Genomic DNA, 178,474 nt, shown 5'->3' with positions numbered 1-178,474 from the left:
GTGTTGTTGGCGTAGTTTTGAAATGTATCAGAAAGGAAAAAAACTGATCGCAAAACCAACCCATTACAAGCTTATGAAAACATCAGTATCAAACGAAACTTCAAACATTAAACTTGTTGTTTTATTGATCATGTTTTTATTGGCAGGAACAGGAATGTTCGCCCAGACTGCTGAAACTTCAAACGAAACGATAGCGGTTTCAACAAATGCTTCGGCAGTGGAATCAAATGCAAACATCAATATGGTTTCATGGTTCATGGGCACCAAACAAACCCCGAAGGCCACAATATCAACTGACGGTACTGTTGGAAAAAAACAAATGATCAACTCTGGTATCGCACCAAACCGTTTGCTGATCAAAGCATTCCTTAAAAAAGCAAACGACTTTCAAAGCACGATCGCATAAGGTTATTTTATATTAGTTGGATTAGGTATCAGCCTTCTGGAAACAGAAGGCTTTTTTTTGGAACGATGTCAAAAAAAGTGCCGGATACGAAACATTCGCATCCGGCACTTTTTAAGTCTAAAAGAACTTTTAATTTTAATTAAAAAGGATAGCCGATAGCCAGATTAAATACCAGGTTTTCTTTTCTCCAAGAGCCATTTCCAAACGCCACCTGATCTAAAACCCAGCGCTGCCCATCAGGTAAATACGGTTTACGCAACGGGAAGGCGAGGTCTAGCCGCAATACAAGAAATGACAGATCAAAGCGCAATCCGGCACCGGTTCCTACGGCAAGTTCGTTTAGAAAATCGCCAGAAAATTTTGCTCCGGGTTTATTAGTATCGTCTTTCATCAGCCAGATGTTTCCGGCATCTACAAAGATGGCTCCATTGACCACACTGAATAATTTTGCGCGGTATTCGGTATTAAGTTCAAGCTTCAGATCCCCGGACTGATCCGGTAAAAAACTATCTTCATCGACTTCAGACCTGAAAGTTCCCGGCCCTATAGAACGCGCACGAAATGCCCGGATGCTGTTTGTTCCGCCAATGAAAAACTGCTTGATAAACGGCAGCGCAGTTGAATTTCCGTAAGGCAATCCCGCACCAACAATAATCCTGCTCGCAAGCTGCGAATTTTCAGAGAATTTAAAATAATGCCTGAATTCGGTTTCGGCCTTTACAAATTGGCTGAATGGCACGCCAAAAAGATTCTTTACATCACCGCTGCTGGCATCTGCGCCTGTTGCGAGCCCTGCGATCGTTCCGGCGGCTTCAAGCGACCCTTTGAAATAAATCGTGTTTTTTTTGCGTTTCTGCATCGTATTGGTGTATGTATACGAATATGTTGGCCCAAAAATCAATTGTTTTTCGATGACTTTTCCCAAAGAAGGATTGGCATCAATTTGCGATAGGTACAATTCAGACACGTTCGCCGGACTCACATAAGTGATTTCAGTCAGGTTCAACTGGTGTTCTTTTCGTGCATTTTCCTTAAATTGATATCCAAACGACCCTTTAAAAGTATTTAACGCATACAATTTTATGCGTTTTTGGAATTCATAACCCAACGTTGCTTTTGTCCTCGGAACAAATCCTTCCGAAGATTCAATTTTGACAAATGGCGCAATAATTCGCGGCCAAAATAAATTGACTTCGCCTCCAAAACGGTACACATTGAAGCCTTTGTTTTGTCCGGAAACCTGCACTTCTAGTCCGCCGAAAACGGTCGCTGTCAGCAATTCCGCTCCTTTAAAAGTGTTGCGGTTGCTCCAGTTGACATTGAGCTCGGTTCCGGTATAGTTGGCCGAATTGGTTTTAGCCAAAACTTCTACCCGAATCGATTTCTTCGGCAATGGTGTCAGATAATAATAAGCGTCAAGTGTATTTTCAAATCGTGGGGAAACGCGGAATTCATTCTTTACAAACTTAAAAGTTCCGAGATTCACCAGTCGGCTCAATGATAAATTGTGATCGGTCCTGTTGTACAAATCGCCTTTTTTGAAATACAAAGTGCGGTCGTAAATCCTCGGATTAAAAGTGTTTTCAGGATCAATGATCGTAAAATCTTTATACTTTGTAATCGAATCTGACTGCGTGATTTTCTTGGATTCGGTAATCGAATAATTCGGATAAATGACAATGTCGTTGATTTTGTAAACCTCACGCGCATTGTCCGGCGTTTCATCTTTCACAACAATGGTCAAATCTACTGTATGATCGCCGTTTGTACTGTCGACCTGAACTTTCAGATAATCGGCATTGAAAAAGTAATAGCCTTTTTGCTTCAACCGCGCATCAATTCGTTCGCGTTCGTCTTTAATAACATCTAAATTGTAACCTTCACCTGGCTTTAATAAACTGCGGCGTTTGGTTCTTCCGATCGCTTTTACCAATGCATCTGTAGAATCCGAAGGGAAGATCACATTTCGGATCTTAAATTGTTTTCCGGGTTTCACCGTGTATTCTGCAGTCGCTTTTTTACCGTGGCGTGTCGAATCTGAAGTTGTTTGCGCTTGGTAATAACCGTGGTTTTCGACATAATTTTGTAGAATATCCGAATTGTATTTCAGATCAACTTTACCAAAAGTCACCGGCGGTTCGCCCACTTTATATCTTAACCAATAACGAAAACCCTTTTCTTTTTTAGGTTCGCCTGCAATGTTGTACAAATACAATTTAGGGCGCAATCCGAGGATTTTCTTATTTGGTTTCGGACGCAATAAATCTTCAAGTTCTTTCTTTAAATTTTTGCATTCGCTTTTCGGAATGTCCTTTCCTTCAATTTTTACGCTTCCGCCAACATACAGCAATTCGCCTTCAGCAAGATATTTGGTGTTGCTGCAGGAAGTTGCAAAAAGCACGGCCAACGCGCCATATAGCAGGTTTCGGGTTTGCATTATTTTTTCTTTTTTTGTGATTTTTTAACGGCTTTTTCAGCTCTTTCACGGGCTTCGATCGCTCTTTGTTCCTGTGATTTATGAAACAATTCCCGGAATTTGTTGTAATCCATTGTGATGATGAATGCGACTCCGGTTTCTACCACTTCGCCTTGCAAAGCCACCTGGTATTGGTTTTTTCTGTAAAAGCGAACGCGGTAACGGCCGTCTTTTGTCAATTGGTAATCGGCAGATAAATCGCCGGCAATATTGTTTGTATTTTGTCCTGCTTGCTGCGTGCCTTCAAGCCCGAATGTGCTTCCAACGGTTACTTTCAAACGATCGTCCAATAAGGTTTTAGAAACGCCCACATTTAAATCAGTACGGTTCTGACGTTGCCCTGACGTATAATCATCCTGTGAATCCAGATCAAAATTCAACTCCACGCCATTGATCAAATCGCCAGCTAAATTATTCAGCTGTTGTGATAAGATTTTGCTCGCACTTTGTCTTGCTAAAGATTCGGCAGTTGCGCCGCCGGCTTCGCTTGCAAAAGGGTTTTCCCCAATGAATCGGTTCAGTAAAAGCAAGGCAAAAACCTGTTTGTTGAGTTCAGATGGTTCTTGGCGGAGTTGTGCTAGTTTGGCTTGTGTGGCATTAATGACTTCAGTCGAAATGCTGTTGTTTCCTTCAGGTAAAACGATGTCGAAAGTAATGTCTGGTTTCAGCAATTCGCCTTTCATGATCAGTTCCGTTTCAAACGGAATGCGTTGTTTGTACGTGTTTCGAACCGCTTCAGAAACGCCGCCAAGCTGGTCGTCGACCAAATCAATCGGAGCAGTGCTGGTTTTGTAAACGGCGGTAATGCTGATATCGGCAGAAGTTGGCTCGCCTGTCCATAAAATATAGCTACCTTCTTTGATGTCGAATTTGCGTTTGAGTAGGTTGAAAGTCATTTCATACGTACCTTCCGTAAATTCATAACGTCCGGTCAATGTCGTTTTTCCTGACGGATCAATACCGCCGTTCAAGCGTGCTTCGCCTTTCAATTTAAGGTAATCGCCGTTTCCTTTATCGATAACCAAACTCAATTCGGCTTCTTTATCAATTTCGATATTCACCGATGCATTGATGCCTTTGAATGGTGTTTTGCTTAGCGAATCGTTTACAATCTGGATTTTTTTCAATTCGGGATTGTCGCGGTCGATGAATTCAACAATACCTTCTCGGTCAGCGATCGAAGGATCGGATTGCGGCAAAACAACAGTTAGTTTGGTATCTTCATTGATCTTAATGTTTCCACCGATTTCAGGCTTGTTCATGTCGCCTTTAACGGTCAGTTTGCTGTCGAGGTACAATTCGCCATAATACACATCATTGTCTTTTTCAGTCGAATTGATTGCACGGAAATTGTCGGCGTTGATCTTTAAATCGAACCCGAAATCCTGGTAATTGGTTGTATTGATTTTTCCGAGAATGACGAGCTGGTTGTTATTTTCATCAGACAAGGAGAATTTTTCAAAATAAATGCCTTGCTGGTTAAATACGATTTTGTCATTCAGTAATTTAAACGCCGAATTCAGTGGAACAATCGTAAACGCACCATCGTTGAATTTCAATTCGCCCAGCACATTTGGGTCTTTTACCGTTCCTGTAATTTTAAAATTCCCCGATATAAATCCGCTGCTTTTCGCAAGATTTCCCGCTGTAAACGGTTGGATGCTCGTTAAATTAAAATGTGGCATGTCGAGTGCCATATCAAAGCTGCTGTTGTCGGTGCGGTATTTTCCTTCGAGATTCACCTGGTTTCCGTTTCCGGTAATCGCCACATTCGCATTGTAAGTATTCGCGATTTGATTGTCGACTTTAATCGCGATATCACCGATCGTGTCTTTCTTGAAAGTAAAATTATCGACTTTCATATCAGCAGTAAAAACGGGTGTTTTATTTAAGTCTTTGATGAGCGCATTTCCGTTGATGTTTCCGCCCATCGCAAGCGAATCTTTCTGGATGATGTTTGTTAAAGTTTCAATTTTGAAATCCTTGAAATCAACTGCAATCGGCGCATTTGGTGTTTCAGATTGCGATTGCACTTTGATCGAACTTCCGTCTTTACTGAGTTCGAACGCATTCGCATAAATGCCATTGTCACCAAAACGCAACAAGTTTTCAGGATCGACTGCCCAATTGTCATAATTGAGTTTCAGTCCGTCGGGAAGCAGCGCGATTTCGGTGTTTCCGTCGGTTGATTTCAAGGTTCCGGCAATCACGTAACGATCGGCATCTTTCACATCTTTCAACTGCAATAAATACGAAAGCAAGTTTTCTTTAACCGTTCCGGTGATGCTCGTGTAAGGCAATTGCACCGTTTTATTTTTGATGTCATCAACCACGATGCTATAAGTCAAAGCATCATTTTCAGTGTTAACTTTGATAATTGCGTTTGAAATGGCATTGTCGCCGTATGTCAGTTTCGGGATCGCGCCGTTTAAAATTATCGAATCGTTCACCGAATTGTACCTTCCGGCAATCGTGATCGAATCGAGTTGTTTAATATCAGGAACCAATTGCATCAAAAGCGGGCTGTTTTTTACTTTTAAATCAAAGACGAATTGCTGCGCTTCGGTTTTGGTTTTTTTTGCTTTCGGATTCGAATCATAATATTTCGCAATGGAATTCGATAGGGCAGTGCCAATTTGTGTTAGTTTGTATTTTCCGGACATATTCGCATCAACGAACTCAGAACGCAACGCGATGGTGTTCTTTTCAGCGGTTGCCGTTGCAACCACATTGATCGAATCGAGTAAAAATTCCCCTTGCGTATTCGCAATCATGACTTTATTTAAGCTGATCTTTCCGTTGAGATAATCCGGATCGGCAGTCGGAATGTCGGCATCTACCTGACCGCGCATTTTCATCGGGCCGGCATGAAGGTTTAGTTTTTCAAGATCGGCAATATCGAGGTTCAGGTTCAATTTTACCGCTGGATATTTTCCTCCGAAATCGCCGTTTGTAGCCAAATCAAAAGTCAGGTTTGGATCGGCCATCGAAGCTTCTGCCACAAAAACACCGCGGTTGATTTTGCCTTTTAACGCTAAATTCTGGTATACATATTTATTGTATTCGGCTTTGTAAATTTTCCCAGCCACATTTGCCGAAGCCGTTTTCGGATCGAGTCCGGTTCCTTTAACTTTCGCTTTGAGCGTAATTCGTCCAACGGAATCGTTTTTAATTAATTTTCCTACGTTGAAATTCTGAATGTCAACATCGGCATCATATTTTTCCGCATTCTTTTTGCGCTGGTCGAAAAGCGCTTTGACTTTTGCATTTCCGAATGAACTGACGAGATTTAAATTGGTGTTGAAATTATTGATGTAACCAACGAAAGTTCCGTTTAATGCGAGTTGCGACGGCAATTGCAGGTTGTTTGGAAGCGTTCCTTTCGGCACAAATCCGTTGATGTCTTTTGACGTGGTTTCAAATTGTTTGATCGCAAGGTTAAAATACGCTTTTTGCGGATCCGGCAAACCGATAATCCTTCCGCTGGCAGCGATTTTCGTATTTCCGATGCCGCTGATCTCGAGTTTCGGGATCTGGATGTTGTTGACTTTTCCGGTAATTTTCGAATTGATCTGCATGATCGCTTCGGGATTGCTCTTGAACGGATTGGTATCGGCCAAGGACGGAACCAGGATCAAAATGTCTTTAAATCCTACATGACTGCCTTCTAAATTTGCGTTGATATCGAGTTCGCCAGGGTTTTTGCTGATCGATTCAATCGATGGATAACCCACGACAATCTGGTCTTTCAATAACGTCTGCGGTGTTTTTAAATACAGTTTTTTGAGGTAGGCATTTTTCTTTCCATAGTAAAATTCGGTTTTGAGCGATTGCACGTCGAGGCCGCTTTTTTCCTGCGCTGTAAAAGCGTAAATATTTCCTGAAATAATGTCGTTTGCATAAACGAATTGCTCTCCGACAAGATTGAAATTTTTCAGGTCCATGTGTTTGAAATCGACGCCTTTTGCCGTTTTTGCAGCATTTTGATCATCGAATTTGAAAGCAATTTGTTTTAAATCAGCTTGGTTGAGTTTAAAATTCCACGGTTTTCCGGGTGAGGCTTCGGGAACGACTTCTGCATTGGCAACATTTTTAGCGAGTTTCTTTTCGAATTTTCCAATGACCAAAGCGCCTTTCAATTTGTTGATGTCAAGGCTTTCGAGTTCGATATTCTGGTTTTTAATGTCGAAATTATTAACGCGGACAATCATTTTATCGAGATACAATCCGGTGTTGAGCTTCGTTCCGGCGTTGTCATAACCGACGTTTATTTTGGAAAGGTCGATTGCGCGGAGTTTTAATTTTAAATTGGGCTGCTGCGCCAACGAATCGGCGATAGCGCGTGTATTGACTGCGATTTCCTGAACGAGTTCGCCTTGTTTCAAGCGCAGGTTTAGTCCGTCAACAGTAATTTTCGGAATGTCGAAATCCAGATTATCGAGGTCAAATTTGTCAATTTTCGTATCGAAATGGTTCAGATACACTTTGACATCGTTTTTAGAAATGGCATCATCAAACTTAAATCTGATTTTATCGAGGTTGATTTTACTGACCGAAATTTTCATCGGCTTGGAATCGTCTTTCGGCTTTTCATCCGCGGAAGCGAACGCTTTAATAATATAATCAAAATTGAAAACCGAATCTTTATTGCGCTGGATATTTGCCGTAACGCCTTTTAAATCAATCGAATTGACCTCGACTTCATTGCTGATTAATTTAAACAAACTGATGTCAACGGCCAGTTTTTCACCCGAAAGTAAAGTGTCTTTCGCTTGGTCTTCAAAGTAAAAATTTTCGAGGATGACTTTTTTGGGGAAACCGATTTCGATGCGGCCGATGGCGACTTTCGTATGGATTTTTCCTTCGAGATAGGTAACAGCTTTGTTTTTGATAACATTCTGTACCACAGGAACCTGAATCAGTAAAATGATTAAAAGCAGCAACCCAACGACCGAACCAACGATCCAGGCCAACACTTTTAAACTTTTCCTGATGTATTTTTTATACTCCAATGCTGTTTGTTTTAGGTCTAAAAATAGCCAAAATATCAACGAATTCCAACTTTGTGATGAATTTCGGATAGAATTTGCGCATGTAAAGGTGACGAAAGTGCTTGCGGATTTACTTACATTTTAAGTCCAATTTGTTACATTATTTGGCTCAAATCAACGAACATATTGTCGTATATTTGTTTTCCAAAATAGAAGAAATACGTGGGCCAAATCAACAAGCTTAAAATTTTAAACGATCCGATCTACGGATTTATTACCATACCCAATCCATTAATTTACGACCTGATCCAGCATCCGTATTTTCAGCGTTTGCGACGGATTTCCCAGATGGGCATGTCATACCTGGTTTATCCGGGAGCGCACCACACCAGGTTTCACCACGCTTTGGGCTGTATGCACATCATGCAAAAAGCGATTGAAGTGCTGCGTTTTAAAGGTGTGGATATTTCTAAAGAAGAGGAAAATGCGCTGTTTGTTGCGATTTTACTACATGACATCGGGCATGGGCCGTTTTCGCATGCGATGGAACACAGCATCGTTGAAAATGTAAACCACGAGGCGATTTCACTGTTGTTCATGGACAAGCTCAATGCAGAGTTTCACGGGCAATTGTCATTGGCAATCAAAGTGTTCAAAGGTGATTACCACAGGAAATTCATGCTGCAGCTGATTTCAAGCCAACTCGATATGGACAGAATGGATTACCTGAAACGCGACAGTTTTTATACCGGAGTTGCCGAAGGAAACATCAATTCTGACCGTTTGATTCAGATGATGAATGTGGTCGATGATGTGTTGGTTTTAGAAGAAAAAGGCATTTATTCGATCGAAAAATTCCTGATGGCTAGGCGGTTGATGTACTGGCAGGCTTATTTGCACAAAACAAGCCTGGTCGCAGAATTAATTCTGACCAAAACCCTAAAACGCGCCAAAGAACTCACGCAAAAAGGCACGGTATTGCCATGCAGTCCGCCGCTGCTATTTTTTATGCAAAATAAAATTGAACTCGAAGATTTTAATGATAATGTGTTAGACCAATTCGCCCAACTCGACGATTTCGATATTGTTTCGGCATTGAAATCGTGGCAGCATCACGACGATTTTATCCTCAGTGAACTTAGCCGAATGATCATTAATCGTGATTTATTGAAGATAAAACTCAGCAGTGAAAAGTTTCCAGCCGAGGAAATTCAGTTGCTTTCCGAAAGGTTTTCTTCCCAAAACAACATCTCGCAACACGACGCGGCCTACTTTATTTTTAAAGGGAAAATCAAAAACCAGGCCTACAATAAAACCGCCGAACCCATCCATATTTTAAAGAAAGACAAAACGATAGAAGACGTCGTTGAAGCATCCGATCAATTAAATTTGAAAGCGCTGTCGAAACCCGTTACCAAATATTACATTTGCTATCCAAAACAACTGGCAGAAAATTAACAATCAAAATCTATTTTTTATATTTTTGTCGGGATTATATAAAATTGAAAGATTTAAAAATTAAAAGGTTAAACACTGTTTGATCATTATTTTTAAGTCATACAAAAACAATAAATGAAATTTACAGCAGAACAAATAGCGGGCATTTTAGAAGGCGAAGTCGTTGGGGATCCAAATGCTGAAGTTTTTAAGTTGTCTAAAATCGAAGAAGGTACAAACGGTTCGCTGACATTTTTGGCAAATCCTAAATATGCACATTTCATTTATTCTACAGAAGCGACGATTACGATCGTAAACCAGTCGTTTATTCCCGAATCCGAAATTACAACTACACTTATAAAGGTAGAAGACGCGTATTTGTCATTCTCAAAATTGCTCGAATTTTACGACCAGGCGAGAAAAGACAGTAAAATAGGAATCGAGCATCCATCGGTGATTTCATCAAATGTAAAATACGGAGAGAACCTGTTTTTAGGCAGTTTCAGCTACATTGGCATGAATGTCAGGCTTGGAAATAATGTAAAGATTTATCCGAATTGTTATGTTGGCGATAACGTTACTATCGGCGACAACGTCACGCTTTTTGCAGGGGCAAAAGTCTACGCAGATTGTATCATAGGCAGCAATTGCGTGATTCATTCGGGTGTCATCATCGGAGCCGACGGCTTTGGCTTTGCGCCGAATAAAGAAGGGAGTTATAATAAGGTACCGCAAATTGGGAACGTCATTATCGAGGATTATGTTGATATTGGCGCCGGGACAACGGTTGATCGCGCCACTATGGGATCGACAATCATCCGAAAAGGGGTAAAACTCGACAACCAGATCCAAATTGCACACAACGTCGAAATCGGTGAAAATACTGTAATTGCCGCACAAACGGGCGTTGCAGGCTCAACAAAAATCGGGAAACATTGTGTCATCGGTGGACAGGTTGGAATCGCAGGGCATTTGGTAATCGGGGATAATGTTCGCATTCAGGCGCAGGCAGGAGTGGGGAAAAACATTAAGGATGAAGAAATCATCCAGGGAAGTCCGTCATTTGCTTATGGCGATTACAACAAATCGTACGTTCATTTCAAAAACCTCCCGAAAATCGTACACGAATTAGACGAATTAAAGAAATCAATAAATAAAAATAATTAAGGAATGGTTAAACAGACAACCATAAAGACGGACATTTCGTTAACTGGAGTCGGATTGCACACAGGAAAAGAGGTCAAAATGACTTTTAAACCGGCGCCTGTCAACAACGGATATACATTTGTCAGGGTCGATCTTGAAGGGCAGCCGGTCATTGAGGCCGATGCCAATTATGTCGTAAACACACAACGCGGGACAAATCTAGAAAAACTGGGCGTTAAAATCCAGACTTCAGAGCATGTACTTGCCGCATTTGTAGGCTGCGATGTGGATAATGTGATCATTGAACTTGATGCATCGGAACCGCCAATTATGGATGGCTCTTCAAAGTATTTTGTTGAAGCGATCGAGAAGGCCGGAATTGTCGAACAGGAAGCGGAGCGTAAATTTTACGTAGTCAAAGAAGTCATTTCTTTTACTGATGAAGCGACCGGAAGCGAAATTCTAGTGATGCCAAGCGATGATTACCAAGTGACTGCAATGGTTGATTTTGGAACCAAAGTTTTGGGAACGCAGAATGCCACGATGAAAAACATCACCGATTTCAAAAAAGAGATTTCAAATGCGCGGACTTTCAGTTTCCTGCATGAACTCGAATCTTTACTTGAAAACGGACTCATCAAAGGTGGCGATCTAAACAATGCGATCGTTTATGTGGATAAGGACATTTCCCCAAGCACGATGGAAAACCTCAAAACAGCTTTTGGCAAAGAAAAGATTTCGGTAAAGCCAAACGGCATTCTTGATAACCTGACTTTGCACTATCCAAACGAAGCGGCACGCCACAAACTCCTTGATGTCGTTGGTGATCTGGCTTTGATCGGAACAAGGATCAAAGGAAAAGTCATTGCCAATAAACCGGGGCATTTTGTCAATACGCAATTTGCCAAGAAAATGGCAAAGATCATAAAAATCGAACAACGCAACCAGATTCCTGTATATGATTTGCATCAGGAACCGTTGATGGACATCCATAAAATCATGGCAATGTTGCCACACAGGCCGCCGTTTTTATTGGTGGACAAAATTTTCGAATTGTCGGATACACATGTGGTCGGGTTGAAAAATGTTACGATGAACGAACCATTTTTCGTTGGGCACTTTCCAGACGCACCGGTGATGCCAGGCGTTTTGATCGTAGAAGCGATGGCGCAAACCGGAGGGATCTTGGTTTTAAGCACCGTTCCCGATCCTGAAAATTACCTGACATTTTTCATGAAAATCGACAATGTAAAATTCAAGCACAAGGTTTTGCCTGGTGATACCTTAATATTTAAATGTGATTTGATCACGCCAATCAGACGAGGCATCTGCCATATGCAGGCCAACGCTTACGCCAATGGAAAACTCGTTGCTGAAGCAGAACTGATGGCTCAAATCGCCAGAAAACAATAATTTTTTGTTTAAGCGCTTGGTCGTCTATCCGATTAAACGATTAAACAATTAAACGACTAAACAATATATATGAATCAACCATTAGCATATGTTCATCCGGGGGCGAAAATCGCCAAAAATGTCGTAATCGAGCCATTCACAACCATCCATAACAATGTCGTTATCGGTGATGGAACGTGGATCGGGTCAAACGTTACGATCATGGAAGGCGCGCGCATCGGAAAGAACTGCAATATATTTCCGGGTGCGGTAATCGCTGCCGTTCCTCAGGATCTGAAATTTGGCGGAGAAGAATCCCTTGCAATTATTGGTGACAATTGCACCATCCGCGAATGCGTAACGATCAACCGCGGTACGATTGCTTCGGGACAAACCGTCATCGGGAACAACTGCCTGATTATGGCAACTGCTCACGTGGCGCACGATTGCCATGTTGGCGATAATGCGATTATTGTAAACGGCGTACTTTTAGGCGGACATGTCACGATCGGGAATTATGCGATCATTGGTGGATTGTCTGCAGTACACCAGTTTATCAGTGTGGGCGACCATGCGATGATTTCGGGAGGATCTTTATTGAGAAAAGACGTTCCTCCATATACAAAAGCCGCAAAAGAACCGTTATCATACGTCGGGATCAATTCTGTCGGATTAAGAAGAAGGGGTTTTACAACCGAAAAAATCCGTGAGATCCAGGAAATTTACAGGATTTTGTACCAGAAAAATTACAATACTTCCCAGGCGATGAGCATCATTGAGGCAGAAATGGAAGCAACTCCGGAAAGAGACGAAATCCTGGACTTTATCAGGAATTCTTCACGTGGCGTTATGAAAGGCTACACCGGAAATTATTAAATAAGGCAAAACGCATTAGAAAAAACAACGGTTAAACGATTAACCAATTATACAAATAAACAAATTACAATGGCATCTACATCAGATATTAAAAACGGATTGTGCATCAAATACAACAACGATATTTATAAAATTATCGAATTTCTTCACGTAAAACCAGGTAAAGGCCCGGCTTTCGTAAGAACCAAACTGAAAAGCCTAACGAACGGAAAAGTATTGGACAATACGTTTTCTGCAGGACACAAAATTGAGGAAGTACGTGTGGAGAACCACAAATTCCAGTTTTTATATCCGGAAGGCGATGAGTTTCACTTTATGAACGTGGAGTCATTCGAACAGATTTCAATGAACAAAAATATCCTTGATTCCCCTGATTTATTGAAAGAAGGCGAAAACGTAATGGTGAGCATCAATACGGAAACCGATTTGCCATTATCTGTTGATATGCCGGCTTCTGTAGTACTTGAAGTGACTTATGCAGAGCCAGGCGTAAAAGGAAATACCGCTACAAACGCAACAAAATCAGCAACTGTTGAAACCGGCGCTACGATCAACGTTCCTTTGTTTATCAATGAAGGTGACAAAATCAAAATCGATACGACGAATGGCCACTACATGGAGCGCGTAAAAGAGTAAATTAAATTTGACAATCAGCGGATTAGCCAATGCAAACCATTCGCTAATCCGCTGATTGGCTTATGATAAAATTAAAAATGAAATTTCCAAAAGTCTATTCTTTAGAAGAAATTGCCGGACTGATCGGGTGCGAATTCGTAGGCGATAAAAATTTTGAGGTGCACGGCATGAACGAAATCCATGTGGTGGAACCCGGCGATATTGTTTTTGTCGACCATCCGAAATATTACGACAAAGCGCTGCAATCTGCGGCGACAGTCATCCTGATCAATAAAAATGTAGATTGCCCTGATGGAAAAGCGTTGCTGATCTCTGACGATCCGTTTCGCGATTTCAACAAACTGACGCATCATTTCAGGCCGTTTCATTTTTCGAATGTCAGCATTTCAGAATCGGCGCAAATAGGCGCCGGCACGATGATTCAGCCGAATACGTTTGTCGGAAATCACGTTCACATTGGAAAAAATTGCGTGATCCATTCGAATGTGGCGATTTACGACCATACGATCATCGGTGACAACGTGATTATCCATGCGGGAACCGTTTTGGGAGCCGATGCTTTTTATTACAAAAAACGCGCTGAAGGTTTTGACCAATTGTTATCGGGCGGACGCGTGGTCATCCATAACAATGTCGGAATTGGTGCTTTATGCACAATCGACAAAGGCGTTACCGGTGACACGACAATCGGCGAGGGCACGAAAATAGACAATCAGGTGCATGTTGGACACGATACGGTCATCGGAAAAAAATGCCTGATTGCTTCCCAAACGGGAATTGCAGGCTGTGTGATTATCGAAGATGAAGTGACGCTTTGGGGACAGGTGGGAACTACAAGCGGCATCACGATCGGAGAGAAAGCAGTCATTATGGGACAAACCGGTGTGACCAAATCGGTTCCCGGCGGAAAAACTTATTTTGGAACGCCCATCGAAGAATCCCGCGAAAAATTAAAACAACTTGCGAATATTAAAAAGATTCCCGAAATATTAAACAAACTCAAATAATGGTATCTGCTAAAAAAATTGTACAGGATTTTTATAAATCTGATGCGCTGATCAATAGCGAGATCATGGAAACATATTTGCATCCCGAAGTTATCATCGACTGGAATAGCAGCAAAGGTTTTATCCAGATGAAACATGCCGACATTGTGGCAATGGCTGGCGAACTTGGAAAAGCATATATGCGTTCAAAAGTGCGTATGAGCCACATTCTTCAGGACGGAAACCAGGTTGCGGTGCGTTATTCCCATTATATTAAAACTGTTGAAAATCCACGTGAGGAAATGCTGCTCGCCCATTTTTTTATGATTTGGGAAGTAAAAGACGGCAAACTTTTCCGTGGTTACCAAATGACACAGATTTCGTAAAACGATGCAAGCCCAACTTGCAAACGATACTTTAAAAGCCACCACGCTGATCCGGATAACTGCCGTCGCGTGGTTTTTTGCTAAAATAATGAGTTGGAAATTGTGGCTTGCTGACCGTGTTTTTCCGGTTGCCGCACCACTGGATTTTCTCAATTCGGTTCCATCACAAGTGCATTTGTGCCTGATGGGCCTTTCGCTTGGCGGACTTTTCCTTGTTGCCTTTTATCCCAAGAAAAAAATAGTTATCGCTTGTTTACTCATTGTTGAACTATTTAGTTGTTTGCTTGACCAATTGCGCTGGCAGCCTTGGGAATATCAGTACTTGCTGACATTTTGCTTTTTCCTGTTTTATAAATCGGCTCCGAATTTTATAAAAGCGCTTTCGATGCTGCTTGTTGCGACCTATGTTTTTAGCGGTTTGTTTAAATGGAACGGCGGATTTTTGCACAACATCTGGGACAATATGATGCTGCGGAAATTGTTTGGTTTTTCAGACGAAATCATCGGCAATACAATCGTGCATTTTTCAGGGCTTATCCTTCCAATCATCGAAATCGCTTCAGGTCTTGGATTGTTTCTTGCAAAGCGAAAGAAACCATTTGTCTGGCTGGTTGTAACGACACATGTTTTTTTATTGCTTGCGCTTGGTCCGGCCGGATTGCAGCGAAACAGCATCGTCTGGCCGTGGAATTTTGCGATGATCCTGCTCATTTTTGCAATATTCTACAAAGAACAAAATCCAATCCTCACTTGGGAATTTTTTAAAAATAAAGCCAATGCAGCAGTCATTTTAATTGTTGCGGTTTTGCCTCTGACCAATTTCATTGGATTCTGGCCTTCGTATTTTTCGTTTAAACTGTATTCTGGAAATTCTAAGCAACTGGCAATTTGTGTCGAAAATACCGATCGCGATCCCGAATTGAATCCATTTATCGTCAACATCAAATCGGTTTATTGTCCCGAATTAAAATCAACAAATGCCGCAAAATGGACGTTGGATGAACTGAATGTTCCGGTTTATCCTGAAGAAGCCTACTACAAAAAATTAAAAAGGGCATGGATTCAAAAGTTTCCTGAAACGCAAAGCCATTTTATGGTTTTTCAATATCCGTCCAATCCCGAAAACACAAAAGAAATTCCGTAACCAATAAGTATTTTTTGCAAAAGGACATTAATAATTGTCCTTAAAACCTTATTTTTGCGTCACCATTTAAAAAAACAATTTAAAATATATATCATGAGTGTTTTAGTTAACAAGGATTCTAAAATAATTGTTCAAGGTTTTACAGGAAGTGAAGGAACTTTCCACGCTTCGCAAATGATCGAATACGGAACGAACGTCGTAGGTGGCGTAACTCCGGGAAAAGGTGGAACGGAGCATTTGAACCGTCCGGTTTTCAATACCGTTAAAGATGCAGTTGAACAGGCTGGTGCCGATACCACGATCATTTTTGTTCCGCCAGCATTTGCTGCCGATGCGATTATGGAAGCTGCCGATGCCGGAATCAAAGTCATCATTACCATTACTGAAGGAATTCCTGTTGCCGACATGATCAAAGCCAATGATTATATTAAAGATAGAAACTGTACGCTGATCGGGCCAAACTGTCCGGGAGTTATTACTCCGGGTGAAGCTAAAGTTGGGATTATGCCAGGTTTCGTTTTCAAAAAAGGGACTGTTGGCATCGTTTCAAAATCGGGAACTTTGACTTATGAAGCTGCTGATCAGGTGGTAAAACAAGGTATGGGAATCACAACTGCGATCGGAATTGGTGGAGATCCAATCATTGGAACCACAACAAAACAAGCGGTTGAATTGTTGATGAACGACCCGGAAACCAAATGCATCGTTATGATCGGTGAAATCGGTGGACAGCTTGAAGCAGATGCTGCGAAATGGATCAAAGCTGATGGGAACAGAAAACCGGTCATCGGATTCATCGCCGGTGAAACGGCTCCAAAAGGAAGAACCATGGGACATGCAGGAGCCATTGTTGGCGGTGCCGATGATACTGCTGAGGCGAAGAAAAGAATCATGAGAGAATGCGGCATCCACGTGGTAGATTCTCCAGCTGAAATTGGTAAAAAAGTGAAAGAAGTAATGGGATAATTTTCCGTTGCAATGCAGATATTTTAAGCCTCACATTTTGTGGGGCTTTTTTGATTTATATTGATCACAAATTATATATAGGCGTAAGCGAATTATTTTATAGTCTTTTAAAGAATGATTATTTATATATTTGAATGCCAATCGCGAATGATTTTTATGTCAACAAAAATTTAAAAAAATTCACTATTGTTCATATCTACAAAAACTTTTTATGACTAAACTTTACATTTTCCTATTTCTAACACTTTCAATTGTAGCGGGGAATGCCCAAATTATTAATTTTCCCGCTGACAGTAATTTTAAATGGGTATTGCTACAGTCGGCTACTACGACTGCGATTGCAATTGACGTAAACAACAATGCAATCCAAATCGATGCCAACAATAACAATGAGATTGAAATCAGCGAAGCGCAGAGCGTGTACAAACTTAATATAAACCAAAGGCAATTGTCTGATTTGCAATGGTTGTCCTATTTTACTTCGCTTAAAAAACTGGACTGTTCCTCAAATGCTTTGACTACGTTAAATGTAAGTGCGTTATCCAATTTAGAAGTGTTAGATTGTTCTACTAACAATCTAACAACGCTTGATGTAAGCGGACTTTCACATTTGACAGCATTAGTATGCCGACAAAATCGTCTGACATCTTTAGAATTTAATAATTGCCCCAACATCTTAGGCATTGATTGTTCAGTCAATAATCTGATAGCATTAGACGTAAGCAGTTTGCAACGGCTTTATCAACTGTATTGTTATACTAATGAACTGCGTACTTTAAATTTAGGGATTTTGCCAGAATTGTTTATTTTAGAATGTTCCCAAAACCAACTCACTGATTTAAAACTGAGCGGATTAACTGTAATCAACAGGATAGATTGCAACGGAAACCTTCTCACTACGCTCGATGTGAGTAATTTAGCGGATCTTGAAATCCTTTACTGTGCTGTAAATCCGATGTTGGCGCTTTATATGAGCTACGTTGGACCAAATCTGTCTCAATTCTATAATCCATCTATTTACAGTCCTACTTTGAAATACATCTGTATAGAACTCGGAAGACAAGGTGCTTTAAGAAACGCATTATACGATACTCCATTAAATACTGTTGAAATCAATTCCTATTGCTCGTTTAATTTGCCGTGGCTTTTTTACAACATCAATGCAAGTGCAAAATTTGATGCTGGCAATAACGGCTGTGATTCAAATGACATTCCATTCCAGAATTTAAAATATAGAGTTAATACCAATGGTCTTTTTGGAAGCCTCACGCAAACAAGAACTGGAAATGCGTCCATACCGTTACGAGAAGGAACACACGTCATATCGCCAATATTACCAAATCCGTCATACTTTACATTTTCGCCGGCATCGGCAACAGTCACTTTCCCAGGCCAAACGAGCCCGGCCATTGCAAATTTTTACATGGTGCCCAATGGCATTCATAACGATCTTGAAATAAGTATTTTCCCAATGACAGTTGCCAAGCCAGGTTTTGATGCCGTATATAAAATTATTTATAAAAACAATGGAACAACCACTCAATCTGGTACGGTAAATTTAAATTTTAACGATGCCATTATGAATCGGGTTTCAACCAGTCCTGTATTGACCACGCAGTCCACTAATGTGTTGAGTTGGGCTTTTACCAACTTAAAACCGTTAGAAGCTAAAGAAATTACTGTAATTTTCAACATCAATTCTCAAATGGATACGCCACCTGTAACCATGCAGGATAATCTGTCTTATACAGCAACAATTATCGGCGCAACCGATCTTACACCTGTTGACAATACAGCCTTGTTGAGGCAAAGGGTTGTCTCATCCTGGGATCCAAACGACAAAACCTGTCTGGAAGGTGAGACAGTAGGCCCGGAACTAATTGGAAAATATGTGCATTATATGATCCGATTTGAAAATACGGGTACGTTTGCTGCCGAAAATGTAGTCGTCAAAGACATGATCGACCTGTCTAAGTTTGATGTCAATTCAATAGACGTATTGTCTTCCAGTCATCCGGTCGAAACAAAATTTTCAGGAAGTAATAAAATTGAATTCATTTTTGAAAATATCAATCTGCCGTTTGACGATGCGAATAATGACGGTTATGTAGTTTTTAAAATTAAAACGAAATCCATTTTGGTCGTCGGAAATTCATTTAGCAACCAAGCAAACATTTACTTTGACTACAATTCCCCGATCGTGACAAATAACGCCACGACAACCATTGCGGCACTTTCGGTAAATGATTTTGAATTCTCGTCTTATTTTACATTATATCCAAATCCGGCAGAAGAGATGTTAAACATCAATACCAGAAAAAACATCAAAATTTCATCAATAAGCATTTACGATATTTCAGGACGTTTAATCCAAAGCATTTCAAATCCCGAAATCAATTCGGGCATCGATGTTTCATCTTTAAAAACCGGCAATTATTTTCTTAAAATAAATTCGGATAAAGGCACAACAAACGCTAAATTTGCCAAAAAATAATTACAATCACAATTGCTTTTAAATAAGCCCTGCGATTATTTTCGCGGGGCATTTTTTTAGAAAGCATTCAAATCAGATAAACATGTACAAAGAATTAACGAAATTCAAAACCTCAGGAAATTTTAGTTTTACAACAGATAACAATCTTGAAGAAGCCTGCAATGCTACCGAAAATGGAAGCGGTGTATTTTTAGTTTACAATGCCGATACTGAAGAAAAAGAATTGATTATGGTAGGCTCTACCGGAACCATCCAAAATGACGGAACCTTAAAAAGCAAGAACGGCGGATTGTACGACAAAATCGTAAACGGACACCAATTTGCAAAAACAGGTAGAAAATACTCATGGCCGGCACAGATGAAACTTGAAAAAATAGACAGGCTCGAAGTGTATTGGTATGAAACTTACAATGCGAAAAACAAATTCATTCCGACTTATGTGGAAGGTTTGATCCTTCAGAAATTCCTCGATGAAAAGGGAACACTTCCTAAATGGAATGTGGCATTCTAAATAACAACATCCAGATAAAAAAGCTTTACGCCAATGTAAAGCTTTTTTTATGCTTCAAATTTTCTAAAACGCCTAAATAATCTATATTTGTACCACAAACAATAACAAAAACTACCACGACAATATGAAAATCTTAGAAGGAAAAGTGGCCATTATTACTGGCGCAAGCCGCGGAATTGGAAAAGGGATCGCCGAAGTTTTCGCAAAACACGGTGCGAATGTGGCTTTTACATACAGTTCGTCTGCTGAATCTGCATTGGCATTAGAAAACAGCCTCAACGACATGGGAATCAAGGCAAAAGGATACCAGTCAAATGCTGCCGATTTCAATGAAGCACAGCAATTGATTGACAAGGTGCTTGCCGAATTTGGAACCATCGACATCCTGATCAACAATGCCGGAATCACCAAAGACAACCTTCTAATGAGAATGTCTGAAGAAGATTTTGACAAAGTCATCGAAGTCAACCTGAAATCGGTTTTCAATATGACTAAGGCCGTTCAGAAAACGATGCTGAAAAACCGCGCGGGATCGATCATCAATATGAGTTCTGTAGTGGGAGTGAAAGGAAATGCGGGCCAGACGAATTATGCTGCCTCAAAAGCCGGAGTGATCGGATTTACAAAATCGGTGGCTTTGGAACTGGGTTCAAGAAACATCCGTTGCAACGCAATCGCACCGGGATTTATCGAAACCGAAATGACTGCAAAATTAAACGACGATGTTGTTCAGGGCTGGAGGGATTCCATTCCTTTAAAACGCGGAGGAAGCACTGAAGACGTAGCCAATGCCTGTTTGTTCTTCGCATCAGAGATGAGTGCTTACATTACTGGGCAAGTCATGAATGTTGACGGAGGAATGCTGACCTAATAGAATAAAAATATATCATTGGAAGCTGTCTGAAAAGGCGACTTTTTTTTATTTTGAGAAGATAAATGAAAGGCGAAAGGAAAAAGGCATAAGATACAAACCTATTAATGTTTTCCAACTCAGTAGTAAAATGTACCTTGCAGAAATCACCGTTTCAGGCAAAGCATCGCAAAAAATCAAGTTTATAAAAAAATAATATCTGAACCATTAAAATTGCAAATCCGGTTTAATAATTAGTATATTTATTTTTTTTATTGTACGCTACTAATTATGACAACGTCTACCATTCTATTGCTCTTACTTTCAGTACTTTTAGCAGCGGGTTTGTCATTCTACCAATATTTTTATAAGGCCAAAAGCAAGTCGAATGTGAATTTGCTTTTGGCTTCTTTGCGTTTTTTAGCCGTATTTGGCGTGTTGCTGTTGCTGATAAATCCTGTCGTTTCAAACAGCACGCTCGAAATCCAGAAAACGCCGTTGCCGGTTGTGGTTGACAATTCTTCATCGATCGTTGATTTGAAAGCGAATGAAACTGCGCTTGATATTTACAAAAAAATTACTTCCGACAAGCGTTTGCAGGAAAAATTCGAAATCCAGTCATACCAATTTGACAGCGAATTTGAGCTTTCAGAAAATTTCAATTTTAAAGGCACGCAAACCAACATTGATCTGGTGGCGAAAAACCTCAAAAGCATCAACAAAAACAAATCTTTTCCTACGGTTTTAATTTCTGATGGAAACCAAACTTCAGGGAATGATTACGTTTATGGTTTTGATCCGAACAATAAAGTATTTCCTTTAGTTGTAGGCGATACGACGACTTTTCTCGATTTGAAGATCAGCCAGCTCAACGTTAACAAATACGCTTTCCATAAAAATAAATTTCCTGTTGAGATTTTCCTTCAATATTCCGGAAATAAAAATATTACTGCCGAATTCAGCATTTCACAAGGCAATACCGTTTACAACAAACAAAATGTTGCGTTCAGTCTGTCAAAAAAATCAGCGGTGATCAGCGTGCTTTTGCCTGCAGATAAAACTGGATTGCAGATTTTCAAAGCGGCATTAAAATCGGCTGCGACCGAAAAAAACAGCTACAACAACATCAAGAATTTTGCAGTTCAGGTGATCGATCAAAAGACAGAAATTGCCATCGTTTCCTCGATCAATCATCCCGATATCGGCGCCTTGAAACGTTCGATCGAAATGAATCCGCAACGAAAGGTAGCGATTGTTAAGCCTAAAGAAATCAAAGCGTTACAGGATTATAATGTTCTGGTTTTATACCAACCGAATTCCGATTTTAAATCGCTCTTTGAAACCAATAAAGCAGCCGGAATCAACACGCTTATCATTACAGGAAACAACACCGATTTTAATTTATTGAATCAGTTTCAGGATAATTTCATTTATAAAATGAGTTCGCAGCCTGAAGATTTTATCGCAGCATTTAATCCGCAATTCAACTTATTTGCAATCGATGATATTGGTTTTGAAAACTTTCCTCCGCTACAGCATCCGTTTGGAAACGTTGCCTCAAAAGGAAATGTCAACACGCTTTTGGCGTCTAAAATCCGAGACATCGCAACGAACATGCCTTTGCTGGCTTTCGCCGAAAATACAGGAAAACGAAGCGCTTATTTGTTTGGTGAAAATATCTGGAAGTGGCGTCTTCAAAGCCATGCCGATACTAAATCCTTTGAAAAATTTGATGTGTTCATCGATAAAACCATTCAGTATCTGGCATCGAACAATTCTAAAAAATCACTAGTTGTCAATCACGAAAGCTTCTACAATTCCGGTGAAGCAATCGAAATCAACGCACAATATTTCAACAAGAATTATGAGTTTGATGAAAAGGCGCGTTTGTCAATTTCGGTCACCAATAAAAATACGAAGCAAGTCAAAAATTATGATTTATTGAAAGGAACGAATTCATATAAAGTCAGCCTCGACGGACTTCCGGCAGGGCAGTACAATTTTAAAGTGACCGAGCTCAACTCAAAAACAGCCTACAACGGTTACTTTGAAATCCTCGATTTTGACATCGAAAAGCAATTTGTAAACCCCGATCTGGCCAAACTAAAACAACTCGCAGCACAAACGAAAGGGCAAGTTTTTATGCCGGATCAGACCGATGCTTTGATCAAAAAGCTTTTGAATGATGAAAATTACAAAGCAGTCCAAAAAAATGTGGTAAAAAAAATCCCGCTTGTCGATTGGTATTGGCTGCTGGTGATCATTGCGGCGGCACTGGCAAGCGAGTGGTTTATCAGGAAATACAACGGAATGCTTTAATCTTTAAGCAAATCTTAAGCGGCTTTTAAGTTTGCCTTAAGCGGCAATTTTGACTATTTTTTGATCTTTGTAAAAAATAATCAAAAATGTTTAAAAGCTTAAGAATTCCTGGACGGTTTGCATTGTTGCAATCATTCTCCTTATGGTTTTTAATCGTTTCTTTTTTGTTGCGTATCGTTTTTTTTGCTTGGCAACACAATGAAGTCTCGTTGCATGTTGCCGATGTGCTGCGAACGATTTTTACTGGTTTTTTCTTTGATATTGGAACTTTAACCTTGCTTCTTTTTCCAGCTGTACTTTATTTTTCAGTAGTTCCCGACAAATGGATCGGTTCAATTGTGGATAAAATCGTGGTTTCGTTTTTCACAGCATTGGGTTTGTTCATTTTTATCTTTTCGTTCTTTGCAGAAATCACGTTTTGGGAGGAATTCCGCAGCCGTTTCAATTTCATTGCAGTCGATTACCTGATTTATACGAACGAAGTCATTGCGAACATCCGGCAATCTTATCCACTGCCTTTGCTGATTGGCGGCGTGGTATTATTTGTGATTTTGGTCCTTTTTATTTTCTACAAGCTGAATGTTTTTAAACGCACATTTTCCGGGCTGCTGCCAATGAGACTGCGCTTCAAAGCATTTGCAACTGTCGCAATAATCGCACTATTTTACATTTCATTTATTTCGAATGCCAATGCCGAATGGTCGTCAAACCGCTACAATTCTGAAATTTCCAAATCGGGGATTTATTCTTTTTTCGCTGCTTTCAGGAACAATCAGATGAAATACACCGAGTTTTATTCGTCGGTAAATAATGAAAAAGCGTTGCAGGCAGTCAGGAATAAGCTTTCAGATAAAAATACGAAATTCACGAAAGGTGGGCATTCCATCCACAGAATGATCACCGACAGTTTGCCGTCGAACCAAAAGAAAAATGTCGTTTTCATCTTGGTCGAAAGCCTCAGTGCAAACTTCATGCGGGAATTTTGCAACGAAAAGCACATCACGCCGTTTCTCGACAGCCTGGCACAGAAGAGCATTTTCTTCAACAATTTGTATGCAACCGGAACGCGAACCGTTCGGGGCATGGAAGCGATTACGTTAAGCATCCCGCCAACGCCCGGACAAAGCATCGTAAAACGTCCTCAAAACCACAATTTATATACGATTTCAAATGTTTTTAAAAGCCGCAATTACGACTGCAATTTTTTTTACGGTGGCGACGGCTATTTCGACAATATGAACAGTTATTTTGGCGGTAACGGATTCAATATTTACGATCGCGGCCGCGGAAGCGTGCTGAGTGACGACATCAAAACCACGCGCTACAACATCGAAGACAACGAAGTTACTTTCGAAAATGCGTGGGGAATTTGCGATGGGGATATTTTTAATAAAATGCTTAAAGTTGCAGACGATCATTACCAAAAAAAACAACCGTTTTTCAATTTTGTAATGACAACTTCAAACCACAAACCGTATACATATCCATCCGGAAAAGTCCTGATTCCGTCAGGAATGAGCAGGGAAGGCGCGGTGATGTATACCGATTTTGCGCTTCGTGAAATGTTCAAAAAAGCAGAGACAAAACCGTGGTTTAAAAATACCGTTTTTGTGATTGTCGCCGACCATTGTGCAAGCAGTGCCGGAAAGGACGAAATTGACGTGGCGAATTACCACATCCCGACATTTATCGTAAATTTTCCGAAATATTTAAATCAGAAAGTATCGAAACAATGTTCGCAGATCGATATTTTTCCAACATTGTTTTCGATGTTCCATTGGAATTATGAATCGGATTTTTTCGGAAAAAATATCTTCGACCCGAATTTTGAACCGCGCGCCTTCAGCGGAACTTATCGCAAGCTGGTTTTGATGAAAGGAAGCAGGACGATGATTTTATCCGACGAGAAAAAGCAAAATTTCTACAATTGGAATAAATCGGATAACAGCCTGAAAACGTTACCGATGGATCCCGATTTCCTCAACGAAACCATTTCCTGGTATCAAACCGCCGATTATTTATTCAACAAAAAAATGTTGAAATAATCATCTAAAAAATTGCTATAAATTTCGATTGCATCTCAAATATTTTGATACATTTATTCTCAAATTGAATGGCTATGAAAAATATGACTTTAGTGCTGCTGTTTGTAGCAACGATGCCGGGTTATTCCCAAACGTGGAAAACCAATCTGAAAGATGCATTTAAGGAAGCGTCGGTTTCGGGAAAGGAAGTGCTGTTGTTTTTTTCGGTTTCGGAAACCTGTGAAACCTGCGACCAACTTGAAGAAAAGGTTTTTAAATCACCGGCATTCAGGGATTTTGCTTCAGAAAATTACATACTCGTAAAACAGGATTTCAATTCGGGCAAATCTGATAATATGGAAGAAAATTTACTCATCGTCGAAAAATACAATAAAGACGGCTTTTTTCCTTTGGTTGTGGTCATCAATAAAAACACGAAAGTTCTAGGGCAGATTGGCGTTTACAAAAACGAATCGCCGTCGGAATATGTAGCCAAATTGCAATCCTTCAGTAAAACCTAAAACGTGAAAATCCTAATTGTAGAAGACGAAGCCGGAATTTCACAGTTCTTAAAACAAGGGCTCGAAGAAGAGAATTATGAAGTCGCTGTCGCGGATGACGGAAAATCCGGACTTCAATCAGCTCAGCAAAACAGCTTCGACCTGATTATTTTAGACTGGATGCTTCCAGAAATGAACGGACTTGATGTATGCGTTGAATTCCGCAAAAAAAATACCACAACGCCGATTATTTTCCTGACAGCAAAAGATACGATCCAGGAAACCATTGCCGGACTTAAAGCCGGAGCGAATGATTACATCAAAAAGCCGTTTAATTTTGAGGAATTGCTCGAAAGGATCAAAGTGCAGTTGCGTTCGGCTGAAGCCGATGTACCCAATTTAAAGCTCGGCCCGATTGAAATCAACAAAAAAACCTACCAGGTTTTTAACAATGGAATTGAGGTTTTTCTGACACAGAAAGAATTTTCTTTATTAGAATATCTGATCGTCAATAAAGATAAAGTTTGTACAAGGAATCAAATCATCGAAGACGTCTGGAACATCCATTTTGAATATGATACCGGTGTTATCGATGTGTTTATCAATTCGTTGCGCAAGAAACTAAATCTTAAAAAAGACGAAGACTACATCAAGACTATTCGCGGTGTCGGATACATCGCTAAAGAAATTTCGTGATGAAAATGTTTCCTTTTTCGTTTAAAAACCGCATCGCATTCAATTACCTGATCAGCACCGCATTGATGGTGCTTTTTGTTTTTGTGATCATTTACAATATCGTATCGTACAGTGTTTATTCGCATGTTGACAATGATATCAAGATTGAAGTCAATGGGCATTTGAGCGAAATCAAGATCGAAAATGACAATGTTACTTTGATCGATCCCGAAGAATGGCGCGAAGAAGAGCACAGAAGCCTCGACGTAAATCCCGTTTTTGTCCAGATTTTAGATGGAAATAAAGAACTGGTCAACAAATCGCCAAATCTTAAAAACCGGAATTTGATTTTCGATGCAAATCAGGAAGATTTTAAAAATTTCGATACCAAACTTAATGGGCGATCCATTCGGCAGATACAATTTCCGGTGCTTCATAAAAAGAAAATTGCAGGTTACATCATCATTGCAATGTCGCTTGAAGACGCGAATCTTGTGCTTCAAAACCTGCGTGATGTGTTGTTGGTTTCATATCCCATAATTTTATTGTTGCTATTTTTTACAGCCAGATTCATCGCCGGTCGAAACATACGTCCAATTACAAATATTACCGAAACCGCCAGCGCGATTACAAAAGACAATCTTAAATCACGGATTGACCTGCCTTCGAATAAGGATGAATTGTATGTATTGTCACACACTATCAACAGCCTGCTCGACCGGATCGAAAATGCCATTGACCGGGAAAAGCAATTTACTTCAGATGCTTCACATGAACTGCGTACACCACTGGCCGTTGTAAAAGGAACGCTCGAAGTTTTGATCCGCAAACCCCGTGAAAAAGAGCAGTATGAAGAAAAGATAAAATATTGCATCAGTGAAATTGACCGGCTCAATAATATGGTCGACCAGTTGCTTTTACTGGCGCGTTTTGAAAACCAGAAAATCGGACTTAACAACCAGCCTGTCGAACTCGACGCAATAATTCTGCAATCGCTTGAACGTTTTTCATCGGGAATTGAAAGCGCGAACATTTCGATAGATTTTAAATTTGACAATCATTTCAGTATTTATTCAGATGCTTATTTAATTGCTACGATTATCGAAAACCTGATCTCAAATGCCATAAAATACTCAAAATCAAATGGGTTGATCAGGATTCATTTGTCGGAGGCATCAAATTTTATCAATTGCAAAATTTCAGACAATGGCATTGGGATCCAAAAGGCTGACCTTGCAAATATTTATGGGCAATTCTTTCGCTCGCAGGCAACGGCGCATCCTGCCATAAAAGGAACCGGACTCGGATTATCGATCGTCAAGCGATTGTGCGACCTGTTGCAATGCGACATTCAGATTGAAAGTGAAATCGGCAAAGGCACAACCGTCAGCATTCAGTTTCCAAAATAATCCTACCTAATTCTTGGTAAACCTTCCTGATTATTTGCTTTTTTGTCAAAAAAATACACTGCACGCCTTAATTTCCCTAATTCTTTTGCATAGCAACGCCGGTTTCTTTTTTTTCAAAATCCAAAAACCTATATTTACTTTTCTATAAAATAAATGAGCATTAAAATTTATATGAACCCCAACAACAATAGTATTTTGCAGGATATTGAAGAAGATTTGACCGAACCGCAGCTCAATATAATGCTGACTACCGACGACGACGATTTAAGGCCGGTATACATTTCCGGGAATTTTAATGAATGGCACACGCAGGACAAGAATTTTGAGATGGAAAAAATTGGTGAAGGCCTGTATCATTTCAAGTTCCCGCATGATTTTAACTATCCCGACGAATTGCTTTACAAGTTTACCAAAGGCGACTGGAGCGAGGTGGAGATTGATAAATATGGAAATCGTACAGAGAACCGTTCATGTAGGCAACATTCTGGCGTTCGCAAGGAGCATGTCGATTTATGGCGAAAAAACTGGCTGCCTTTCAAGCCCAATTTCCTGCCGCAGATTCATCTGATCTCAGACGAATTTGAAATGCCGCAACTTAATAAAAAGCGAAAAATCTGGGCTTTGCTTCCATACGATTACGATTCTTCTGATGAAAGTTATCCTGTCCTTTATCTGCAAGATGCACAGAATCTATTTAACGAACAGGCGAAGTACGGCAATTGGGAAATCGATAAGAAACTGGCTGTGATGTCAGAATATAATATTGGTAAAATTATCGTCATTGCTGTGGAGCATGCCGAAAAAGACCGGATCAAAGAATACAACGTAGGAAAAACCGTTCTCGGAGTCGGGCAGGGTAAAAAATACATCCGTTTTATTACCGATACTTTAAAGCCGTTTGTAGATAAAAAATTCCGAACCAAAAAAGAACGTGAATTTACCGGAATTGGCGGAAGCTCTATGGGCGGATTGGTTTCCATTTACAGCGGACTGATGTATCCCGAAGTCTATGGCAAACTGATGATCTTTTCTCCATCGTTATGGGTTGTTCCGAAAATGAATTTCACCGGAGTCGAATTTGACGAACCTGCAGATACAAAAATTTACCTGTATGCCGGCGGTGATGAAAGCGAAACGATGATTGAACATGTCAAAAGATTCAAGAAAAATATGATCAAAAGCGAATTTATCGCTGATAAAATGAAAATAAAGCTCAGCATCAATATGGAAGGAAAGCACAGCGAAACTTACTGGAGCGACGAATTCCCAAAAGCCATCGAATGGCTGTTTTTTAATACCAAAGACCATTAATTATGAAAATTCACCATATTGCAAACCTCGAAGGTTTTACCGGAACAATATTGATCCCGGTTTTTGAAACGCATTCTAAAAATTTACTGCCAACAGAATTCCACGGTGTTGAAGTGCCGTCAAAAGTGTTCTACGGTAAAAAAGACACCTATTATATCGTTGAAAAATACGATTGTACACATGTCTTTATCGGGCTTGGGAAAGATGCTGATTATGCAGCTTTTAAAACCATTTTTAGAAGGATTTCTGCAAAACAGAAAGAAACATTTTCGGAAAATACCGCTTTGATGATCCCGGAGAATTTTACAACCCTACAGGTTGAAGCCACAATTTCAGGGTTGTTGCTTGGAATTTATAGCCTAGGGCATTATAAAAAAACAGAAAAACACGCTTTGACGTATGTAGATTTTTCACTCGCATTGATCACAAAAAAAGACCATACTGAAACTGCTGCGAAGGCGATCAAAATTGCTGAGGCGCAACTCGAAGTTTTTCACCTGGTCGATTCACCGCCAAATTTCGCTACTCCAAAATATCTTGCTGAATGGGCTTCAAATAAAGGCGAGAAATACGGTTTTAAAACAACCGTTTTAGGCAGGAATGAAGCCACTGAGGCCGGACTTGGCGCATTTTTAGCCGTCGGGCAGGGAAGTGCGCGCGAACCGCAGTTCATTATTATGGAATATACGCCTGAAAATTTCAGTGATAAAACAAAACATGTTGGATTTGTAGGAAAAGGAATCACATTCGATACCGGCGGACTCAATATCAAAACAGCCGGAATGCTGCACATGAAATGTGATATGGCCGGAGGCGGTGCAGTGCTTGGTGCGATGCAGCTGATTGCAGATTTAAAGCTTCCGGTAAAAGTCACGGCGATTGTTCCTGCCTGCGAAAATTCGGTCGATGCGAAGTCGTTTCTGCCAAGCGATGTGATCAAAAGCTATAGCGGAAATTCAATCGAAATCATCGATACCGATGCCGAAGGACGATTGATCCTTGCCGACGGTTTATCGTACCTGATTAAAAATTACAAACCCGAAACCATTGTAGACATTGCGACTTTAACGGGAAGCAGCGTGGGGACTTTTGGTTATGAATGCGGCGCTTTGTTTACGAATAACACCGAAATTTCCCAAAAACTGCAACGTTCAGGGGATGAGATTGGCGAAAGATTGTGGCCGCTTCCGCTTTGGGACAATTATAAATCGGATATTGACAGCGACATTGCCGATGTCAAAAATTACAGCGGAAAACCGGTCGCCGGAGCAATCAGTGCTGCAAAATTCCTGGAATTCTTTACAAACGGCCATCAATCCTGGGCGCATCTCGATATTGCCGGTGTTGCCTTTGGTGATGATGAATTTGCCAAAAGCAAGCATGCGACCGCTTACGGCGTACATTTATTAGCTAAATTTATTGAAAATCTATAAGTTATGGAAAAAAATAGCAAAAATTTCGTGTGTATCTCCAATTATTTTAAGGGTTCAGATTTTCTGATCAGCCTGAAAAATGAAGGAAATAAAGTCTTTTTGGTCACTTCTGAAAAACTGCGCCACAAACCGTGGCCGTTTGATCATATTGATGAAGTGTTTTATATGGAAGGGCAGGACATCGACTGGAACCTAGAGCATTTGTTGCTCGGCGTAAGCAATCTGATGAAATCCACACCAATTGATGCGGTCGTCGCGCTGGACGATTTTGATGTTGAAAAAGCGACCTACCTGCGCGAAAACCTCCGCATTGACGGAATGGGCCAAACCACAGGGCGTTATTTCCGAGACAAACTTGCGATGCGCATGCGAGCAAAAAGCTGCGGCATTTCAAACCCGCAATTTTGTTCCTTGTTCAATGACCACGATATCAATCATTTTGCCGATACGGTGGCAGCACCATGGGTTTTAAAACCGCGTTCTGAAGCTTCGGCTACAGGAATTATCAAAGTATATGATAAAGAAAGTTTGTGGATGCATATTAATGAAATGGGCAACAACCGTTTTAAATATTTGGTCGAACAATTCCGTCCTGGCGATGTGTATCACTGCGATAGCTTGATTTCAGACGGAAAAATTATTTTCAGCATTACGTCAAGGTATCTGGCAACGCCGATGGAAATCTCCCAAGGCGGTGGTATTTTCAGAAGTGTGAATGTTCCTTACAATTCTTCAGATGATAAGGAAATTAAAAAAGTCAATGAACAGGTAATTAAGGGTTTCGGATTGAAACACGGTGCAGCGCATTCGGAATACATCAAGTGTAAAGACGATGGAAAAATCTATTTCCTTGAAACATCTTCACGGGTTGGCGGCGCGCATCTGGCCGAAATGGTGGCCGCAGCAAGTGGTATTAATCTGTGGACAGAATGGGCAAAAATCGAAAATGCATTGGTTAAAGGCTTAAAATATACACTGCCAAAAGCAAAAAAAGAATACGCCGGAATTGTGCTGACTCTGTCCAAATTTGAAAACCCGGATTTGTCTTCGTTTTCTGATGATGAAGTTTGTTTTCGCGTGCCATTGGAATACCATGCCGGATTGATCGTAAATTCGGATAAGCATGAAAAAGTACTGGAATTGTTGGATAATTATGCTGAAAGGCTGGTTCGTGATTTTGCAACTGTTGCGGCTCAGGCAGAAGTGAAAAACCTACATTAAAAAATATTTAATTTTTTATAAAGATGGCCATTTGTTTTTTCAGGTGGCCACTTTTTTTTCTATTGTCAATAAAGAAAATTTTTACGCTATGCTTTTGGCATGCGCTTATTTCAGCTTTTCCCAAAATAAAAATGACGATTATTAAAAAAAGGGAATTGCAGTAAAAAGCAGCACGTGAAAAATCGATATGTTGTGTAACTTGCCATTTATTATAATGCAATAATTTTTTCTAACTTTAGAGGTTCATTTTAACTGAAATGGATAAAAATAAAAATGCGGTTGCAGTATTCGATAAATTGGCGACATTGTACCAATCAAGATTCATGGATGTTTCTTTGTATGCTGAGACATTGGATTTTTTTTGTGATTTGGCAGGTAAAGACGCTTCGATTTTAGAATTGGCTTGTGGGCCTGGGAACATTACCAAATATTTACTGGATCGAAATCCGCAGTTAAAAATTTTAGGTACCGATTTGGCTCCGAACATGCTGGCACTTGCCAAAAATAACAATCCTAAAGGCGTGTTTGAAGTACTGGATTGCCGCGATATTGTTTTATTAGAACAACAATTTGACGCCATTATGTGTGGGTTTTGCCTGCCGTATCTTTCAAAGATAGAAACGACAAAACTAATTGCCGATGCAACACAAATATTAAATCAAAATGGCTTGCTGTACCTGAGTACCATGGAGGATGATTATGAAAAATCGGGATTTAAAAAAGGAAGTACTGGTGATGCAGTATTCCAGCACTTTTATACATTGGATTTCCTTGTATCGATTTTAGAAATCAACCATTTTGAAATCATCAAGGCGAAACGCTTTTTCTCGACAAGTGAAAACGCAACAGCAACTGATCTGGTAGTTATTGCGAAGTTGCGCTCGTAAATTACCTTTCAAACAAGCCTAAAGTTCCGCCCACCCAGTCTTTGTCTTTATTGAATTTCACACCGATCATTTCGCCTCGGCTTAACCGAACTAAATTGCACAGCAGCGTAGGAGAAAGGTCATTTTTTTTCCAGACAAAGAGCACGCGAACTTCCGCTTTTACCTTTCCGTCAGGCGATTGCACGATCGGAATGTAATTGACTTTTTTCTGTAAAATATAAAGGTCTTTTTCTTTTACCGCTTCGATATCTTCTTTTTTGACATGGAAAACAACACCAGTTCCCGAAAACGAAAACAAAGGCTTAAGTACGTAATTTTCAAGATCTTCAGGGATTTCTTTTAAATCACTTAGCAAAGTTGTTTCGATGAAATATTTGCCTTGAAGCATTGGCAAAATAAATTTGCTGATCCTAAAAAACCAGTTCGGATGCCCTGCCCATTCGACATCCAGATCATCAGAAAAACTAAAATCGAGTTTGAGGTCTTTGCGCAAATTAAGCTCATCAAAAATGACGCGGTTGTAAATTCTTTTGACCAAGACTTCCTCACTTTTTTCATTTTTATAAAACAGCTGTTTCCCTTTTTTGATCAGATCGGTCACGCAAACAATCGGGATTCCGATATCGCGGCGGCAGTAATAAAAATCAATTTTGGTATTTTGTTTTTCAGGCTCGATTTCAAGCAGGATTACATTTTCTTTCGGATGGTTGTAGCAGATGGCTTCTTCTACAATTTTCAGGTATTCTTCAGAAGTTGTGTCGCCAATAAACGGCGTCAGTGCTGATAAAAACGGAAAATGCTTTTTGAATTTGTCGTATAAAACATATTGGTAATTGAACAGCGATGGAAATCCCTGTACTTCAATGAGTTTCGGGATAATTTTCCCGTCTTCTTCACAAACACCAAAATCAATTGCAAGAAAAGTTGTGTGCTCATCTTCATTTGGAACTTTATGGTTGAGTTCCAATGACTTTTCGGTAAGTGCTTTAAAATTGTCCTGTTTGATCAACTTGATCACATCATTGCAGCCTTCAATTAACTGCGCTTTGAGTTCATTTGAAATAAAAAAGGGCGTTTCTGCCATTCTGAATGTCGGCAGATAATCAAAATCGGAAGCAATGTCATCCTGAAATTCCTTGTATTTTTCTACACTAAAACTGTCGTTGAATAACTGGCGGTACTTCGGGATCATTTTGATTTAGGATTTCAGATATTAGATTTCAGATTTCAGTGTTGTCGATAAATTCGGTATATGGCCATAAATCGTAAATCTGAAATCGCAAATCTAAAATCAATTAGAAAGTATTTTTTTAGTTTGAATCAGGTCGTTGATCGCAATCCGAAGAAAATTTGGGATCATCGTTTCATTTGTCCTGTAGATTTTTTCATCATCAAGTAAATCTTCCAGCATGTTGCGGAATTTTCGTTTCCCCTTCATCGCCTTGATTTTTTCACGTGCTGCTTTATTGCGCAAGTTCGCTACAAAACTCACCGGATCGGCTTCAGGATGAAACTGCGCTCCCACGAAATAATCGTTAAACCTAACGGCCATGATGGCACGTTCGTATTGCACATGGTCGCGGATTTTTTCCAACGAAATAATCGTAGCGCCGTTATCAGAAAACACCTTTAAATTCGGTTGTACTACCTGATAATCACGTGAATCGACTGCGTAGAAAGGATCAGCCAAACCATCTAAAAGCGGTTCATTTTGCCCGGCAACCGTTTTGTGAACCGTCATCACACCAAAAGAAGTGTCGTTGCGTTTTGTGATTTCAGCCAATCCAAAATGCTTGCATGCCATCTGAAATGAATGGCAAATGAACATCACGTGCTTTTTGATGTCTTTTTCTTCGTTCCATTTGACCAAAGCGTCAATGAAATCGTAATACTTCAAATCCCATTTTCCATCGCCAATCAGCGGATTTCCTGGGCCGCCTGTAGAAATGTAAATATCGTAATCCTTGATCTCAGGGAATTCCGATTTTCCGCGAACGTCAAAAATCTTAAAAGACAAGATGTTATTGAAACGTCCGACGATATCGATAATGCAGCGCATGCCTTGATTCGGCTCGCCGTTATACATGTCTAAAATGGCAACTTTTATGGGGTACTGACTCATTGCGTGTTACTTAAATGAAAACTGAAGGTTAAATTTATCGCTGCAAAGATACCAAAAAATTAATTCGTCCGACTTTTGACATTTGACATTCGTCGTCAAATGCCTTTTGTAAATTCACTTGTGATAAAATCGACCACTTTGGTCAAATCGCCGGTTTTTTCGAATACGGCAAGCTGTTTGTCTGCGCCAGTTCCGTTTTTCATGATTTCATGAACGTAACTGATTTGTTCGCGGCTTCCAAGTTCGTCAACGACATCATCAATAAATTCGAGTAATTCAATGATCAGCGCTTTGGTTTCAACTTCTTTCTGCAAGCCAAAATCGATCATGTGGTTGTCAATTCCGTAACGCGCGGCGCGGAATTTATTTTCTTTGATCAACGCCAATCGGTAAATGTTGAAACTGGTGTTCTGCTGGGTGAGTTTGTACAATTTTGCCACTATCGCCTGGATGATCGCCACGATGCACATTGTTTCTTCAACAGTCAGGCTCATATCGCAAATGCGGAATTCAATAGTGTCATAAAACGGGTGCAGCCTCAAATCCCACCAGATTTTCTTAGGATTGTCGATGCAATTGGTTTTTACCAAAGTCTCCAAATAATTGTCATACGACGAAACCGAATCGAAATATTCCGGCAATCCGGTTCTAGGGAACTTATCAAAAACCTTCGTCCTAAACGATTTGTAGCCGGTTTGACGTCCTTCCCAAAACGGAGAATTTGTCGAAAGCGCAAAAATGTGCGGCAGAAAATAACAGGCCTGGTTCATCAGTTGCAGCCCGATTTCGCGGTTTTCGATGCCAACGTGGCAATGCATCCCGAAAATCAAATTTGAGCGCGCCGCATCCTGTAGTTCGTTGACGATATTGTGATACCGCGGATCATCTGTGATCAATTGATCCTGCCATTTCGCAAACGGATGCGTTCCTGCGCCGCCAACAATCAAATCCTGTTTGTCGGCAAGTTCCACGATTTTGCGGCGTAGAAACGTGATTTCTTCTTTCGCTTCGGCAACGCTTTTGCAGATGTTCGTCCCAACTTCAACCACAGATTGGTGCATTTCGGCTTTGACCTGCTCGTTGAGTATGATTTTCGCGCCATCAACAATCTTCGACAAATGCGACCGCAAATCACGCGTATTCGGATCTATGATCTGGTATTCTTCTTCAACACCGAGTGTAAAAACGGGTAATTTTTTCATCATTCATATTTTTTTTGAAGCTATTCCGGCTATCCGTTTCAATCTTTTTTGTTTTAGATTTCTCCTTTCGTCGAAATGACAAAAACAAAAAAGGATTTCCACTGCTATCCGGGCTAGGACATTCTTCTTCTTTTCAAGATTTATCTTAATAACATAGTAGGTTATCAAAAGTACCTGAAGCTATTAAAAAGCCGAATGCCTGCCAGACATTCTCCTCTTAATCTCAAATTCCTCTTAATCTCAAATGGGCTAAAGTATTCTAGTCATCATCAACTCTATTTGTTTGCCAATGCCACAGAATCTTTCATGAAAGTTCCCCAGGTCAGGTTCATTTGCCCCGGCTTTTGCTTTTTAGCGGCAGTTATCGCCATTTTGGCAGCTTCTTCAACAACCCATTCGAAATTCTCACGTCCAACAGAAGTCAGTTCTGCATCAGGAGCAGGATTTCCAAAATCGATCGCATACGGAATTCCGTCTCTTACTGCAAATTCCACCGTATTGAAATCATAACCCAAACCGTTGCACAATCTTAAAGTATAATCTTTTACGGTTTCGAGTAATTTTTTTGAAACCGGCGGCCCATCGATCACATATCTCAAATGATGCGGATTTCTTGGCTCGTATTGCATGATCCTTACGGCTTTTCTGCCCAGACAATACACACGGAAATATTCGGTGAATACGATTTCTTCCTGCAACAACATCACGAGTTGTCCGGTTTCGCGGTGCTTTTCCCAAAATTCTTCCTTGTTTTCCAATCGGTAAACATTTTTCCATCCACCACCAGCGTAAGGTTTCATATAAGCCGGGAATTTGACATAATCAAAAATGCCTTCCCAGTCCATCGGGTATTTCAGGTTTCTGAATGATTTTGAAGTCGTATCAGTTGGATGTTCTGCCGAAGGCAATATCACGGTATTCGGCAACGGAACGCCTAAAACATCCGCCAAAGCGTTGTTGAAAAACTTATCATCTGCGCTCCACCAAAAAGGGTTGTTGATCACGTTGGTTCCGGTTAATGCGGCATTCTTCAAAAACGCACGGTAAAATGGAACATCCTGAGAAATGCGGTCGATGATCACAGCATATTCGCCGCCTTTGTTCTGAACGACTTTGTCAATAGAAACGGCTTCAGCAATAACGTCTTTTTCATTTTTCGAGTTGACCCTGTCAATGAAAGCCTGCGGGAAAGTATCTTCCATCCCGAATAAAATCCCAATTTTTTTCATGTTTTTTGTTTTTATTTTTTAGATATCGCTTAGAAATCTTAATTCTTAGTACTTAAAAAAACTTAATTCTTGACAAATAGTGCGGAAACATTTCTTTCCAGACCGGCCAGTCGTGTTCGCGGTTTTGTCGAACGTCGAGCCAATGATGCACATTTCGATCGCTAAGGACTTTACTCAATTTAAGATTTGCATCTAAACAAATGTCCCAGTTTGAAGTGCCCAGGACAATGTCCATGTTCCACAATTCGTGGTCGTTTAATCCGTATAAATAATCTTCGGGGCTGTTGTAAAATACATCGTCGTTGTGAAAACCGTCCATGAAGCTTTTAATATTGAATGCGCCGCTCATCGAAAACATGTGACTCACATAACCTGGGTGGCGAAACGCGAAATTCGCAGCATGATAGCCTCCAAAACTGCAGCCTGCAACAGCTACTTTTCCGGATCCAGTATTGTTTTTTACGCGTTCGACGATTTCGTGGCAGATCATTTTATCATACCAGACATGGTTTTGGATGCGGTGCACCGGATGGATCTGCTTGTTGTAAAAACTGTCTTTATCGATGCTTGCCGGACAGAAAATCTGTATCAATCCCTGTTCGATAAACCAGCGCGCCAATTCGATCAGGCCCATATCTTTATTTTCGTGATAGCTTCCCATAGAAGTTGGAAAAAGGACCACCGGATAGCCTGCATGGCCAAAAACCAGCATTTCGGTTTCGCGGTTTAAGTTTGGTGAGTACCACTTGAAGTATTCTTCTCTCATTGCATTTTATTTTAAACAATTATAATAAAAATAATCAAGAGTTCCTTATTTTATTGGAGTTTTGGCGAATATTTATAAGAATATCTGTTATAACAATGATATATTAACGAAATTATAATTCAGGCATCAAAATCATCAATTCATTAAAATTTTAGCAAAAAAATAAAATAAAAATGTCGTTGGAAAGTGTTGACATTGCTCAAAAATCGGTTGAAATACAATTATTTTAATCAGATTTAATTCCACACGAAAAAAAGAAGGCAACAACCTTCTTTCATTCCTGCAATTCAAACAGCTGTACCTGGCTTTTTAAGCGCTCTATGAGCATGTTCATCATGCGTTTGTTCAGGCTGGAAGAATTGGTAATGTAGTCGGCATATTCCTCAAGTGTAAACATACCAATGATCATTCCTTTTAATGCATTTCTGAATTTGATGTCTTTCTGGATCACATTTTCGATGTAATGCAGTTTCTTTTCGACGGAGAGTTTGTAGAAATCATTTTTGTGCTTACCGATCTGGTTTTCAAAAACGGCAACAAAAAAATCGTTCTGCAGTTTTAAGATCGGGCGTAGGGTTTGGTTCTGGAAAATTTCTTCGGATGAAGTCTGCGTAGTAATCGTTCCGATTGTTTCTCCGCGGAGCTGGCTGATAAATGAATCTCTTTCCATGTTTTTCTTTTAAAGATAAAAAAAACCTCTGTTAAAAAAACAGAGGTTTCATTTAGTTATTAAAAGCGGGTTGTTAACTATTTCACCCTGAAAGTAACGCGTCTTACCAGTTTTCTTGCTCCAGCAGAATCTTTGTCTACCGAAGTGTCTTCCCCTTTAGAAATCACGTTCAATCTTGTAGGAGCAATTCCTGCTTTCACCAAGATGTCTTTCACGCTGTTTGCTCTTTGCAACGCCAATTTATCGTTAGCAGGTGTTTTTCCAATTTCATCTGCATTGCCGATGATCTCGATAGAAGCATCAGGATTGTTTCTTAAATACGTCAACATAAAGTCAATTCCTTCTGTAGAAACATTTGTAGGCTTGGTTTTGTTGAAATCGAAGTAAGTCGTTACATAACCGTCATTGATGAGTTTTTTCACCATTTCTACGTTAGATTGAGCTGCTTGTGATTTGTCAACAAAATTGTTGGCCATGTATTTCTCCAATTCGTCTGGAATACCATTTTTATTGATGTCAACCATTCTACCTTTAGTATCAACTGCTACACCCGGAATAGAATTGTTTTCTACGTCAAGATAATCAGGAACACCGTCTTTATCCGCATCGTTCATCATGGTTTCTAACTCACCGATCCTTTTGTCAAGAGCGTCAAGTTCTTCAATCCTTTTGTCTTCGATGATGGCCCAGTCTCCATGAAGTTTTTCCTGTCCGAATGAATAGGTAAGTCCTACAGAGCCCATGATCAGTTGTCCGGCTAAGTTATTGTCTTGTTCAGAATAGTGTCCGTCCCAGGCAAAATGCTGTCTGAAATTGGCAACGGTACTAAAGTCTGCAATGATGGAAATTCTTTTTGTAATTCTGAATTCCGGAGAAATACCAAACATGACACCGAAGTTATTTTCAGTAAACTCATAGTTCGAAGGCCCGCCGATAGGGTCAATTCCCGAATCAAGTTTTGGTGTTACGCTTGCATATTGGAAACCGGCGTGTACCAGCAATCCGAATCTTCCGATTTGCTCCTGAATGCCGAAAAGCCTTGCGGCATTTACGACACCCTGAAGTCCTACGCGGATTTGATCCACTTCAAAAGGTTTGCTGTCGGTATCCGTATTATTTTTAAAATTATCATAACTTCCGTCAAGTTTAACGCCAAATTTCGGGCTAAACATATAACGTACGCCAATATTGTAATAATTTGGTTTTACAGATCCAAGTACAGAATTCGGGTTGCTTGAATAATATCCGGTTGTATATGGGCGTGTTCCTTTGCTTTGTCCAATATTCAGTTCAATCGTCCATTTGTTGTACGTATCTTCCTGAATAACAGCATCGTTAGCTTCTTTTGAATTTTCTTTTTTATCAGCTACCTGCGCGATACCATTGGCATAAGCCAACAGTGTAAAAGACAACAAGAGTAAACTTTTTTTCATATGAGTTAGGTTATTTATACAGTAAAACTGATAAAATTTTTATATTTAAACAGTGCAAATATAATAGTTTAGATTTAAAAATCCACACATAGATTGATAAATGCCTTAGATTTACATAACTGGCAGCAAACTTAAAAATTAATTAACATCAAATGAGAATCTCCAAAATATTCGTGACCGTAGATGTCGTTCTGATAAAAAGCACCGAAAACAGCCAGCAATTATTGCTCATCCAACGAAAAAAAGAACCGTTTCAGAATTTCTGGGCCTTGCCTGGCGGATTTGTCGATGAAAATGAAGACCTTGAAACTGCCGCTTTGCGCGAATTGTCGGAAGAAACCGGAATCCAGATTTCATCAGCGACTCAGTTGAAAGCTTTCGGGAAGCCGCATCGCGATCCGCGCGGACACATGGTTTCGGTTGTTTTTTTCGCTTTCGCGGATGAAAATGCTGTTGCCGTTGCCGCCGATGATGCCTTCGATGCGAAATGGTTTTCGCTCAATGATTTGCCAAAACTGGCGTTCGATCACGATGAAATCATTAATTTTGCGCTGTCTAAAATAAATGCCAAATGAAATTCCAGACCAGAAAATGGGTCAAACCCGAAGATTTAAATCCAAACGGAACGTTGTTCGGCGGAAAATTGCTCGCCTGGATCGATGAAGAAGTGGCTTTGTATTCGATCATCCAGCTTGAAAATTACCGTGTGGTAACGAAACACATGTCTGAAATCAATTTCAGAAGTTCGGCAGAACAAGGCGATATCATTGAAATCGGAATGGAAGTGATTAAATTCGGAAATACATCGATTACTTTAAAATGTGAAGTCCGAAATATTATGACGCGGGCCACGATCATTACGATCGATAGTATTACAATGGTTTGCCTTGACGTCAACGGAAAGCCTTTTCAGCATGGAAAAACCGAAGTTTCAGCTATGGGTTAGCACTTGCGCCAACGCCGTTTCCTTCTGATGGCAATTCGAAAATTTCAAGGTCAAAATACGGAATCGCAGCGAAAACGTGGTCGAAAATATCAGCCATGATGTATTCATAATTCTCGAAACGCTTGTCTTTTGTAAACGTATAAATTTCGAGCGGAATGCCCTGAGGCGTAGGCTGTAATTGGCGGCAAAGCAAAATCATGTCTTTATTTAAGCTCGGATAATTCTGAAGGTATTGCGTAATGTATTTTCGGAACAAGCCAAAATTTGTCAAATTTCTACCGTTAATAGGAATGGATTTATCGATCGCATTGGCCTCATTAAATTTGTCGATCTCAAGCTGGCGCGTGTCAATATAATCGGAGATTAACTGGATTTTCTTCAGGTTTTGCAATTCTTGTTCGTTTAAAAAACGGATGCTTTTTGCCTTGATCAGAATGTGACGTTTGATGCGCCTTCCGTCAGAATTGAGCATGCCGCGCCAGTTTCGGAACGAATCAGAAATGAGGCTGTAAGTTGGAATTGTCGTGGTTGTATTGTCAAAATTCCGCACTTTCACCGTTGCAAGATTGATTTCGATCACATCGCCATCGGCACCAAATTTGTCAAAGGTAATCCAGTCGCCAATCCTGACCATATCGTTTAACGAAACCTGAACGCTCGCTACAAATCCGAGAATTGTATCGCGAAAAATCAAAATGATCAATGCCGAAACTGCTCCGAAAGTCGCAAATAATGTATTTGGTTTAATGTTGAACAATTCCGAAATAATCACGAAAATCCCCAGCATCCACAACACGATCATAATGACCTGAATGTAACTGTCGATCGGCTTGTCGCTGTATTCGGGCTTTTGCTTTAAATAATCGCGCAGGGAATTGAAAATCGTTCGCGTGATCCATAAAATCAATAAAACGATGTAAATGCCAACGAGTTTTCCGAAAACCGTTTCCCAGTATACATAAGCATCGAGAATGATAGGAACGGTTTTGTAAATAAACAGCAGCGGAATTAAATGGGCAATGTACTTTGCCGTTTTATTCGTAACCAATAAGTCATCGAATTTGGTTTTGGTCTTTTTCGCGATCACGGCCATTAAAGTGACCAGTATGAATCGGAAAATAATATAGATCCAATACGACAAAAAACACAAAATAACAATATTCACCACAAGGCTCAAATAGGAGGAAAGCGTGTCGCCAAGCTGCAATTTTCGCAGTAGCGGATAACACCAGCCAAATATTTTCACCAGGAGTTTATGCATTTTTAAAATATTTATATTCCATGTAAAATGTTCCGAAAGGCAATATCGAAGCCAGGCAGATGAAACCGAATTTTTTCCAGTCCCAGTTTAGTTCGATCTTCAGCATAATCGCTAAAATAATGTAGCTGATGAATAAAATTCCGTGCGCCATTCCGATAGGAAAAAGAAGCATTTTGTAAAGTTCAATGTGGTTTGGTTTGATCAAAAGCATGTTTGAAAACAAAGCCAGATAAGAAACACCTTCAAGCAAAGCGACGATTTTAAAAATTCTGAGCATTATAATTTGTATTTTTAGATTTTAAAAGGCAACAGTTTTAGCGCTGCAAAATTAGGCAAACCCATCGGTTTAATCTGCAAAACAAACTTACTTTTGCCAATATTTTTAATTTATGAGCAAGCGCGATTTAAAGAAATACCTGGCTTCGATGACCAAGGAGCAACTCGAAGAGCAATTTACGGAATTGTATGATAAATTCGGTGAAGTCAAAACCTATTATGATTTTGTATTCAACCCAAAAGAAGATAAACTCGTCAATGAAGCCAAAGTTAAAATCGCGAATGAATACTTCCCGATTAAAAGCAAACGTCCAAAACTGCGGCGTTCTGTCGCACAGAAATTCATCAAGCATTTTCTGATTTTAGGCGTTGATGCATTTGCGATCGCCGATTTAATGTTGTTTACAATCGAAACAGCACAGCGCTATTCTGCAAAACGCGATATGAAATATGCATCATTTTTTAAGAGCATTCAAAACGCCTTTGATCAGGCTGTTAATTTTTGCATTGCCCACGGAATAGTTCCGGATTTTAAAGAACGCCTCATTTCAATTTATAAGAATGTACAAATTCAACGATGGGAAAACGAATATGATTTTGAGAGAATAGTTTCGTTAATAGACTGATTTTTAGTTATTTGTATTTGTTTTATTGAAATCATATCAAATACATATAAAATAATGTAACGCGCTTTAACGTTATTTTGCAGAAGTTTGAATGATAAAACAATTCATATATGCTGCTGGAAAATGTAGAACGGGACAGTCTAACTTTATGTGTCATGATACCTAACGTGTCACACCTGCTTATTTTTCGTGATTACCAGAATAATAGCAGTATCATGAGAAAGGTAATTACCGAATTGCTCAGGTTTGGATATTACACCAAATTATACCTTGGAAGCAATCCCGGTTCGTACTTTCAAAGTAATAAAGTTACCGCACAAAACACCGCTGTGATCAATATCAAAATCACAGGAATTACTTTCCTCGAATATAAAATAGACGATTACACCGATTATTTTATTGCCGAACTTCAAAACAGGAAAAATGTCATCCATTTTGAAAATGTAATTTTAAACCATGAGAAACAAATCAGCGGAATCGATATTTCCATTAAAATCACAGAATCTGTTAAGGTAAAACCGGAAATTCAAGCTGCTTAATTTACTAGAAAAGCGTTTCCTGTATTCTTTCGTGCAAATGATATCCTGTTTCAAGTTTTCCGGTTCTGAATAAATTGACCATGTCGTGTGCCACTCTCGTGGGCTCTGGAATTCTGTATTTCCCAACGCAATCCCTGATGACTTCCAGGCTTTCTTCAACAGTAATTAAATTTCCCGGAGAAATATAAATGGGTTTGACCGCATTTTTGGTCCGCAATGCATAACCCAGCAATTCCCCTTTTCCAAAAATGGCAGACGAACTGTTTTTCTCCAATCCCAAATCGTCAAACTTTCCAAACATCATGCTTTTGGCACATCCAATTGTAGGCTGGTTTTCCAATACGCCAAAGTGCGAAGCGATCCCCATTTTTCGCGGATGCGTAATGCCCTGTCCGTCTAATACCAAAACATCTGGTTTTTCAGGCAATTGTTCCCAGGCGCGCAGCAAAGAAGGCACTTCACGGAAAGCGAGATAACCCGAAACATACGGAAAAATGGTTTCCATTTCGACAAGTGAATAGGAAAGAAGCTCCATTTCAGGATAACTCAAAACTACAATTCCGGCAAAAACGGTATTGCTAAATTTGTTGAAGGAAATATCGGCTCCGGCAATCGTCCGGATTCGCTTTTCAAATGGCTTCAGTACGATTTTCTCGCGCATTTCGAGTTGTATCTGAGTGGCTTCGGGAATAGAAATATGATCGTAGGTAATCATGTTAAAATAGTTTTAGCTGGCTGCTTTCAGGAATGATTTTCGGAGATTGGGCTTTTCCAAAAACGGTCCTGCCGCCATATTTATAAGATTCGTTTCGTTCTTTTTGTATTAAGGATTCAAAATTGGCATTCGGAATAAAATCCTTTTCGGCATTTTTTGAAATTTCAGATAATTTCTGGATCGCCTGCAATTTGTCGCTGTTGCCAATTTTTGCATGTTGGATAGCCCGCTGAAGCGTATGAATGGTTTCGTCATAAATCTTCGTTGGAACCGGAAATGGATGTCCGTCTTTTCCGCCGTGAGCGAAAGAAAAACGCGCCGGATCTTCAAATCTGGTTGGTGTTCCGTAAATAACTTCGCTAACCAATGCTAAGGATTGCAAAGCTCTCGGCCCCATTCCTTTCAATAATAACAATTGCTCAAAATTCTCAGGCTGGTTTTCATGTGTTACATAAAGCATCGCGCCGAGGCGTTTCAGGTTCACGTCTTTCATGCGCACGTCGTGATGGTTCGGCATGACTAAATGCCTGATTTCGCGTATGATTTTATCTGGATTTTCTTTGCTGATTTCGAGCGTATGCTGTCGCGTAGGTTCAGCATTGTGATCGGTCAGGTTTAAAATCTGGCCCTGATTTTCACCATATATAAAGATGTGCGGTTCGTTAACGAACGACTGCAGGTTTTCGGAATGCCAATGGTAGCGCCGCGCGGTTTTGCTTTCAGGATTCATACCCTGTTGGATCACAGCCCATTCGCCGGTATTGCTGACGATGAAATTATGAAGGTACAATTGAAATCCGTCCTGAATTGCTGTATTGTCGACTTTCGCAGCAAGTTTGCTGCAATTCCCGAGTTCAAATCCGTCCAGGCCGGTGCGTTCGCCAACAGTTAAAAGTTCATTTGGGGTATTAATCGAATGTTTGCCTTTTCCGCCACAAATGTAAATGCCAAGTTCATTTGAAAATGGGTTTACCGATCTTTTCAAAGCACCCATAACCGAAGTCGTAATTCCCGATGAATGCCAGTCCATTCCCATGACGGCACCAAAACTCTGGAACCAGAATGGGTTGCTTAATTTCGAAATGACTTCGGAAGTGGAAAATTCGGAGGCAATGGTTTCTACGATCGCAAGGCCAAGCTTAGACATACGCTCGGCAAGCCACATAGGTACATGTCCATAATGCAATGGCAAATCTGCTGAACCGGAGCGTTTCATGTTAATAAATTAAGGTTTCTGTAAATTTTGGGCTTTCAAATTTACTTTTTTTCTAAAATACACAGACCCAAACTTTTCTTAACGTTTTGTTAAAATCGTTAAACGACGCTGTTTTTGATTGATTTACAGCATTAAAAAAATATTTATAAGTTTCGGATTACACCTATATGACAAGGCCTAAAAACTTTAATTTTTAAATTTAACTTTAAAACCGCCGGATAACCTTTTTTTAGGTGTATTTTTGCAAAATTGTAAAAATGACCATGCAGCAAAAAGAACTGGAAGTAGAAGTTGAAGAAAGAAAGGAACTTTACAGTTACCAAAAAGGCGACATTGATGCGATTTTTGAACGGCTCGACAATGCCGCGCCCAATTATCATCTTTTGTACCAATTGCCCACAGGCGGAGGAAAGACTGTAATTTTCTCCGAAATCGTACGCAGGTATTTGTCACACCACGATAAGAAAGTGGTCGTGCTGACGCACCGTATCGAACTTTGTAAGCAAACCTCAAAGATGCTGAATGGCTTTGATGTGACCAATAAAATCATCAATAGCAAGGTAAAAGAACTCCCCGACCAAAACGAGTATTCGTGTTTTGTGGCAATGGTGGAAACTTTAAAAAACCGCATCAATGATGAGAAACTGCATCTCGATAATATCGGATTGGTTATCATTGATGAGGCACATTACAATTCGTTCCGGAAATTGCTGAGCTCCTTTAAAAATGCTTTTATTTTGGGGGTAACGGCAACACCTTTAAGTTCGAATATCAAACTTCCGATGAATGAAAATTACAACGAACTCATCGTTGGCGATACGATTTCATCATTGATCGAAAAAGGATTTCTGGCAAAAGCGACGACTTACAGTTACGATGTTGGACTGACTTCTTTAAAGGTCGGAATCAACGGCGATTACACGGTAAAATCTTCAGACGATCTGTACTCAAACATGATGATGCAGGAAAAACTGCTGCATGCTTACACCGAAAAATCACTCGGAAAAAAGACTTTGATTTTCAATAACGGAATCAACACGTCTTTATATGTCTATGAGACTTTTCGTGAAGCAGGCTTTGAGATCAGGCATTTAGACAATACCAGCAGCGCTGAAGAACGCAAGGATATTTTGCATTGGTTCAAGAAAACGCCTGATGCCATTTTAACTTCTGTCGGGATTTTAACCACAGGTTTTGATGAGCCAACTGTGGAAACGATTATCCTGAACCGCGCGACAAAATCATTGACATTGTACTTTCAGATGATTGGTCGCGGCTCGCGGAAACTTCCCGAAAAAGATAAATTTACAGTCATTGATTTAGGAAATAACGCCGCCCGTTTTGGGTTGTGGAATGAACCTGTCGATTGGCAGCACATTTTCAAATCTCCCGAATTTTACCTTGAAAACCTTCGTGACGATGCCGAAATTGAAACGCATTTCAAATACCAAATGCCGGCAGAATTGCGCGCCAAATTCAGCAAAACTGCCGATGTAAGTTTTGATGTGGATGAGGAGCACAAAAAAGTGATCGCTCAGAATTTGCGTTCGAAGATCGTGCTCGAGAAGTCGTTAGACCAGCATGCTTCCATGTGTGTGGACAACACCGAAGAATTGTATGATGCGAAAATACTCGCGCGCGAATTGCAGGATGACATCGAAAGCCGGATGAAGCGTTATGCAGCGTGTTTAAGCCATTGCAGCAAAAATTACCGCGAATGGCTGATTGAGGATTATAAGCTGAAACTAACCTTGCTCATCGGGAAAAAATACCGCGAAAGCCTGTTTGAGAAAGACTAAAATTTAAATCTTCGAAAGGATTTCTTTAAGATTGATTGCATTTTTAAAGAAATCCTTCCATAAATCGCCTTTGTCGGCCAATCTATCCGGAATGGTTTTGATGTTGAACGCTTTCAGATCGAGACCATCATTGATTTCGTTCCATTCTAGCGGCGTACTAACTCCGGCGCCTTCACGCGGACGCAGCGAATAAATGCTCGCCATGGTTTTTCCTTTTCCATTCTGAAGAAAATCGAGATAAACTTTGCCTTTTCGCTTGTTCGGCATGCGTTCTAAACTTGTGATTTCTGGCAAATCGCGGTGCACCATTTGGCTCACCAAGTGTGAAAAATTCCTGGTTTGTTCGTAGGTATATTTCGGCTCGACCGGAATAAAAACATGCAATCCGTTGCCGCCAGAAGTTTTGATATATGCAGGAACGCTGAGGCTGTCTAAAATTTCTTTAACTTTTAGCGCCGTTTTTACGATATTTTTCATTGGTGCGCCTTTCGGATCGAGGTCAAAAATAATGTAATCGGGATTGTTCAGCGAACCAATGCGGCTGCTCCATGGATTCATTTCGATACAGCCATAATTTGCTAAAAACAGCAACGTTTCCTTGTCCTGGCACAGCAACCATTCTACGGCAGTTTCGGCAGAATCGGATTTTATTTTGCGGGTTTTGATCCATTTTGGAACTGTTCCTGCAACGTTTTTCTGGAAAAATCCTTCACTATTGATACCATCGGGCGTTCTTCGCAACGATTCGGGGCGATCAATCAAATAAGGCAAAATGTAATCGGCAACCGAATTGTAATATTGAACAACGTCACCTTTTGTGATTTTCTCTTTAGGAAAATAAATTTTATCGAGATTTGTAAATTCGACTTTGGTATCTGAAGGCAATTCTTTTGAAAGCGCTTTATCAGATTCGGCCGGTTTTTTTGTTGCTTTTTTCGTCGTAGCTTTTTTGGTTTCAGATTTTGTTCCGGCAACATTTTCCGTTTCTACTTTGGGTGTTTCCATAATCACATCTTTCGGGTTTTTATCAGATCTTAGTCCGAGATACACCGGATGGCGCATGCTTCCCGTATCGGTAAACTCAGAAAATTTAATCTGCGCTACCAGTTTTGGGGAAACCCAATGCACGCCGGGCTCTTTTGGAGTAGTTGTAAAAGGGGAAGATTTCCGTTCGATCTTATCAAGTTTATGGCGCAGGTCTTTTAAAATCGTTTCGGTGTAACCAGAGCCAACTTTCCCGGAATATTTGAGTTCGGAGCCGTCATAATATCCGCAAAGCAATGCACCTATGCCCACGCGTCCGCCACGAGGTTCTGTAAATCCGCCAATGACCATTTCCTGTTGTTTGTCGGTTTTGATCTTGAGCCAGTCTTTAGTGCGTTTGTCTGTATAATATTTTGAGTCGGATTTTTTAGCAATGATGCCTTCGCCGTTTTTTTTCACTGCCTCAGCGAATGCTTTCGTTCCGTTGCCAATCGTATGTTCTGAATACACGATATTTTTCAGTTTTGGCAAAATGGCTTTGAGGATTTTTTTGCGCTGCAGCAATTCCAATTCCCGCAGATCGTAACCCTGAAAATATAAAATGTCAAAAACGTAAAATTTTAATTGGCCTTGTTTTGGCTTTTCCTCGAGATGTTGCAACCATTGAAAATGGCTTTTACCTTTAGAATCTTCGACCACGATTTCGCCATCTAAAATCAGGTCATTTGCAATCGATTCAAGCGTTTTGGCAATTTCAGGATATTTAGAATTGAAAGGCAATCCGTTTCGGGAAAGCAGCGTCACTTCAGAATTTTGTATTTGTGCCAATGCACGATAACCGTCAAATTTTGTTTCGAAGATCCAGTCGTCATTGTCAAAAGTTTCATCGGCTAAAGTGGCGAGTTGCGGCCGCCAATCGTCTGGAAATTTGGAGATTTTTTTCGCATCTGCCAGATCTTCTGCAGTAAATTCATCATTTGATTTTAATTTTTTCACTGCTTTTTTTGGATCTGATTTGATTTCGCCCAAAATTGGATCCTCAACTATTTTTTCGTCAGATTCCCGATTGCGGTGCCACACTTTTTTGCCTTTTGCAATCGCATCGAAATCGCGTCCGGTTAAAATGGAATTCGGGTCAAATTCTTTTTTATCCGCAAATTCATCTTTGGATTTCATCAGCAGCCATTGGTCGTTTTCACCTTTCATTTTAACCAGATGCCATGATCCGTGGAGCTTTCCACCATCCAAAACCACTTTGATCGAACCCGATTTGAGTTGTTTTTTCATCAGCAGATTGTCTTTCGAAACGGCGTCATTTTCTTCTGCATGATACGTCCCAATGTCCCAAACCATCACGGTTCCGCCGCCATATTCGCCCTTTGGGATGGTTCCTTCAAAATCGATATAATCCATCGGATGGTCTTCAACATGCATCGCCAATCGCTTGTCAGCGGGATTTGACGACGGGCCTTTTGGCACAGCCCAACTAACCAAAACGCCGTCAATTTCAAGCCGGAAATCATAATGCAAATGTGAAGCAGCATGCTTTTGAACCACAAAGCGCAAGGCACCATTTGAAGATTTTTTCACTCCCTGAGGTTCTGCAGTTTTTTTAAAATCGCGTTTGGCGTTGTACTTTTCTAAGGCCATGGCTTAATTTTTTATTGCTTTAAGGCTGGCTTTTAATTGTTCGAGCAAATCGTCGGCAGCGCCGGTTTTGGCTTTTGCGCGTCGTTCTTTTAAAACAGGCGTTTTTTTGCTTGGAGCAGCTGCTTTTTTCTTGATGAGTTTGATCAATTCGTCTTTGTAGGTGTCTTTGTATTTTTCGGGTTCAAATTTTTCGGTGAGCTGGTCGATGATGTTCATCGCCATATCGAGTTCCTTTTTCTGGATCGTAATTCCTGTAGGCAATTTGGCTTCTTTCGGATCACGCAAATCCTGGTCAAACCTGATTTGGATCAATAGAATAGCATCTTCTTCTACCTTTAAAATCCCTAGGTGTTCGGATTGCCGCAACACAAATTTGCACAAACCGACTTTTCCGGATTTTTTAAGTGCCGCACGAAGCAGGGCGTAGGTTTTTGCAGCGGCTTTTTCGGGTTCGACAATGTATGGTTTTTCGAGGTATTGCGACGGAATCTCATCTTCGAGTACAAACTCAAAAATGTCGATCGTTTGTGTTTTTTCGGGCATTGCTTTTGCAATTTCATCTTTGTCAAGAATCACATAATCGCCGTTTTCCTTTCTGTAACCTTTTGCAATTTCATCCCAGGGTACTTCTTTTCCGTCTTTTTTGCAAACGCGTACATATTGGATCGCGCATTGGTCTTTTTTTCGGATCATATCCAAATCAATCCGGTGCGTAACCGATCCGCTAAACAATCTTACCGGAATATTTACAAGACCGAAGCTAATTCCGCCTTTCCAAAGTGCTTTCATCTGATTGATTTTAAGATACAAAGTTTCATTTTTCCCTTCATTTTGATTTACAACAATTTGATTAAACGTTACATCATTTTTAATTCATATGTTAATTTTGAAAGGTTAGCGGTAAATCGTGTAAGAAATCTGTAAACAAAATACTTCAAATTTGTGGGCGACATTAATATAAATACCTTAAAAGAATGCTTTACAGTCGCAATTATTTTTGAATTTGCCGCTTTAAATTTTTCTTTCGTTATATTTTTTGATATAAAAGATTTAACTTAGTCACTCCGTAATTTGCCAAACAATGCCACAACAATGCTTTTTTATTGATGACGATGAAGATGACCGCGATTTTTTTTGTACAGCGATGACCGAAATTGACGATTCTATCGAATGTTTTTTTGCAAAAGATGGTGTTGATGCGATTGACCAGCTTACAAAAAATGCATACATGGTTCCAAATCATATTTTTATTGATATGAACATGCCGCTTATGGATGGAAAACAATGCCTTCAGACCATAAAAAAGATAGAGCGGTTAAAGGAAGTTCCGGTGTATATTTATTCTACTTCCGGCAGCCCGAAACTCGTTGAAGAAGTATTGGCGTCGGGTGCAAAGGATTTCCTGATCAAGCCTTCAAATATGGCAGAGCTTGTTGCAATGCTTCGGCAAATTGTGAATTAACAGATGGCGAAAAAATTATAAATGTCGAAAATACCTTCTGAATCCCAAGAATCGTTTTTACAGGGCGGCGGCATTACCGGTGAATTGATACGGTCTAAAGATTGGTCTCAAACGTCGTTAGGATCTCCGTCAAATTGGCCTGAAAGCCTGAAAATCTGTATTCGCATCATCCTGACTTCAAGACAGCCGATGTTTATTTGGTGGGGAAAGGAACTGATCAATCTTTACAATGACGCTTACATTTCGATTGTTGGCGGAAAGCACCCCGAATCACTTGGAAAACCAGCACATGAAGTCTGGCAGGAAATCTGGGATGAAATTGGCCCGCGAGCAAAAACAGTACTCGAGCAAAATATCGGAACGTATGACGAAGCCTTGCTTTTGCTGATGGAACGCAATGGCTATACCGAAGAAACCTACTACACCTTTTCATATAGCCCGGTTCCAGGATCCGACGGCACGACGCAGGGAATCATCTGTGCCAATACCGAAGATACGCAACGAATCCTTGCCGGGCGGCAACTGCATACGCTTCGCGAATTGTCCAAAAATTTGTTGAAGCTGACCAGCAATACTGAAATTTATGTGCGTTCATTGGAAGCGTTGCGCGAAAACCCCCAAGACTTCCCGTTTGTAGTATTATATGAGGTAAGCGATGACGGAACCGAACTCGAATTGTGTGGCAACATGCCAAACGATTTGTCATCTGAAATGGCATTGCCGAAAATAGACTTAAAAACGCAATCGGCAGCACTCAAAGAATTGGCACTAACGATTGAAACCGGAAATATCACTGAAGTCTCGGGGATTACGGCACGTTTTGGAAGCATACCTACAACAGTTTGGAACCGTTCGCCGGACAAAGCATTGCTGATTCCGATCATGCAAAGCAAACACAAAAAACCATTTGCGGTTTTGTGCGTTGGCGTGAACCCATACCGGCTTTTAGACGACAATTATTCTGCATTTTTTAGCCTTGTGGCCGACCAGATCGCAAATGCGCTGACCAATGCTTATGCGTTTAAACAAGAGCGGAAAAGGGCAGAGTCACTCGCAGAAATCGATAAGGCGAAAACCATTTTTTTTAACAACATCAGCCATGAATTCCGCACACCGCTGACTTTAATGCTTGGGCCGCTTGAGGAAATGCTGAACAACGATTCAAATGATCCTGAAGGCAACCGTGCAAATCTTGAAATCACACATCGGAATGCGATGCGCCTGCTGCGTTTGGTTAATTCATTACTGGATTTTAGCCGGATTGAATCGGGGCGTATCAAAGCGGCTTACCAGCCCGTTTCATTTGGAGGATTTACAGCAGATATTGCCAGTACGTTCCGTTCGCTAATCGAAAAAGCGGGGTTGGAATTTGAAATTCAATCCGATACCAATGCAGAAGTGTATGTGGACAGGGAAATGTGGGAAAAAATTGTTCTCAATCTATTATCAAATGCATTTAAATATACGCTAAACGGAAAAATAACCGTTGCTGTTTCCAGTGATGCATCTGTTGCTACTTTAAAAGTCACCGATACCGGAAGCGGAATCCCAGAAAATGAAATGAAACATCTTTTTGAACGCTTTCACCGCGTGAAAAATGCATCGGGCAGAAGTTATGAAGGAACGGGAATCGGGCTTTCGCTGGTGAAAGAGCTTGTAAAGCTTCATGGTGGAAGTATTGACGCAACAAGTAAATTAGGTGAAGGCGCATCATTTAAGATCCAGATTCCGATAGGAAAAAAGCATTTGCCATTGTCACAGATTCTGGAAAAAAATATCTCAGATGACATTATCAGTTCGAATTATTTTGCTGATGAAGCGGAAAGGTTGATCGTTAAAAAATCAGCAACTGAAACAAATTTTGAGAACGAATCAAAACCGTCCGTTTTAATTGTTGAAGACAATGCCGACATGCAGGAATACATCTCCAAATTGCTCGAAAGCCAATACGAAATTGCGGTTGCCGGAAATGGCCGCGAAGCCGTTGAAATCATAAATAAAAAACTTCCTGATTTGATCATCAGCGACATCATGATGCCAGTAATGGATGGTATTGAATTGCTCAGGTTGCTTAAAAACGATCAGGTTACAAGAAAAATCCCGGTGCTTTTGTTATCTGCAAGAGCAGGCGAAGAAGCGAAAATCGAAGGATATGAATTGGGTGCCGATGATTATCTCGTCAAGCCTTTTTCTGCAAAAGAATTATTGGCTCGCGTGAAATCACAACTCAAACTTACAGATTCCAGGAGTCGAATAGAAAAACAACTCAGCAACTTGTTTTTACAGGCGCCAATAGCCATTTCAATTTTAAAAGGATCAAAATTTGTGGTTGAAATTGCAAATGAAAAAATGTTGTCACTGTGGGGAAAAACGGCAAAGCAAGTATTAAATAAACCTGTTTTTGAAGGCATGCCCGATGCTGGGAAACAAGGTTTTGAAGAATTGCTAAAAGCTGTTTTTACCACAGGAAAAGCCTTTGTAGCTGAAGAGCTTCCGCTCAGATTAATTAGGGATGGCGTTGAAGAAAAAATCTACGTCAAATTTGTTTATGAGGCTTTGTATGACGAAGACGGAACCATTTCCGGGATCATGGTACTTGCCGACGAAATTACCGAAAGGGTAGAGGCGAGGAAGAAAATCGAAAACAGTGAACTGCGCTTTAAATTAGCAATTGATGCTGCCCGTATTGGCAGTTTTGAATGGGATATTGAAGCATCGGAATTTTTGCATTCAGGAAGACTGGCAGAGATTTTCGGATTTGATCCCAAACAAATATTGAAACAATCGGAGTTTAGCAGCCGCATTCACCCAGAAGATGTTTCGATACGCACCGCCGCACATCTGCAAGCAAGAAAAACCGGACTGCTTTTTTATGAAGCGCGTGTTGTTTGGCCAGACAGCAGCATTCATTGGGTAAGGCTCAACGGAAAGATCATTTATGAAAACGAGTCGCCGGTCAAAATGTACGGTACAGTCCTCGATATTACAGAACACAAAGTACAGTCTGCCGAGCTTGAAGAAAAAGTAGCAGAACGCACCCGAAAACTGATCAGGAAAAACGAAGAACTCAAAAAAAGCGAAGAGCGTTACCAGCGCATGACTGAAGAAGTTCAGGATTATGCCATTTTGCTGCTCGATAAGTCCGGAACAATTTTAAACTGGAATCTAGGCGCTGAAAAAATTAAAGGCTATTCTGAAAAGGAAATCATTGGTAAAAACATTGAAATTTTTTACCTGCCTACCGACCAAAAAAACAAACTTCCACAACGCCTTATTAACGAAGCTACTGTGAATGGAAGGGCAGTCCATGAAGGCTACCGCATCAGGAAAGACCGCAGTGTTTTCTGGGGAAGCATTACGCTAACGGCTTTACACGACAAAAAAAATAACATCATAGGGTTTTCAAAAGTAACTCGGGATTTAACCGAGCGTAAAACTGCTGAAGACAAGCTGCACCAATACAATGCAGAATTGCAATTCCAGAATAAGGAACTGGAGCAGTTTGCTTACGTAGCTTCGCACGATCTTCAGGAACCGCTGAGAAAAATCCAGATGTTTTCAGACATGCTCGAGAAAAACCTCGACAATCCCGAGATGGTTTTGCGGTATTTCGGCAAAATCAACACCTCTGCGGCGCGCATGAGCGAATTGATCAAAGCAGTGCTCAATTACAGCAGGCTTTCCAATTCAGACCAGCAGTTTAAACCGGCAAGCATCAATGACTTGATCGCAAATGTATTGGTTGATTTTGAATTGCTGATTGAAGAAAAGCAGGCAGCAATTGTTATTGATTCCATTCCGGTTATTGCCGTTATTCCGTTGCAGATCACACAAATGTTTTCAAACCTGATCGGAAATTCCTTGAAATTTTCTGAAACACATCCGCAAATTAAAATCACTTCACGTGAAATGGATTTTGAGGATATTCTGTTTGAAACCAATTTGCAACCCGAATTAAAATATTTGGAATTGACCGTTAAAGACAACGGAATCGGCTTCGACCAAAAATATGCAGATAAGATTTTTACAATTTTTCAACGCCTGCATGACCGCGTTTCTTATCCTGGAACAGGAATCGGGCTTGCCTTGTGCAAACGAATTGTTGAAAACCACTCCGGATTTATCACTGTTGAAAGCCAGCCGGGAGCGGGCACCACGTTTTTCATCTACCTTCCGATAAACGCAATTTCATAAAAATAAATAAGGAATTATTTTGGCGCCTGAGCCAGTCTTTTTAAGATCGCCCATTGTTTTAATGCATCTCGTGCTTCCACAGCCGGGTAGCCCAACATGGTTTTTCCGGCCGGAATATCAGCCGCAACACCTGAACCTGCACCTACAATAGCGCCGTCGCCAATGGTGACATGGTCTTTGATAGAGGCGCTTCCGCCAATGATCACGCCGTTTCCTAAAGTGACTGAACCGGCAAGCCCACTGTTTCCTGCCATAATGCAGAATTTCCCAAGTTTGCTGTTGTGCCCGATCTGGACAAGGTTGTCGATTTTACAGCCGTCACCAAGCACGGTTGAACTGAATTTTCCACGGTCTACACATGAATTGGCCCCGATTTCAACACCGTTTCCAATGATGACATTTCCGATTTGCGGAATTTTGACCAAACCGCGCTCCGGGCAAGGGCGAAATCCGAAACCGTCAGCGCCAATGGTCGAATTTGGGTGCAGGATGCAATGGCTTCCAATGTGGCAGCGTTCGCGAACGACAGCACCAGACCAGATCGTGGTGTTTTTCCCGATGGTAGATTCGTCTAAAATCGTAACATTTGGATAAATCGTAACATTTTCTTCGAGGACAACATCCGGGCCAATGTAACATCCGGCACCGATACGCACGCCTTTTCCAATTTTTGCTGTTTTATGGACTACTGCCGTTTCATGAATGTCATGATCGAATGCAGGAGCGGCAAGGGCAAAAAGCTCCAGCAGTTGCGACATCGCAAGATCAGCATTTTTAACTTTGATGAAGGCTTTGTTATCGCCTGGCTCAATCGATATATCCTGATTGACTACTGCAGCGCAGGCACTCGAATTTTGCCAGAATTTTTCATATTTTTTATTTCCGATAAATGAAATCTCATTTCCATTCGCCAATTCCAATTGTTCAGGTGCAGTGATGTTCTGGCTCGTATGGCCCACAATAACACCTTGCAAAATGTCATTGATTTGATGGATTGTGAATGATCTCATAGGGATGATTTTGGGGATTCAAATTGTTAATATTTTCCAAATAAAACAAATTAAGGATAAACTTCCTAATTTGTAAAAAATTTGTTGCGGAGTTTTGTAAACATTAAACGCATAAATGTAAATTCAATTGTTTGCAAAACCGTTAATTTTGCGCCAATCCCATATCAATCCGTAAATGAAAAATTTCCCGAAATTTCTATATCTTATTCTTATTCTGCTTTCTTTTCAAACATATGCACAGGTCAATACCTTTTTAACGAACACCACTAAGATGCGCAGCATGACCGAGCGCTGGGAACTCGATACGACTGCCATTCGAGGAACTTTCCTGATCACACCTTATAAACCTATTTACATTCTGCCTTTTAGATATTCCGACCTGCCGAACGAAACACCCTATTCAGGCAATGGCAATCCCGATTATGTTGCGCCTCCGGGGACAAATTTCAACAACATTGAAGCGAAGTTCCAGATCAGTTTTAAAACGAAGATTTTCCAGGGACTTTTCTGGAATCATGTCGATTTGTGGGGTGCTTATACTCAGGTTTCACATTGGCAATTGTATAATAATGAAATGTCGCGTCCGTTTCGGGAAATCAATTATGAGCCTGAAATCATTTTAAATGCACCGCTGAATTTCAAGTTGTTCGGATTTCGCGCCAGAATGGCCGGAGTAACGTTTAACCATCAATCAAATGGAAAAAGCCTGCCGTTTTCGAGAAGCTGGAACCGGATTATTTTTCACGCCGGATTCGACCGCAAAGACTGGAGCGTTTACATTCGCCCTTGGATTCGCCTTAAAGATACCAAAGACGACAATCCCGATATTTCGAAATTCATCGGGCATGGCGATGTCAATGTAATCTATACCAAAAACGGAAGCGTGTATTCATTGATTGCGAGCCACAATTTAGACGTTGGTTCAAAAATCAGAGGCAATTTAACCTTTTCATGGTCCTATCCGATCAAGGGAAATTTAAAAGCCTACCTGCAGGCATCGCATGGTTATGGCGAAACGCTGATCGACTACAATTACCGCCAAACCACTGTGGGCATCGGGATTTCATTGGCCGAATGGCTGTAATTATTTGGCTGTAGCCAATTCATACAACTTCAAGACCGTTTTCCAATTTCGGGCCGTCGACCGCAATTTGAGTTTGCTTTCGATAATGGCATTGCTGAGTTTGCTGTTTCCGGCAAAATTAGAATACCATATATACAGCGTTTTGTCGATGCTGATAAATGCATCACCTTTAAAATCTATAGTTTTTAGAACTTCAAGATAGTCATTTTTTGGAATTTCCGATAGAAAGGAAACATAAGGCTGCGCCGCATCAGAAAGGGTTGCTTTTGCGTATGGATTTTTGTTGATGATGGCAAAAAGTTCGCCAGGCGTAACAACCGTCACCGGAACGACAAAGCCAAAATGTTCCTCGATTTTCGCTGCGATCTGCATTTCAAGCTTTGAAATATCCGATGAATTGCTTTCGAAAATGATGTTTCCGCTTTGGATGTAAGTCCTGATGTTATCTAAATCCAATTCTGATAAAACTTTCCGAAGCAGTTCCATTTTGATGATTTTGTGTCCGCTCACGTTGATGCCGCGCAGCAATGCGATGTGTGTTTTCATGATTTTAGGAATGAGATTTCAGCAAAAACCGGCAAATGGTCTGATGGATATTTGCAGTCCTTGGAATCGCTTAAAACCGCATGTTTATTGACTGTGATGTTGTTTTTTGATGTAAAAATGTAATCTATCAATAGGGTTACAGGTTTTTGGAATTCAAAATTATTAAAGGTTCCCGATGGCCCGAAAGGTTTTGACTGGCTGATGTTTTTGGAGTCGTTCATCGCTTTGGAAATCAGCTTGTAAGAGTCAGAAGTGGTTTCGCTGTTAAAATCCCCGGTAAAAATCACAGGAAGGTTTTTTGTGTTGACGGCTTTCATTTTTTCAAGGATCAGTTTTGCGCCGTTGGTTCTGGCAGTTATGCCAATGTGATCCAGATGCGTATTAAAAACGTAAAATTGCTTTTTTGTCTTAATGTCCTGAAAAAACCCGTAAGTGCAGATGCGCTCGTAAGCCGCGTCCCAGCCTTTCGATTTTTTTTCAGGCGTTTCCGACAGCCAGAAAGTCGACTCCTCAAGCAGTTTGAATTTTTTTTCATTGTAAAAAATCGCGCTGAATTCGCCTTCAGTTTTCGAATTGTCGCGGCTGGTGCCAATGAATTTATAATAGGTCAAAGTACTGTCGATGTATTGCAGCTGATGCACTTTTCCTTCCTGTGTGCCAATGAAATCAGGCTGGTAAAACTGGATTTGCTGTGCGAGGAAATCACGTCGGAATTCCCAGTTATTTGCGCCGTCACCGCCAAAATCCACACGAATATTATAGGTCATAATTTTAAGGTCCTGGCTGTGCATAAGCATCGGAAAAATCAGCAATAAAAAAATTTTTTTCATCGGTTCAGAAATTTGAAATCCAAATGTAACCAAAAGTTTTTTACAGATAATCGACCATCGCGCAATCGTGCAACATTGCAATCCAATCGTATAAAAAAAACGATCTGCTCGTTGATTATCTTTATAGAAAACAAAACAACCACAATTATGGACAGCATCAACAAAAACCAAAAAGAAGATAATTTTGAAAATTTGTTTGGCGACGAAGCCATCGAAAAGATCAGAACATTGGCAGGAAAAGCCGGATCGTGCTTTTTTTGTACGAAGATACAGACCGGAAGAAGTTTTTCTTCACGCCCAATGGCACCCGAAAAAATTGATGACAATGCAAATTTCTGGTTCCTGAGTGCTAATGACAGCCATAAAAACAAAGAACTTGAAGAAGATTCGGCAGTACAATTGCTATTTCAAGGCTCAAGTTACAGCGACTTTTTAAGCGTGTATGGCAAAGCTGAGATTTCGACTGACAAAACCAAAATCGACGAACTTTGGGATCCGATCATGAAAACCTGGTTTACCGAAGGAAAAGACGATCCGAGGATTACCGTCATCAGGATCATCCCAACCGAAGGGTATTACTGGGACACCAAACACAACATTCTCGTTGGTATGGCAAAAAGGGCTTATGGCGCAGTTGTAGGCGAGACTTATGACGATTCTATTGAAGGGAAAATTATTCCGTAAATTTAAAGCTGATTGATAATGTATAATTGATCATGAAAGGAAATGTCAATCGCTAAAAAGGCTTCAAATTATTGAAGCCTTTTTTTATTTCCTTGAATGTAAAAACACTGATTATTGTAAATTTTTAATTATCTTCCTCTTTCTGTCCCATCATCATCAAATACGCCTTCAAAAACTCGTCAATGTCGCCATTCATAACGCCTTCTACGTCGCTGGTTTCGTGGCTTGTCCTGACATCTTTCACGAGTTTGTAAGGATGCATCACATAATTCCTGATCTGCGATCCCCATTCGATTTTCATCTTGCTGGCTTCGATATCGGCACGCTGCGCCATTTGCTTTTTGAGTTCGATTTCGTACAATTGCGATTTTAGCATTTGCATCGCACGCTGTCGGTTGTCCTGTTGCGAACGTGTTTCCGAACACTGCACCTGGATTCCGGTAGGCTTGTGGAAAAGCTGCACTTTTGTTTCGACTTTGTTGACGTTTTGCCCACCTGCGCCACTGGAACGTGACGTAATGATTTCAATGTCGGCGGGATTGATCTCGATTTCAATCGAATCGTCGACAAGCGGATAAATGTAAACCGAGGCGAAAGAAGTGTGGCGTTTTCCGTTAGAATCAAAAGGCGAGATGCGCACCAATCGGTGGACGCCGTTGTCGCCTTTCAAATATCCGAAAGAATAATCACCTTCAAATTCGAGCGTGACGGTTTTGATTCCGGCAACTTCGCCTTCCTGAAAATTGAGTTCCTTGATCTTGTAACCGTTCTTTTCGCCCCACATCATATACATGCGCATGAGCATGGAAGCCCAGTCGCAACTTTCGGTGCCACCAGCTCCGGCAGTAATTTGCAACACCGCACTCAAAGAATCGCCTTCATCGGAAAGCATGTTCTTGAATTCGATGTTTTCGATTAAAGTGTTGGTTTTTTCGTATTGTTCGTCGAGTTCTTCGCCCGAAAGTTCGCCTTCGCGGTAAAATTCATAGGCCAATTGCAATTCATCGGCCATATCGATGGCTTTGTTATAATCTTCGACCCATTTCTTTTTGGTTCTCAGGTTCTTGACAATGATTTCGGCTTCTTTGGCGTTGTTCCAAAAGTCGGGTGCAAAGGTTTTTTCCTCTTCGTTGGTAATTTCTACAAGCTTGGCATCAATGTCAAAGATACCTCCTCAACGCACCAAGGCGCTCTACAATACCTTTTATTTGTTCGGTATTTGTCATAAATAGTGTAATTTTGTCGTTAGTTGTTTTGGTGCAGAATGGCCTAGCCCCGATAGCAGCGGAAATCCTTTTTATTGCCTTGATGCACTTCTTTGAAAGACAGGGCTGAAGCAATGAAAAGATTGCAGCGGATAGCGGGAAACAGCTTCAAAAATAAAAAATTTCTGTCACTTTTGTGGCACAAAAATAAGACATCTGTTTGAGAATATGGAAATAAATTTAGTAAGCGATACTGTGACCAAACCAACGCCGGAAATGTTGCAATACATGTTTCAGGCAAAAGTGGGCGACGATGTTTACAAGCAAGACCCGACAGTCAATGAGTTGGAGGCAAAAGTCGCGAATATTTTTGGGATGGAAAGCGCGTTGTTTTTTCCTTCGGGAACAATGGCAAACCAAACCGCTATTAAGCTTTTAACGCAGCCCGGCGAACAATTGATCGCTGACAAATGGGCACATGTTTACAATTATGAAGGCGGTGGCGTGTCGTTTAACAGCGGGGTTTCGTGTAATTTGCTCGATGGAAACCGTGGCATGATTACGGCTGAACAAGTCGCTTCTGCAATCAATCCGCCCGAATTTTACCACAGTCCGCTGACGAGTTTGGTTTGTGTGGAAAACACGACGAACAAAGGCGGCGGCGCGTGTTATGACATTGAAGAACTGAAGAAAATCAAAGCCGTTTGCGATGCAAATAACCTGAAATTTCATCTGGATGGCGCGCGGATCTGGAATGCTTTGGTTGTAAAACGCGACAATCCGAGGATTTACGGGCAGCTGTTTGATACGATTTCGGTGTGTTTGAGTAAAGGTTTAGGCGCGCCGATCGGTTCGGTTTTGATATCGGATAAGGCGACGATTAATCGTGCTTTTCGCGTTCGGAAGATATTGGGCGGCGGCATGCGACAGGCCGGATATTTGGCTGCAGCCGGAATTTACGCACTCAACAACCACGTTGGAAGACTCGAAGACGACCACCGTCGCGCGAAAGAACTTGGTGCCTTACTGCAAAGATTAAACTGGGTTGATAAAGTCGAACCGATTGAAACGAACATCCTGATTTTTTCCGTTCGCCCAAGACTGGATGAAAACCTCGTCATCGAAAAATTAAAGCAGAAAAACATTGCGATTAGTTCGATGGGACAGGGGAAACTGCGGATTGTAACACATCTTGATTATAAGGAAGTCATGCATTCGTATGTTTTGGAAGCTTTGGGGAAGATGGTTTTTTGAGAAAGTCTGAAGTCGGAAAGTCAAAAAAAAAGACAAATGAAAGTCGAAAGCTTATACGCAAAGTATATTCTTTCGACTTTTGACTTTCAGACTTTTGACTATTTAAACAGATCCATTCCCGGAATGTCCGGCATGCCATCTTGAGCTGCCGCGGCCAATTCGGCTTCATTTATAGCGGTGGCGCGTGCAATCGCTTTGTTCATAACTAGCACCAGATAATCTTCAAGCTGCTCTTTGTCTTCGAGCAATTCGTCTGCAACTGCAACAGATTTTAGGACTCTATTTGCGGTTAAAGTCACCTTTAATAAACCGTCATTGCTCTGTTCATCAATCAGTACCGTGTCGAGGCGCTTTTTTGTTTCTTCTACTTTTTGCTGGGCTTCTTTAAGCTTGCCCATCATTCCCATCAGGTCTCCAAACATGTTTATAAATTTTATAGTTTCTGAGCCGTGAAATTACTAAATTGCAAGTTGAAATACCACAAATATTTAGATGAAAAATACCATCGCCATCAGTAGCCTTTGTGTTATTTTTGCATCATCTTATCCTCAAAACAAAAACATTTCAATGTCAGAAACCGTTAAAGCACCAATTGCCACAATTAAACCCACCATTTTAGAAAAACACGGCGACAAGCGAACTGACAATTATTTTTGGCTCAACCAACGTGAAAACCCCGAAGTGATCGATTACCTGAATAAAGAAAATGATTACTACAATGCCATGACGGCCTCGACCAAGCAATTCCAAAGCGATTTGTTTGAGGAAATGAAAGCCCGCATCAAGGAAGACGATGCTTCTGTTCCTTATTTATACAACGGTTATTTTTACATCACGCGTTTTGAAACCGGAAAAGATTACCCGATTTATTCCCGGAAAAAAGGCAGTTTAGAGGAGAATGAAGAAATTTTATTCGATTGCAACGAACTCGCAAAAGGGCATTCTTATTTCCAGCTTGGCGGAATGAGCATTAGTCCGGACAATAAGTTTGCGACATTTGGAACCGACATTGTTGGAAGACGGATTTTTACGATTCAGGTAAAAAATCTGCAGACTGGTGAAATTTTATCTGATAAGATCGAAAATGTGACCGGAAGCTCGGTTTGGGCGAATGACAATCAGACGATTTTTTATACAAGAAAAGATTTAGTGACGTTGCGTTCGGATAAAGTCTTCAAACATAAAATTGGAGCAGTTGAAAACGATGATGTGTTGGTTTTTCATGAAAAAGACGAAACGTTTGATGTTTCTGTAAGCAAAGAAAAATCGAGAAAATATATTGTGATTTTGTCTTCGAGCACACTAACAACCGAATTTCAGATTCTGCCAGCGGATAAACCAGACGATAAATTTAAAGTGTTCCAGAAAAGGACACGCGGACTCGAATATGGCATTTCGCACTTCGGCGACAGCTTTTATATTGTAACCAATAAAGACAAAGCGGAAAATTTCAAATTGATGAAAACGCCTGAAAATGCGACTTCAAAAGACAATTGGATTGATGTGATTCCGCATCGCACCGATGTTTTACTTGAAGACATTGAAATTTTTAAAGATTATCTCGTTGTGGAAGAACGCTCGAACGGACTGCATAAAATCCGGATCATGCCGTGGAGCGGAAAAGGCGAGTATTATTTGCCTTTCGAAAGCGAAACGTATACTGCTTTTACGACTACAAATGTCGATTTTGATACCGAGATCCTGCGTTACAGCTATCAATCCATGGCAACGCCGTCATCGGTAATCGACTTTAACATGAAGACCAAAACGAAGGAAGTCAAAAAAGAACAGCAGGTTCTTGGAGGCAAATTCGATAAAAATAACTATATTGAGGAGCGAATCTGGGCTACAGCCAATGACGGAACGAAAATACCAATTTCTGTAGTGTATAAAAAAGGCCTTAAAAAAGACGGAAGCAACCCGTTTTTGCTTTACGCTTACGGATCTTATGGCGCTTCGATGGATGCTTATTTTTCATCAGCGCGTTTGTCACTGCTTGATCGCGGATTCGTTTATGCGATTGCGCACATCCGCGGAGGCGAAGAACTCGGCCGCCATTGGTATGAAGACGGAAAGTTGTTAAAAAAGAAAAATACGTTTACAGATTTTATTGATTGCTCAAAATTTGTCATTGCCGAAAAATTTACCTCGCCAGAGCATTTGTACGCCGAAGGCGGTTCTGCAGGAGGTTTGCTTATGGGTGCCATCGTTAATATGGAACCGCAATTGTACCATGGTGTGATTGCTCAGGTGCCTTTTGTAGATGTGATTTCGACAATGCTAGACGACAGCATACCGCTTACAACCGGGGAATATGACGAATGGGGAAATCCAAACGTTAAAAAATATTACGATTACATGAAGTCGTATTCGCCTTATGACAATGTCGTGTCACAGGATTATCCAAATATGTATGTTTCGACAGGCTTGCACGATTCCCAGGTACAGTATTGGGAACCAGCGAAATGGGTGGCAAAACTCAGGGCCCTGAAAACAGATAAAAATATTTTGTTCCTCGATACCAACATGGATGCAGGGCACGGTGGCGCTTCGGGAAGGTTTGAAGCGTTAAAGGAAGTCGCCAAGGAATTCAGTTTTTTATTAGATTTGGAAAAAATAAAAATCTAATTAGAATTTTTTTGTTAAATTTGCAAGGATTTGAGGTCAATGAAAATTGAGATTTACCTTGATTAACTATTTTTTTATGAAAGAAGAAATAAAAGCTTACAATAATGTCCTGGAATTAATTGGGAACACGCCGCTGATTAAGCTTAGCAAAGTGACCGAAAATTTAGAAGGAAATTTCTATGCAAAAGTAGAAGCTTTCAATCCGGGCCATTCTACCAAAGACAGAATTGCACTATATATTATTGAAGAAGCCGAAAAGAGAGGAATTTTAACTCCGGGCGATACGATAATCGAAACGACTTCCGGAAACACAGGCTTTAGCCTTGCCATGGTAAGTATTATTAAAGGCTATAATTGCATTTTGGCAGTAAGCTCAAAATCGTCAAGAGATAAAATTGACATGCTTCGCAGCATGGGCGCAAAAGTTTATGTTTGTCCGGCAAACGTTTCTGCTGACGACGAACGGTCTTATTACAATGTTGCCAAACGTTTGTACGAAGAGACAAAAGGTTCGGTTTATATCAACCAATATTTTAACCAGCTCAATATTGATGCGCACTATAAATCCACAGGCCCGGAAATCTGGGAGCAAACCAATGGAAAAATTACGCATCTTATCGCTTGCAGCGGAACGGGAGGAACGATTTCAGGAGCAGCAAAATTCTTAAAAGAGAAAAACCCTAACATCAGGATTTTAGGAGTTGATGCATTTGGTTCGGTATTGAAAAAATACCACGAAACCAGAGAATTCGACAACAATGAAATCTATCCATATAGAATTGAAGGTCTTGGAAAAAACCTGATTCCATCGGCAACAGATTTCGATCTGATTGACAAATTCATCAAAGTAACCGATGAAGAAAGTGCGCACGCGACCCGTGAAATCGCCAAAAGAGAAGGCTTATTTGTAGGTTATACTTCTGGTGCAGTATTACAGGCAATCAAACAATATGCAGAAGAAGGCGAATTTGATGCAAACAGCAATGTTATCGCCATTTTCCCTGACCACGGTTCAAGGTACATGAGCAAAGTATTCAGCGATGAATGGATGAACGAGCAAGGTTTCTTTGACAGCGTAAACGCTGAAGAAGCGCAAAAGATTGAATTTATAAAATAATTGATAATGGACAATTGATAATTATCAGTTATAAGAATAAAAAAATCCCGAATAGTTTCGGGATTTTTTGTTTTATAATAGCGTCAAATAAAAAACTTCGGATTTCCACCCAGAGTTTCATTATCAATTGTCCATTAATTGACTATTCTTCCATCGTATGATACACGTTCTGCACATCATCATCTTCTTCAATTTTCTCCAATAATTTCTCCACGTCGGCAACTTGCGCTTCAGTCAGTTTTTTAAGCACTTGCGGAATTCTTTCAAATCCCGAAGATAATATTTCAATCTTGCGGTTTTCGAGTTCTTTTTGGATTGCTCCAAAACTTTCAAAAGGCGCATAAATCAGGATTCCGTCTTCATCTGCAAAGATTTCTTCCGCTCCAAAATCAATGAATTCGAGTTCCATTTCTTCGACATCGATGCCTTCTGCAGGAATTCGGAAATTACAAGTGTGATCGAACATAAATTCAACCGAACCTTGCGTTCCCATCGTTCCGTTGCATTTGTTGAAATAACTTCTAATGTTTGCGACAGTCCTGTTGTTGTTGTCGGTCGCCGTTTCGATCAGCAGCGCAATTCCGTGTGGCGCATAGCCTTCAAACAATACCTCCTTATAATTTGCTGTATCTTTATCAGTCGCTTTTTTAATCGCTCTTTCTACGTTTTCTTTCGGCATGTTCGCAGCCTTTGCATTCTGGATGACCGCTCTGAGTCGGGAATTTGCTTCCGGATTTGGACCGCCTTCTTTCACCGCCATGACGATATCCTTACCAATTCTCGTAAATGCTTTGGCCATTGCTGACCACCGTTTCATTTTTCTGCCTTTTCTGAACTCAAACGCTCTTCCCATAATTATAAATTGTTTTTGACCGGATTCTGGCCACAAAAATAAGATTTATACTTGTTTTTCAAATGATTTTTTCAATTTTTCGATACTGCTATTTTGGATGCTTGTACAGGTCATTTAAAATATTGACCGCCTCTACAATATGCAGGTTGCTTTTGATCGCTTTGATCTTTTCACCGTTGCTGTTGCTGAGGTATAAATCGGATTTCTGGTAATTGGAATCAAATGTATTGTTTTCGACATTCATTGGATATTCGGTTTCAGAAACGGCCTGGATTTCCTTCCATAAAGTATTGATGCGGTTGACTTCGCGAAACACATTGTCATATTGCAAAATGATCGGTGGCATCGCAGCATCGTAAGCCGCATCGATCCTGACATTTATTTTTTTGATTTGTGCCAATGGCAAGCTTTCGCTGATCCGCTTTTTGCTGACTTCGATTTCGTGCAATTTAAACTGGCTGTCGAATGCCGGAAACTTCACCGGATTCAAAACCATATCGCTTTTCAATGCAGTTGGATATGTACTTTCGCGCGGCATCTGCTTGTCGAATAAAGCCGGAATTTCAATGTCTGGGGTAATGCCCGAAGTCTGGTTGCTTTTTCCGGTTACGCGGTAAAATTTCTCCAGGGTCAGTTTTAAATATTCGTCATTTCGTTCGCCGAGTGGTAAAATCTGCTGCATTGATGCTTTGCCCTGCGATTGGTTTCCGATGACAATCGCGCGGTTGTAATCCTGGATCGCATTGGTAAAAAATTCGCTTGCCGATGCTGAAAATCCATTAATCATGACAACCATCGGCCCGGAATAAAACTTCTTCCGGCTGTAGTTTTCGATGACTTCGTGCTTTCCTAAGTGGTCGTCCATAATAGCCACCGGCCCGGCACCAAGGAAGAAATCGGTCAGTTTGATCGCTTCTTCCATCGATCCGCCGCCGTTGTTTTCAAGATCGATGATCAATCCGTCGATCTTATCGTTGTTGAGTTTGTTAATTTCCCGTGCAACATCGCGGCTTACCGCAGTTTTCCCGTTCTCAAAAGTATCGTAAAAACTCGGGATTTTAATATAGCCGGTTTTTGTGTTGTCCTGCTGAATGATGTAACTGAACACGTTGTTCTCATAATCTTTCATGACTTTTTTCACGAGCGGGACCGAGTAGATTTCGCCGCTTTTTTTCCGGAAAGTAAATTCAGCTGACAGGTAATCGTTCGAGCTGATAATTTTCTCAATCAAGTCCAAAGCCGAACAATACACATTGAATTCCTGGTTTTGGTATTTGATCTTTTGCAATTCATCGCCCACATCAATCTTCTGCGTAAAATAAGCTGAACTTCCCGGAATCAATCCGTCAACTGCGATCGCATCTTTTTCATTCATCGAAAAATAAATCCCAAAAGTCAGGTTGTCGGCACTGACCATTGACAAAAATGACGATTTATCGCTTTCCGAAAAATATTCGGTATGCGGATCAAAATAGGAGCAGAACACCGAAAAGAATTTGGAATTAAAATCTTTTTCAGAAAAACGATAGCCTGAAGTTTTGCATTGGTAACGGTCAAAAACCTTCAGTCTTGAAGCAAGTCCAATCTGCATGAAATTGGCGCAGACCGAATCTACATTCGTACTCACTTCAGCCATGTCTTTCAAAACGCTGAACAACATGCTTTTTTTGTAAAACGCTTTCAGTTGCGTTTCGTCTTTCAGATAAGGAAAAGCAGTTTTCGAAAATTGAACACTTTCAGTACTTTCAAGCGGAAAGTTTTCTTGCTTGATTTCAGAAATCACTTTACTGTAACGATCGATCGCACGATTGTAAACCGTAAATATTTCGCCAAGAAAAGAACAGTCTTTTGCTAAAATGTAATTGTCGATTTTCAAGCGGTTTTTCGAAAGCGAATCGATTTCCGATTGCAAAAATAAATTGTTGTTTTCGTCGAGCTTGTCAATAAAAGTCTTAAAAACATAAACAGACAAACTGTCATCAACCGGTTTCGGCCGGTAATGCTGTTGCTGAACAATTAAATTAATTCTTGACAAAGTTTCGCACGCATTCGTTTCAGATTGGCTGAAAACCGCAAATGGTGCCAATGCGAAAAGCATAAAAAAATATGTATTGTAGTTGCGAAACATTAGGAATATTTAAGATTGCTCATTTAAAACAGCAATCATTTTTTAATTTTAAACCATCAAGGAATTAAGGCCATTAAGCTAATGACTTAATTTTTCTTAATTCCTTAATGGTTCAAAACTATTTTTTATAAAAAGGCAATTTCACCACTTTAGCCGCCACATCTTTTTTTCGGATCCTGATAAAAATTTCACTATCCACAGCGCTGTTTTCAGTAGTCACATAACCCAAACCGATGCCTTTGTTTAATGAAGGCGCCATCGTTCCCGAAGTCACTCTTCCAATTACATTTCCTGAAGCATCCACAATTTCATAATCATGTCTCGGAACGCCACGTTCAACCAATTCGAAAGCGATTAATTTTTTAGAAACTCCAGCTTCTTTTTGCTTTTTCAGGTTTTCAGAATTCGTAAAATCTTTATTGAATTTCGTAATCCAGCCCAAACCGGCTTCCAAAGGCGAAGTCGTATCGTCAATATCGTTTCCATAAAGGCAAAAACCCATTTCGAGTCGCAACGTATCGCGTGCAGCCAACCCGATCGGTTTAATTCCAAAAGCTGCTCCGGCTTCAAAAACTTTGTTCCAGATCGCTTCTGCCTGGTCGTTTTTACAATAAATCTCAAATCCGCCCGAACCGGTGTAACCCGTTGCAGAAATAATCACATGCTCAAATCCAGCAAAATCGGCCACTTCAAAATGGTAATATTTGATTTCTGATAAATTCACAGATGTCAACGGCTGCATCGCTTCAACGGCTTTCGGGCCTTGGATTGCCAACAAAGAATAATCATCAGAAATGTTTTTCATGTCAACGCCAAGATCATTTTGCGCCGAAATCCAATCCCAGTCCTTTTCAATATTCGAAGCATTTACAACCAATAAATACTGTTCATCTTTCATTTTATAAATGATCAGATCGTCTACAATTCCGCCGTCAAAGTTCGGCAAACAAGAATATTGTGCACGGCCAACAGTCAAAACCGAAGCATCATTCGAAGTCACTTTCTGAATTAAAGCCAGCGCATTCAAGCCGCTCAGTAAAAATTCACCCATGTGCGACACGTCAAAAACGCCCACGCCGTTGCGCACCGTTTCGTGTTCGGCATTCACGCCTTCATACGTTATGGGCATATTGTATCCGGCAAAAGGCAGCATTTTTGCGCCAAGATCTTCATGAATTTGCGTGAGTGCAGTATTTTTCATTATTCGTAGTGATTAATTTTAAAGCCGCTAATTTATTCAAAAATTACCAAATTTAATAGTGATTTTATGCAAATTATATTTGTTTTCAGGAGCCAATTCCTGCTGTCCGCTATATCTTTTACGGCTCCGCTGCGCTACGCCGCAAAAGGATGCCGCTTTCATCAGGGCTAGGGCTTTTGGGAAACGATTAACTTTTTCGTCCCAACAGAAATGAGTAACTTTAAACTTCTTACAAACCAACACTTACATGCAAAAAATAACAAAGCTTTCCATACAAAAAATCCTCAAAAAAACCGATCCGCAAACCCACAAAGGCAAACAAGGCCATGCGCTTTTAATTGGCGGAAGCTACGGTAAAATTGGCTCCATCACTTTATCTTCAAAAGCGGCATTGCATACCGGCTGCGGACTCGTAACAGCTTTCATCCCAGAATGCGGCTACGAAATCGTGCAAACAGCCATTCCCGAGGTCATGGTTTTAACGGATAAAGAGAAAAAAAATTTGTCCGACATTGCATTCGAGATCATTCCGCAAGCCATCGGAATCGGACCAGGAATCGGGCAGGAGCAATCTGTTCAAAATGCACTGCATCATTTCCTGCAAACTGTAAAAACACCTTTGGTCGTCGATGCCGATGCTTTGAATATTTTATCAGAACACAAAGAATGGTTGTCATTACTCCCAAAAAATACGATCTTAACGCCACATCCAAAAGAACTCGAACGCCTCATCGGACATTTCGAAACTCCTGAAGAAACTTTGCAAAAAACGATTGAGTTTTCACTTCAGCATGAAATCATCATCGTTATGAAAGGCGCGCCTACAAAAATCATTGACGGCGAAAATGGCTATCAAAACACAACCGGCAACGCAGCGTTGGCCACAGCCGGAACTGGCGATGTCTTAACGGGAATCATTACCGGATTATTGGCGCAAGCCTACGACCCAATCCAGGCTGCAATTCTAGGTGTTTACCTTCACGGCTTAACTGCAGATATTGCTTTGCCAAAAACCGGAACACATGCGTTTATCGCTTCATATATTATCAAGAATCTCGGAAAAGCTTATTTGTCTTTAGAAAAATAACTTTTGTATGCCACAAATTACACGAATTTTACATGAATCGATTTGTGAAAATTTATGTAAATTGTGTCTAAAAAAATCCCGAAGACAAAACATTCTTATTCGTAAGTTTGTACAGCAGCACTGCAAAATACCATCAAATGGAAAACCTACAACTCAGAACGATAAACGTTACGCGCTACATCGCACCACTTCGCGAAGGCGGATCGCTGCCAGCACTCGCTGAAGCCGATGACGATTTTAAATACGTACTCAAATTTAAAGGCGCCGGACATGGTGTAAAAGCGTTAATTGCCGAATTGATTGGCGGCGAAATTGCTCGTACACTCGGACTTCCGGTTCCCGAACTCGTGTTTGCCAACCTTGATGAAGCTTTCGGCCGCACCGAAGCCGATGAAGAAATTCAGGATTTGTTGAAAGGAAGCCAGGGTTTGAATCTGGCGTTGCATTTTTTATCCGGTGCGATCAATTTTGATCCGGTTGTAACCGATGTCGAAGCCAAACTCGCTTCGCAAATCGTCTGGCTGGATTCTTTTATTACCAATGTCGACCGCACTTTCAAAAACACGAATATGCTGATCTGGCATAAAGAATTGTGGCTCATTGATCATGGTGCCTGTTTGTATTTCCACCATTCTTTTACAAATTGGGAAAGCCATGCGATGAGTCCGTTTGCACTAATCAAAGACCATGTTTTGTTGCCACAAGCCAGTCTAATTGAAGAAGTGAATAGAGAATTCAAAGCAATACTGACAGAAGAAAAATTACGCGCTATTGTCGAATTGATTCCCGATATTTGGCTGCAATGGGAAGAAACCGAACAATCGGCCGAAGAACTGCGCGACATTTATTTAAAATTCCTCAAAACCCGACTCCATAATTCCGAAATTTTTATAAAAGAAGCCCAAAATGCAAGAGCAACATTTATATGAATATGCCGTAATCCGCGTGGTGCCAAGGGTTGACCGCGAGGAATTCCTGAATATCGGCGTGATTCTCTTTTGCAAAAGAGCAAAATTCATCAGGATGCGCTTTACAATTAACGCGGAAAAAATGGCATTGTTCGCTTCTGATCTTGATGTGGATCAATTGCGTTTAAACCTGATCGCTTTTGAAAAAGTCAGTCTTGGACTTAAGGAAGGCGGGCCAATTGCACAGTTTGACGTGCCGGAACGTTTTCGTTGGCTTACGGCAATTCGCAGTTCTGTAATCCAGACGTCAAGACCGCATCCTGGAATGAGTGCTAATATCGACGAGACTTTTGATCGCTTGTTTGCAGATTTGGTGTTGTGATTATGCTTTTAGAAATGCTTTGAGTTCTTCGTAAGTTTTAATTTTAGTGCTGATTTTTTCTTTGCCCAAAACACTTTCTATTTGCTGGGGAATCGGAAGTTTTATGTTTAAAACATTTTCAACAATATCTAAAAACTTGATCGGATGTGCAGTTTCCAAAAAGAATCCAATCGCGTCAGGATGATTTTTCAGCTCTTTCTTCAAGCCTAAATATCCAACAGCGCCGTGCGGTTCCGCGATATAACCGTTTTGATTGTAAATCGTTTTTAAAGCAACTTTTGTTTCTTCGTCATCAAATGAATATGAAGAAAAATCCTTCTCAAATTTTGCCAAATCATTGTTATACATTTCCTGGATCCTGATAAAATTACTTGGATTTCCAACATCCATTGCATTCGAGATCGTTGCTTTTGATGGTTTTGGATCGTATGTTCCAGTTTCAAGGAATTTCGGAACGGTGTCGTTTGCATTGGTAGAAGCGACAAAATGGGCAATCGGCAATCCTAGTTTCTTCGCTAAAATCCCAGCGCAGATGTTTCCGAAATTTCCACTAGGGCAGGAAACCACTAAAGGTTTCTTGTGTTTTTTAAGTGTTTTATATGCAAAGAAAAAGTAAAACATCTGCGGCAGCCAACGTGCAATATTAATTGAATTGGCAGATGTTAAATTTTTGAAATTCAGATTGTTGTCTAAAAAGGCTTTTTTAACCATATCTTGGCAATCGTCAAAAACGCCGTCGACTTCAAGCGCACGAATGTTTTGTCTTAAAGTCGTTAATTGCCGTTCCTGAATGTCGCTGACTTTTCCTGACGGATATAAAATTACGACATCTACACCTTTTACGCCAAGAAAACCACTTGCAACAGCACCGCCCGTATCTCCGGACGTCGCGACCAAAACGGTATTTTTCTGGTCATTGTTTTTGTTGAAATAGGCGAGGCAACGTGACATAAATCTCGCACCTACATCTTTAAACGCCATCGTTGGCCCGTGAAAAAGCTCTAAAGAATAGATGTCTTTTTCTACTTCGACCAATGGAAAATCAAAACTTAAAGTTTCTTTGATAATTTTACGCAATTCAGTTTCCGGAATTTCGTCACCAACAAACTGTTTGATCGCATCGTATGCAATTTCTTCGTTTGAATAACTTTCAATATTTTCGAAAAAAGAAGGTTTTAAGGTACTTATATTCTTCGGAAAATACAAACCTTTATCTGGAGCCAACCCTTGGATAACGGCTTGTTCAAAGTTCACTTCGGGAGCATTATGATTTAAACTGTAATATTTCATTGGAATTATTTTAGTCGTGGCTGATAATTTTTACGCCGTTTGAATTGATTTGTGAGACGTGGATTTCATAGGGCAATTTCATTTCGTCGAAAACTTTCGACATAGCTAAAGCAACGTTTTCGGCGGTTTCTTTTCCTCTGCTTAAAGCAAAAATCGATGGGCCTGAACCTGAAATTCCGGCACCAAGCGCACCGTTGTGAATGGCTGTATTTTTAACCTGGTCGAAACCCGGAATAAGGACACTGCGCAAAGGTTCGACGATTTCATCATGCAACGACCGTCCGATCAAATCGTAATCATTAGTATACAAACCAGCGATCAGTCCGCCCACATTTCCCCATTGCACAATAGCACTTTTGAGTGTAATATTTTGTTTTAAAACGGATCTTGCATCAGAAGTTTTTAGTTCAATCTGTGGATGAATTACCGTCGCGTAAAGTTCTGAAGGTGAATTTATTTTAATAATATCCAATGGGTCATAACTGCGAATCAAAGTAAATCCGCCCAATAGCGCCGGAGCAACATTATCGGCATGTGCACTTCCGCTAGCGAGCTTTTCACCCTGCATGGCAAACTGCACTAAATCTTTTGTTTCAAATGGCCTGCCGAGCAATTCATTAATACCGAAAACTGCTCCCGCAGAACTTGCAGCTGAACTCCCAATGCCGCTTCCTGCTTTGATGTTTTTGTAAATTTCGATGTCAAATCCAAAGTCGGTTTGCCAATGGTTCAACATTGCTAAAGCCGCAACGCCAGCGACATTTTTTTCGGCTTCCAAAGGAAGATCAGCACCGAAAATTTTAGTGATCCGAATGCCTTTTTCATCAGATTTCCGAATGATCATTTCATCACCAATATTGTCTAAGCACAATCCGAGTACATCGAAACCACACGAAAGGTTCGCGATTGTTGCCGGTGAAAATATTTTTATTTCTTTCATTTTGTTAGTTGCTAAGCGCTTGATTAACTGAGTCGATGAGAAACTTAGATACTCAGTCGCTCAACTACTTGACTACTTTTTAAACATTTCCAATTCGGATGACATCGGCAAAAATCCCGGATGCTGTAACTGCAGCTCCGGCTCCGGCACCTTTGATCAATAGCGGTTGGTCGACATATCTGTCGGTATAAAACAAAACGATATTGTCTTTTCCTTCGAGGTTGTAGAATGGATGTGAAGGCTCGATTAATTGCAATCCAACGCTGGCTTTGCCGTTTTCGAATTTTGCTACATATTTTAAACGCGAATTTTTTGCAACAGCATTTTTGTACAAAGCATTGAAATGGCTTTCGTGCTTGATTAATGAAGTGAAAAAATCCGGAACCGATTGGGTATCGAGGCATTCTTTCGGAAGGAACGATTCGTTGTCGATGTCTTCAATTTCCATTTCGTAACCGCTTTCGCGAATGAGGATCAATATCTTTCTGGCGACATCAACGCCACTTAAATCAATTTTCGGATCAGGTTCGGTAAATCCTTGTACACCAGCTTCTTTTACGACGTCATGAAAATTATTATTTTCTTTGAAATTGTTAAAAATAAAGTTTAAGCTTCCCGATAAAACCGCTTGTATTTTATGCACTTTATCTCCTGAAGCGATCATGTGTTTCAAGGTATCGATAATTGGCAACCCGGCGCCGACATTGGTTTCAAACAAAAATGGTGCATTGAATTTTCTCGATAGATTTTTGAGGTGGCTGTAATTTTCATACGCCGAAGCGCATGCAATTTTATTACAGGTAACTACAGCAATATTTTCTTCTAAATACTGATCGTAAGTCTTTGATACCTCTTCATTTGCAGTAATATCAACAAAAATACTGTTGCGCAAATTGAGTGCTTTTACCCTTGAAATAAACGTTTGCTTATCGGCAGTTTCACCGTTTTCAAGTGATTCCTTCCAGTCTTTCAGCGGCATTCCGTCTTCATCGAAATGCATTTTCCGGGAATTTGAAATCGCTATGACGCGCAGGTTGATTTTTCGGTTTTCCTTAAGGAATTTCTTTTGCTGGTGGATTTGATCCATGAATTTCTCACCGACATTTCCAACGCCCATCACGAATAAATTCAATTGTTTCGTATTGTCTTCAAAGAAACGCTCGTGTAAGGTATTCAGGGCTTTTTTGACATCGCGTTCGTTGATCACGACCGAAATATTCCGTTCAGAAGCGCCTTGAGCAATCGCGCGGATGTTGACGTTGTTCTTCCCTAAAGTACTGAACATTTTACCGCTCAAACCCTGGTGGTTTTTCATGCTTTCACCAACGAGTGCCACGATACAGAGGTTTTTTTCAACCGTACAAGGATTGATTTTGCTTTGCGAGATTTCAACTTCAAAGGCTTTATCGATTGCGATTTTTGCTTTTTCGGCGTCGCTGTTCTGGATTCCGATGCAAATCGTATGTTCTGAAGAAGCCTGGGTGATAAAGATGACATTGATGTTTTCATTCGATAAAGTCCCGAACAAACGTTTTGACGAACCTGAAACTCCAATGATTCCAGATCCTTCAAGCGTTATCAAAGTAATGTTGTCGATGTGGCTGATGCCTTTTACAGGATTCTCGCTTTCTTTGGCTGTAGCCGAAATCAAAGTTCCTTCAGCTTCAGGCTCAAAAGTATTTTTGATTAGAATCGGGATATTTTTGTTAAGAACCGGTTGAATTGTTGGCGGATAAAGCACTTTTGCTCCAAAATGCGACAATTCCATCGCTTCCTGGTACGAAATCGTTTCAATCGGATGCGCCTGTTTTACAATTCTCGGATTTGCAGTGTACATTCCGTTGACATCTGTCCAGATTTCGAGTTGTTTCGAATGCAACGCCGCTGCCACAATTGCCGCCGTATAATCAGATCCGCCACGGCCTAAAGTCGTATTGTGTCCGTCGGAAGACGAGGCGATAAATCCCGGAATGACCGTAACGCTCGAATCGTGCGTATCAAAATAATTGTGGATCAATAAATTGGATTCGGCAAAATTCACAATTGCTTTTCCGAATTGGTTGTTGGTTTTGATCAGTTCACGGCTGTCTTTATAGGCAGCGTCGGGAATTTGCTGCTTTAAAGTTTCGGCAATAATACATGAAGAAAGCAATTCTCCAAATCCGATGATCGTATCTGAAGTCCTGTCTGACAATTCACCTAAAAGAAAACAGCCGTCAAGTAAAGTTTCGAGGTGGTTAATGATGCGTTTTACATGGCTCAGCATCGCACTTTGATCATTTACCGGAATCAGTTCTTTGATCGCGAACAAGTGTTTCTTTTCGATTTCGGCAACAATTTCCTTATAGGCCGCATCTTTGTCTGACGCTTTTTTTGATGCAGACAACAGCAAATCGGTTACGCCGCTTAATGCTGAGACGACTACAACCAAACGGTCTTCTTTTGCTTTTTTGGCGATGATGTTTGCGGTAAGCTTGATGTTTTCTGCGTTGGCTACGGAAGTTCCGCCAAATTTTAATACGTTCATTGTAGTTTGTTTTTGTTCTGAAAGCTCAAATGGATGTTTTGTTTTTCTTTCGAAAAAAGCACGTAACGGGATGATATGTACAATTGATTACCCCTACGGGGTTGTAGTAGTGCCTGTAGTGCCAACAGTAAACACAGCCGAAGTCGCGGCAGTCATGGAGATTTGATATATAGTGTTTTTGTTTGACATGAGATTTTTCAAATTTAGGCGTTTTTTTAAAAAATAAAAGCGTCTGTGAAATTTTTGCGAATATTTTAAAAACTTTTGGAATCTGGCTTGTAAATAGAAGATATTAAATCAAAATGTATTACAGATTGTGCAATATGTAAAAATAACTGCATAAAAAAGCCCTTTATTTAAAGGGCTTCGTTTACTATATTTTTAAAGTGGTCAGCAAATTAATGAGTTGCGGATCGGATGGGCGCGGTGCATCGGCATTTACAATGTTGCCATCGGGCCCAACGAGGATGAATCTCGGAATGCCGTCAATGGCATAATCTTTCACAAATTTTGAATTCCAGTCGTTGTCGGCAATCAATTGTGTACCGCCGAGTTTTTGATCGGTAACAAGTTTTTTCCATTTGTCATAATCTCTTTTGGCATCAATGGAAATGCTTACAAATTCAATGTTTTTGCCTTCATATTGCTGTTCGACTTTTTGTAGCGATGGGATTTCCTGACGGCAAGGCCCGCACCAGGTTGCCCAAACATCAATGTAAACATACTTTCCTTTGAAACTTTCAAGTGAAGTTTTGCCACCTTTGTGGTTTTCGTAATCAAATTTTGGTGAAGGCGTTCCATTTGACAAAGACTTGATTTTATTGTATTTTTCGGTAATGTCAGTTTTGAATTTTTCGCTTGTCGATAAAGCCATTAAATCGTTATACAATAATGTTGCATCTGGATTGCTGGCGTTGATTTCGTAAGCGAGCGCTTGCGCCAAGCCGTTTTTGATGCTTTGGCTTTTGTATTTTTTCATTTCCGGAAGCGCAAATTTATACATGAACTGGTCGTTTGGCGTGAGTTGCTTTTCGACATTTTCATTGAATTTTGCATTGACCAGTTGCTTGTAAGCATTTGAAAATAAGTAGTCGTTTTCATTATCCAGGTCTGTTTTTTGGTCGAATTTTGGATAACTGTCAGAAGCCTTGAAGTTTTCAAGCTTCGCATAATGCTGATGGTACGACGGATAGTTCACCAAATAAACCTGCTCCAGATAATTGATGCTCTTGGCTTCATCTGCTTTAAAATCAGCATTCGTAAATGTCGCGGCATTGTATTTTGCAAGGATAGCAGTTTTGATTTCAACGATTTTTTTGAGGAAATCATTTTCGTTCAATCGGAATAATTCTTCATTTGGCACGCTATTCAGAATCAATGATTTTTCAATCAGGTATTGATTTTCCAAACTTCCTGCGCCAGTGTATTTGATGGTTTTGTAAAAATCCTTGTCATCGGCAGAAACATTCAGTTTTGTGCCTTTGCCGAGGTAAATCGTGCTTCGGTTTTGTTCGGTAGCCAATAAATAACTGCCGTTGTATTCGATTGGAAAGGTTTCCGAAAAAGAACCATCGGGTTTTAGCATAATATCTTTAGAAAAAGATTCACCGCGGATGACAATTTTTGCGTCGGTCGTATTGGTAATTTTTCCAGAAATGGTAATGGTTTCGCGGGCTTCCACCAAAGTAGAAAAAGCAAAAAGTACAAATAAATAAATAAGTTTTCTCATGTGAATTGTTTTGGTTGCAGCCCAAAAGTAGCCAATAAATTTAAAGGTTAATATTATTTTAAATATTATTAACAAACCTTGCATATCAGTGATCATTATCGGAATTTTGGCGCACCAATCAATACAATAAATGGACAATTCACATTACATCAGTACCGATGTGCTTTCACTTGAAGACCTTCAGGAAATCATCGGGCATCATAAAAAACTGGCTTTATCAGAAGAAGCGACTTCCAATATTGAAAAATGCCGCGATTATCTCGACAAGAAAATGGAATCCCATGAAGACCCGATTTACGGCATCAACACAGGATTCGGTTCGTTATACAACATCAAAATATCAAATGAAAATTTGTCCAAACTTCAGGAAAACCTTGTGAAATCGCATGCTTGCGGAACTGGTGACGAAGTACCGCAGGACATTGTAAAAATGATGCTTTTGCTGAAGATCCAATCGTTAAGTTACGGTTATTCGGGCATCCAATTGTCTACAATTGAACGTTTGATCGACTTTTATAACAACGATGTTGTACCAGTGATTTATACCCAGGGTTCGCTTGGTGCTTCGGGAGACCTGGCACCATTGGCCCATTTATCATTGCCGTTGTTAGGCGAAGGTGAAGTGTATTTTAACGGCAAGAAAATCCAGTCTCAGGATGTTTTGGATCATTTCGGCTGGCAGCCTATCATACTCAAATCCAAAGAAGGTTTGGCTTTATTGAACGGAACACAATTTATGGGCGCTTATGGGGCGCACATTTTAATTCGCGCCTGTAAATTTTCATATCTGGCCGATTTAATTGGAACAATTTCACTCGAAGCTTTTGACGGAAGAAAAGAGCCTTTCAATGAACTGATCCATCTGATTCGCCCGCATAAAGGACAGATTGTTACGGCAAACCGCGTCAATGAATTTTTGGATGGAAGCCAGATCATTGACCAGAAAAAACAGCATGTACAGGATCCATATTCGTTTCGTTGCATTCCGCAGGTTCACGGCGCTTCGAAAGACGCGATCGATTATGTAAAGAAAACTTTTAAGACCGAGATCAATTCGGTCACTGACAACCCGAATGTGTTTTATGAAAGCGACCAGATCATATCAGGCGGGAATTTCCACGGACAACCATTGGCTATAGCCTTAGATTTTTTAGCAATTGCTTTGTCTGAATTGGGAAGTATTTCTGAAAGACGAACCTACCAGTTAATTTCGGGCTTGCGCGGATTGCCTGCTTTTTTGGTAGACAATCCCGGACTGAATTCAGGTTTCATGATTCCGCAATATACCGCAGCGAGCATCGCCAGCCAGAACAAGCAACTTTCAACCCCGGCAAGTGTCGACAGTATTGTTTCTTCAAACGGACAGGAAGATCATGTGAGCATGGGCGCAAACGCTGCGACAAAAGCTTTAAAAGTAATGGAAAACCTGGAGCGTATTTTGGCGATAGAATTGATGAACGCCTCGCAGGCACTGGAATTCCGCCGTCCATTGCAATCTTCAGAATTTATCGAAACGTTTATAAAATCGTATCGCACGGAAGTGCCATTTGTCAAAGAAGACCGCATTTTGCATTATGACATCCAGAATACATTGCTATTTTTGGACAGTTTTCATATAGAGGAAGAATTGCTTTCTTAATATCCAAACAAAAATCCCAACAATAATGCTGGGATTTTTTATTTTGATCGTAATTTACAATGCTAATTTTTCGCCAAAAAGGTTTCGTCCAAATTTTGATTTTTGTAACTTTAAATACAATTATTAAAAAAACGCAACTATGGAAACAAATGATAAAGGCATGCAAAATCGGGATGATTTGAATGCCAACGAGCAAAAAAGAACCGATCGCCGTGACGGAACCGAAGAAACAGATTTGGGATTTGATCGTGATGTATCCGGAAATGACATTGTAGAAAAAGGCATGGAGGAACGCCGACACCATCAGCAATTCGGAAATAGAAAGTATGAGTCTTATACCAATCATTCTTCTGCCGATGACCAGCCGATGAATGATTCAGGAGCATAAAATTATAGATTTGAGTAGAAAGCGGCTTTTGTTTGCGGAAGCCGCTTTTTTATTGGCGCAAATTTCCGTGTGAAAAATAACCGGACATTTCCTGCTGTTAATTTATCAGATGCAACAGTTGCTATATTTCAGCTTTCTTCCTTTTGGGTGTTGTCGTACTATTGTCCTGTAATTAAAACGAATTGCAAAATTGGACACAACAACTTAAAAAAATGACATCATGAAAAAAAATGCAATTTATCTGATGCTGGCGCTTTCGGCAATATTGATTTCCTGTAGCAGCGATGACAGCGACAACACTGAAGTTTCGGTAACGATTAATTCTCCCGTATTGGTATTTTCGGGCACAATCGAAATGGCTTATCTGAAATCGCAAAGTGCAGATCCCAAATGTTTTCTCGACCTCACAACAGGAAAAGTGTACAAAGTTAGCGAAGGCGCTGCAAACACAGGCAATATTGATTTGACCTGGGGTTCACGTGCCATGACGCCAGATCAGAAATATTTAGTCAGCCCGGACGATGATTTTATATTTTTCACCAACGGCGGTTCTGCCGATCTCTGGCAGGATTTTAGTCTTTATGCAGGTTGGAATGCAAGGAACATTGTTCGTTACTGGGATTTTAGCAAGACAAATTTCGATGCGGTACAAACCAATGCAGATTTTGATGCGTTCGCTGAAGGAATCAACGCCACATTGCCCTACGTGGCGTTTGAAGGAACGCAATCGCAATTGCAACGCCCGATTCTTTTTGAAACTTCCAGAGGCGAGAAGCATTATATTGGGGTATTGAAGTTTACGGCATCAAATGTGAATGCGAGAACCGCAAACTATACGATTAAACTGCGGTCAATCTAGATGTTGGTAATAATGATTCAAGCTTCGGGTAACCGGGGCTTTTTTTGTTTTGAACAACAATATCAATACAAACTACGACATTGTAGTAAGATTCTTGCGGTTTCTTCTTCTTTTGTAATGCGTTTGCTTTAAATTTTTATCTCCTGAAATGATGCTGATGTTTCCATCCATTTCAAGGATTGCGAGTTTGATGTCAGTCAGATGTTCGACACCGTGTTCATGAGCAGCTTCCATCATCTCGTCGTGCGTAATGCCAAGGCGGCTCAATACGTTATAATCGGGTTTTCCGTTGTGAATCAGGATCTCGGGTTTGTCCTCAAGTAAACTTCCAAGTTTTTTGTATTTGAACAAGACCTTCTTCAATATAAAATTGATCAGGAACAACACGGCGGCAGCGGTCAATCCGCCCCAAAGGCTCGTATCGGTACCAACCATCGCATTTTGTACCGAATTGCTGATCAGTAAAATCAAAATGACATCGGTTGTGTTCAACTGGGAAAGTTCTTTCTTGCCGAATATCCGCAAGGCGATCACCATAAAAAAATACACAGAAACACTTCGGATGACAATATCGAGGTAGGGATTCATTTCAATTAATAATTTATGCGAAATCTATATTTTATACTTTAGGTTTTTTTCAATGGCTTTGATCATTTCTCCGGCGATGTCCTTGTTTGTCGCGCCTTCGATTCCTTCTAATCCTGGTGAAGAATTGACTTCCAGTAATAACGGCCCTTTTGAAGATCGGATAATATCGACTCCGGCCACTTTTAAATCCATGGCTTTTGCGGCTTTGATCGCGATGCGTTTTTCTTCTGCCGTCGGGCGGATGACAGATGCTGTTCCGCCAAGGTGAATGTTTGCACGGAATTCTCCCGGAAGCGCTTCACGCTGGATTGCGGCAACGACTTTACCGTCAATTACAAAACAACGAATATCTTTTCCGTTGGCTTCTTTGATGAATTCCTGCACGAGAATATTGGCATTTAAGCTTTTGAATGCATTGATCACCGATTCGGCTGCTTTTTTAGTTTCTGCCAAAACGACACCTTTTCCCTGTGTGCCTTCCAATAATTTTACAATTAATGGCGAACCACCAACCATTTTGATCAGATCGTCAGTATCTAATGGTGAATTTGCAAATCCTGTTGTTGGAATATCGACACCGTGATTCAGCAATAACTGAAGCGAGTATAATTTATCGCGCGATTGCGTTATGGCTGTAGACGAATTTAAGCAGAATACTTTCATTCCTTCAAATTGCCTGGTCAAAGCACAACCGTAAAAAGTAATGCTGGGGCGTATTCTCGGAATAATTGCGTCGAATTTGTCGAGGATTTTACCGCCGCGATAATGAATTTCAGGTTTGGTCGCATCGAGTTTCATGTAACATTCCTTGATGTTGAGAAATTCCATTTGGTGTCCGCGAATTTCCCCGGCTTCCATGATGCGTTTGTTCGAATACAAGTCTGGATTGCTTGCCAATAAGCCGATTCGGAGTCCGCCTTCCGCTTTTTCAGAATTCTGGTAGATCTCTTTAAGCTTATCCGTTGATGGTTGTGCTGCCAATAAATAGCTTTGTTCCGGATCTACCAAAACGCGCCCGCTCATCGCTTCACGTCCAAGCAACATCCGAAAACCCATGGAATCCCGATTGGTCAAAGTCATTTCGATTGTCCAATTGGTGTCGCCAATATCTAATGTGGTTTGAATGACATAACGCTGTTCGCGAAATCCACTGGAACTTTTCACAATGCGTTTGTCAATTAACGGCGCTTCACAATGAATCACCGTTTTTAAATTATTCTGGATCGGATTGATGTCGAATTTGACCCAATTGTTGCCTTCGCGTACAAATGGCGCAATATTAATGGCGTGTAATGCCGATGTTTTCGCGCCCGAATCAACACGCGCTTTTATCGTTGGAATACCGAGATCGGGGAAGGAAAACCATTCTTCACTGCCGAGTATGACTTTGTTCTGTGACATTAAAAGTAGTATTAACAGAGATCGAAAGTACTTATTTTTTATTACGATTGTCCAGAATTACTTCGAATTTTACACCTTGTTAACATTAAATAAAAAACCTGCCTTTTTGGGGCAGGTTTTTGTTTTTGGAATATTTTGAAAACTACTTAATTAGTAGGTTTTTCTTCTTTTCGAACGCTTACATTGAGTTCGGTTGCATTGTCCTCAATATCCATATAGATTTCGTCTCCGGAACCAATTTTAGATGTAATGATTTCTTCTGCTAGCGCATCTTCGACGTATTTCTGGATCGCTCTTTTTAACGGACGCGCTCCAAATTGTCGGTCAAAACCTTTGTCGGCAATAAATGCTTTCGCTTTGTCAGACAAGTTTAAGGTGTAACCCAATTCATGGATTCTTGCATACAGTTTTTTAAGTTCTATTTCAATGATTAAATCAATATCGTGTTTTTCGAGTGCATTGAAAACAATTACGTCATCAATTCTGTTCAGGAATTCAGGAGCAAAGGTTTTCTTCAATGCATTTTCAATAATGCTTTTCGAATTGTCGTCAGCCTGTGCCGTTTTAGCAGCCGTCCCGAAACCAACGCCCTGACCGAAATCTTTGAGTTGTCTCGCTCCGACGTTCGAAGTCATGATGATAATTGTATTCTTAAAGTCGATTTTGCGTCCTAAACTATCGGTTAAAAATCCGTCATCCAAAACCTGGAGCATCATATTGAAAACATCCGGGTGCGCTTTTTCGATCTCATCTAATAAAACAACACAATAAGGTTTTCTGCGTACTTTTTCAGTTAATTGTCCACCTTCTTCATAACCAACGTATCCAGGAGGCGCTCCGACCAATCTTGAAATTGCGAATTTCTCCATGTATTCGCTCATGTCAATACGAATCAATGCATCTTCTGAATCAAACAATTCTTTCGCAAGAACTTTGGCCAATTGGGTTTTACCAACACCAGTTTGTCCAAGGAAAATAAACGAACCAATCGGGCGGTTCGGATCTTTTAGTCCCGCACGGTTTCTTTGGATGGAACGTGCAATTTTTAAAACCGCTTCCTTTTGTCCAATGACTTTATTTTCAATAAGTTGTGGGAGAATGGCTAATTTATTACTTTCAGTTTGTGCGATACGGTTTACCGGAATCCCGGTCATCATCGAAACCACATCGGCCACATTGTCTTCAGTCACCTGAATGCGGTTTGATTTGGAATCTTCTTCCCATTGTTCCTGCGCGATAGCAAGGTCTTTTTCGATGCGTTTTTCATCATCCCTGAGCTTCGCAGCTTCTTCGTATTTCTGTTTTTTAACTACTGAATTTTTGAGTTCGCGAACTTCTTCCAATTGTCTTTCGAGATCAAGAATTTGTTTCGGAACTTCAATATTGGTAATGTGCACGCGTGAACCGGCTTCATCTAAAGCATCGATCGCTTTGTCAGGAAGGAAACGTTCAGACATGTATCTGTTGGTCAGCTTTACACAAGCTTCAATCGCTTCCTGTGTATAAGTGACATTGTGGTGGTCTTCGTATTTGTTTTTGATGTTATTCAGGATCGTAATTGTTTCCTCAACAGAAGTTGGCTCTACAATAATTTTCTGGAAACGTCTTTCGAGTGCACCATCTTTTTCAATATATTGGCGGTATTCGTCCAAAGTCGTTGCACCAATACATTGGATTTCGCCTCTTGCCAAAGCAGGTTTGAACATATTCGAAGCATCAAGCGAACCCGTAGCGCCACCGGCACCAACGATCGTGTGTATTTCATCAATAAATAGAATGATGTCGTCGTTTTTCTCAAGTTCATTCATCACGGCTTTCATTCTTTCTTCAAACTGCCCGCGGTATTTGGTTCCGGCCACTAAGCTTGCTAAATCTAAAGTCACGACGCGTTTATTGAACAAGATGCGCGATACTTTTTTCTGAATGATTCTTAAAGCCAAACCTTCAGCGATGGCAGATTTACCAACTCCGGGTTCACCAATTAATAAAGGATTGTTTTTTTTGCGTCGGCTGAGGATTTGCGAAACCCGTTCGATTTCCTTTTCGCGGCCTACGACAGGGTCTAATTTTCCCTCTTCGGCCATTTCCGTTAAGTCACGTCCAAAATTATCCAGAACCGGAGTTTTTGATTTCTTATTAGATTTGTTAGCCGGATTATTAAAACTGCCTTCTTTCAGGCTGTCATCCTGTCCCGGATCGTCATTGAACGACTCGTTTTTAGGAAGATTTTCCATAAAATTATCTTCGTTTGGCGTCATATTTAAGTATTGTTCTTTAGCTGTGTCGTAGTCGATTTTCAACTTGTTCAGCAGCTTGGTTGTAGGATCGTTTTCGTTTCTCAAAATGCACAATAGCAAATGTGCGGTACTGATGGAGGTGCTTTGGAAAACCTTAGCTTCCAGGAATGTTGTTTTTAGAGCGCGTTCCGCCTGGCGGGTGAGATGCAGGTTTTTCTTTTCGTTACTTATTGTGATGTTGGGGTTTGCTGGGCTCAGTATTTCCACTTTCCGCCTTAAATGTTCCAGGTCGACTGACAGGTTGTTTAAGATGGTGATGGCTTTTCCGTTGCCGTCGCGTAAAATCCCAAGCATCAAGTGTTCCGTTCCAATAAAGTCGTGACCCAAACGAAGGGCTTCTTCTTTACTGTAAGTAATTACATCTTTGACTCTTGGTGAAAAATTATCATCCATATTTATATTTGGTAATGTAAAATTAATGTTGTTTGGCCCGCATTGGCAAAAATCATTCCTCATTAATCGTGCTGTCAGGCTAAGTGACAAAAAAATAACCATAATCCGCGTTAAATATATATTAACTTATTAAGGATAACAAATGCCGTTTTGTTAATAAATCAAGATAAATTTATCTTAACTAACATACGAAAAAAGTTCGAGAAAGGTTATATTAGCAGGATTTTTTAACTAGAATAATTTTAAACCAACTATATAATATGTCTGACGGAGAAAAGTTAATTCCTATTAACATAGAGGACGAAATGAAATCAGCTTACATCGATTATTCGATGTCAGTAATTGTGTCAAGGGCACTGCCTGATGTACGCGATGGTTTGAAACCGGTGCACAGAAGGGTACTTTACGGAATGTATGATTTAGGAGTTTTTTCAAACAGAGCACACAAGAAATCCGCAAGAATTGTCGGTGAAGTTTTAGGAAAGTACCACCCGCACGGCGATACATCGGTTTATGACGCGATGGTTCGTATGGCGCAAGAGTGGAGTTTGCGTTATATGTTGATCGACGGCCAGGGTAACTTTGGATCAGTAGATGGTGACAGCCCGGCAGCGATGCGATATACTGAAGCCAGGATGAAAAAAATGGCAGAGGACATAATGGCAGATATCGATAAAGAAACTGTCGATTTCAAATTGAACTTTGACGATACATTATATGAGCCAACGGTCATGCCAACGCGTGTTCCAACCTTATTGATTAACGGATCATCGGGAATTGCTGTGGGTATGGCGACCAATATGGCGCCGCACAACATTACCGAAGTCATTGACGGAACATTAGCCTACATCGACAACAACGACATCGAAATCGATGAATTAATTACGCACATCAAAGCGCCCGATTTTCCAACAGGCGGCGTGATTTACGGATACGAAGGTGTTCGGGAAGCATTCAAAACCGGCCGCGGAAGAATCGTCATGCGTGCCAAAGTGAATTTTGAAGAGGTCGATGGCCGCGAGTCAATCATCGTAACAGAAATTCCATATCAGGTCAACAAAGCTGAAATGATCAAAAAAACAGCCGACCTTGTCAACGACAAAAAAATAGAAGGCATCGCCAACATCCGCGATGAATCGGACAGAAATGGAATGCGAATCGTGTACATCTTAAAACGCGACGCGGTTCCAAACGTAGTACTCAATACCTTATATAAATTTACGCAGCTGCAGTCGTCTTTCAGTGTGAACAACATTGCATTGGTCAATGGACGTCCGCAAATGCTGAACGTTAAAGATTTAATTCACTATTTCGTAGAGCACCGCCATGATGTGGTCGTTCGCCGTACACAGTTTGAATTGCGTAAAGCTGAAGAACGCGCACACATCTTAGAAGGTTTGATCATTGCTTCGGATAATATTGACGAAGTAATCGCGATCATTCGTGGTTCGAAAAATACCGATGAAGCCCGCGAGAAATTGATGGAGCGTTTCAAATTGTCCGACATTCAATCGCGTGCCATTGTTGAGATGCGTCTGCGTCAATTAACCGGATTAGAGCAGGACAAATTGCGCGCTGAGTACGATGAGATCATGAAAACCATCGAACACTTGAAAGCGTTATTAGCAAGTAAAGAACTCAGAATGCAATTGATTAAAGATGAATTGATCGAGATCCGTGACAAATATGGAGATGAGCGTCGTTCACAAATCGAATATTCAGGTGGCGATGTCAGCATCGAAGATTTAATTGCCGATGAAAATGTGGTGATTACGATTTCACACGCCGGTTATATCAAACGAACGCCATTATCCGAATACAAAACCCAAAATAGAGGTGGAGTGGGACAAAAAAGTGCCGGAACCCGCGACGCCGATTTTCTCGAACACATGTATGTGGCGACCAACCACAACTACATGATGTTCTTCACGCAAAAAGGAAAATGTTTCTGGATGCGCGTTTACGAAATCCCTGAAGGAAGCAAAACCAGCAAAGGCCGCGCGATCCAAAACCTGATTAATATTGAAAACGACGACAAAGTCAAAGCGTTCATCTGTACTCAGGATCTTAAAAACGCCGATTACATCAATTCGCACAACGTGATTATGGTGACCAAAAAAGGTCAGGTGAAAAAGACGTCATTGGAACAATATTCACGTCCGCGTGTCAATGGTGTTGCAGCAATTACCATCCGCGAAGACGACGAATTGTTAGAAGCAAAATTAACCAATGGGGAAAGCCAGATTCTGGTTGCCGTAAAATCCGGAAAATTAGTACGTTTTGAAGAAAGCAAAACCCGCCCAATGGGAAGAACCGCTTCAGGCGTTCGCGGAATCACTTTGCAGGACGAAAACGACGAAGTGATCGGAATGGTTTCTGTCAACGATATGAACAGTGAAATTTTGGTCGTAGCCGAAAATGGTTACGGAAAACGTTCCAGCCTTGACGAATACCGCGTTACAAACCGTGGCGGAAAAGGAGTGAAGACTTTAAATATTACCGAAAAAACAGGAAAACTCGTTTCAATCAATAGTGTAACCGATGCTGATGATTTGATGATCATCAACAAATCTGGCCTGACCATTAGAATGGCCGTTGAAGATTTGCGCGTCATGGGAAGAGCCACGCAAGGTGTTCGTTTGATCAACATCAAGGGTAACGATTCGATTGCAGCGGTGACTAAAGTGATGAAAGAAGAAGAAGTTGCTGAAGTGCAATTGGACGAAAATGGGGACATTATCAGCCCGACCGCAGTTCCTATTCCGTCATCAGATTCGGCAGATTTTGATTCAGATGAAGCATTGGGAGAAACTGATGAAGAGTCGGATGCTACAGAAGACGACTCAGATGAAACTGAAGAAGACACAACAGAAGAATAATTAATTAAACACACTCACATGAAAAATAAATTTGTCATATTGGCGTCGGCTTTGCTGATCTCTGCGGCAGGTTTTGCCCAGAAAGACCAGATCAAAGCTGCTGAAAAAGCATTAAAAGGAGGAAATCCGGCAGAAGCAGTCAATCAGCTTAAACAAGCGGAAGGCGTGATTGCAAACGCAACCGATGCTGAAAAAGCACAATACAATTTCGTAAAAGGAAATGCTTTCAAGGAATTGGCGGTTAAAAAAATCGAGGTTTCCAAAAATCTTTCGGCTGCTGCAAAAGCATATCAGGAAGTGCTGACTGTTGAAAAAGTTTCAGGAAAATCAAAGTATTCCGAAGAATCCAAAGTAGCTTTAGCGTCGGTTAAATCTCAAATGATTGATGCTGCAGTTGAAGAAGGTAAAAAGAACAACAATAAGCTGGCGGCAGATTTGCTTTACACGGTTTACGAACTCGATAAAACCGACAGCGAAAAATTATATTATGCTGCAAGTTACGCTGTAACAGATAAAGATTATGACCGTGCGCTCAGCTATTATGAAGAGCTAAAAAAATCCGGTTATTCAGGCGAAGGCACAAATTATTATGCGAAAAACGCCATTTCAGACCAGGAAGAATATTTCGGAAACAATGCTGCTGCAAAAACGGATCGTGACAACAAAGTCAGACTGAAATTATATTCTGCATCACGAGACGAAAAAGTAGCTTCTAAAAAAGGAGAGATTTACAAGAATATTGCATTGATCCTAATCCAAAAAGGAAAAACTGACGAAGCGAAAGCAGCACTTGCACAGGCGCGTACTGAAAACCCTGACGATGTTTCCCTGATCATGGCTGAAGCGAATATTTTTCTTGAACTCAAAGATTACGAAAACTACAAAAAAAGCGTAGATCAGGTATTGGCGAAAAATCCAAATGATGCCGATTTGCTATACAATCTGGGTGTGATCTCTTCCAAAACCGACACGAAAACGGCTGAGGATTATTACAAAAGAGCCATCGCGATCAAACCGGATTACACTAACGCGTATCTCAACCTTGCGATCATGAAATTAGACGGTGAGAAAAAACTCATCGACGAAATGAACAAACTTGGTACTTCTGAAAAAGACAACAAACGCTACGAAGTGTTGAAAAAACAAAGAAACGATTTGTTTACATCAGCCATTCCATACCTGGAAAAAGCTTTTGAGCTTGATCCAAAGAACGCAGATGTTGGAACGACGTTAATGAACGTTTACGGCGCACTTGAAATGACCGACAAGAAAAAAGCGCTCAAAGCAAAATTGGGGAAATAATCATTTTGTTTCCAAAGAAAAAGCCCGAAAGTAATTTCGGGCTTTTTTGTTATAAGTTCTTGAGATAAGCGCATGGTTTTAATTGTGTTATTCAGGTTTACGTGATCGCGTTCGTAAATCGTGTATCTAATCGTTATTAAAAATATCAAATGATCTTTTTAATAACCCTGAGTTTGTGCGTATGCCGGTTTATTTCAGCATTGTAAATTCCCAAATGATCCAATCTGTCAATCCTTATTTTCCCACTGCCGTGAATGATGTAATTGTCATCCATAATGATTCCAACGTGAATAATCCGGCCTTCATCATTGTCAAAAAACGCCAGATCTCCGGGCTCGCTTTCTTCAATAAAACTTAACGCTTCACCTTGGGTCGCCTGTTGCGACGCATCGCGCAGCAAATGATACCCATTCAGTTTGTAAACCATCTGGGTAAAACCTGAGCAATCAATCCCGAAAGGTGTTTTTCCGCCCCATAAATACGGCGCATTCAAATACATAAAAGCGGTATTGATGAGGTTTGACTTCGGTTTTTTACCGCTGATTTTCAATCCTTCAAATCCAAAATTCTCCACATTAATTTCACTATTATCTAAAAAGGAAAGCGAAGCGCCAAGCGGAATCGGCATCAGTAAATTATCGGGCGCAGCGACATATTCCACAAGATCCGAATTTAAAACAACCGCCGCTTCCGACAATTGCCCAAATGCATGCTCTGAAATTTCCCGAAACTGCTTCGTATCAATCCAGCCCTCGTAATTGTCATATTGCAGACTGATCCGCGTCCACTGTTTCTGCTGCTCCAGCACCTCAAAATGCTCACCAAAAAGCACTTGTGAAACAATTTCGCTGCGGTCGCTGGCCTCAGCGCGCAAAGGAATAATGGCCAAATTACAAATCCCGAACATCAAGGTTGTTTTAAATTTTGAAAAAAATGCTGAATCCCAAATCGAAACGAAAGTTACTTCATTCTGCATTTAGAACCCAACATTTTATTTTGTTTTTTTAGGAGCTTTATCCTGCTTTCCACTATATCTTTTGTTCCGCTTTGCTACACAAAAGGATAACGCTACAATCAGGGCTAGGGCTTCCTGCTAAAATTAAGCCCTTTCGATTACAATTGCCGATGCGCCGCCGCCGCCGTTGCAAATCGCCGCCGCTCCGGTTTTAGCATTGTTCTGTTCCAGCACATTCAGCAAAGTCACAATGATGCGTGCGCCAGATGCACCCAATGGATGTCCCAAAGAAACTGCGCCGCCATTGACATTGATCTTAGCATTATCCAATCCCAAAATCTGTGCATTGGCCAAACCAACTACTGAAAATGCCTCATTGAATTCAAAGAAGTCCACATCGCTTAAAGTCATTCCGACCTTATCCAAAGCTTTTGGCAATGCTTTCGCCGGAGTCGTGGTAAACCATTTTGGTTCCTGTGCCGCATCAGCATAGCTTTTAATGTACGCCAACGGCTTCAAACCCAAAGCCAGTGCTTTTTCCTCACTCATTAAAACAAGTGCCGCAGCGCCATCGTTAATAGTTGAAGCGTTTGCTGCCGTAACGGTTCCGTCTTTTGTAAATGCCGGGTTCAGCGTTGGAATTTTATCGAGTTTTACATTCGTATATTCTTCGTCTTTCGTCACCATGATCGGATCGCCTTTTCTTTGCGGCACGGCAACCGGAACGATTTCATTGTCAAATTTTCCTGCGTCCCAGGCTTTCGCCGAACGGTCATACGACTGGATCGCAAATCTGTCCTGGTCTTCTCTGGTGATGTTGTATTCGGTCGCACAGGCATCAGCGCAAACTCCCATTGCGTTGTTGTCGTAAGCGTCAGACAAGCCGTCGCGCTGCATGCCGTCAAGCATCGAAGCCGGGCCGAATTTGTATCCGTTTCTTAAATGTACGTAATGTGGAATCAGGCTCATGTTTTCCATGCCGCCCGTAACAACAATCTCAGCATCGCCATTCATGATGGCCTGCGCACCCTGCATCACAGCCTTCATTCCCGATGCGCAAACTTTGTTCACAGTAGTTGCAATAACGGTATTCGGCAAACCTGCAAACAAGGCTGCCTGTCGGGCAGGAGCCTGGCCAACACCGGCCTGGACAACATTTCCCATCAAGACTTCATCCACCAAAGCAGGATCTAAATTGATTTTTTCTAATGCGCCTTTAATTGCTGCAGCGCCTAATTTTGGAGCCGGTACTGTTGATAAAGCACCCATAAAGCTTCCGATTGGCGTCCTCACAGCCGACACGATAACCACTTTTTTACTCATGATATTGTTGTTGATTAATTTGGTTGCGAATTTAGCCAATTTATAACGATTGCGAAACGTCTTTTAGTTTTTATTCAGAAAATAGGTAAGCTAAATTTGCGGAATACGCAATTTTCGGAATTGCGTTTTAATTGCATTTTCGCAAAGTTGATTCAGATTTGACGAGAAAAGAAAGAAATAGAAAAAAGGTTTAAAATAAATAAGCCGCCGAAAAAATCAGCGGCTTACTGTGAGCGCAGAAGGATTCGAACCTTCGACCGCCTGCTTAGAAGGCAGGTGCTCTATCCAGCTGAGCTATGCACCCATTTTTCTTTTAAAACTTAAATGGTAAAAGTTTATTTTTTTTAAAGGATTACTTTCGTGATCCTGAAAATGGGTTCGGTGCTAACCAAATCCCGAAGCCTTGCGGGCTTTAATATGTTTTTGATTTCAAAATTTCTGAATGAATTCAGAATTTCTTATCAAAATCTCCTTCGCTGCGCAAAGGAATTTTCTTGTCGGGGTGGCAGGATTCGAACCTGCGGCCTCCTGCTCCCAAAGCAGGCGCGATAACCGGGCTACGCTACACCCCGAAAGCAAAAAAGCGGAGAGTAAGGGATTCGAACCCTTGGTACAGTTTCCCATACGCATGTTTAGCAAACATGTCCTTTCGGCCTCTCAGGCAACTCTCCAAGCTCAATGAACGTATCTCTTTTAAGCGGTTGCAAATGTAACTTTTCATTCCAAATTTCACAACAAATTGTCGTTTTTTTTTGTTCTTTTTTTTAATCAATTCAAAAAGATACTCATTGTCAATGCAATACTAAAAAATATTTTTCATAAAAAAGCGCAGATCAAGCATCAAATATTAAAAAATAAGGCAAAACAGATTCCGGAAATATTTCGGATATTGTAATCCTAAAATTTCCTTCATGAAAAAATGCCTGCTTTTACTTTTGACATTTGCTGCCTTGCCGGTTTTCGCACAGGAACTTCCCCAGCAAATTGAAATTTCCGATACGACTTTTGTCAATCTAAAAGATTTTAGCAAAAATTTCGTTTACGATATGAAATATGCCACCGAAGACAATTTCCTCAAAACAAAAGTTTATGATTGCTCCGAATGTTACCTGCGCTACAAAACCGTTCAGGCATTGATAGAGGCCAATGAAAGATTCATAAAAAAAGGCTACAAGATCAAGATATTCGATTGTTACAGGCCGCTCGACATCCAGAAGAAAATGTTCGCGATCATATTCAATCCGATCTATGTGGCAGATCCAAAAAAAGGCTCGATCCACAACCGCGGCGGTGCTGTCGATTTAACGATTGTAGATTCGACCGGAGCAGCATTGGACATGGGAACGAAATTCGATTTTTTCGGGCCTGAAGCAGCACATGATTTTGAAAACCTGACCGACATCCAAAAAGAAAACCGCCGGATCCTGCGAAAAACAATGATACGAAGCGGTTTCAGGATTTTTGAAAGCGAATGGTGGCATTACAATCTGAAAAATGCCTACAAAAACAAACTTTCTAACTTTAAATGGAAATGCGACTGATTATTTGTCGTCAATGCAGTGAAAAAAGTTGATGAAGTAATTTTCCGGCTCATACGTTTCGCCGTTTAATTCTGATTTAAATTCTTTTTTAATTACATAATCAACGGTTTCAGTGGCATATCTGATCCGCATCAGCGAAATTGGGGAAGACTTCAAATATTGGTAATCGTCTTTTTTAAACATGAAATAGCCACTCATAATGCGGTTGTTCATACTCTTTTCATCCCGAACCATATTGCCGCAAATGTCCTGGTCGATATGGAACAACGTCACAATTCGCCCATTGGTCAGCTGAAAATAAAGCTTGGAATTTTTATCTAAGCATTTCGATTTGATGAAGTCGAAGCTTTTTTCAATGAATTGGATGTTCAGCATCGGCGTTCCGTCAGTCACTACGATCGAGTTGAAAATGTAGGAAGCGTTTCCTGCAAAATTCTTCTCATAAATCATGTATTCTTTTGTCGTTTTGTAAGTTCCGAGCGAATCGGTCACGTTTGTACTAAATTCACAAGGTTTTTGGGCGAATGAATGAACTGCTGAGAGTAGGAAAGCCAATACTAATAATCGTTTCATGCTTGTTTTATTTTGCTGCAAATTAAAACTATTTTATTGTGATTTACATCGGTTGTGAAAAAACAATATTGGGTTCCACCATCTTTTATTTTCCATTTTTTTCGGATGGTTTCGACAGAATCCGGAAAATTTCGCGTCGTGATGTTGGCCTTCTGATTTTCAAGAAATGCTTTCATTTCAGTTTTCGAATACGGAATCTGCTGTTGAATTTCAAAAATGCGCCCCGGAAATTCAATCCGTTTCTCTGAAGTATATAAATGGGAATGTGGATGCAATTTATCAATTTCAAACTGGACGCTGACCTCATTAAAGCCGCCCGATTTCATAATCGCGCTGTTTGGTTCGTATAAAAATTTCTTCGGAAGGGAAAAGGTTGCCGTTTGATCTTTATCCAATGTAAATTCAAAATGTTCGACGGAATCTTTTAAAATATTAGTTGTTTTAATGGAGATTTCACTGTTATAATCTTTTGAAATTTCCCATAACAATTCCTTCACATCATTGTCAACGGCAATAATATGGATTTTCTTAACGTTTTTTAGTTCAGATAAACCTGCAGAAATGTCCAGGATCGGCGCCGTTTTTATGAGAATATTTTCAGAATATTTAAAATAAAAATCCAGCAATTCAGGAACATTTGGCAAACAATCTTTAAGCAGGAACACTTTTCCTTTGACGTCATTCCGCCGTGACGGATCGATATAAAGCCAATCGTATGTTGTACCTGAATTTTGAAGTATGTCAAAACTGTCAGCAGCAAAACATTCGACATTAGAAACCTGTAATTTTTCGAAGTTGTGTTTTACGATTTTAGATAGTTCCGCCTTGATTTCACAATGAAAAACCTGATCGATTTTCTTTGAAAAATAATAATCGTCAATGCCAAATCCTCCGGTTAAATCAATCAGTTTTTCACCTGAAACCAGGTTTGATTTGTACAATGCCGTTTTTTCTGAAGAAGTTTGTTCGACCGAAATTTTAGATGGATAGATGATTCCATCAGTTGAAAACCAGGTGGGCAATTTGTCTTTCGCTTTAGATTTTGCTGCAATCTGGTTCAGGATTTCACGCCAATCTACATCAGGAAAAGGGTTTTTCTGCAACGCTAATTTGGTGAGGTCAGTACCAATATTTGCATTGATAAAAGCCTGGATTTCGGGTTTTAAAATCAGAGAAAACAATCCTAAATATTTTTGGTGAGCAGTTGAACAATTTTATTTTCGGGCAAAAATTCTTTTCCGATGACTTTTAAAATTGTGTATAACGGAACGGCGATGATCATTCCGAGAATGCCGAAAAGGAAACCCGCAATCAAAATCACGAGGAAAATCTCAAGCGGATGCGACTTGACACTGTTTGAGAAAATCAATGGAGACGACACATTGTTATCGATGACCTGAACGATCCAGAACCCGATCATCACGTAAATCGTAGTGGGTAAAATTTCGCTTTGAAAATCATTTCCAAGGTTGCTCAGCATCGTTAAAATGGCTGCCATCACTGAGCCGATCAGCGGTCCGATATACGGAATGATGTTTAAAACCGCACATAAAAAGGCAATGACAAATGCATTTGGTACGCCAAAAATCAAGAGTACGACCAGGTATAAAATGAAAATGATAAACAACTGGATGAGTAATCCAATGAAATAACGGCTCAGCAGATTGTTGATTTTGTTCAGTGAATTCAGGATTTTTTCTTCGTGAGCGTCAGGAATGATTTCCTTGAATCCGTTGATGAAAAGATTGGTGTCTTTCAAAAAGAAAAAAGTGATGAATAGTACAGAAGCCAATCCGATCCCGAAACTGCTAAGCGTTCCCAAAATCGCATTCAGAAAATTCGGGATGAAATTAAAATTAAGTTTCGAAGTCACATTGGCCTTCAGCAATTGCGAGGAATCGATGTTGTGTGATTCGAGGAAAATCGTGATTTGCGTCACCAGTTGCGTGATGTTTTCTTCAATGGCACGCGTATTTAGCAATGCCAGGTTTTGTCCCTGGTTCACGATCAGCGGAACCGACATCAAGATAAATCCGGCAATGACCGAAATGAAAATCAGCAAGGTCGCAATGACGGCAAAAATATTATTGAACTTAAAACGGCGCTTGAAAAAAGCCATCATCGGATTTCCGATCAATGTTAAAATCATTGCGACGAGCAGGTAAATTAAAACCGATTGAATCTGCCAAAGAAAATAAAGCACGATGAAAATAGCAGCCAGTACGCCGATTGCTCTTAAAATTCCGTTCGCAATGGTCTTTGAAGTCATCTTTTAAATTTTAATTATTGAAGATATAACTCATGATGTTGGCGCCCATTTTTAAAGCTTTCTGGCGAATTTCCAATGGATCGTTATTGACTTCCGGATCTTCCCAGCCATCGCCAAGATCGGTTTCATACGTATAAAGCAGTACCAACCTGCCTTCGATGAAAATCCCGAATGCCTGCGGGCGTTTTCCGTCATGCTCGTGAATTTTCGGGATTCCGGCAGGAAAGGAGTAAGGCTTCTGGAAAATTGGGTGGTTTGCAGGAATTTCGACCAGATCGTTGTTTGGAAAAATCTTTTTGATTTCCTTTCGGATGTATTGGTCCATTCCGTAATTGTCATCGATGTGCAAAAAGCCTCCCGAAGTGACGTAATTTCTAAGATTGATCACATCATTATCATTAAAAACGACGTTTCCATGGCCGGTCATGTGTACAAACGGATACGAAAACAAATCGGGGCTTCCGGGTTCAACCGTGGCTGGTTTTGCTTTTATTTTGGTATTGATATTCTGGTTGCAGAATTTGATCAGGTTTGGCAGCGATGTTGGATTGGCATACCAGTCGCCACCGCCGCCATATTTCAACAACGCGATTTCCTGTGAGAAACCAAGGGAAGAAATCAGCAGGAAGACAATCGCAAATTTTTTCATAATGCTTTATAACTGTAAAGAATTATTTTTTTAGGATTTTGATGGTTTTGACTTTGTTGCCAGCGCTGATCTTTACAAAATAAACGCCTGCGGTCAGCTGTGATAAATCGGTTTGAACTTCGGTTTTGCTGACATTTTTTTGAAGGACAACCTGTCCGACAGCATTGTAAATTTGGATGGATTCCAGTTTTTCAGGATATGAAACCGTCAAAATATTGGTTACAGGATTCGGATATACCTTTAGGAAAGTATCTTCAAAATTTTGAGCCGTCAATAAAGATTGTACCGTAACGGCTAATCTTTCAGCAAACATTTTGCCTTGACAACCGTTTGCGTTCGTGCTTTCTGCATAATAAGTCACGCCATTTTGAAGCAAAGTCGTTCCGGGAAGCACGTTTCCGCCAATTAGCGCGTCATACCAAACAATATTATTTCCGGTAACGGCGAGGTCATTTAAAGTTTGGCCGTTAGAAAAATATTGCAATGAAGAACCAACCGGAGTAGGTGCAGCTTGGATTACGCTGATTTGGAATGGTTTAATAGACTGGCAGCCTGTGCCAAGTGCATCTTCAATTCTCAAGTAAATGGTTTGCGGAGTTCCGTTAAAAACATAGGCTGTCGGCATTAAGATCCTTCCCGCACCGAAGCCAGTCGATGCAGATTGAAGCGAAGTCCAATAACTAAAAAGATAGTCCTGCGGGTTATTTATTCCGATTAAAACTGCTTCATTTGACGTAAGGTCAACAGTATAGGAAGCTGCTTCGGTTGAACAAATGGCAATATCCTGCGGTTCAGAAACTAGAAATTGTCCAATTTCAAGTACGTAACTCTGACTCACATTCTGAATGGAACCATTTGTCATAGCATAGCTTACCTGCGCCGTGTAATAAGTGGTAGCAGTATCAGGACAGGTGTTTAACGGACTGTTTGTTCCGACATAATTACCATTTGCGCTCCAAGTGCATACCGTTGGTAGCGAAATACCATTTGGCATAAACCGATAAGATTCATTTTCGGCCGACCATGCGCCCAAATTTCGCTCGTGCGGAACTGTAGCATTGATCCCACTGGCATCCTGAATCCCAATAAGGCCGCGGCCGCCTTGCCAATTCATAAATGGAACTCTGCGTTTGACATTCACTTCGATGATATTTGTTGATTCATGCAATACGATCTGTGAAGTTTGCAATCCAACTTCGCCAGACTCACTCGCCGGATAGGTCGGTAATTGGTTAAAATTTATAATAAACACGCGGTTTGGTGCTGCATAACGGCCTGTGTCAATACTGTAATAATTGATGCCGCTTATTAATGGATTTCTGCTTCTAAAATCATGATCCTGATAAACCCCGAAAATAGTATTTAAAATCGGATACGATTGACTTGGAAAATTAGGGTTAGGTAAAACAATGGTTTCCAAAGTGCCGAATTCGCAAAAGCCTTCGGAAGTAGTTCCAACGCCAGTTGTATTGAAGGTCAGGCAGCCGTTTGAACCAATCAGTACTCTTCGATACAAATTTCCATAAAACTCGAAATCAAAGGGCAAAGGGATAATCGGACTCCAAAAATCATCATCTCCAACTGGAGAGGAAACTGGCGGAACCGGAATTTGTATGCCAATATTAAACGGGAAAGGGCTGTAATTTACCTGGGATACGGTATAATTTTGTGTGCTTCTGATTTCGGGGAAAATTGCGGATAAAGTTGTGCAATTATTTATATTGCAAACAGGATTTGACTGTTGTATTTTCACTTCAACTAAAGGTGTTGTTTGTGCCTGAATCAAAGAAGTAGCGCACAGAAGTAAAAGTAAAAGGTAATTTTTAATCATAAGTGTTTGTTTTAGTTTGAATTCCGAATATTACAATTTATTTTCTAATTACCAACAATGTTATTCATTTATAAAAACCACGCTATGGGATGCTACGATCGCAGCAGTTTCGGTACGAAGCCTCGTATTTCCCAAAGTTACCGGGATGTAATTTTGATCAATTGCTGTTTTGATTTCCTTTTCAGAAAAATCGCCTTCCGGGCCTATTAAAATCGTGACATCTGCATTGGGTTTCAGCATTTCCTTGAGTGATTTTTTACCGGTTTCCTCACAATGTGCAATAAAAGACAAGCCGTCGTTTTTAGTTTTGACAAAATCTTTAAAAGCAACCGCTTCGTTTAATTTTGGCAGATGATAATGCAGCGATTGCTTCATCGCCGATTGCAGGATTTTTTCAAATCGGTCGGTTTTGATGAACTTTCTTTCGGAATGGTCGCAGATGACCGGCGTAATTTCTGAAACCCCAATCTCAGTCGCTTTTTCCAGAAACCATTCATAGCGGTCGTTCATTTTTGTCGGGGCAACCGCAAGATGCAAATGGTATTTTGGTTTAGCCTGTTGTTCAAATGATACTATTTTTACCGTGCATTTGGTATCAGATGCCAAGGTAATTTCGGTTTTAAATAAAAAACCCAAACCATTGGTAACAAACAAAATATCATCGCTTTTTTTTCGCATCACTTTAATGATGTGCTTGCTTTCTTCACGGTCGAAAAAGAAGGTTTCAGTTTCGGTATTGATCTCAGGATTGTAGAATAACTGCATAATTAAAGTGCGATCCGGGCTTTGGAAACCACAGATGAATTTTCGAAATTTTCAATTAAAAATTTTTGGTAACCTACAATTCCGATCATTGCAGCATTATCCGTAGTGTATTCAAATTTTGGGATGAACGTTTTCCAGCCGTATTTGCTTTCGGCTTCTTTCAATGTTTTCCGGATTCCCGAATTTGCAGAAACACCGCCGCCAATCGCAATCCGGTTGATACCCGTTTCTTTTACGGCAAGTTTCAGTTTATCCATCAGGATTTCAATAATCGTATGCTGGATCGAAGCGCAAATATCATTTAGGTTTTCAGTTATAAACTCCGGATTTTTAGCAACTTCCTTCTGGATAAAATATAAAATAGCAGTCTTTAATCCTGAAAAGCTAAAATCGAGTCCGGGAACTTTTGGTTTTGTAAATGCAAAGGCTTTCGGGTTTCCGAGTTGGGCATATTTATCAACCAATGGCCCGCCGGGATAAGGCAATCCAAGGATTTTTGCACTCTTGTCAAACGCTTCGCCCACCGCATCATCTGTGGTTTCGCCAATGACTTCCATTTCAAAATAATTACTCACTTTTACGATTTGCGTATGCCCGCCAGAAATGGTTAACGCCAGAAATGGAAAATCCGGTTTATCAAAGTTTTCTTCATCAATAAAATGCGCTAAAATATGTGCCTGCATGTGGTTTACAGCGATCAGCGGAACATCGAGTGCAAGTGACAACGACTTGGCAAACGAACTTCCTACAAGCAGCGAACCCATTAATCCCGGACCTTGCGTAAAGGCAATTGCCGATAAATCTTCTTTGGAAATATTTGCTTTTTTCAAAGCGGCATCAATCACGGGAACAATGTTTTGCTGGTGCGCGCGCGACGCAAGCTCAGGCACAACGCCGCCAAATTCCTGATGAATCAGCTGATTCGCCACAACATTCGACCTCACTTTGTCGTTCTCTAAAACTGCCGCGGCAGTATCATCGCACGAACTTTCTATCGCAAGTATAAAAACAGGTTTTTTTTGCATAAAAATGCGCAGATTTTGGATTATATTTGACATTGAGCTGTTAAAAAAAGCGTTACTTTTACAGCGGTTACAAAATTAGAGATTTTTTGCCAAAGGTATTGCCGTTTCAAGCTAAAATGCAAGGCACCCCAAATTTTAAAAAGCTACAGGTATCAAAAAGTTTAGAAAAATAGTATTTCGCTCCATTATCGGACTGATCCTGCTTTTACTGCTGCTTGCAATTACGCTTTCTTTACCTGTCGTACAAACGCAAATCGCCGTTTATCTTACCAATCGCATCAACAAAGATTATAAAACAAACATTCGGGTAGACCAGGTTGCGATCACTGTTTTTGGAGGTGTGAAACTCAAAAAAGTACTGATCCGCGACCACCACAAAGACACGCTGATCTACGCAGACCGCATTAAAACCAACATTCTCGATTTCAAGCAAATGACCGATGGCGACCTGCATTTTGGCGTTATCAGGCTCGACGGATTGGTATTCAACCTGAAGCAATATAAAGGCGAAGCAGGAACAAATCTGGATCGGTTTATTGCGGCATTCAGTTCTGGAAAACCTTCAACAAAGAAGTTTTTGATGACTGCTGAAAATGCTTATTTCACAAATGGGCGCTTCCTGCTTATCGATGAAAACCGCGCCAATCCTAAAGATGTCGATTTTAAGAAGATCGAATCCGAAATTAAAAACTTCAAGATCCACGGCCCGGAAGTTACGATGAAAATCGTCAAAATGTCGATGCTTGATTACCGCGGATTATTCGTCGAAAACCTCGCTTCGGATTTTACGTATACGAAAACGAATATTAAACTCGAAAACCTCGACCTGAAAACCAAAGAGTCGTTTATGAAAGGAAAAGTGATCCTGAATTACGACCGCAAGGACTTTTCTGATTTCAACAATAAAGTGAAATTTGACATCAAAGTCGATTCGGCGACACTTGCGACAAACGACATCCGGTATTTTTATAAAGAATTGGGTAAGGACAAAAAGTTCAATTTACACGCGACGATCAAAGGCACTTTAAATGATTTGACGGCGACAAACCTTCGATTGATTGATAATTACAATTCGCAGATCATTGGAAATGTAAACTTCAAAAACCTTTTCGGAAAAGAAAACCAATTCTTTTACATGAACGGAAATTTTTCAAAAGTATCGTCAACTTACAAAAATCTGGTTGGGCTTTTGCCAAATGTACTCGGAGAAAAACTGCCTTCTTCACTCGAAAAACTCGGCCAATTCTTACTCAGCGGACGCGCAGAAATCACAGCCAAAACGATCGACACCGATTTTTACATGAAAACCGTCCTCGGAAATGTAAAATCAAATCTGGTAATGACCGATATTGACAACATTGACAACGCGACTTACGTTGGAAATATCATTCTTGAAGATTTCGACATCGGAAGTTTTCTTGACCGAAAAGACATTCGGAAAGTGAGCATGAACGTTGACGTTGACGGAAAAGGATTTACTGAAAAATACCTTGATACGAAGTTTTCGGGAGACATTTTCAAGCTCAATTACAACAACTACACGTATACGAAAATCATTGTCGACGGAAGTTTTAAAAAGCCGTTTTTCAGCGGAAAAGTCTTTATAAACGATCCGAATTTGTTTATGGATTTCGCCGGATCGGTCAATTTTAGCAAGAAGAAATATCTGTATGATTTTCATACGAAAATAGATTATGCGAATTTGAACAAACTGCATTTCGTGAAAGATTCGACGGCGATTTTTAAAGGCGATGTAGTGATGAAAATTTCGGGAAATTCGCTTGACAATTTGCAGGGCAGCGTTTTCATCAACCAAACGTCCTATCAAAACAACAAAGACACGTATTTGTTTGATGATTTTACGATTACTTCTAGTTTTGATGAAGATCGTGTTCGTAAGATTACAGTCGATTCGCCCGACATTATTAACGGAAAAATCGTAGGGAAATACCAATTTGGGCAATTGCGGAAAATGGTCGAAAATTCGATTGGAAGTTTGTATGCAAATTACAATCCGAACATTATTAAAAAGGGACAGTTCCTGAAATTTAATTTTACGATTTACAACAAAGTCATTGACGTTTTTTATCCTGAGATCAACATTGGTGAAAATACCAATTTCCGCGGCAGCATCAATTCTGATAATAACGATTTCAAGTTTAATTTCAGTTCGCCCAAAATTTCCGCTTTCGACAATTCGTTTGACAACATCCAAATCGAAATCGACAACAAAAATCCGTTGTTCAATACTTACATTGCAATGGACAGCATCAAAACCAAACAATACAAAATCAGCGATTTTAACGTGATCAATGTGACCAGAAATGATACTTTGTTTGTGCGTTCTGAATTTAAGGGCGGCGACCAGGCACAGGATTATTTCAACCTGAATTTGTATCATACGATCACAAAAGACAAACAAAGCGTTGTAGGTTTGCAGAAATCTGAAATGAAATTCAAGGATTATTTGTGGTATCTGAACGAAAATGATTCTGATGACAATAAAGTGGTTTTTGATAAAGCGCTAAAGAATTTCTCGATCGATAACATTGTCATGTCGCATGAGCAGCAAAAAATCGAGCTCGGCGGAATCCTCAAAGGCAAGAATTACAAAGACCTGAAACTCAATTTTACCGACGTTGATCTAGAAAAAGTTTTGCCCACGCTGAGTAAATTTACAATTGCCGGAAATTTAAATGGTGTTGTAAATTTCAAAGAAAATAATGCCGTTTACCAACCGACAGCGTCGATAAATATCGACAGTTTGTATGTCAATTCGATCGCGCTCGGGAAAATGAACCTCAATATCGAAGGCGACGACAGTTTGCAGAAATTCTATCTGAATTCGAGTATTGAAAATGAAAATGTGGAATCTTTTTCTGCCAATGGCGACATTTCGATCATCAATAAAAAGACGAATCTTGACCTTGACCTGAATTTTGACGATTTTAATCTGGGTGTTTTGGGATCGCTTGGCGCAGGCGTGTTGTCGAATGTGCGTGGTTTCGCATCCGGGCGTTCCAATATTGCCGGAGATGTCGAAAATCTCGAAATCAACGGAAGGCTTTTCATGAAAGGTGCAGGAATGGGAATTCCGTATTTAAATGTCGATTACGGCATTGAAGACGGCGCGATCGTCGATGTCACGAAGGACAAATTCCTGTTTCGCAATGTCATGATCAAAGATACGAAATACCAGACTATCGGTAGGCTGAACGGAAATATAGGACATAAAAACTTCGGGAACTGGAAGCTCGATTTGAATATCGATTCAGAAAGATTGCTGGCTTTGGATACGCAGGACAGCGAAGATGCGGCTTATTTTGGAACGGCATTCATCAATGGATCGGCTTCAGTTTCAGGGCCGACAAATGGCTTGTTTATCAAAGTCAACGCCAAATCTGAAAAAGGAACTGCGGTAAAAATTCCGATCAATAATGCCGAAGCGACCGGCGATAACAATTACATCCATTTTGTCACGGCGAATGAAAAATTTAACCTTAAAAAAGGAATTGTTGACAATACGCGAAATTACAACGGACTCGAACTCGAGTTTGATTTTGACATTACACCGGATGCCGAAGTGGAAGTCATTCTCGACCGAAATTCCGGACATGGCATGAAAGGAAAAGGGTATGGATCGCTGTTGTTTAAGATCAACACACTTGGGAAATTCAATATGTGGGGCGATTTCCAGGCCTATGAAGGAACCTATAACTTTCGCTATGGCGGATTGATCAATAAGAAATTCGACGTGAAAAAAGGCGGTTCGATCACCTGGGAAGGAGACCCGATGCGCGCCGTTTTGAACATAGAAGCAGTTTACAAAACAACTGCAAATCCAGCAGTTTTACTCGATAATTCGTCATTGAATAAAAAAGTTCCGGTAGAAGTCGTAATCGGACTAAAAGGAAACCTGACGAATCCCGAACCCGATTTCGACATCAATTTCCCAACGGTCAGCTCGGTGTTAAAATCTGAAATCCAAACCAAGCTCGACGACAAGGACATTCGCCAGAAACAGGCCTTGATCTTATTGTCAACCGGCGGATTCCTGAGTGTGGAAGGCGTAAACCAAACCACGCTGACCAACAATTTATACGAGAAATTCAGCGATATTTTTGGGGATATTTTTAAAGATGACGATGGAAAAATTGTTGTTGGCGTTGACCTTGTTGCGGCAGATAGAACTCCGGGAACAGAATCCGACGGGCGTTTTGGAGTTACAGTATCTTCAAAAGTCAGCGAGCGCATTACGATCAATGGAAAACTCGGCGTTCCCGTTGGCGGAATCAATGAATCTGCAGTCGTGGGCGATGTCGAAGTGCAATACCGCGTCAATGAAGACGGAACCATGAACCTGCGCGTATTCAACCGTGAAAACGACATTAATTATATAGGAGAAGGAATTGGTTACACGCAAGGAATCGGGATTTCGTATGAAGTCGATTTTGATACCTTTACGGAACTTATAAACCGCGTATTCAAAAAGAAAATTGAAGTAGAAAAAAAATCCGATATTGAGGTTCCGGATTCACAGCTTGCACCGGAATACATCAACTTCCAGCCGGAGAAAAAGGCAGAGACGCCCAAAAAGCCTGCGACTGTCAAGCCAAATTCAGAAGCCGTTCCGAATGACGACTAATAAACGTTAGCGTCTTCGCATAAGATAAGCAAATTTTCGTCACAAAATAAAAACTTATCAACGAAAACGTTTGAATTTCGTATATTTTGCTAAACTATTAAAAAGTGTACCTGAAAACTCATTGCTGTTTGCTAAATTTACATTTTAATAGTAAAATAAATGTCAAAAACGATAAAAAAAATTGGCGTGCTGACCTCCGGAGGAGATTCACCCGGAATGAACGCCGCCATTCGTGCAGTGGTTCGAACCTGCGCTTATCACCACATTGAATGTATCGGTATTTACCGCGGTTACCAAGGAATGATTGAAGGCGACTTCAAGGAAATGGGGCCACGAAGCGTAAACAATATCGTAAACAAAGGCGGAACCATCTTAAAATCTGCCCGTTCAAAAGAGTTCATGACGCCGGAAGGCCGAAAAAAAGCACACCAAAATTTAATAACTGCAGGAATTGACGGACTTGTCGTCATCGGCGGGGACGGAAGTTTTACCGGAGCCGAAGTATTCAACTCAGAATATGGTTTTCCAGTAATGGGAATACCCGGAACGATCGACAATGACATCTACGGAACCAGCTTTACTTTAGGCTACGATACGGCTTTAAACACCGTTATTGAAGTCATTGATAAAATCCGCGATACGGCCAGTTCGCACAACCGCCTTTTCTTTGTAGAAGTCATGGGTCGCGACGCCGGGCATATTGCTTTAAACGCAGGTATCGGTGCTGGAGCCGAGGAAATCCTGATCCCAGAAGAAAATTTAGGCCTTGAACGCTTGCTTGATTCGTTGAAAAAAAGCAAAGCATCGGGAAAATCATCAAGCATCGTTGTGATTGCGGAAGGCGATAAAATCGGTAAAAACGTATTTGAACTGAAAGATTACGTTGAAGCCAATTTGCCGGAATATGACGTTCGTGTTTCCGTACTCGGTCACATGCAACGCGGCGGTTCACCATCGTGCTTCGACCGCGTGCTTGCGAGCAGGCTTGGTGTAAAAGCTGTAGAATCATTATTGGAAGGAAAATCCAATTATATGGTCGGGCTTTCAGGCGATAAAATCAACCTGACACCATTGGAACATGCAATCAAAAACCATACGGAAATTGACCGCGAATTGCTGCGGGTTTCTGAAATCATGTCTACTTAAAGTGAAATAGATTGATCGTTAAATCGGTTAATCGAATCCACAAAACGATTACACAAATTAACGATTACACGATTAAACAAAACATAAACGATTAAACAAAGAAAAAATGTCAACAGTAAAATTAGGAATTAACGGTTTCGGAAGAATTGGAAGAATTGTTTTTCGCGAAACTTACAACAGAGATAACGTAGAAGTAGTAGCCATCAACGACCTTTTGGACGTAGACCATTTGGCTTACCTATTAAAATATGATTCAGTTCACGGCCGTTTCAACGGAAAAGTAGAAGTGAAAGACGGAGAACTATACGTAAACGACAAACACATCCGCGTGACTGCAGAAAGAGATCCAAAAGTGGTGAAATGGGATGCGGTAGGCGTAGACGTAGTTGCAGAATGTACCGGGATTTTCACGACAATCGAAACTGCAAAACAACACATCGAAGGCGGTGCTAAAAAAGTAATCATTTCTGCGCCATCTGCCGATGCTCCAATGTTCGTAATGGGTGTAAACCACACAGAGGCAAAAGCGACTGATACTGTAGTTTCCAACGCTTCATGTACCACGAATTGCTTGGCGCCTTTAGCTAAAGTAATCAATGACAATTTCGGAATTGTTGAAGGTTTAATGACAACAGTTCACGCGTCAACTTCCACGCAAATGGTGGCTGACGGACCATCGAAAAAAGACTGGAGAGGCGGACGCGCAGCCAGCGTAAACATCATTCCGTCTTCAACCGGAGCTGCAAAAGCTGTTGGAAAAGTAATTCCCGAATTGAACGGAAAACTAACAGGAATGTCGTTCCGCGTACCAACAATTGACGTTTCTGTAGTCGATTTGACCGTGAAAGTGGCAAAAGAAACTTCTTACGAAGAAATCATGGCCGTTTTGAAAAAAGCATCAGAAAACGAATTGAAAGGAATTCTTGGATTTACAGAAGATGAAGTGGTTTCTCAGGATTTCGTGTCTGATTCCCGCACTTCGATCATTGATTCCAAAGCCGGAATTGGATTAAATTCAACGTTCTTCAAACTGGTTTCTTGGTACGATAACGAGTACGGATATTCAAGCAAATTAATTGACCTTTCTGTTCACATCGCAGGGTTGAAATAATTTATAACACTTAAAATCCCGTTGATCTTTTTCAGCGGGATTTTATTTTTTCAGGAGCTTTTTCCCGCTATTCGTTTCAATCTTTTTATTGCTTAATTTGTAGTTGCCGTTTGTCATTTCGATGCAATGGGAAATCTCAAAAAAGGCAACGCAATAAAAAGGATTTCCACTGCTATCGGGGCTAGGGCATTATCCTAACCAACAAACCAACCAAACTAACAAAAAAACCCGCAAACCCAATGAAATTACTAGTAGACAGTGGTTCAACCAAAGCAGACTGGATCGCAATTGATGACAATGGCAAAGTTTTGTTTACCACACAAACTTTAGGATTAAACCCGGAAGTACTCGGAAAAGACCAGGTGCTTGCGCGCCTTGAAGACAAATTCGACATTTCCCACAATAAAAACAGTGTATCGCATTTGTTCTTCTACGGCGCCGGCTGCGGAACTGAAAGGATGAAAAATTTCCTCGCAGGAATTTTTAAGGAATATTTTTCAAAAGCGGCTATTTCCGTACATGAAGATACATACGCAGCAGTGTATGCAACTACGCCAAGAAATGAAAAAGCAATTGTTGCGATTCTCGGAACAGGTTCAAATTGCAGTTATTTCGACGGTGTTGTTTTGCACCAGAAAGTCGATTCGTTAGGCTACATTGCCATGGATGATTGCAGCGGGAACCAGTTTGGGCGCCAATTGATCCGCGGGTATTATTTTAACAAAATGCCAGCCGATCTTGCCAAACAATTCGAAAAAGACTACAATCTTGACGCCGATTTCATCAAGCACAATTTGTACAAAGAGCCAAATCCAAATGCATATCTGGCGACTTTCGCAAAGTTTTTGATCCAGCACAAAGACCACGAATTCTGCAAAAAGATCATTTTTGCAGCCATGGAAGATTTCGTTGAATTGTTCATCAAGCAATATGACAACCACAAAGAAGTGCCAATTCACTTTATCGGATCCATTGCGTTTTATTTAAAAGATGAATTAAAGCAAGTGCTCGATCGCCACAAAATGAAACTCGGAAATGTATTGCGCCGCCCAATCGACGGACTCATCGCATACCATTCGCTAAACAAATAAAATGGAAATTGCCATCATTGCACACGACCGCATGAAAGAAGAGTTGGTTCAGTTCCTCAACAAGAACCGCGCGCTGCTGATTGCCGAAAACATCCAATTGATCGCGACAGGAACCACCGGAGGCAAAGCTGAAAATGCCGGCTTCCGCATCACAAAAATGCTTTCAGGACCCATGGGCGGAGATGCACAGATCGCTGCCCGTGTCGCTGAAGGAAAAACGCAAATGGTGTTGTTTTTTAAAGACCCGAATTCAAGCCATGCGCATGAAGTCGACATTAATATGCTGATCCGGGTTTGTGATGTGCATAATGTGCCGCTGGCTACAAACGAAGCTACTGCACAGCTTTTGCTAAATGCCATCTCGAAATTGTAAATTTCGATGCATTAACGCCGAAATTAGAATTTCGATTCGTTATCTCCGAAATTAAAAATTTCGATTTGTTATATCCGAAATTAAAAAATTTCGATTCGTTATCTCATCGCAATCATAGAGATTTCAACATTCACATTTTTTGGCAAACCTGCCACCTGAACCGTTTCTCTTGCAGGAGCGGTTTTTTCATTAAAATAATTTCCGTAAACCGAATTGATCTTTGCGAAATCATTCATGTCCATAATGAAAATGGTAGTTTTTACGACGTTTTCAAAAGTCATGTCGGCAGCTTCTAAAACACCTTTGAGATTTTCCATGACTTGTTTGGTTTCTGATTCGATATCGCTTCCAACGAGTTCCATAGTCTTTGGATCAAGTGCGATCTGTCCGGAAGTATACAAAGTATTTCCAAAAAGTACCGCCTGGTTGTATGGCCCGATTGGCGCTGGAGCATGGTCTGTAAAAATAATCTTTTTCATAATTAGGAGCTTAAATCAGGAATCGTTTGTTGTAAATCTGAATTATAAATTATCGTAAAACCCGGTCAGGAGTCGTTCGTTTTTCCCACTTGATATCGCTTAATACACCTGATTTAATTCCGATGAAAAAGCTCCAATACGCTTGTTGGCCAAAAGGCTGCCAGTTAAAATCCATACGCCAGCTCATCAAATCCCTTTCAAAACGAAACTGCGTATATGTAATGCCTTTCTGTACGAAATCATATCCTGTAGAAACCCCAACCTTCCATTTGGGCGTCAGATCGGCGTTCATAGAAACCATCAGCGAATTTCCCGAAATGGTATTCTGCCTGCCTTCGTTAGAATAGGTAAGTTGGTAAGCGAGTGTCATGTCCCACGGCAATTCTGCATTGAAAAACCCTTTAAACTTGTCTTCGCCATCTTCGTCTTCTTCCTCATCTTTAAACTGGCTTTGGCGACGGTCGCTAAAATCGGTGTTCGTACCAAACAAATCATCATCACGGCCACCATTTCGTTCGCCTTGTACGTTCTCTTTTTTCTTGTCTTTGCCATCTTTGCTTGACAGCGAATAATTCAGCGTCATGTTGGCACTCGTCATGCGAAACAAGCTTCCGCCATTGTCGATATTGAATTTGTTGATCGTTTTTCCGTTATTGTCAATCGCATACGGATTTAAAGTCATCGCAAAATTGACGTTCATTTTATCCTTGAATAAAACTGTTCCACCGCTGATACGCACCGGCGACCATGGTAGGGAATCGGCGACAATGTTATAGGAAGTCGAGAAATTCAGGTTGTTTAAGAGCATGACTTTCTTAGGTTCCGTCTTCGTGCTGTCTTTATCACGCACTTTCGCCTCAAAAGTATTGCTTAGGCTGAAGCCGATATTATTCGAATTGCTGATTCCCGGAGCGCCGAACATTCCGCCTTCAAATCGCGTATATCGCTTGTCCATCGTTCCGCTTCCGTCAGCTGCATAAGTGTCGTAATATTTATCAAAACTCGGCGTGTAGCTGTAAGAAACCGACGGGCGCATCACGTGCCTGATTGCCTGGATTTTCTTGTTTTCACCCAAATTAAAAGTTCCGTAAACTGTAGTTCCAAGGCTTGAAGAAAAGGAATACGTTCGGAAAGCATCAAAACCATTTACAGTAACCGTCGTGTCTTTTGCAGTCAGCGAATTGTAGGATTTGCGTATTGTTTTCAGATACCAGACCTCGTTGTAATTTACAGAAGTCGATGCGCTGAAATATTTAAAGATCTTAAAGTTCGTACTTAATGGAATGCTGTGCTGAAAGCCGGTTTGAGCATCTTTGAACATCTGCGATTTAAAAAACAGTGAATCAGTTGTTTTATAGCGGTTTTCACCCCTTAAACTATATTGAAGGTTGATGTTTTTGATAAACCCTTTTTTTATGCCGTCTTTTTTTACAAACGGATACATCCTGTCCACGCTGAGCTGCATGGTAGGAAGCGTCATGTTGATCTCTTCGGTGTTGCTGTTCTGGTTGTGCGTGGCCGCCAATGAAAGATTGACCTGCGGAACCGACTGGAAAGTTTTGGAATATGAGATCGATGAATTCAGGACGTTGTTCAGTTGAGAACCGGCATTCAGCTGACTCACCGATTGCCTGAAATACTTGCTGCTTCCCATATTGACCGATGCCGCAAAACGCGAATTCGGGTTTGATTTTGCATCCTGGCTGTGCGACCACTGAATGTTGTAGATCTTTGTTTTCGTATAATCGGGAAAGCCACGTTCGCTAAAAATCTGGTCTTCGAAACGCACGTTTATCGTTCCCCTGAATTTGTACCGCATCGCATAACTGCTTTCTCCGCGAAGGGCGTAACTTCCATTCGTATAATAATCACCAAGAACAGCCAGGTCATAATTGTCGCCGAGCGAAAAATAATAACCCCCATTTTGCAGGAAATAACCGCGGTTTCGCGTATCTCCAAAAGTCGGAATGATGAGTCCGGACTGGTTGGTTGTCGTCATTGGAAAAAAGGCAAACGGCATCGCGATTGGTGTCGGAACATCGGCAATCACCATTTGGGTCACGCCTGTAACGACTTTTTTTCCGGGAACGAATTTGATTTTATTGGTACGGAAATAATATTCCGGATCTTCAATATCTTTGGCAGTGGTAAATTTTGCGCCCTTGAGAAAATAAACAGAATCGTTAATTCTTTTCGAAATTTCGGCTTTGACCTTAAATTCGCCCTGATCGGTCCTGGAGTTCCAGATCAATGCCTTTTTGGTTTTGTAATTGAACCGGATCGAATCGGGTTCGATAACATTTGAGCCCTGTTTGAAATTTGGCAATTGGGTGTAAGCGCCTGTTGAATCCTTGATCCGGCCAGCATACACTTCGTCTTTTTCATAATTAAAAACGATGATCCCTGATTTTAGCTCGATGTCCTGATAATACAATTCGGCTTTATCGTATAAATAAATTTCCTGTTTTTTCTGGTTGAGTTTTGCGTAAGATGCCGCTTTGTATTTGATTTTGCTGTCAAGCAGCGGTTTTTTGACTTTAGCAGTATCAGGTGGCGTGATTTCAGCAATTTTTTCAACATCCTTTAAATTAACGGTCGCGGTATCTTGCTGCGACAGAGGCGTTAGCAGCTTCGGCGGATTCTTTATATCCTGGGAATAAATTTTTCCGACTCCGAGTGTTAGGAAAAATGCTGATAAAACGATATTAAATAAGTTTGTCTGCAAAGGTTTAAATGCTATTTTTGTAAAAATATGGCTTATTTTCGACGCGCCAAACTTACATATTAAATTCCGTCAAAAATAAACAAATATCAAATTCAAAACCATAAGGTTTTTATTAAAATTAACTTTATTTATCGCAATGGTTAAAGTACATAAAATCAAGTATTTACTCAAAATAATAATCTGTTTATTTGCGTTTTCTTCTTATGGGCAGACTGCCCAAAAATTTAAAGTCGCTTTGGATGCTGGCCATGGCGCACACGATTTTGGTGCCGTTTACAATGGGCATATCGAAAAGAATATTGCCCTTGCGGTGGTACTGAAAGTCGGAAAAATCCTTGAGAAAAATCCAAATATCGAAGTCATCTATACTAGGAAATCTGATGTATTCATCGAATTAGTCGAAAGATCAAACATCGCAAACCGCGCCGACGCTAACATTTTCGTTTCCATTCACTGCAACGCCAATAAAAATACGGCTGCCGACGGTTCTGAAACCTACGTGATGGGTTTGAATAAAAATGCTTCAAACCTGGCTGTCGCAAAAAGCGAGAATGCCGTAATTACGTTAGAAAAAGACTACAAACAAAAATACGAAGGTTTTGACCCGAACAATCCCGGATCTATGATCGGGGTGACTTTGATGCAGGAAGAATACATCGAAAACAGCATTGCACTCGCGAGTAAAATCCAGGACAATTTTGTAAATGACAACGACAGGAAAAGCCGCGGGGTAAAACAAGCGCCGTTCATGGTGTTGCATAAAGCGTATATGCCGAGGGTTCTGATTGAAATGGGATTCATCTCAAACCCTAAAGAAGGCGCGATGCTCGATTCTGAAGACGGACAGCAGGAAACCGCTGAAGCGATTGCAGGTGCGATCATTGGGTATAAAAAAGAATATTTCGGAAACGGCAACAACGAACCGAATTATGAAAAACCATCCAAAAAAGTAGTTGAAGTCAAAAAAGATACAGCCCTTGAAAAAAAGGTAACTACCGTTAAAACGCCAGAAGTAAAGAAACCCGAAGTTAAAAAACCGGAACCTAAAGAAAATCCGGCTTCGGGCGTTGTTTTTAAAGTCCAAATTGCTGCTGCGGGCAAAAAAATTGATCCGGTACCGTCTAATTTCAAAGGATTAAAAAATATTTCCGTAACTTCAGACAATGGAACGCTGTACAAATATATGTACGGAGAAACTTCAGATTATGAAACGGCAAAGAGAAATCTTGAAGAAGCAAAATCCAAAGGGTATCCATCGGCTTATCTGATTGCTTTCCGCGACGGCAAAAAAATTACGCTTCAGGAAGCCATCAAATAAAGCCTGAGTTTAAATAATTATTCTAATTTTGTTAAAAAAAATTGCATTTTGAAAATATCAAGAGAAATTAAAACCGCCATATTAGTCCTTTCGTCCATTTTGCTTTTCATCTGGGGATACAGTTTCCTTAAAGGGCGTGACTTGCTAACCGATTACAAAACATTGTATGTGTATTATGACAATGTGGAAGGTTTGACGACTTCGGCTCCAATTACGATCAACGGACTTGCAATCGGAAAAGTCCACAAAATTGAATTCCTGAACAAATCAGGGAAAATCCGTGTCGAACTTCAGATCAAGTCGGATTTCCCGATTTCGAAAACAAGCGTAGCTGCGATTTATGAGCCGGGGCTTATCGGCGGAAAGCAAATTCAGATCATCCCAAATTATAAAGATGGTACATTAGCAGTAACCGGCGATGTTTTGATGGGCGATGATATTCCTGGACTAACGTCACTTGTAGGTGAAAAATTGACGCCGATCCAGGAAAAATTAGACAAAGTTTTATTGAATGCCGATTTGCTGTTGACCAATGTCAATAACGTTCTCGATAAAAAATCACAGGAAAACCTTAAAGTAAGCCTTGCCGAATTGCGTGTGACGATGGAACAATTCCACAAAGCATCAGGAAGCTTAAACGGAATTTTGGATAATAACAAAGGAAAAATTGACGGGATAGTATCCAATTTCAATAAAGTGTCTAAAGATTTCTCCCAGATTTCAGATTCCCTAAACAAAGCCGATTTGGGCAAAACAGCGAAAAACCTCCAGAAAACACTTGACAATGTTGATGCGATCATCGCCGATGTGCAATCCGGAAAAGGAACAATGGGGAAATTGCTGAAAGACGAAGCGTTGTATAAAAACCTGACGCAGACTTCAAAAGAGCTCGAATTATTATTGCAGGACGTTAGATTGAACCCTACGCGTTATGTAAATGTGTCGCTTTTCGGTAAGAAAAACAAGCCGTACGTCGCTCCGGTAAATGATTCCATTAAAAAGTAAACTAGCATTATGGGCTATTTAGACAATATTTTATTTGCAATTATTCTTTGCCTTGGCTTTGGATTTTTTGGGGTGAATATCAAAAAAATCATCCGCAACATCAAGCTTGGTCGCGATATTGATCGTTCAGATAATCCGTCAGCAAGATGGGGAAATATGGCACTGATCGCACTCGGGCAGTCTAAAATGGTCAAACGCCCGGTGGCAGGTTTGCTGCACATTATTGTGTATGTTGGCTTTGTTATCATCAATATTGAAGTATTAGAAATAGTCATTGACGGACTTTTCGGGACGCACCGTATTTTTTCTTTTCTCGGGGCTTTTTACAGCATTTTAATCGGCTCATTTGAAATATTGGCGCTTCTTGTTTTAGTAGCTGTCCTTACTTTTTTAGCCCGGAGAAACATCATCAAACTCAAAAGATTCATCCATTCAGATTTGAAAGGATGGCCAAAAAGCGATGCAAATTATATTTTGTATTTTGAAGTCGCGCTGATGTCATTGTTCCTTTTAATGAATGCCGCCGATTTCCATTTGCAATTGCTCGGATTCGGGCATTATGAGAAAGCAGGCGCATTTCCGGTTTCCCAATTCATCGAACCAATTTTCAATGGAATGAATGAAAGTACGGTGATGCTTTTGGAACGCGCATTCTGGTGGATTCACATTTCCGGAATTTTAGTATTCCTGAATTACCTGTACTTTTCAAAACACCTTCATATTTTACTGGCTTTTCCAAATACGTATTTTGCAGATTTGAATCCGAAAGGAAAATTCGACAACTTAGAATCGGTGACCAATGAAGTCAAATTAATGATGGATCCAAACGCCGATCCGTTTGCTGCCGCTCCTGTCGATGAAAATGCGGTTCCCGTAAAATTCGGCGCCAGCGATGTTCAGGATTTAAACTGGGTACAATTGCTGAATGCTTATACTTGCACCGAATGTGGGAGATGTACGTCATCCTGTCCGGCAAATATTACAGGAAAAAAATTATCGCCGCGCAAAATTATGATGGATACGCGCGACAGATTGGAAGAAGTCGGTAAAAATATTGATGCCAATAAAGGCATTTTCATTCCGGATAATAAGACTTTATTGAATGATTACATCACGCCTGAAGAATTATGGGCATGTACGTCGTGCAACGCTTGTGTCGAAGAGTGTCCGGTCAATATCAGTCCGCTATCAATCATTATCGACATGAGACGTTATTTGGTCATGGAGCAAAGTGCAGCACCGATGTCGCTCAATGCGATGATGACAAATATTGAAAACAACGGCGCGCCATGGCAATACAACCAACAGGACAGGCTGAACTGGAAAAACGAAAATTAATAATAACATAGAACGAAAATTCTCTTATAGGTGAGGTTAAGGGTGTTTTTAATGAATCAAAATTAGAAACCAAACGAAAATGGACGCAAACGAAATTGAAAAAAACCTACAGGAAACGACTGAAAACGGACACAAAATAAGCCCGGTTTTGCCTGAAGGCATTAAAAATTACCTCATTGATATTGACGGAACGATCTGTGACGACATTCCGAATGAAGAGCCGGAACGCATGCTGACCGCTGAATTGTATCCCGATGCTTTAGAAACACTAAACCGCTGGTACGATGAAGGACATATTATTTTCTTCTTCACATCCAGAACAGAAGCGCACCGCGAATACACCGAAAGATGGCTCAAGCAGCACGGTTTCAAATACCACGGAATGGTGATGGGAAAACCGCGTGGCGGAAACTACCACTGGATCGACAACCATTTAGTGAAAGCGACGCGTTACCGCGGAAAATTCACTGACCTGGTAGATAAAGAAGTAACGATACAGGTTTTCGACGACGGGAAACACGAATAAGTGACAAAGTACCTGAGTTATTTTGTTGAGCGTATAAAAAACTTTGCAGCTTTGCAACTCAAAAATAAATTATGTCAGAAGTTTTAACAGTGCCAACAATGGCAGAAATGATGGCTCAAGGCCAACAACCGGAAGTATTGTTCTGGGTGGGCTGCGCAGGAAGTTTCGACGACAGGGCTAAGAAAATCACCAAAGCATTCGTACGGATTTTAAACCGTGCCAATGTGTCTTTTGCAGTCCTCGGAACCGAAGAAAGCTGCACAGGCGATCCGGCAAAAAGGGCAGGGAATGAGTTCCTGTTCCAGATGCAGGCAATGATGAACATCGAGGTTTTGAATGCTTATGAAGCCAAAAAAATCGTTACGGCCTGTCCGCATTGTTTCAATACGCTGAAAAATGAATATCCTGAATTGGGCGGAACTTACGAAGTCATTCACCATACGCAGTTTTTAAAATCGCTTTTGGATGAAGGCCGATTGACTATTGAAGGCGGGCAATTCAAAGGCAAGCGCATTACGTTTCACGATCCGTGTTATTTAGGACGTGCGAATAATGTATATGAAGCACCGCGCGATTTAATCGCAAAACTCGATGCCGAATTGGTTGAAATGAAACGTTCCAAAGCAAACGGATTATGCTGCGGTGCAGGCGGAGCGCAAATGTTTAAAGATGCCGAACCCGGAAATAAAGAAGTCAACGTCGAGCGTACAGACGATGCACTCGAAGTACAACCGCAAATTATCGCTGCCGGTTGTCCGTTCTGCAATACCATGATGACCGACGGTGTGAAAAATAAAGAAAAAGAAGGCGAAATCAAAGTCATGGACGTAGCCGAATTAATTGCCAACGCGCAGGATTTGTAATGAAGAGAGTTTTTTTGGCGTATGCGCTGCTGTTTGCAATAATTTTAAATGCCCAGGAACTGATGGACGTTATGGCCAAAGAATCCTGCGAATGCGTCATGGCTAAAAATCTGGATCTGAAGAATATTTCATCTGAAAAATTGCAGTTGGAATTCGGAACTTGCGTCGTTCAGAGTTACACAACGCACAAAGAAGCATACGACAAAATATCTAAAACTGATTTTTCAGATAAAGATTCGATGCGGAAATTAGGACAGGATGTCGCACTCAAAATGTTTTCGATCTGTCCCGATGTTTTGATGGCTTTGGCCAATGACAATGCATCCGAAAATTCGACAGCAGAATCTCCAAAAATTGAAGGCGAAATATCCGATTTTGTAACCAATGAATTTGTAACGATCAAAGTCAAAGACAAAAATAACCGATTGCACAACCTGATCTTACTTGATTATTTCGACACGGCTTCATTATACACCGACGGATTGATCCGAAAAAAAGACAAAGTCATCATGTCATACAGCGAAGTCGAATTGTTCGACCCGAAATCAAAAGAATTCCGTTATTACAAAGTGATCACGGGAATAGAGAAAAAATAATTTCTCCTCAACCGAAACCTTTTTGGTTTACAAAAAATTAAAATTATGTACGTTCCTTTTGAAACTTTACCGCCCGAATCAAAAATATGGATTTACCAATCCAACCGCAAATTCACCGAGGAAGAATTCGCTTCGATTGAAACTGATCTCAAATCATTTCTCGAAAACTGGGCAGCACACGGAACCGGCCTCGAAGCTTCTTACCAGTTAAAATACAACCGCTTCATCATCATTGCCGTGAATCCCGAAAACCAGATTGCGACGGGCTGTTCGATCGACGCTTCGGTGCAATTCATACAGGATCTCGAGAAAAAATACAGTGTCGATCTATTGGATAAAATGAATGTGACGTTCAAACTTGGCGAACACATCGCACACAAGCCCTTGATTGAATTTAAAAAAATGGCCAAAGAAAAAGCAGTTTCGGGAAATACGATCGTATTCAACAATCTCGTTAATACGATTGAAGAATGGAATGAAGGCTGGGAAGTTCCGGCCGCAGAAAGCTGGCACAGCCGTTTCTTTTAACCAATACCTTTTTAATGAAAAAAATTCTTTGCAACGCGCTATTTCTTGGATGGATTATTTTTGCCATCAGTTGTGCGGGCTCTAAAAATAACAAGCCGGTCGTTGCTGTTCCACCAGCCATTATATCTGAAACCAATAATGAAGCTGTTGTTTATAACGATGGTTATGATTCTGATGTCCAGAAAAAATGGGTCGATAGTGTTTACAACCAACTGACTTTCGATGAAAAGATCGGGCAGTTGTTTATGGTTGCGGCTTATTCTAACAAAGATTCGGCGCACATTAAAAGCATTGACAAATTAATTACTGAGAATAAAGTTGGCGGATTGATCTTTTTTCAGGGCGGGCCGTTGCGCCAGGCCAGATTGACCAACCGTTTCCAATCTAAAACCAAACTTCCATTATTTATTGGTATTGATGCTGAATGGGGTTTGAGCATGCGCCTCGACTCGACGTATCGTTTTCCATGGAATATGACATTGGGCGCGATCAAAGACAAAAACCTAATCCGGAAAGTCGGCGAGAAAATGGGTTACCAAACCAAAAGAATGGGCATCCAGTTTAATTTTGCGCCGGTTTTGGACATCAATACCAATCCGAAAAACCCAATTATCGGTTTCCGTTCGTTTGGCGAAAGCAAGGAAAATGTGGCCGAAAGTGCTTCGGCGATCATGAAAGGTTTTCAAAGCAGCGGCATTTTATCAACAGGAAAGCATTTTCCAGGACACGGCGATACCGAAACCGATTCGCATTACGGACTTCCGGTTGTAAATTTCTCCCGCGAACGCCTCGAAGAAACAGAATTTTATCCATACAAACAGCTTTTTAAAGATGGCTTGGAATCGGTCATGGTCGCCCATTTGAATGTTCCGGCATTGGAACCGCGGCCGAATTATCCGTCGTCGATTTCATACAATGTGGTAACGAATGTTTTGCAGAAACACCTTGGTTTCAACGGACTGATTTTTACCGATGCTTTGAATATGAAAGCCGCAAGTAACTACTTGAAGCCAGGCGAAATCGACCTTGAAGCATTTTTAGCAGGAAATGATATTTTGCTTTTTGCAGAAAATGTTCCGGTGGCGTATGAGAAAATCTGCGCGGCATATCAGGATACGATCATTACACCGGAACGGTTGGCGCATTCGGTAAAGAAAATCTTGAAATACAAATACAAATCGGGTTTAAACCAATACAAACCAATCGATTTAAAGAATTTGTATACTGATTTGAATTCGTCCGATAATGATGCTTTGCAATACCAATTGTATGAAAATGCCATTACGATTCTAAAAAATAAGAACGATATTCTTCCGATCAACAACCTCGAAACAAGTAAAATCGCTTATGTCAAATTAGGCGACGATGCCAACAGCAGTTTTATTTCGACCTTAAAAAAATATACCGAAGTTACCGAAGTTGCAGACGACAATACCGACAGTTTAAATGTCAAATTAAAAGCGTTCAATACCGTAATCGTTGGTTTCCACAAATCGGATAAAGCCTGGAAAAGCCATGCCTTCAGCGATGCCGAATTGTTAAAATTGCAGCAAATCGCAAAGAATAATGTTGTCATTCTCGACGCGTTTACAAAACCGTATTCATTGATGCAGATCGCTTCATTAGACGAAATTGAAGGTGTCGTACAATCGTACCAAAACAGCAACATTGCGCAGGAAGTTTCTGCTGAGATTATTTTTGGAGCTGTCGAAGCCAAAGGAAAACTTCCGGTTTCGGTCACGCCACATTTTAAAGTTGGTGACGGAATCGATACCCAAAAAATCAACCGCCTCGGATTTACAGCACCGGAAAACGTTGGGATGAATCCAGCCATTTTATCACAAATCGATCAGATCGCGAAAAAAGCCATTGATAAAAAAATGACGCCGGGATTGCAGGTTTTAGTAGCTCGAAAAGGAAAAGTCATTTACCAGAAATCGTTCGGTTCGCATACGTATGACAATGCTGTAAAAGTCGTAAATTCTGATTTGTATGACATTGCATCGCTGACTAAAATCGTTTCGACTTTGCCAAATGTGATGCAGCAGTACGACCAGAAGAAAATTAATCTCGAAAGTACGGTGGGCGAGATGCTGCCAACATTTAAAAATTCTGATAAAGAAGCGATTACATTTAAAGAATTGCTGTCGCATTACGCGCGTTTACAGGCTTGGATTCCGTTTTACCAATCGACGTTGGATGCCAATAAAAAACCATCTGATAAATACTATCGAAAAATTTCCGACAGCCAGTTTTCAAAACAGGTCGCCGACAGTTTATTCATCCGAAACGATTACCACGATACCATCATGAAAATGATCATCGACAGCAAACTGCTTCCAAAAAAAGAATACAAATACAGCGATTTTACGTTTATTATGCTGCGCGATTACCTCGAAAGAACGACCGGAAAATCATTGGATGTTTTAAGCGAAGACCATTTTTTCCGTCCGCTTGGAATGAACAATACAACTTACAATCCGCTTAAAAAATTCAGCAATTACATTATTCCTCCAACGGAAGTCGACAATTATTTCCGTTACCAGACAATCCAGGGGTATGTTCATGACATGGCGGCAGCCATGGACGGCGGCGTCGCGGGACATGCAGGAATTTTCTCAAATGCCATGGACGTGGCGAAAATCATGCAGATGTATTTGCAAAAAGGAAATTATGGAAACCATCAGTATTTTTCAGCGAAGACTTTTGACGAATTCAATACCTGTCATTATTGTGCGGAAGGAAACAGGCGCGGACTCGGTTTTGATAAGCCTCAACCAGCGGGAACGCCTGGCCCAACTTGTGGTTGCGTTTCATCGGAAAGCTTCGGACACACCGGTTTTACAGGCGGAATCGCATGGGCAGATCCGGAAACGGAAATTGTGTATGTGTTTTTATCCAACAGGACTTTCCCGGAATCGACCGTAAATACATTGTCGAAGGAAAACATCCGTGAAGACATCCAGAAAATCATTCAATCTGCAATCATTAGATAGCATGAAAATTCATAAAATCCTCTTTCTTTTGCCAATTCTATTTTTAGCAGGCTGCGGAAGCGATGATGAAAACAGCAATAGTACAGAAGTGGCAACCGGCATCAGCAGCTACCGTTTTTATTACATGGATTATCCGCTAGATACACAACAATCTCCAGAGAATGTTGATGTGGTTTACAATGATGGGAAAATTGTGAAATTGATTGGTGACGTTTCTGCTGTGGATCCAAATACTGGATATTCCCATATCTTCAATAAAAATGCGTATACAGAAGTTTCGTATGCTTCAAATACTGCAACAATCATTGACAAAAGCGTCATCAATGAAGGCGAATGGAACAAGCAGTTTGTTGAATTTACTGCCGATGGCAAACTGAAATACAAAATCTACGTTGACAATTTGCAGCCATTGATCCGTGATACCATTCAGTATTTTTATGAGAACGGAATTCTTAAAAGTTATGAACGCCACAACAGGAGGTTTTACGAAAAAAGTGAAATTTTCTACAATGCTAACGCAGATGTCGACAGCATCGTGACACGTTATCCCTATTATGTTTCGCCGCAACAGCCGACATTTAATCCGGCAAGCAAAGAGCGCGTGGTTCGTAAATTTAAAAAATTTGACAATAAAACAAATCCATTTCAGGTATTTGTGATTTTTGATGAAGCGTTTAACCGTTCTCTATCAGCACACAATTACAGCAAATGGGAAGAATTCAAATATGATTATGACGGACATGAAATTGGCAACAGCTTTACCGAATGGACATTCATCCGTGAAAATGGGATGATTAATTTCGGATTATAGAAACTGATAATTTAACCGAAAATTTCAAATTCACACGTCCTTTTTTGCTAAATTCGTAGGACTAAAAAGACACTATGAAAATAGCAATTGTTTGTTATCCGACATTTGGCGGAAGCGGCGTTGTCGCTACAGAACTCGGATTGGAACTTGCCCGCAAAGGCCACGAAATCCACTTCATTACGTATAGCCAGCCCGTTCGCCTCGCACTTTTAAACCCGAATGTGCATTACCACGAAGTCAACGTTCCGGAATATCCATTGTTTCATTACCAGCCGTATGAATTGGCGCTTTCGAGTAAGCTTGTCGATATGGTGAAATTGTATAAAATTGAATTGCTGCACGTGCATTATGCAATTCCGCATGCGTATGCCGGGTATATGGCCAAGCAAATGCTCAAAGACGAAGGCATCGATATTCCGATGGTGACGACATTGCACGGAACCGACATTACACTCGTAGGAAACCATCCGTTTTACAAACCCGCAGTGACTTTCAGCATCAACAAATCGGATTTTGTGACTTCGGTTTCGCAAAGCCTGAAAGACGATACCTTGAAATTGTTCAATATTACCAATGAAATTGTCGTGATTCCGAATTTTATCGAACTCCATAAAAACGTAGATGTGGCGAGCATTCCGTGCCGACGATCTGTCATTGCAAGGGAAGACGAACGCATCATTACACACATAAGCAACTTCAGGAAAGTCAAGCGCATTCCGGATATTATCAAAATATTTTATAAAATACAGCAGCAAATTCCGGCCAGGCTGATGATGGTAGGCGATGGGCCAGAAAAAGAAAAAGCCGAACGTTTGTGCCAGGAACTCGGCATCATCGATAAAGTGATTTTCTTTGGGAACAGCAATGAAATCGATACGATACTGAGTTACTCCGACTTGTTTTTATTGCCGTCGGAAACAGAAAGTTTTGGTTTGGCTGCATTGGAAGCAATGGCATCGGGCGTTCCGGTGATTTCGAGCAATTCTGGCGGTTTGCCTGAAGTGAATTTCGACGGCATTTCAGGTTATCTGAGCGATGTTGGAAATGTAGATGAAATGGCAGAAAATGCGTTGAAGATTTTAAGCGATGGTATTATTTTGGATGAATTTAAAAGCCGTGCATTGGCTACAGCCAGAAAATTCGACATCAAAAATATCCTTCCGATGTATGAAGAATTATACAACAAAGCAGTAAACATCCACGTATGAAAAAAGCAGCCGTAGCCTTGATCACAATATTTTTATTTTCGTGCGGATCGACCAAAACCGACAACTCAAAAAAACCGCTTTACGAAGTGCTTACACAGCAAAATAACGGCGGCGCAAGCATCCGGTTTTATGAAATCCTGACCGAAGCCAATGAAATCAAAATGCTTCAAAGCGATGAAAATCTGAAAAAGAAAATCAAAGCCGACGATACATCAAAGTCCAATTTCGTGATCTTAAACCTGGGCGAAAAATCATCAGGCGGCCATTCGATCACCGTTCAAAAAGCCGAAGAAACGCCAACACAGATTATCTTAACGGTTAAAGAAACCAGTCCGAAATCTGGAGAAATGGCAATATCTGTAATGAGCAATCCTTATACAGTTGTCAAAATCAATTCCAAAAAAGAAATTGTCATTAAAGATTCTGATCAGTAAGAATTGATCTTTTTTGAAAAAACTATGGACGCGATGAGCTGGTTGCTGATCGCATTTTCCATTTCAAATAAATCTTCTTCTTCAGTGTAATTCGTGTCGGCATAACGGTACATTTTCCAGCGTTTTCTGTTGTATTCAAGCGCAGTTAGATTCTCGACCCAATCGCCGGAATTCAGATACAAGGTACTGCCGTTTTTATTTGTTTTCTCTATGATCTTTGGTTCGTGAATGTGTCCGCAAATGACATAATCATATTTTTTTTCAATCGCTAAATCGGTTGCCGTCGTTTCAAAATCGGAAATATGCTTGACCGCTTTTTTAACACTGGCTTTTATTTTTTTCGAAAAAGAATACGGTTCGCTTCCCATTTTATAAAGGCACCAATTTACAAACCGGTTTAGTAAAATCAGGTAATCATAACCCAATCCGCCAAGTTTTGCGATCCATTTGGAATGTTGTACCGAAACATCGAAAACATCGCCGTGAAAGATCCACGCTTTCTTTTCATCGAGTTCCAATACCAATTTATCCAGAATTGTAAAATTCCCCATGACGGTATCGCTGAATTTCCGGAGCAATTCGTCGTGGTTTCCGGTGATATAATACACTTTCGTGCCTTTTGAAGCCAGATCCAAAATCTTTCGGATCACTCTCAAATGCTGTTTCGGAAAGTACGATTTCCTAAATTGCCAGATGTCTATAATGTCGCCGTTTAAAACCAATATTTTGGGTTTTACCGATGACAAGTAATTCATCAGTTCCTTTGCGTGGCAGCCAAAAGTGCCCAGATGCACATCCGATAATACAACGACTTCTACTTTTCTCTTTTTCATTTGATTTGAAGTTTTACAAATTAAGGCAGTGGTTGTGAATTGAAGGGGAAGGGAATGTTAAGAAATAGTTGCTGAGTAGCTGAGTTTTTTGGATTGTCAATAAAAGTTATTGGGCAACATAGTTTTCGGAATTCCTTTTAGCTTACGATTTGAAAACTTGCTACTCAGTCAATCAGGCACTCAGGTACTCTGCAGCAACTTTGCAACTTTGCTACTAAAAACCTACATTTGTTCAAAACACATCAAAATGGCAGGAAACAGTTACGGAACGCTTTTCAAAATCACGACTTTTGGAGAATCCCACGGTGAAGCGCTCGGTGGAATCATTGATGGTTGTCCGCCGGGAATCAAACTTGATTTCAATGCAATCCAATATGAAATGGAGCGCAGGAAACCAGGACAATCTGCAATCGTAACCCAACGAAAAGAGAACGACGAAGTACAGTTTTTATCAGGGATCTTTCAAGGAAAAACGACCGGAACGCCAATCGGTTTTATCATTCCGAATACAAACCAGAAATCAGACGACTATTCCCACATCAAAGACAATTACCGTCCGAGCCATGCCGATTATGTCTATGAAAAAAAATACGGGATCCGCGATTATCGTGGCGGTGGTAGAAGTTCGGCGCGCGAAACAGCGAGTCGGGTAGTAGCTGGTGCAGTTGCCAAACAAGTATTAAAGGACATTAAAATCAATGCATTTACATCCTCGGTTGGTGATATTTTTATTGACAAACCCTATCAGGCACTCGATTTTTCAAAGACAGAAAGCAATCCGGTGCGTTGTCCCGATGAAGAAAGTGCCGCAAAAATGGAAGCTTACATCCGCGAAATCCGCAAAGAAGGCGATACGGTTGGCGGAACCGTAACCTGCGTGATCCAAAATGTACCGATTGGTTTGGGCGAGCCGGTTTTTGATAAACTACACGCTGAACTCGGAAAAGCGATGCTTTCTATCAACGCCGTAAAAGGTTTTGAATATGGCAGCGGATTTTGCGGTGCGAAGATGAAAGGCAGCGAACACAACGATTTATACAATGCTGACGGAACGACCAAATCGAATTTATCTGGCGGAATCCAGGGCGGCATTTCAAATGGGATGGATATTTATTTCCGCGTGGCTTTCAAGCCGGTTGCCACGATCATGCAAAAACAGGAAACGATTGACAACAAAGGAAATGTTGTAGAAATGCAGGGCAAAGGCCGACACGATCCGTGTGTTGTTCCGCGTGCGGTGCCAATCGTAGAGGCGATGGCTGCAATTGTGCTGGCCGATTTTTATCTGATTAATAAAACATATAATACTAATTTTTAGGAGCTGTTCCTGCTGTCCACTGTATCTTTTCTGCCTTCGTTCCTCCGGCAAAAAAGGATGCCGCTTCCATCAGGGCTAAAACACATCCAACTTCCAAACCATGAATCCAAACCAAACTGAAACTCAGAAAACCTCTTTTTTCTCAAATTTAACAACGCAGATCTTAATTGCGATGATCGTCGGGGCGATTCTCGGAATTTTCATCCACAACAATGCCACGCCGGAAAGCGCGAAGGAATTTAGTACCTACATCAAACTGCTGGCAACAGTTTTCATCAGGCTCGTCCAAATGATCATTGCGCCTTTGGTGTTTACGACTTTGGTGGTTGGGATTGCAAAACTCGGCGACATTAAAGCGGTTGGAAGGATTGGAGGGAAGGCATTGGGCTGGTTTTTTACCGCTTCTTTCATTTCGCTTTTGATCGGGATGTTCTGGGTGAATGTTTTGCAACCCGGAATTGGCCTGAATTTATCAGATGTTGATTTATCTACCGCTTCAGAAGTGACTGAAAAAACCAGCGTGTTTTCGGCACAGAATTTCATCGAGCACATCATCCCGAAAAGTATTGTTGAAGCGATGGCAACAAACGAAATTTTGCAAATCGTGATTTTTTCGATCTTCTTCGGATTGGCAGCAGCTTCCATCGGCGATCATGCAAAACCTGTCGTGAATGCTTTGGATAAAACGTCGCATATTGTTTTAAAAATGGTCAATTATGTCATGAAGTTTGCACCAATTGGTGTTTTTGGGGCGATTGCGGGTGTTTTTGCCATCCGCGATTTCAGCGATTTGATCCTGACTTATGCAAAATTCTTCGGGTCGTTTTTAGTAGGCATTTCAACACTTTGGATCGTTTTGCTGCTGATCGGATATTTGTTTCTGGGCAAATTGATGGGTGAATTGCTCAAAAGAATCGTCAGTCCGTTGATCATTGCATTCGGCACCACAAGCAGCGAAGCCGTATTTCCGAAACTTACAGAAGAACTGGAGCGCTTCGGCGTAAAGGATAGGATTGTCTCATTCATGCTGCCGCTCGGCTATTCGTTTAATCTTGATGGAAGCATGATGTACATGACTTTTGCAAGCATTTTCATCGCTCAGGCGTATGGCATTGATCTGAGCATTGGCACACAATTCACCATGCTTTTTGTACTGATGCTAACCAGCAAAGGAATTGCAGGCGTTCCAAGAGCGAGCCTTGTTGTCGTTGCGGCAACCTGCGGCATGTTTAAAATCCCGATTGAAGGCATTGCTTTGATCCTGCCAATCGACCATTTTTGCGACATGTTCAGAAGCGCTACAAACGTTTTAGGAAATGCGCTGGCAACATCGGTTGTAGGAAAATGGGAGAAAAATGACTAATTGCTGAAAAAAGTGGCAGGCATTTTTAAAAATCCGCAAAAATAATTCTAACTTCACAAGTGTTTTAGACGAAGTTTCATTTATAAATTAAAAAATCATGAAAAAAACGATACTTTCATTTGTCATATTATCAGCAATTTATTCAAATGCACAGATTATTGAATCCAACGATTTTACGGCATATACAAATGGCGCGGTTGGAACCAGTGTAACCGGATCGGTAGCAGGACAGGGTGGATTTTATACTGTTGGTGGTACAAACCTTGATTACAGGATATTGAATGATGGCGTTGCCCATGGCAGGGTTTTTCAACTGACAGGCCCGGCAAACGCCACAGACAACCACTTTATGTGGAAAAATGGATTGCCAACGGCCTGGAGTGCACGCGAGGCAGGAAATGACATTCTCGAAATTGAATTTGACTATTACACCGGACCGATTACGTTAAGCCAAAATTCCATCAGGCTGAATGTTTACAATGCCGATCTTTCAAAAATCCTGGCAGGTTTTATCATTGCCCAGGACAGCAAAATCATCAGCGGGCTTGCTTACTATAGCGATGATCAGGGAACAGGAACCTATCAATACAGTTTGGGCCCTGAAAGCAACCCGGATTTGGTGCTTCCTATTAATACATGGGTTCGGCTTGGGATGAGTTTCAAGAAAAGTGACGGAAAAGTAATCTGGAAAGGCCCGGGATTCGATTCGTACACAAACGGAACAACCGCAGGGCTGGATCCGGCTGAAATTGATTTTATCGCTACAGCCATATACGAAGAAGGTGCTGAAAATACTGTTGCCAGCACCGCAAGATTTGATAATTACGTGGTGCGCGCGGTAGCCACAGACATGCTTTTATTAAGTGTTGACCAAATTGAAAATGATGTAGAAAATGTGGCTGTATATCCAAATCCGGTTTCAGATATTATAAATGTATCGGTCAAAAATCACAACATAGCCCAAGTCTCAGTTTCAGATATGAATGGAAGGATCGTTAAAACAAATAAATTCGAAAATAGATCAGATGTAAAAATGGATGTTTCAGATCTATCAGCAGGCATTTACATCATTGATATCGTTTCAGAAAATACGCATACCATAAAAAAAATCGTAAAGAAATAGCCGCGGTTGTTTTAATAACATGAATTTTAAAAATTTTGGTATTTTTTAAAGATTAACAATTTGTAAAGAAATCTTACAACAATTTTTAATAGCTTTGAGGACTTAAAATAAAAATAAAAATTATGAAAAAACAATTACTTTTCGCATTCCTGCTTGCAGGATCAATCTTTACAGCAACTGCTCAACAAGAAACGGTAGCAGTTACAAACCGTACTTTTCAGGCTGCATATTTTGGAACCGCTTTTAATGCAGGAGCACTTCATGGCGTTTTGACAAGCATTGATGTGAATGTTGCACTTACTGCTTCTACACAAAGTACTTATGCAAATGATTTCACCGTTCTTGTTACAACTGGATTAACGGCTACAGACGTAATTACTTTACAGGCTGGAGGATTTAGTGATTTCGCAGCTTTAGAGACACAAGCTTGGCCTAGTGGTGACAGTGATGTTGTTGGAACTGTATGTGACGGTACAATTACATTGGATACGCCAATTGATTTTGATGCAAACCCTACATTGAAAGTGTATTTCGGAAATGGTTATTTCGCTACTGGCGGAACTAACTCTGGTACATGGAATGGTTCATTTACTTTGAACGGTGTTTCAACTACTTTGGCAGTTAAAGATACTAAAGCAGCTACAAGCTTTGTAGTTTCTCCAAACCCTGCTACAAGCCTAATTACTGTTTCTAACGAAAAATCTCCAATCACAAATGTGTCAATCACTGACTTGAACGGAAGAATCGTAAAAGAAAATGCAGTAAACAACCTTTCTAAAGTTGACATGAACATTTCAGATTTATCTGCAGGTGTTTACATGATGAACATTAAATCTAACGAAGGTACAGCTACTAAAAAAATCGTGAAAAACTAATTTTTTAGTTGTCATAGAAAAACTCCCTGTGAAAGCAGGGAGTTTTTTATTTATAAGAATTTTGATTTTAACTCAGGTGTCGGGATCATGCAGCTTTCCTGTTTACCATACCATTTGTAACGATTCCTTGCGATAAAATCATATACCGGATTTCTTAAAAAAGTTGGGATAATTTTAAAAGCGGTGCTTAAACTCCAGAATCCGCCAAGGCCTTTTGCAATTTCAATAGCTGCTGATGATTTGTAATAATATGCAATTCCGGGTTCGTATAAAATGATGCTATCAATGTTTTTCGGGTCGATTGCGATGTGTTTCAGAATTTGCATACCAATATCCGATTGCAATGCAGCAAACCTGAACTGGTCTTTTAAATCATGTTTGATCACAAACTGAACGGCCGAATTGCACAAATTGCAAACACCGTCAAACAGGATGATCTTTTTATCTTTTGGTAAATTTTCCATACTCATTTCTCACTTCTTTTTTGCTTCCACCAATTCGAGTTCGTCTAAGCTGACCTTCGAAGTAAAAATACCATAATTTACGACAGCTTTGTTTTTCTCAATGACATCAATGCTTCCAACCGATTTTCCATCGATCATTCGCACGCGGTCGCCCACTTTTAAAATGTGTTTTGGCTTCGGCGGAACCATGGCCGCTTTGATTTTTTTCTCTTTTTTCTCCTGTCGGATTTCGGCAACCTGAACCGTTACTTCTTTAATGATCTCTTGTTTCTTTTCCTGGATGACTTTATTTTCTTTGACAGAAACTTTTTTGCGTTTCGAATTTTCGATCTCAATGATCTTCAGGAATTCGCCAATGAGGTCTTTCTTGTTTTTGTTGTTGAAATATTTATCGGCAATGTCGTCTATTTTTTGCCCCATGTAAATGATGCGTTGGTTGCTGTCGTACAATTCCTGGTAACTTTCGAGCTTTTGCTTGATTTTTACATTGATGTTTTCCATTTTTTTGCTTTCCTCACGCGCTTTGGTTTCTTCTTCTTTAAGCGTTTGTGACGTTTTTTCAAGCTTGGAACGTTCTTTTTGCAACGTAGCGATGGTTTTGTCAAATCGCACTTTTCCGACTTCTATTTTCTTTTTCGCCCGATTGATGAGTCCGTATGGGATGCCGTTCTTCTGTGCAACCTCAAATGTAAACGAACTTCCGGCTTCACCTAAAACGAGTTTGTACAATGGCTCCAGAGATTGCTCATCAAACATCATGTTGGCGTTCATCGCAAAAGGCAGTTCATTTGCAAGGATTTTGAGGTTTGAATAATGTGTCGTAATAATCCCGAAAGCTTCCCGATGGTAAAATTCCTCGAGGAAGATTTCTGCCAAAGCACCGCCGAGTTCAGGATCAGATCCGGTTCCGAATTCGTCAATCAGGAACATGGTTTTCTTGTTGCATTTCTTCAAAAAGTAATTCATGTTCTTTAATCGGTAACTGTATGTACTCAAATGATTTTCAATCGATTGGTTATCGCCGATGTCTGTCAGAATCCTGTCAAATAAAAATGTTTCACTGCGCTCATGAACCGGAATCAGCATGCCCGATTGCAGCATCAACTGAAGCAATCCGACGGTTTTTAACGAGATGGTTTTTCCTCCGGCATTTGGCCCCGAAATGACAATGATCCGATTTTCCTGATTCAGCTCAATCGTCTGTGGAAACGTTTTTTCTTTCTTCTGTAAATTGGACAAAAACAAAATAGGATGAAAGGCTTCTCGGAAATACAAACGGCGTTCTTCGGTAATATTCGGTAAAATCCCGTTGATCCTGTTGGCATATTTGGCTTTCGCCGAAATGACGTCTATGTCGCCCAGAAATTCCTGGTAATTGATTAGCAATGGCTGAAACGGACGTATCGCATTCGACAATTGCTTCAAGATCCGCATGATTTCTTCCTTTTCCTCATATTCGAGGTTGGCAAGCTCGCGCGAATATTTTAAAGCCGCTTCGGGTTCGATGTAGGCAATGCTTCCGATTTTCGAACTTCCCAAAATTGACCCTTTTACTTTTCGTCGGTACATTGCCAAAACGGCCAGCACGCGTCGATTCTGCACAAAACTTTCCTTGATGTCATCTAAATAACCAAGACCATGATATTGCGTCAAAGCAGCCCCAAAACTTTGGTTGATCTTTCCGCGAACGGCGTTCATATTTCTTCGGATGTCCTGTAAAACAGGAGAAGCACTATCTTTCAGCTCGCCATATTTATCGATAACTTCGTCAATTTTCTTAATGATTTCAGTCGTTAAAGTAACTTCCGAAGCTTTAAGATTCAAGGTCGGATAATAATCATCAAATTTTTTAAAGTATTGCAAAAGCACATTTACGGTTTCTGATATCGCCGCAATTTTCCTAAAACTTCCGGCTTCAAGGAAACTGTCTTCAATGGCGAGGAAATTTATTTCGTGCGCAATCGAATCAAAACCGTGGTTTGGGATTGCATTGTTATTCTGAAATGAGGAAACATATTCTGAGGTTTGGTGCAAGGCCTGCATCAGTATTTCCTTTTCGCGAAACGGCGTGATCCGCAAGGCTTTTTCTTTTCCAAGATCGGTATTGCACATCTCCGAAATGGTTTCAAGAACCGTCGGGAACTGCAAATCCTGAAGTGTTTTTTCTGTAATCGATATCATTTTTCTTTCGGGCAATTTTTCTATGCAAATTTACTCAAAAATCAGCAAAGTATTGGTGCAAGAAATTCAGATAATGCTGCAATGGATTTGATTTTTTAATTGGCTATTTTTGTCCAAATTCCAAAAATATGAACATCAATATAGAGCCGTCGTGGAAGGAAGTTTTAGAAGGCGAATTCCAGAAACCTTATTTCGAAAACCTGATTTCTTTTGTCAAATCGGAATATGCCACGTACAAATGTTATCCGCCGGGAAAAGAAATTTTCGCTGCTTTTGACCATTGCCCGTTTGATAAAGTTGAAGTCGTCATCATCGGTCAGGATCCATATCATGGGCTGGGACAGGCAAACGGACTTTGTTTTTCGGTTCGTGACGGTGTCGCTTTCCCACCGTCATTGCAAAATATTTTCCGGGAAATCCAGGATGATTTAAACCAGCCGTTTCCGCAATCCGGGAATCTTGAGCGTTGGGCAGCGCAGGGCGTATTGTTGTTAAACGCTGTATTAACGGTTCGAGCCCACGAAGCAGCAAGCCACCAAGGCAAAGGATGGGAAACTTTTACGGATGCTGTAATCCAGAAAATTTCTGATGAAAAGCAAAATGTTGTTTTCCTGCTTTGGGGTGGATATGCGAAGAAAAAAGGCGCGAAGATCAACCGGGAGAAACACTTGGTTTTAGAATCGGGGCATCCGTCCCCGTTGAGCGCAAATAAAGGGCATTGGTTTGGAAACAAGCATTTTAGCAAAACGAATGAGTATTTGAAAAGTATTGAAAAACGTGCAATAAAATGGTAGAATTGGAGGCAAAAAGCTTATAATGTTAAAGCGCCGAGAATTTCTTCTGACATAAAAGGCCCGCCTGGATAAGTTGCCGTATAATCTAAATTCAGCCAGATTTGCCCGCGCTCGTCAATATGGTAATGAATTTGTTTGCCCTTACTTTCTTTTACAAACAATATTTTTTTAATCAGGTAATTGATCGTTTCAAGATCGTTTTTATCGCCGATTAAGATCTCAGGATAAATGTGCCCGCCGGTATGGATTAACCTTGGCGTGCCACCGATCGATTTGACACAAGCTGCCATTAAAACAGAATGGTCGTCGCAATCGCCTGACAAATACATCAAAGATTCCGTTGCTTTGGCAATGTAATCACGCCCTTTGGGATCGCTAACATAGTTCCATCTGCTGTTTATTTCTTTAAAAACGGCAAAGCACTGGATGGTCGTCCGGTATTTGGCATAACCGCGAATGTCTTTAAAATATTTTGTTGTTGCCATGACTGCAAAATTCCGGATTTTTGGATTTTCATATTCGACGGCATCTTCAATCTTGGATTTATTGGGAAATGGAAGTAATTTTGCCAGAATCAAATCCTGCGGATTTGGGCTGTCTGACATCGAATAGATCATGTAATTGTAATCTTCAATTACTGCGGCAAATCCGTAATTTCCGGAAACACTTCCGAAAACCAACACGATTAAATAAGCTACAATGCAAAAAATGATAACCGTTCGCAACAATCTCAAAATCAATTGAATGATCGCGACGATTGCAATAAATAATAAAATCCGGTCAATCTGGAAATACCAGTTCGGATCGATAATATTCTGGTGGATGATGATAAAAACCGGGATCGCGATCAGGATGTTCAGTACAAAAATGATGACATTGTCCCACGGTTTTTTAATCCGGAGTTTGTCTCTGATTTTTTGGAACGGAATATCCCGGAGTTTGATCATATTGCCTGGTTTGCAAAAGCTACAGCGATTTTACAATTTGAGCAAAAGTACCTTTTTTATCGATAATAGAAAGTTCAAGCAACTGATTTTGAACTTTGTTTAACATTTCTTCTGATAAATTTTTCTGTGACCATTTGGTTAGTGAAAGCCACTCGCGAATGTCTTCGGGTTTTTGCTGGTAACGAGACGCCAAAGTGCGGTCGATGCTCGGGATGTCTTTGAATTCGATCGTTGTATTGTTGATGATTTCGAGAATTCGTTTTATTGTTCCCGTATGTTTTTCAAGCGCTTCATCGCGAACGGCAATTACAAATGAAGGCCAGGGTGTCGGGCAATCTGTTATGCGGCGAAAAATGCCCTTGTCGACAAGCGGTTTGGTCATGAAACGTTCCCACATAAAATAATCGGCGGTGCCGTTTGTCAATGCTTCGACTGCGCCGTCAATGGTATTTACGATTTCAAATTGTAGGTTTTGAGTGTTCCAGTTTTGATTTCCGGCATTCACATAAGCCATCAATTCAGATCCCGAACCTTTTCGGCTGATCGCGGCTTTGGTATTTTCGAGATCGGAAAGTGTTTGGAATTTAGAATTTGCTGCAACGTGAATGCCCCAGATTAATGGCGATTGAACATAAACCTGAACAATTTTTGACGGATTTCCGGCAATAATATCTTTGACAATTCCTTCGGTTAGAATCACCGCAATGTCGGTTTCGCCGTCACGCAGCATTTGGCAGAGTTTTCCGGTTCCTTCCGGAATGTTTGTCCATTGCAGGTCAATGCCTTCAACTTCGAATTCGCCGTTTTCGATGCAAAGCTGCCAGGGTAAGTTAAAGTGTTCCGGAACGCCGGCTATTTTGATGGTTTTCATAGAGTTGCTGAGTTGGAAGTACCTAAATACCTAAGTTTTTTTGAATTATTAATGGTTTTTGGAGTAATAAAGTTGCAAAGTTTATGAGTTTCCCGAATTATCCATTATCAATTGATCCCTGAACTAGTTTTCACGTTATTGATTTGGTCTTCTATTTTTTGAATGGCTGTTTCATGGTTGAATGCCTAGCCCCGATAGCAGCGGAAATCCTTTTTATGGCGCAGCGCAGCGGATCCATAAAAAGATTGCAGCGGATAGCGGGAAAAAGCTCTTAAAAAATTAATTATTAGCCAGTTTTTCTAAAGTGTAAGTGATCAATGCATCAACGGCTTTATATGGATCTTCGCTGAATGTACCCGAAGCGCGGTTTGCAATAATCGCATTTAAAGACAAAGCGTTGTGGCCCAAAAGCGCTGAAAGTCCGTAGATCGCAGCCGTTTCCATTTCGAGGTTCGTAATCCTGTTGTTGTCGAAATTGAAATTGTCCATTTTGGAATTTAGCTTTTCATCCTGGATAGGCAATCTCAAAACGCGGCCTTGCGGGCCGTAGAAACCTCCGGCAGTTGCAGTAATTCCTTTGTGCATTTTGTCGCTTTCGATGATTTTTTCGAGTGTTGAAGAACACGGAATCACATAAGGTTTTCCTTTTTTCAAATCCCAGTTTGTATGGTTGATGAATGCTTCTTCGATTGCAGATAGGGAAACTTCGTCGATGAGATAGGAGCGGAGCATATTGTCGAGGCCAAGTCCGAATTTTGACAATACGAAACTGTCGACAGGAATGTCGGCTTGCAGTGAACCTGAAGTTCCGATTCGGATGATGTTTAATGAAGTAAGATTTTCTTTCGGCATCTTGGTTTCGAGGTCGATATTGACCAAAGCGTCGAGTTCGTTGATGACAATGTCGATATTGTCTGGTCCGATTCCTGTTGACATCACTGTAATTCTTTTTCCTTTGAAGATTCCGGTTTGCGTTTTGAATTCGCGTTTTTGGGTAGAAAATTCGATGCTGTCGAAGAACTGCGTGATTTTTTCGACACGGTTTTGATCGCCTACGAAAATGATGTCGTGCGCGATGTGTTCGGGCTTTAGATTTAAATGGTAGACGCTGCCGTCAGGGTTTAATATGAGTTCAGATGATTGGATCATTTTTTTTGAATTGCTAGGTTGCAGATTTACTGGTTTTTATTTGAAATTTAATTTTTGAATCTGGAAGTGTTATCCACCGACGCGCTTGACTTTGAAGCCTTTTTCTTTTAATATCGCCATGATTTTGTCACGGTAATCACCTTGGATGATGATCGAATCGTCTTTGAAGGTGCCGCCAACGCTGAGTTTTGTTTTGAGTTCTTTAGCAAGGATTTTAAAATCTTCTTCAGAGCCTGTGTAGCCTTCGATGATGGTTGTTGCTTTTCCTTTTCTTCGTTCGTATTTGCAGATCATAGGGTCTTTTTGGACCCAGAGTGCTTTGGGTTCGGATGAAGTTTCTTCGATTTCCTGTGAAGGTTCGTGGTCTGGGAAAAGGTTTTTTAGTTGGTCTTGTAAATCCATATGAAAGATTAAAAAAAGAAAAAGACATCAAGCGAACCCAATGTCTTTTCAAAAAGGTATAAAAGTAAATTATTTCTTGATCAATCCCAAATCAACCAAACGTTCGTGCAGGAATTCCCCGGCCGTAATATCGTCGTATAATTTTGGGTTTTCGGCATCAATACAATTGTCTAAAACATCAAGTTTCATGTCGCTTACCGGATGCATGAAAAATGGAACTGAATAACGCGAAGTGCCCCACAATTCTCTTGGCGGATTAACAACCTGGTGAATCGTAGATTTCAATTTATTGTTTGTATGCCTTGACAGCATGTCGCCCACGTTGATGACCAATTCGTCTGGTTCTGCCATAGCATCAATCCATTCGTCATCATGGTTTTGAACTTGCAAACCTTTTCCCTGAGCGCCCATTAATAAAGTAATCAGATTGATATCGCCATGGGCTGCTGCACGAATGGCATTTTCAGGTTCAGATGTAATGGGTGGATAATGGATTGGGCGAAGGATGGAATTCCCTTGTTTTCCGTAATTGTCAAAGTAAAATTCATCCAGGCCTAAATGCAATGCTAATGCTCGCAATACGTAAATTCCGGTTTTTTCAAGCATTTGATAGGCTTCTTTTCCAATGGAATTGAAACGCGGCAACTCTTTTACTTCTACATTATCTGGATATTCCGAAGCATATTTCGAATCTTTATCTACATACTGCCCAAAATGCCAAAATTCTTTCAGATCGCCTTCTTTTCTTCCTTTTGCATGTTCTTTTCCGAAAGAAACATAACCGCGCTGGCCGCCGATTCCAGGAATTTCATAACTGTATTTGGTTTCCAATGGCAAAGCGAAAAAACTTCGGATCTCGCTATACAATTCATCTACCAGTTTGTCATCTAAAAAATGACCTTTTAATGCCACGAAGCCAATATCTTCGAAGGCTTTTCCGATTTCATTTACAAATTTTTGTTTACGTTTCGGATCGTCCGAAAGGAAATCACGCAAGTCAACACTAGGAATATTTTGCATTACTAAAAAATATTTGTTAATAACTTTGCTAGCCGTCAGGCCTCGTAAAAACAAAAGTATAGAATAATTTGAAAAAAGGAACGCATAAGTTATCAACAATTTAAAAAATCAGAACAAAATAAGACTATACTGTAATTTTTTTATACTTTTGAAGAGTTTTTTAACGAAAAATATTCTGTGCCCAATGAATTTTGAAAGAAGAAATTTATCCGACGACCAATTATTAGATTTATACAAAAGGCTTTTAAAGCCAAGGCTTATTGAAGAAAAAATGCTGATCCTGATCCGTCAGGGGAAAGTATCCAAATGGTTCTCGGGAATCGGGCAGGAAGCGATTTCTGTTGGGATCACAGCCGTTTTAGGCAAAGACGAATACATTTTACCGATGCACCGAAACCTTGGTGTTTTCACAGGGCGCGACATTCCGTTGCACCGATTGTTCTCACAATGGCAGGGAAAAGCGAGCGGCTTTACCAAAGGGCGCGACCGTTCTTTTCATTTCGGAACTCAGGAATATAAGATTATAGGTATGATTTCGCATCTCGGGCCACAACTTGGTGTCGCTGACGGAATCGCATTGGCCAACAAATTAAAGAAAAACGGAAAAGTAACTGCGGTTTTTACCGGAGAAGGTGCAACAAGTGAAGGCGATTTCCATGAAGCTTTAAACATTGCTTCGGTTTGGGATTTGCCGGTTTTATTTGTTATTGAAAATAACGGTTACGGATTATCAACACCAACAAACGAGCAATACCGTTGTGAAAATCTTGCAGATAAAGGCATTGGTTACGGAATGGAAGCGCACATAATTGACGGAAATAACATTCTTGAAGTCTTTGGCGAATTGCAAGATATCGTCGAATCGATGCGCATAAAGCCGCGTCCGGTTTTAATCGAATTCAAAACATTCAGGATGCGCGGGCATGAAGAAGCCAGCGGAACCAAATATGTACCGCAGGAATTGATGGACATGTGGGGCGAAAAAGATCCGGTAGACAATTACAGAACGTATTTACTAAAGCAAAATATCCTTTCATCTGATCTGGACGAAAAATTGCGTGCCGAAATCAAGAAAGAAATTGACGACAATTTACTACTTGCAAATACTGAAGCAGATATAGTTGCCACTTATGAAGATGAATTAAATGATGTGTACAAACCTTATGATTTTGAAGATGTTAAACCTTCAGGTGAAAAAGAAAACATCCGTTTCATCGATGCACTTTCACAAAGTTTAAAACAATCAATGCAACGCCACGAAAACCTTGTGATCATGGGGCAGGACATTGCAGAATATGGCGGCGCATTTAAAATTACCGATGGTTTTGTGGCTGAATTTGGAAAAGAACGTGTGATCAATACGCCAATATGTGAAAGTGCAGTCGTTTCTGCCGGAATGGGTTTATCGATCAATGGTTACAAAGCGATTGTCGAAATGCAATTTGCCGATTTTGTTTCCACAGGGTTCAACCCGATTGTAAATTATCTTGCAAAAGTCCATTACCGATGGCAGGAAAATGCCGATGTCGTTGTAAGGATGCCTTGCGGCGGCGGAACACAGGCCGGTCCGTTCCATTCACAAACCAATGAAGCGTGGTTTACAAAAACGCCAGGATTGAAAGTTGTTTATCCGGCGTTTCCATACGATGCTAAAGGACTTTTGAATGCTTCGATCAACGACCCGAACCCAGTGATGTTTTTTGAGCACAAGCAACTATACAGAAGCGTTTATCAGGAAGTTCCCACAGCATATTATACATTGCCTCTCGGGAAAGCCGCAATTTTAAAAGAAGGAAAAGACGTTACAATAATATCTTTCGGAGCAGCGGTTCATTGGGCTTTGGAAACATTGGATAAAAACCCGGAAATTTCTGCTGATTTAATTGATCTCAGAACGTTACAGCCATTGGATAAGGAAACGGTTTATGCATCCGTAAAGAAAACAAACAAAGTCATTATCCTTCAGGAAGATAGTATGTTTGGCGGCATTGCGAGCGATATTTCAGCGATGATCATGGAAGATTGTTTTGAATATCTCGACGGCCCTGTAAAACGCGTCGCAAGTTTAGACAGCCCGATCCCGTTTACTAAAGCGCTTGAGGACCAGTATTTGCCAAAAGGCAGGTTTGAAAAGGCTTTAAAAGAATTGATGGCTTATTAAAATAAAAATTCCTTTAATATCAGGCATAAAAAAATCTCCATAATGGAGATTTTTATTTTATATATAAATGTTGCCATCGTTCATTCCAACATCTTTTACTTTATCATTAGTTGTAGCTGTTGATGGTGGTTCTTTTACTTTTTCTTCATCGATGGATTTCTTTTCCGTGTCGGTGTCGTCATTTTTATGAAAATCATCCGAATCATCAAAATCCTCGTCATCTTTTTTATCATAAGTCGAATCCTGGTTTAAGCCCGGATCGTCTATTTTCCTTTCGTCTTCATCAAAATAACTCATGGCTTTTGGTTTTGGGTTAATGATTGTCATTTTTAAAAGTTGGCTTATCGGCAACTTCATTCGGATCAGTATCGGCAGATTCATCGTTCGTCAGCGATTCTTTTCCGTCAGATTTTTTTCCGAAATCTTTGTTAACAGGCGAGTCGAAGCCATCTCGGTTTCCGATGTTTTTATCGATGTGGTTTGTGTCCGGATTGTCATTCACGAAAGTGTCCAGATCTTTATCTGAATTTCTGCTCATAATATCTGATTTTATGCAGGAACAATATTCTTAAAAACGCCCGAGCAGCCAATAAATAATTACAAAAATAAGTATGGTTCCCAGACAGCCACCGCCCAGTTTTTTGGCGCCCCAGCCTGCAATTAATGTTTTAAATAATCCGTTCATGATGTTTTTTATTGGTTAGAGTTAGAAATTTTTATTTGTTCTTTGAGACGTTTTCACGTGTATCATCAAAATCGGGATCGCCTTTGACTTCGTGGCTGTCGATGTCATAATTCGCATCGTTCGTCAGCTTTTTGTCATATTCTTTGTATTCGTGATCGCGGGTATTGTTGCGAACATTGTCAGGATTTCGCTGATTTGAATTCTGATAATTTTTCTGTCCGTCGTGTTGTTGTCCCTGATTGCTTTTTCCGGAATTGTTATTTAGCGTTCCCATAATATTTCATTTGAATAATTAATATTATAAAGATACTTTTCAAACATCCAAATCCGTTATGCAGTTTTATCAAATTGTTACATGATTTGTCGCAATTCCCAGATGCTTATGCGTATTGACAATTGCCTGCTCATTTTTATAATCGATCCATTTCTGACCTTGCTGTTTTCTCATAAAATTATCAAAATGGCGCATGATCATGATATTGTAAGCCGCCTTTCCAATGTTGCTGATCTTTCGTGGAAATGCGCGCAAACTCATCGAAAAACCCGGCGTCAAATATTTCATGTAATGCCAATATCCTTCGGGCATGTAAAGCATTTCACCGTGTTTAAGATTTGCAACCAAACCTTGAGCTTTTTCAAGCGCCGGCCATTTATCAAAATCGGGATTGTCAAAATCGATGTCTTCACGTGAAATCAGCGCATGCGGTACTTTATATAAGTATGGGGTTTGATCGGGAGCGAACAGCACACATTGCTTGGTTCCGTGAAAATGGAAGTGCAGGATGTTTGAATAATCAATGTCATAATGCATGAAAACACGGGAATTTTCTCCGCCGAAGAACAACATCGGAAGTTGCTTTACCAGCCTCAAGCCCATATCTGGCCACTTAAAATCGTTTTTTAACGATGGCACGCTTTTCATTAAATTATAAAGAAAAATCCGGTAATTTGTAGGCTTTCTTTGCAGTAGGTCGATATAATCGGACATTTTCATTTTCGCATGTGCTTCATTAAAGCCGTCTTCATGCGATACCGGGCGGTCGTCGTACAGCGGGACCGTTTTATCCCCAGCGACCTCTTTCATGTAATTCAGGCGCCATTTTTCATACGCAGGCCAATCGGTTGTAAGTTTTTCGATGACAAGCGGTTTTTGTTTTTTGATATAATTGTTGTAAAAATCTTCTTTCGAAATGGTTTTTACACGTTCAATCGGAGTGAGATGCAAAGACATAATGAGGAAAAGTTTGTTCGGTAATAAGGAAAAAAAAAGCTGATTAGATCAGCTTTTAGTTTTTCTCGTTCATCAACGCGTAGTACATTTCGTTTGGATCGTAATCAAGATCGTAATCTTCTTCTTCGAAATCTGACTCGTTTGAATTTATTCTGATGATGTTTTCAAAATCACCCTCATCGTGATTATTTTCGTTTAAAGTGTAGTGTGTGCTCATGGTTAGTAGTTTTAGTTTTAACAAATCTCGCCAAACTACATCGTTTTTTTCTTACAGAGTTTTTTACAAATGTTATACAATTTACAGATAGTAAAATTTCAGTTAAAACCTAGACAAATTCACGAATTTCAAATGTCAATTCAGGAATTTGCTGCGCCACAGTGTGCTGTGCTGTGGTCTGGCCTATAAATGTTTTTCAAACTTAATATTTCCCAGAAAGCAGGCTTCCGCCGATAGTTGACTTCGTCTCAATTCCAAGTTTCTTCATCATTTCATAAGTCGTACAAACCGCCGCAGATGTCACCGGAATTCCCGATTCTTTTTCAATCAGGTCAATGGCTTCAAGTGACGGCATTTGCACACAGGCCGACGCAACAATCACGTCAACGCCTTCCAGATTCAGCCTTTTGTAAATCTCCAGCAGATTCATAGGATTTTGTGCGGCCACTTCGAGATTGTCTGGAATTTCGAGCGCGATCGAATCTACCACTTCAAATCCCTGATGTTCTATATAATCGACAACCATATCGGTCAGCGGACGCATATAAGGCGTAATGATCGCCACTTTTTTCGCACCCATAACTTTTAGTCCGTTAATAAGTGCGCCGGCACTTGTCACAATCGGAGTAGGAAAACCGTTCGCAATTGTTTCCTGGTGCAGATTCATTTCTGAAACACAATGATACCCGCGGCCCATGCTCATAATGGCAACCAGGCACGCATAACCCATGACGTCGACCTGTGCATCTGACAATTCGAGGGCACATTTCAAACTCATTGCGTCCATGGCTTCAAGCTCTTCTTTGGTTACTTTTTTCATGCGCATGCGGCTCGAATGAAACGTAAATTTTTCAGGTAAAATAGTTTCACGCGACCTGAAAATTGCCGGAATTTCTGTTTCCATCGTTACATTCGAAGAAGGCACGATTTGCCCGATTTTGTATTTTTTCATTTTAAGTAGTTTAAGAGTTGCAAGGCTGCAAAGTTTCAAAGTTTTATTTTTTGGGCGTGCCATCGGCTCCGCTGCGCTTTGCCGCTGTCGCGCTTTCCGTTTCAAGTCCTCACTCCGTTCCGGGCTTTCCACTTCAATCGCTCACGCAAACCTTAGCATTTAAGAAAGTAAGCTTTCCGATTTTGACCTTATCCTTTTTGATTTTGATCGTACTCTTTTCGATTTTGACCGTACTCTTTTTAGTTTTGAACTTGAGCTTTTTCGTTTTTTGTCCTTAAGCTTTAATCTATGTTACGAACTTTCATATACCCTGACACTCAATTATTAATTATTAACTATCAATTATCCATTTCCTCAACCGTATTTACAAGCGTTCCAATGCCTTCAACCGTCGCTTCAACCACATCGCCATTCCAAAGCCATTCCTGCGGATTTCTGCCTGCGCCAACACCTGCCGGAGTTCCCGTTGCAACGATGTCACCGGGTTCAAGCGTGAAAACGGTGCTCAAATCTTCGATTAAGTCGTTGATGTTGAACAACATGAATTTGGTGTTCGAGTTTTGTTTTTCAACACCGTTGACAGTTAACGATAAATTCAGGTTGTGCGGATTTTCAATTTCGTCCTTGGTTACTAAATAAGGGCCCATTGGAGCAAATGTGTCTTGCCCTTTGGAAACGATCCATTGCCCGGCGCGGCGGCAATCACGTGCCGAAATGTCGTTGATCACGGTGTAGCCAAAAACATAATCCATTGCATTTTCTTTCGAAACATATTTTCCTTTTTTACCGATCACGACTGCAAGTTCGACTTCCCAGTCCAATTGCTGAGTAAGTTTCGGATTTAGTAAAATGTTCGTATTTGTGGCCGTAACTGTTGTTGGCGGCTTGGAGAAAATTACCGGTTTCTGCGGCAATTCGTTTGATGTATCGAGCGTTCTGGCGCTTTCGGCAACATGTTCGGTATAATTCAATCCAATGCCAATGATATTTTTACGCGGTTTAGGAATGGGAGCAAGGATCGTAATTTCAGCAATCGAAATTGAAACGGCGGCAATGACATTTTCGTTGGCCTTTGCCAGGATATCTGAAATGCGGGAAACTTCTTCCATTCCGGCATCGATCAATTCCAGCATGGATTTGGGGAAAATTTCGTTTGTTTTGTGTCCGAGAAGTTCAACGTCTATAATGGTGTCGTTTTGTAGGATTCCGAGCTTTTGAGTATTGGAATTTGTTTTGTAGGTAAGTAGTTTCATGCTTTAGTTGCGAAGTTTAATTTTTCTGATATGTTTATTCTTATTGGGATGCCTAGCCCTGATGGAGCCGGTATCCTTTGTGAGGAACGAGCAAAGATAAAGGTGAGAGCAGGAAATAGCTCCTAATCCAAAATCTGAAAGCCATTATTTTCTTCATAAATCTTCTCCTGATACAATCCGAGTTTTTCAATCACAGGCAAATCGTTAAACGAAAACAAACACGCGTCGTCGGTTTCGGAAAGGTTCACATGTTCGTGCCAAGCCCATGACGGTACGCAAAAAATATCGCGTTCCTTCCAGTCAAACCGCTTGCCGTTAATGACCGAATAGCCTTTACCTTTGGCGCATTGGTACACAAACGAACCTGTGTGTTTGTGCGCTTTGGTATGCTGGCCCGCTCGAAGCAATTGCATCGAAGCGCCCATGGTTTGCATCACATGGCCGCCGGTCAACGGATTGGAATAGTGCATGATAATGCCGTCATAAGGCGAGCCGTCGCTGACTTTTGCCGCTTCGAGCAATGCCGGATATACGTTTTTCCAGGAATATTTGAATAATGGGGAATAAGGTTTGTCCCAAACAAAATCTGCGGGAATCAAACCGGTTCCGCTGAAGGACAAAGGTGAAAAATCGACCGGGTTTTGAAGTGGCTGCTTGCCGTCAAAAACTTCATAATCATTTGCTTCAAGCGCATTGACAAGCGGAATGTCGAGTCCGTCCTGCCAAATACAAGTTTTTCCATCAGCATTTACGCCGTGTTCATGCCACGCAGAATTGGGCGTAATTACAAAATCATTGACTTCAAACGTAATTTTATTGCCATCAACGACCGTATAACCGCCTTCGCCTTCCATGATAAAACGCAGGGCAGACGCTTTGTGGCGGTGTGCCGAAGTGCTTTCGCCGGGGCGCGTGACCTGAATTCCGGTATACAACCAGCCGACTGCTGCAGAAACGTCTTTGCGTTTGTCGTTTACCAAATAAACGACGCGGCGTCCGGCTTGTTCCGGCGTGACGAGTTCGGATGATTTGAGGACAAGTTCCCGAAGATCATCGTATTTCCACAACATCGGAACTGACGAAGAACGCGGTTCCCAGGGTTCGATGTCGTTGGCAACAGTCCAAAGCGCGCCAGCTCCAAGGTTTTCCAATTCTTTATAATAAGCTTCGAGTTCAGGAGTGTCTTTGACGCGTGCGCGCCCGATGACATCGTCGTTGTGTTTTGCTTCCATTTTGTTGTTATGCAGATTCAGAAACCCAAACTTACGATTTCTGTTGTGATTACGCAATCGTTTTCTTTTGGTTGAAACCGATTTTCATCCGCGTTTTAGAAATCGGAAAACCGGATAGGAGATTGCTGCGATTGCGATAATTACGAATAAGCTTTTCTCATCGCTGTAGGCAAATCCGAGGAAAAGCGTGAAAGAACACAATATTAAAATGATGGCTGTATACGGATAACCCCAGGCTTTGTGCGGCCGCAACAAATTGGGTTTGGAAATGCGCAGCTTGATCAAAGCGCAATAGGTAAGTCCCCAAACGATGACCGACATGAATGTGGCGAGGGAAAACAGCACTTTAAAAGATCCGATCAGAATAAGCATTAGTGTAAATGCAGACGATGCCAACAACGCTACAATCGGCGTTCCACCGGAATTCACACGCGTTCCGGATTTAATAAAAAATCCATCGCGGCTCAATCCGTATAAGATTCGGGGCGGAATCATCAAAAACGCATTCAGGATTCCGATGATCGAAAACACGGCAATTACAGTTACAATAACAGCCCCGTTTTCGCCAAAGACGATTTTTGCCACATCGGCTGCAGCCAAAGGGGAATTCGCAATAGCCGAAGCGGGCAAAACGTGAAGAAATGCGATGTTGATCAAAACATAGATTGCGATTACGATCAGTGCGCCGGTGTAAAGCGATCTCGGGATGTTGCGGTTTGGATCTTCGTCTTCTTCAGCGAAGAAAACAATCGCATACCAACCGTCATACGCACCAAGTGCCATTTGGATGGATTTAAAAAAACCGATGATCATTCCTGCCGACATGACATTTGGATTGATCTCAATTGGCGTGGTCTTTATGCCAGAATAACAAAAACACGCTACAATCAGTCCAACGAAAAACAATACTTTAATAATACTGGTGATTTGTTGTACAATGCTACCATTTTTAATTCCGCCAACGTGTATAAGGGTGAAACCTAAAAGAAACGCGATCGCGATCACAGTCGTTTGTTCTTTAATTTCGGGAAACAACATTGCAATGTATTCGCTAATGACGATGCAGAAGAATGCCGGCGCAATCGCATTGGTAATGTAATCGAACCACCCCGAAATAAATCCCGCATAATCGCCAAAAGCGCGTTTGATGTAATTGTAAGAACCGCCAGCTTTAGGAATGGAAGTTGCGAGTTCGGCATACGCGCCGCAACCCATTAAAATGTACAATCCACCAACCAGCCAAACAGAAATGATAAGCCATTCGTTGTTGAGGAAAGCGGCAATTTCGCCTGGCGTTCGGAGTATGCCGACACCAATTGTCCCGCCTATAAAAATCGCGATTCCGAAACCGAGTCCAAGTACTTTTTTGAGTTTGTTTTCTGTAGCCATTTGTCTGATTAAAGTTATCGTAGATTAACTGTTGACAATCTTAATTGCGGGATTGGGGCGGCAGAAAGTAAAGAAACAAAAAATCCAACTGATTCGTTAATAAATAGTTGTATTTTTTTTAGAGTAAAAATGCGGTTTACAGATTTAATTTTTTATTGAAATCGTCGTGGTTGTCGATGAACGTAATCTTTCTGGTTGGTGCTACATTCACACGCAAATCAAAAATATCGAAACGGTTGTAATGCCCGAGAATGTCGTGCATTTGTTTCGGCTGGATGCATTTTGCCAGATCAATGTCGGCGTAAACAATGCCTTCGTCGTCAATTAAAGGTTCGCCAACAACTGCACCGTTTGGCCCGAGAATTCCGGAGAATGCGGAATTTTTACGGGTTAACAACTCTTCAACATCCGGAACATCGGCTTTTAAAACGTCCATGATTTCTTTTGAAATGGTCGAACACGAAACGATCGTAAATAATTTTCCTTCGAAAGAATGCGCTGCTGCGCGGATTTTTATCGCTTCGGCCATGTTATAATCCGGCGGTGCAACGGGAAGCGAAATGTAATTGGCGATGTGGATCAATTCGCCTTGTGCCAATAATGTAAAACGCGCTAAAGTATTGGTATTTTCACCGCAGGCTAAAGTCCCGATCGGGCCGATTTCAGTTTTATACACCTTTAAAGAAGAACCGTCACCGGAAGTCCAGGTGAGTTTTTCTGCCCAGGTTGGAACCAGTTTACGGTGTTTGCCGATTAGGTTTCCGTGGTTGTCGATAATTAAATTGGTATTGTAAATTTCGCCATAACTGTCGCCTCGTTCATTAATCCCAATAACAATATGGATATCGTTTTCTTTTGCAGCTTTGCAGATGCGGTCAATTTCCGGGCTTGGAACAACGACTGAACTCCGATACAATTCTTCATACCATTTGCTGCCCTGAACCGGCGTCATGATCCAGTTCCAATACGGATAACCGGCAATGAAAACTTCTGGAAAGGCAACAAGCTGTGCACCATTTGCCACAGCTTCCTTTACAATTGAAATGGTTTTATCAATCGTTTTTTCAACGTTTAGGAAAACAGGCGAAGTTTGTACAGCGGCAGCTTTAAATTTTGGGAAGTCCATGAATTTTCGAATTATGATTTTTAATTTACGACCTGAAATGGAGCGATTTTCGATTTCATACTTTCTGAAAAAGCTTCGGATTTGATATCGTTCCGATCTTCTGAAATGGCGACGTTTACCAATGTTACCTCGCCTTCGAGAACGGTATTTTGATTTTCATCTTCAAATTTAAATCCGCAGGTCACTGACGCGCCACCCAGTTTTTCAACCCACAACTTTTTGGTTAAAACTTCCCCGATACGGCCGGCTTTTTTAAACTGTATTTTTAAATCGACCGTTGGTATTCCGTTGGTTTCATGAATTTTAGAAAACGGGCGTTCAAGCGCTTCTTCAAACCAATCTTCGACTAAATCGTTGAGCATTTCGAGAAATCTTGGATAGAAAACGATTCCGGCAAAATCGACATGCCTGAATTTGATGGTTTCTTTTTTGGTAAATATCTGGTTCATTTTAATTATTTTTTTCAACCATTAAGAAATTAAGATTCATTAAGCTAGATTTTTTTTATCAAATGTTATTAAAAACTTTCAGCTGTGGCTTTTTTCCAGTCGTAGAAAAATCGATCCGGAACGGTTTCAGGCTGCAACAAACAGCCTTTTTTGAGTTCCGGGAAAAGCTCTGCGAAAGTCTGGATCTTTGTTTTATCGACGCGCATGCTTACGACATCGCGGCCTACATTATCTGGATGGTCAATTCCTGCGGAAGCGATCAGTTCCATTGCAGCTTTAACTGTTTCATGTTGGTATCGCGCAACACGAACGCTTTTTTGCTCGGGAACCAAGCCTTTTACGAGTTTCGGATCCTGAGTTGCCACGCCGGTCGGGCAGGTATTTGCATGGCATTCCAAAGCCTGGATGCAGCCGAGTGCGAACATCATTCCGCGTGCTGAATTGCACAAATCGGCGCCCATTGATAAAGTCCGTACGATGTCAAAACCGCTAATGACTTTTCCGCTGGCAATGATCTTGATCTGGTCTTTGAGATCAAATCCGTTCAAAGCGTCATAAACAAACGCAAGTGCGTCGCGCAACGGCATGCCCACGTGGTCTGAATATTCCTGTGGCGCAGCGCCTGTTCCGCCTTCGCCGCCATCTACGGTGATAAAATCGAAGTAAGTTTTGGTTTGAACCATTGCTTTGCAAATGGCAAGGAATTCTGATTTATTTCCGACACAAAGTTTCATTCCGACGGGTTTTCCACCAGAATTTTCACGCAAGACCTTAATGAAATCCATCAATTCCAACGGCGTTTTAAAAGCCGAATGTTTCGGAGGCGATAAAATATCGCCGCCTTTTTTTACGAGCCGGATCGCTGCAATTTCATCGGTTACCTTTTCTTTAGGCAGAATTCCGCCGTGTCCGGGTTTCGCACCTTGCGAAAATTTGATTTCGATCATTTTGACGTTGTCCAATATGGCGCGCTGGCGAAAATTCTCAGGAGAAAAATTTCCGTATTCATCGCGACAGCTGAAATATCCGGTTCCTATGTTCCAAACCACGTCACCTCCTGGTTCGAGATGGTAAGGCGAAAGTCCGCCTTCTCCAGTATTGTGGAAAAAACCGCCTTCTTTTGCTCCGGCATTTAAAGCTAAAATCGCGTTTTTACTGAGCGAACCATAACTCATCGCGCTAACGTTGAACAAACTTGCCATATATGGCTTTTCGCATTGGGAAGACCCGATTCGAACGCGCGGATCGGGATCAATATCTGAAAATGAAATCGCTTTGATGCTGTGGTTGATCCATTGGTAACCCGTATCATAAACATTCAATTGCGTTCCGAAAGGATGCGAATCGGTTTCTTTTTTACTGCGTTGGTACACCAAACTCCGTTGCAAACGGTTGAATGGACGTCCATCCGTGTCGGTTTCAACAAAATACTGGCGCAATTCCGGCCCGATCGATTCCAAAAGCCATCGCAAACGCCCAAGCAAAGGAAAGTTTCTTCTAATGGAATGCCTCGATTGGTACATGTCATACAATCCGAGTGCAATCAATGGAATGAAAAATACCAAAAGGAAAGCGAATTTCCAGTTGATATACGTTAAAATGGCGGTCAATGCCAGAACGGTTATGCTCACGACGACGAATACTTTTCTCATATTTATTTTTTCAATACCACAAATTTACGGTTTTGGAACATGAAATTTAATGCTTTAACTTAAACCGCTGGATTTTTCCTGTTTCTGTTTTTGGCAAGGCTTCAACGAAGTGAATTTCGCGCGGATATTTATAAGGTGCGGCTTTTACCTTAAACCAATCCTGAATTGATTTTGCCATATTTTCATTGGCTTTAGCCGAATCTTTTAAAACGATATACGCACAAACGAGCATGCCGCGTTCTTCATTTGGAAGCCCAACAACGGCACATTCGGCAATGTCTTCATGCACTAAAAGTACGTTTTCGACTTCAATCGCAGCAATATTGTAGCCCGATGAAATGATCATGTCATCGCCGCGCGCGACAAACCAGAAATAACCATCTTCGTCTTTTTTGAAAATATCGCCGGTAATGTTCCATTTGTTTTCGACATATTCTTTTTGCTTGTCGGGTGCATTCAGGTATTTGCAGCCGGTAATGCCGCGAACGGCCAGTCTTCCGGATTCATTTGCAGGCAATTCGTTTCCGGTTTCATCAACGATTTTTGCTTCGTAACCGCGAATGGGCAATCCAGTTGCGCCTTTTCGCATGTTTTCTTCGTTTGACGAAATGAAAATGTGCAGGATTTCGGTCGAGCCGATCCCATCGATAATCTTTAATCCGGTAGCTGCATACCAATCTTCCCAGACTTTTAACGGCAAAGTTTCCCCGGCAGAAACACATTTTCTGAGTGATGAAATGTTGTAATCTTTGACGAGAGTTGTAATCACGCGCCAGGCAGTTGGAGCCGTAAAACAGATGGTAATTTTATATTCGGTGAATGCTTTTAGCAGCAATTCTGGCGTGGGTTTTTCAATTAAAAAGGTCGATGCGCCGTAATAAAACGGAAATAAAACCATGCCGCCGAGCCCAAAAGTAAAGCCAAGCGGCGGACTTCCGGTAAAAATATCTTCGGGTTTTGGCTGAAGCGAGTATTTTGGAAATGCTTCACAAATCAGCAATACATCTTTGTGATAATGCGCGGTCATCTTAGGCTTTCCGGTGGTTCCAGATGTAAAGCCAATCAGCGCAAGCGAATTCGATAAAGTATGGTAATTCTGAAAAGTTGTTGGTTTGGATGCCATCAATTTTTCAAGTTCCGACGAATTTTCATCCGAGCCATCGAAAGTACAAACCTGTTTTAAGAAAGGCAATTTGACTTCAGATAAAGCATCAATCAGTCTTACATCGCACAAAACATGGGAAATTTCAGCAGATTCAATCATGACCGATAATTCTTTTTCACGCAGCAATGGCATTGTCGCCACTACAATTCCGCCCGCTTTTAAAATTGCAAACCAGCAAGCCACAAACATAGGATTGTTCGCCGATCGGATCATAACACGATTTCCGGAAACCAATCCCAAATCGTCAGCCAGAATATGCGCGATCTGATTTGATTTTTCATACAAATCCTGGTAAGTCCAGGTAAATTCAAATGTTCTGATTGCAATCGAATTCCCGCGTCCATTCTTAATGTGATCATCCAAAAGCCTGTCCACACAATTCAGGTTTTCAGGAAATTGAAAGTCTTCTTGATCCCAAATATAATCCGGCTGCAAATCCTCAGGAGGCAAATGATCGTGCGCAAAGTTATCCTCGTAATGTTTCATTAATTATTAATTAGCTCTGTTCGGCCTTCCGCCTCGAGTATACATTTAATTATTTATCTTTTTGTGTGTTTCCGGCTTCAAAGCGCGCTTCATATTTTCTTTTTCCTTTCGTTCAGATTGCTGCATTTGGTAAAGCGGCGCAATTCCCTGAACATATTGATTCGGAATATCATCGGTTTTAAATTGTTCGTAAGCCTGCGCATGACGGACAAAATTAGGATCCAATAATAAAGGTTTGCCCAAAGCAACCAAATCGGCGCGGCCATTTAATAAAATTGTATTGATCTGATCAATGTCCTGGATAAATCCTGTTGTGATTGTGGGAATGTGAACCGAATTCCGAACCAAATCAGAAAATGGCGTTTGCCACATCCTGCCGATTTGCGGTTTTTGATTTTCGATGGTGTTTCCTGTAGAAATGTTGATAATATCGGCACCGGCTTGTTTAAATGCTTCGGCAATCGTCAATACATCTGCTTCTGAAATTCCGTTTTCTGCCCAGTCGGAAGCGGAAATCCTGACCGACATGGGTTTATATAAATTGAAAACATCGCGCATAGCGGAAAAAACACGAATAGGAAATTTAATGCGGTTTTCGATGCTTCCGCCAAATTCATCCGTTCGGATGTTTGTAAGTGGAGAAAGGAATGAAGCGAGTAAAAATCCGTGGTGCGCCTGCAATTCGATCATGTCAAAACCTGCAGCGTCAGCGTTTATTGCAGCGTTTGCGAATTCGGCAACAACGGCGTTCATATCTTCAATATCCATTTCTTTTGGAACGGCCATTTTTTCATTATATGAAATTGGCGAAGCCGAAATTAAATTCCAGCCGTTATCTTCTAATGGAATATTACTGCCAACTGACGGAACATTTACCGAACCTTTTCTGCCTGAATGCCCAAGCTGAATTCCTATTTTTGACTTGGAATTTTTGTGGATGTAATGGGTTATTTTTTTCCACGCAAGTGTTTGTTCTTCAGTGTAAATTCCGGGACAACCTAAAGTAATTCGTCCAGTTTCTGAAATGGCGGTCATTTCGGTTAAAACCAATCCAACGCCGCCTGTCGCGCGAGTTCCATAATGTACTAAATGCCAATCGGAAACCAAGCCGTTTTCAGCCGAATATTGCCCCATTGGAGACATCACAATGCGATTTTTCAATTGCATTCCGCGTAAAGAAAAAGCTGTAAATGCCGCAGGAACGCTGACTTTAAAATTCCCGATGCTGCAATTGAACTCAGTTAAAACTTTTTCAGTAAATGATTTATCTCGCAACGCCAGGTTTTCGAATGTTACTTTTTTTGCGCGTGTCATGACGCCAAAAGCAAACTGCATGAAATCGTGCTGCATGTGGCGGTCCATATTCTCAAACCAGTCGAGCGAAACTCCGGCGGCATGCTGAATCATTTCGACGCGGTTGCGGCGCAATTGCTCGTAATTGGCGAATGCTTTTTCTTTGTCGGATCCGAATTTCACGATGCTGTCGGATAAGGCAATGGCGCATTCCATCGCGAGTTTCGTGCCCGATCCGATCGAATAATGTGCCGTGGCTTTGGCATCTCCGAGTAAAACAACATTGTCTTTGTGCCAGTTTTTGTTTGTAATCGTTGGGAATTGGCGCCAATGTGATTTGTTTGAAAGGAGTTCGTGGCCGTCGAGTTCTTCTATGAAAATCTCGGATAGTTTCTGGATCGTATCGGATTCGTTTGTATCTTCAAAACCTGCATTTTCCCAGGTTTCAGGCGTACATTCAAAAATCATCGTGCTCATTCCTTGCTGATATTGATATGAATGTGCGACGAAACTTCCGTAAGGCGTGGTGCGGAAAAAATACGTAAAGGCATCGAGCGGTTTAGTTGTTCCGAGCCAGACGAATTTATTTTTTTGCAATACGGTTTTGGTTCCGAAATCATCACGGAATTGTTCGCGGATCTGGCTGTTGATACCGTCGCAGGCTACGATATAATCAGAATCGTTGAATTGGGAAAGACCGTCAATGTTTGATTCGAAGTGCAAATTCACGCCTTCTTCCCTGCATCTTTGCTGAAGCAATTGCAGCAGGGTTTTTCTCGAACAGCCACAAAATCCGTTTCCGGTAATGCGGACGATTTCGCCATCGCGGGCGACATCAAGATCGTCCCAATAGGAGAATTCGTTACGGATGAGTTCGTAGGATTTTGGATCGCGCGTCAGGAATTCGCTCAGCGTTTCATCTGAGAAAACGACTCCGAAGCCAAAACTGTCGTCGGGTTTGTTGCGTTCGTAAATGTCAATCTGGCAATCTGGTAATGCTTTTTTAGCCAGGATTGAAAAATATAAACCTCCGGGGCCGCCGCCAATAACTGTAATTTTCATATTGAGTGTGTTTTGCAGCAGGGATAGCAGTGAAAATCCTTTTTGAGGAACGAAAAAAGATTGCAACGCATAGCCCGACCCGGTTTTTCACCGGGGCTGCCCAAATTCATTAATTTCTTTTGATCGAGAAAATTTCCCCGAGTTTGGTATAATTCGAGCCGGCCAAACGTGCGACCGGCTTGTATGTTTCGATATTTATTTTGTGGTTTTCGAGCAAAACGCTTTCGTCGATGTGCATTAAAATGACTTTTCCAACGATCATTGTTGCACCGCCAAACTGGTGGTTTTCGAGTGAATAATAGTGCACGAGTTCGCATTCGAAAGTGATTGGGCTTTCTTTGACACGCATCGGCTTGATCTTTACGGACGCAATAGGAGTAAGGCCGGCGTGTAAAAATTCGTCGATGTGCGGCGGTAAAATTTCAGACGAGGCGTTCATTTTTTCAACATTTTCTTCGGTAACCATATTGACAACAAATTGCTTGTTGGCCAGAACATTATTTAAAGTGTCTTTGTTTTTGTCGCCACCGCGCGTGGTCGAAAACATCACATGTGGCGGATCGTCACCAATCGCATTAAAAAAAGAAAAAGGCGCGAGGTTGTTGATTCCGTCTTCGCTGATCGTTGAAATCCAGCCGATTGGCCTTGGAATCACCGCGCCGGTCAGCAATTTATAAATGGCAGATTGCTCTAAATCGTTTGGGTCGAATTGCATGAGTTTTTGTGTTGTTTGTTACAAATTAAGTGAATAAATCGCAACTTTTGCCGGATTCTGATTTGAAAATCGATCATTGTTCATAAATCGCATTTTTATCAGATTTAAGAATTAAATGTATAGAACTGAATTAAATCGTAATAATTTTTTATAAACTGTAATTTTAACCGAAATTTTTTAAACATAATGCTTTTATATAATTGCTAAATTGGTATATTTATGCAAAATTTGTATATATGGAAGTTTTAGCGTGTCCGAAATGCCAGAACAAGCAGGTTGTAAAAAGCGGTGTCATCAAAGACAGGCAGCGGTATTTATGTAAAAAATGCAATTATTACTTCACAGTCAATAAGATAGGAAAGAAAATAGATGATTATTATGTAACTAAGGCATTGCAATTGTACCTTGAAGGCTTGAGTTTTCGTGAAATTGAACGCATTCTTGGCGTTTCACATGTCACTGTTAGCAATTGGGTGAAAGAATATAATATTAAAAAAACCGCTCATGCAGATTACCATCCAAAGTATAAGATTTTCAACCATCTGGAACTTGTAGAATACCTCAAAAACAAAGACCAGCTATCAGGAGCCGGAATGATCATTACCGAACTCGGCGACAAGTTTATGCTCATAAAATGGGAACGCTTTAAAGATTAGCTATACTACTTTACAAAAAAATATACCATAATTTTTTTAATGGACATAAAAATAGAATTTGGCGGTACAAAGAACGAACCGACAACCAAAATTTTATTTTATGAAAAACATGATTCTCACCGCAGCGCTTTCTATGGCGTGGCTTACAGGATTTTCGCAAGGCTCACCGGATTACGGCGCCGGAATGAAATTCAACCTCAATGAAGATGGCAGCAAATATGTTCGTTTGATCGCCTGGAACCAGATTTGGTACCGCTCTTCACAAATGAACCCCGGAACAATGATTGGCGATGAGCCGGCAACATCAAGCAGCGATATTGGAAATCGAAGATTACGCATGTTATTTTATGCCCAATTGTCCAAACGCTACATGATTGTGGCACATTTCGGGATCAACAACCAAACCTTTACAAACGGCGGCGCGGCCGGTACAACTGGAACCGGCGGTTATGGTGCGGGAAAAAAGCCGGGCATGTTTTTTCACGATGCGTGGAATGAATATGCGGTCGTTTCCCCTGAAAAAGACAAGAAATTCAGTTTGTCGCTTGGTGGTGGATTGCACTATTATATGGGGCTTTCGCGGATGACGATGGCATCAACATTGAATTTTCTGACTATTGATGCACCGATTTTTAACTGGCCTTTGATTGACAATTCCGATCAATTTGCACGACAGGTTGGAATATTTGCTAAAGGGAAATATGGGAAATTTGAATACCGCATGAGCTACAACAAACCGTTTTCAACCAATCTCGCGCCGATTCCTGTTTTGACCGGTGAAAAAGCAATTGCAGTAGACAACAGTGGCAATACCGAATGGTCGAAAGCAGGCTATTTCGAATACCAATTCCTTGAAACAGAGTCGAATTTGCTTCCCTATAAAGTGGGAACGTATATGGGAACTAAAAAAGTATTCAACATTGGGGCTGGTTTTTACAACGCCCAGGACGGCACGCGAACGATTGTTGAAGGCGCGATCAACAAACACGATATCAAATTGTTTTCGGCAGATGTTTTTGCTGATTTGCCAGTCGGAAAAAAAGAAAATAAAATGGCCATTACCGCTTACAGCGTATTTTATAATTACGACTTTGGGCCGAATTATCTGAGAAATGTCGGCATTATGAACGTTGGAATTGCCGATCCAAATTTCACTGGTGGCAAAGCACTTGCCGGGCCGGGAAATGCGCAGGCATCCATCGGAACCGGGAAAATCTGGTACACACAAGCTGGATTTCTTCTGCCAAACAGCAATGAAAAACCGAAAATAAGGATTCAGCCGTTCGGCGCATTCACCTACAAAGATTTTGATGCGCTTGAAAAATCAAGTACCCAATTTGACATTGGCTCAAATTTCTTTCTTGACGGGCACCATGCTAAAATCACCACACAATATTCTGCGCGTCCTGTTTACACCGCAGTGGACAGGATCGACGGGCACAAAGGCGAATTCACGATACAATTACAAATTTATTTATAATCAAACAACACATTTATGAGCACAGAAACTACTTCAACAAAAGGAATCTGGAAAGTCATCACTGCGTCCTCATTAGGCACGCTGATCGAATGGTATGATTTCTTCATTTTCGGGAGTTTAGCGGTTGTCATTTCAACAAAATTCTTTCCGGCAGATAATCCCACAGCAGCATTTTTATCGACATTGGCTACATTTGCAGCCGGGTTTGTAGTGCGTCCGTTTGGCGCTTTGTTCTTCGGAAGATTGGGCGATCTCATCGGAAGAAAATACACTTTTACCGTCACGCTTTTATTAATGGGCGGTGCGACTTTCTTGATCGGTTGCGTACCGAGTTATGAAACCATCGGATTTTTTGCTCCCTTATTGGTGCTGATTTTACGTTTGCTTCAAGGGCTTGCACTCGGGGGCGAATATGGTGGTGCTGCAACTTATGTGGCCGAGCATGCCCCGAAAGGCGAACGCGGGTATTGGACCTCGTGGATCCAAACGACGGCAACATTCGGATTATTCATTTCCTTGATGGTAATTTTAGCGACCAGAAGCTTATTAACGCCCGAGCAGTTTGACGTTTGGGGCTGGAGGGTGCCATTCTGGATTTCAATCATTATGGTATTCGTTTCTTACCTGATCCGTAAAAAAATGTCGGAATCTCCGGTTTTCGCAAAAGCCAAAGCCGAAGGAAAAACCAGCACCAATCCGTTAAAAGAAAGTTTCGGAAACCGCTACAATCTAAAGTTCGTTCTACTCGCGCTTTTTGGAGCCGCAATGGGGCAGGGTGTGGTTTGGTACACGGGACAGTTTTATGCTATGAGTTTCTTGAAAACGGTCATGTTTGTCGATTCATCACAGGCAGATATCGTACTCGGAATTGCACTTTTAATAGGAACGCCGTTTTTCTTATTTTTTGGATGGTTAAGCGACCGCGTCGGAAGAAAAATCATCATGATGCTTGGAATGCTGTGCGCGATTTTACTATACAGGCCGATTTACAAATCGATGTATCAAACAACCGATGTTTCCCTAAAAACAGAAATTGTCGCAAATGCAAAACTCGAAGCGATTACCAAAGAAAACAACAAACAAAAACTCGATTCGATTTACACCAGCACGAAAGAATATACCGATGGAACGCTCTGGAAACAAGTGAAAACGGTACATTTAGAAAATGGAGCGCCGGTTTTAGATGAAAAAGGCGTTGCTAAAGGCGATACAAAAACGACAGTTACCATCAATTCATCCGACCGCTGGTCGTTAATTTGGCTGCTGTTTATCCAGGTGATTTTCGTAACCATGGTTTACGGCCCGATTGCAGCATTTTTAGTCGAAATGTTCCCGGTGAAAATCCGATACACGTCGATGTCACTTCCTTATCACATTGGAAACGGAATCTTCGGTGGATTGCTTCCCGCGATCTCAACATATTTCGTAACGAATGCCAAAGAAGGCGGCGATCCCGAATTTTACCTCGAAGGTTTGTGGTATCCAATCATCATCGCAGCGATCAGTTTCGCAATCGGAATGGTGTATCTGAAGAGAAAAAACAATATTGAAAACGATTAAAATATAAAATATGAACGCAATAAAAAGATTACTCGGAATCGTTTGGCTCTTATTGGCATTGGCTGCAGCCTACTTTTGCATCTTTATTTTCGGATATCCGAAATTCGTTTCGGGCAAACAGGAAGATTTGGTTTTTGGGATCATCATCCTTTTTGTCCTGACGCCGCTAATTGTCCTCGGACTCGGAACTTTTGGTTATTATGCGCTCGTGGGCGAATATGACGATAAAAAGTAAAATTGATTTTTAAACCATTAAGAAATTAAGTATAGTTAAGCTTAATGAAACTTAATACCTTAATGGTGAATTAAAAATAGGTAAGTTATTTAGCTCCCGGATTTACGTTCGGGAGTTATGTTTTTTATATTTTTATACAGATGAAAAAAAGGCACGAACAAAAACTGATTATTCTTTCACTTGCGTTATTGCTGTGTTTCAACCTGCCGCTACTGCTCATTTTTGATAGCGCCGATTCGGTTTTCGGTATCCCGATAATTTACACCTATTTTTTTTCGGTCTGGCTTTTTTCAATACTTATTTCGCTAATCGTAATTCGAAAATATTATGAATAGTGCAATTTTACTGGTCATTTTATCGGTTTATCTCGCATTTCTTTTTTACATCGCGCATTGGGCAGAGAAAAAGGAAAACAGCCGCTGGGCAAACAATCCGTATGTGTATTCGTTGTCGCTTGCGGTGTATTGCAGTGCGTGGACGTATTACGGAAGCATCGGAGTCGCCGCAAATTCAGGGCTAAGTTATCTTCCAATTTACATTGGGCCTGTAATTATCATTCCGGCATGGATTGTCATTCTTCGCAAAATCATCCGAATTTCAAAAGTCAACAAAATCTCAAGCATCGCCGATTTTATTTCGCTGCGTTACGGAAACAGTCGGTTTTTAGGCGCATTGGTTACCTTAATCTGCATTTTCGGAATTTTGCCTTACATCGCATTGCAATTAAAAGCAATTGCAGAAACTTTTCATGTTGTCGCTAAAACGGCTGCAGATTCAAATGTTTTCAGCGATACCACAACTTATGTAGCGATTGCACTGGCGTTATTCGCATCTTATTATGGAACGCGTTATGTTGATGCATCTGAAAAAAGAAAAGGAATCGTAACAGCAGTTGCGTTGGAATCGATCCTGAAATTGTTCTTTTTTTTATTACTCGGAATTTACGTTACTTTCTTCGTTTTCAACGGATTTGACGATATTTATGCGCAGGCTTCGAAACTCGAATATTTTACCAAGCGCAACACCATTGGCGGAATCCCGCAAGCCATCAACTGGTTTTTCCTGTGTATTTTATCATTGTTTGCAATATTTCTGCTGCCTCGGCAATTCCAAATGGCAGTCATTGAAAATAACCGGGAACGCCATGTGAAAACTGCAGTCTGGTTGTTTCCGTTGTATTTATTATTGTTCAATATTTTCGTTTATCCAGTCGCTTGGAGCGGGAATATTTTGTTTAAAGGCCAATTCGTCAATCCAGATACCTATTCGCTTTTGATTCCGCAATTGTTTAACAACCAATGGATGACGGTTTTGGTTTTTCTTGGCGGATTTTCGGCAGCAATCTCTATGATCGTGGTTTCGTCTATCGGATTGTCAACGATGCTGAGCAACAACTTGTTGATTCCGTATGGTTTCCTCGGAAAATTGCAAAGTGAAGTCCAGGAAAAAAACAACCGCAGGATTGTCACGATCCGGAAAGTCGGCATTTTTTCTCTGATCATTTTGTCGTACATGATTTACCGCGTGTTCGTTTTGGATTACAATTTGTTTTCCATCGGAATGGTATCGTTTGTAATCATCGCACAATTGGCGCCGGCATTTTTCGGTGCGATCTTATGGCGTCGTGGTTCACGAAACGGCGCAGTTGCCGGGATGATCATCGGATTTTTAATCTGTAGTTATACGTTATTGATTCCGTATGCATTGGGCCTGACCGATTTCGACAGCAATTTTATTGCAAATGGCCCATTCGGAATCGCACTTTTAAAACCCTTTCAATTGTTCGGGATTGATTATCTCGATCCAGTTCCGCAAGCGCTTTTCTGGAGTATTTTGTTTAATGTAATGGCTTATCTCGCAGTTTCGGTAAGCTTCAAAGGCAATTACCGCGAACGCAATTATGCCGAGATGTTTGTTGATATCGACCGCTACATTACAAGGCATGAAAATGCATTTGTCTGGAAAGGAACAGCTTACACCAGCGATATTGAAAAAGTGCTGAAACGTTTTTTAGGCGAACAACGCACGAATCGTGCGATGAATATTTTCAGGAGAAAATACAATGTCGATAAAAATGAGGAACTTGCCGATGCGCGCATGATCAAATTCTCAGAAAATTTACTGACTGGCCATATCGGGACCGCATCTGCAAAAATCTTAATTGCCAGCGTCGTAAAAGAAGAAAAAATCACACTTCCAGAAGTGCTCAGAATCCTCGAAGAATCACAGGAAAACATTACAACCAATAAAAAACTGACTGAAACGTCAAATGAATTGAAGGAAATTTCCTCTCAACTAAAAAACGCAAATGCGGCGTTGGTGAAAAAAGATTTGCAGAAAGACGAATTCCTGGGAACGGTGACGCACGAACTTCGAACGCCAATTACAGCCATTCGCGCAGCCAGCGAAATTTTGCACGACGACGATGAAATCCCCGAAGAATTACGCAAACAATTTCTCCAGAATATCATTTCCGAATCGGATCGCTTGAACCGTCTGATTGATAAAATCCTCGACCTTGAGCGTTTCGAAAGCGGCCAGCAGCAATTGTTTATTGAAAAAGGAAACATCAATTCGGTCATCAAAAAAGCGATCAGTCCATTAAAACAATTGATGTCAAACAAAAATATCAAATTCGAATTTTACGAAAGTGAAATTGAAAACTGGACTGCTTTTGACACGGAAAGAATTATTCAGGTCGTAACAAATTTGCTGTCGAATGCCATTAAATTCGCCGATGAAAACCACGGAATTATTACAGTTTCTGTTGAAAAAAATCATTCTGAAACCCGTGTCAAAATTTACAACAACGGAAAAAACATCAATCCCGATGATGCCGATGCGATCTTTGACAAATTCTACCAATCCAACAACCAAAACATCAAAAAACCAATCGGCAGCGGCCTCGGATTGGCCATTTCAAAACAAGTTATTGAAATGCACAAAGGCAAAATCTGGATGAGCAATCACGAGCCCGAAGGCGTGACATTTATTTTTACGATTCCCAATCAAAACACAATATTATGAACAAGATTTTAATTGTTGACGACGAGCCAAACATCATCATGTCTCTAGAATACACGTTCAAGAAAAATAATTTTCAGGTGTTCATCGCGCGTGACGGCCAGGAAGCACTCGATATTTTACAAACCGAAATCCCAAATATCATCATTCTTGATATTATGATGCCAAATGTTGACGGGTACGCAACGATCGAATTTATCAAAAAAGACCAACGCTTAACCAATTGCAAAGTGTTGTTCCTGTCTGCAAAAAACAAAGAAAGCGATATTGAAAAAGGCATGTCGCTTGGTGCGGATGCTTACATGACGAAACCGTTTTCTATCAAAAAATTAGTCGAACAGGTCAATGATCTGCTTCAACAAAAATCAAAATCCGAATGAAATATCAGGAATTTTACGACCACAGCATTTCAAATCCCGAAGGTTTCTGGCGGGAACAATCTGAAAAAATCGAATGGTACAACAAGCCGTCAACCATCCTTTCAAAAGATCAAAACGGTTATCCGATGTGGTTTGAAGACGGCACGTTAAACATGTGTTACCTGACTTTAGACAAGCATATTCAGGATGGTTTTGGCGATCAGGTCGCGTTTATTTACGATTCTCCGGTCACGCAAACGATCCGTAAATATACTTTTAACGAAGTGAAAACCGAAGTCGCAAAACTCGCCGGGGGTTTGTTGGCACTCGGATTTAAAAAAGGCGATACCGCAATAATTTACATGCCAATGATTCCACAAACGGCTTTCGCAATGTTGGCTTGTGCAAGAATTGGCGTAATTCATTCGGTTGTTTTTGGAGGCTTTGCGCCAAATGAACTCGCAATCCGGATTGACGATTGCAAGCCGCGCGGCATTTTGACTGCTTCATCCGGAATTGAAATTGACCGTTTGATCGCATACAAACCATTGGTTGACGAAGCCATTGAAATCGCCACGCACAAACCCAAAAAAGTCGTGGTTTTCAATCGGAAATTAGGCGCGAAAATTCCGTTCAAAAAATACGATGTCGATTATGACGCGTTGGTTTACGGTTCCGAAGAAACGGCTTGTGTCGCGGTTGAATCAAATCATCCGCTATATATTTTATACACATCGGGAACGACAGGAAAACCCAAAGGAATTATTCGTGATACCGGTGGCTACGCGACAGCGATGCAATTTTCGATGACTTACATATATGACGCAAAACCTGGCGAAATTTTTTGGGCAGCGTCGGATATGGGTTGGGCAGTTGGGCACAGCTACATTGTTTATGGTCCGATGATCAACCGGAATACGACTGTAATCTTTGAAGGAAAACCAATCAAAACGCCTGATGCGAGTACGTTTTGGAGGGTAATTTCAGAACACAAAGTCAGTACGATGTTTTGTGCGCCAACAGCAATCCGTGCGATTAAGAAAGAAGATCCTGACGGAGAATTCATCAAGCAATATGATTTGAGTTCATTGAAAAAGCAATTGCTCGCTGGCGAAAGATGCGATGCGGCGACATTGGAATGGTATCAAAAACACATTCCGGTTCCGGTAATCGACAATTGGTGGCAAACCGAATCTGGCTGGCCGATGGTTGCAAATCCAATGGGAATCGAGCCAATGAAAATCAAACCCGGATCGGCGGCGAAAGTTGTTCCCGGCTACGACATTCAAATCTTCAATGAAAACGGAGAAAAGTTGGGCGCAAATGAAGAAGGTTTGGTTGTCATTAAACTGCCGCTTCCGCCGGGAAACATGATTGGATTGTGGGGAAATTTAGAACGCTTCAATGCCAGTTATTTCAGCAGATTTATTGGTTATTATCTTGCCGGAGATGGCGGCTATATCGATGAAGACGGTTATATTTTCATTACCGGACGCGTTGATGATTTGATCAACGTTGCCGGGCACAGGTTGTCAACAGCTGAGATGGAAGAAGTCGTTGCTTCGCATCATTCGGTTGCAGAATGTGCCGTTGTTGGAATTTATGACGAATTAAAAGGACAGATTCCGGTGGCTTTGGTTGTTGTAAAATCGGGGGAAACGATTGAAAGTTTCCAATTGGAATATGAAATCGTTCAATCGATCCGAAAGAAAATAGGAGCAGTGGCTTCGCTTCGGAATGTGGTCGTTGTACAAAGATTGCCAAAAACGCGTTCAGGAAAAATCCTTCGAAAGTTAATCCGGAACATTGCCGATCAGGAAGATTTCCAGATTCCATCAACAATTGATGATGTCACAATCATTGATGAGATCAGAATAGCATTGGCGAAAGCGAAAGTCGGGCAAAAATCCACATCCTGAAATTAAAACAGCTAAAAATTTAATTATGTATATTTATTTTGCAAGATATATATTCGATATAAAATAACGTTCCTTATATTTACAAAAACAAACCGATTCTAAAATTCAGCACCATGAGCTATTATAAAATTGACAATTTAGAACAATACTTCAAGCATTACAACAAATCGATTCGCGAGCCGCGTAAATTCTGGGGAAAAATCGCAGAGGAAAATTTTCAATGGTATCAGCAATGGGATAAAGTGGTCGAATTTGATATGGCTGAAGCCGACATTAAATGGTTTACAGGTGCCAAAGTCAACATCGTAAAAAATTGCGTCGACCGTCATTTAGCCCGACGTGGCAACAAAACCGCAATCATTTTTGAACCGAACGACCCGAAAGAGGAAGCGCAACACATTACATACAATGAACTCCACCAGCGTGTTTGTAAAATGGCGAATGTGCTTCGCGACCAGGGAATCGAAAAAGGCGACCGCGTATGTATTTATCTGCCAATGATTCCGGAATTGGCGGTTGCTGTTTTAGCTTGCGCGAGAATCGGTGCCATTCACTCAGTTGTTTTCGCCGGATTTTCTTCATCTGCTGTAGCAACCCGAATCAATGACTCCGATTGTAAATTGGTCATTACTTCTGACGGCGGTTTCCGAGGTAATAAAACAATAGATTTAAAAGGAATTATAGATGAAGCATTAAACACTTGTCCGTCTGTAAAATCGGTTTTGGTGGTAAAACGTACCAATGAAGAAGTCAAAATGACTGCCGGACGCGACCTTTGGTTGCAGCAACTACTCGATGATGCTTCAGATAACAACGTTGCTGAAATCATGGACGCCGAAGATCCATTGTTTATTTTATACACCTCTGGCTCGACCGGAAAACCGAAAGGAATGGTGCATACGACTGCGGGATATATGGTGTATACCGCTTATACTTTTAAAAATATTTTCAATTACGAAGAAAACGATGTCTATTGGTGTACGGCTGACATCGGTTGGATCACCGGGCATTCATATATTTTATATGGGCCATTATTGAACGGTGCGACGACTGTTATTTTCGAAGGAATTCCGTCTTATCCTGATTTCAGCCGCTTTTGGGAAGTCATCGAAAAACACAAAGTCAACCAGTTTTACACCGCGCCGACAGCGATACGCTCGTTAGCAAAAGAAAGCATTGATTACGTTCAGAGATTTCCGTTGAGTTCGCTAAAAGTTATTGGATCTGTAGGCGAACCGATCAACGAAGAAGCCTGGCATTGGTACAACGACCACGTAGGAGGAAAGCGTTGCCCGCTTGTAGATACCTGGTGGCAAACAGAAACCGGCGGTATTTTGATTTCCCCGGTTCCATTTGTAACGCCAACAAAACCAACTTATGCGACTTTGCCGTTGCCTGGAATCCAACCGGTTTTAATGGACGAAAAGCGCAATGAAATTGAAGGAAACCAAGTTGTTGGAAGTTTGTGCATTAAGTTTCCGTGGCCGGGAATTGCAAGAACGATCTGGGGCGACCATCAACGATACAAAGACACGTATTTCTCTACATTTCCAGGGAAATATTTCACAGGCGACGGCGCATTGAGGGACGAAGTGGGTTATTACAGAATCACCGGCCGCGTTGATGATGTAGTAATTGTTTCCGGACACAATTTAGGAACAGCACCAATTGAAGACGCCATCAACGAACATCCGGCCGTAGCAGAATCTGCGATTGTAGGATTTCCGCACGACATCAAAGGAAATGCCTTATACGGATTTATCATTTTGAAAGATACAGGCGAAAGCCGCGACCGTACAAACCTTTCAAACGAGATCAATCAGGCGATTTCAAACCAAATTGGCCCGATTGCAAAACTCGATAAGATCCAATTTGTCTCAGGATTGCCAAAAACGCGCTCCGGAAAAATCATGAGGCGCATTTTGCGAAAGATCGCTGAAGGGGATTTTTCAAATTTCGGGGACACAACCACTTTACTGAATCCTGAAATTGTAGATGAAATCAAGGAAGGAAGATTATAAATTTAAGCCGCTATAAGAGCGGCTTTTTTAATATTATTTTTTTAAAATAGTACAATCCATGAGTTTGTATATTGAAACAGGCTGTTTGTATATTTCTGTTTTTCATTTAGTTACATCAAATAGATATTTACCGTATTGTTAAGCAACTGTCTTAACTAAACATAATATAAACAATCTAAACAAATGAAATCATGGACACAAATTTTTTAAATCTGAAAACAAACTTTTTAAAATTAACTTTATTTGCTTGTATGATGCTGCCAATCGTAAGTTGCAGCAGTGATGACGATAGTGATGTCGCAGCACCGGAAAACATCACGCAGGATCCTTTGTCCGGATATTTACAAGCAGCGGGATTTACCAAAATAGAAAATAAAAAAGATTCTGGAGATGCCGAATTTGGTATCGCCTTTACGCCGACGGTTAATGGAAAAATCACTTCAATCAGCGCAAAAATTCCGGATATTCATTCGGGAATGCGAATCGCTATTTGGGACAAAGCTACCGCAACTGTATTAAGAACAGAACTTATTGACGTCGCTTCGCCTGATGTAGAAGTTTCAAAAAACATTACTGCATTGGTTTTAACGAAAGACAAGGAATATATGTTTACTTTTAATAGCAACGATTGGTACAATTATAGCAAGCCAGACGCTTCAGCTACTTCATACCCAATAACTGTCGGGGATATTAAAATCACAAACTATGGCTATATTAACGGTACCTCGCAAACAATTCCAAATGTGATGCGTGATGATTATTATGCCGGCGATATCAGATTCAAGTTTCAGAAAGATTAACAGTATCATTTTACAACTATTTAGAAAGCCTGGCAATCGTCAGGTTTTTTCATTTTAGGAACGATAAACATGGTTAAATTGTAAACTTTAAACTTTCAGCTGCAACATTTAATTGGCTTAAATCCATAAATTAGCGCATTATTATGGACGAAAATAATCATATCATTATTGTTGGCGGCGGTTTGGCCGGACTTACGAGCGCGATTCATTTATCAAAAAATGGATTTCCCGTGACAGTGATCGACAAAAATAAATATCCAAGGCATAAAGTCTGCGGCGAATACATTTCAAATGAAGTGCTGCCTTATCTGGATTGGCTTGGCATAAATCCCGAAGTTTTGCATCCAACGAAAATTCGGGAGATCATTTTTTCCACAGGAACAGGAAAAATCATTCATGGAAATTTGCCTTTGGGCGGATTTGGCATTAGTAGATTTGCATTCGATCATTATTTATTTCAAAAAGCAGTTTCACAAAATTGTAAAGTTGTTGAAGAAACGGTCACTGAAATCGATTTTTCAAATGACGAATTTTTAGTAACGCTTTCGAACAACGAAATCCTGAAATCTAAAATTGTCATTGGCGCTTTCGGCAAACGTTCCAATTTGGATCAGAAAATGCACCGCGATTTTATCGTAAAAAAATCACCGTGGCTTGCAGTAAAAGGACATTACAAAGGAAATTTTCCTGATGAAACTGTTGGATTACACAATTTTAAAGGCGGCTATTGCGGTGTTTCCAAAGTTGAAAATGATACAATTAATATTTGTTATTTGGCCGATTTTGAAACGTTCAAACAATATAAAAACCTCGACGAATACCAGAAAAATGTCGTTTATAAAAATCCGGTACTGAAAGCTGTTTTTGAAAATGCGACTGCGATTTTTGAAAAGCCCCTAACGATAAGCCAAATTTCATTCGATAAAAAGAAATGCGTAGAAAATCGCGTTTTAATGGTTGGCGACACGGCCGGACTCATTCATCCATTGTGTGGAAACGGAATGGCCATGGCGATACACAGTGCGAAAATAGTGTCTGAATCGGTAACCAAATATTTAAAACAAGAAAGCCTTTCCCGCGAATCACTTGAAAAAGAATACCATAAATCCTGGAACAGTCATTTTTCAAAAAGGCTCAAAATGGGACGGTTTTTAGGAAAATTGCTGCAACAGCAACGGCTTTCTGAAATTTTGATCCGTGTTTTTGTATGGTTTCCGGCATTACTGCCCATGATGATCAGACAAACGCACGGCGAATTATTAACAACCCCACAATGATCGATACGACTTACAGAACCGATGATCCCGAAATTATGGATGATTTTGCGATGGAAGGCGAAAATCTTATTGATGCGTTAGACAAAATCGCAAGCATCAACCGTTTGCTTGGAGGAAACAAAATTACGCTTGACGGCGTAAAATCCTTGATTGAAAATGTACCACTTTCTCAGGAAATTAAAATAATCGATCTCGGCTGCGGAAACGGTGACATGTTACGGATGCTCGCTGATTTTGCCCAGCAGGAAAACCGGAATTTTAAATTGATTGGCATCGATGCAAACCACAATACGATTCTTCGCGCCAAAGAATTATCGACGGTTTATCCCAATATTTCGTACCTTACTGAGAATGTTTTTAGTCCGAAGTTTGAAAACTTTCAATATGATATTTCCTTATGTACGTTGACTTTGCATCATTTTAAAGAAGAAGAATTGCTTTGGATCATGCGAATATTAAAACGAAATTCCAGAATCGGGATTGTGATCAACGATTTGCAGAGAAGTGCATTGGCATACCGGTTATTCCAATTGCTGGGTTTTGTTTTCCAACTCAAAAAAATGCCGCGCGAAGATGGTTTGACTTCCATTTTACGCGGATTTAAAAAACAGGAACTGATCGATTACTCAAAAAAATTACAATTAACCAATTATAAAATCCAATGGAAATGGGCGTTCCGCTACCAATGGATCATTTCAAAAACATGAGCGTAAAAATACAGGCTGTTGCCAAACAACTTCCGAAATACCACAAAACAACTGAAGAAATCATTCCGTTTCTCGACACTTGGCTTCACGGCCAGGACGAGCGTTTCATCCGCAAAGTCAAAAAGATTTTCGAAGGTGCTGCGGTTGACAAACGCTATTCTATTATGGAACCCTCAGAAGTTTTTACAGCGACTTCATTCGAACAAAAAAATGATATTTACACGCGCGAAGTCATTGAACTCGGTGAAAAAGTATTGATCAAAGCGCTCGAAAAAGCCAACTGGAAACCTGAAACGCTCGATTACATCATCACGGTCAGTTGCACCGGAATCATGATTCCGTCATTAGATGCTTATCTGATCAATAAATTGAAATTACGGCAGGATATTGTGCGTTTGCCGGTTACAGAAATGGGCTGTGCCGCCGGAATTTCAGGAATTATTTACGCCCGAAATTTCTTAAAAGCGAATCCTGGGAAACGCGCTGCTGTCATTGCAGTAGAAAGTCCGACGGCGACTTTCCAGTTGGATGATTATTCGATGGCAAATGTCGTAAGTGCTGCGATTTTCGGCGATGGTGCGGCTTGTGCGTTGCTATCTTCCGACGAAAGAGATTCAGGACCGGAAATCCTTGCTGACGAAATGTACCATTTTTATGACAATGAGCACATGATGGGTTTTAAGCTTACGAATTCGGGATTGCAAATGGTTCTCGACATTGAAGTTCCCGAAACGATCGCGTCTCATTTCCCTGATATTATTCATCCGTTCTTAGCAAAAAATAATCTGAAAATTGAAGATATCGATCATTTGATCTTTCATCCGGGTGGAAAAAAAATCGTTCATACAGTCGAAGAATTATTCTCGGGATTGGGAAAGAATATCAACGCAACCAAAGAGATTTTAAGGCTTTACGGGAATATGTCAAGCGCTACGGTTTTATATGTACTCGAAAAAATCATGGATGAAAATCCGAAAAAAGGAGAGAAAGGCGTTATGCTGAGTTTCGGTCCCGGATTTTCCGCACAGCGCGTATTGCTGCAATGGTAATTGAAATCTACAACGATGATTAAAGACGAAATCATATCGAAGTTGCCGTATTCCAAACCGTTTTTGTTTGTGGATGAAATCGTTCGTATTGATGAAAATGGAGTAGAAGGTACATTCTTTTTTGATGAAAACCTGGATTTCTATAAAGGACATTTTAAAGAAAATCCGGTAACGCCCGGAGTGATTTTGACTGAAACCATGGCACAAATTGGATTGGTTTGTTTGGGAATTTTTTTACTCGATGATCAATTCAATTCGGAAACTGTAATTGGTTTAACATCAACAGAAATGGAATTTTTAAAACCAGTTTCCCCGAATGAAAAAGTGACGGTAATTTCTGAAAAAGTCTATTTTCGTTTCGGAAAATTAAAATGCAAAGTCGCAATGAAAAACGAGCGAGGCGAAGAAGTCTGTTCGGGAACTATTGCCGGAATGATCGTATAATATGGAAAGGAGAGTTGTAATTACCGGGCTTGGGATTGTAGCGCCAAATGGAGTTGGGCTTGATGCGTTTTTGGATGCGATAAAAGCTGGAAAATCCGGAATAAAATTTGACCAGCAACTGGCCGATTTGCAGTTTTCGTGTCAGATTTCGGCAACCCCAGAAATTTCAGAAGATAAAAAACGCGATTATTTTTCAGAGCTCGAACTTCGGAATTTCAATTCAACAGGGATTCTATATGGCGTAATCGCAGGAATCGATGCATGGAAAGATGCCGGATTGTCATTGGAAAACAACAAAGATCCAGATTGGGACAGCGGAACAGTTTTTGGAACCGGAACTTCGGGAATAGAGAAATTCCGCGAAAGCATTTATAAAATAGACGATCTGCAAACGCGAAGGCTTGGAAGCACAGCGGTTGCACAAACAATGGGAAGTGGCATCAGCGCATACATTGGTGGAAAACTCGGACTCGGAAATCAGGTCACAACAAATTCTGCCGCATGCACAACCGGAGCCGAAAGCATTTTGATGTGTTATGAAAGAATTAAATCTGGAAAAGCCAAAAGAATGTTAGCAGGCGCAACGAGCGATTCCGGTCCATACATTTGGGGCGGATTCGATGCAATGAAAGTCTGTACTTTTAAACACAACGAAAGTCCGGAAAAAGGTTCGCGTCCGATGAGTACCACAGCATCAGGCTTTGTTCCGGGAAGTGGCGCTGGTGCTCTGCTGCTTGAAGATTTGGAAACTGCATTGAAAAGAGGCGCAAGGATTTACGGCGAGGTTTTGGGCGGAAATGTAAATTCAGGCGGACAGCGCGGTGAAGGTTCGATGACAGCGCCAAATCCGGTAGCGGTGCAAAAATGCATTTCTGATGCGTTGAAAAATGCCAATGTGAGCGGAAAAGATATCGATACAATCAACGGACATCTGACCGCGACTTCAAAAGACAGCCTGGAAATTTCAAACTGGAGCAAAGCTTTGATGAGAAAAGGAAAAGATTTTCCACCGATCAATTCGCTGAAATCGATGGTCGGACATTGCCTTTCGGCATCGGGCGGCGTAGAAAGCGTTGCGGCGGTTTTGCAGTTGTACCACAATTTTATTTTTCCAAATATCAATTGCGAAGATGTAAATCTGGAAATACTGGAAATCATTGATTCAGAATGCATTCCGACAAAACTTATAAATAAAGAGTTGAATGTTGTCGCAAAAGCGAGTTTTGGCTTTGGAGATGTCAACGGATGTGTTATCTTTAAGAAATTTAAAGGATAAAATGACATTCAGAGTGGCGCGGCATACGAAAAACTTGCAGTTGATAATTGATTTTTACTGTAACATTCCAGGATTTGAAATTTTGGGGCGTTTTGAAAATCACTATAATTATGACGGTGTTTTCATCGGGAAGCCAAATTCGGATTGGCATCTGGAATTTACAGTTTCGGATGAATTGCCAAAACACGAACCGGATGAAGATGATTTATTGGTTTTTTATCCTGAAAATGAAAACGAATTTGAACAAATCTGTACGAAATTCGAATCAAATAACATTAAATCCATAACTTCAAAAAATCCATATTGGAATGCAAACGGCGTTACTTATATCGACCCGGACGGTTTCAGGATTGTAATCGCAAAAAAATAAACCATGAATAGGGAAGAAGCCATATCAAAATTAAAAGACATCGTAAAACCGTATGTTAAAGATCAGGAAGCATTTGAAAAGCTGAATGAAAGTACTGATTTCATTAATGATTTAAAGATCAATTCTGCTAATTTGGTTGATATTGTTCTGGATGTTGAAGAAGCTTTTGGAATTGAAATCGACAATGTTTCAATGGAAAAAATGACAAGTGTCGACGCAGCGTTGGAAATTATCGACACGAAACTAGCCGAAAAATGATCGGGAACGATGTTGTAGATCTGGCTTTAGCCCAGAAAGAAAGCAACTGGAAACGCAACGGTTTTCTACAAAAAATTTTTACTGAAAAGGAACATTTGCAAATTTTAAATTCGGAAAATCCTGAGGTTAAAGTCTGGGAATTGTGGAGTAGGAAAGAAGCGGCATATAAAATCTGGAATCGGGAAAGCAACGTTCGATTATTTCATCCGATGAAATTTGAATGTTCAGATGAAGATTCTGATTTCGGGAAAGTGTCATTTGAAAATCAAGTGTATTTTACTAAAACAGATTTTTCAGATGAAAGGATTTCTTCGATTGCTGTTTGCCAAAAATCCGATTTTGATGCCATAATTCACCTCGAAAACAGGAATGGAATTACCAAAGAAAACGGAATACCATTCTTGAATAAAAAACCAGTTTCTATTAGCAATCACGGCCGTTTTGAGCAAATCATTTCTATTTTATAGACCCAATCTTGCCTTGAGTTTTAAAAATAATAGCGCCATATTGTAAGCATCTTCAGCTGAAGAATATCGGTCGCTTTTTGATACTTTGTAAATGTTCAGTAATTCATCAACAGAAACCGATTTGTCAAAATTGTCGGTAAGTTTCTGGTGCATAATCTCGACGTCGAGTGCTTCATTTTTCAATCTGCCGCAATCCATTTTCACAAGCGCTTCGTTGATCATCGCGACATCAAAATGAATGCGATGACCAACTAAAACGGCATTTCCTATGTATTCGATAAAAGCCTGAACACCTTCGCGTTCGCCAAGTTTTGGCTGCTTGCTTTCGATGATGAATTCATTCGAAAGTCCGTTATCGTGCAAATATTTATATTGTAAAAGCACAATCTCAAAATTATCGCTGACGAGAATACTATTATTTTGGATTCCGACCGCGCCAAAAGACAAGATCACATCTTTTTCAGGATCCAATCCAGTTGTATCAAGGCTTAAGACTACAATCCGCGGTGATTTTTTCTCAAACTTTGAAATGTAATTCTTGTAAAATTCGGGATAATCCTTATTGATATTTTTAATCCAGTCAAACATAATTATGAAAATTGGGTCAGTTGAAACCTGGCTTTGATCAGTTCCTCAAGATCTTTCATTGGCGCAAGCGCATTTTTTAGTTTTTCGCGGTCGACTTTTGACAGCTCTTCGAGATTGATGAACTGTCCGTCAGATTCGGTTTTTAAACCTTCCACGGTTCGGATTTTCGACAATATTACGAACGCTTCTGCACAGTTCAGGTAAATTTCTGAATGCCGCGGATCGGTCATTGCCAATTGTTTGAAACGCAAATAAGTATTGTTGATTCCTTTGATGTTCAAGCTTAAACAAAACAATCGTGCGCCATCGATTAGTGGCATTAATGCACGGGTTTTGATGTCGAATTTATTTTCGTTCGCGCCTTCTTCCTCAACATTGAATTTTTTGAAAAAACTCAATGGTGGCGGCTTCCTTAATGCGTCATTTCCGAGGTAATCGAAGAACAATTTGCCTCTTGAAGCATTCCTGAAAATGACATCGGTAATCGCTTCTTCAATTTTTATTTCTCCGAAAGCAATTTCGTAATCGAAAAATATACTGCTGATCTCGTTGCTTTTTTCACCCGGAGTATTGATCCAGTTTTCATATTGTTTGGTCCAGTCTGACAGCGATTTACACCAAAGAATGTTACTTGCCATGTGTACGTTTGGGCAATATGGATAACCGATTTTTTCGAGTGTGGAAGTCGCGCGTTTGGCAAGTTTTAAAAAGTAATCTTTAACATCGCGGTACTTTTCAGGGGCGACATCTTCAAAAACCAAAATACTGTCCTGGTCTGTGAGTAACAATTGCTCTTTTCTGCCTTGGCTTCCGATGCTTAACCATGCAAATCGGGCAGGAGGCGAACCCATATCCAAGATTGCCAACTCGACAGAACGTTTGATAAGTGCCAGATTAATTTCCCCTGCGATATTCGAAATATGCGAAAGGGGAATGTTTTTATTGATGGATGTCTGAATCATATCCGACAATTTCGCACGAATCTTTTTCAGGTCTTTTGCGTCCTGGGAACGTTTAATTTCCTTGATTAAAACACCAGGGTTACTTGCTTGTGCCACAATAAGATCGTGTTCAGATATAATACCTTTAATTTCAGATTTATCGGAGCCGTCCTGGGTGACGCACAAGTGGCTGACATTGTATTTTAAAATCAATAATTGTGCTTCTGCCAATGATACGTTTTCGGGAACGGCAAGGACAGGAGCGGCCATGATCTTATCAACAGTTGCCGTAATTGGAACGCGGCCGGTCGCAATTTTGGAACGCATGTCGCTATCTGTTACGATTCCGACAGGAAAATGGTTGTTATCGACTATGATTAGATTGTCCATTAAATTGTCGGTCATCAGTTGTGCTGCATCTCTGACAGTAGTATTTACAAAAGATTTCAATGGCATTTTGTTGTAAGTCAACGACTGGAAATACTGCATTTCCGATTGTGATCCACCGGTGTAAACGACGTGATCGGAGAGTAGTTTTCCTTTGTTCTGGCGGTCTTCGGGATTGTTTGAATTGTTGGCGAAACTTTCAAGAAGAAAATTTAAAACCTCTGCATTTTTAGCAACAAACGGACGGAACGTATCAATTGGAATCGCATAAACCACGCTTTCTTCACGCGCTTTTGCCGTCATCATATAATTGTTTTTGGCAAAAAACGGGCGCAATCCAAAAACATCACCTTCAACACATTTGTTTAAAAGCGTTTCTTCGGCATCTGAAATTACGGACAAATTGATCACACCTGAAGCAACAACATAAAAACTATCGTGCAATACATCGTTAATTCGGAACAAAGTCTTGTGTTTCTCGATGTTTACTACACGAATGCTCGTGGCCACAATTGTCAGTTCTTCAATTGACAAATTGTTAAACGGCGGGTATTGTTTGAGGAAATCGGCAATGCGCTCAGCGATGACATTCATAGCAAATTCAGGTCTTAATGATTCGTAAATATAATTGATATTGCCAAATCTCACAAGGTTCGAAACGCATAAATTATGGCTTTTAGGCGATTTGTATTTTCTTCAAAATGTTCTTGTTAAATGTATTATAAATGCGCGAATTGCTTTTGATGTTTGATTTATCTTTAAACATTAAAATAATTACAAACCAACAACTTATGAAAAGTACATTTAAAATTTGCGCGATGGTTGTCGCATTTACGGCTACAACATTGGGATTTGCACAGGAAAAGAAAGCAAGCCCGGCAGAAACGGCAACTGGGAAAATCAATGGTGCTAGCATTACGATCAATTATGGAAGCCCGTCTGTAAAAGGCCGTCCAATTTGGGGTGAACTTGTTCCGTTTGACAAAGTCTGGCGTGCCGGGGCAAACGAAGCTACAACATTTGAAACCGATAAAGAACTAACTGTAGAAGGGCAAAAATTACCGGCTGGAAAATATTCTTTTTTCCTGATCCCGAATAAATCTGAAGTCATTGTTATTTTTAACAAGGAATTTAGGCAATGGGGTTCGTATGATTATGACCAGAAAAAAGACCAGTTGCGTGTAAAACTGAAACCGCAAGCTGCAACAGAAAGCATTGAAAAACTGGTTTATACAATTAATAAAGACAATGTGACTTTGAGTTGGGAAAAATGGAATATTCCGTTGAAGATTAAATAATTCAAGATTTAAAGATTATATGAAAAACACCGTCATACAACGGTGTTTTTTTATGATTTATAGGGAAATGAAAGTAGTATCTGAAACATTCTATTTTACATAATATATATTATAGTTTAAATTAAATATTTGTTTTTATTTGAAAAAGCCGTTTTTAGCTGATTTCAGATTGATATTCAATTTGTATGATAAATAAAAAACGGCTCTAATTATGAGCCGTTTGATTTTTATAAATAAATTATTATTTGTAAAGCATTCCAGCCAAATGTGCATCGCGTTTGTAAATGTCATTGTAAAAGCTCACATTTCCGTTTTCATCTGCGCGTGCTGTAAAATATGCAATGTAAACCGGAATTTTTCGCTTGAGCGTATAATTTTGTTCTTTGCCTGAATGCATGGCTTCATCGACTTTTTTGGCATTCCAGTTCTTGTCGTTATCCAAAATTAAAACTGCCATATCACGGGCTTTTTCAACACGAACGCATCCATGGCTTAAAGCACGCGCATCTTTACTGAATAATCCTTTTGCCGGTGTATCATGCAAATAAATATTGTTGGAATTTGGAAACATGAATTTAATTAATCCAAGCGAATTCTGGTCGCCGGGTTTTTGCCTGATCGAATTGTTGTGGTATTCCATATTGTGCTTTTGGAGATAATTTTTATCCTTGGCAATTCCAGGTTTGATTTCTTTTTCGATAATGCTTTTTGGGATATTCCAATACGGACTAAATACAATATAACTCATCATTCCGCTGAAAACGACTGTTTTATTGAGTTCTTTTCCAACCACTACATTAGATTCCAGAATTGGTTTTCCGTCACGCACATATCTTAAACTGTATGACGGAATATTGACAGCGATGTATTCTTTTGCATCGGCATAATCCGGTGCGATCCATCGGCAGCGTTCCATATTTACAATGATGGTTTTAATGCGCTCTTCAACAGGAATATTCAAGTCTGCAATCATTGCTGAACTTACAAAATCTTCATTTTTAAGATGTTGTCTAGTTTGATATTTGCGAACTCCTTCGAGTAATGCAGCATCAAAAACAGTACTGCCATCATCGGAAGCCAAATCTCCCGACAAAAACAATCTTTTCCTGAGTGCTGCAACAGCCGGAGAATTGTCTCCGCTTTTAAGCGATTTTACACCATCTGTTAAAGCAATTGTTCCCCAGCCGCCTTTCTTTTGAATGTCGCGATAATGACCCAGGCCTTTTCTAAGGTTGTAATATTGGCCGATAAGTTCTTTTTCATCTTTTTTGATCAGATCGCTGTCTTTCATCAATGCATCAAGATAATCCACGTAAGATGATTTTTCCCTTGGCAAATACCAGCCCAATTGCTTGCTCTGCTGAGGATCAAGGCCTGCATACACTTTTTTTGCATAAAAAAAATACATCGAACTGATCAGAAGTTCATTGTTCAGGTCGGGCTTGCTTCTGTCTTCAGAAAACAGCGTTTCAAAATCCTGTTTGTAAGGCAAATCTACTGGAACGCCTTCAACATCGAGCTGTGAAGCCTTGTTGTATAGCACTTCGGCAAAATCGTTCCTGCCATCGTCGTCATACCAGACATATTGGTAATTGTGTTTTTTATACAAAGCTTTTATCTCAGAATTGTAAGGTTTGAAATCGGGATATTTGTTAAAAAAGGCACCAATTTTTGTGCTGTCAATTGCAAATTTCGAATCTGATCCCCCGGAGTTTTCATTTTGTTTTTTACAGGAAATCGCAATAAAGATTAAGGCAAATAATATAGTTCGTAGGCTAAACTTTAAATATTTCATAGTATTTTATTTTTTTTAAAAGTACTCAGAAACCACATGGCATCCGTACAATTTAGCACTAAGAAATTACAATATTAACATGTATGGCCGTGTTTTGCGCACTTAAAAAATTATCGGTGTGCCGCTTTATATAGTAAAAAAAATTTACATACGCTTAGAATTCGAATCTGATAATCGTATATTAGCAATTAAACTAAAATTATCTTACACATGAAAAAAAAATTACTTAAAACCAGTGTGGCTTTGCTAATGCTTTGCTTCTCTCCAGCTTTACAGGCGCAGTGCCTTGAAGCGGCAAACGGCCAATATCCAATCG

151 protein-coding genes and 3 tRNA genes (1 of these 154 only partly in view) are annotated in these 178,474 nt (G+C 40.6%); 84 read left to right on the top strand and 70 right to left on the bottom strand.

The window, feature by feature from the left end; genetic code table 11:
* Positions 1-406 (top strand): hypothetical protein (locus tag BLS32_RS13655; protein ID WP_317043863.1); only part of this gene is annotated, 406 nt, incomplete at its 5' end.
* 139 nt (positions 407-545) lie between these two features.
* Here the strand turns inward: BLS32_RS13655 and tamL are convergent.
* Both tamL and BLS32_RS13645 read right to left on the bottom strand, forming a co-directional pair.
* Positions 546-2,843, bottom strand: a complete 2,298-nt coding sequence (gene tamL, locus BLS32_RS13650; RefSeq protein ID WP_091396911.1) for a translocation and assembly module lipoprotein TamL — start codon at positions 2,841-2,843, stop codon at positions 546-548.
* Positions 2,843-7,894 (bottom strand): translocation/assembly module TamB domain-containing protein, encoded by a 5,052-nt coding sequence (locus BLS32_RS13645; RefSeq protein WP_091396908.1) that lies wholly within the window; start codon positions 7,892-7,894, stop codon positions 2,843-2,845. The genes tamL and BLS32_RS13645 overlap by 1 nt, the downstream gene beginning before the upstream one ends.
* A 201-nt stretch (positions 7,895-8,095) precedes the next feature.
* On the opposite strand from BLS32_RS13645, the gene BLS32_RS13640 reads away from it, so the two are divergent.
* The 21 genes from BLS32_RS13640 (at position 8,096) to BLS32_RS13535 (ending at position 32,476) form a co-directional block, all read left to right on the top strand.
* Entirely contained in the window at positions 8,096-9,331 is a 1,236-nt protein-coding gene (locus BLS32_RS13640; RefSeq protein WP_091396906.1) for an HD domain-containing protein, read from the top strand.
* Positions 9,332-9,445: 114 nt separating this feature from the next.
* On the top strand, positions 9,446-10,477 hold the full coding sequence (gene lpxD / locus BLS32_RS13635; protein ID WP_091396903.1) for a UDP-3-O-(3-hydroxymyristoyl)glucosamine N-acyltransferase: 1,032 nt from the start codon (positions 9,446-9,448) through the stop codon (positions 10,475-10,477).
* A gap of 3 nt (positions 10,478-10,480) precedes the next feature.
* Complete coding sequence (locus BLS32_RS13630; RefSeq protein WP_091396901.1) at positions 10,481-11,869, top strand: bifunctional UDP-3-O-[3-hydroxymyristoyl] N-acetylglucosamine deacetylase/3-hydroxyacyl-ACP dehydratase; 1,389 nt, start codon at positions 10,481-10,483, stop codon at positions 11,867-11,869.
* A gap of 69 nt (positions 11,870-11,938) precedes the next feature.
* Entirely contained in the window at positions 11,939-12,724 is a 786-nt protein-coding gene (gene lpxA, locus BLS32_RS13625; protein ID WP_091396898.1) for an acyl-ACP--UDP-N-acetylglucosamine O-acyltransferase, read from the top strand.
* 69 nt (positions 12,725-12,793) lie between these two features.
* Entirely contained in the window at positions 12,794-13,360 is a 567-nt protein-coding gene (efp, locus tag BLS32_RS13620; RefSeq protein WP_091396895.1) for an elongation factor P, read from the top strand.
* 77 nt (positions 13,361-13,437) lie between these two features.
* A complete protein-coding gene (locus BLS32_RS13615) occupies positions 13,438-14,367 on the top strand; it encodes a UDP-3-O-(3-hydroxymyristoyl)glucosamine N-acyltransferase (RefSeq protein WP_091396977.1) in 930 nt (309 codons plus the stop codon).
* The gene (locus tag BLS32_RS13610) at positions 14,367-14,732 is read left to right on the top strand and encodes a nuclear transport factor 2 family protein (RefSeq protein WP_091396893.1); all 366 of its coding nucleotides are present in this window, start codon (positions 14,367-14,369) and stop codon (positions 14,730-14,732) included. The genes BLS32_RS13615 and BLS32_RS13610 overlap by 1 nt, the downstream gene beginning before the upstream one ends.
* Positions 14,733-14,736: 4 nt before the next feature.
* Positions 14,737-15,876, top strand: coding sequence for a hypothetical protein (locus BLS32_RS13605; RefSeq protein ID WP_091396890.1), 1,140 nt, complete (start codon positions 14,737-14,739; stop codon positions 15,874-15,876).
* A 93-nt stretch (positions 15,877-15,969) separates the two neighbouring features.
* Entirely contained in the window at positions 15,970-16,842 is an 873-nt protein-coding gene (sucD, locus tag BLS32_RS13600; RefSeq protein WP_091396887.1) for a succinate--CoA ligase subunit alpha, read from the top strand.
* Between the two features lie 211 nt (positions 16,843-17,053).
* The gene (locus tag BLS32_RS13595) at positions 17,054-19,336 is read left to right on the top strand and encodes a DUF7619 domain-containing protein (RefSeq protein ID WP_091396884.1); all 2,283 of its coding nucleotides are present in this window, start codon (positions 17,054-17,056) and stop codon (positions 19,334-19,336) included.
* An 82-nt stretch (positions 19,337-19,418) separates the two neighbouring features.
* The gene (locus BLS32_RS13590; protein ID WP_091396880.1) at positions 19,419-19,847 is read left to right on the top strand and encodes a hypothetical protein; all 429 of its coding nucleotides are present in this window, start codon (positions 19,419-19,421) and stop codon (positions 19,845-19,847) included.
* A 124-nt stretch (positions 19,848-19,971) separates the two neighbouring features.
* The gene (fabG, locus tag BLS32_RS13585) at positions 19,972-20,718 is read left to right on the top strand and encodes a 3-oxoacyl-[acyl-carrier-protein] reductase (protein WP_091396876.1); all 747 of its coding nucleotides are present in this window, start codon (positions 19,972-19,974) and stop codon (positions 20,716-20,718) included.
* Between the two features lie 270 nt (positions 20,719-20,988).
* Entirely contained in the window at positions 20,989-23,016 is a 2,028-nt protein-coding gene (locus BLS32_RS13580) for a translation initiation factor 2 family protein (protein ID WP_091396872.1), read from the top strand.
* Between the two features lie 86 nt (positions 23,017-23,102).
* Complete coding sequence (locus BLS32_RS13575; RefSeq protein WP_091396870.1) at positions 23,103-25,061, top strand: LTA synthase family protein; 1,959 nt, start codon at positions 23,103-23,105, stop codon at positions 25,059-25,061.
* 74 nt (positions 25,062-25,135) lie between these two features.
* Positions 25,136-25,561, top strand: coding sequence for a thioredoxin family protein (locus BLS32_RS13570; protein ID WP_170227578.1), 426 nt, complete (start codon positions 25,136-25,138; stop codon positions 25,559-25,561).
* Between the two features lie 3 nt (positions 25,562-25,564).
* A complete protein-coding gene (locus tag BLS32_RS13565) occupies positions 25,565-26,236 on the top strand; it encodes a response regulator transcription factor (RefSeq protein ID WP_091396864.1) in 672 nt (223 codons plus the stop codon).
* Positions 26,236-27,624 (top strand): sensor histidine kinase, encoded by a 1,389-nt coding sequence (locus BLS32_RS13560; RefSeq protein WP_307725624.1) that lies wholly within the window; start codon positions 26,236-26,238, stop codon positions 27,622-27,624. Before BLS32_RS13565 ends, BLS32_RS13560 begins: the two co-directional genes overlap by 1 nt.
* A gap of 153 nt (positions 27,625-27,777) precedes the next feature.
* Positions 27,778-28,935, top strand: coding sequence for an alpha/beta hydrolase (locus tag BLS32_RS13555; RefSeq protein ID WP_307725625.1), 1,158 nt, complete (start codon positions 27,778-27,780; stop codon positions 28,933-28,935).
* A 2-nt stretch (positions 28,936-28,937) separates the two neighbouring features.
* Positions 28,938-30,368, top strand: coding sequence for a leucyl aminopeptidase family protein (locus tag BLS32_RS13550; protein ID WP_091396862.1), 1,431 nt, complete (start codon positions 28,938-28,940; stop codon positions 30,366-30,368).
* A 3-nt stretch (positions 30,369-30,371) separates the two neighbouring features.
* Positions 30,372-31,589 (top strand): ATP-grasp domain-containing protein, encoded by a 1,218-nt coding sequence (locus tag BLS32_RS13545; protein WP_091396859.1) that lies wholly within the window; start codon positions 30,372-30,374, stop codon positions 31,587-31,589.
* 257 nt (positions 31,590-31,846) lie between these two features.
* A complete protein-coding gene (locus BLS32_RS13535; RefSeq protein ID WP_091396855.1) occupies positions 31,847-32,476 on the top strand; it encodes a class I SAM-dependent methyltransferase in 630 nt (209 codons plus the stop codon).
* Position 32,477: 1 nt separating this feature from the next.
* On the opposite strand, the gene BLS32_RS13530 is transcribed toward BLS32_RS13535, so the two are convergent.
* The 7 genes from BLS32_RS13530 to BLS32_RS13500 all read right to left on the bottom strand — a co-directional run bounded on the left by BLS32_RS13530 (position 32,478) and on the right by BLS32_RS13500 (position 39,898).
* Positions 32,478-33,668: a hypothetical protein gene (locus BLS32_RS13530; RefSeq protein ID WP_091396852.1), complete on the bottom strand. Its 1,191-nt coding sequence runs from the start codon at positions 33,666-33,668 to the stop codon at positions 32,478-32,480.
* A 99-nt stretch (positions 33,669-33,767) separates the two neighbouring features.
* A complete protein-coding gene (locus tag BLS32_RS13525) occupies positions 33,768-34,598 on the bottom strand; it encodes a type 1 glutamine amidotransferase (protein WP_091396849.1) in 831 nt (276 codons plus the stop codon).
* A 95-nt stretch (positions 34,599-34,693) separates the two neighbouring features.
* Positions 34,694-35,800 carry a carboxylate-amine ligase gene (locus BLS32_RS13520; protein ID WP_091396970.1) on the bottom strand — a complete coding sequence of 369 codons (1,107 nt, stop codon included), beginning with the start codon at positions 35,798-35,800 and terminating at the stop codon, positions 34,694-34,696.
* Positions 35,801-36,075: 275 nt separating this feature from the next.
* Positions 36,076-37,029 (bottom strand): ATP-grasp domain-containing protein, encoded by a 954-nt coding sequence (locus tag BLS32_RS13515; RefSeq protein ID WP_091396846.1) that lies wholly within the window; start codon positions 37,027-37,029, stop codon positions 36,076-36,078.
* A 52-nt stretch (positions 37,030-37,081) separates the two neighbouring features.
* On the bottom strand, positions 37,082-37,795 hold the full coding sequence (locus tag BLS32_RS13510) for an esterase family protein (RefSeq protein WP_091396844.1): 714 nt from the start codon (positions 37,793-37,795) through the stop codon (positions 37,082-37,084).
* Positions 37,796-38,069: 274 nt separating this feature from the next.
* Positions 38,070-38,465: a glyoxalase gene (locus BLS32_RS13505; protein WP_091396841.1), complete on the bottom strand. Its 396-nt coding sequence runs from the start codon at positions 38,463-38,465 to the stop codon at positions 38,070-38,072.
* 77 nt (positions 38,466-38,542) lie between these two features.
* The gene (locus BLS32_RS13500) at positions 38,543-39,898 is read right to left on the bottom strand and encodes an OmpA family protein (RefSeq protein ID WP_091396839.1); all 1,356 of its coding nucleotides are present in this window, start codon (positions 39,896-39,898) and stop codon (positions 38,543-38,545) included.
* A 152-nt stretch (positions 39,899-40,050) separates the two neighbouring features.
* Between BLS32_RS13500 and BLS32_RS13495 the strand changes: the two genes are divergently transcribed.
* Both BLS32_RS13495 and BLS32_RS13490 read left to right on the top strand, forming a co-directional pair.
* On the top strand, positions 40,051-40,473 hold the full coding sequence (locus BLS32_RS13495; RefSeq protein ID WP_091396836.1) for an NUDIX domain-containing protein: 423 nt from the start codon (positions 40,051-40,053) through the stop codon (positions 40,471-40,473).
* Positions 40,470-40,844: an acyl-CoA thioesterase gene (locus tag BLS32_RS13490; RefSeq protein WP_091396834.1), complete on the top strand. Its 375-nt coding sequence runs from the start codon at positions 40,470-40,472 to the stop codon at positions 40,842-40,844. Before BLS32_RS13495 ends, BLS32_RS13490 begins: the two co-directional genes overlap by 4 nt.
* On the opposite strand, the gene BLS32_RS13485 is transcribed toward BLS32_RS13490, so the two are convergent.
* Both BLS32_RS13485 and BLS32_RS13480 read right to left on the bottom strand, forming a co-directional pair.
* Positions 40,834-42,105, bottom strand: a complete 1,272-nt coding sequence (locus BLS32_RS13485) for a mechanosensitive ion channel family protein (RefSeq protein WP_091396832.1) — start codon at positions 42,103-42,105, stop codon at positions 40,834-40,836. The two genes, BLS32_RS13490 and BLS32_RS13485, sit on opposite strands and share 11 nt — an antisense overlap.
* Positions 42,098-42,382: a DUF3817 domain-containing protein gene (locus tag BLS32_RS13480; protein ID WP_091396829.1), complete on the bottom strand. Its 285-nt coding sequence runs from the start codon at positions 42,380-42,382 to the stop codon at positions 42,098-42,100. The genes BLS32_RS13485 and BLS32_RS13480 overlap by 8 nt, the downstream gene beginning before the upstream one ends.
* 112 nt (positions 42,383-42,494) lie before the next feature.
* Between BLS32_RS13480 and BLS32_RS13475 the strand changes: the two genes are divergently transcribed.
* Both BLS32_RS13475 and BLS32_RS13470 read left to right on the top strand, forming a co-directional pair.
* On the top strand, positions 42,495-43,007 hold the full coding sequence (locus BLS32_RS13475) for a DUF6155 family protein (protein WP_091396826.1): 513 nt from the start codon (positions 42,495-42,497) through the stop codon (positions 43,005-43,007).
* 215 nt (positions 43,008-43,222) lie between these two features.
* The gene (locus tag BLS32_RS13470; protein ID WP_091396823.1) at positions 43,223-43,546 is read left to right on the top strand and encodes a hypothetical protein; all 324 of its coding nucleotides are present in this window, start codon (positions 43,223-43,225) and stop codon (positions 43,544-43,546) included.
* Positions 43,547-43,550: 4 nt separating this feature from the next.
* Here the strand turns inward: BLS32_RS13470 and nfi are convergent, their stop codons facing one another.
* Together nfi and BLS32_RS13460 are read right to left on the bottom strand one after the other, a co-directional pair.
* Entirely contained in the window at positions 43,551-44,261 is a 711-nt protein-coding gene (nfi, locus tag BLS32_RS13465; RefSeq protein WP_174799817.1) for a deoxyribonuclease V, read from the bottom strand.
* Between the two features lies 1 nt (position 44,262).
* Positions 44,263-45,477, bottom strand: coding sequence for a DUF763 domain-containing protein (locus tag BLS32_RS13460; protein ID WP_091396820.1), 1,215 nt, complete (start codon positions 45,475-45,477; stop codon positions 44,263-44,265).
* Positions 45,478-45,740: 263 nt separating this feature from the next.
* On the opposite strand from BLS32_RS13460, the gene BLS32_RS13455 reads away from it, so the two are divergent.
* Positions 45,741-47,276 (top strand): DEAD/DEAH box helicase, encoded by a 1,536-nt coding sequence (locus BLS32_RS13455; RefSeq protein WP_170227584.1) that lies wholly within the window; start codon positions 45,741-45,743, stop codon positions 47,274-47,276.
* A 3-nt stretch (positions 47,277-47,279) separates the two neighbouring features.
* Here BLS32_RS13455 and ligD read toward each other — a convergent pair whose 3' ends face one another.
* A complete protein-coding gene (gene ligD, locus BLS32_RS13450) occupies positions 47,280-49,910 on the bottom strand; it encodes a DNA ligase D (RefSeq protein ID WP_091396816.1) in 2,631 nt (876 codons plus the stop codon).
* Between the two features lie 3 nt (positions 49,911-49,913).
* Positions 49,914-50,699 (bottom strand): non-homologous end joining protein Ku, encoded by a 786-nt coding sequence (gene ku / locus BLS32_RS13445; protein ID WP_091396813.1) that lies wholly within the window; start codon positions 50,697-50,699, stop codon positions 49,914-49,916.
* A 292-nt stretch (positions 50,700-50,991) separates the two neighbouring features.
* On the opposite strand from ku, the gene BLS32_RS13440 reads away from it, so the two are divergent.
* Both BLS32_RS13440 and BLS32_RS13435 read left to right on the top strand, forming a co-directional pair.
* Positions 50,992-51,372 (top strand): response regulator, encoded by a 381-nt coding sequence (locus tag BLS32_RS13440; RefSeq protein ID WP_091396811.1) that lies wholly within the window; start codon positions 50,992-50,994, stop codon positions 51,370-51,372.
* A 21-nt stretch (positions 51,373-51,393) separates the two neighbouring features.
* Entirely contained in the window at positions 51,394-55,566 is a 4,173-nt protein-coding gene (locus BLS32_RS13435; RefSeq protein ID WP_091396808.1) for an ATP-binding protein, read from the top strand.
* A gap of 14 nt (positions 55,567-55,580) precedes the next feature.
* Here the strand turns inward: BLS32_RS13435 and lpxD (BLS32_RS13430) are convergent, their stop codons facing one another.
* The gene (gene lpxD, locus BLS32_RS13430) at positions 55,581-56,576 is read right to left on the bottom strand and encodes a UDP-3-O-(3-hydroxymyristoyl)glucosamine N-acyltransferase (protein ID WP_091396804.1); all 996 of its coding nucleotides are present in this window, start codon (positions 56,574-56,576) and stop codon (positions 55,581-55,583) included.
* A 175-nt stretch (positions 56,577-56,751) separates the two neighbouring features.
* Here lpxD (BLS32_RS13430) and BLS32_RS13425 point away from each other — a divergent pair, with 175 nt between their 5' ends.
* Positions 56,752-57,660: a phospholipase A gene (locus tag BLS32_RS13425; RefSeq protein WP_091396801.1), complete on the top strand. Its 909-nt coding sequence runs from the start codon at positions 56,752-56,754 to the stop codon at positions 57,658-57,660.
* Here BLS32_RS13425 and BLS32_RS13420 read toward each other — a convergent pair whose 3' ends face one another.
* A complete protein-coding gene (locus BLS32_RS13420) occupies positions 57,661-58,206 on the bottom strand; it encodes a DUF1697 domain-containing protein (RefSeq protein WP_091396798.1) in 546 nt (181 codons plus the stop codon). It abuts the gene before it with no gap.
* Positions 58,203-59,036: an endonuclease/exonuclease/phosphatase family protein gene (locus BLS32_RS13415; protein ID WP_091396965.1), complete on the bottom strand. Its 834-nt coding sequence runs from the start codon at positions 59,034-59,036 to the stop codon at positions 58,203-58,205. Before BLS32_RS13415 ends, BLS32_RS13420 begins: the two co-directional genes overlap by 4 nt.
* 147 nt (positions 59,037-59,183) lie before the next feature.
* On the opposite strand from BLS32_RS13415, the gene BLS32_RS13410 reads away from it, so the two are divergent.
* On the top strand, positions 59,184-59,720 hold the full coding sequence (locus tag BLS32_RS13410; protein WP_091396795.1) for a pyridoxamine 5'-phosphate oxidase family protein: 537 nt from the start codon (positions 59,184-59,186) through the stop codon (positions 59,718-59,720).
* A 124-nt stretch (positions 59,721-59,844) separates the two neighbouring features.
* Here BLS32_RS13410 and prfB read toward each other — a convergent pair.
* A protein-coding gene (gene prfB / locus BLS32_RS13405) for a peptide chain release factor 2 (RefSeq protein WP_139171777.1) occupies positions 59,845-60,946 on the bottom strand; the annotation gives its coding sequence in 2 pieces (ribosomal slippage) (positions 59,845-60,882 and positions 60,884-60,946; 1,101 coding nt in all).
* A 207-nt stretch (positions 60,947-61,153) separates the two neighbouring features.
* Between prfB and BLS32_RS13400 the strand changes: the two genes are divergently transcribed.
* Complete coding sequence (locus tag BLS32_RS13400; RefSeq protein ID WP_091396789.1) at positions 61,154-62,179, top strand: threonine aldolase family protein; 1,026 nt, start codon at positions 61,154-61,156, stop codon at positions 62,177-62,179.
* Positions 62,180-62,277: 98 nt separating this feature from the next.
* On the opposite strand, the gene BLS32_RS13395 is transcribed toward BLS32_RS13400, so the two are convergent.
* A complete protein-coding gene (locus BLS32_RS13395; RefSeq protein WP_091396787.1) occupies positions 62,278-62,601 on the bottom strand; it encodes a YbaB/EbfC family nucleoid-associated protein in 324 nt (107 codons plus the stop codon).
* A gap of 145 nt (positions 62,602-62,746) precedes the next feature.
* Here BLS32_RS13395 and BLS32_RS13390 point away from each other — a divergent pair, with 145 nt between their 5' ends.
* Both BLS32_RS13390 and BLS32_RS13385 read left to right on the top strand, forming a co-directional pair.
* Positions 62,747-64,807 carry a S9 family peptidase gene (locus BLS32_RS13390; protein WP_091396963.1) on the top strand — a complete coding sequence of 687 codons (2,061 nt, stop codon included), beginning with the start codon at positions 62,747-62,749 and terminating at the stop codon, positions 64,805-64,807.
* A 76-nt stretch (positions 64,808-64,883) separates the two neighbouring features.
* Positions 64,884-65,924, top strand: a complete 1,041-nt coding sequence (locus BLS32_RS13385; protein WP_091396784.1) for a cysteate synthase — start codon at positions 64,884-64,886, stop codon at positions 65,922-65,924.
* A gap of 142 nt (positions 65,925-66,066) precedes the next feature.
* On the opposite strand, the gene BLS32_RS13380 is transcribed toward BLS32_RS13385, so the two are convergent.
* The 3 genes from BLS32_RS13380 to gcvT all read right to left on the bottom strand — a co-directional run bounded on the left by BLS32_RS13380 (position 66,067) and on the right by gcvT (position 70,106).
* Positions 66,067-66,777, bottom strand: coding sequence for a YebC/PmpR family DNA-binding transcriptional regulator (locus BLS32_RS13380; RefSeq protein WP_091396781.1), 711 nt, complete (start codon positions 66,775-66,777; stop codon positions 66,067-66,069).
* An 88-nt stretch (positions 66,778-66,865) separates the two neighbouring features.
* Positions 66,866-68,905, bottom strand: coding sequence for a S41 family peptidase (locus BLS32_RS13375; RefSeq protein WP_091396778.1), 2,040 nt, complete (start codon positions 68,903-68,905; stop codon positions 66,866-66,868).
* A gap of 118 nt (positions 68,906-69,023) precedes the next feature.
* Positions 69,024-70,106 carry a glycine cleavage system aminomethyltransferase GcvT gene (gene gcvT, locus BLS32_RS13370; RefSeq protein WP_091396774.1) on the bottom strand — a complete coding sequence of 361 codons (1,083 nt, stop codon included), beginning with the start codon at positions 70,104-70,106 and terminating at the stop codon, positions 69,024-69,026.
* A 247-nt stretch (positions 70,107-70,353) separates the two neighbouring features.
* Here gcvT and BLS32_RS13360 point away from each other — a divergent pair, with 247 nt between their 5' ends.
* From BLS32_RS13360 to BLS32_RS13350, 3 genes are all read left to right on the top strand, one after another.
* Positions 70,354-71,193, top strand: a complete 840-nt coding sequence (locus tag BLS32_RS13360) for an NAD(P)H-hydrate dehydratase (RefSeq protein WP_091396768.1) — start codon at positions 70,354-70,356, stop codon at positions 71,191-71,193.
* Positions 71,194-71,330: 137 nt separating this feature from the next.
* On the top strand, positions 71,331-72,122 hold the full coding sequence (locus tag BLS32_RS13355; RefSeq protein WP_091396764.1) for a HipA family kinase: 792 nt from the start codon (positions 71,331-71,333) through the stop codon (positions 72,120-72,122).
* A complete protein-coding gene (locus BLS32_RS13350; RefSeq protein ID WP_091396761.1) occupies positions 72,100-72,483 on the top strand; it encodes a DUF3037 domain-containing protein in 384 nt (127 codons plus the stop codon). Before BLS32_RS13355 ends, BLS32_RS13350 begins: the two co-directional genes overlap by 23 nt.
* On the opposite strand, the gene thrC is transcribed toward BLS32_RS13350, so the two are convergent.
* The 4 genes from thrC to BLS32_RS13330 form a co-directional block, all read right to left on the bottom strand.
* On the bottom strand, positions 72,484-73,773 hold the full coding sequence (gene thrC, locus BLS32_RS13345; protein WP_091396757.1) for a threonine synthase: 1,290 nt from the start codon (positions 73,771-73,773) through the stop codon (positions 72,484-72,486).
* Positions 73,774-73,783: 10 nt separating this feature from the next.
* On the bottom strand, positions 73,784-74,713 hold the full coding sequence (locus BLS32_RS13340; RefSeq protein WP_091396754.1) for a homoserine kinase: 930 nt from the start codon (positions 74,711-74,713) through the stop codon (positions 73,784-73,786).
* Between the two features lie 79 nt (positions 74,714-74,792).
* The gene (gene thrA, locus BLS32_RS13335; protein WP_091396751.1) at positions 74,793-77,240 is read right to left on the bottom strand and encodes a bifunctional aspartate kinase/homoserine dehydrogenase I; all 2,448 of its coding nucleotides are present in this window, start codon (positions 77,238-77,240) and stop codon (positions 74,793-74,795) included.
* Between the two features lie 373 nt (positions 77,241-77,613).
* Positions 77,614-78,969, bottom strand: coding sequence for a TlpA family protein disulfide reductase (locus BLS32_RS13330; RefSeq protein WP_170227580.1), 1,356 nt, complete (start codon positions 78,967-78,969; stop codon positions 77,614-77,616).
* A 130-nt stretch (positions 78,970-79,099) separates the two neighbouring features.
* On the opposite strand from BLS32_RS13330, the gene hutH reads away from it, so the two are divergent.
* From hutH to BLS32_RS13315, 3 genes are all read left to right on the top strand, one after another.
* On the top strand, positions 79,100-80,608 hold the full coding sequence (gene hutH / locus BLS32_RS13325) for a histidine ammonia-lyase (protein ID WP_091396744.1): 1,509 nt from the start codon (positions 79,100-79,102) through the stop codon (positions 80,606-80,608).
* Between the two features lie 139 nt (positions 80,609-80,747).
* Positions 80,748-80,996, top strand: a complete 249-nt coding sequence (locus tag BLS32_RS13320) for a hypothetical protein (RefSeq protein ID WP_091396742.1) — start codon at positions 80,748-80,750, stop codon at positions 80,994-80,996.
* A gap of 220 nt (positions 80,997-81,216) precedes the next feature.
* Positions 81,217-81,855: a hypothetical protein gene (locus BLS32_RS13315; RefSeq protein WP_091396740.1), complete on the top strand. Its 639-nt coding sequence runs from the start codon at positions 81,217-81,219 to the stop codon at positions 81,853-81,855.
* 72 nt (positions 81,856-81,927) lie between these two features.
* On the opposite strand, the gene BLS32_RS13310 is transcribed toward BLS32_RS13315, so the two are convergent.
* From BLS32_RS13310 to BLS32_RS13300, 3 genes are all read right to left on the bottom strand, one after another.
* Positions 81,928-82,443, bottom strand: a complete 516-nt coding sequence (locus BLS32_RS13310) for a DUF421 domain-containing protein (RefSeq protein WP_091396737.1) — start codon at positions 82,441-82,443, stop codon at positions 81,928-81,930.
* A 24-nt stretch (positions 82,444-82,467) separates the two neighbouring features.
* The gene (rimK, locus tag BLS32_RS13305; protein WP_091396734.1) at positions 82,468-83,844 is read right to left on the bottom strand and encodes a 30S ribosomal protein S6--L-glutamate ligase; all 1,377 of its coding nucleotides are present in this window, start codon (positions 83,842-83,844) and stop codon (positions 82,468-82,470) included.
* Positions 83,845-83,990: 146 nt separating this feature from the next.
* Positions 83,991-86,534: an ATP-dependent Clp protease ATP-binding subunit gene (locus tag BLS32_RS13300; RefSeq protein WP_091396960.1), complete on the bottom strand. Its 2,544-nt coding sequence runs from the start codon at positions 86,532-86,534 to the stop codon at positions 83,991-83,993.
* Positions 86,535-86,794: 260 nt separating this feature from the next.
* Between BLS32_RS13300 and gyrA the strand changes: the two genes are divergently transcribed.
* Positions 86,795-89,413, top strand: a complete 2,619-nt coding sequence (gyrA, locus tag BLS32_RS13295) for a DNA gyrase subunit A (protein WP_091396730.1) — start codon at positions 86,795-86,797, stop codon at positions 89,411-89,413.
* Between the two features lie 18 nt (positions 89,414-89,431).
* Positions 89,432-90,715 (top strand): tetratricopeptide repeat protein, encoded by a 1,284-nt coding sequence (locus BLS32_RS13290; protein ID WP_091396727.1) that lies wholly within the window; start codon positions 89,432-89,434, stop codon positions 90,713-90,715.
* A 145-nt stretch (positions 90,716-90,860) separates the two neighbouring features.
* On the opposite strand, the gene BLS32_RS13285 is transcribed toward BLS32_RS13290, so the two are convergent.
* The 5 genes from BLS32_RS13285 to BLS32_RS13265 all read right to left on the bottom strand — a co-directional run bounded on the left by BLS32_RS13285 (position 90,861) and on the right by BLS32_RS13265 (position 93,664).
* A complete protein-coding gene (locus BLS32_RS13285) occupies positions 90,861-91,622 on the bottom strand; it encodes a C40 family peptidase (protein ID WP_091396959.1) in 762 nt (253 codons plus the stop codon).
* Positions 91,623-91,814: 192 nt separating this feature from the next.
* Positions 91,815-92,993, bottom strand: a complete 1,179-nt coding sequence (locus BLS32_RS13280) for an acetyl-CoA C-acyltransferase (protein ID WP_091396956.1) — start codon at positions 92,991-92,993, stop codon at positions 91,815-91,817.
* Between the two features lie 230 nt (positions 92,994-93,223).
* Positions 93,224-93,297, bottom strand: a tRNA-Arg gene (locus tag BLS32_RS13275).
* A 193-nt stretch (positions 93,298-93,490) separates the two neighbouring features.
* A tRNA-Pro gene (locus BLS32_RS13270) sits at positions 93,491-93,565 on the bottom strand.
* Positions 93,566-93,577: 12 nt separating this feature from the next.
* A tRNA-Ser gene (locus BLS32_RS13265) sits at positions 93,578-93,664 on the bottom strand.
* A 240-nt stretch (positions 93,665-93,904) separates the two neighbouring features.
* Here BLS32_RS13265 and BLS32_RS13260 point away from each other — a divergent pair.
* The gene (locus BLS32_RS13260; RefSeq protein WP_091396724.1) at positions 93,905-94,534 is read left to right on the top strand and encodes a M15 family metallopeptidase; all 630 of its coding nucleotides are present in this window, start codon (positions 93,905-93,907) and stop codon (positions 94,532-94,534) included.
* Here the strand turns inward: BLS32_RS13260 and BLS32_RS13255 are convergent, their stop codons facing one another.
* Genes BLS32_RS13255 through tsaD form a run of 7 tightly spaced genes read right to left on the bottom strand, consistent with a single transcriptional unit; the run spans position 94,535 to position 101,646 of the window.
* Complete coding sequence (locus tag BLS32_RS13255; protein ID WP_091396721.1) at positions 94,535-95,107, bottom strand: hypothetical protein; 573 nt, start codon at positions 95,105-95,107, stop codon at positions 94,535-94,537. It lies immediately after the preceding gene.
* Positions 95,104-96,288 (bottom strand): THUMP-like domain-containing protein, encoded by a 1,185-nt coding sequence (locus BLS32_RS13250; RefSeq protein ID WP_091396717.1) that lies wholly within the window; start codon positions 96,286-96,288, stop codon positions 95,104-95,106. The genes BLS32_RS13255 and BLS32_RS13250 overlap by 4 nt, the downstream gene beginning before the upstream one ends.
* Before the next feature lie 2 nt (positions 96,289-96,290).
* On the bottom strand, positions 96,291-97,376 hold the full coding sequence (locus BLS32_RS13245) for an AI-2E family transporter (protein ID WP_091396714.1): 1,086 nt from the start codon (positions 97,374-97,376) through the stop codon (positions 96,291-96,293).
* Between the two features lie 10 nt (positions 97,377-97,386).
* The gene (locus BLS32_RS13240; protein WP_091396711.1) at positions 97,387-98,025 is read right to left on the bottom strand and encodes a DUF4159 domain-containing protein; all 639 of its coding nucleotides are present in this window, start codon (positions 98,023-98,025) and stop codon (positions 97,387-97,389) included.
* 22 nt (positions 98,026-98,047) lie between these two features.
* Positions 98,048-99,856 carry a T9SS type A sorting domain-containing protein gene (locus tag BLS32_RS13235; RefSeq protein WP_091396707.1) on the bottom strand — a complete coding sequence of 603 codons (1,809 nt, stop codon included), beginning with the start codon at positions 99,854-99,856 and terminating at the stop codon, positions 98,048-98,050.
* A gap of 60 nt (positions 99,857-99,916) precedes the next feature.
* The gene (locus BLS32_RS13230) at positions 99,917-100,621 is read right to left on the bottom strand and encodes a 16S rRNA (uracil(1498)-N(3))-methyltransferase (RefSeq protein ID WP_091396704.1); all 705 of its coding nucleotides are present in this window, start codon (positions 100,619-100,621) and stop codon (positions 99,917-99,919) included.
* Between the two features lie 2 nt (positions 100,622-100,623).
* Positions 100,624-101,646, bottom strand: a complete 1,023-nt coding sequence (tsaD, locus tag BLS32_RS13225; protein WP_091396954.1) for a tRNA (adenosine(37)-N6)-threonylcarbamoyltransferase complex transferase subunit TsaD — start codon at positions 101,644-101,646, stop codon at positions 100,624-100,626.
* 340 nt (positions 101,647-101,986) lie between these two features.
* Between tsaD and BLS32_RS13220 the strand changes: the two genes are divergently transcribed.
* The 5 genes from BLS32_RS13220 to BLS32_RS13200 all read left to right on the top strand — a co-directional run bounded on the left by BLS32_RS13220 (position 101,987) and on the right by BLS32_RS13200 (position 110,012).
* Entirely contained in the window at positions 101,987-106,291 is a 4,305-nt protein-coding gene (locus tag BLS32_RS13220) for a translocation/assembly module TamB domain-containing protein (protein ID WP_245699456.1), read from the top strand.
* A gap of 159 nt (positions 106,292-106,450) precedes the next feature.
* On the top strand, positions 106,451-107,437 hold the full coding sequence (gene pfkA / locus BLS32_RS13215) for a 6-phosphofructokinase (RefSeq protein WP_091396698.1): 987 nt from the start codon (positions 106,451-106,453) through the stop codon (positions 107,435-107,437).
* Between the two features lie 106 nt (positions 107,438-107,543).
* Positions 107,544-108,548, top strand: a complete 1,005-nt coding sequence (gap, locus tag BLS32_RS13210; RefSeq protein WP_091396695.1) for a type I glyceraldehyde-3-phosphate dehydrogenase — start codon at positions 107,544-107,546, stop codon at positions 108,546-108,548.
* A 239-nt stretch (positions 108,549-108,787) separates the two neighbouring features.
* Positions 108,788-109,639 (top strand): BadF/BadG/BcrA/BcrD ATPase family protein, encoded by an 852-nt coding sequence (locus BLS32_RS13205; RefSeq protein ID WP_091396692.1) that lies wholly within the window; start codon positions 108,788-108,790, stop codon positions 109,637-109,639.
* A 1-nt stretch (position 109,640) separates the two neighbouring features.
* A complete protein-coding gene (locus BLS32_RS13200; protein ID WP_091396690.1) occupies positions 109,641-110,012 on the top strand; it encodes a methylglyoxal synthase in 372 nt (123 codons plus the stop codon).
* Between the two features lie 98 nt (positions 110,013-110,110).
* On the opposite strand, the gene BLS32_RS13195 is transcribed toward BLS32_RS13200, so the two are convergent.
* Positions 110,111-110,491, bottom strand: a complete 381-nt coding sequence (locus tag BLS32_RS13195; protein ID WP_091396687.1) for a RidA family protein — start codon at positions 110,489-110,491, stop codon at positions 110,111-110,113.
* A 49-nt stretch (positions 110,492-110,540) separates the two neighbouring features.
* On the bottom strand, positions 110,541-113,216 hold the full coding sequence (locus BLS32_RS13190) for a putative LPS assembly protein LptD (protein WP_245699454.1): 2,676 nt from the start codon (positions 113,214-113,216) through the stop codon (positions 110,541-110,543).
* A 136-nt stretch (positions 113,217-113,352) separates the two neighbouring features.
* Here BLS32_RS13190 and BLS32_RS13185 point away from each other — a divergent pair, with 136 nt between their 5' ends.
* From BLS32_RS13185 to BLS32_RS13135, 11 genes are all read left to right on the top strand, one after another.
* On the top strand, positions 113,353-114,534 hold the full coding sequence (locus tag BLS32_RS13185) for an N-acetylmuramoyl-L-alanine amidase family protein (RefSeq protein ID WP_091396682.1): 1,182 nt from the start codon (positions 113,353-113,355) through the stop codon (positions 114,532-114,534).
* 48 nt (positions 114,535-114,582) lie between these two features.
* Positions 114,583-115,539 carry an MlaD family protein gene (locus tag BLS32_RS13180; protein ID WP_091396678.1) on the top strand — a complete coding sequence of 319 codons (957 nt, stop codon included), beginning with the start codon at positions 114,583-114,585 and terminating at the stop codon, positions 115,537-115,539.
* 9 nt (positions 115,540-115,548) lie between these two features.
* Positions 115,549-116,877: a 4Fe-4S dicluster domain-containing protein gene (locus BLS32_RS13175; RefSeq protein WP_091396675.1), complete on the top strand. Its 1,329-nt coding sequence runs from the start codon at positions 115,549-115,551 to the stop codon at positions 116,875-116,877.
* A 79-nt stretch (positions 116,878-116,956) separates the two neighbouring features.
* Positions 116,957-117,403 (top strand): LNS2 domain-containing protein, encoded by a 447-nt coding sequence (locus tag BLS32_RS13170; RefSeq protein WP_091396672.1) that lies wholly within the window; start codon positions 116,957-116,959, stop codon positions 117,401-117,403.
* Between the two features lie 71 nt (positions 117,404-117,474).
* Positions 117,475-118,266, top strand: coding sequence for a (Fe-S)-binding protein (locus BLS32_RS13165; RefSeq protein ID WP_091396669.1), 792 nt, complete (start codon positions 117,475-117,477; stop codon positions 118,264-118,266).
* Positions 118,266-118,862 (top strand): hypothetical protein, encoded by a 597-nt coding sequence (locus BLS32_RS13160; protein ID WP_091396667.1) that lies wholly within the window; start codon positions 118,266-118,268, stop codon positions 118,860-118,862. The genes BLS32_RS13165 and BLS32_RS13160 overlap by 1 nt, the downstream gene beginning before the upstream one ends.
* A 45-nt stretch (positions 118,863-118,907) precedes the next feature.
* The gene (locus BLS32_RS13155) at positions 118,908-119,390 is read left to right on the top strand and encodes an ABC transporter ATPase (RefSeq protein WP_091396664.1); all 483 of its coding nucleotides are present in this window, start codon (positions 118,908-118,910) and stop codon (positions 119,388-119,390) included.
* A gap of 14 nt (positions 119,391-119,404) precedes the next feature.
* Positions 119,405-122,386, top strand: coding sequence for a serine hydrolase domain-containing protein (locus BLS32_RS13150; protein WP_091396662.1), 2,982 nt, complete (start codon positions 119,405-119,407; stop codon positions 122,384-122,386).
* Position 122,387: 1 nt separating this feature from the next.
* Complete coding sequence (locus BLS32_RS13145; protein WP_091396659.1) at positions 122,388-123,197, top strand: hypothetical protein; 810 nt, start codon at positions 122,388-122,390, stop codon at positions 123,195-123,197.
* A 74-nt stretch (positions 123,198-123,271) separates the two neighbouring features.
* Positions 123,272-124,405 (top strand): N-acetyl-alpha-D-glucosaminyl L-malate synthase BshA, encoded by a 1,134-nt coding sequence (gene bshA / locus BLS32_RS13140; protein WP_091396656.1) that lies wholly within the window; start codon positions 123,272-123,274, stop codon positions 124,403-124,405.
* Positions 124,402-124,839 (top strand): protease complex subunit PrcB family protein, encoded by a 438-nt coding sequence (locus BLS32_RS13135; protein WP_091396654.1) that lies wholly within the window; start codon positions 124,402-124,404, stop codon positions 124,837-124,839. Before bshA ends, BLS32_RS13135 begins: the two co-directional genes overlap by 4 nt.
* Here BLS32_RS13135 and BLS32_RS13130 read toward each other — a convergent pair.
* The gene (locus BLS32_RS13130) at positions 124,833-125,672 is read right to left on the bottom strand and encodes a UDP-2,3-diacylglucosamine diphosphatase (RefSeq protein ID WP_091396651.1); all 840 of its coding nucleotides are present in this window, start codon (positions 125,670-125,672) and stop codon (positions 124,833-124,835) included. The genes BLS32_RS13135 and BLS32_RS13130 overlap by 7 nt on opposite strands.
* 247 nt (positions 125,673-125,919) lie before the next feature.
* Between BLS32_RS13130 and aroC the strand changes: the two genes are divergently transcribed.
* From aroC to BLS32_RS13110, 4 genes are all read left to right on the top strand, one after another.
* Entirely contained in the window at positions 125,920-126,990 is a 1,071-nt protein-coding gene (aroC, locus tag BLS32_RS13125; protein WP_091396648.1) for a chorismate synthase, read from the top strand.
* Positions 126,991-127,090: 100 nt separating this feature from the next.
* The gene (locus BLS32_RS13120; protein WP_091396645.1) at positions 127,091-128,353 is read left to right on the top strand and encodes a dicarboxylate/amino acid:cation symporter; all 1,263 of its coding nucleotides are present in this window, start codon (positions 127,091-127,093) and stop codon (positions 128,351-128,353) included.
* A 97-nt stretch (positions 128,354-128,450) separates the two neighbouring features.
* Positions 128,451-129,476, top strand: a complete 1,026-nt coding sequence (locus tag BLS32_RS13115; protein ID WP_091396642.1) for a T9SS type A sorting domain-containing protein — start codon at positions 128,451-128,453, stop codon at positions 129,474-129,476.
* Between the two features lie 122 nt (positions 129,477-129,598).
* Complete coding sequence (locus tag BLS32_RS13110) at positions 129,599-130,351, top strand: T9SS type A sorting domain-containing protein (RefSeq protein ID WP_091396639.1); 753 nt, start codon at positions 129,599-129,601, stop codon at positions 130,349-130,351.
* A 50-nt stretch (positions 130,352-130,401) separates the two neighbouring features.
* Here the strand turns inward: BLS32_RS13110 and BLS32_RS13105 are convergent, their stop codons facing one another.
* Positions 130,402-130,815, bottom strand: coding sequence for a thiol-disulfide oxidoreductase DCC family protein (locus tag BLS32_RS13105; protein ID WP_091396637.1), 414 nt, complete (start codon positions 130,813-130,815; stop codon positions 130,402-130,404).
* Between the two features lie 9 nt (positions 130,816-130,824).
* Positions 130,825-132,996, bottom strand: a complete 2,172-nt coding sequence (locus BLS32_RS13100; protein ID WP_091396634.1) for an endonuclease MutS2 — start codon at positions 132,994-132,996, stop codon at positions 130,825-130,827.
* 128 nt (positions 132,997-133,124) lie between these two features.
* On the opposite strand from BLS32_RS13100, the gene BLS32_RS13095 reads away from it, so the two are divergent.
* The gene (locus BLS32_RS13095; protein ID WP_091396631.1) at positions 133,125-133,790 is read left to right on the top strand and encodes a uracil-DNA glycosylase; all 666 of its coding nucleotides are present in this window, start codon (positions 133,125-133,127) and stop codon (positions 133,788-133,790) included.
* Positions 133,791-133,807: 17 nt separating this feature from the next.
* On the opposite strand, the gene BLS32_RS13090 is transcribed toward BLS32_RS13095, so the two are convergent.
* The 5 genes from BLS32_RS13090 to BLS32_RS13070 form a co-directional block, all read right to left on the bottom strand.
* On the bottom strand, positions 133,808-134,737 hold the full coding sequence (locus tag BLS32_RS13090; protein ID WP_091396629.1) for a transglutaminase: 930 nt from the start codon (positions 134,735-134,737) through the stop codon (positions 133,808-133,810).
* Between the two features lie 19 nt (positions 134,738-134,756).
* Entirely contained in the window at positions 134,757-135,608 is an 852-nt protein-coding gene (locus tag BLS32_RS13085; protein WP_091396626.1) for a substrate-binding domain-containing protein, read from the bottom strand.
* 279 nt (positions 135,609-135,887) lie between these two features.
* A complete protein-coding gene (locus BLS32_RS13080; protein ID WP_091396623.1) occupies positions 135,888-136,757 on the bottom strand; it encodes a nucleoside phosphorylase in 870 nt (289 codons plus the stop codon).
* 69 nt (positions 136,758-136,826) lie between these two features.
* Entirely contained in the window at positions 136,827-137,159 is a 333-nt protein-coding gene (locus BLS32_RS13075) for a translation initiation factor (RefSeq protein ID WP_091396620.1), read from the bottom strand.
* A gap of 69 nt (positions 137,160-137,228) precedes the next feature.
* Positions 137,229-138,179 (bottom strand): isopenicillin N synthase family dioxygenase, encoded by a 951-nt coding sequence (locus BLS32_RS13070; RefSeq protein WP_091396617.1) that lies wholly within the window; start codon positions 138,177-138,179, stop codon positions 137,229-137,231.
* Positions 138,180-138,363: 184 nt separating this feature from the next.
* On the opposite strand from BLS32_RS13070, the gene BLS32_RS13065 reads away from it, so the two are divergent.
* Positions 138,364-140,340, top strand: a complete 1,977-nt coding sequence (locus BLS32_RS13065; RefSeq protein ID WP_091396614.1) for an alpha-ketoacid dehydrogenase subunit alpha/beta — start codon at positions 138,364-138,366, stop codon at positions 140,338-140,340.
* A 57-nt stretch (positions 140,341-140,397) separates the two neighbouring features.
* Here BLS32_RS13065 and BLS32_RS13060 read toward each other — a convergent pair whose 3' ends face one another.
* From BLS32_RS13060 to BLS32_RS12990, 15 genes are all read right to left on the bottom strand, one after another.
* Positions 140,398-140,667, bottom strand: a complete 270-nt coding sequence (locus BLS32_RS13060; RefSeq protein ID WP_091396611.1) for a hypothetical protein — start codon at positions 140,665-140,667, stop codon at positions 140,398-140,400.
* Positions 140,654-140,878 carry a hypothetical protein gene (locus tag BLS32_RS13055; RefSeq protein WP_091396608.1) on the bottom strand — a complete coding sequence of 75 codons (225 nt, stop codon included), beginning with the start codon at positions 140,876-140,878 and terminating at the stop codon, positions 140,654-140,656. The genes BLS32_RS13060 and BLS32_RS13055 overlap by 14 nt, the downstream gene beginning before the upstream one ends.
* Positions 140,879-141,056: 178 nt before the next feature.
* The gene (locus BLS32_RS13050) at positions 141,057-141,299 is read right to left on the bottom strand and encodes a hypothetical protein (protein WP_091396606.1); all 243 of its coding nucleotides are present in this window, start codon (positions 141,297-141,299) and stop codon (positions 141,057-141,059) included.
* A 69-nt stretch (positions 141,300-141,368) separates the two neighbouring features.
* Positions 141,369-142,256: a cupin-like domain-containing protein gene (locus BLS32_RS13045; RefSeq protein ID WP_091396603.1), complete on the bottom strand. Its 888-nt coding sequence runs from the start codon at positions 142,254-142,256 to the stop codon at positions 141,369-141,371.
* Positions 142,257-142,311: 55 nt separating this feature from the next.
* The gene (locus BLS32_RS18540) at positions 142,312-142,473 is read right to left on the bottom strand and encodes a hypothetical protein (protein WP_170227581.1); all 162 of its coding nucleotides are present in this window, start codon (positions 142,471-142,473) and stop codon (positions 142,312-142,314) included.
* Between the two features lie 202 nt (positions 142,474-142,675).
* Positions 142,676-143,425, bottom strand: a complete 750-nt coding sequence (locus BLS32_RS13040) for a maleate cis-trans isomerase family protein (RefSeq protein WP_091396601.1) — start codon at positions 143,423-143,425, stop codon at positions 142,676-142,678.
* 338 nt (positions 143,426-143,763) lie between these two features.
* Positions 143,764-144,678 (bottom strand): fumarylacetoacetate hydrolase family protein, encoded by a 915-nt coding sequence (locus BLS32_RS13030; protein ID WP_091396595.1) that lies wholly within the window; start codon positions 144,676-144,678, stop codon positions 143,764-143,766.
* A gap of 122 nt (positions 144,679-144,800) precedes the next feature.
* The gene (locus tag BLS32_RS13025; RefSeq protein WP_091396592.1) at positions 144,801-145,910 is read right to left on the bottom strand and encodes a cupin domain-containing protein; all 1,110 of its coding nucleotides are present in this window, start codon (positions 145,908-145,910) and stop codon (positions 144,801-144,803) included.
* An 84-nt stretch (positions 145,911-145,994) separates the two neighbouring features.
* Positions 145,995-147,299, bottom strand: a complete 1,305-nt coding sequence (locus BLS32_RS13020) for an APC family permease (protein ID WP_091396590.1) — start codon at positions 147,297-147,299, stop codon at positions 145,995-145,997.
* Positions 147,300-147,435: 136 nt separating this feature from the next.
* Entirely contained in the window at positions 147,436-148,425 is a 990-nt protein-coding gene (locus BLS32_RS13015; protein ID WP_091396587.1) for a carbon-nitrogen hydrolase family protein, read from the bottom strand.
* Positions 148,426-148,445: 20 nt separating this feature from the next.
* Positions 148,446-148,874 carry an acyl-CoA thioesterase gene (locus tag BLS32_RS13010; protein WP_091396584.1) on the bottom strand — a complete coding sequence of 143 codons (429 nt, stop codon included), beginning with the start codon at positions 148,872-148,874 and terminating at the stop codon, positions 148,446-148,448.
* Positions 148,875-148,942: 68 nt separating this feature from the next.
* Positions 148,943-150,526 (bottom strand): FMN-binding glutamate synthase family protein, encoded by a 1,584-nt coding sequence (locus tag BLS32_RS13005; RefSeq protein ID WP_091396581.1) that lies wholly within the window; start codon positions 150,524-150,526, stop codon positions 148,943-148,945.
* Positions 150,527-150,572: 46 nt separating this feature from the next.
* Positions 150,573-152,177, bottom strand: coding sequence for an AMP-binding protein (locus BLS32_RS13000; RefSeq protein ID WP_091396578.1), 1,605 nt, complete (start codon positions 152,175-152,177; stop codon positions 150,573-150,575).
* A 45-nt stretch (positions 152,178-152,222) separates the two neighbouring features.
* Positions 152,223-154,532 carry an oxidoreductase gene (locus BLS32_RS12995; RefSeq protein WP_091396575.1) on the bottom strand — a complete coding sequence of 770 codons (2,310 nt, stop codon included), beginning with the start codon at positions 154,530-154,532 and terminating at the stop codon, positions 152,223-152,225.
* Between the two features lie 109 nt (positions 154,533-154,641).
* Entirely contained in the window at positions 154,642-155,247 is a 606-nt protein-coding gene (locus tag BLS32_RS12990; RefSeq protein WP_091396572.1) for a flavin reductase family protein, read from the bottom strand.
* 236 nt (positions 155,248-155,483) lie between these two features.
* Between BLS32_RS12990 and BLS32_RS12985 the strand changes: the two genes are divergently transcribed.
* From BLS32_RS12985 to BLS32_RS12900, 17 genes are all read left to right on the top strand, one after another.
* Positions 155,484-155,903, top strand: coding sequence for an IS1/IS1595 family N-terminal zinc-binding domain-containing protein (locus BLS32_RS12985; protein WP_091396570.1), 420 nt, complete (start codon positions 155,484-155,486; stop codon positions 155,901-155,903).
* A 100-nt stretch (positions 155,904-156,003) separates the two neighbouring features.
* Complete coding sequence (locus tag BLS32_RS12980; RefSeq protein WP_091396951.1) at positions 156,004-157,383, top strand: porin; 1,380 nt, start codon at positions 156,004-156,006, stop codon at positions 157,381-157,383.
* Between the two features lie 15 nt (positions 157,384-157,398).
* Positions 157,399-158,943 carry an MFS transporter gene (locus BLS32_RS12975; protein ID WP_091396567.1) on the top strand — a complete coding sequence of 515 codons (1,545 nt, stop codon included), beginning with the start codon at positions 157,399-157,401 and terminating at the stop codon, positions 158,941-158,943.
* A gap of 10 nt (positions 158,944-158,953) precedes the next feature.
* Complete coding sequence (locus tag BLS32_RS12970; RefSeq protein WP_091396564.1) at positions 158,954-159,178, top strand: DUF6814 family protein; 225 nt, start codon at positions 158,954-158,956, stop codon at positions 159,176-159,178.
* Positions 159,179-159,505: 327 nt separating this feature from the next.
* On the top strand, positions 159,506-162,205 hold the full coding sequence (locus BLS32_RS12960) for a sensor histidine kinase (RefSeq protein ID WP_091396556.1): 2,700 nt from the start codon (positions 159,506-159,508) through the stop codon (positions 162,203-162,205).
* Positions 162,202-162,582 carry a response regulator transcription factor gene (locus tag BLS32_RS12955; protein ID WP_091396553.1) on the top strand — a complete coding sequence of 127 codons (381 nt, stop codon included), beginning with the start codon at positions 162,202-162,204 and terminating at the stop codon, positions 162,580-162,582. Before BLS32_RS12960 ends, BLS32_RS12955 begins: the two co-directional genes overlap by 4 nt.
* Entirely contained in the window at positions 162,579-164,480 is a 1,902-nt protein-coding gene (locus BLS32_RS12950) for an acetate--CoA ligase (RefSeq protein ID WP_091396549.1), read from the top strand. The genes BLS32_RS12955 and BLS32_RS12950 overlap by 4 nt, the downstream gene beginning before the upstream one ends.
* Positions 164,481-164,593: 113 nt before the next feature.
* Entirely contained in the window at positions 164,594-166,501 is a 1,908-nt protein-coding gene (acs, locus tag BLS32_RS12945) for an acetate--CoA ligase (protein WP_091396546.1), read from the top strand.
* Between the two features lie 191 nt (positions 166,502-166,692).
* The gene (locus BLS32_RS12940; protein WP_139171776.1) at positions 166,693-167,301 is read left to right on the top strand and encodes a DUF4082 domain-containing protein; all 609 of its coding nucleotides are present in this window, start codon (positions 166,693-166,695) and stop codon (positions 167,299-167,301) included.
* Between the two features lie 143 nt (positions 167,302-167,444).
* Positions 167,445-168,578 carry an NAD(P)/FAD-dependent oxidoreductase gene (locus tag BLS32_RS12935; RefSeq protein ID WP_091396539.1) on the top strand — a complete coding sequence of 378 codons (1,134 nt, stop codon included), beginning with the start codon at positions 167,445-167,447 and terminating at the stop codon, positions 168,576-168,578.
* The gene (locus tag BLS32_RS12930) at positions 168,575-169,285 is read left to right on the top strand and encodes a methyltransferase domain-containing protein (protein ID WP_245699452.1); all 711 of its coding nucleotides are present in this window, start codon (positions 168,575-168,577) and stop codon (positions 169,283-169,285) included. Before BLS32_RS12935 ends, BLS32_RS12930 begins: the two co-directional genes overlap by 4 nt.
* Positions 169,282-170,334: a type III polyketide synthase gene (locus BLS32_RS12925; RefSeq protein WP_091396945.1), complete on the top strand. Its 1,053-nt coding sequence runs from the start codon at positions 169,282-169,284 to the stop codon at positions 170,332-170,334. The genes BLS32_RS12930 and BLS32_RS12925 overlap by 4 nt, the downstream gene beginning before the upstream one ends.
* A gap of 15 nt (positions 170,335-170,349) precedes the next feature.
* Positions 170,350-170,778: a 3-hydroxyacyl-ACP dehydratase FabZ family protein gene (locus BLS32_RS12920; RefSeq protein ID WP_091396943.1), complete on the top strand. Its 429-nt coding sequence runs from the start codon at positions 170,350-170,352 to the stop codon at positions 170,776-170,778.
* Between the two features lies 1 nt (position 170,779).
* Positions 170,780-172,054, top strand: coding sequence for a beta-ketoacyl-[acyl-carrier-protein] synthase family protein (locus BLS32_RS12915; RefSeq protein ID WP_091396537.1), 1,275 nt, complete (start codon positions 170,780-170,782; stop codon positions 172,052-172,054).
* Position 172,055: 1 nt separating this feature from the next.
* Entirely contained in the window at positions 172,056-172,424 is a 369-nt protein-coding gene (locus BLS32_RS12910) for a VOC family protein (RefSeq protein WP_091396940.1), read from the top strand.
* 3 nt (positions 172,425-172,427) lie between these two features.
* The gene (locus tag BLS32_RS12905) at positions 172,428-172,682 is read left to right on the top strand and encodes an acyl carrier protein (RefSeq protein WP_091396534.1); all 255 of its coding nucleotides are present in this window, start codon (positions 172,428-172,430) and stop codon (positions 172,680-172,682) included.
* Positions 172,679-173,149 carry a 4'-phosphopantetheinyl transferase family protein gene (locus BLS32_RS12900; RefSeq protein ID WP_091396531.1) on the top strand — a complete coding sequence of 157 codons (471 nt, stop codon included), beginning with the start codon at positions 172,679-172,681 and terminating at the stop codon, positions 173,147-173,149. Before BLS32_RS12905 ends, BLS32_RS12900 begins: the two co-directional genes overlap by 4 nt.
* Here BLS32_RS12900 and BLS32_RS12895 read toward each other — a convergent pair.
* Together BLS32_RS12895 and BLS32_RS12890 are read right to left on the bottom strand one after the other, a co-directional pair.
* Positions 173,144-173,737, bottom strand: coding sequence for a 3'-5' exonuclease (locus BLS32_RS12895; protein ID WP_091396528.1), 594 nt, complete (start codon positions 173,735-173,737; stop codon positions 173,144-173,146). The genes BLS32_RS12900 and BLS32_RS12895 overlap by 6 nt on opposite strands.
* 2 nt (positions 173,738-173,739) lie before the next feature.
* Positions 173,740-175,659, bottom strand: coding sequence for a DUF294 nucleotidyltransferase-like domain-containing protein (locus tag BLS32_RS12890; RefSeq protein ID WP_091396525.1), 1,920 nt, complete (start codon positions 175,657-175,659; stop codon positions 173,740-173,742).
* 197 nt (positions 175,660-175,856) lie between these two features.
* On the opposite strand from BLS32_RS12890, the gene BLS32_RS12885 reads away from it, so the two are divergent.
* Positions 175,857-176,363: a DUF2911 domain-containing protein gene (locus BLS32_RS12885; protein ID WP_091396937.1), complete on the top strand. Its 507-nt coding sequence runs from the start codon at positions 175,857-175,859 to the stop codon at positions 176,361-176,363.
* A 241-nt stretch (positions 176,364-176,604) separates the two neighbouring features.
* On the opposite strand, the gene BLS32_RS12880 is transcribed toward BLS32_RS12885, so the two are convergent.
* On the bottom strand, positions 176,605-178,158 hold the full coding sequence (locus BLS32_RS12880; RefSeq protein ID WP_091396522.1) for a L,D-transpeptidase family protein: 1,554 nt from the start codon (positions 178,156-178,158) through the stop codon (positions 176,605-176,607).
* Between the two features lie 210 nt (positions 178,159-178,368).
* On the opposite strand from BLS32_RS12880, the gene BLS32_RS12875 reads away from it, so the two are divergent.
* Positions 178,369-178,474: the beginning of a T9SS-dependent choice-of-anchor J family protein gene (locus tag BLS32_RS12875; RefSeq protein ID WP_091396519.1), read on the top strand. Its footprint extends 1,055 nt past the window's final position; 106 of the gene's 1,161 nt are visible here — the first part of the coding sequence; its start codon is at positions 178,369-178,371; its stop codon lies beyond the right edge, outside the window.

It is taken from the genome of Flavobacterium noncentrifugens, from assembly GCF_900100375.1.
In the GTDB taxonomy this organism is placed as follows: Bacteria; Bacteroidota; Bacteroidia; order Flavobacteriales; family Flavobacteriaceae; genus Flavobacterium; species Flavobacterium noncentrifugens.
Note: the sequence above shows the minus strand (reverse complement) of the source record. Positions and strands in the feature narration are given on the sequence as shown.

Excerpts from the sequence above, each read along its gene's own strand:
- tamL (WP_091396911.1), bottom strand. The coding sequence starts at position 2,843 with ATGCAAACCCGAAACCTGCTATATGGCGCGTTGGCCGTGCTTTTTGCA.
- lpxD (WP_091396903.1), top strand. The coding sequence starts at position 9,446 with ATGAAATTTACAGCAGAACAAATAGCGGGCATTTTAGAAGGCGAAGTC.
- BLS32_RS13630 (WP_091396901.1), top strand. The coding sequence starts at position 10,481 with ATGGTTAAACAGACAACCATAAAGACGGACATTTCGTTAACTGGAGTC.
- lpxA (WP_091396898.1), top strand. The coding sequence starts at position 11,939 with ATGAATCAACCATTAGCATATGTTCATCCGGGGGCGAAAATCGCCAAA.
- efp (WP_091396895.1), top strand. The coding sequence starts at position 12,794 with ATGGCATCTACATCAGATATTAAAAACGGATTGTGCATCAAATACAAC.
- BLS32_RS13615 (WP_091396977.1), top strand. The coding sequence starts at position 13,438 with ATGAAATTTCCAAAAGTCTATTCTTTAGAAGAAATTGCCGGACTGATC.
- BLS32_RS13610 (WP_091396893.1), top strand. The coding sequence starts at position 14,367 with ATGGTATCTGCTAAAAAAATTGTACAGGATTTTTATAAATCTGATGCG.
- BLS32_RS13605 (WP_091396890.1), top strand. The coding sequence starts at position 14,737 with ATGCAAGCCCAACTTGCAAACGATACTTTAAAAGCCACCACGCTGATC.
- sucD (WP_091396887.1), top strand. The coding sequence starts at position 15,970 with ATGAGTGTTTTAGTTAACAAGGATTCTAAAATAATTGTTCAAGGTTTT.
- BLS32_RS13595 (WP_091396884.1), top strand. The coding sequence starts at position 17,054 with ATGACTAAACTTTACATTTTCCTATTTCTAACACTTTCAATTGTAGCG.
- BLS32_RS13590 (WP_091396880.1), top strand. The coding sequence starts at position 19,419 with ATGTACAAAGAATTAACGAAATTCAAAACCTCAGGAAATTTTAGTTTT.
- fabG (WP_091396876.1), top strand. The coding sequence starts at position 19,972 with ATGAAAATCTTAGAAGGAAAAGTGGCCATTATTACTGGCGCAAGCCGC.
- BLS32_RS13580 (WP_091396872.1), top strand. The coding sequence starts at position 20,989 with ATGACAACGTCTACCATTCTATTGCTCTTACTTTCAGTACTTTTAGCA.
- BLS32_RS13575 (WP_091396870.1), top strand. The coding sequence starts at position 23,103 with ATGTTTAAAAGCTTAAGAATTCCTGGACGGTTTGCATTGTTGCAATCA.
- BLS32_RS13570 (WP_170227578.1), top strand. The coding sequence starts at position 25,136 with ATGAAAAATATGACTTTAGTGCTGCTGTTTGTAGCAACGATGCCGGGT.
- BLS32_RS13560 (WP_307725624.1), top strand. The coding sequence starts at position 26,236 with ATGAAAATGTTTCCTTTTTCGTTTAAAAACCGCATCGCATTCAATTAC.
- BLS32_RS13555 (WP_307725625.1), top strand. The coding sequence starts at position 27,778 with ATGAGCATTAAAATTTATATGAACCCCAACAACAATAGTATTTTGCAG.
- BLS32_RS13550 (WP_091396862.1), top strand. The coding sequence starts at position 28,938 with ATGAAAATTCACCATATTGCAAACCTCGAAGGTTTTACCGGAACAATA.
- BLS32_RS13545 (WP_091396859.1), top strand. The coding sequence starts at position 30,372 with ATGGAAAAAAATAGCAAAAATTTCGTGTGTATCTCCAATTATTTTAAG.
- BLS32_RS13535 (WP_091396855.1), top strand. The coding sequence starts at position 31,847 with ATGGATAAAAATAAAAATGCGGTTGCAGTATTCGATAAATTGGCGACA.
- BLS32_RS13530 (WP_091396852.1), bottom strand. The coding sequence starts at position 33,668 with ATGATCCCGAAGTACCGCCAGTTATTCAACGACAGTTTTAGTGTAGAA.
- BLS32_RS13525 (WP_091396849.1), bottom strand. The coding sequence starts at position 34,598 with ATGAGTCAGTACCCCATAAAAGTTGCCATTTTAGACATGTATAACGGC.
- BLS32_RS13520 (WP_091396970.1), bottom strand. The coding sequence starts at position 35,800 with ATGAAAAAATTACCCGTTTTTACACTCGGTGTTGAAGAAGAATACCAG.
- BLS32_RS13515 (WP_091396846.1), bottom strand. The coding sequence starts at position 37,029 with ATGAAAAAAATTGGGATTTTATTCGGGATGGAAGATACTTTCCCGCAG.
- BLS32_RS13510 (WP_091396844.1), bottom strand. The coding sequence starts at position 37,795 with ATGAGAGAAGAATACTTCAAGTGGTACTCACCAAACTTAAACCGCGAA.
- BLS32_RS13505 (WP_091396841.1), bottom strand. The coding sequence starts at position 38,465 with ATGGAAAGAGATTCATTTATCAGCCAGCTCCGCGGAGAAACAATCGGA.
- BLS32_RS13500 (WP_091396839.1), bottom strand. The coding sequence starts at position 39,898 with ATGAAAAAAAGTTTACTCTTGTTGTCTTTTACACTGTTGGCTTATGCC.
- BLS32_RS13495 (WP_091396836.1), top strand. The coding sequence starts at position 40,051 with ATGAGAATCTCCAAAATATTCGTGACCGTAGATGTCGTTCTGATAAAA.
- BLS32_RS13490 (WP_091396834.1), top strand. The coding sequence starts at position 40,470 with ATGAAATTCCAGACCAGAAAATGGGTCAAACCCGAAGATTTAAATCCA.
- BLS32_RS13485 (WP_091396832.1), bottom strand. The coding sequence starts at position 42,105 with ATGCATAAACTCCTGGTGAAAATATTTGGCTGGTGTTATCCGCTACTG.
- BLS32_RS13480 (WP_091396829.1), bottom strand. The coding sequence starts at position 42,382 with ATGCTCAGAATTTTTAAAATCGTCGCTTTGCTTGAAGGTGTTTCTTAT.
- BLS32_RS13475 (WP_091396826.1), top strand. The coding sequence starts at position 42,495 with ATGAGCAAGCGCGATTTAAAGAAATACCTGGCTTCGATGACCAAGGAG.
- BLS32_RS13470 (WP_091396823.1), top strand. The coding sequence starts at position 43,223 with ATGAGAAAGGTAATTACCGAATTGCTCAGGTTTGGATATTACACCAAA.
- nfi (WP_174799817.1), bottom strand. The coding sequence starts at position 44,261 with ATGATTACCTACGATCATATTTCTATTCCCGAAGCCACTCAGATACAA.
- BLS32_RS13460 (WP_091396820.1), bottom strand. The coding sequence starts at position 45,477 with ATGAAACGCTCCGGTTCAGCAGATTTGCCATTGCATTATGGACATGTA.
- BLS32_RS13455 (WP_170227584.1), top strand. The coding sequence starts at position 45,741 with ATGCAGCAAAAAGAACTGGAAGTAGAAGTTGAAGAAAGAAAGGAACTT.
- ligD (WP_091396816.1), bottom strand. The coding sequence starts at position 49,910 with ATGGCCTTAGAAAAGTACAACGCCAAACGCGATTTTAAAAAAACTGCA.
- ku (WP_091396813.1), bottom strand. The coding sequence starts at position 50,699 with ATGAAAGCACTTTGGAAAGGCGGAATTAGCTTCGGTCTTGTAAATATT.
- BLS32_RS13440 (WP_091396811.1), top strand. The coding sequence starts at position 50,992 with ATGCCACAACAATGCTTTTTTATTGATGACGATGAAGATGACCGCGAT.
- BLS32_RS13435 (WP_091396808.1), top strand. The coding sequence starts at position 51,394 with ATGTCGAAAATACCTTCTGAATCCCAAGAATCGTTTTTACAGGGCGGC.
- lpxD (WP_091396804.1), bottom strand. The coding sequence starts at position 56,576 with ATGAGATCATTCACAATCCATCAAATCAATGACATTTTGCAAGGTGTT.
- BLS32_RS13425 (WP_091396801.1), top strand. The coding sequence starts at position 56,752 with ATGAAAAATTTCCCGAAATTTCTATATCTTATTCTTATTCTGCTTTCT.
- BLS32_RS13420 (WP_091396798.1), bottom strand. The coding sequence starts at position 58,206 with ATGAAAACACACATCGCATTGCTGCGCGGCATCAACGTGAGCGGACAC.
- BLS32_RS13415 (WP_091396965.1), bottom strand. The coding sequence starts at position 59,036 with ATGAAAAAAATTTTTTTATTGCTGATTTTTCCGATGCTTATGCACAGC.
- BLS32_RS13410 (WP_091396795.1), top strand. The coding sequence starts at position 59,184 with ATGGACAGCATCAACAAAAACCAAAAAGAAGATAATTTTGAAAATTTG.
- BLS32_RS13400 (WP_091396789.1), top strand. The coding sequence starts at position 61,154 with ATGGAAATAAATTTAGTAAGCGATACTGTGACCAAACCAACGCCGGAA.
- BLS32_RS13395 (WP_091396787.1), bottom strand. The coding sequence starts at position 62,601 with ATGTTTGGAGACCTGATGGGAATGATGGGCAAGCTTAAAGAAGCCCAG.
- BLS32_RS13390 (WP_091396963.1), top strand. The coding sequence starts at position 62,747 with ATGTCAGAAACCGTTAAAGCACCAATTGCCACAATTAAACCCACCATT.
- BLS32_RS13385 (WP_091396784.1), top strand. The coding sequence starts at position 64,884 with ATGAAAGAAGAAATAAAAGCTTACAATAATGTCCTGGAATTAATTGGG.
- BLS32_RS13380 (WP_091396781.1), bottom strand. The coding sequence starts at position 66,777 with ATGGGAAGAGCGTTTGAGTTCAGAAAAGGCAGAAAAATGAAACGGTGG.
- BLS32_RS13375 (WP_091396778.1), bottom strand. The coding sequence starts at position 68,905 with ATGTTTCGCAACTACAATACATATTTTTTTATGCTTTTCGCATTGGCA.
- gcvT (WP_091396774.1), bottom strand. The coding sequence starts at position 70,106 with ATGAAAAATACTGCACTCACGCAAATTCATGAAGATCTTGGCGCAAAA.
- BLS32_RS13360 (WP_091396768.1), top strand. The coding sequence starts at position 70,354 with ATGCAAAAAATAACAAAGCTTTCCATACAAAAAATCCTCAAAAAAACC.
- BLS32_RS13355 (WP_091396764.1), top strand. The coding sequence starts at position 71,331 with ATGGAAAACCTACAACTCAGAACGATAAACGTTACGCGCTACATCGCA.
- BLS32_RS13350 (WP_091396761.1), top strand. The coding sequence starts at position 72,100 with ATGCAAGAGCAACATTTATATGAATATGCCGTAATCCGCGTGGTGCCA.
- thrC (WP_091396757.1), bottom strand. The coding sequence starts at position 73,773 with ATGAAATATTACAGTTTAAATCATAATGCTCCCGAAGTGAACTTTGAA.
- BLS32_RS13340 (WP_091396754.1), bottom strand. The coding sequence starts at position 74,713 with ATGAAAGAAATAAAAATATTTTCACCGGCAACAATCGCGAACCTTTCG.
- thrA (WP_091396751.1), bottom strand. The coding sequence starts at position 77,240 with ATGAACGTATTAAAATTTGGCGGAACTTCCGTAGCCAACGCAGAAAAC.
- BLS32_RS13330 (WP_170227580.1), bottom strand. The coding sequence starts at position 78,969 with ATGAGAAAACTTATTTATTTATTTGTACTTTTTGCTTTTTCTACTTTG.
- hutH (WP_091396744.1), top strand. The coding sequence starts at position 79,100 with ATGGACAATTCACATTACATCAGTACCGATGTGCTTTCACTTGAAGAC.
- BLS32_RS13320 (WP_091396742.1), top strand. The coding sequence starts at position 80,748 with ATGGAAACAAATGATAAAGGCATGCAAAATCGGGATGATTTGAATGCC.
- BLS32_RS13315 (WP_091396740.1), top strand. The coding sequence starts at position 81,217 with ATGAAAAAAAATGCAATTTATCTGATGCTGGCGCTTTCGGCAATATTG.
- BLS32_RS13310 (WP_091396737.1), bottom strand. The coding sequence starts at position 82,443 with ATGAATCCCTACCTCGATATTGTCATCCGAAGTGTTTCTGTGTATTTT.
- rimK (WP_091396734.1), bottom strand. The coding sequence starts at position 83,844 with ATGTCACAGAACAAAGTCATACTCGGCAGTGAAGAATGGTTTTCCTTC.
- BLS32_RS13300 (WP_091396960.1), bottom strand. The coding sequence starts at position 86,534 with ATGGATGATAATTTTTCACCAAGAGTCAAAGATGTAATTACTTACAGT.
- gyrA (WP_091396730.1), top strand. The coding sequence starts at position 86,795 with ATGTCTGACGGAGAAAAGTTAATTCCTATTAACATAGAGGACGAAATG.
- BLS32_RS13290 (WP_091396727.1), top strand. The coding sequence starts at position 89,432 with ATGAAAAATAAATTTGTCATATTGGCGTCGGCTTTGCTGATCTCTGCG.
- BLS32_RS13285 (WP_091396959.1), bottom strand. The coding sequence starts at position 91,622 with ATGTTCGGGATTTGTAATTTGGCCATTATTCCTTTGCGCGCTGAGGCC.
- BLS32_RS13280 (WP_091396956.1), bottom strand. The coding sequence starts at position 92,993 with ATGAGTAAAAAAGTGGTTATCGTGTCGGCTGTGAGGACGCCAATCGGA.
- BLS32_RS13260 (WP_091396724.1), top strand. The coding sequence starts at position 93,905 with ATGAAAAAATGCCTGCTTTTACTTTTGACATTTGCTGCCTTGCCGGTT.
- BLS32_RS13255 (WP_091396721.1), bottom strand. The coding sequence starts at position 95,107 with ATGAAACGATTATTAGTATTGGCTTTCCTACTCTCAGCAGTTCATTCA.
- BLS32_RS13245 (WP_091396714.1), bottom strand. The coding sequence starts at position 97,376 with ATGACTTCAAAGACCATTGCGAACGGAATTTTAAGAGCAATCGGCGTA.
- BLS32_RS13240 (WP_091396711.1), bottom strand. The coding sequence starts at position 98,025 with ATGAAAAAATTTGCGATTGTCTTCCTGCTGATTTCTTCCCTTGGTTTC.
- BLS32_RS13235 (WP_091396707.1), bottom strand. The coding sequence starts at position 99,856 with ATGATTAAAAATTACCTTTTACTTTTACTTCTGTGCGCTACTTCTTTG.
- BLS32_RS13230 (WP_091396704.1), bottom strand. The coding sequence starts at position 100,621 with ATGCAGTTATTCTACAATCCTGAGATCAATACCGAAACTGAAACCTTC.
- tsaD (WP_091396954.1), bottom strand. The coding sequence starts at position 101,646 with ATGCAAAAAAAACCTGTTTTTATACTTGCGATAGAAAGTTCGTGCGAT.
- pfkA (WP_091396698.1), top strand. The coding sequence starts at position 106,451 with ATGTCAAAAACGATAAAAAAAATTGGCGTGCTGACCTCCGGAGGAGAT.
- gap (WP_091396695.1), top strand. The coding sequence starts at position 107,544 with ATGTCAACAGTAAAATTAGGAATTAACGGTTTCGGAAGAATTGGAAGA.
- BLS32_RS13205 (WP_091396692.1), top strand. The coding sequence starts at position 108,788 with ATGAAATTACTAGTAGACAGTGGTTCAACCAAAGCAGACTGGATCGCA.
- BLS32_RS13200 (WP_091396690.1), top strand. The coding sequence starts at position 109,641 with ATGGAAATTGCCATCATTGCACACGACCGCATGAAAGAAGAGTTGGTT.
- BLS32_RS13195 (WP_091396687.1), bottom strand. The coding sequence starts at position 110,491 with ATGAAAAAGATTATTTTTACAGACCATGCTCCAGCGCCAATCGGGCCA.
- BLS32_RS13185 (WP_091396682.1), top strand. The coding sequence starts at position 113,353 with ATGGTTAAAGTACATAAAATCAAGTATTTACTCAAAATAATAATCTGT.
- BLS32_RS13175 (WP_091396675.1), top strand. The coding sequence starts at position 115,549 with ATGGGCTATTTAGACAATATTTTATTTGCAATTATTCTTTGCCTTGGC.
- BLS32_RS13170 (WP_091396672.1), top strand. The coding sequence starts at position 116,957 with ATGGACGCAAACGAAATTGAAAAAAACCTACAGGAAACGACTGAAAAC.
- BLS32_RS13165 (WP_091396669.1), top strand. The coding sequence starts at position 117,475 with ATGTCAGAAGTTTTAACAGTGCCAACAATGGCAGAAATGATGGCTCAA.
- BLS32_RS13160 (WP_091396667.1), top strand. The coding sequence starts at position 118,266 with ATGAAGAGAGTTTTTTTGGCGTATGCGCTGCTGTTTGCAATAATTTTA.
- BLS32_RS13155 (WP_091396664.1), top strand. The coding sequence starts at position 118,908 with ATGTACGTTCCTTTTGAAACTTTACCGCCCGAATCAAAAATATGGATT.
- BLS32_RS13150 (WP_091396662.1), top strand. The coding sequence starts at position 119,405 with ATGAAAAAAATTCTTTGCAACGCGCTATTTCTTGGATGGATTATTTTT.
- BLS32_RS13145 (WP_091396659.1), top strand. The coding sequence starts at position 122,388 with ATGAAAATTCATAAAATCCTCTTTCTTTTGCCAATTCTATTTTTAGCA.
- bshA (WP_091396656.1), top strand. The coding sequence starts at position 123,272 with ATGAAAATAGCAATTGTTTGTTATCCGACATTTGGCGGAAGCGGCGTT.
- BLS32_RS13135 (WP_091396654.1), top strand. The coding sequence starts at position 124,402 with ATGAAAAAAGCAGCCGTAGCCTTGATCACAATATTTTTATTTTCGTGC.
- BLS32_RS13130 (WP_091396651.1), bottom strand. The coding sequence starts at position 125,672 with ATGAAAAAGAGAAAAGTAGAAGTCGTTGTATTATCGGATGTGCATCTG.
- aroC (WP_091396648.1), top strand. The coding sequence starts at position 125,920 with ATGGCAGGAAACAGTTACGGAACGCTTTTCAAAATCACGACTTTTGGA.
- BLS32_RS13120 (WP_091396645.1), top strand. The coding sequence starts at position 127,091 with ATGAATCCAAACCAAACTGAAACTCAGAAAACCTCTTTTTTCTCAAAT.
- BLS32_RS13115 (WP_091396642.1), top strand. The coding sequence starts at position 128,451 with ATGAAAAAAACGATACTTTCATTTGTCATATTATCAGCAATTTATTCA.
- BLS32_RS13110 (WP_091396639.1), top strand. The coding sequence starts at position 129,599 with ATGAAAAAACAATTACTTTTCGCATTCCTGCTTGCAGGATCAATCTTT.
- BLS32_RS13105 (WP_091396637.1), bottom strand. The coding sequence starts at position 130,815 with ATGGAAAATTTACCAAAAGATAAAAAGATCATCCTGTTTGACGGTGTT.
- BLS32_RS13100 (WP_091396634.1), bottom strand. The coding sequence starts at position 132,996 with ATGATATCGATTACAGAAAAAACACTTCAGGATTTGCAGTTCCCGACG.
- BLS32_RS13095 (WP_091396631.1), top strand. The coding sequence starts at position 133,125 with ATGAACATCAATATAGAGCCGTCGTGGAAGGAAGTTTTAGAAGGCGAA.
- BLS32_RS13090 (WP_091396629.1), bottom strand. The coding sequence starts at position 134,737 with ATGATCAAACTCCGGGATATTCCGTTCCAAAAAATCAGAGACAAACTC.
- BLS32_RS13085 (WP_091396626.1), bottom strand. The coding sequence starts at position 135,608 with ATGAAAACCATCAAAATAGCCGGCGTTCCGGAACACTTTAACTTACCC.
- BLS32_RS13080 (WP_091396623.1), bottom strand. The coding sequence starts at position 136,757 with ATGATCCAATCATCTGAACTCATATTAAACCCTGACGGCAGCGTCTAC.
- BLS32_RS13075 (WP_091396620.1), bottom strand. The coding sequence starts at position 137,159 with ATGGATTTACAAGACCAACTAAAAAACCTTTTCCCAGACCACGAACCT.
- BLS32_RS13070 (WP_091396617.1), bottom strand. The coding sequence starts at position 138,179 with ATGCAAAATATTCCTAGTGTTGACTTGCGTGATTTCCTTTCGGACGAT.
- BLS32_RS13065 (WP_091396614.1), top strand. The coding sequence starts at position 138,364 with ATGAATTTTGAAAGAAGAAATTTATCCGACGACCAATTATTAGATTTA.
- BLS32_RS13060 (WP_091396611.1), bottom strand. The coding sequence starts at position 140,667 with ATGACAATCATTAACCCAAAACCAAAAGCCATGAGTTATTTTGATGAA.
- BLS32_RS13055 (WP_091396608.1), bottom strand. The coding sequence starts at position 140,878 with ATGAGCAGAAATTCAGATAAAGATCTGGACACTTTCGTGAATGACAAT.
- BLS32_RS13050 (WP_091396606.1), bottom strand. The coding sequence starts at position 141,299 with ATGGGAACGCTAAATAACAATTCCGGAAAAAGCAATCAGGGACAACAA.
- BLS32_RS13045 (WP_091396603.1), bottom strand. The coding sequence starts at position 142,256 with ATGTCTTTGCATCTCACTCCGATTGAACGTGTAAAAACCATTTCGAAA.
- BLS32_RS18540 (WP_170227581.1), bottom strand. The coding sequence starts at position 142,473 with ATGAGCACACACTACACTTTAAACGAAAATAATCACGATGAGGGTGAT.
- BLS32_RS13040 (WP_091396601.1), bottom strand. The coding sequence starts at position 143,425 with ATGAAAAAATACAAAATCGGGCAAATCGTGCCTTCTTCGAATGTAACG.
- BLS32_RS13030 (WP_091396595.1), bottom strand. The coding sequence starts at position 144,678 with ATGAAACTACTTACCTACAAAACAAATTCCAATACTCAAAAGCTCGGA.
- BLS32_RS13025 (WP_091396592.1), bottom strand. The coding sequence starts at position 145,910 with ATGGAAGCAAAACACAACGACGATGTCATCGGGCGCGCACGCGTCAAA.
- BLS32_RS13020 (WP_091396590.1), bottom strand. The coding sequence starts at position 147,299 with ATGGCTACAGAAAACAAACTCAAAAAAGTACTTGGACTCGGTTTCGGA.
- BLS32_RS13015 (WP_091396587.1), bottom strand. The coding sequence starts at position 148,425 with ATGGACTTCCCAAAATTTAAAGCTGCCGCTGTACAAACTTCGCCTGTT.
- BLS32_RS13010 (WP_091396584.1), bottom strand. The coding sequence starts at position 148,874 with ATGAACCAGATATTTACCAAAAAAGAAACCATCAAATTCAGGCATGTC.
- BLS32_RS13005 (WP_091396581.1), bottom strand. The coding sequence starts at position 150,526 with ATGAGAAAAGTATTCGTCGTCGTGAGCATAACCGTTCTGGCATTGACC.
- BLS32_RS13000 (WP_091396578.1), bottom strand. The coding sequence starts at position 152,177 with ATGAAACATTACGAGGATAACTTTGCGCACGATCATTTGCCTCCTGAG.
- BLS32_RS12995 (WP_091396575.1), bottom strand. The coding sequence starts at position 154,532 with ATGAAAATTACAGTTATTGGCGGCGGCCCCGGAGGTTTATATTTTTCA.
- BLS32_RS12990 (WP_091396572.1), bottom strand. The coding sequence starts at position 155,247 with ATGCAATTCGACCCAAACGATTTAGAGCAATCTGCCATTTATAAATTG.
- BLS32_RS12985 (WP_091396570.1), top strand. The coding sequence starts at position 155,484 with ATGGAAGTTTTAGCGTGTCCGAAATGCCAGAACAAGCAGGTTGTAAAA.
- BLS32_RS12980 (WP_091396951.1), top strand. The coding sequence starts at position 156,004 with ATGAAAAACATGATTCTCACCGCAGCGCTTTCTATGGCGTGGCTTACA.
- BLS32_RS12975 (WP_091396567.1), top strand. The coding sequence starts at position 157,399 with ATGAGCACAGAAACTACTTCAACAAAAGGAATCTGGAAAGTCATCACT.
- BLS32_RS12970 (WP_091396564.1), top strand. The coding sequence starts at position 158,954 with ATGAACGCAATAAAAAGATTACTCGGAATCGTTTGGCTCTTATTGGCA.
- BLS32_RS12960 (WP_091396556.1), top strand. The coding sequence starts at position 159,506 with ATGAATAGTGCAATTTTACTGGTCATTTTATCGGTTTATCTCGCATTT.
- BLS32_RS12955 (WP_091396553.1), top strand. The coding sequence starts at position 162,202 with ATGAACAAGATTTTAATTGTTGACGACGAGCCAAACATCATCATGTCT.
- BLS32_RS12950 (WP_091396549.1), top strand. The coding sequence starts at position 162,579 with ATGAAATATCAGGAATTTTACGACCACAGCATTTCAAATCCCGAAGGT.
- acs (WP_091396546.1), top strand. The coding sequence starts at position 164,594 with ATGAGCTATTATAAAATTGACAATTTAGAACAATACTTCAAGCATTAC.
- BLS32_RS12940 (WP_139171776.1), top strand. The coding sequence starts at position 166,693 with ATGGACACAAATTTTTTAAATCTGAAAACAAACTTTTTAAAATTAACT.
- BLS32_RS12935 (WP_091396539.1), top strand. The coding sequence starts at position 167,445 with ATGGACGAAAATAATCATATCATTATTGTTGGCGGCGGTTTGGCCGGA.
- BLS32_RS12930 (WP_245699452.1), top strand. The coding sequence starts at position 168,575 with ATGATCGATACGACTTACAGAACCGATGATCCCGAAATTATGGATGAT.
- BLS32_RS12925 (WP_091396945.1), top strand. The coding sequence starts at position 169,282 with ATGAGCGTAAAAATACAGGCTGTTGCCAAACAACTTCCGAAATACCAC.
- BLS32_RS12920 (WP_091396943.1), top strand. The coding sequence starts at position 170,350 with ATGATTAAAGACGAAATCATATCGAAGTTGCCGTATTCCAAACCGTTT.
- BLS32_RS12915 (WP_091396537.1), top strand. The coding sequence starts at position 170,780 with ATGGAAAGGAGAGTTGTAATTACCGGGCTTGGGATTGTAGCGCCAAAT.
- BLS32_RS12910 (WP_091396940.1), top strand. The coding sequence starts at position 172,056 with ATGACATTCAGAGTGGCGCGGCATACGAAAAACTTGCAGTTGATAATT.
- BLS32_RS12905 (WP_091396534.1), top strand. The coding sequence starts at position 172,428 with ATGAATAGGGAAGAAGCCATATCAAAATTAAAAGACATCGTAAAACCG.
- BLS32_RS12900 (WP_091396531.1), top strand. The coding sequence starts at position 172,679 with ATGATCGGGAACGATGTTGTAGATCTGGCTTTAGCCCAGAAAGAAAGC.
- BLS32_RS12895 (WP_091396528.1), bottom strand. The coding sequence starts at position 173,737 with ATGTTTGACTGGATTAAAAATATCAATAAGGATTATCCCGAATTTTAC.
- BLS32_RS12890 (WP_091396525.1), bottom strand. The coding sequence starts at position 175,659 with ATGAATGTCATCGCTGAGCGCATTGCCGATTTCCTCAAACAATACCCG.
- BLS32_RS12885 (WP_091396937.1), top strand. The coding sequence starts at position 175,857 with ATGAAAAGTACATTTAAAATTTGCGCGATGGTTGTCGCATTTACGGCT.
- BLS32_RS12880 (WP_091396522.1), bottom strand. The coding sequence starts at position 178,158 with ATGAAATATTTAAAGTTTAGCCTACGAACTATATTATTTGCCTTAATC.